Raw genomic sequence first — 230,686 nt, 5'->3', positions numbered from 1 at the left:
TGGTTGCAGGATTTGGAAATAAATTAAATTGATTGGCGCTTTGTTCAGGTACGCCTGTTGTGCTCACATACATAACATTGTCAAACCAAAATGATTCTCCACCGGCATTGTTTCTTCCTTCAATTACAAGTTGAACAACACTAGATGGTACTGCTCCAAATACATTTTGCCATGATAACTCGTATTGGCCTGTGGTTGTATTAAACGGTACTAAATCGTCAAGATCTGTTCCCGTAGAATTAAAAAGGTCTATTTCGGTGCTATTTGTAATGTCTTTTATGTAAATACGCAATCGGTCCGAGCCCGATTCGTTTGTTGTGCCGTCGCCTTCGTAATTGCCATTGGCAGGATTGCTGCTATTGATTGCTATTAAAAAATCTACCGAAATCGCGGGAGTAGTTACGCCGGTTAAATCTACCTGATCAAACTCCAAAATATAATTACCGTCTATATCGCTCATTCTATAGCCGTTTTCACCAGCTGTAAACGGAACTTCGGAAGACGGTTTTTTATCGGTTACCCCTACGTCATCCCCATCGGATAGTCCCACGCCGGGTGAGTCGTACGGTGTGTATCTTGCATCAAAGCCCATTTCTCCACCCATACTTGCAAAATCTACAAGCGGTTGGCTGGCGTTGTTTATTAAATCGTGTGCAATATTCGGATCGCCAGTGTCCGTATATTTTCCAGTAAAAGTGTCTGGCTCCTCAAAACTGGTTCCCGCAACTTGAGCGAAAGAAACGGAGGCCAATAAAAGAGCCACAACTGCTGTAGTTTTTTTCATCGGAAAAAGTTTAAGGGTTATATACAAATATAATTCATTATTTTAACCTAACCAATTGGCAGTGAGGTGCAAGGCTCTGTTAAGCTATTGTAATTACAACCGCGCAATCAGAATTTTTTTCATATTAATAAAAGGTTATCTTATGGTTAACAATAAGTATGCTAAACATTAGCTCACATTAAATAATAGTATCTTTGAAATGTTAAATTGAGAAATACTGCTTCGCAAAAAGATTTATAAAAAATGAAAAAAAAGGATATTACAATTTTGTTGGTAGACGATGAACCAGACATTCTTGAAATAGTAAAATACAATCTAACTTCCGAAGGTTACACGGTTGAAACTGCCGAAAACGGATTGGAAGCAATAGATAGAGCAAAACAAATAAAGCCCCAATTAATCATTATGGATGTAATGATGCCGAAAATGGACGGTATGGAAGCCTGCGAAAAAATAAGAAGCATCCCTGAACTTTCTGAAACAGTAATTACTTTTTTAACCGCGAGAGGCGAAGATTATTCGCAAATGGCAGGCTTTGAAGCTGGTGCCGACGATTATATAACCAAACCAATAAAACCGAAAGTACTTGTAAGCAAGGTGAAAGCACTGTTGCGCAGGTTTAAAAAAGAAGATGAAGAAGAGAAAATTAAACTGGGAAATCTAACAATTAATCGCGAAGAGTATAAAATTATGCTCGGTAAAAAGGAGTTGATTTTACCCCGAAAAGAATTTGAATTATTGGCGCTACTGGCTTCTAAACCAGGAAAAGTGTTTAAACGCGAAGTAATTTTAGACACAATTTGGGGCAATGATGTTATCGTTGGCGGGCGAACTATCGACGTTCACATTCGGAAGCTTCGCGAAAAAATTGGCGACGATAGGTTTAAAACCGTAAAAGGTGTTGGTTACAAATTTGTTGTTTAATTCCCGATGAAGTATACCCGAAAATATAACTTTGCTGCTTCTACTTCGCTGCTCATCGCCTTGTTTTCTACTTTGGCGACGGGTGTGTTTTTATATTTTTTAATAGAAACGGTTTCACTCTGGCTACTTTTATTTTTTGTTATATTGTTTCTGTTTTCGTTTTTCGTACTTCAACATAGGGTTGAGAAATTTATTTTTCACCGAATAAAAAAAATATACAAAGACGTTCGAATTTTAAACGAGAAAGATTTCCCCAAACCTTCCGTAACTACAGATATGGAAGTGCTTACCCGCGAAGTTGAGAATTACGTGAACGTAAAAAAACTTGAAATTGAAACCCTAAATGTTCGCGAAAATTATCGAAAAGAATTTATGGGAAACGTTTCGCACGAACTTAAAACGCCGTTATTCACAGTACAAAGCTATATCTTAACCTTGCTAGACGGCGCAATGAAAGATAAAAAAGTGCTCAAAGAATACCTTCGAAGAGCGAACAAAGGCGTGGAAAGGCTTATCTATATTGTAAAGGAATTAGATATGATTGCAAAATTAGAAGTAGGTGGCCTTGTGCTGAATAGAGAAAATTTTGACATTATAACTTTGGTTCAAAATGTTTTTGATTTGCTTGAAATGAAAGCTAAAAAGAAAAATATCTCCCTTGTTTTCGATAAAGAATACCCAAGCCAGATAGTAGTAAATGCAGATAGGGAGCGAGTAGAACAGGTGCTCACAAACCTTATTGTAAACTCCTTAAAATATGGAAAACAGGACGGAACCACCGAAGTAAGTATTGAGAATATTTTAAAAAGTAAGGTGCTAGTAAGGGTTACCGATAACGGTGAAGGAATTTTAAAAGAAAATATTCCGCGTATTTTTGAACGTTTTTATAGAATAGATAAAAGTGGCTCAAGAAAGGAGGGCGGAAGTGGCCTCGGACTTTCAATTGTAAAACATATCGTGGAGGCTCATAATGAAAAAATTTATATCGAGAGTCAGTTTGGTGTGGGTTCAGAATTTTCATTTACTCTCGAAAGGGGAAAATAATTTGGTATAATTAATTGGCGGATGTGCTAGTTTTTTTAAGCCTTTGTACACCAAAATTTTATTTAGTAATTCTATTTTAAAATCCTGTTGTTTACACGATGGCGCAATGCCCAAATAATGCAATCGTTTTGCCAAATACTCCTGCTCATATTGTCCGGGTGTAGGTACGAAAAAAACCTTTTTTTCAAGAACTGTTAAATCCATGATGGTAGTATAACCAGATCTAGCAACTATTATTTCACTTTCGTTTATCGTAGCTTCCAATGCGTCGGTTTGCAAATAGTTTACTGCTTTAATGTTTCCAAAGTCATCCCATTTTTCAACATTTTCTACAATACCGCGAACCATTAGAATGCGTTTTTCACTTTCTTTAAAAGCGTTTATTAAAAGTTTTTCAAATTGAGTGCGCTGTGGTTCGGGACCGGAGAGCAACAATAAAATATCTATGGTTTTGGGCAGCTCCTTTTTTTTCATTCGGCTTAATACACCCATGTACTCTACCGGAAACGGCTCGTTGTTTAAATGGCCCAATTTTCCGCTGAGATTCATAATTAAATCAGGTACGTCCGGCACCCAACAGCTGCTGAATTTCTTAATTATTTTTTGATGGATTCTGCTACTAAAATACGTTGTGCTTCCGGTTAAAACGCGAAGTTGATGAGTTATAAAAATTGAAGGAATGGTGCTATTTCTTATGCCAAATCGGTTGTCGCTTATTATACCGTGTATTTCCCTTTCCGACATTAATTTTTTTATAAACCTATTTTCTGCGATAATGGTTCGCCGTAATTGTGGAAGTTTTAAAAACATTTTCCATTTAAAAAATATTTGCTTTTCGGGATATGTAATATTGTAGGAAGGAAGTTCAAAAACCTCTAAATACGGAAATTCTTTTTCTAGCAATAATAATGCAGCTCCATCTGAAGCAATTAAAACATTAAAGTTTTGTTTAAGCAACGCGCGAATAATTGGGATACAACGCGTAGCGTGCCCAAGACCCCAATTTAAGGGCGCTACCAAAATTGTCTTCTGCTGCGGCATAAAACAAAGGTAGCAATAATTGCAGCAGCATTTTATTTCCTTAATTTTACCGAAAATTTGAAAATTTTGGGAAGTAAAAACAAACTGAGACGTTTTAAGGAGAATGAAACTTTTAAAAATGTAGTACAGCCTTCGCGGGAGGAAGTGCAAAACAACTCGCTGAAGTTAAAGGGTAATTGGCGGAAAGGATTTTTTAAAAATGAAAACCCACTCGTGCTAGAACTTGGCTGTGGCAAAGGAGAATACAGTGTAAGTTTGGCAAAAGCCAACCCGAACGTAAACTTTTTGGGAATAGATATTAAGGGCGCCCGTTTTTGGCGTGGAGCAAAAACTGCCTTGGAAGAAAATTATACAAACGTTGGTTTTCTTAGAACGCAAATAGAACTCGTAGATCAGCTTTTTGACGAAAACGAAGTAGATGAAATTTGGATTACATTCCCCGATCCCCAAATAAAGTTTAAACGCACTAAACACCGCCTCACAAATCAGGATTTTCTGAATAAGTATAAAAAGATTTTAAAGCCAGATGGGGTAGTTCATCTAAAAACCGATAGCGAATTTATGCACGGTTATACACTTGGATTATTGCACGGATTGGACGAAATAATAGAATACGCTCACCACGACGTGTACGGAAGCGATGGCGCTCCCGAAGCTGTAACGGCTATTCAAACCTTTTATGAAAACCAATATCTTGAAAAAGGAAAAAAAATAACCTATATCAGGTTTAAATTCCGTTAGTTAAAATTTTATTATATTCACAGAAACTAAGGCCCTAAATGGCAATTTTTTACAACTTACTTATAGGTTTATTTGGGTCATTTATTGGGGTGTTGCCGCCTGGATTAATAAATATGTACGCGGCAAAAATAAGTATGAAAGAGGGGCGAAGAAAGGGCTTCCTTTTTTCCATTGGCGTTTGTATTACAGTGATGATCCAAACCTATGTAGCCTTGATTTTTGCAGGATATATAGGCAAACATCCGGAGATTGTAAGTCTGCTTCAAAAAGTTGCTTTGGGTATTTTTATAAGCCTTACCATTTACTTTATGTTTATTGCGAAAGACACACGAAGAGAAATTCGCGATCACGGTGAAAATTCAAAAAAGAATCGTTTCTTTTTAGGTATTTTTATTGCAATGCTCAATCTACTTCCAATTCCTTATTGGATGTATATTAGTATTACATTTTCTACTTTTGGCGCTTTTTCATTTTCACAGCCAGCGTTATTGTTAGCGGTTATCGCAGCTGGGCTGGGCACATTTGGGAGTTTGGCACTTTACGTTCAATTTTTTAGACCTAAAGAAGATTCCCGTAAGTTAAAGCTAAATATGAATTATGTAATAGGGATAATTACCGCTATTATCTCTGCAATTACACTACTGAAAATTATAAAACAAATGTAACGTGGCCGACCCGAGTTTTTTTGACAAAGTACATTCGGTCGTAAAATGCATTCCTTTCGGAAGGGTTACATCGTATGGTGCAATAGCAAATTATTTAGGTGCTGCCGGAAGCGCTCGGATGGTGGGTTGGGCTATGAATGCGAGCAAAAAACACGAGGTTCCTGCACATCGTGTGGTAAACCGAAACGGATTGTTAACCGGGAAGCATCATTTTCAGGGCACAAACCTAATGCAACAGCTTTTGGAAAATGAAGGAATTGAAATTGTGGATAATAAAATCCAGAATTTTGAAAAGCACTTTTGGGATCCGATCAAGGAGCTTTAGTAGGGAAATTACAAATTGCAAGCATCAAGTTTTAACCAAACTAATCCGGCGTTTTAAGAATTGGAAGTATTAAATTGTTGAAATTTTCAATACTTTATTATTTCCTAATTTTTAAAAAATTTACAAATAATAGGAAATAATTTCACTGAAACTTCCTAAAAACTACCACTGTATACTGCCAACTTATTTTAGTATATTTGCACTTTAGAATGAATCTAAATATTACATATATACAATGAGCATTTCAAAACAAAATATCCTTCAAGCACTTGAAACCATTACTGTTTCTGGCGAAGGAAGAAATATGGTAGCAAGTGGTGCCGTGCAAAATGTCGTTACATTTGCAGACGAAGTTATTGTAGATTTAAAACTATCTACCCCTGCACTTCACATTAAAAAACGCGCTGAGGCAGATATTATAAAAACCATACATGAAAAAGTAGATACAACGGCTAAAGTAAAAGTAAATATAAAAGTTGAAGCGCCTGCTAAACCGCAAAATCCAAACTTAATAAAAGGAAAGCCAATTCCTGGAATTCAGAATATTATAGCAGTAGCTTCCGGAAAGGGTGGCGTTGGTAAATCTACTGTAACGTCAAATTTAGCGGTAACACTTTCAAAAATGGGCTTTAAAGTGGGTATTCTAGATGCCGATATTTACGGACCTTCCATCCCAATAATGTTTGATGTGGCAATGGAAAAACCACTATCGGTTAATGTTGGCGGAAAAAGTAAAATGAAACCGATTGAAAATTACGGAATTAAAATTCTTTCCATTGGCTTTTTTACGCAACCCGATCAGGCTGTAATTTGGCGTGGACCGATGGCCGCCAAAGCATTAAACCAACTTATCTTTGATGCCGCTTGGGATCAACTAGATTTTATGTTAATAGATCTTCCTCCAGGAACAGGCGATATTCACTTAAGCATTATGCAGTCGTTGCCAATTACCGGCGCAGTTGTAGTAAGTACTCCGCAAACCGTTGCCTTGTCTGATGCTAGAAAAGGTGTGGCAATGTTCCGCCAAGAAAATATAGATGTTCCCGTTTTGGGAATTATTGAAAATATGGCCTACTTTACTCCTGCGGAACTTCCAGAAAATAAATATTATATATTTGGAAAAGAAGGTGCAAAACATTTGGCGGGCGATTTAGACGTGCCATTTTTAGGTGAAGTGCCGTTGGTACAAAGCATTCGTGAAGCAGGTGACGTTGGAAGGCCAGCAGCTTTGCAAACAGCTACGCAAACCGAGGAAGCTTTTGAAACAATAACCAGAAATGTGGTAGAAGAAACCGTGCGTAGAAACGAAAATCTACCTCCAACCGAGGCAATAAAAATTACAACAATGGCAGGTTGCAGTGCCGTAAAAAAATAATATGACAACCCAAGAACTTACACTAAAAGTAGAGCAAGCATTAGAAGAAATAAGACCGTTTTTACAAAACGATGGTGGCGATATTTTGCTCGTGTCCATAGAAGATGATAAAATTGTAAATGTACAATTACAGGGCGCTTGTGTGGGTTGTTCGGTAAACCAAATGACCCTAAAGAGCGGGGTAGAAATGACCATTAAAAAATATGCTCCACAAATAGAGAAAGTTGTGAGCATTACCCAGTAATGACAATCGTCATTTTATTCTACCATTTTCTAAATTATTTTTGAACACAATTAAGAGATCGTCTTTCATGATAAAAACAGATATACTCATAATAGGTGCTGGTCCTACGGGACTCTTCGCTGTTTTTGAGGCCGGATTACTAAAACTAAAATGTCATCTAATCGATGCACTTCCACAAGCGGGTGGGCAGTGTACAGAAATATATCCCAAAAAACCTATTTACGATATACCTGGATTTCCAGAAATATTAGCGGGCGATTTGGTAAACAATTTAATGAAACAGATTGAACCATTTCAGCCTGGATTTACATTAGGCGAACGCGCAAATACAATAGAAAAATTAGAAGATGGCACGTTTGTAGTAACTACCGATAAGGGCACAAAACATCACGCGCCAATAGTAGCTATTGCTGGTGGCTTAGGTAGTTTTGAACCACGAAAGCCTCCCATTACCAATCTTTCAGATTTTGAGGATAAAGGTGTAGAATATATTATTCGAAATCCCGAAATATACCGCGACAAAAATGTGGTTATCTCTGGCGGCGGTGATTCTGCCTTAGATTGGAGTATCTTTTTAACAGATATTGCTAAAAGCGTAACGCTTGTTCATCGAAGAAACGAATTTCGCGGTGCCCTAGATAGCGTTGAAAAGGTGCAAGAATTAAAAAATTTGGGAAAAATTGAATTAATTACACCCGCCGAAGTAATTGGTTTGGTTGGAGGTAATGGTTTGGAAGAGGTAGTTATAAAACGAGGTGCTGAGGTTTTTAATCGAGAGTGCGACCATTTTATTCCCTTATTCGGATTGTCGCCAAAACTAGGCCCAATTGCCGACTGGGGACTTGAAATTGAAAAAAATGCAATAAAAGTGAATAATGCATTAGATTATCAAACTAATATCCCCGGAATCTATGCCATTGGCGATGTTAATACATATCCCGGAAAGCTCAAATTAATACTTTGCGGTTTTCACGAAGCAACTTTAATGTGCCAAAGCGCGTACCAGCGTATTTTCCCTGATAAGCGATATGTTATGAAATACACTACTGTTGGCGGGGTAGAAGGCTTTGATGGCAGTAAAAAGGAAGCGCCAAAGGCAGTAATTAAATCAATAGATTAATATACCTAAAAAAATGCCTCCTCGGGTTTAAAACATTTAATGCACTGGAGTCTGTACCAATGAAAGATATTAAAGTAACTATTGTAGATCGTCATGGGGTAAAACATAAAGTTGATGCTCCCACAGATATGAATATGAACCTGATGGAAATAGTTAGATCGTACGAATTAGCGCCAGAAGGAACCATTGGTATTTGCGGCGGAATGGCCATGTGTGCCTCCTGCCAGTGTTACGTTGAAAGTCCCCACCAACTTCCCGAAATGAGCTATGATGAAGATTTAATGCTTTCAGAAGCTTTTAACGTAAAAGAAAATAGCCGTTTAAGTTGCCAAATATTTATAACGGAAGAACTCGACGGACTTGAAGTAGAATTAGCCCCCGAAATGTAATCACAACTTTAAGGATTTCTTCAAAAACCATCCGGTTCTTTAATAGATACTTAAATAGATTTTCCGGCATTTGCCCAACTTTCACCGCGTTTGGCATCGCCAGTATTCGAACTTGGACTTTTTCTTGCACGACGGAAGAGCAAAGAAAATTACCGAAGCTATATTATGGCATGGAGGAGAAGCAGAATCGTCTAAAAATGAATTCAAAAATCTTCCTACTTCTGAAAGAGCAGATTTATTGAAATTTATAAACTCGCTCTAGGATTTATCAATTATTTTAAAATATTCTTGGCGACCTGAAATAGCTTATCTACAAACTTTTTGTAAGCAACTTCCGAAGGATGCAAACCATCCGAAGCTATAAGCGCGGGATTTTCCAAACCTTGCTGTGTTATTGGAGTAATATTTGTAAAAAGAACGCTTTTTTCCTTTGCCTTTCTTTCGGCGTAAGCGTTGTATTTTTCTAGTTCCTTTGAAATTTTTTCAGCTTTTTCAGATTTCTGTCCAAACGGTGTAAAAGCATAATCTGGAATTGAGAGTACAATTACATTTTCAGTTTTTCCTTTTGCAAATTCAATTGCTTTTTCAAGTAATTCTGAAAATTCTTCTTCATAAACTGAAAAGGGTTTTCCTTGGTACTGATTGTTCACACCTATAAGTAAGGTAACCAAATCGTAATTTTTTGGTGGATTTTCATTGACGATTGCAGTAAGTAAATTGGTTGTTGTCCACCCAGTTTTGGCAATTATTTTAACCGTGGTTTTTTTCTTCAATACGGCGTTTAAAGAAGCGGTTAATTGTTTTGGGTAATTACAACTGTCGCAAACACTTTCGCCTATAGTGTAACTATCTCCAAGTGCTAAATATGTATGTGTAGTTTCTTCAGAAGAAAGGGTTTCTTTTGAAATTGCACAGGAAATTGTAATTAGGGTAAGTAGCGCTATTGCATTTTTAAAAAACATCATTTTTGTATTTTCAGTTTATAATAATACGATAATTGCTGCGAATGAGGTTTGTAATCCTTCATATATCGACAAGCATATTCTTTTCGAAAAATTATATATTGAAAAAACAAAGCCACGACTTTCCAGTAAAATCGTGGCTTTGTTAAAATAATCGTGCTACTATTGAAAAGCGTTTAGTCCTGTAATATCCAAACCAGTTATTAACAAGTGAATGTCGTGTGTGCCTTCATAAGTTATTACACTTTCAAGGTTCATCGAGTGGCGCATAATGCTGTATTCGCCAGTAATACCCATTCCGCCTAACATTTGTCGCGCTTCGCGAGCTATGTTAATTGCCATATCTACGTTATTTCGTTTCGCCATTGAAATTTGTGCGCTCGTAGCCGTACCTGCATTTCGCATAACGCCCACACGCCAAGCCAACAATTGGGCTTTGGTGATTTCAGTAATCATTTCGGCCAATTTTTTCTGCTGAAGTTGGAATTGACCAATTGGTTTTCCGAACTGGATTCTTTCTTTTGAATAACGAAGTGCCGTATCGTAACAGTCCATTGCAGCACCAATGGCGCCCCAGGCAATTCCATAACGGGCCGAATCTAAACAGCCAAGCGGTGCTCCCAAGCCTGATTTATTTGGAAGTAAATTTTCCTTCGGAACTTTTACGTTATCAAAAATAAGCTCGCCCGTTGCCGAAGCACGTAGCGACCATTTGTTGTGCGTTTCTGGTGTGGAAAAGCCTTCCATCCCACGTTCTACAATTAAACCATGGATTCTGCCTTCTTCGTTTTTCGCCCAAACTACGGCAACCTGTGCAAAAGGAGCATTGCTTATCCACATTTTGGCGCCGTTTAAAAGATAGTGGTCGCCTTTGTCTTTAAAATTGGTGGTCATTCCGCCGGGATTGCTCCCGTGGTCCGGCTCGGTTAAACCGAAACAGCCCATCCATTCGCCCGATGCAAGTTTTGGCAAATATTTTTTGCGTTGTTCCTCGGTTCCGTATTTGTAAATAGGATACATAACTAAAGAAGATTGCACAGAGGCGGTACTGCGAACGCCACTATCGCCGCGTTCAATTTCCTGCATAATCAATCCATAGGAAATTTGGTCGAGCCCCGCCCCGCCATATTCCTCGGGAATATAAGGGCCAAAAGCACCAATTTCAGCAAGACCGCTGATTATTTGTTCTGGGAATTCTGCCTTTTGGGCATATTCCTCTATAATGGGAGATACGTCACGCTTCACCCAATCGCGGGCGGCTTGGCGTACCAGTTTGTGTTCATCGGAAAGTAATTCGTCAAGATTGTAATAATCTGGAGCTTCAAATAAATCTGGTTTCATGTATAAGTAATTTAAAGGAATACAAATGTAGAAATCACAACTATATAGACCTACATTTTCAGGTAAAATTCCCGTATAAGATTTTTGTATTCCTCCGTATACTTATGGCGTGAAGTTTCAATGGTAAGATTTTCTATTTTTGGAGAAATTTTTTCGAAAGAAAACTCCACCATACTTCTTTTTTCTTCGGCCTGCCCGCCGTGGCGGGAAGTTTCAGTGCCCCGAACCCTGCAAATCCTATTTGGAAAAAGGTTTACTTCCGAAGCCATTTTTATAAAATTTTCTTCTTCTTTCCGTGGAATTAGGCCTTATTGGAGAAATTTAGAGATGAGAAAGACTGTTACTTATCATTTTTACTTTTCAGTTTGCGTTGGAGCACTTCAACCTGTTCCTTGAGTTTTAGATTTTCTTCTTTCTTCTCCAACAACTCTTTTTTCAGAAAACCGTTCATTTCTTTTATCTCCTCAATTAGCCTATCGGAAATAAAATAAATAACCTGGGCCATATCGTCCTGAAGATGGTGGTTGTGCTTTGTGGTGCTACTTGTTTCCAAAATCTCTTCAATGGGAACATTAAAATGAGCTGCTATTATTTCACACTCTGCTTCCGTGAATGGTGCAAAGCCTGTTTCCTTGCGTTGGTACTGAGGTTGGGAAATACCCAGCAAAGCTCCCATAGCTTCTTGGGACATTCTTCTGTCCTCCCGCAGTTTTCATAGTTTTTTGTGCATAATTTCTTGATTTAGGGCAGGGGAGCATTCTCAAATGTATTTAATAAAGACCTAAAAATCAAGTATAATTTATTATGGATTATGCGAATAATTTGTATGATGTTGATTATCAGAAAAATGGGGGGGGGTAAAAAATATTTTTGAAGACGTTTAATTTTTTTGGGAGAACTACCGCTTGGTATTTTAGTGACAATGCGTTAACTTTATCTTAAGTTTTTAATGTATATCAATAAAAAATCAACAATCATCTAAATTAAGTTACCTATCATAGAATAAATACTAAAAAAAGAGAAAGCCCTTACAAGGTAAGAGCTCTCACAGTCCCGCAAAAACCAATGTTTTAAAGATTGGAAGTGTAACGAAACCTTCACGAAACCCAAAGTTACATATTTATCATTAAAACACAAATGGTTTTTGCCCAAAAAACGCTGAAGCCGAAAAGCGTACAGAGTAGGTGTTTTAATTTTTAAATTATGTAATTATGAAAAATTTAATTCTATCCTTGATGGCCATAGAATAAGTGGAGTTAACTATGGAGCGATTAATAAAAAGGACAAAACTATAAAATATGATGCTGGACATGAAATCTGTGTTACAATAGATTTGATTTTAGTAGAAGTAACTTATTGTTATTCTTGGGAAGATGAGGGAGGAAACGGTAGTTGGAAACCATTGCTTGAAGCAAATAAAAATACTACTGGGGATATTGTTACTCAAGGTGCAAACGCTTATTTGGTTATTCATGGATTCAATAATCAATTGACAGGAGTTAAAGTTACTGGTGGTAAGTATGATATGCCGAATGGCTATGAGACTGTTCCAGGTGAGTATGTGATTCGCAACGGCGATTTGAAAGTTCTACTGAAAAAGAAATAATTACGAATAAAAGCACCCTTCAAACAATTTTGTTTGAAGGGTGCTTTATAATCCAAATAGAATTATGCGATCAAAATTTTTAAAAGGATACGTTATAGGGCTAATTATTTCTATAATACTCATTGCAGTTATTGCTTTGACATTGGGAAATTTTAAAATAAGTTAGAAATGAAAAATATAAATTTCATATGGGGGGTGTTATTAGGATTTTTGACTCCTATAATAATAGTAGGTACTTTTATACTATTTTATAATAAAAAGATCGAGAGACCTATAGTAATGGACATCAATTCTCTGGAAATTATAGGAACAGATGGAACATCTTTAAGATTAAATACTATTAATGAAAACGGTTTGCTGATCAATTTCTGGGCCACTTGGTGTGCACCTTGTATAAGCGAAATGCCCTTTTTTCATGAAATAGAAAATGAAGAAAAAATAAAAGTAATTGCACTGTCAAATCAAAAAATGGATATTATTAGAAAGTTTGTTAAAGAAAATGAATACTCCTTTATGATTGCGCAGTATAGAGTTAGCAATGACGAAATTATCAATGTGCTGCCAACAACGGTATTGTTAAACCAAAATCAAGAGGTTGTCTGGTCCAAAAGCGGTTCAGTAACTAAAACCGAATTAAATAAGGCTATTAAAATGCTTAATAAGCAGTAATTGTTTCAATTAACTTTTAACCCATACGTTATGAAAGTTTTTCTATCCTTAAAACATTGGCAACTGTTCCTTTTAATTTATTGCCTGCCCCTTGCTTTGTTGGCGGGTATGATTGGGTACATGATAATAGTCGGAGGCGGCACTTCGGAAGCACTCCTTTTCTATAAATTATTCCTGTTGGGCTTTTTAATTTCAATGGGTATTTATTTTTATTGGCTTTGGTCCCTTGCAAGCTTTTTCACCAAGAAAAATCCCAATGTACACAGAAAAACCAGACTTAAATTTCTGCTGTTACTCGCTTTTCTGTTGTATGTAGCGGTGAATCTGTTGCTTTATTTGAACATTGATACTTGGGCGTTGGAGGGGAATATGCAAAACTATTTTAAGATAATAATAATTATAACAATGCTGGGTTTTGTATTTGTGGTGTTATATCTCTATTGTCTTTATAGGATCGCAAAGATTTTTAAGACAGCCCAATTGGGAAAAACTGCCTCTTTGTCCGAATTCATTTTGGAACTTTTGCTATTGTGGTTTTACCCCATAGGAATATGGATAATCCAGCCCCGGTCAATAAAATGTTGAAGAGAGAAATGTAAAACTATTTGACCAAAAAATTATTCGCTTAAAAAACAAAAAAAAAAAATGAAATCAAGACTATACTTAACATTGGTTATCTTGCTGCTATATGCAACATTCGCGACCTACGCACAATCCGCAGCCCCAATTGGCTTTGACATCCGCGGAAGGGATTGCAGCGGTGGCCTTGGCCTTTGCAGCGCAAATAAAATGAGCAGCCCAAACAATAACATCTCTATTCAAAAGACAGGTGAAAATGTCTTTGTTTTGGCAATAAATCGCTCTTCATTGTCCGGAGCTGAACAGACCAGTATTGCAGGACAACCCTTTTCCGCATTTCAGGCCAATCTCCCTACATCATTTACGCAGACAGATGATTTAATCTTCGATAGCGAGGTAGTGCAGGCTTTAGGGCTCGTCCCAAAATACAAGTTGCTAAAAAAAGGCAGCTATCCTATGCAAATAGAAGAAAATGTCGTAAAAATAACCCTGACCCTCGCAGAGGTCGGTAAACCCTAAACCCATGAAACGCGCATTGGTCTTATGCTATTCTTTCTCTGCTTTTATAAAGGCTTCTGCACTATAAATCCAGAAGAAGATCCCAATAATATTGTGGATGAAATGCTTTTTGAGATTAGGGCAGTGCAGCGGGAGTATGCCATAAAAAGGGAACTGATTTTTCTTCATTTGCAACAGGCAAATAGTTTGCTGCAAAATGCCAAGACCACAGACGAAAAAGTGGATTTGTTAATTCAAAAAGATGCTTTCAGTACAGAATTGGAATTTTTGAAAAACAGTGAACTTCGGGACATCAGTAAAATTAGATACATCAAGGGATTGCAGATTATAAAACTGCTTTATGAAAAAACGCTTTCCTTGGACCACCATTTTGCTGCCGTTTCCACGCTCAGGGATGTGAACAACATCAGCAACCCAAACAACTATCCCGAGTTTGTTGAAATGAAGGACAAACTGAAAACCACACAGGACAAGCGAACAGGTTTTGACTTGCCCAGTTTGTTAAACAGCAATATATACACTTCTGTCGTATATTCCTTTGTGTCCATGTTCACGAACACAAATACTTCCAAAGCCGAGAAAGATAACGGTTTAAAGGAAGTGGAATGCATCCTCGATTTTACATTGCGAATGCACAACGACCTAAACACCATCTATTTCGAGACCGCTTTTTTGCAAAAGAAAAACGAGAACATTTCCGAAGCCATCAAAGAACTTTTTAAAGAATATACAAAACCATTGGAGTATTCCACGAGCCTTGAGGATTGCAGAAAAAGTGATGATTGGGATGCGGTACGGAAAAACCTTGACACTTATTTAGCTACTTTGGACAAAACCTTGGAAGACAATTCAAAGTTGGATGCCGCAAGAAACCTTCAGATAAATCTGGAATTTCCCGTAGACCGCCTGCTCCAGTTTATCACCGAATACAACAATTTTATAAACGAGGGAGTAAACTTTTATGAAAAATTCCAGATTATGCTTTCCAGTTAGCCTCAAAAACCCCTGTGGAATATTCACGTTTAAAGGAAGGCATTTCGGTTACCATTGAAAAATTCAATACCGCTTATAAGCCCGTGGAGATCAATGGGAGTAAAATGAAACAGTTGCTTTATGGCATCAATGAATATGATTGAAAAATATCACATCTTCAAGTAAAAATCCCCCACTAGTTTTTTGTACTCTTCAGTGTAATTGTGGCGTGAAGTTTCAATGATAAGATTTTCTATTTTAGGAGAAATTTTTTCGAAAGAAAACTCCAACATACTTCTTTTTTCTTCGGAAGTTTCATTGCCGCGAACTCTGCAAATTCTATTCGGAAACAGATTTACTTCCGAAGCAATTTTTATAAAACGCTCTTCTTCTTTCCGCGGAATTATTACTGCAAAAACACCTTCATCAGAAAGTAACTGCGATGCGCATTCAATTAATTCATCAAAAGGAAGCGCATCGTTAAACCGAGCCAATTCTCGAGAAGTAGAAATTATTTTCTCTCCTTTCGGGGGAGATGCCGAAGGCAGAGGGGGAGAATAAAATGGCGGGTTGGAAATTATGAGGTCGTATTTATCTTCTATTTCCTCAGCTAGTTCTGCCAAAGATGCATGATAGCAAAACAATCTATCGCCCCACGGTGAGTTTTCAAAATTATCTACGCACTGTTCGTATGCGTTATCATCAATTTCAAGCGCATCAATCATTTCGGCATTGGAACGCTGTGCAAGTTGAAGTGCAATAATTCCGGTGCCTGCGCCAATATCTAAAATTGAAAATGGGTTTTTTTCAATTGAAACCCATGCTCCGAGAAGCACCCCGTCTGTACCAATTTTCATCGCACAACGGTCTTGTGCCACGGTAAATTGTTTAAATTGAAAAGGTTTCAAAATGATTTTCAGATTAACGATTAACGATTAACGATTGTTGATTGCTGATTGAAGATTTTGGAATTTGTAATTTCGAAGTTATTTGGAATTTGGTGCTTGCAATTTGGGATTTCATTCTCAAATGTACATTTCAATCAACCCTTCCGGTACATCCAAAAGAATCGTTTTCTTTTCCCGATCCACTTTTTTAATAAAATGGTCAATCATCGGTATTAAGATTTGTTTTCCGTCGCGGTCAATTTCAAACAAAGCTTGCGAAGTTGTATCATTAACGCCGGTGATTTCACCAATTTTTCCGAAAGATTCGTCTTCGGCGGTAAAACCAATTATTTCGTGATAGTAAAATTTGTTGCCAGAAAGTTTTGGAAGAAACTCCAAAGGGAGATATAAATGTGCGCCAATAAGTGCATCGGCTTCGGCTTCATTTTGCACATCTTCAAAACGCACGCGTAGCAGCTCACTTTTATGCAATGAACTTTCTTCAATAAAAAATGGAATCAGGTTTTTGCGTTGTTCCACAAAAACCGATTCCATTTCGGTAAAGAGTTCGGGTTCGTCTGTATCTAGTTTGATGAGCAGTTCCCCCTTAAAACTATATTTTCTAACGATTTTGCCCAAGTAGAAGCAATTCTCCTTTTGCATCGCCTTTAGATTTAAGCTTCTTTCTTGTCCTCTTTTGCTTCCTCTGCAGCTTCTTCAATTGCAGATTTTGCAGCTGGAGTTTCTTCAGTTTCAGTTTCAGCAGATGCTTCAACTGTTTCTTCAGTAGTTTCCTCTTCTGCTGGAGCTTCAGCGGCGGCAGTTTCAGCAGCACGCTTTTCATTTACAGCTTTTTCAGCAGCAAGTGCTTCAGCTTTCGCTTTGTCTTTGCTTTCTGAAAGTGTTGCTTTTTTGTGATCGATAGAATCTCTCTTAGTTTCTGACCACTCATTAAATTTTGCTTCAGCTTGTTCTTCTGTTAAAGCACCTTTACGAACACCACCAGCAAGGTGATTTTTCATTAAAGCACCTTTGTAAGAAAGAATGGCGCGGGCGGTATCTGTAGGTTGTGCTCCATTTTGAAGCCACTTTACAGCTAAGTCCACATCAAGGTCAATCTGTGCAGGGTTTGTTGTAGGATTGTAAGAACCTATTTTTTCTAGGTATCTACCATCTCTTTTACTACGGCTGTCTGCCGCGATAATCCAGAAAAAAGGTTTCCCTTTTTTTCCGCGTCTTTGTAGTCTGATTTTTACAGGCATATTTAAAATTAATTTTTGGGGTTCTCGACCCCGGTTATAATTAAGGACGGCAAAGATAGTGTTTTTTTAGTTTTGAAATTCAATCAATTAAAGTTTTTTATTTTACATTTGTAGAAAAACACTTACAATTCTATTTGCCGATGAAAAAGCTACTTTTTTTGCTAGTTGCCACTATATCACTAATCTCCTGCGAAGATACTAAAACCAATACTGTTGCTTTACAGGCAAAAGTAGATAACACCCTGTATATTTCTACTGAAGCCAGCGCAGATGCCAACCCAAATGGTACCGTTACAATTCTAGGATTAAGCCGCGATGAATCTATAAAAATTCATCTTTCGCGTTTGGCAGAGGGTAATTTTAATTTCCAAGAGGGCTCAAGAAATTACGCTATCTATACAGATATGGGCGGTAATATGTACACAACAAATCAAGATAGCGATGGTGTAGTTACCATTTCTGAACTAAATGAGACCAATAAAACGCTTTCGGGTACGTTTAAATTTAATGCCTTTCTTCCGGGAATAGACACCGTATTTGTTTCTAAAGGAGTACTGTATGATGTGCCGTATATTGGTGTTAATATTGACGATCCCAACAATGCTGGTACATTTTCTGCAAAAGTAAATGGGGTTTTATTCACCCCCGTTGCCGTATCATCGCGTAGCTCTGATAACGCAATAATTACTTCTGCAAGTACAGACAATGCCATTATGATGATTTCTGTACCAACCGATGTGGAGCCAGGAGAATACTCCTTGCCAAGAGCAGGATTTACCGCCAGATATCAAGGTGTGAATGGGCTTGAAACCACGGCTTCCGGATCTGTACAGATTTTAGAACACAATGTGGCAGCACAGACCATTAAAGCCGCTTTTTCTTTTGTAACAGATATGTCTGAAATTACGGAAGGGCAGTTTAATGTGAGCTATTAAATAATCTTCGCCAGATAGAATCCCGCTAAAGGTTAAACCTTGTTAATTTGTTTTAAACTTAGGTTAATAATTCGTTGAACGCCTTTGTTCGTAGTATATTGAGGTATATCCGAATGAAGTTGAGCAGTTGTCTTTAAAGGAACGATGTTGAAAAAACAACTGCATAATTTAAAACGAAACGAATATGAAGTTTACTGAAAAAATGTCGAACAAATTAAACGAACTGTTAGAGAAAAATTATGACGCCGAAAAGGGTTATAAGAAAGCAGCTGAAAATGTAGAAAATACAAAGCTGAAACAATTCTTTAACGATCAAGCCCAAAAACGATACGATTTCGGTCACGAATTAAAAACCGAAATTAAAAACTACGGCGAAACCCCAGATAAGGGTGGAAGCACAACGGGTGCAATGCACAGAACTTGGATGGATATTGAAACCGCCTTTTCTTCTAATAACGAAGAAACTATTTTAGAAGAAGTGCAAAAAGGTGAAAAAGCTGCAATCGAGGAGTATAATGAAGTTATTGCTGATACCACATTGCCTCCTACCACACAGCAGATTTTAACCAAGCAGCGTGACACAATAACGAATGCATGCCAAAGTGCCAAAAATTTTGAAGCTGTAGTATCCTAATTTTTTGAAAAAAAAGAATAAACCGTCTTTAGATTTTTTCTAAAGACGGTTTTTTTGTGAACAACTCCTAACAATTTAACTTCTCAAAAGCGAAGGGTTTTTCTATTTTTACGTCCTCGGTTCAGTGTTCAGTTTTCAAGGCTCTTAACCTAAAATTCTGAAATCAACAATCGGTAATCGTCAATCTAAAAGCTTCAATCCCAATGTATTTAATCTTCGATACAGAAACAACAGGTCTTCCAAAACGCTTTAACGCTCCCGTTAGCGATAGTGATAACTGGCCACGCTGTATTCAGATTGCATGGCAATTGCACGATGCCATGGGCAACTTGATTGAGCATCAGGATTATTTGGTGCAGCCCGAAGGTTTCAATATTCCATTCGACGCCGAAAAAATTCACGGTATTTCTACCGAATTGGCAACATCCGAAGGAGTTTCCTTAGAAGAAGTCGCGACAAAATTTCAGGCCGCCCTTTCAAAAACAAAATTTCTTGTCGGCCAAAATGTGGGGTTCGACGTAAATATAATGGGCGCAGAATTTTTCCGTCTCGGAATAGAAAATCCGCTGCCCAATCTACCTGTTTTAGATACGTGTACCGAAACAACTGCGCAACTTTGCCAGATTCCTGGAGGTCGCGGCGGTAAGTTTAAATTGCCAACGTTAACCGAACTGCACGAATTTCTTTTTAGCGAGCCATTTGCCGAAGCGCATAATGCCACAGCAGATGTGGAAGCAACCACACGGTGTTTTTTAGAATTGGTGCGAAGGCAGATTTTTACAACGGCTGAGCTTGAAGTGCAACCGGATTATTTCGAAAATTTTTCAGAAAAAAACCCTGAACCCTTTCAGCTTATTGGGCTGGAACACATAAATCTGAAAAAGGCTTCTGAACGTATCAGAAAGCAAATGCAGGCTGCTTCAGAAACAGAGGAAATCTCTTCCGAAGAAATAAAAGAAAATATTGCAACGCTTGAAAACGCGCCTTTTGTGCACCTTCACAATCATTCGCAGTTTTCAATCCTTCAATCTACTTCAAGTACGTTAGATTTGGTAAACGCAGCGGTAGCAGATAACATGCCTGCCGTATCGTTAACAGATTCCGGAAATATGATGGGTGCCTTCCATTTTGTGCAAGCCGTTTCCAATTACAATAAAACACTTGCAGATTTACCAAAGGACCCTGACGATGAAGATCCTCCAAAACCGCTAAAGGCAATTGTGGGTTGCGAGTTTTTTGTATGCGAAGATCATCTGAACAAAACCCACAAAGACAATGGCTACCAAATTGTGTTTTTGGCGAAAAATAAAAATGGCTATCACAATTTGGCCAAAATGGCTTCTATTGCTTACACAGACGGATTTTACTATGTACCGCGAATTGATAAATCTATAGTTGAAAAATACAAAGAAGACCTAATTGTTCTAACCGGAAGTCTCTATGGCGAAGTGCCGGGAAAAATCCTCAATATTGGTGAAAACCAAGCGGAAGAAGCATTGCTTTGGTGGAAAGAACAGTTTGGCGCCGATTTATATGTAGAAATTATGCGCCACAATCAAGAAGACGAAAAGCGCGTAAATGGTGTATTGGTCGAGATGGCAAAGCGCAACAACGTAAAATTGGTTGCCTGCAACAATACCTATTATATTAAAAAGGAAGATGCCAATGCCCATGACATTCTGCTCTGTGTAAAGGACGGTGAAAAACAAGCAACTCCGATTGGTCGCGGCCGTGGCTACCGCTATGGTTTACCAAATCAGGAGTATTATTTTAAGTCGCAAGACCAGATGAAGACTCTATTTAAGGATCTTCCTGAAGCAATTTTGAATATTGAAGAGGTAGTTTCAAAAATAGAACCCTTCAGCTTGCATCGCGATGTTTTGCTTCCCAATTTCGGAATTCCAAAGGAATTTTTAAACCCTGAGGATATTGATGGGGGCAAACGTGGAGAGAACGCATTTTTACGACACTTAACGTATGAAGGTGCTAAAAAGCGCTATCCGGAATTAATAGAAGTTTCTTATGAAGCATTAACCGATTCTGAAATTCCCGAAGGTGCCTCGGAACGAGTAAAGGAAATAAAACAACGTCTCGATTTTGAGCTAGAAGTAATCGCTAATACTGGTTATCCGGGTTACTTTTTAATTGTACAGGATTTTATTGCTGAAGCCCGAAAAATGGACGTTTCCGTTGGTCCTGGGCGTGGTTCAGCTGCGGGAAGTGCGGTGGCGTATTGTTTGGGAATAACCAATATCTGCCCCATAAAGTACGATTTGCTATTTGAGCGTTTCCTAAATCCAGATCGTGTGAGTATGCCCGATATCGATATCGATTTTGATGATGAAGGCCGAAGTCGGGTGATGGAGTACGTAATCAATAAATACGGAAGCAACCAAGTTGCGCAGATTATTACCTACGGAACCATGGCGGCAAAATCTTCAATTCGTGATACAGCACGCGTTTTGGACTTGCCATTAAATGAAGCCGATAGAATATCTAAGCTTGTTCCCAATATGACCAAGCTGAATAAAATTTTCGGGTTGAGCCCCGCCGAATTGCGAAGCCGTTTCCGAAGCGATGACCTGCCGAAAGTAAACGAACTCTTAAATCTTTCCGAAGGAAGTGATCTCGAAGCCCAAACAATAAATCAGGCGAAAATTTTGGAAGGCTCCGTCCGTAATACCGGAATCCACGCCTGTGGCGTAATTATTACTCCCAGCGATATAACAGATTTCGTGCCCGTTGCCACAGCAAAGGATTCAGACTTGTACGTTACACAATTTGATAACTCGGTAGTGGAAAGTGCAGGGCTTTTAAAAATGGATTTCCTCGGGTTAAAAACCTTGACTCTTATTAAGGATACGGTTAAACTTGTAAAGCACAAACACAATATAGAACTTGATCCGGACTTTTTTCCATTGGATGACGAAAAAACCTATCAGCTTTTTCAGAGAGGGGATACGGTAGGTATTTTTCAATATGAATCGGCAGGAATGCAGAAATATATGAAGGAATTGAAGCCTACGGTATTTGCCGATTTAATTGCAATGAACGCGTTGTACCGTCCAGGCCCGATGGAATATATACCCAGTTTCGTAAAAAGAAAGCACGGCGAAGAAGAAATTGAATATGATCTTCCTGCAATGGAAGAATACTTAAAGGAAACGTACGGTATTACGGTTTACCAAGAGCAGGTGATGCTTTTATCGCAGAAATTGGCAGATTTTACCAAGGGTGAAGCCGATGTTTTGCGAAAGGCCATGGGTAAAAAACAGAAAGCGGTACTCGATAAAATGAAGCCGCAATTTATTGCCCAAGCAGCGCAAAAAGGTCACGATCCAGAAAAACTTGAAAAAATCTGGAAAGATTGGGAGGCGTTTGCCAGCTATGCTTTTAACAAATCGCATTCTACTTGCTATGCATGGATTGCATATCAAACTGCCTATTTAAAAGCCCATTATCCAGCAGAGTATATGGCGGCGGTTTTGAGCAACAACATGAGCGATATAAAACAGGTTACCTTTTTTATGGACGAATGTAAGCGAATGGGCCTAACAGTCTTGGGACCAGATGTGAACGAATCTTTCCATAAGTTTACGGTAAACGATCAAGGCGCAATCCGATTTGGAATGGGCGCTATAAAAGGCGTGGGCAGTAGTGCCGTGGCCACAATAGTTGAACACAGAAAAGATGGTAAATACAAATCGGTTTTTGATTTGGCAAAGCGGATTGATCTTCGTTCCGCGAATAAAAAAGCTTTTGAGAATCTGGCTCTGGCTGGCGGTTTTGACAGTTTTGATACCCACCGCGCACAATATTTACACGATGATGGCGATGGCGTAATGTTTATTGAAAAAGTACTGCGCTATGCCGCAAAATATCAAGAAACTCAAAATTCTTCACAAGTGAGCTTATTTGGCGATGCCAGTGAAGTGCAAATCCCCGAGCCCGAAGTTCCGCCGTGCGAGGAATGGGGCACGATGAAAAAATTGAAGCAGGAACGCGAAGTGGTTGGCGTGTATATTTCGGGCCATCCGCTGGACGATTTTAAAATAGAAATGCGCAGCTTTACCAATTGCAAGGTTTCAGATTTTAATAATCTCGAAAAATTCATCAATAAAGAATTGTGTTTTGGAGGCGTTGTGAGCGATGTGCAGCACCGTGAATCAAAAGCTGGGAAGGGTTGGGCTATTTTTACCGTAGAGGATTATGAGGATAGTTACGATTTTAAAATTTTTGGAGAAGAGTACTTAAAGTGGCGCCATTTCTTAGTTCCGAACAGCTTTATTTACGGACGTGTTTTTGTGAAAGAAGGCTGGACAAATCGCGATACCGGTAAAAAAGGGGAGCCGCGACTTCAGTATAACAGCTTCTTATTATTACACGATGTAATGGAAATTTACGGTAAAAAGCTAACACTTACAATTCCTTTGAATGAATTGGAAGATGAAAAAATCAATTCTCTCAAAAACTTGGTAAAAGTACATAAAGGCGAAAAACAATTATTTTTTGTAGTAATTGAAAAAGGTGAAAAAATTAAACTCACCATGCCAAGTAGAAAGCACAAAATAAATATTTCAAAAGAATTACTTGACGAATTGGAACGAGAACAATTACATTATAAGTTAAACTAAGCCAAACGATTTCTGAAACAACACAGAAATCACGCTATAGAAAACCTTAATACCTTCATTTCCTAAACATATATTAAGAGTATAAGATTTCGCATAAAAATTAACTATTTTTGAAACTTCATTAAAAAACAAAGATTATGGCATTAGAAATAACAGACGCAACATTTGAAGAAACGGTTTTAAAAAGCGATAAACCGGTATTGGTTGACTTTTGGGCAGCCTGGTGTGGCCCTTGCCGCATGGTAGGACCCATCATTGAAGAAATAAGCAAAGAATACGACGGTAAAGCCGTAGTAGGAAAAGTAGATGTAGATGCAAACCAAGAGTTTGCTGCTAAATATGGAGTACGTAATATACCAACGGTTTTGGTTTTCCAAAATGGTGAAGTAGTAGGCCGCCAAGTTGGCGTTGCTCCCAAAAATGTATATGCAGAAGCAATAGATTCGCTTTTGTAAAATATTTTGAAAAAGAAAAATTAAAAACAAAAAGGCTTGGCGTATTGCTAGGCCTTTTGCTATTTTAGTAAAATGGCAGGTAAGGCGTGTTATGCTGAGTACAGTCGAAGCAAAGTCGAGACCTCCTTTGTAGAAAATATGATAATAAAAACCTCTGGACTGCGCTCGAGGGGACTGACCGAAAACTATGAAAAAAACAAATAAAGTACAGGATAAAATAGATGGCAAATTATTAGAGGAACGCAAGGTTTTCCTTTGGGGAATGGTAGATGACAAAAGTGCACGCCACGTGGTGGATAGGTTAATGTATCTAGATGCACTGAGCCACGACGAAATTACATTTTACATAAACAGTCCGGGGGGTTATGTAACTTCCGGTTTTTCAATTTACGATACCATCAAGCAGCTAAAGAGTCCCGTTTCAACCATTTGCACTGGTTTGGCAGCTTCTATGGGTAGCATTTTGCTTTCGGCAGGCGAAAAGGGAAAACGGTTTATCCAGCCGCACGCACGCGTTATGATTCATCAGCCAAGCGGTGGTGCTAGAGGTGTAGCAAGCGATATAGAAATTACGGCTCAGGAAATTTTAAAAACCAAAGAAATTAGTGCTCGAATCTTGGCAGAAAACTGCGGACAAAAATTTGAAAAAGTAATGAAGGACTTTAACCGCGACCATTGGATGAATGCCGAAGAGTCTGTGGAGTATGGAATTGTGGATGAAATTTTAAAATAACATTATAAGTTGTTGAGGTTACTCACTTTAGCTTCACTTTGTGACCCGCATTAAATGAATATAGAAAAGGAAATAAACCAGATTACAGGTTTCAAAAACCTTGAGCTGCTTGCAAAACAAGTGGTGGAAGGCTTTATTTCTGGACTTCATAAAAGTCCGTTTCACGGGTTTTCTGCAGAATTTGCCGAACACAAAATTTATAACAATGGCGAGAGCACCAAACATATAGATTGGAAACTTTTTGCCAAAACCGATAAGCTTTACACCAAGCGTTACGAGGAAGAAACAAATCTGCGCTGCCATTTAATTGTAGATAATAGCAGCTCTATGCATTACCCTAAATTGAAACAGTTTAATATAAATTCCTTAAACAAGATTGGTTTTTCGGTACTGGCTTCAGCGGCAATTATGAACTTGATGAAGCGGCAGCGCGATGCTGTGGGCTTGAGTGTTTACAGCGACGAATATGAATTTTATGCTTCGGAAAAGGGCAGTGAGCGGCACCATCAAATGTTACTTCAAAAATTAAATGAAGCGCTGCTTACTTCTCAAGAAAAGACCCAAACTAAAACGTACGAGCACCTGCATTTAATTGCAGAAAAACTCAAACGACGGTCGCTGGTTTTTCTATTTTCCGATATGTTTCAAAGCGATGCCGAGGCTGAAAAGTTATTTGAAGCCCTACAACATTTAAAATACAACAAACACGAAGTAATACTGTTTCATACTTTTGATAAAAAGAAGGAGGTTTCCTTTAATTTTAATAACCGTCCCAAGCGCTTTGTAGATGTTGAAACAGGCGAATATGTAAACCTGTATGCAGATAATATTAAGGAGCAATATGCCGAAGCGGTGCAAAATTACTTTACCGAATTGCAGTTGCGTTGCGCGCAATACCGAATTAAGTATGTATTAACCGATATAAACGAAAATTTCAATAAGATATTAACCACGTATCTTGTGGAGCGTCAGAAGTTTGGATAATATTTATTATTTTTTAAAAAAATAGTTTGTGGAAATGAAATGGAGTAGTATATTTGCCACCGCTTAATACAGCAAGAGAGAAATTTCAAAATGTATTGGTAACAATTTTTCACTTTGCCCAACTGTTGTTGGGATCTTTCGAAAGAAAGGTTGAAAAACTTGGTCTGGTAGTTCAGTTGGTTAGAATACCTGCCTGTCACGCAGGGGGTCGCGAGTTCGAGTCTCGTCCAGACCGCGACAAGAAGTTGTGTTGAGTCACTTAAGGGTGGCTTGTGGTTTAGAAATAGACCGATGAGAAGCTTATCCAATGGATGGGCTTTTTTTGTTTTTGGAAGGTTTCTAATGTCTTTCCGCTTTTTGGAGATCCTTTTCAATTGTGCTTTCTTTAGCACTTACTTTTGTACTGTCCTGATTAAAAGTAAATTTTATATTTTAGTAATGTCTTTTTTCTTCGAAATTTATGAATACATCAGATCAAGTTTTAGCTAAAATGAATCAATACGTCGCTGAATACAAAACTGCCAAAGATTTGCGTTATGTGTTTTTAAGCTGTTATAATTTAATGAGTGCCAATATGGTGTCGGCAATTAATAACAATGAATTTCACGATACCGTTTGGGTGAATGCATTGCTTCGGCGTTTTGCAGATTATTACTTTAATTCATTAAAATGTTACGATTGCGGAGATGTAACTTCCAAAGTGTGGGAACACGCCCATAAGATTACGTGTAATAAGGATGTAAGTCAATTGCAGTGTTTAATACTTGGAGTGAATGCACATATAAATTACGATTTGGTGTTGGCCCTATCCGATCTTCTAAAACCCGAATGGGAATCGCTTTCCGAAACGCAACAAAGACAACGTTACGAAGATCACAAACATGTAAATTATGTAATTGCAAGTACAATAGATCGTGTACAGGATGAAATTCTAGAACCGCTAAACCCAATGCTTGAATGGGTAGATAGTTTGTTAGGCAGAATGGATGAGTATCTAATATCTAGGCTTATTACAAGCTGGCGCGAAGATGTTTGGGAAAACACGCAAATGCTACTTAAAATTGAAGATCCAGATGCCCGCGAAGCTTTTAGAATACAACTAGAAAATTCGGTTTTAAAGCGCGCTGCAGCCATTTGTGTATTTTAAACATGGTTGTATTTAGCAAAGATTACTTAGTTGAAGAATCAGCTAAATATTCAATCTAGCTCATTTTTACTTGTTTTTTAGGAATAGGAATAGTGTTCCGCCTCTTAACATATTACTTCAAATTAAACTTGAAGTTATACTATAAAAGAAGAAGGTAACCCGAAATAGCCTTAGCTATTTTTTAGGCATACATCTTTAAAACCTCTACCAGATCGGGAATGGACTGTATCTTAAGTTTTTCGAATACCCGATTTTTATAGGTGCTAATAGTTGAAGAATGTAAATTTAGGCGGTTAGAAAGCTCCTTTAAAGGGAGGCCTTCTACCAATTTACTCGCAACTTCAAGTTCTCTATTAGACAGGCTTTCTAAAGGCGATGCTTGTTGATCTTTATTTAAGGAGCTAGAAACAATTGAGTCTTTTATTCCTTCGCTTATAAATTTTCCTTTTTCAAGCATTGCATATAGAGCTTGGTCTATTTCGTCCTTAGTGGAGTGCTTGTTTAAAAATCCATCGGCGCCCATTTTTAAATAGCGCAACCCATACACATGTTCATCCTGGGAGGAGAAAATGAGAATTTTTAAATCGGGCTGTTTTAATTTAATAAAATCGATTGCTTGCTGTAAGGTGCCATTGGGCATATTTACGTCAAGAATAGCAAGATCAAATTTTTCGCGGGAGATGAGAGACGAGAGCGATTTGTAATCCTCTACCTCTGATAAGTTTGCGTGTGGCCGGAGCTGTTTGATGATTTGCACCAGCCCCATGCGCACTATACCATGATCATCCGCAACTAAGATGCGAGTGTTCGAAAGCATAATATTTCATTTTTAGATTAGGGGCAGGATCATAGAAATTTTGGTACCCGCATTTTCAGCGGATTCAATCTCTACTTTTCCATGCACCAAGTTTACGAAATTTTTTGCAATCTGCAAACTTAATCCTGCACCAATTTCATTTTCAGTACCTTGAAAAACAGGTTTTTCAAATGTAAAGAGCAGTTCTTGGGTGGTGGCAGACATGCCCGTACCGTGGTCTATAAGGGATAAAACGATTGAATTGTCTGATTTTATTGCCTCAAAATAAATATCACTTTTTTTATGCGAATATTTTATGGCATTGTCTGTAAATTTTGATAAAATATAGGTTATTAAGAAGGTATCGCTATTAAAAACTAAACTCTCATCGCCTTTAAATTGAAAAGATAGTTCCTTATTTTTAAGTTTTGTTTCAAATTCCTTTCTCAGTTTAATAAATAAATCTAACGCAAAAATCTCAGTCTTTTTAAGCTCAAAATCATTTATTTGTGTTCTAAGCCATTCACTGGTATCTGTTATTGTTTGGAGATTTTTTTTGGCATCTTGCCGTACCTGCACTAATAGTTTAAAGAAATCGTCTTTACTTATTGTTTCGCTTTCAACGGCTTCGATAACCCATAATAAACTGCCAAAGGCTTGCTTAAAATCGTGGGTGAGCAATGAAATCCATCCTGTTTTTAATTCATTTTGGGTTTTTAGGCGCTCAATTTCATCAGCGAGTTCTTTCTTGGTCATTCTCTATATTTTAATTTTCGTGAACCTTAATTTATGATTTATTTTTTCCGAAGTTGACTGGAAAAATTGTGGTTTATCAATTTAAGTTTTTTCTTCACTTTCCGCCACCATTAGTTACTTTTTCTCCCAACCATTTAGACAACATGTGGCTCAGGCTTTGTTTTAAAAGAGGTTTTGTTAAAAAATCGGTCATTCCCGCATTAAGGCATTTTTCTTTTTCTCCAGGAAGACTGCCTGCGGTAAGGGCAATTATAGGAACTTCCATTTGAACTTCCGCGGCCCTGATTTTTCGGGCGGCCTCTAAGCCATTCATCTTTGGCATTTGTACATCCATAAGCACGAAATCTGGAAACTCCTTTTTGTATTTTTCAACGGCTTCTGCTCCATTTGTAGCTTCAACAATAATCGCATTGGGCACAATGCTTTTTAAGTATAGCCGCGTTAGGTGCATATTTACATCATTATCTTCCGCTACTAAAATTTTTAAATCGCAAATGGTGGGTTGCGTGGGCTTTTCTTCTATAACAGGGGCTTTGGCAGCTTCGTTATTTTTAATTCTGGAAAGTGTTTGGTACATCTGTTTCATACGGATGGGTTTAACCAACCTGCTCGAAACTTCCAGCTCGTCGCAAGCCGCTTGCAATTTGTCGTCGTCAGAAGAGCTGTAAAGCACGATAAAAGGAAGTTCTTGGGCCGAAGGTTTTAATCCTTTAATTTTTTGGATGGTTTCAATTCCGTCCATTATAGGCATATGATAATCCATGATTATTACATCAAATTCGGGATTCTCTAGCATTACCAATAATGCTTTTAAACCGCTTTCGGCCTCCTTTACTTGAATGTTTTTTATTTCCAACATCCGCTTTAGGATTTTTCGGTTGTTTTCATTATCATCTACAATAAGCACACTTTTTATATCATGAAGACCATTTTCTAATTCTTCGTCTTCTACTCTAAAATCAAGATCGAAATAAAAGTTACTGCCTTTTCCTTGTTCGCTCTCTAGTTGTAGCTTGCTATTTGCCAATGCCAATAGTTTATTTGAAATAGACAATCCCAATCCGGTGCCGCCAAATCGTTTGGTTATGCTGCCGTCTTCTTGTGAGAATGGATTAAAAATTTCCTGCTGCTTGTCCTTATGAATACCAATCCCGGTATCGCTTACCCCAAAACGCAGTCGCATTTTGCCCTCGCCATAGTTCTCTAAAATAGTAACGTACAGTTTAATTTCCCCTTTCTCGGTAAATTTTAGAGCGTTGCCTAAAAGGTTTACTAATATTTGTTTTAAACGCATGGCGTCTGCCCAAATATAGTGCGGTATGTTATGGTCTATATCTAAAAGCATCTCTAACCCTTTGGTATTTATACCGTAGGAAACAATATTGAAGGCTTCTGAAACTATTTCTTCCACTTCAATTCTGTCAATAGCCAACTTCATATTGTTGCTTTCCATTTTGGAAAAGTCCAAAATATCGTTAATTATACTGTATAATGAAACACCCGATTGATTGATGATTTCTAAATATTGTTTTTGGGTTTCATCTAGTTTTGTGGCTAATGCAAGTTCTGTAAAACCAATAATTCCGTTTAAAGGCGTACGGATTTCGTGACTCATGTTTGCCACAAATTCCGACTTAGCTTTAAAAGCTTCTTCGGCTTCTTCTTTGGCTTTTTTTAACTCGTTGTTTAATTTTTTTCGCTCGGTAATATCTATAACATTGGTTAAAACTTGTTTGTTACCCGCTTCATCTTCATCGAGCGTGCTTATAAAATACCAGATGGCGTTTTCGCCCGATTTTTTTACAATAGACATTTCGCCCGAAGCTTTTCCGTACTTTTTAATTGCTTTTAAATACTCTTTAATTTCATCGTGGTATTGGGCATCTCTTAAATGAAAAATTGTAGATTTTTGCATCACCTTTCTGGAATATCCAGTTGCTGCCAAACCTGCGTCGTTTACATCTATAAAGTTACCGTCTAAATCGTGTATGCTTAAAATACCTTGTATATTATCAAATAGCTTGTGATATTTTTGTTCACTTTTTTTAAGCAACTGCTCTCGTTGAACAAATTCGGTAACATCGCGCCCAATGGTAAATACAAGTTTTGCCTCCAAATCTGGAGTACTTGTCCATTCTATCCACTTATTTTCGCCTTCCTTTGTTTTATAACGATTGGTGAAATTGACAACAGATTTACCCAAAGCTAGATTCTGCATCGCAATAGTAGTTTCTTCCTTGTCGTCCTCGTGAATAAAATCACTAAAAGGAGATTCCATAAATTTTTCATTTGTCCATCCCAAAGTTTTGGAAAATGCAGGATTTATTTTTACAAAGCTGCCTTCAAAAGAGGCAATTCCAATTAAATCATTTGAGAGCTGAAATAGATTGTCGTGCTTTCTTAAGCGCTGCTCATTTTCTTTACTCGTTACCCATCTGTTTATTTGCTGAACCGATTTTTCGAGAAAGTTATTCTCAGAATGAGTTAAAACTCTTTCTTTGTTATCAAAGATATTTAAGCTTCCGATAACGGAATCGTTGGAGTCTATAATGGGGAATGATTCGTAAAACTTCACCTCAAAATTAGTTACGGTATGAGGTGCCAGTTTTATATCTTTGTTTTTCTTTTTTAAATTGGCTTTTTATTGCGGCGCTAAATGGGCCTATTTTTTCGATGGAATTATCGGTTGTGGCAATAACAAATGCTTCCTCTTCGTCAAAGATAGTGATGGTGCATAAAGGCATATCAATTATTTCTGAAACCGAAAAAAGTAAATAATCAAAAACATCGGCATAGCGCTTGTTTAGCGCATTTAGCTTCGTTATTGATTGATCTTGAACTGGGGCGGTTTTTGGGCTTACTATTTTCATTTTTTTTTATTATTAGATGGGGCGAATAAATACCCTTAAAGGGCGATAAAACTGTAAATAACATTTATTGAGTAGGTGTTTTTTTCTTTTGCTACCAATGATTGGGCAGCACTGGCTGAAATGGTATATTTTATATTCAAACTTTCATCGAGAACGGGGGTGCCGTTATTAATTATTTTTTGAGAGGTAGTAGACAGAGCCACATTTGATGAACCTCCCTCAATGCCCACTTGTAAAATGCTTGAAGGCACGTCAGATTGCACGCCAGACTTCCTAAAGAAAGGCGCATCTGTTTTAACGTTAAGCTCGTAGGTTTCATTGTTTGAAATCATTAATTGATTGGCAATTGTCTTGGTTTGCCCGTCTTGGTATTGCGCTATGGTATTGAATTCAAAATTAACCGCATTGCCCGAAGTAGGAATTGTTATTTCTGAAAGAGGAACAACATTTATTGTGAAATCTATATTCTGCGGTGAAGCGGTGGAATTGTCTGTGCTATTTGCATTCAAATTTATCTGAAACTTATACGTCCCTGCTTCATAAAAATGCGTTTTAAAGTCTTCTTTTGAAACAGAGGCTTTTAGTTGAAAACTATTTCTATTATCGCTTTCAACATTAAAATTATCTGAAGCAGTAAAATCTTTCCAGCTATTGGAAAGTGGCAACGTATTAATTTTCAGATTGTCTCCGCCAAGGTTAACAATTGCTATATTGCGCGTACCCTCAACTCCTTTTGAAGACGTAAACTGGATGGTGGAAGAAGCGCTTTTTCCAAACAACTTAAAGTCTACTGTGTTTCCTATTACAAAATCGCCCAAACTCGCTTGCACTTGTGTACCGCCAGACCTATATTGATTTAGCGAGTTTATTTGTCTATAAACAGAATTATTAGCAGTAAGCCACCAAATGGCTTTTGGTACGGAAATTATTACGTTGAAGGAAACTGGGGTAAAATCACCATCATAATTTTGCGTAACAGCCAAGGTATAATTTCCTGCGACAAAAGTGTTATTTAAAAAGACTGATGCAGGCATTTTAAATTTGAACGTTATATTTCCCGGATTATATCTGCCCGAGGGGTGTGGGTAGTACCAAGCTTGTGGGCTCATGGTGAAAGTTTGGAAACCAGGTAATCCATCTTTATTTTGAAGTGGCGCATCTTCGCCGCCAATGCTATTAAATTGCCAATGAAGTACAGAATTTGGTAATAAAACTCCCGAGTGGGACGTGTGAGAAAAATATTGACTGCTAGTGGCCCACATAGCCGGGTCGTTATGTTTATCCCATTTTTTTCCGTTTGTGGCATTCATAACAGTTTGAACAGTAAGAAATTCAGTGCCGTTAAAAATATTCTGTGCTGGCACAACGATGTTGACATTCTGGGCGTGTACAATGGCCGTACTACCTATTAGTAACAAAACCCCCAAAACAATCCAGTTATATGTTTTCATATTTTTCTCGTCTTAAAATTTCTTCACCTTAATTTCCGTATTCTTCTTTTTGAATTCAAAAGTTAGGGTTTTAGGATGAATTTCATTTTCCAAAATAACTTTTTGCGAAGCATTTGTATATTCGTATTTATTGTTCTCAATATAAATATCGTAAGCGCCATTGCCAAGAAATAATTCAAAGGTATCGTTTTGATCAACCACGGTGCTAATAACAATGCCTTTACGGTCTTTTGCATATACAACTACTCCACGTACAGAGGTGTTCAGTTTATCGTAAGCTTGTTTTTTCTCTACTAACTTGCCGATTACTTTATTCTTTTTCACCAAACTAATTTTAAGTGTTTTGTTTCTGTCCACTATTATATTTGGGTCCGTTACCATTCGAAGGCCAGCAGTTTCGTTAATTTTTAAGGTGTAGCTCCCCTTGGGCACATTGGAAAAACTAACTTTCCCGTTCTTGTCTGTAATGGCAATAAAATCGTCTAACTTAATGGTTTCGTGGGCTAGTGCAATTTCATCAGAATCAAAAACACCGTTAAAATTTTTATCGTGAAATAATTGTAAACTAAGCTTGTGATTGCCTACAGCAGTAGCTTTTATAAAGTATTTTTTAATCCCTACTCTAATTTGGTAATTGCTTCCTTTATACCCCAAATTCATTGTTGAGTTATATTGGCTGTAATTGCCATACCCGGTGGCAGACCAGCTTCGGGAGAATTTATACTCTAAATTTCCATTCAGCGTTTTGTTGGTATTGCTGTAAAGTTCGGAAAAATTAATTCCTGCTGCAATTGCACCTGTGAATGTATTGTTTATAGTATTAAAATTATAGGAAGCAAACGCACTGTAATTGAGAAAATTCTTGTTTTCCAAATTGTAGTTATTCAACTCCATAATGGTATTCGGATTGTACTGCGCAGAACCATTTAGTGAAAAACCGCCATATCTATACGAAAGATTGGTTTTTAAACTGTGAAACCAACTGTTATTGGAAGGACTTGAATACGAATATTCTGCCGAAAGATCGAAGCTGTGCCCACTGAAAGAAGTGCCTATGCTTGTGCGAAAACGATAGGATAGTAGTTCGTGTGCAAAGGAAGTATTTGTGCTTTTTTGTTTCTCAATTTGTGGTGAAAATGAAAAATTCCAGTTGGAGAACGAAAACTGTGTGCCAGTCTTTAAAGATTGTGTACTATAGAAATAATATGGATAATACCTCGTCTCATCAACATTAACCACTTCTTGATAACTTAAATATTCAGGCTGCACTTGCGAATTTTGGTATTGCAGAAACAGGCGTGCAAATTGAGAAACTTTAAACCCAATATTCTGATTAAAATTGAGTGAACCACGGTTTAACCCTGCATAGCTTTTACTGGCAATATCGTTTAACGATTGGAACTCCCATTTTCCAAATTTTGTTTGGTAATTCAATCCTGCACTTAAACCTACATTTTCATCGTGGTTTATTCTTCCTTTTTCGTGACTTAGTCCTGTTTCAACTCTAAAATTATGAGCTGAATTTAATGCAAATGAAGAAACAAAACTTGCAACTTGCGAATCTGTTTCTGAACGTGGATCATGGTCAAAAACATACGAAACCTTTCCGTTAAAGTCTTTAGAGTCTCCGAAGCTGTATTTTGCACCTGCTAATTTAGAGCCTTCGCTCTCTGGGAAATAGGTGCCATAAAGGTTGTAGCTATTGTCTAATGCGAAAACCTCTACGGCTTCATATTCGCCAAACTTTGTGTTTACTAATCCTCCTCTTCCCGAAACGGAATAGTCGTATTCGTTTGCGTAAATATTTCCAAGACGGAATACGGTGTTGTTTTTTTCAACTTCAAGCCAAGTATCGTAAAAGTTGTATTGGTTTTCGGTCAAGTAATAATCGGTAGCCAGATTAAAGGTTGCCTGCGTATCTTTTCCTAATAAAAATGTTGAATTTCCCTTTACTTGCAGATAGTTAAAGCCGCTGCTTTGTCCGTTATAACCAACTTCTACAAAATTTTTGCCCATCTCAGCGCCCGGCCCGCGCATTAGCTGCCGGTTGTTAGAAAGGATTATTAATTTTAAATAGGTGTTCCCAACATTTTCATTGTCTATTAAATCGGTTGCTCTTACATTAATATTGTAATCGGGATAAAAAGATCCTTGATGCTTTAAGGACACCTTAAATTCCACTAATCTTTTTTCCTGCCCTTCCAAAGCTAGAATAATTTCTCTAGGCTTAATCTCCAAACCATCTGGCACCCCTTGAAAAGTAAGTTTGATGGAACGCTGAGAAAAACCCCTGTTTTCAACAAACAAAGAAAGTGTAGATTCAGTCTGGGAAGGATCAATATAGTTTTCGCGCGTAAAGGAATATAACGCAATCTGCCTTTCTTCATTTCTATCAATAAAAAACGAAGCTTCTAAGTTTTCTTTTTTTCCTTCAATCAAGTAGGAGAGTTGATAGGATATTTCTTCCGACTTCATTTTCATAAAATCGGTATTTACTATAAACTTGATTGGCAATCTTTTTTCTTCCCCTTTTAAAAGCTTATATGTTGATTGAGGTGAAAGAAGTAATCCGGGATATGTTTCCTGTGGCTTCAGATTTTCCAGAGTAATTTCACTATCGCTATTGTTTTTGAGAACTATAAAATTGATAAAACTTTGCCCCTGCTTTACTGACAGCGAATCTTTTTCAAAATAAAAATCCAGTTGGTTTCCTTCTTGTGCATATCCATTAAAAATTCCAAAAAGTACAAGCACCAAGATTGGAGTTGTGTTTTTTAGGATAGGCAACGGTATGCAGTTTGGGGATATCAATTTCAGTTTTTAAAACTCGAAGGTTTTTTCACCGACTCGTAAATCGTTGGTTCCTGCCATTTTTATAATGGTAACTCCCAGATAAGTTCCTGTTAATCCTTCGGGTAAATTAAATTTTACAACTTGTTTGGTGCCGGGAAGCATAGAAATATTGATTGGGTTCAGTTTAAGTTCCTCGCCAGTTGAAGTATTTGTAAGTTCTAATTCTACAGAGGCGTCGTTTATTACATTGCCGTCGTTTTCAATACCAATTGCAACTTTTCGTGAAGTAGTATTTTCATCAGAGATATCCTCAATACTCATAATCTCCAAACTCAAGGTATTATTGTTTGGTGGGGTGCAATAAACGTGCAAACCAAATTCAAACAAGGCTATAATCCCTATTCCTTTTTGTTGCTCTGCTTTGTCTTTTTGTTTGCCAATCTGCGTAAAAAACAACATACTGTTTGTTACGGCCGAAGCTGAGGCGTCCACAGGAATTTTCATGGTAACTATAATTTCCTTGGTACTTTTAGCTGGAAGGTTTACGGATGACTCAGTGGTGGAGATCCAAGTAGCGTTAGAATTTTCTAAGGTACCAGGTTCAAAGTACACTTTGTTGCCATCTTCCTCTCTTTTCCAGTCTTTTGTGTTTATGTTAAACACATAATCTGTTTCTGAACTGTTGTTTAAAATTACAGGTTGACTTATTGTTTCGCCGGGATTGCCAGTAAAGAAAAGTCGCGTGGGCGACATAGAAATTCCTTGTGCAAAAATTGATTGGCCGAAGGAAGTACAAAAGAATAAAATAAGAGAATAATGCCAGTAGGTGCGCATAATACGATGTAGGGTTTTATAATGAAAAAAGATTCCCAAAATTACGTTAAAAAAGTAACTTAGGGAATCTTTAGGCGTTAAAACCAGATTTATAGTGCAGTAGCAGTATAAGTTACTGTTTGCGTATAGGTTCCTGCCGGTTTTCCTAAAATGTCCGTAGAAGAAGATCTAGCAGCAGGAATTAAATAATCTAGCTCTAAAACCACTGCGCTTCCCAATGTCGCGTTGCTGATCAATGTTTGGTCCGAGGTGGTCAAGACAATGTTTGCCGGTGTTCCGGTCATAGTTGTAGTACCGCCAGCAACTGGCTTAATGGTTAGTACATCCACAGGAATGTTGTTTGTTCCATCTGTAAAGTTAGCACCGTCAGCTTTTACTTTAATATCAAAGTTTTTTGTAGAAGTAACTTTCAAACTATTTGGAACGTTTACAGTAGTATCTGTGTTATAGTCTGCTGCTGTAACGTAGTTGAAAGCAACTTCTCCGCCAATGGCAACACTGCCGGCGTCGATTGAGATTACATCTGCTAAGATAATGTTTACTGTAGTAGTAGCAGTATTGTTTTGAGCTGCTGCGTTGTTAGTTCCGAAGAAAAATGCTCCAAGAGCTAGTGTAGAAATAATTAGTAGGTTTTTCATTTTATTAAATTTAGGGGTTGTTATTATTTTTTAAAAATGTCTTTTACTTTGTTTTTGACACTACAAATATAGAATGCATTGCAAGTTTAGTTTGTAGTAGAAGTTGTAAGTGTGTGTAGTTAATTAACTACAAGAGAAGATTTAAGTATTTTATAAATTTGAAAAGGATCCCCAAGGCTACAGCAACTGCATCCAAGGAGATCCCTAAATTTTATTCAGAATACTATTCGTATTATAGTGCAGTAGCAGTATAAGTTACTGTTTGCGTATAGGTTCCTGCCGGTTTTCCTAAAATGTCCGTAGAAGAAGATCTAGCAGCAGGAATTAAATAATCTAGCTCTAAAACCACTGCGCTTCCCAATGTCGCGTTGCTGATCAATGTTTGGTCCGAGGTGGTCAAGACAATGTTTGCCGGTGTTCCGGTCATAGTTGTAGTACCGCCAGCAACTGGCTTAATGGTTAGTACATTCACAGGAATGTTGTTTGTTCCATTTGTAAAGTTAGCACCGTCAGCTTTTACTTTAATATCAAAGTTTTTTGTAGAAGTAACTTTCAAACTATTTGGAACGTTTATAGTAGTATCTGTGTTATAGTCTGCTGCTGTAACGTAGTTGAAAGCAACTTCTCCGCCAATGGCAACACTGCCGGCGTCGATTGAGATTACATCTGCTAAGATAATGTTTACTGTAGTAGTAGCAGTATTGTTTTGAGCTGCTGCGTTGTTGGTTCCGAAAAAGAAAGCTCCAAGAGCTAAAGTTGAAATAATTACTAGGTTTTTCATTTTTATAGGGTTTAGGGTTTGATATTGTTTTTTATAATGTCAGTTACTTGTTTTTGACACTGCAAATATAGAGTGCGTTTCAAATTTGGCCTGTAGTAGAAATTGTAACTGTGTGTAGTAAAATAACTACAGAGGTAATATCAGACTATAAAAAATCCTAAAAATATGGCGGGCGCGCAGTAATAGTGCGAACTTCAGCCTATCTAATAAAATGACTTGTGGAATAACTTGCGTTATATATGAAGGGTATAACTAAAAAAAATGCAATATAATTAAATGGCGGTTAAGGTGTAGGTAACCTTTTGGGAATAAATGCCAGCTGGTTTTCCAAGTATATCTGAAGAGGTAGATCTGGCTTGTGGAATAATATAATCTAAATCTAAATTAAGTTTGCTCCCTTGGTCTGCACCAGAAATTAAAACTTGGTCCTGGGTAGATAAAACTACGGGAGCAGAAGAACCGGTTAATTGAGAACTCTCATTCTTTCGAATAGTTAGTACATCTACCGGAATATGGTGCGATCCATTTTCAAAAGTAGCGCCGTTTGCTTTTACTTTTAAATCGAAAGGTTTTGAAAATGTAATAATTAAGCTGTTGTTTATCGTAGCGGTCTTTTCTGAATTGTAATCATTTACATTTTCATATAGAAAATCAACAGTGCCACCATCGGCAACACTACCGGGTTCAATTGAGAGTACATCAGCCAGTACAAGGTTTATTGTAGTAGTAGCTTGTTGTGCTAACATTGAACTATTTCCAAAGAAAAAAAACGTAATAACAATTGCCGTAACCGCGATTACCTTATTGGATGAAAATGATAGCACGTAGTTTTTCATAGTTAAAATGATATAAATGAATTTCAAATATAAATTAAAAAATCAATTTTAAGAATTTTTTATGCACTTTATCCGAAATTTTATTCGCTTTAACCGAATTCTTATAGTTTATCTAAAAATAATGTTACTGCATTTAATCACTAATTCAATGATAAATATTTTATTTTAAGATGTTTAGCGGTCTCTCTATTTTTCGGCCTATGTTAACGTTACATTTATATTATTGCGTTAAAAAATTTGAAAGCCATGATTTTAATTTTATTTTTGAAATTCCTAAATCAAACTTTAAATGCCCCGAATCCTACTTGTCTTTTGTATAATTCTCTCTGTTTCCTGTTCCAACAAACGCGATTATAAAAACAGTTCACGAGCCACAGGATGGAAAATGATTGGTCGCACGGGTGGGTCGGCTAGTAATTACAATAAAACTACCAAGGAGCAAGAAACAGGACCAGGTTTGGTTTTTGTTGAGGGCGGAACTTATACAATGGGCCGCGTTCAAGACAATCCGCTAGGCGAATGGGATAATACCCCTACTCAGCAACATGTAATGTCTTTTTATATAGATGAGTCTGAGGTTACCAATATTATGTATTTAGAATATTTGGATTGGTTAAAACGTGTTTTTCCACCAGAGATAGACAATTATAAATACATTCTCACCAGCGCTATTCCAGATACTTTGGTTTGGCGCAATCCACTTGGCTTCAACGAATCCATGGTTAAAAACTATTTACGTCATCCAGCGTTTTCTGAATATCCTGTAGTAGGGGTTAGCTGGGTTCAAGCTGTAAATTTTTGTGAATGGCGCACAGATAGAGTGAATGAAAAAATTCTGGAAGAAATGAATTTTACAGCACGTAATGCACGGTATAACGTAACTGGCGATAAACTATTTTCTACCCATACTTACCTTCAGGCACCCACCTTAACGTATGGCGGTAGCGACTCTATTTTAAGTGGTGGGAAACGAGCCAGTAAATTGCTAAAATACAGAAATGACAGTACTGCTATAGGTGCCAAAAATATAAGCTTGTATTTACAACAAAAAGATGGTGCATTTCTTCCAGCGTACCGACTACCAACAGAAGCGGAGTGGGAGTACGCGGCCTTGGGACTTACAAGTATCAGGGAATACAATACACACAAGGGACGAAAAAAATATCCTTGGGACGGACAATATACTAGATCGGGCAAGCGTCAAATGAGAGGCGATCAATTGGCTAATTTTAAAAATTCTAAAGGCGATTATGGTGGCATTGCTGGCTGGAGCGATGACAATGCCGATATTACGGCTCAAGTAAAAAGCTATCCTCCAAACGATTTGGGTATTTACGATATGGCTGGAAATGTTGCCGAATGGGTTGCAGATGTTTATCGACCCTTAATTGCCGATGAGTATAACGACTTTAACTACCACCGCGGAAATATATATACCAAAGATTCAAGAAATCCAGATGGTAGTTTTAATGTTGTAACGCCAAACACTATTATTTATGACACTTTACAAACTGGAAAGCTAATTCCCAGACAACTTCCGGGTGAGTTGGTTCAAATACCAGTAGATGAAAACGAAACGTATCTTAGAACAAACTTTTCTACCAGCGACAACCGAAATTATATCGATGGCGATTTAAGCTCAAGAAGATATGGAAATAAAGATTCCCAAGAAGCTCGTCCAATGTATAATGCGCCGGTACACACCGCAAGGATAGATAGTGCTGGAAAAGTACATAGGCAATACGATAAAAGTTCCCATAGAACCACTCTTATAAATAATGAAGTGCGCGTATTTAAAGGAGGTTCATGGCGCGATCGTGAATATTGGTTAGATCCCGCTCAAAGGCGCTTTATGCCACAATATTTGGCTACAGACTATATAGGGTTTAGATGTGCAATGTCTAGAGTAGGTGCTAAGGCAATTGCTAAAAAGAAACCGCGAAATTAATTACAAACGGGAGTATTGTTTAAAAACACACATTACACTCAAATTGTTTGTTTTAATACCCGCATTTGCTATCTTCACGCCTCTAATTGATAGAAATGATTTTAAATAGTATAAAAAGCCGCCGCGCGGTTTTTCCAGCCCAATACAACAAACAACCCATTGCAAAGGAAGATGTATTAAATATACTCGAAGCCGCAAATTGGGCGCCTACCCATAAGCGTACCGAACCATGGCGATTTAGGGTTTTTCACGGTGTTTCACAAGTTGGTCTGGGTAAATTTATGGCCGAAACCTATAAACAAACCACCGAAAAATTCTCCGAATTTACATATAATAAGCTTATGGACAACCCTGTAAAGGCAGGCTGTGTAATAGTAATTTGTATGCAGCGCGACCCGAAAGAAAGCCTGCCAGAATGGGAAGAAATTGCCGCGACCGCCATGGCTGTGCAAAATATGTGGCTTACCGCTCACGACTTGGGAATAGGAGCGTATTGGTCTACTCCAGGTATTTTAAAATATATGGACAAGTTTATTCAATTGGAGGAGGGAGAACAGTGCTTGGGATTGTTCTATTTAGGCAAATACGACGAGCCTCTGCCCGAAGGAACACGAAAAAATTCTATTGAAACAAAAACTGTTTGGATGTAAATACCGAATTCAATCCAAATCATAAAATATAACCCTGACCGATTTTCCAAAATCAGTCAGGTTTTTTTAATGAAAAACTTTAACAACTAACAAATTAGTTCAAACTAATTATTTAGTTATATTTGACAACCGACAACCGACAACCGACAACCGAAAACCGACAACCGACAACCGACAACCGACAACCGACAACCGACAACCGACAACCGACAACCGACAACCGACAACCGACAACCGACAACCGACAACCGACAACCGACAAATGAAACAATTAACAAAAGCCGAAGAAGATATTATGCAGATCCTTTGGGATTTGGAGGAAGCTAATGTAGCATCAATTATAGAGCAACTGCCAGAGCCAAAACCTGCTTATAACACCGTTTCCACCATTGTACGTATTCTGGAAAGCAAAAATTTTGTGGATTACCGTAAAGAAGGAAGAGGCCATATTTATTTCCCAAAGGTGAAAAAAACCGAATACAGCAATCAATCCTTAAATAAGTTAATGGAGGGCTATTTTCAAGGCTCGTTTAAAAGCATGGTTTCCTTTTTTATGAAGAAGAACGATATAAGTATTCAGGAAATGGAAGCTATAATGAAAGAAATTAATTCTGAAAAAACTGGAAAATGATACACTTACTCCTACAAATATTCGTTTTTCAATGCCTGTTTTTGGCAGTGTACAACCTCTTTCTAAAAAAAGAAACCTTTTTTGGTTTAAACAGAATCTATCTGTTAGTCACTCCAATTTTGGGCTGCATTTTACCATTTATAAGTTTAGATTTTCTTCAGCAAACCGTGCCTCAGGAATTTGTGCAACAATTGCCAGCTGTTGTTATTGGCGCCAACACATTCGAAACAATATCAACTAATACAGGAACTTGGATTCCCAGTTTTTTAGATATTTATTTCTTGGGAATAACGGTTAGCGCTCTGTTTTTTCTTTATAAATACATTAAAATAGCAACCTTAAAAGCGGTAGTTACTATAAAAAATAACGATGGAACTAAACTCAAAATACTTCCGAATACCAATACTGCATTTTCGTTTTTAAACACTATATATTTAGGTGAAAATATTTCTGAAGCAAACAGATTAAAAATTATTGCTCACGAAAAAATTCATCTAAACGATAAACATTCGCTAGACCTGCTTTTTTTTGAATTTCTTAAAATCGTATTTTGGTTTAACCCGATGGTATATCTCTTCCAAAACCAATTGGCAACCCTACATGAATATATTGCAGATGCCAAGATTACCGCTCAAGAAAGTAAAGCTTCTTATTATCAAAACCTATTATCGGAAGTTTTCCAAACCGAGAAAATTTCATTCATCAATACATTTTTCAATCAATCATTAATCAAAAAACGAATTAGTATGTTACAAAAATCAAAATCGAAAAAAATCGCGCAACTCAAGTATTTATTGTTGTTGCCAGTAATTTGCAGTATGCTGTTTTACGCTTCCTGCAGCAACGAACCAAAGGCGGAGGAAACACAAACCGTGCAGCAATCAGACTCCGAAGTGATGAACAAAATCAACGAACTGGCCGAAGCTATTATGAAAAAGGGCGATATGACTCCCGAAGAGGAAAAAGCACTAAAACTGCTAACAACCCCTGCACAACCGGGCGATAAAGTTTATACATCTGTTCAGGAATATTTAAATGAAACTGCAGATGATTCTGACAAATCATTTTCCTTTTCCGAAATGGAGAAAGTGCCAACCTATCCCGGTTGTGAAGGTAATAATGAAGCATTAAAAAAATGTTTCACAGAACGGATAAGTGCCTTTGTTGGAGAAAATTTCAACACTAAACTTGGGAGTGATTTAGGACTTACAGGCAGACAAAGGATTCTTGTTCAATTTAAAATTGACAAATCTGGGCAAATAGTTGATGTTAAGGCACGAGCCCCAAAACCAGAACTTGAAGTAGAGGCCGTTCGTGTCGTAAAATTGTTACCACAAATGCAACCCGGTGAGCAAAAAGGTAAAAAAGTGGGCGTGATATACTCCCTGCCCATTGTTTTTGACGTTGTGGAATAAAACTTTATCTTAAGACCTTACAGGTTTTTAAAACCTGTGAGGTCTTTTTTACTTTCTTCTCAGTTCATTTTTTTTTAAATCGAGGTTAAAAGAGCTTCTCTTCTCAAGAAACCTTTGGAGTCTTTTTTTAATAAATAGTAACTTATCTTTCCAAAGAATTAACTTTCAGTAAATTTGTACTTTTCAAGTTGAATTTTTTCTGAAATGACACAGCGACTGTTTTTTGTTTTTCTTCTGCTACTGGCAACTTCCTGCCAGTTTTTTGAAACTGAAAAGGTTACTTCCGAAAAAATATACAAAGAGGAAATTAAAGCTATTGACTGGAAAGAAGTAGATCGGTATCCTTCATTTTCAAACTGCGAAGACAAATTAGAAAAACCTGAACAGAAAAACTGTTTTATCAATACAATTAGCAGTCACCTTTATAAATCTATCAGTCACGAAAATATTATTGCCGTACGCGAAGTTTCCGACACCGTAAAAGTAAATTTTGAAATAAGCAGCGACGGACAGCTACATATTTTGGAAATTAAAATGGATACTTTGCTGAGAAAAGAATTTCCCGGTTTAGAAAAATGGATTGTGCAAAGTATAGATTCGCTCAAGCCCATTGCTCCTGCCTATAAACGCGGTATTCCTGTAAAAACAAGATTTACCTTACCTGTGGTTATTCAAACCAATTAACTTAGAGTACAAATTTGTACCCAAGCGTTAAATCTATGGGAAATTCTGAATTACTATCTACATTTAAGCCTACAATATCGCTGTAGTTAAAAGTAATAAAACCCTTGCCCACTTTTACGTCTGCGCCAATTCCAAAAGTTAGAGGCGTATTAAAATCACCGCCCGATTCCGTATAAACCTGTGCTGGCCCTCCAAAAGGTATAACCGTGTATTCTCTACTGGAATAAGTAAAAGCAGCAAATTTGGCATTTATAAAAGCATCGAATTTTGTGGTTTTTACAAATTTAAAACGGTAGTTCAACGATAGTTGCGAAGCTGAATATTTATGCTCGTCGCTTTCAAAAGTTTGTTTAAATTGAAGCACCATAGCGTGCCGTTTTAATTTTACCGCATCAATTAATTCAAAGTCAATTCCAGCTACTGGCTGAAATGCATTCGTAGGATTTGAAGTGTAAATACTATTGCTAATACCCGCAAAAGCTCCGAGCCTAAACTGTAAAGCAATCGTTGCCGAATCTTCGTAAAAATTAGGGTTTTTTAATTTGTTGTACTTTGCAAAAAAAGTGTGCAAACTCGGTAAGGTTAAATTTACCTTTTCGGTAGAAACAGCAGCATCTTTGGTCTGCTGCTTCAAAACCACTTTGTATTCTTCTAAATATGTCCCGTTTTGTTTGGTGTTTTTAAGCTCTTCAATTTGGGCTCCCTTTTTTGAAAAATAGCGGTATTTACCGTCAATGGTGTTCCAAAGTAAGGTTAATTCGCCGTCAACTTCTGTATTCAAAGTATATGTTTGGCCATCTACAGTGTATTGCTGCTGGGCTTGCAGGGTACCTGCAAAAAGTAAAAACAACCAAACAAAATGAGGGAGAAACGGTTTCATAACAACTTATTTTTAAGTACGGCTAAGGTAAAAAATTTAATTTGTTTGTTGGGCTTTTTTAAAGGTTCGCCCTTTCCACAAATACGTTCCGTCCAAAGATCCAACAACTACCGCAACAATAACAATAGCATACAAAAAGGGCTGACGAATAAATTTCCAAAACGAGATTTTTATATCGAAAAAATCCCCCGATTGCAACAAAACTATATAATCGGTTATAATTTTAAAGCCGAGCAACGCGATATAAATTGTAGTATTTTCAGAATCAAAGATCATAAGGAAAGGCAAGGCTAAAACTGAGATATTAACTAAAAAAACAAGCATTCCCAAGAAATATGAAATTTTATTTTGCTGCTTTGAGATTTTTGAAGCCCAACGAATACGCTGGTTTAAAACCGCTTTCCAGTTTTTTTGTGGCTTGGTGATAACAATTGCGTCTTTCGATTTTAAATACAAGACTTTTTTCGGAAATGTCTGTTTTATTTTTTCCATCAAAAAAATATCGTCGCCACTGCCAATATGGTCGTTTCCTTTAAAACCATTCACTTTTATAAAAGCTTCTTTTTTATAAGTTAAATTGGCGCCGTTACTCAATAATATATTTTTATAACCAAAACTACCAATGGTTACTGCTTGTAAACTAAGTGCATCCAACTGTTGAAAATTTTCAATAAAACTCCCGTTAGATTTGTATAAAACCGGACCGCAAACCATCATTGGTTTATTTTTTTTAATAAAACCATCGAACGTTGTTAGCCAGCTTTTTGGCAATTCGCAGTCTGCATCGGTAGTTGCAATCCATTCAAAATTTGCGTGTTTAACGGCTTCGGTGATAGCATCTTTTTTGGGTGAAAAAGTGCGGCGTCTGTTTTGAATTAGGTTTATAGAAAGCTTACTCTTTACAGTAGCTTCGGAAATAATTTGTTCGGAAGTATCTTCCGAAGCGTCGTTTACAAATATAATTTCAAACATATTGGAAGGATAATGTAAACCTTCTATCGTTTCCAATAGTTTCGAGAGGTTTTCAGCTTCATTTCTAAACGGAATTACAATGCTAAAACCAGTTGTTTGCTTTGCAACTTTTTCAGAAAATAATGGTACCTTTTTAAATCCGAAGGCCAAAATTAGCATACAAATAATGTACGCCACATATAGGGTGGAAAAGACCCAAATCATCGGGTAGCAGGTTGATAGGTAAAAACAAAAAAGCTACCCAAGATTGAAGGAATTACAAAATTTAAAAGCCACATTGCCAATACGGACCATAAAACTGTAAGTTCAGAAACCCCTACTAGCGAAAACAGCCACACCGCAACTCCGCCGCGAATTACCACATCTAAAAAAAAAATTGAAGGCAATACAGATACCAAAAAATACATTGCGAATATTAAAGGAAGGGCTGCTGAAACGCTTATATTCCCTCCAAAAAATAATAAAAGTGCATAAAACATTACGCTAAAAATTACATAGCGAAAAACCGAAAAGAGTATTGTTTTTAATTTAACTTGACGGGGTAACTTATAATAAAAACGAAAAACCCTCGCCACAGAAAGATCTTTAAATAAAAGCACTTTATCTTTAAAAAAATAGCCGAGTACAAAAATCAAAATCACACTAACTAAAGCAATCGCTACAGTTGTTATAGAATACGTAATATTGAAGTTTTGCAGTAAATATAACAATCCAAAAACTCCAAAAATTGTGGTGACAAACATTTGTGTCGTACCGGAAAAAAAATTTAAAAGAAGTATTTTTTTACGCAATTTCGCTTCAAAAAACAAAGCTTTCGCACCGTAATCTCCAATGCGGTTAGGTGTTGCCAATGAAATGGTTAGCGCCGCCAAACTCTGTTTTAAAGCCGTTTTAAAATTTATTTTTTCTACTGTGGAAAGTAAGGTTTGCCACTTTGCTATTTCAAAATACCAGTTGGCAGCTGCTAGAATTAAAAACAACAAAAACGGATACCCTGAAACAATTCCCTTGGAAAAAACCGAGGATGTAAATGCTTCTAAATCTACCGATGAATAGTTTTTCAGTTTATAATAAATATAGCCAAAAGTTATTGTGAGCACCAAAACTTTTGCGGTGGCAAGTAGATATTGTTTAGCTTTGTGCGATTGGGCGATCATGATGCTAAAATACAAATTCCTGTCTAGGCAGGATCTTCTTCTAGATGGAAAACAAAACTGAAAAAATAATTTTAGGAATTGATCCCGGAACCACAATTATGGGTTTTGGGCTTATAAAAGTTGTAGGAAAAAAAATGAAGTTTTTACAACTCAATGAGCTTCAACTAAAAAAATACGACGACCATTACCTAAAGTTAAAACTTATTTTTGAACGAACCGTAGAGCTTATAGACACACATAAGCCAGACGAAATAGCCATTGAGGCACCTTTTTTTGGCAAAAACGTTCAATCAATGTTAAAACTTGGAAGAGCGCAGGGAGTGGCAATGGCAGCGGGACTTTCACGGGAAATTCCCATTACCGAATACTCGCCCAAAAAAATTAAAATGGCTATTACCGGAAATGGCAATGCCAGCAAGGAGCAAGTGGCTAAAATGCTGCAAAGTGTTTTAAGTTTAAAGGAATTACCAAAAAATTTAGACAGTACCGATGGTTTGGCAGCGGCGGTTTGCCATTTTTACAATATGGGGAAAGTTGAGGTGGGCAAAAGCTACACGGGCTGGGCTGCTTTTGTAAAACAGAATGAAGGTCGTGTAAAAAAGTAACTTAATTTCTAGAAATCCAATCTTCCACAATATGCGAAATTTCCTTTGTATCCTGTAAATGAATAATTTCTAAATCAACCTTTCTTTTTAAATTGCTTCCTATAGGAAACACAAAACCGTAATACTGCGGTTCAATTTTCTTTTTACTCAACACATAATGATCTTTTTCTTTATCTGAAAAAATATATTCCAACGGAATTTCATCATAAATTAAAGCATCTACTTTTTTCTCCAAAAGCAACTTGTAACCCTCCGATACCGTTTTTACAGCTATGGGTTGCCCATCTACATTCCGAACCCGATCCATTATTTTTTTGTAATCTGGTACCGCCACTTTTTTACCATCTAATTGCTGTATGCTGGTAATGGTTTTGTCTTCGCGCGCGGTAAGTGAAAGCGTGGTTGCAATTCCGGCCACAAAAGAAGTAGCAAGAATTAGCGATAGTATCATCCACGAACCCATAACTACCCTGCCCGCTGGGGTGCGTGGCGAATAATCGCCATACCCAACCGTGGTCATCGTAACAATGGCCAACCAAATACCCGAGCCAATGCCCTGGTGTATGCGCTCTCCGTAGTCTTCTTTGAATTTTCTACCTTCCACCAGCCAAAATAAAAAGCCTACAATGGTAAGTATTAACAATAATCCAAGCACTGCAAATAAAAATGTTTTTGAGAAAATAGGACTCACTTTTTCCCAAACCGTAAGTTCTTGTACAGGCGCCAAAATGGCCATTTCGGTATTGTAATAGGGTTGTGAAAACGAAATTTCCTCGGCGCGTTCCTCATTTATTGTGGTCGGGCCCAACAGGATGGCTATTTCGTTATTTTTTGCAGCTTCAATTCCCGCTTCAACCGAAGCGTATTCCTGCAATGTATATTTTAGGTTTAGATCAAAGGCAATTTCTTTCCAAATATCAAATACGATTCCTTCCTCATTTTCACCTTCAATTACAAAGGGAGCCGAACCTGCATATCCTACCCGAATTATTTCATCATTAGTTTGTGCAATAGAAAGAAAGGAAAACAATAAAAGAAAAAAACATAAATAACGATGCATAATTTTAATGGTTTATCAACGATTTTTGATTGTCAACTTTTAAAATGAAGAAGTCCAATTTCGGTAAAAATAATAACTAATTTTGAAGACTTAATACGTTTTTGTGGTTTTAAAAATTCTATATATTTAAAACGGCAGATAATAGTTTAGGATTATGCCGAAAAATACAATGCTCAATCACGATTATAACAGGCAGAATAGTGGCGGAATTTACATTCACATTCCGTTCTGTAAGCAAGCTTGCCACTACTGCGACTTCCACTTTTCTACTTCCATAAAGAAAAAGCCCGAATTGGTCGAAGCACTGTGCAAAGAATTGGCAATGCGAAAAAATGAATTAAAAACCGAAGTTGAAACCATTTATTTTGGCGGCGGCACCCCTTCATTGTTAACCATTGGGGAATTACAATTATTGATTGGTGAAGTTTACAAAAACTTCAAAGTTTCGGAAAATCCTGAAATAACTCTCGAGGCAAACCCAGATGATATTGTATCGGTCCGTGCGCAGTCGGAAACTATTTTTAGCGATTATAAAACCATCGGTATAAACAGACTCTCTATAGGAATTCAATCTTTTTTTGAAGAAGATTTAAAGCTCATGAACCGCGCGCACAATGCTGCCGAAGCGTTGGAGTCTATAAAGGAGGCAAAACAATATTTCGATAACATCAGCATCGATTTAATTTATGGCATTCCCGGAATGACCAACGAACGCTGGAAGAAAAATCTGTCTATTGCTTTAAGCTTACAGGTACCGCATCTTTCGTGTTATGCATTAACCGTTGAGCCAAAAACGGCTTTAAAGAAATTTATTGAAAAAGGAATCGTACCGCCCGTAGATGAAGCCGTTGCAAAACAACATTATGAAATTTTACTTAGCGAAACCGAAAGGGCAGGTTACGATAATTATGAATTTTCAAATTTTGGAAAACCAGGTTTTCATTCGCGTAATAATACGGCATATTGGGAAGGAAAACCTTACTTGGGCATTGGACCATCGGCACACGGTTACGATGGCAATTCGCGGAGTTGGAATGTTTCAAACAATACAAAATACATAAAAAGTATTAAAGCCGGCATACTGCCTTTAGAAACCGAAACCCTTTCAAAACCCGATAAATACAACGAATATATTATGACGGGATTGCGAACTAAAAAAGGGGTGTCAATAGAAAAAGTTATACGGGAGTTTGGTCCAAAATACTCCGAATATCTTTTAAAACAAGCCGAAGATTCATTAAAAAACAAACTTTTAATACTTGAAAATCAAACATTGAAAGTTTCAAAAAAGGGAAAGTTTTTAAGCGATGGTATTGCGGCCGATTTATTCTTAGTAAATTTAGATTGATGAAAACCACGATAGAAATTCAAAATAAAACCATACTCGTTAACCTATCCAAACCATTGGATATTTCAATCCCTTTGCAAGCATCGGAAAAGAATCCATTGGCTTGGTACCAAAACAAACCCACCATTAAACCCGTAATAATGGGTGAGTGGACGGGAAAAGTTTGCGAAGGTGCTTCGGTAAATTTCAACAATGTTTTTTTCAATCCGCACGCCCACGGTACACATACCGAATGTTTTGGACATATTTCAAAAGAATTCCACTCTATAAACGACTCATTAAAAACCTTCTTTTTTTTAGCCGAAGTAATTTCGGTACAACCCGAAAAAGTAGGGGAGGACGAAATCATTTCCGAAGAAAGCATTAAAAAATCCTTAAACGGAAAAACCCCCGAAGCCGTTGTAATTAGAACGCTTCCGAATAATTCAGAAAAAAAATCGAAACATTGGTCCAATACCAATTGGCCGTATCTTAACGAAAAAGCAGCGCTGTTTTTAAGGGAAATAGGCGTAAAACATTTGTTGATTGACTTGCCCTCGGTAGATAAAGAGAAAGACGACGGCAACCTTTTGGCACATAAAGCTTTTTGGAATTATCCGAAAAACCCTCGTACAGATTGTACAATTTCAGAACTAATCTTTGTTCCCACTGCAATTAAAGACGGTAGCTACTTGCTTAACCTGCAGCTAGCCTCATTCCATAATGATGCTTCGCCCAGCAAACCAGTTTTATATAAAATTTTTTAAGATGAAAACAACCTTAAAACTCGAAGAAGCGGCGCAATTTATTTTGGCAATTTTTCTTTTTTCGCAGCTAGAATATGCGTGGTGGTGGTTTCCCGCGCTATTGCTCACTCCAGACATTGGAATGATTGGGTATTTAATAAATTCTAAAAGTGGTGCATTTACATACAATCTACTTCACAACAAAGCCATAGCCATCGCTATTGGTTTGGTAGGGTTTTACGGTAACTATTCGTTGTTAATTTTAATAGCTGTAATTTTGTTCGCTCATGCGTCGCTGGATAGAATTTTTGGATATGGATTAAAATTTCCAGACAATTTTAAACATACGCATTTGGGAAGAATAGGAAATTAAAATTATGGAATATCTATTTATAGGATTAGCTGTTGGCGCCGTTTTGGCATACTTTATTTTCGCGCGATTTGGCGGCGGGGGAAGAAGGGAAAAGGTAAACGCCCAATCGGTTATTTTAATGGAAAAAATTAGAAGTGTTTGCAAATTCATTACGGTTGAAGGTGATTTTTCTGAAATTTTCCACTACGAAAATGTAAAGGATAAATGGCTCAATTTAGTACTAGGGAAGAAGAAAGCCCTTATTTTAATTGATGCAAAAGCGCACATTGGTTTTGACCTCACCAAAGTACGGATGCACGCCGATACCAAAACCCGAACAATTGTTTTAACTAATTTTCCCCAACCCGAATTACTTTCCATTGAAACAGATTTTAAATATTACAATAAAAAAGAAGGTTGGGCAAACCCATTTACTGCTGGCGATTTAACCGAAATAAATCAAGAAGCCAAAAAACATATTGTCGCCAAAATTCCAGAGAGTGGTTTGCTGAACGAAGCTTCAAAACAAGCGTTGGAAACCATTCAACTTATGGAAAAATTAGTTGATACTATTAATTGGAAACTTGATTACACAGCCTTGCAAGTTGATGAAATACCCCAAAAAATTGCCTTGGAAAAATGAAGCTGCTTTTTTGGTTTTTTATTGCATTGAATATTTCGGCTTTTGGGCAAGACTATCAGCGCGTTGACGCTATTCTTACAATGTATCCAGATTCATTTGAGAGTCCGGAGAAACTTTCAAAATTCATCTCCCGCGATTTTGTTTCCGAAAAAGATAAAGTAAGAGCAATTTATACGTGGATTATTCACAATATAGCGTACAATCCAGATGAATATAAAAAGTTTGATTATAAGTTTTCCAACTATCGTGAACGTAATGAAAAGGACGAAAAACTTCGAAATAACATTATTCAACGTACTATAAAAACCGGTCAGGCTGTATGCGAAGGCTATGCCATGCTATTTGAAAGACTTTGCGAGTTGCAGGGAATAAAAAACTATTTGGTACGAGGCGATATAAAATCTAATTTTTCAGATATTGGGCGGCCTTTTAAACGTATTCATATGTGGAATGTGGCTACAATTGACGGGAAACCGTATTTGTTTGATGCTACCTGGGGCGCAGGAAAGTACAACGAAAAATTTATTAAGGATCCTACGTATTTTTATTACAAAACCCCGCCAGAATTATTTATAAAAACCCATTACCCCGATATGTTTGAAGACGCTTTTTTAAATGATACAATTACAAAAGAGCAGTTTGCGGCAATGCCTCTAATAATTAAAAGAGAACTATTGCCAACAGATATTGAATCTCCCAAAAGTGGTTTGTTATTTGAAGAGGAATATTACGACGAAATTTTATTCTCCATAAAAAATATTAATCCTGCAAAAATTTCATATTCGTATGGAGATCAAGTTGTACCAATTAAATCTGTAGAAAGAGAAGCAGACCGAATAAAGTTTAACGTGCCCTTAATTATAGGAGCAAAGATTTTGCTAATTTATATTGATGAAAAACCGGCCTTGGGTTATAAAATAAATTAATGAGCACCATTGCCATTTAGCAGTTTATGAATATAGAAGAGTTTAGAGAATACTGTATTTCCAAAAAAGGGGTAACCGAATCTTTTCCCTTTGGCGAAGACACGCTGGTGTTTAAGGTAATGGGTAAAATGTTTGCCCTCGTGGGTTTGGAAAACTACCCTGCAACAGCCAATTTAAAGTGTAATCCTGAACGAGCCATTGAACTGCGGGAAGCATACGATGGCTTAATTGTACCGGGCTATCACATGAGTAAAGTTCATTGGAATACTGTGGCATTAGAGCAAAATGTGCCACATAATTTGCTGCTGGAATTGATAGATCATTCGTACAATTTAGTTGTGGATAGTCTTACTAAAAAATTAAAAACAGCGCTCGAAAATCTGTAATTTTGCAATATCCCCAAATCGCTAAATCCCTAAAGGTTTTAACCCATACATAATGAATAATCCTTCAGCTTTTTATAAAACACAAATTGAAATACATTCCCAAGCTTTAAAAAAACTTAAACAAAAATTGGCCGTTTCCAGTACACTTCGGTTGTTTGTTTTTATAGCGGCGTGTGTTGGGTTGTATTTTTTCTTCGGAAATGCCCAAGCAGTACTAACTATTGTTTTTTTAACTATCGTGATTTTTATCTATTTGGTAACAAAGCATAGCGAACTTCAATACCAACGCGATTTAAAAAAAGCATTAATTGACCAAAATGAGACGGAACTCGAAGTGTTAAACCGGGTTTTTCATCATTTGCCGGACGGCGAAAAGTATAAGAACCCCCTTCATTTTTATAGTCAGGATATAGATCTTTTTGGGCGTGGCTCTTTTTTTCAATATTTAAATAGAACCTCGTTATTAAGTGGTTCCGATTTTTTGGCAAATATTTTTATTGAAAACAAAATTGAAGCCATTTCAGAGAAGCAAAAAGCTATTGCAGAAATTTCTGAAAAACCCGAATGGCGGCAGCGGTATTCGGCAATTGCATCCTTGGTAAAAACTGAAAGTCCCGCCTCAGAAGTTAATGATTGGTTACAGCAGTACAAAGCTTTTATTCCCAATTGGATTAAGCCTCTTTCACTAGTATTTACAATGGTTTCCGTCGGATTAATTGTAGCCAATTATTTCGGTGTTTTATCGGGCTATTTTACAGCTGGATGGCTTATATTGGGAATTATAATTTCAGGAATATTTCAAAAAAAAGTAAATAACCTTACTTCGCATACTTCAAAAATACAGAGTACTTTCGAGCAATTTTACAAACTAATTTTAGAAATTGAAAACGAGGACTTTTCTTCTGAAATACTTTCTAAAAAACGAAATTCGGTAATTCAGTCCAAGACAAAAACATCTGCGGTAGTAAAACAATTTGCAAGATATTTAGATGTTTTGGAACAGGGGAATATTATGATTTTTGGTACGCTTATCAATGGTTTTACCCTTCGTAATCTGCGCCAATGTTACAATATAGAAAAGTGGATTAAAACGCATAAAGATAGCGTCCCTGCTTGGTTTAATAGCATAACATTTTTTGATGCCTACAACAGTTTGGGGAATTTTAAATTTAATCATCCCAATTATATTTTTCCAGAAATAAACGATAAAATTCCCGTGCTAAAAGTAAAAGGAGCGGGGCATCCACTACTGAAAGAAGCTACGATGGTTCGCAATGATTTTCAGATAAACTCGGAAGAATTTTTTATTGTTACTGGCGCAAATATGGCTGGGAAAAGTACATTTTTAAGAACGGTTTCGCTTCAAATTGTAATGGGGAATATTGGGCTGCCAGTTTGTGCCGAAAAAGCCGAATACAACCCAATAAAACTTATTACCAGTATGCGAACCACCGATAGTTTAACCGATGATGAGTCGTACTTTTTTAGTGAATTAAAACGCTTAAAATTTATTGTGGACGAAATTAAAACCGACCGTTATTTTATTATTCTCGATGAAATTTTAAAGGGTACAAACAGCACAGACAAGGCCATCGGCTCCCGCAAATTTGTGGAGAAACTCGTTGCGAGTAATTCTACGGGAATTATCGCAACGCACGATTTAAGTCTGTGCGCCGCCGCTGAAGATTTGTCCGAAGTAAAAAATTATTTCTTCGACGCTCGAATTGAAAACGACGAACTTTATTTCGACTATACTTTTAAACCCGGAATTTGCCAAAACATGAACGCCTCTTTTCTATTAAAAAAGATGCAAATTGTAGATTAAAAAAATATAAGCTACACATTAATAGATGTTTGTGTTTTTTTATTTACATTTAGCAATCTGATTCCTATACACTCTTTCCTCCATAAAATTTTATTTTACAGTCTGTCCCAAATATTAAACTAGTAATCAATTTTAATATTTATACTAATTTAATTTTATGGAATTATGAAAACAACTACCAACCTTAAGTTTATTGCAGTAGCATCTATGATGTTGCTATTTAATTTTAGCCTTTTTGCACAAAATGCGAACAGACCACAGTATATGTCTGTTACCACGAACCATTGGAATATGGATAAAGATGATTTCAGTATGAGTGATTGGAAGGCATTAGAAAAGGAATATTTACAAAAAGTTGTAAGTAAAAACGAACATGTTACGTCTGCGTCCTTTTACACACATTTATTTTCACCCGATAATACCGAAGTACTTTATGTGCAAACATACCCTTCTTGGGAAGCCATGGATAAAGCGGCTAAACGCAGTGCTGAACTTGAAAAACAAGCTTGGCCGGATGACAAAGCGAGAGCTAATTTCTTTAAGAAACGCAATGATTATTTTGCAGCATACCATTCCGATGAAATTTATGCTCCGATTGATGGCGCCAAGTTATTGCCTGCTGACAACACGAAAGATTTAGTGCTTTACGTTCGCAAAACATATTTTACTTTTCCGGAAGATGGTTCGCAAAAGGAATTTGATGAAATGCGAGCAGATAATTTTGCTAAAGTTCTTTCAAAGAACGAATACATCAAAGGATATTACCCAAATGTTCACGCTTGGGGCAGCGATAAAACCGAATTTATAGAAGCGTTTTTCGTTGATTCTTTATGCGATATGGAGAAAATGTTCGATAAAAATGGCGAGTTAATTGGCCAAGCTTGGCCAGGAGATTCCGGAATGGAACGCGGTAAAAAATGGGGTAAATATTTTACGGGCAAACACGGTGATGCCGCATATACGCTAATCGCGGAACTTTCAAAATAAAACTTTAAAATTTCTACTTTATCTAAAAAAGGATGTTTTAAAAAAGCATCCTTTTTTTATATTGAGGAAGGGTGTATTTTCGCGGCTTGGCTCTTGTAAATATTAGCTTTTAATGGATTCAGTAACACAAATAGTTTTAGGAGCGGCGGTTGGCGAAGCGGTTTTAGGTAAAAAAATTGGGAATAACGCAATGGTTTTAGGAGCAATTGCAGGTACAATTCCTGATTTAGATGTGCTTTCCAGCCATTTTACCGATACCGTTACCGCTTTGGAAATTCACCGCGGCTTTACGCATTCCATCGTTTTTGCTGTTACTTTCGGACTTCTTTTTGGGTGGCTACTTTCACTCTGGGACAAACGGGCAAGTTTAAAGGAATGGTCGTGGTTTTGGTTTTTGTGCTTTGTTACACACCCGTTGTTAGATGCCCATACCACTTGGGGAACACAGCTCTTTTGGCCTTTAGATTTGCGGTTGGCGTATAAAAATATATTCGTAATTGATCCGCTTTATACCTTGCCATTTTTAGTGTTTTTAATTTTGGCAATGCTTCAGAAAAGAGGCAGTATTAAAAGAAGAAAATATAATAATCTCGGTTTAATTGTAAGCAGTGCGTATATGTTGCTTACTATTGTTCTAAAAGGAATTAGTTATACTAAATTTCAGTCTGCCTTAGACCATCAAAACATTGATTACCTTGCTTTGGATACCAAACCCAGCCCACTGAATACGATTTTATGGACGGCAAATGTGGAAACTAAAGACGCCTTTTTAATAGGCGATTATTCGTTTTTTGATTCAAAACCCATTCAGTTTTATTCGCATCCGAAGAATCACGAAGCTCTAGGCAATTTAAGGGAATTCGACAAAGTGCAACGCCTTATAAAAATTACACAAGGTTGGTACACAGTTTCAGAAAAGGAAAAAGGTATTTTTTTAAACGATCTTCGTTTTGGAATGATAAGCGTAGATCCGCAGGCCGAAAAGTATGCTTTTAGTTTTTTAATCGAAAAGACTGGAAACGAGGTAACCGTTACCGAAGAAGAAAAAGATACGCGCGAGGCCAAAAAATTATTGACAGATCTGTGGGAGCGGATTAAAGGAAATTAACAACTTAAATCTGCAATAATTTTCCACTCACCTTCAATCTTTCTGAAAATAATCATAAAAACACCATTTGCATTGCCCGCATCACGCACTAAGTGATATTGGCCCATTACGTAATATGAATTTTTTTCAATTTTGGTAATTGCGTCTATAGTAAACTTTAATGTTCCGGTATGTGCTTTTGACGGATATCCTTTTTTATAGTTATCCAGCGTTTTTTGCCAACCATTTGTAACACCTTTGCTGCCGTAAAATTTTAAGGAATCGCTTTTCCAATACCCCTGCATAAAACCTTCAAGATCGTTATTGTTCCAGGCAAGTTCCTGTATTCTTAATACCGAAATAATGGCTTCTTTATCAGTTGCTTCGGTTTGGGAAGCGGCGTGTATGGTAGTGATTAAACACAGTAATAGAATAATTTTTTTCATAATTTAAATGTTTCGATTAAAGATAAATTTATTTTTAAACTGAAGGGTTTAAAATGGCACACAATCAAATCAATTTTAAAAATTTCAGCTAACTTTACTTCAAAACAAACTATCGATAACCCAATTTAAAATCTTTTGAGCACTTCTAAAATAGAAATTTCCGGTTCATATGTTATAAAATCGTTTCTGATTATAGGCGGTATATTAACAATTCTATATATTGGTTCAGGGCTGTTAATGCCTTTGCTCGTGGCCGCGATTATTGCGATTGTGTTAGACAAACCTACCGAAAAATTAAAACAATGGGGTCTGCCTTCTTGGTTGGCTATTACACTATCTGTCTTGCTTATGATCGTAATTTTTAGCTTGCTAACGTGGCTTATTACTTCACAAGTAAATACCATGGCGAACGATTGGCCCACCATAAAGGAAAAGGCTGCTGGAAAGCTAAACAACCTCTCCGAATGGGCAAACCAAACCCTTAATTGGGATTATAAAGATTACTTGGAAAACAACAAAAGGTTAATCAAAAAAGCCGAAAGTTTTGGCAGTGCATTTCTTTCTTCGTTAATGAATCTCGTTTCGCAATCCCTGCTTATTTTCGTGTACATCATTCTACTTTTAATGCAACGGGATATGTTTATCACGTTTTTTAAAAAATTGGTTTCAGACAGTGCTGCGATGGGTACTATTTTAAGTAATTCAAAAAAAATTATAAGTAGTTATTTATTGGGTAAAGGAAAAATTATGGTTTTTCTCTTTGCAATATATTATCTCGGTTTCACATTAGGTTCAGTACCGTATGCATTCTTTTTAGCTCTATTTGCGGCACTTTTCTCAATTATTCCTTACGTTGGAAATTTTATCGGGGGTGGCATTGCAGTAATCCTTTCCTATTTGTATGCCGGCGCTACGCCTGCACTTATCGTGATTGGTGTGATCTCGGCAGCACAGTTGGTAGAAAATTATGTATTAACCCCATGGATAATTGGAGATGAAATAGATCTTAACCCCTTCGTTACGGTTTTTGGCGTTATACTATTTTCAGTACTTTGGGGTATGGTCGGAGCCATTATTTCGCTTCCGCTTATCGGTGTTTTAAAAGTGGTTTTTCAGCAGACCAAAGGAATGGAACCGTATGCATTTTTAATAAAAAAGAAAGGTTCTTAAACCTATCGAAGCTCTGCTTTTACTGAAAAAAATAGTATTAAATACGAACCATATAATCTTCCGTAAAAACAGTTTTTAATCTTACCAACAGCTCATTTGCGTGCGCTTTATTGAAAACCATTGGTGGTTTTATTTTTAGAACGTTGTGATCGGGTCCGTCAATACTCATTAAAATTCCGAGTTGCTTCATTCTATTGGCTAAATAGGTAGCGTGTTCGGGCAAGGGATTTTTATCCGAATCGTTTAATTCAAAGCCTAAAAAAAGCCCTTCACCGCGCACATCGCCAATAACAGGAAATTGTTTCTGAAGTTTCTTTAATCCAGCAATTAGATATCCTCCTACTTTCAGCGCATTTTGCTGTAGATTTTCCGCTTCTATAACTTCTAAAACCGAAAGGCCAATAGCGCAAGAAACGGGATTACCTCCGAAGGTATTAAAATACTCCATGCCCGTATTAAATTTTTCGGCAATTTCTTTTGTACACGCCACCACTGCCAGTGGATGCCCGTTGCCGGCAGGTTTCCCCATCGTTACAATGTCGGGCATAATATTGTAAAGTTCAAAGGCCCAAAAGGTTTTGCCCATACGGCCAAAACCGGTTTGTACTTCATCGGCAATGCATATACCACCTGCTTTGCGAACATGTGTGTAAACTTCTTTAAAATAGTTTTTCGGAGGCACAATTTGTCCACCGCAGCTAATTAGTGTTTCCCCGATAAATCCAGCTATTTCCTTTCCTTCGGCTTTTAGATTTGTAATTATTTTCTTAGCGTGATTTGCGTAATTGGTACCGCAATTTTCCCCTAAATATGTCCCTCGGAACGAATCTGGAAGTGGAAGAATATGTGTTGTTTCGGGCTTTGGAAAACCTCCTTCACCTTCAAATTTATACGAACTCACGTCCATGACCGCATTTGTATTACCGTGATATCCAACTTCAACAGCTAAAAAATCTATATTGCCCGTAACGGTTTTTGCCATTCGCAGTGCGAGTTCATTGGCTTCGCTACCTGAGTTTACAAAATGAATAACCGATAAATGTGGCGGTAATTTTTTCAACAGAGCATCGGCGTACGCAATAATTTCTTGATGCAGATAGCGGGTATTGGTATTTAAAACTGCCATTTGTCTTTGGCCAGCTTCCACTACTTTCGGGTGTTGATGCCCAACGTGGTTTACATTATTTACGGTGTCTAGATATTTCCTGCCGTTGATGTCTGTTAAATAAACGCCTTCGCCACGCACTATATGCAACGGTTTGTCGTATGAAAGACTCAAGCCTTTTCCGAGATGGTCTTTTCTGAAGTTAATTATATTTTCTTCGGAAATCTTTTCTTCGGAAGTGTTTAATTTTTCCTTAAAAATAAAATCCGGATTCGGACAGATACTTTTCCAAACTGCAACTTTTGAAGGCAAAGCCACCCCGTTGAAGTTTTCGTTATTGCCCAAAAGATCTAAAATAAGCTGAAAGTGAAGATGCGGTGCCCAGTTGCCGTTTTCGGAAGATTTGCCAATATAGGCTATACGATCGCCTTGTTTTACTTTTTGACCTACTTGTAAAATTTCCAGCGACATTAGCGATAGATGCCCGTAAAGTGAGTAGAACTTTAGGTCTTTAAAGGTGTGCTTTAAGATAAGCATCGGGCCATAATCTTTATCAAAATTATTATTATGAATTATTTCCACAACTCCATCAAAGGGAGCGTGGACGGGAGTTTTTGCCGGTAACCAAAAATCGGTACCCAAATGAACTGTTCGGTATTGTGGCCCGTTGTTTCCCTCACTTTTAAAAGCCTCCGTGGTATAAAAAGGGCGCGTTTCTAAGTACCCGTTTAGCAGTATGGTTTTAGGATGGTGTTTTTGAAATTGCTTTAATTTAAATTTTGAAATCTCTGGGTCGTTGTATTCCGAAAGATTGCCGAGAAGCGTGCTGCCAACACTCATATCCAGATTTACTATTTTTTCTGAAGCTACATTTGGAAACATTGTTTTTAATGTAACTTGTTTACTTTTTGCCCAGGTTTCAAACTTTTTTTCCAATGGATGTGCCGAATATCCACAAGCGTTTCGGAAGGAATAATGGGCGAAATTTTCATTCACTTGAAACCATTTCTGCAATAATTCCCAAGCGGGCTTTTCGCTAATAATAAAATATTCGTCATTTGGGAATTCGGCCTTTTTTAGAGCAGCACTGGTAACCGTAATTACCAACCGAATGCCCACCAAAATATAAAGACATTCAAGTTCGTTTTCAGATAATTTATAATGTTTGTTATATCCGTTTATTACTTCTAAACCTGCCGAAAGCGGGTCTGGGAGATGCATCATTGCATACGCCAGAACAATAGCCAGGTCGTTTATGGTTTGGGTAAAAACCGAATCGCCAAAATCTATAAAACCTGTAATTTCTGGATTTTTGAAATCCTCTGAAACTAGAATATTGTAATCGTTCAAATCGTTGTGAACAATACTTTTTGGAAGAGATTTATAGGTGGTTTGTATTTTTTCGAAACGATTTTGGAAATGGGAAAGTATTTTTTTTTCTTCCCCTGTAAAAATATTTAAATGCGCTTTTGTCCAGGCGGCGTTTGCCAAATCCCAATCTAATTTTTTGTGCGCGGCCGGATGGCTAAAATCTTTTAGCGCCTGTGTTAACTTTCCTGCGGCATTGCCAAGGCTATTTCGCAAACTTTCCGTTTTCGGATTTACGGTTGCCCAAAGCCGTCCGGGAACCCAAGTTAAAACTCGCGCCGATTTGTTATTTTCAATCGTTGTGAGTGGCTTTCCACCTTTGTTTTCCACGATTTTCGAAAGTGAAAAATCAAGTCTTTTTGTTGAAAGGTGCTTTAATATTTCAATTTGAAAATCTAATTGTTGTACGTTTTCTTCCTTAGAGATTTTTAAAAGAAATTTTTTACCTAAACTCTTTTTTTTATGGGTTGAAGAACAGCTTAAAAAGAAGTTTTCATCTACATATCCGTCCAGTTTAGTGGCTTTAGCAGTAATGTTGTAATATTCTTCGGCAATTTGTGATGCTTGCTGGGGGCTAAATTTCGTCATAATCTATGGTAGTATAAACTAACAATAATACTGAAAATGAGAAGGACGAAATTAAACTTTGCGTTAAAACTTCGTCCTTTACATTGGGCTAATTAAAATTATAGAATGCTTTTTTGTTTCGTGTAAAACGCGTCTGCCTGCATTTGCATAAGTTCGCGGGCTTTTTTTCGTTTGTAATCGTAGAGTTCCTGTTCTTCGGCAATATCAGCGTAAACCCTATTATTAATTTCGCGATCGGTAGTAACGAGTATATCGCGCTGTGCCTGTTGTTGGGTTACCCATGATTTTAAGGCGCTTTCCTGTTCTTCCAGCTTTAAGTCGTAGGCGCCTTTTGGCGATAAAAGTTTTGCCAAAATAGGCGAAGTTTCAATCGCTAAAAACAATAAAAAGATAAAGAGGGAAGGCAATAACGGCAGTTTATCCAATGCATTTACTCGTGCCATCAAACCATCAAATCCTTCAATTATGGGTTGGGTGCTTGCAACTTTTGTTTGATATTGGGTAGCGAGGTTGGCTATTTTCGCTTCGGCAGCGGCTATTTTTTCTGCGTTTGCTTTCTTTAATTCGACTAATGCTGCAAGTTCTGCGTCGTGTTTTTCGCGTTTTTCTTTGTAAACAGGGCCTTTTCCAATAAGTTCTGTGCCTTTGCGCCCTTCGGCTTCGGCAATATAGGTTTCGTAAAGCGCGTTTACTTCGGCTTCTTTTTTGGTTATTTCGTTTTTTAATGTTGCTATTTCACCTTCTAATGCCGTGACCGAAGGCGTAAACTGTAATGCCAATTGATCTTTATTGGCGAGGGTCATTTCATTTTTTTCGGTAAGTAAAACTTGATTGATTTCCTTTTCAAAAATCTTCATTTCCAAAGGCTTCGAAATAACAATTGCTATAATGATTGCTAAGGCTATTCGAGGCGAAGCTTGTATTAATTCGTCAAAAAAGTTGTTTCTTTTTTTAATTGTGGAAACGATAAACCTGTCGAGATTAAAAATTAATAACCCCCAGATAATTCCGAAGAAAATAGCCGAATAATAATTATCAAAAACGGTGTAAAGTGCATAAGCACCAGCTATGGTAGCCATAATGGCGGTAAAGAAAACAGTTGCGCCAATGCCGGCGTATTTTGTGCGCTCACCGGGCGAGCATTCATCAAGGATGGCTGTATCTGCGCCAGAGCAGAAGATAAAAAAACGTTGTAACATAAATTTTGAAGATTGATGAAACTATATAACGCTATTTCTATCAGATTGTTACAGAGGCGGCAGATATTTAATTTATACTAATAGTTTAAAAACACACAATTATTGCAAGTTGCATTTTGTGGTTTTGCGGTTAAATGGGCTTTACAACTTCAAATTTTAAACCGCTATTTTCATCTGTAAAAAACACTTTTTCGCCATTTTTAGAAACTTTAAAAGTAATTTTTGAACGGGTAGTAGTTATGGTTTGCGTGCTCGCGTTGTAATTCCAAGTAGCGTTTTTATGCGTAGTGGTAGTGTATGAATAAGCCGTTCCGCCCGGTTCTTTTTCCTTTATCTCAAAACTGTTATCGGCATATAAATTAATAACAGCATTTGCCATAGCTGCTGCCATTTTTGGATTGCTGCTGCTGTTTTCAACACTTTGCACAAGCCAAGTACCTGTAATTTCTTTTTGGGAAAGTGTTTGACTTTGCGCGTTGGCAGCGAGAAGGATGAAGGCGAAAAGGGTTATTAAGTTTTTCATTGTGATTATCTTTTTATGGAATTTACGGATTAATTTAAACTTTTGTGAAGATACGAGTTTTTATGCTTTTGAGCGTCGCCCTGATTTTTAGATTGTGTTAAAAAATTGCTATCAACAAAAGAAACCTCTCGTTAAGGAGGCTCTTTTGTTGTGTTGGATATTTCCAGAAAGTTACTGTTTTATAATCCTTAAAGTGTTTGATCCTTCTTTAGCTGTGCTCACTTTTATAAAATACATGCCTGCCGAAGCATTTATCTGCTTTTCTATTGTTTTTGCCGAAGTGTAATTTTCTTCAGATATAAGTTGCCCGAGCATATTATAAATCTGTACTGTTACATCTGTATATTCTTTGCCCAAATCAATCGTAAAACTGCCTTTAGAAGGGTTTGGATAAATGACAAATGCTTTATTGTCAATATGGTCTATACCCAAACTAATTGTATTTTGAATGGCAAGAAGTGCGTCAATTTTTCCATACCCCCACGTATTGTTGGGAACAGACCCAGTAAAGGAATCCACTCTACAGGAATTGCGCAATATGGTTTTTATTTGCCCAGGGGTAAGATTAGGATTTACTTCTAGCATCAATGCCATAATCCCTGTGGAAAGCGGTGCTGCGGCACTTACCGCGTTTTGGATTCCATAAAGCCCGTTCCCGCCTTGAACAAGTGTACTGTTAGACCGGCTATAGTACGTATCGGGACTGTAGGCACAAAACGCGATTTCTCCCGGTGCTGCAAAATCTGGAGCTAATCTTCCATCCTGTGTAGGCCCTCCACTAGAGCCGATCCATAATTCTCCAGGATCGCCCTGTCCTGTAAAGTGTCGAAATACTCCATCTAAATCATACCATCCATCGTTTATCACATAGTCTGTGGGTACAATGTTCAATGTGGCACTGGCATAATCATTAATGCTGTAGCCGTGCACTACATAGGAGAGGAATCTGTTGTTAAGAGCAAAATTAGAGGGATTTAATGTACTGTGGAATTCGCCACCATCAGTTATCGTAGCACCTTGAAGAATTATTTTGTAAGTACCTGTTCCAGTAAAATCCACCATTAACTCTCTTCTGTTGGCGTCAGATCCCCAAAATTCCTGATTTTTCCCTCGATGGTACATAAAAATATCTCCCAAGTTCTGATCCACAGCATCATTAGGGCCATTAGGAGCCGCAAAAGGACCTTCTACCGTTCCATTAGGTCTTTGAAAACTTACTGTAAAACGGTCATTTTCACTATACCAAAGATCAGAGCGTAAATTACCTGCAATTGTTTTATTTACTAAAAGCTCAATGGTCTGATCCTGTGAAATAGTACCTGAAGCGTGATTATCTCGTCCGCCATCGTCACCTATTCCACAAACAAATGTATGGCCACTTTGCACATATTGATCAATAGCTCTGCTATACGTGCTACTTCCGTCCGTTGGGCCACCTATTGAACCTATATTCATTAAGGTTACAGCGGGGAGTCCGAGTTCGGCTATTTTATCTGACGCAAATTGCAATGCAATAGCTATGTAGGATGGATCCCAAAAAGCATCTTGCCCAGGCTGGCCATTAAAAGGAGGAAAATAATCGTGAGTGATTTTTATACTAATAATAGTAGCTTTTGGAGCTACTCCATGAAATTGGCCGTCTGTAGTGCCACTACCATTGCCACAAATAATTCCGGTGGTTGCCGTGCCATGACCAAATCTATCTGTTGAGAGCAGCGGATCATTATTTATCAGTGCTGTATTGATGGCGTCGTGATTATGGATGGTGCCCACTCCATAGGGGTTGTTGGGGTCATTTGCTCCCGTTGGATCAACCATGTCGTAGATATAGGCAAGCCTCGTATTACCATTTTCATCAATAAAATCTGGATGTGTATAGTTAATACCCCGATCAATCATAACAATTAGAACACCTTCTCCACTCAGACCGTATTGCGTATATACTTCGTCTAAGTTAACTTCAGCTCTTGGTATAGGTCCTTGAGCTATCAATTGTAATGAAAATAGGAAACAAAGAAATATAATTGTGTTTTTCATGGCTTTTAGATTTAGTATTATTATTTATATATTAAACTAGACACCCATTGAGCAATCTATTCTTTTATAATTCTTAAGGTCTTCGATCCTTCATTGACAGTGCTTATTCTTACAAAATAAACTCCTATGGAACCTGTGATTTCTTTTGATATTATTTTTGCAGAAGCGTATTTTTCTGAAGAGATTTGTTGCCCGAGTATATTGTAAATCTGTACTGTTACATTTGCATGTTCTTTGCCTAAATCAATCGTGAAATTGCCAGTGGTGGGATTTGGGTAAAGCATGCCGAATTCCTGATTAGTTTCAATAACACTCAATGGTTGGTCAAATTTATACACCCTCACCTGTCCAGAATCTTGACCGTTGGCATCACTCTGAGGGAATCCAATGCTTATTGTATCTCCAGTATTGCTGAATTCTAGACCAAAGCCACTATTGTCTCCAACTTGTCCGTAAATGGTTTGGCCAAATTGCACCCAATCTGTTCCATTAAATTTAAAAATTCGGGTATTCCCATCCAGCGTGGTAGCGCCTCCGGGGCCTAATAAACCTTTTATGGCAATAATATTTCCAGGGTTGTTTATGGCAACTCTTATCCCAATTTTATCAAAATCTCCCATGCCATCAATGCTGGACCCCTTTTGAACCCACGAAGTACCATTCCAAGAAAAAACTCTGGCTCTTCCTATCCGATCTCCACTGTTACTTTTAAATTCACTTTCTGCGGAAATTATTGTGTTGCCATCTGCGCTAATATCCACAGATAAACCAAAATTACCATTGGTTTGCTCGCCTGGAATATCATCTCCTTTTGCAATCCATTCGGTCCCATTAAATTCGTAGACGCTAATTTCTCCATTACCATTGCTTACAGGATCAGCATATAGGGCACCTGCAACAAATGTGTTTCCATCTGCGCTTAATTTTACGGAATATCCAAATTGATCTTCCATTGCCTCCCCATTTATGTTTGAACCTAGTTTTACCCACGCATTTCCGTTCCAGCCAAAAACCCGCACCTGTCCTGTGTTTATACCTTGGGAACGATGATCAATTGATCCAATTGCCACTCTGGTGCCATCTGCACTCATGCTCACCGCTCCACCACTTTGATCATTTGCGGTTTCACTTGGAATAGTTGCCCCGAGCTGGACCCAGTTTGCACCATCAAAAGAAAAAACTCTCACATTTCCAGAACCATTTCCCGTATTATCGTTATATGGGGCGCCAACAGCAAGGGTATTGCCGTCTGCGCTCAGACTGACCCTGCTACTGTGGTCATCTGCAGCTTCACCATCAATGTCTGCTCCTTTTTGAGACCAAACGGTGCCATTGTAGCTAAACACTCGAACCTGGCCTGCGTCGTTTCCTGCGTCGTCATTATATTGCGCTCCCCCAGCGACTGTATTGCCATCGGCACTAAGGGAAGCCCAGCGACCAAAGTCATCACCGGGGGCTTTACCATTTATATCGTTACCCAATTGCACCCAATTTTGCGCAGAAGCAGTAAAACAAAAAATGCTTAATACTGAAAAAAATAAAAGTCGTTTCATAATATCTGGTTTAGTGTTAATTAAAATAGATTTTGAAACTTGGCGAAGTATTTCTGTGACAAGTTTCTATTCTTTTAACGATGGTGTTTAAAAAGGTCATCACTTATTCTAGAGAAAAGATGAAAGAAAATAGATAAAAGAGGAAGTTCAGAAAAAGAAAAGATAGGAGGATCCGTGACCTGAGATTTGAATCTTAAAAAAAAACACTAGAAAGTAGTCGGGGAGTAGTTGGATTATGCTTTGTTTATTTTCTTTCTTTTGAGAAGAAAAATAATGAAGACACCTATTAATAAAAATCCTAAAACCCACCACCAAATAGGATTGAAATTGTGTTGTAATTGAATGGGAGCAGTGTCACCAATCAAGACCATGCCTGCCCAATATTGGGGCGATACGGTGCGGCCTTTGGCAGTTGCAATGTAGTTTAGCTTTGCTTGCCTCAGGGCTTCATCTTTTGCCATGCCTTCGGCGAGATTGTCGTAAAAATTTTGGATAATTTTCACACTGCTTTCTTCGTCAATTTGCCAAAGACTGGTTAAGATGCTTTCGCTGCCCGCATAGTTGAAAGCGTGTGCCAAAGAAATCATTCCCTCCCCAGGTTGGTATGTAGGTTTTCCTGTTTCGCAGGCCGTTAAGATGGCAAGATTTGAACTTAGATTGGTGTTGTAAATCTCGAAGGTGTACAGTGAGTTTTCGTCGTAGCTGTCATTTTTCGCATACTTTTTCGCAAAAATAAGACGTGAAAATTCAGGGCTTACATTATTGCTTTCTGCGTGTGTGCCAATATGAATTATTTTGTGTTCGCCTGCATTGGCTTCAAAAATCTGCTTTGTTGAATTTTCATTTATAAACGATTTTCCATCAAATATTTTAGAGTAATTCTCGGCCAACTCTACACTACTTGGTTGCGATAGTAAAGTGAGGTAAGCAATATCACTATTAACAGAATCTGTAATTGCTATTTTGTAGTCAGTCTTCATTTTTTTAGTGAAACCGGGGGCAAAGGCAACAAAATTTTCAGAAAACATTTTGGGCTTTTTGTCTTCGTTTAAAAGCAAAAGACTAAAGTTGTACGAAATGGAATGGCTTGCCAGCAAACTATTAGTACCGAGCTCTTTATAGCTTTTTATTTTTGATGGCGTTAGGGTTTCAAAACTTAAATTGAAGAGCGCACCATCTGGAATAATAATTACCTTTTCGTTAATTATACGGCTGCTCAAAGGTTCCCACAATTGCTGATAAAGTTCATAAAGCAAGGTGGATTCTTCTTCCAAAGTTATTTTTGGATCGCTTAATTTTTCAATATGATTTTTTACAGATTTGTATTTTAGGGGAAGAATACTTCGGTTTTTGCTATCCAAAACAATTCCGTATAAATTTTTTTCGATAAACAAATAGCGAATTATAGTAGTGTTGGCGGGAATATATTTTTGTAAATCTTTAAGTGAAGCATCCAATGTGGCATACTTCATTTGGTAATATTTGGGATAGGCTGTTTTCAAAGAATCTAAAAACAAATTATAAATAGTACTCGCGTCGAGATAATTTTGAAATGACGAAGATGAATCTTCACTTAAAGCGCTGAGGTTAACGGCTTCATTTTTTAACTCGCTTTCCCTTTTTATAACAGCTTGCGGAACATCTGCAAAATTGATTTTATCTTGAAGCATCAACTTGGAGCGGATGGTGTAATAAACACTGTTTTCGTGAGTTTCAATAAGCTTTGTAAGGTATTTTTTATTGTCGGTTTGGGTGTATAAATCATAATACAGCTGTTTTGTGAAATTGTAAAGCCCCAAAAAATTTGAATACAGCACATTTACATTATCGTCTTTTGAAATCAGGGCTTTCTGTTCCTCAAGAATTTTGAAGGCATCGCCCAAATTTTTCAAAAGACTTTTGAGAAAAATAGAATCTTTGGAAGTGTTTTGTGCGTAAAGTGCTTCTGATTTCGCTAAAATCAACAATGGTTTGCGGTAGGTCAATTTTAATACATCTAAACGGGTACTTTTGTTTTGAGTGCGGGCATCAATATAATCTATTCCTTTTTGGCTCCATTCGGCGGCTTTTGCGAAGTCGCCAATAGTATAATACACTTCTGAAAGGTTTAGAGTATGAGCAATGAGGTCGCTATTGTTTTCGCCTCCGTTCTTTTTTAAATACTTATAGGCGTTTAAAGAAGTGGTTAATGCTGCTTCATCTTTACCGTTTTTCGCCAAAAACAAGCTTTTATCCTGTGCAAAACCTAAGTAGGTATCGTCTAGGTTTTCTCCTAGGGCGATTTTGTATAATTTTTCGGCATCGCTGTATGATTTTTCCGCCTTTTCAATTTCGCCCTTTAGGTCGTAACAACTTGCAAGATTGGCAATTGCAATAGCTTGCCAATATACATCCGGACTGGAATCGGTCTCGTAGATGGCGAGTGCTTTTTCTAAGGAAACAACAGCGCTGCCTGTTTCCTTTAATGCCATTTGCGATTGGGCTAACAATATAAGCGCACGTGGAATTTCTGGGTCGCCTGGGAGGTATAATTGATCACGATTATTGTAAATGTACGCCATAAGTTTATTGGCTCTATTTACGTGGCCAATATTAGTATAAAGCGAACCGAGGTTTGAAATACCGGTCCATTTTAAACGTTTACTGCGCGAAACAACACGAACATCTTTTGATTCATTTATAACAAAATTGCAATCTTGAATGAGCCTTTCCAGTGTTTGTATGGATTCAGAAATATTGCCACGAGCTTCCATTACCAGGGCCATATTCAATTTAATGCCTGAGGAGGAATACACTTTATAAACCGAATCGCCCTGTATTTTTTGTAAGGTTTTGATAGCGTTTTCAAAGAAGTATTGCGCACTGTCTAATTTTTGGGACCGCCACATCATAATGCCAAAAAAATTGTTGACGTCGGAGATTTTTTTATAGTTCTTTATCTCGGATTTTTTTAATTCTGAAAGTGCTTTTTTAGCCTGTTTGTTGGCGTCTAAAAATTTTCCGGATATGTAATAGGAATACGTTAACGCATAGTATGCCTCGCCAATTTCGTTGTGCGTTGCATTGGGGACTGATCGTATTGTATTTAGTGATTTTTCAGCAGCATTGAAAGATTCGGTGATGTTTCCCAATTCCTCATAAAGTTGAGAAAGGCCGTACAGTGCTTTATGCTGGGCGCGTTTGGATGCTCCCAGTGTTATTAGGTTTTTAAAAAATGCATCGGCTTTTTTGGCTGCATTATTTGGGTTGCTTTTTAAGAACGCAACCTTCCCCACATATACTGTGTATTGCGCCAAAGAATCTATTTGTTTGGCCTGTTTAAAATTTTCAATTTGCGTATGTAGTGCAATATCTGCCTCTTTTAATTGATTGTTTAATAGATAACCGTCTATTAATTTAATGCCAGATAAATCTGTGTCTTGACCGAAGCTCTTTTGGGAGAAAACTAAAAAAGCGGTCAGGATTAAAAGTAAAAAATTGTTGTATTTAAATACCATACAATTTTAGTTAATGTTATCGGAAATAGTGCGCACAGTTTATAATCGTGTTCTTGTACGATTATATTATTACAGCTGTTTTTTCATTGCCACAGACCAAAGTCCAGGGTTGTAATTATATGAGTTGTATTTAAGGCTCTGTTTATTTGTTTAGAGCCTTTAGTAACTTGTTATTTCTTTCAGAAGGATGCTGTTTTAACAGTTGTTTTGCTGCTTCCATTTGTCCTAATTTTATTTTTGCCAATGCTGTGTAATATGCGGCATCTTCTTTAAAAATACCTTCATTGAATTTACTGGAAGGTTCTAAATAGTCTAATGATTTTTCAGCATTTCCTTCGGCTAAATAGGCCACTCCTAAAAAGTAATTTAGAGTGTCATTGTTTGCTTTTTCGGGGAGCAGCTTTTGCCACCAATTAATAGCTTCTTTGTATTCTTCGCGTTTATAAACTACCATTCCTTCGTAAAAACTATAGTTGTTTGTCGTGCCCATTACTGTTCGCAAACCAGGGTCTGCTTCAAAATGAGCTGCAAATATTTTTTCTGGAGAATTGGTGTTTTGCAATAACCAAAATATTCCAAATAATACGACCAATACCGCGGCAATAGAATACCATATTGTCGTTGATTTCGTTTTTTTTGCTGCACCTTTTTGTATGTATAAACCTTTTTGATCAGCTGAAATGTGCTCGTGAAATTCCTTGATTTTCGATTGGCGAATACTATCTTCAATCGCTATTCTTACTTGTTTTACGTGTGCTATTTTTTCGGATAGGTTTGAAATTTGGTTGAGTTTTTTATCTGACAATAGTGCTTCTTCTGAAACATTTTTTTGATCCAGATACGTTTCTATTATGTCCCATTCTAAGGAGTTTATTTCAATTGGGGATTTCATTTTTTCATTTTACTTTTTAAGTCGTGGTTTTTGCCAAGTGCCAATTCCTTTAATTTTTGAATGCACCTGTATTTTTTGTTTTTTGCCGAGGCTTCTTCAATATTTAGATTTTCAGCAATATTACGCAACGACATTTTATGGAAATAAAACTGCGTGAGCAGCTCTCTGCAACCTTGACCAAGGTTTTCAAAAGCAGCCAATGTTATAGTTAGTTGCTTGTCCTTTTTGTCAAGGTCACTTGCTTGTATATCTTCTGTTGCAAGTTGATACATTTTATCGTTTATTGAAGTTGTTTTTCTTTTAGCTAGAATTCTTGTTTGGTCTATCCATTTATTTCTGGCTATTGTAAATAGATACGCTTCTATCTCTTTTTCGTTTTTTGGCTTAAATTTGCGTGAGTTCAGTTTTTTCCAACAAACAAAATAAGCTTCCTGAAAAATATCTTTGGCTTTATCTATCGTGCCTCCATTTTTAAGGATGTAATATTTTGTTTTTGGATATTCGGCAATATAAAATTCACGTATTGTTGCCTCCTCATTATTTAAGAAAGCATCCAATAGTTTAAATTTTCCTTGAGTGAGTGTATCTTCCATAGAAATCTATGGAAATATACGATTTTAAACTTTCTTTTTCAATTTGAAATTTGTCCTATTTTTAATTTTAATTGACAGCTATTAAACCTCAAGCCAATTGGCGTTTCAATACCATAACGATAATTGTTTAAAAGGTCATCAAAAAGAAATGGATTTAGGACGTAAGACCGCTTCGCTGAAAGATATAAGATGTATAATTGGCAATAAAAAATGCCCCATTTTTCAGGGGCATTCCGGCTGATGTCCAACCTAAAAGCTATTGAACGATCTACTGTTTTATAATCCTTAAAGTGTTGGATCCTTCTTTAGCTGTGCTCACTTTTACGAAATACATTCCTGCGGAAGCATTTATGTGCTGTTCTATTGTTTTTGCCGAAGTGTAATTTTCTTCAGATATAAGATGCCCGAGCATGTTTGTAATTTGCACAGAAACATTTGTATATTCCTGACCAAGGTTTATAATGAATTGCCCATTTGAAGGGTTTGGAAACAGGGTTAGATTGCTCAGAGAATTTTCTTCGGTTCCCAAAACAATGTTGCTTACTTTTAGCGTAACATCATTTGGGTTGCAGATTACATCAAAAGTATAATTATGGCCGTCGTGATGTGCAGTAACGCTTGCCGGTAGGTTACAAGTTGTAATGTCGTTTGCCGTAAGAATTACAAATTCATCATTTAAATTTGCTTCGTAGTTTAAGTCTACGAGAATAGTGCCTTCTAAAATGGCATCTCCCTGGACATCATATACATCAAATTGAGAGCCAGCGTTTGGTCCGTATATTTCAATGGCTAAGATTGCATTGGTTGATGAGGCATAATCGTTAATATGGGTTAAAGTTCCGGGGTAGCCACCTGGCGAAAGGGTGCCTTCAAAAATAATGTTACTTCCAAGTTGTACCGATCCATTTCCCATTAAAATACCATCACCTTGTAAGGATCTACTAAACTCTAAATTACCAGTTTCGGCAATAATCTTCCCTGACCCTGTATTGTTTACATTGCTTTGTATGTTGAAAGTTCCTGTTTCTTGTGCTCTCTTTATAATCCCAGTATTTACAATGGTTCCCCACTCACTATTGCCTCCTACAATTGAACCATTTGTGTTTAAATTGATAAGTCCTGTGGGCAGATTGTTCAAGGTTGGATTACCATATCCTAATTTAACTTGACCAGATTCATTAACATTTATAGTTCCTTCATTGTTTAAGGTTATTTGGTCTCTGATGGCTGTGCTTTGACCACCGTCTGCTATATTAAGTATCCCAAGATTGGTAAGAGTGCCATCGTCTTGAAGGTCTCCGTGGAACCAATTAACACCAGCTGGTCCATCAAAATCAAAAATGGCTTCCGTTCCTGTTGCAACACTTAGCTTTCTGTTCCAATTTATGGGGCCGTCCAGTTGCCCGCTAAGAGTGCCTTCACAGATTATTCCAGGGTTACTTCCAATGTTCCATTCCAGAATACCGTTGGTCGCTACATTATAAATACCATCGGTAAGTACGGTATTTTCTTTAGTAAATTGCAAAGTTCCGCTTTCCACTAAAATAGTTCCATTGTTATTTAGTAATGGCGCATTTATTTCAAAAACACCTGTTCCCTGTGCTCTTTTTATTAAACCTGTGTTTAAGATAGTTCCCCACTGACTATTACCTCCTACAATTAAACCATCAGAATTTAAGTTGATAACTCCTGTGGGCAGATTGTTCAAGGTTGGATTACCATATCCTAATTTAACTTGACCAGATTCATTAATATTTATAGTTCCTTCATTGTTTAGGGTTATTTGGTCCCTGATGGCTGTGCTTTGACCACCATCTACTATATTAAGTATTCCAAGATTGGTAAGAGTGCCATCATCTTGAAGGTCTCCTTGGAACCAATTAACACCAGCTGGCCCATCAAAATCGAAAATAGCTTCCGTTCCTGTTGCAACACTTAGCTTTCTGTTCCAATTTATGGGCCCGTCCAGTTGCCCGCTAAGAGTGCCTTCGCAGATTATTCCTGGGTTAATTCCAATGCTCCATTCCAGAGTACCATTGGTCGCTACATTATAAGTACCATCGGTTAGCACGGTATTTTCTTTAGTAAATTGCAAGGTTCCGCTTTCCACTAAAATAGTTCCATTGTTATTTAGTAATGGAGCATTTATTTCAAAAACACCTGTTCCCTGTGCTCTTTTTATTAAACCTGTGTTTACGATAGATCCCCACTGACTATTACCTCCTACAATTGATGTGTCTGTATTTAGATTGAGAATTCCCGTAGGTAAGTTGTTAAGTGTTGGAGTTCCGTAACCCATTTTAAAGAGTCCAGAGTCATTAAAATTGATTGTTCCTTCATTGTTCAGAATCAATTGGTCCCTAAGTGTTTGAGAGGATGAAGGGCCTTCAACTATATTAACTATTCCAAGGTTATTAATTGTGCCATTCCCACTTAACTGTCCAGTGGTCCAAGTAACAATCACATTGGTTGAGATAGAAGAAACAGAGGACGTGGAAATATTATGTTCTATTGTAACCATTGCATTTCCTTGAAAATCAAAAGATTTAATATTTGCTGAAGCATTAAAAGTCATAACACTTCCTGTAGGAATTATAACATCATGAGTTGAACTTGGTACACCAAATGGATCCCAATTACCATCTACATTAAAGTTGCCGCCAGAAGGTCCCACCCATGTTTTTGTCTGTGCTGAAATTGTCAAGCAAAAAATACCTAAAATCGAGAAAAATAAAAATCGTTTCATACTATTTGGTTTTGGGATTATATAGGTACATCGGGATTGTTTTAAAAATGTCATCATTTTCATGAATTGTTTTTTTCGCTACATTTGTGCTTTATCCCCATTGCAATATGCCACAACACAAATTTATTGTTTGTAACTACAACAACTCTTTATCTTCCGGAACTGTTTCATATCAAGCACCTAGCAATATTGCTTTGGTGAAATATTGGGGTAAATATGGTGAGCAGTTGCCCATGAATGCTTCCGTTAGTTTTACTTTAAAAAACTGCAATACCAAAACAATACTTTCTTTTAAAAAGAAGGATTCTAACGGATTTGATTTTGAAGTTTATCTGGATGGACATAGAGAAATATCATTCGAACCAAAAATTTTAAAATTCTTCGAAAGAGTAGAGGCCTATTTGCCGTTTTTGAAGGATTTTCAATTTAAAATTGAAACTACCAACAGTTTTCCGCACAGTAGTGGTATAGCTTCTTCTGCTAGCGGGATGAGCGCTTTGGCTTTGTGTTTAATGGATATGGAACGGCAAATGCAACCCGATATACCTAAAGATTACTTCATTGAAAAAGCTTCATTTTTGGCGCGTTTGGGGTCTGGAAGTGCTTGTAGAAGTATTGAAGGTCCTTTAATAGTGTGGGGAGAACATCCTGAAATTAATGGAAGTAGTAATTATTTCGGTACAAAATATCCGTTTAAAGTTCACGAAAATTTTAAAAACTACCAAGACACTATTTTATTGGTAGATAAGGGCGAAAAACAGGTAAGTAGTACTCTTGGCCATAATTTAATGGTGGAGCATCCCTTTGCTGTGCAACGTTTTAGGCAAGCGAAAGATAATTTATCAAAACTGATTTCGGTTTTTAAAAATGGCGATATTTCACAATTTGTTAAAATTGTAGAAAGCGAAGCGTTATCGCTGCATGCCATGATGCTTACTTCTATGCCTTATTTTATTTTAATGAAACCCAACACGTTGGAAATCATTAACCGTATTTGGAAATTTCGCAAAGATACAAACAGCCAGGTGTGCTTTACGTTGGATGCCGGAGCAAATGTTCACGTGCTTTATCCCGAAGTTGAAAACGACACCGTGCTACATTTTATTAAAACGGAACTCGCACAATTTTGTAAAAATGCTGAATTTATTAAAGATGAGGTTGGCTGTGGTGCGGAAAAACTACAAGACACCAAATTTTAAAGATTAAATATAGAAGTTTCCGTGACTTAGAAGGACTTTAGGATTCATTGTTCTGGTGTTCGGTATTCATAGTTTCTTTTTTATTCTTCACGATAAAAAATAGTAATAAAAAACCAACAATCCCAGCCAAAGCATACCACCACCAAGCTACACTAGTTTTTAAAATAATAGGAGCCGAATCGCCTATAAGTATTAAACCCGCCCAATAGTGAGGCGATGCTGTACGGCCTTCGGCGGTTTGAATATAACGTATTTTTGCCTTGCGCAATGCTTCGTCTTTGGGCATTTTTTGGGCAAGATTATCGTAAAACAATTTTACAATTTTAGCACTGGACTCTTCATCAATTTCCCAGAGGCTGGTTAAAATGCTTTCACTTCCCGCATAGTTAAAAGCATGCGCCAAGGAAATCATCCCCTCACCGGCTTGATAGGTAGGTTTGCCGGTTTCGCAGGCTGTTAAAATAGCGAGATTGGAAGAAAGATCTATGTTGTATATCTCGAATGAATACAATGAGTTTTCGTTGTAATTTTCTACGCTCTCCGGGGTTTTTGCAAAAATTAATCGGCTTAATTCTGGGCTTATATTATTGCTTTCTGCGTGCGTCCCAATATGTATAATTTTATGTTTTTTTGCATTGGCAATAAACTTTTCTTTATTTGCTTTTTCATTTATAAAATAACTCCCGTTAAACTCTTGGGCATACTGTTTTACTAAATCTTCACTAAAGGGTTGTGGCAAAAGTTTTAAATAGGCTTTATCTAAATTTACCGAGTCTTTTATGGCATGTTTATAGTTTTTCTTCATTACTTCATTAAATCCAGGTGCAAAGGCAATAAACTCTGACGCATACTCCGCAACTTTTCTGTTGTCTTTATACAGCAACAAACTAAAATTATACGAAATGTCGTAATTGGCCAACAAGCTATTGGACGCCATTTCCTTAAAAGTAGCAATGCGTTTTGGTGTAAGAATTTCAAAACTGAGATTAAAAAGTTCACGGTCCGGTACAATCACTACCTTTTGGGTGTTAATATAACTTTCTAATGGCAGCCATAGTGCCTGATATAAGTCGAATAATAATGGACTAATTTTTTCAACTGAAAAAGCATCATCTTGTAGTTTTGTGATATGCTCTTTAACCGAAGAAAAATTAAGGTGTATCATTTTTTTCCAAACCGAAGAAACTACGTAAGCATAAAGTTCGTTTTCAATAAAAATGTATCGGATTACCGTTGTGTTATTGGGTATTTTTTGTTGCAGATCTGTAATGGGTTCCTCAAGGGTTGCATAGCGCATTTTGTAATATTTGGGAAAGTGATGCTTCAGCGAATCTAAAAACTGTTCCCAGTTTTCTGACGCCTTAAAAAAAGAAGCAATATTAGTTTCTTCCGAATTGTTAAATGCAGAAACCATATTATTTTTTAGTAAGTATTCGCGTGCCACAACTTTATTGGGAATATGTTTAAAGGTTATATTTTCACGCAAATCCAATCGCGACCGGATACGGTTGTAAATACTGGATTCGTGTAGGGCGATAAGTTTATCTAAATATTCCGGATTTTCGGTAATCTGGTATAACTCTAGCCTTATTTTTTCAACAAAGTCTAAAAGCTCTTCATTTTCGGCAAGTAGTAAAATAATGTCTTCCTGGTTGTTCACCACTTTTTTTCGTTGGTTTAAAATAGCGATACCCTCATCTACTTGTGCTAGCAATTCTTTTAAAAAATCGGGGTTTTTATTTTCTTCTAAATAATATTTAGACGCAGCATTTATTAGTAAGGCTTGTGGCTTTCGGTACTGACTGAGAATAGAATCTGCCGTGCTTAATTTTTCACCTTTCTTTATAATGTTGAAATCGAGGGCTTCGGTACTGTATTTTTTTGCTTCGGCATAATCTTTAAGTAAAAAATGTACTTGTGCCAAATTGATTATGTGATAGAATTCCTGTAAGGTATTTTTAAAATCGCCCGTGTGGGTGTAATTGTATATTTCTTCAGCTAGGGCAATTGCTTTTTTTCTAAATTGATTTTTAGCAGCAAAGAGCGAATGGGTCTGCAACCCGTCTAAAAAATCTTTCGGATAATTTCCGTCCAAAGTATTTCTATATGCCGTTTCGCCTTTTTGATAATAGAGTTCTGCATTGGTTACATCTCCTAAAGACTCATATATAGTTGCCCGCGTGTTAAGAGCTCCGGCTTCCCAATAAAGGTTTGCTCCGGGGCTCGTTTTTAAAAGCTCTAATGCCCGATCTGCATTTATGGCAGCTCCCTCAAAATCTCTACTTGCAATTTTTGCTTCAGCCAAGATTATATTTGAAATAATAAGATTGATATCGTTTTTTTCAAGGAACTTTTTTTTCTGTTCGAACGAATATTCTATTAGTTCCTGAGCGCGGGAATGTTCACCCAAAGTATTGTAAAAAACCGCCATATTATCAAGGGTAACACACTGCTGGTTTTTTGCTTCAATTTTTCTTGCATTATCTGTAGATTGCTCTATATACGCCTGAAATCCAGAGATAGCTTCTTTAGAAATTTTAATGGCTTCACGGTTTTTGCCGAGGGCATTCCATAAAACGGCAAGGTTCATTTTTATAAGGGCCGGACGATAATGACGGTTCATTATATCGCTTTCATCGGTTTTTGCCAAAACTTTTATCGCCTCCTCAAAGTAATATCTAGAACTATCTAGCTTAGCCTCTTGCCACATCATTCCACCGAGTGCATTGTAAACCTGATTGTAAAAAACGTAATCTGGTTCTTTTATTTTATTTAAGATGCGCAAGGCAGTTTGGTAATGTTTGTTCGCAAGCGGATAGTTTCCCATTTTTGCTGCATAATACCCCATTTTATATTCAAAGTTAGCTTCAATTTTATTATTGGCAGCATTATTTTTTTTGGTAATTGATAGGTTTTCGAACAAGATGTTGTATGCGTTTTGTGTTTGTCCGGCATAGTCGTAAACCCACGTCATTTCTGCAATAGCTTCGGCAATATACTGTGGGGTGGCGTGGGTTTTTATTTCGGCTAAAAGCGCCTCGGCTTTTTGTATGGCTAAATTATTGTTGCCATTGCTTAATTTAAAATCACCCACAAATTGAATGTATTTGTAAAGACTGTCGTATTTTTTTTCGGTACGATAACGTGTAAGGATTTTTGAAAGCTCAGCGCGGGCTTTTTCAAGAGAATCCTGCGCAATAAGCGTGTGCATTTTTTTTACGGAACTGTATTTTTGTTGCGAATAGCATTGAAAACAAACTGAAAAAAAAACGAGCTGGAAGAAGACGAGGAATCTCAAGATTTTAAAAGTCATTTAGGAATACTTTTTTAAAGATAATACGTAGTTGAGGAATATTTAAAAGAAAGATACAACTTATTTTTTAGTAATCTATGAGGTGTTCTTTACAATATTCGGCTTTAGGACAGGGCATTAAATTAAAAATGTTTGCTATTATTGAGAAATCTTTGTGAAACTATAATCTTTAAAAACCCTATCTTTGTGGCATATTTCGGTATTAAGAATAAAAAACTGTAATTTTATAGATACAACTAAACAGCTTATGCGCGGCCCGCTCTTTTACTCAAAAATTTTGCTTTTCGGTGAATATGGAATTATTAAAGATTCTAAAGGACTTTCCATTCCGTATAATTTTTATAACGGAGCACTGAAAATAGATGCACATCATACTGTTGCTACTCATAAGTCTAATGCGAGTTTAAAACGCTTTTCAGAATATTTGGAAGCACTCGAAACTGAAAACCCAAAATTGGTTTCATTTAATTTGGAAGCTTTAAAAGCCGATGTGGAAAACGGATTGTATTTTGATAGCAGTATCCCGCAGGGTTATGGCGTTGGTAGTAGTGGGGCGTTAGTTGCCGCTATTTATGATAAATATGCGAACGATAAAATTACCGTACTCGAAAACCTCACCCGTGAAAAACTGTTGGCGCTGAAAGCAATTTTTGCCGAAATGGAATCCTTCTTCCACGGAAAGTCTTCGGGTTTAGATCCTTTAAATAGCTATTTGAGTCTTCCTATTTTAATTAATTCCAAAGATAATATTGAACCTGCCGGCATACCTTCGCAAACCGAAAATGGCAAAGGTGCTGTGTTTTTATTAGATAGTGGTAGTACAGGTGAAACCGCGCCGATGGTGCAGATTTTTATGGAGAATATGAAACAGGAAGGTTTTAGGAATATGCTAAAAGATCAGTTTGTAAAACATACCGATGCCTGTGTTGAAGATTTTCTACAAGGCGATGTTAAATCGTTATTCGGGAATATTAAACAACTTTCAAAAGTAGTGTTAGACAATTTTAAACCTATGATTCCTGCGCAATTTCACAAGCTTTGGAAAAAGGGAATTGATAGCAATGCCTACTATTTAAAACTTTGCGGTTCTGGCGGCGGCGGCTATATGCTAGGCTTCACCGAAGATATTGATAAGGCCCGTAAAGCACTAAAAGATTATAAACTGGAAGTGGTTTATAGTTTTTAGGAAATTTTTCTGCTCTGAAATATTTTCAGAATTTTTCAATTTTGCACTATGCTATCCCGAAAACAAAAACTCTTCTTACTAAAGTTTTTCAGCCTGTTTTCAGTAGTTCGCGGATATAATATTTTAATTATTGTAATTGCCCAATATCTTACAAGTATTTATATTTTAGCGCCAGATTTGCCCGTTAGGCAGGTGTTGTTCGATGGTAATTTATTGATGCTCGTACTGGCTTCTTCCTCAGCAATTGCAGGAGGGTATATTATAAACAGTTTTTACGACAGCGAAAAAGATTTGATTAACCGGCCGCACAAAACAATGTTGGATAAACTGGTAAGTCAGCGCACCAAGCTTTCTGCATATTTTGTACTCAACTTTTTGTCGGTGGTTTTTGCAAGCTATGTTTCGTTTAAAGCGGTATTATTTTTTTCTATCTATATTTTCTTTCTGTGGTTCTATTCACATAAATTAAAGAAGTATCCTTTTATAGGAAACATAACTGCAGCGATACTTGCAGTTGTACCATTCTTTGCGATTTTTGTGCATTATGGCAATTTTGACGTTGTAATTTTTGTACACGCTACTTTTCTATTTCTATTAATTTCTATGCGCGAACTGGTGAAGGATCTCGAAAACATTACGGGCGATTTAACACACGGTTACAATACCATTCCCGTGGTTTACGGCGAAAGGATGGCAAAGCGCATGCTGTCTCTTTTAAGTGTGTTAACGCTAGTTCCCATCATTTTACTTGTCACAAAATTTAAGGATGAAATTGGCTATATGCACTTTTATTTTTATGGTAGTATTATGGGGCTTGCTTTTTTTCTTGCGGTTTTATGGTATTCTAGAACAAAAACGCATTATATAATCCTTCACAACATTTTAAAATTTGCCATAGTCTTAGGCGTTTTCAGTATTGTGTTAATTCACGTAGAATTATTAACAAGTAGAATTTTTTAAAAGTAGTAGTGAAGGTTATGCATAAAAGATAGTCTGCTTCATTGAGTTTAAATGAAAAGGACCAGCGAGACTAACTACTTCAACTTTACGAAAAAATCCCAAATTACCACACCCACACTTACCGAAATATTAAGCGAATGTTTGGTGCCAAATTGCGGAATTTCTATGACGGCATCGCTGGCAGAGACTACTTTTTGTTGAACGCCCTTTACTTCATTTCCAAAAATTACGGCGTAGGTTAAATCATTTTGCACAGAAAAATCGTTTAGGTTTACCGCCAGTTCAGCCTGCTCGATAGATGCCACAAAAACACCATCGTTCTTTAGTTTTGATACAACATCTAATGTGTTTTCGGCATATTCCCAAGCTACACTCTCTGTTGCGCCCAAAGCTGTCTTTTGAATATCTTTGTGCGGCGGCTGCGCAGTAATGCCACAGAGATAAATTTTCTTCACTAAAAAAGCATCTGCTGTTCGAAAAACCGAGCCTATATTGTTCAAACTCCGAATGTTGTCCAAAATTATAATCAACGGAGTTTTATCCGAAGCCTTGTATTCTTCAGGATTTATACGGTCTAATTCGCTATTTTTAAGTTTGCGGTATTTCATAAGGGCGCAAAGTTACTGGTTAATTCGTTAATTGGAAATTTGGTGCTCGGTAAATTAAAGGTAAAAACAACTCGGGGTCGGTAATGTGCTATTATTGTTGATAAAACCCAATAAATCAGTACTACTTCATTTTATAGAAAACTGCAATTTGCTTATTTTTATCGATTGTAGATTTATAAAAAGATACCCGTAATTTGGGCATTTGTTATGGCGAAGAAAGAAACCCCCTTGATGAAACAGTATAACACTATTAAAGCTAAGTATCCTGATGCTTTGCTGCTTTTTCGTGTGGGCGATTTTTACGAAACCTTTGGGGAAGACGCCGTACGTGCCGCTAGAATCTTAAACATTACACTTACCGCCCGCAACAATGGCGGTGATAATATGGAGCTTGCTGGGTTTCCGCACCATTCGTTAAATACCTACCTACCAAAATTGGTTATGGCCGGTTGCAGGGTTGCAATCTGCGACCAATTGGAAGATCCAAAATTAACAAAGAAAATAGTGAAACGCGGAGTTACCGAACTGGTTACCCCAGGCGTAGCCTTTAACGACGATATTTTACAGTCTAAATCTAATAATTTTCTGGCAGCGGTTCACTTTGGAGCAAAAAATTTGGGCGTATCGTTTTTAGATGTTTCCACGGGCGAGTTTTTGGTTTCGGAAGGATCTGCGGAATATGTAGATAAATTGCTTCAGAATTTTAAGCCTTCGGAAGTGCTTTTTTCGAAACAAAAACGAAAGCATTTTACCGAAACTTTCGGGAATGAATATCACGTTTTTCACTTGGAAGACTGGATTTTCCAAACCGATTATTCATTTGAAACACTTACAAAACATTTTGATGTAAAAAATTTAAAAGGATTTGGCGTAGATCATCTGGAAGATGGTATTATTGCTGCCGGTGCAGCACTTCATTATTTAAGCGAAACACGGCATACCAAACTTCAGCATATATCGCGTATTGCCCGAATTGCCGAAGACGAGTACGTGTGGATGGACCGCTTTACCATTCGCAATTTGGAACTTTACCATTCTAATCAGCAAAATGCGGTAACGCTTTTAGACGTAATAGATAAAACAATTTCGCCTATGGGTGGAAGGCTTTTAAAACGTTGGATGGCCCTTCCGCTAAAAAATGCCGAAAAAATAAACCGCCGTCACGAAGTAGTGAGTTTTTTATTGGATAACCCAGCCATTTTGGAAAAAATTCAATTAAACACCAAACGCATTGGCGATTTAGAGCGGCTTATTTCTAAAGTAGCAACAGGCAAGGTTAATCCGCGCGAGCTTATTCAACTTAAAAATTCGTTGGAGGCGGTAGTTCCCATAAAAACGTTGGCAATGCATTCGGAAAACGAATCGCTAAAAATTATTGGGGAACAATTGCACGATTGCGAATTACTTCGAAATAAAATAAAAGAAACCCTTTTTGAGGACGCTCCGGTAAATATTTTAAAAGGAAACTCAATTGCCGAAGGTTTTTCAGAAACGCTCGATGGGCTTCGGAATATTTCTGCAAATGGCAAGGAATATTTAGATGAAATGCTGGAACGCGAAACAAAACGCACGGGTATTACTTCGCTTAAAATAGCTTCAAATAATGTTTTCGGCTATTATATTGAAGTCCGAAATACCCATAAAGACAAAGTTCCGGAAGAGTGGATTAGAAAGCAAACGCTTGTTAGTGCAGAGCGCTATATAACCGAAGAACTTAAAGAATACGAAACCAAAATTCTTGGCGCCGAAGAAAAAATACTGGCATTGGAACAGGAAATTTTTGCAAAACTTGTGAATTGGCTGCTTCAATATATTAGTTCGGTACAGCAAAATGCAGCTTTAATTGCGCAGTTAGATTGTTTGTGCTCGTTTGCTACACAGGCACGGGAAGCTAATTATACGCGCCCGTTGCTAGATAATTCATTTGATTTGGATATAAAAGAGGGGCGTCATCCGGTTATCGAAAAGCAACTTCCGCCCGACGCGCCCTATATTGCAAACGATGTATTTCTCGATCGCGAAAACCAGCAAATTATTATGATTACGGGGCCTAATATGAGCGGTAAATCTGCTATTCTTAGGCAAACAGCTTTAATTGTTTTACTGGCGCAAATGGGGAGTTTTGTTCCGGCTTCGGCGGTACGGATGGGCTGTGTAGATAAAATATTTACAAGAGTAGGGGCAAGCGATAATATTTCTATGGGCGAATCTACTTTTATGGTAGAGATGAACGAAACGGCAAGTATTCTGAACAACCTATCGGAAAACAGCTTAATTCTTTTAGACGAAATTGGACGAGGCACCAGTACTTATGATGGAATTTCAATTGCATGGGCCATTAGTGAATACTTACACGAACATCCAACGCACGCAAAAACGCTTTTTGCAACCCATTATCATGAATTAAATGAAATGACCGAAACCTTTGAGCGAATTAAAAATTACAATGTTTCGGTAAAGGAATTAAAAGACAACGTGCTTTTTCTTCGAAAATTGGTCCCAGGTGGCAGTCAGCATAGTTTTGGAATACACGTTGCAAAAATGGCAGGTATGCCCCAAGCTGTGCTTTTAAGGGCGAATAAAATCTTAAAACGGCTGGAAAAAAGTCACGCCTCGGAAGAATTGACCGAAGAAATGAAAGCAGTTTCAAAGGAAGAAATGCAGTTGAGCTTTTTTAAGTTAGACGATCCGTTGCTCGAAGAGTTGCGCGAAGAAATATTAGACATTGATATTGATACACTTACGCCTGTAGAGGCTTTAATGAAACTCAATGAAATACGGCGTATGTTACAACGAAATGCAACTGTAAAAATTAAAAAATAAAATTCATTAATAATTTCTTTAAAAACACTTTGCTTTTGAAGTAAAATTTTTAAATTTGCTCCCGCTTTCACTAGGAAGCGACGTTCATTAAAATTCTGCGAAAATAGCTCAGTTGGTAGAGCGCCACCTTGCCAAGGTGGAGGTCGCGGGTTCGAATCCCGTTTTTCGCTCACAATGCGAGAATCTCTAAGGAGGTTGCGGGTTCCATCAAATTGTGGAAGCCGTTTTCGCTACGCTTTAAATGCCGAATGCTCGGCATTTTTTGTTAAGTCCAAGATTGTGTTAGACAATCATTTTTAAGCTCGAGTGGTGGAATTGGTAGACACGCCGGACTTAAAATCCTGTGACCATCTGGTCGTGCGGGTTCAAGTCCCGCCTCGAGTACAGAATCCTCTTTGTTGAAAAACAGAGGGGATTTTTTTATGCCAAGAAAGTTCGTAAAAATTCGCACAAAAAAAGCCTTTTCGGTTAAGAAAAGGCTCGTATGCTTTTTGATAAAAAAGGCTTATTGACCGTCAGTAGCGTCTTCTACAGCTTCTTTAGTGTCGTCAGCAGCTTCTTCTACAGCTTCACCTGCATCTTCCATTGCTTCGCCAGTAGCGTCAGCAGCGTTGTCGATAGCTTCGCCAGCTTCGTCCATTGCGTTTTCAGTTTCAACTTCAATAGTTTCAGCAGTTTCTTCAGCGTTTTCAGATGTAGTTTCTCTACAAGAGTAAACAGAAGCAACTAGTGCAAGAGCAGTAAGTGATAAGAATATTTTTTTCATTGTGATAATAAATTAGTGATTAATAGTGCGCAAAAGTAATTAAAAAAATGATTCAAAATTTTTTTTCAGATAAATATTTCCAGTATCGTTTCGGAATATGTTTTATGTGCAGTTGCATATTTTTTCGCGAAGCTATATTGCTGCTTTTAAAGTAGTTGCCCCAAAGTTCCTGAAATTGCATCTCTTCGGGGGTGAAGTAGGCCAGTGCGCTGCTTTCGGTGTTTATGTTTGAAGCTATTTCCATTGAAACAGTTTGCACTTGTTTAAGATTGTAATACAAGCCATATTTTCTTTTTAAATCGTAAATAAGCCATTTTTGGTCTGCGTATCTTTTTTGAAAATGGTCTGAATTAAGAGGCAAAACATTAAAATCCGGTTCAATTGTGGCAAAATAAATTTGGTCTTTGGTTAATTTAAACCGAACAAAAGCGTCCATTCTATGTTTTTCGCGATCTACTTTTTTGCAAACTTTGGAAATTTCTAAAATGTAGGGATCGGTATAATCCTTCTCTATATTATTATTTGCATTTATTGCACGCCGTATGTAATACAGAATGCTATTTTCAATAGAGGCTATTTCACTTAAATAAGCTTTGTAAAGTTTTCTTTTGCCTTGCGCACTTATTTTTTTTGATAGGCCGTTCCACACCCTGTTTGCTATTTTGCTGCATCGGCAAGGATGCTTAATTTTTCATTTATTCTTTCGAAATTCATAGCTTGATTTGGAATTTTGCCAAAAATACGGAAATATTCCAATCATATTGGATTAAATCCATTGTATTTTTAGGATATGTTCCAAATAATAGTATATTTGTGTATGGAATCTAAACTATCTATAGAAGCTCAGCGTTTTAAGAAAATTCGCGAAGAGCTAAGGCATACCCAGCAATCCTTTGCCGAATTGCTAGAAATTGGTGCAACAACCGCCGATATTGAAAGAGGAAAAACCAAAATTACCGGGAAGGTTGTGATGGAGCTCATGGCGCAGTTTAATATAAATCCGTTATGGATTTATGGTAAAAGTTTTGAAAAATATATAGATACGAGTCGTGGTGATGTAAGTCCAAAAGTTTTAACGCTAGATACAACGGGTGAAGATTCTATTATTTTAGTGAACCAAAAAGCAGCTGCCGGATACCCCAACAATATACACGATGTGGGATGGTACCAAACGCTTCCGGCATTTAATATTCCTTTGCCAGAATATAGAAACGCATCCTATCGCGGTTTTCAGGTAGAAGGTGATAGTATGTTGCCGAATATTCGGCCAAATGAATGGGTTTTAGGTAGGGCTGTACCTAGTATAAATGAAGCTGCCGACAGTAAAATTTATATCGTTGTTTTAAGAGATTCCGTACTGGTGAAAAAATTGCAGAAAATACCTAATAATCCTCAGGCAATTAGGCTAATATCTTTAAATGAGGAATATCTGCCAATTGATGTAAAAGTGAAGGATATTCAAGAATTGTGGATGGTAAATAGCAAATTAACCTTCGGAATTGACGAGCCGTCAGAAAGTAATTTGCTGCGCCAGTTACAACAATCTATGGACGATCTAAAAGCGCAGGTTATAGGAATAACGCAAAAAAAAACCGACTAATTTAGTCGGTTTTGATTTTTTGGATTAACGGATTTTAATTGTCAACGTCCACTTTTATTTTGGAATCTCCGTCTTCATCAGTTTTAATTTTCACTTCTTTCGTTTCGGTTTCCATTTTTATTTTTGTGTCGCCGTCGTCGCTTTTTACTTTTGTGTCAGCGCCTTCTGCCTGCATTTCTTGAATTATTGCTTCTTCTTCAGACAATTCTTTTTCCTGATCTCTACACGAGGTAAATCCTACAGATAGGAATGCTGCGCTTAATAAAATTACTGCTACTTTTTTCATATTTAGTGTTTTAGTTTGGTTCAAATTGTTTGTTGTTAAATGTCGTCAGTTCCGCCAGTACCTGTATTCTCCTGTATTTCGTTAACACCTTCTTGAATTGTGTTTTCTACGGGGTCTGTGGCATCATCATCTGTCATGTCTTCTATTTCGTCGTTAACGTCGTCAACAACGTCTTCAACATCGTCGGATTTTTTAGTTTCGCGGCACGATACAAAAGCAGTGCTAAATGCTACTACGAGTGCCAAACTTACTATTAGCTTTTTCATACTAGTTATTTTTTATGATGGTTATTTATTAATCGTCGTTACCTATATCTTCGATTTTCTTGTCAATTTCTTGATTCACTTCTTTATCCACTTCTTTAGCGGCTCTTTCTAGAATACCTTCATTGTCATTATCGGCTTCAGTTTCTACGTGTACTTCACGTACTACTTCCTTTGTTTCCGTTTTCTGTTCACGGCACGAACTAAAAGCTATTAAAGCAACAGCAAGTACCAAAATTAGTTTTTTCATAATTAGATTGTTTTTAATTGTTAGAACAAAGCTAAGTGATTAAAATTATGAAATGTATAATTAAATACTAAATAATGTAAAGGAAATACTAATTTGAAATTAATTGAGCGATCGTTATCATTAAAATTTAATAAAAAAGTTGCTCATTTTAATTTGTGGGAAATCCAGTTAACAATAGTCTTTGTAGCGCCCGTATTGTTGTTTACAAAGTGACCGGCAATCATTCCAGTTTTGTTTCGGAAATGTTCATCGTTCACTAATTTGGAAAGAATTTCATTGGCTTCAGCAGCATTTTTTACGGCAAATAAACCAGCTAGATCGCGCAAACGAATGGCTTCTGGGAATGCATCAAAATTTTTACCGATTACAATGGGCACACCAAAAGTAGCAGGTTCCAAGATATTGTGAAGTCCCGTTTTACCCATTGCACCGCCCACATACGCAATATCTGCATAATTGTAAAGTTTGGTCAATAAACCTATACAATCTATTATTAATACATTGTATTCTGAAATATTTACTTCGTCTATTGCGGAATGAAGCACCGTTTTCTTTACTATTTTGGTGGTGAAAGCGGCTATTTTATCACTTTCAATTTTATGCGGGGCAATAATGAATTTTACTGTGTCGGGAGCCGAATTTATATAGTCTATTAGTACATTTTCATCTTCCTGCCACGTACTTCCGCAGACAATACAAACAGAATTTTGTTTAAACTCTGCTGCAAATTTTAAAGTATTGTCAATTTCAATTTGATGCGAAACCCGGTCAAAACGTGTGTCGCCGCTCACGGTAGTTTGTTTAATGCCAATACCTTTCAAAAGTGTTTCAGAATCTTTATCCTGTAGAAAAAAATGATTAAAAGTGCCAAGAGCTCTTCGCATAAACCCGCCATAGCTTTTAAAAAATATCTGATTTTTCCGGAACACACCTGAAACCAAAAGCGTTGGGATGTTCTTTTTCTGAAGTTCGAATAAGTAGTTGGGCCAAAATTCGTACTTCACAAAGATGGCAAGAGTAGGCGTAATTGCCGAAATAAATTTTCGAGCGTTTATGGCGGTATCTATCGGTAAATAGACCACCGCATCTGCCAAAGGAGTATTTTTTTTATTTTCAAAACCCGAAGGCGAAAAAAAACTGACAATAATTTTATGGTTGGGTTTTATTTTTTTTACAGCTTCCATTATTGGTACCCCTTGTTCAAATTCGCCCAAAGAGGCACAGTGGAACCAAATAGTTTTATCTGCAGCCGAAATCTTTTTTTCTAAAATTTTAAAAACATCTTTTCTGCCCGAAATAAAGAGCGCTAACTTTTTACTGAAAAGTGCCGCAATGTGTAGCCCGAAGGACACTAAGTAAATTATTACATTATAAAAGGTGCGCATACAAAACAAAAATACCAAATTTCAGGAACCAATTTTCAATTAGTTGGCGCAATAAAGTAATAATTCAATAAGGTAACTTCTTCAATTCAAACAAATATCATTTTCGTAATTTTACCGAACTGAAAGAAAAGAAGTTCAATTTAAAGTTTCCGCTGGGGCGGGGTAATTATGAAAAAAATAGAAATGGTTGATCTTAAAGGTCAATATCAAAAAATAAAGGAGCGGGTAGACAGTTCCATTTTAAACGTTATTGAAACTACCGCTTTTGTGAATGGTCCCGAGGTACATCAATTTCAAAAAGAATTGGAAACATACTTGGGGGTGAAGCACGTGATTCCCTGCGCCAATGGTACCGATGCATTACAAATAGCGATGATGGGGCTTGGATTAAAACCCGGCGATGAGGTAATTACTGCCGATTTTACCTTTGCTGCAACTGTTGAGGTTATCGCGCTCTTGCAATTAACCCCGGTCTTGGTAGATGTAGATCCGGTAAATTTTAATATAGATGTTGAAGCTATTAAAAAATCAATAACGCCCAAAACCAAAGCCATAGTTCCCGTGCATCTTTTTGGCCTGGCCGCTAATATGGACGAAATTATGGCTATAGCCGAAGAACACAATCTTTATGTAATTGAAGATAACGCGCAAGGCATTGGTGCAGATTACACATCAAAAGACGGTACTAAAATGAAAACCGGCACTATTGGTCATGTTGCGTCAACCTCTTTTTTTCCTTCTAAAAATCTAGGGTGCTATGGCGATGGCGGCGCGATCTTTACAAACGATGATGATTTAGCACATACCATTCGCGGTATTGTAAACCACGGTATGTACGTGCGTTACCATCACGATGTTGTGGGTGTAAATAGTAGGTTAGATAGCATTCAGGCCGCAGTGCTACGTGCAAAGCTGCCCCTTTTAGATGAATATAATGCGGCCCGCAGAAATGCAGCCCGCAAATATAGCGAGGCTTTTGCAGGTGTAAAAAATATAGTAACGCCCACCGGTTTTTGCAATAACACGCAAACTATATGCGATGTTTGCGATTGTCACGTTTTTCATCAATACACTTTAAAAATAATTAATGCAGATCGCGATGCGTTGGTTAACCATTTAAATGAAAAAGGAATTCCGTGTGGAGTTTATTATCCAATTCCATTACACTTGCAAAAGGCGTATAGAGATGAACGTTATAAAGAAGAAGATTTCACGGTTACCAATCAGTTAATAAATGAAGTTATTTCGCTGCCAATGCACACCGAGTTGGATGATGAACAAATAGATTTTATAACAAAAACGGTAATTAATTTTATTGAGAAATATTAATTAAACTAATTCCCACATTATCGGGCACACATATGAAAAAAATACTAGTAACTGGCGGATTGGGCTATATAGGAAGTCACACCGTAGTTGAACTTCAAAATTCAGGTTTTCAAGTTATCATAATCGATAACCTTTCAAATTCTTCAATTGATGTTTTGGAGGGATTGACCAACATCACTAAAACAGCGCCCAGTTTCGAAAGACTCGATCTTAGAATAAAAGCAGATGTTATAGACTTCTTTAAAAGAAATCAAGATATAGAAGGGATTATTCATTTTGCTGCCAGTAAAGCGGTGGGCGAAAGTGTTGAAAATCCGTTGCTTTATTACGAAAACAATCTAAATACACTTATCTATTTACTTCAGGAGTGCAAAGCGTACGGTATAAATAACTTTATCTTTAGTTCGTCCTGCACGGTTTACGGCGAGCCAGATTCACTTCCAATTACAGAGAACGCCCCTGTTAAGGCTGCAACTTCTCCATATGGAAACACCAAACAGATAAGTGAAGAAATATTAAAGGATGCGTGTTCCATTTCAACTTTAAAGTCCATAGCACTGCGATACTTTAATCCCATTGGAGCACACGAAACTGCCGAAATTGGCGAACTACCGGCGGGCGTGCCACAGAATCTTGTACCGTTTATTACCCAAACCGCTGCCGGGGTCCGAAAGGAGCTATCGGTTTTTGGAGATGATTATCCTACCGAAGATGGTAGTTGTGTTCGCGATTATATACATGTAGTAGATCTGGCAAAAGCCCACGTTACTGCATTGCAACGCTTACTTTTAAACAAAAATGAAACACAGTTCGAGGTTTTTAACTTAGGTACCGGCAGAGGCAGCTCTGTTTTGGAGGTTGTAGAATCTTTCGAAAAAACCACGGGTGAAAAACTGAATTACAAAATTGTGGACCGTCGTCCGGGCGATGTTATTTCGGTTTATGCAGACACAAAGAAGGCAAATGAAATTTTAGGTTGGAAAGCCGAAAAAACTATGGAAGATGCTTTGGCTTCAGCTTGGAAGTGGGAGAAGAAAGTTCGTGAAATAGCGTAATAACACTGAGCGTAATAACACTGTTTATAATTTAAAATACAAATATGAAGAAGCTACTAACCCTTTTGCTTTTACTCGTTTTTATTGCAAGCAATGCACAGGATGTTTATCTACACTGTGGTAAATTAATTGACACCAAAAGCGGTAAAGAACTTTCGGAGAAGACAATAATTGTTTCGGGCAACAAAATTATTAGTATTGAAACAGGATATTTAACTCCCAAAAATCCTGAAGATCGGGTAATTGATTTAAAAAATAAAACAGTGCTACCTGGTTTAATAGATATGCATGTACATATTGAAGGGGAAACCAGCCGCGATCAATATTTAAAACCATTTACTTTAAACGATGCCGATGTTGCTTTTAATGCTGCTGAAATTGCCCGCCGAACTTTGCTAGCCGGATTTACCACAGTACGCGATTTAGGAGGAAGTGGCGTAAATGTTGCCCTTCGCAATGCAATCAACAGTGGAAAATCCGATGGGCCACGAATTTATACTGCGGAAAAAGCTTTGGCTACAACGGGTGGGCACGCAGATCCCACAAACGGACGAAAAAAAGAATTGATGGGAGATCCCGGTCCTGCCCAAGGGGTTGTAAATGGCGTTGAAGATGCTGCAAAAGCTGTGCGGCAACGCTACAAAAATGGTGCAGATTGGATAAAAATTACTGCAACAGGAGGGGTTTTAAGTGTTGCGAAAAGCGGTAAAAACCCGCAATTTTCAGAAGATGAAATTCGAGCTATTGTACAAACTGCAAAAGATTATGAAATGCCGGTAGCAGCGCACGCCCATGGCGATGAAGGTATGCAGCGCGCCATTCGCGCAGGTGTAAAAACCATTGAACACGGCACGCTTATGAGCGACGAAACCATGGAATTAATGAAAAAACACAATACTTATTTAGTGCCTACAATTAGCGCTGGCAGGTTTGTAAGCGATCAAGCTAAGATTGAAAATTATTATCCGGCTATAATTGTACCGAAAGCATTGGAGATTGGCCCGAAAATTCAAGAAATGTTTGCACGAGCGTACAAGAAAGAAGTGCCCATAGTTTTTGGAACCGATGCGGGTGTATTCCCACATGGACAAAATGCAAAAGAATTTGGTTATATGGTTGAAGCTGGAATGCCAGAAATGCAAGCAATTCAATCGGCAACTATTATTCCGGCACAGCTTCTAAATGCAGAGAATGAAATAGGACAAATCGCCCCCGGGTTTTTAGCAGATATTATCGCAGTTGAGGATAATCCAATAAAAAGCATCAAATCGCTAGAAAATGTAGTTTTTATTATGAAAAACGGGGTAATTTATAAGAATTAATCAAAGTTTAATTCATATTTAACGTTAATTATTTGCAATTGGAGCTAAGCCTTTGTTTCTTTGCACCCGAACAGTATCCTGTACTTTCGCTTTAAAAATAAGGCAAAGGGGATCAAAAAAACAAAGATGAAGTTAGTTTCAGTGAAACGACAAACAAAAACAGAAAAACGATTTACAGAAAAAATGGGAATGTTCACAACAAGCGTGATCTACATAAAAAAAACATTTTTGAGCATTCCATTTAAAACCCTTCACAAATACCGTGAAACTTATTATGGTAAAACTAAAGATTGTGAAGATTGTAGGATAAGCGCTTAATGAACAAAAAATTTAAGATTTAAAGTTTCAATAAATCTTTTACTATACCAAAACACCGAATGCGAAAGCTTTATTCGGTGTTTTTTTGTTTTAATACATTGCTACTCTTTTAAGCACTTAAGGATAACCAAAATCTGTCTTTCCACGTTTCATCGGAAAAAACTATTTGTTGTTCACCATTTTCTATTACTTCTAACTGTTGTTCGGTAGCAACAAGTTGAATTTCTTTATACAAAATGCGCTCTTCAAAATTAATATAATTGCTTAGTTCTTCTTCTATTTTGTGCAGTATCTTGTTTAGTTCGGCGGTTTCTGCAAATAACCTATTTAGTCTTCTGTGATTTGCTAAGGCTCTCTTAACACGTACATTATTTTCGCCTAGAATTGGAAAAATGTTTTTTTGCTCCATATCAAAATGAGCGTCTAAATAATTCGCCTTAAACCAATCAATATATTTTTTAATTCGTTTGGCATCAACTTTATTGCGTAGTCCCAGTCGTATGCGTTCGCAGAGCAGGATAACCTCGTCGTGTTCTTCAATAATAGGCGTTAGTTCTACCTTCGGATTCTTTGTTGTTTTGTTCATTTCTAGCGTCTATAAGGTTTAATTTAAATTAATTGAGTCTTAATTATTAGTATGCAAATTTGCATGAATTCTTTAACGTGGCTTATGAGTTCAATCATAGTCCAAAAATTTATAAATTTTTTGCAAGGCTATTCTATAAATAATCCTTAATTTTGAATGATTCTAAATAAGAAATTTAAAAAAAGAAATATATATGAAATTAGCATCATTAGTTAAGGAACTTGAATATCACGAAACTCGTCCGACCATTCAAGTTTTAATGGAAACCGAAACAGGAAAGGAAATAAGAATTGCATTTAAGGAGGGTCATGTAATGAAAGAGCACAAAACACCTTTTCCGATTGTAGTTGAAGTTTTTGAGGGCAGCATTGAATTTGGGATAAATGGAGTTATTCACAATTTGCAAAAGGGAGATTTGGTAGCGCTGGAAGGCGGTGTGCCACACGATTTAAAAGCTTTACAAACCAGTACGGTACGTTTAAGTTTAAACAAAGCAGATTCCGCAAAACGAGTGGACGATGTTGCAAAAAATTCCTGATGGGTCATAAAACAATAAATACCGAACAAGGCCACTGGATTCTCGCCAATATGGGAAAAAAAGTATTGCGTCCTGGCGGAAAAAAACTCACCTCAAAATTGGTGGGTGGGATGCATGTTTGTCCTGAAGATTCCTTTGTTGAATTTGCGCCTGGGATAGGCTTTACAATGGCTAAGATACTTAAGGAAAAACCAAAAAATTATACCGGAATAGAACTAAATGAAGAAGCTACCGCAAAATTACGGAAAAAGCTCAACGGTGCAAAAACGGCAACAATAATTAATACCTCTGCGGCCCAAACTGGGCTAAAAGATGAAAGTGCAGACAAGGTTTTAGGTGAAGCGATACTCACAATGCAGGTTGATAAGCGCAAATCGGAAATTATAAGAGAAGCATTTAGAATTCTTAAAAAGGGCGGGCTTTACGGTATTCACGAACTCGGTTTAACTCCCAATGAACTGGACGTTAAATTTAAAGAGACCATTCAACGGAAGTTGGCACAGACCATTCGCGTAAATGCGCGCCCCTTAACCCAAAAGGAATGGTGCCAGCTTTTGGAAAATGAAGGGTTTGTGATAAAAGCAATCTATGAATCGCCAATGCATCTTCTAAAACCCAAACGAATGATTGCCGATGAAGGAATTTTTAGAGCTCTTAAAATAGGTTTTAATATTCTCTCGCATCCGGCTGCCAAAAAACGAATTTTAAAGATGCGAAAAATCTTCAATAAGTATGAAAACCAAATGACTTCATATGCTATAATTGCCCAAAAACCTTGAATGTAAAAATAAATAGTTTCAGTTAAGTATGAAATTTTAAAAATAATTCACTTAAAAACAATGTATTCAAAAAATAAAATAGATTCTTTTATTAAAGAAATACCTCTTTTAAAGGATATTATGAATTTAAAACCTGTGGTTTGGCTAAATCCCAACAGAAAACCAAGTTCGGAAATGCCTTCTTTTCCTATTAAAAAGAAAGATATGGATGCTGCTGAGCAATTATGGAAGCGCTTTGCCCCCTTCTTTGTTAATGCATTTCCAACCACTGCAAAAACCAATGGTGTGTTGGAATCTCCGTTAATGGAAATTCAAAATATGAAGTCGCTTTTAAACCAAGAAAACACAAAAATTGAAGGACACTACTTTCTAAAATGCGACAACGCCCTTCCAATTGCGGGTTCGATTAAAGCACGCGGTGGTTTTTTTGAAGTATTGCACTATGCCGAAAAATTGGCGTTAAAAGCAGGTATTTTGAAAAAAGGAGACAATTACGCTGATTTTACGACAGATAAATACAAGACATTCTTCAACAAGTATAAAATTGGAGTGGGTTCTACTGGCAACCTGGGATTGAGTATTGGAATTATTAGTGCCAAATTGGGATTTCAGGTTACGGTTTATGTTTCGGCTGATGCCAAAATCTGGAAAAAAGATTTGCTGCGTTCCAAAGGAGTTGAAGTGATTGAGTTTGATGGCGATTTTAGTGAAGCGATTCTCGCAGGCAGACAAAAAACGAACGCCGACCCAATGGCGTATTTTGTGGATGATGAAAACTCCTACGAATTATTTTTGGGCTACACCGTGGGTGCGCTCCGCTTAGTAAAACAATTGGAAGAGGCCAATATTAAGGTAGATGCAGAGCATCCACTGTTTGTTTATTCTCCTTGTGGCGTTGGCGGTTCTCCAGGTGGAACGGCCTTTGGGCTAAAACAAATTTATGGCGACAATGTGCATTGTTTTTTTGTGGAACCCACACATTCTCCAGCCGTTTTAACAGGATTGGTAACTGGCGAAATGAGCAATATAAGTGTTCAGGATATTGGTGTTGACAATAAGACCGAGGCCGATGGTCTGGCAGTGGGGCGCCCATCTAATTTTGCAACTTCAGTAAGTAGTCATTTGGTGAGCGGCATTTATACCATAGAAGACGAACAACTTTTTATCCTATTGGCGAAATTGATGGACACTGAAAAGATATTTTTGGAGCCATCTGCCACCGCGGGTTTAATTGGACCGCAACGAATTGCCACTACAAATTACGCCGAAAAGAACAACTTGAACATGCAAAATGCTACCCATATTGTTTGGGCAACAGGGGGTGATTTAGTACCCAGTTTTGAACGAGAAGAATTTTATAAACGCGGATCAGAAGCTCTGGTTTAATAGTAAAAATACTTTAACCGAATGGAATAGCACAGCCCTATCAGCCGCATTAGGTTTGCTCTATTTCCAATTTTAAAAATGCCACAATTCTCAACGAATAAAACTGTTTTTTTTATTTGATAAATTAATTTTATCCATTATTATATAAAAAATAAATCATAATTTATTTAGAGCGATATATATAATAATCTGCAATATAATTACTAATATTACCCCTTGGATGATGAAGAAATTTCCTCAAAAAAAATCAACTCAATACTGCGATATACTATGAAAAAAATCTTGTTTTTAATTTTAATGAGCGGGTCGTTTATAGGCTTTGCCCAAGAGTCGAAAAATTTTGATGCAGGACCGCAGGGCAAGCACGAATTTAGACTCGATGGTTTTGAAGCATTAGTTTTTAAAACAATTGAAATAAATTATGAATATGTTATCAGTAAATACTCTGGAGCAGGTGCCGCCATCAGTTTTAATACGGACGGAGAAACTATCGGAGATTATGGTCAAAAGTTTGCCTTTACACCTTATTATCGACAGTATTTTTTAAATAAAAAAGAATACGGGGCACGGGGTCTTTTTGTTGAAGGGTCGCTACAGCTGGCCACTGGTGAGCACGAAATATATTATTACGACTACAATCCAAATACAGATACATATATAGAAGGTACAACTAAAAATAACTGGTTCGATACAGGAATTGGGCTAGCTATTGGTCAAAAATGGGTTAGTAATAATGGCTTTACTTTTGAGATTAGTGCCGGAGGTGGAAGATACCTTTTAAATGATGATTATGCACCAGAAGGATATTTTAGAGGTGGGATTTTAATAGGCTATAGATTTTAAATATATTTAAGATTCTCTAAAAATCTGAAAAACCTTCGGTAGCATTGGTGCCGAAGGTTTTAATATTTTATACCGCAAGGTATCTAAAATTTTATGCCTCGCCTTTTTCAGTTTCGGCATTTCTGTCAATTTTCTTTACCAATCCCTGGAGAACATTGCCGGGACCAACTTCTACAAAATTGGTTGCGCCATCCTTAATCATGTTTTGAACACTCTGGGTCCATTTTACAGGAGCTGTAAGTTGAAAGATGAGATTTTCCTTTATTTTTGATGGTTCAGTCACAGCAAAGGTTGAAACATTTTGATAAATGGGGCAAGCTGGCTTTTTAAAATGTGTATCTTCAATAGCTGCTGCCAATTCTTCGCGAGCAGGTTCCATCAACGGGCTGTGGAACGCGCCGCCTACTGGCAAAATTAAAGCTCTACGTGCGCCAGCTTCTTTTAAACTTTCACAAGCTTTTTCTACAGCATTAACATCGCCTGAAATTACTAACTGTCCGGGACAATTATAATTTGCGGCAACCACGATTCCAGGAGTATTTGCACATATTTCTTCAACCAAATGATCATCCAAACCTAGAACTGCGGCCATAGTTGAAGGCGTTACTTCACAAGCCTTTTGCATTGCCAAAGCACGTTTGTAAACCAACTGTAAGCCATCGCTGAAGGCAAGCGTTTTGTTGGCCACCAAAGCCGAAATTTCGCCTAAAGAATGCCCAGCAACCATATCTGGCTTAAACTTGCTACCCATCACTTCGGCTAAAATAGTGGAGTGAAGAAAAATAGCGGGTTGGGTTACTTTGGTTTCTTTTAACTCGTCTGCAGTGCCTTCGAACATTATTTTGGTAATGTCAAATCCTAAAATTTCGTTTGCTTGTTGAAAAAGTTCTTTTGCTTTTAAAGAGTTTTCGTAAAGATCTTTACCCATTCCGGTAAACTGCGCGCCCTGTCCGGGAAATATGTATGCTTTCATTTTTAGTTGATTTAGAATTACAAAAATAGGATTAATTCTATAAAAATCGATTTACTATTTGGTTCACCTGCGGTAAATAGCCTGAGCCAAAAATATTTAAATGAACCAATAAATAATACAGTTGCCACAGTGATACACGTTTTTCCCAGCCTTCGTTTAAAGGAAAAATAGCGCTATAATTATAAAAAACTTCTTCTGGAAAACCACCGAAAAGTTTCATCATGGCAAGGTCCATTTCGCGCGATGCGAAAGCTACTGCCGGGTCTATTAAAAAGGCCTCTCCCTTTTCTGAAATTAAAAAATTTCCGTTCCAAAGATCGCCGTGAATTAATGAAGGAGGTTCAGTCGGGATTTCTTCTGAAATATTTTTATACAATATTTCAAGATTTTTAAAATGAAATTTATGGTTGGACGCTAATTTAAATTGCGGTTCTAATCTTTGTGTAATGTAAAATTCTGAAGCAGAAATACAGATGTTATTTTGCTGCTTTAAACTACCTATATAATTGTCGTGGTCCAATCCAAAATTTTGCTGAGTGGTTTTATGAAGGGTCGCCAGCTTTTCGGCAAATAGGCTCCAAAAATCACTACGTAAATTACCAACAGAAATATATTCCATCAACAAATAGGAAGTATTTTCGGAAGTGCCGGTTGTCATTACTTCGGGTATGCTAAAGCTTTCCGAGGTTTTAAGCAATTGCAAACCTGCCGCTTCGGCAACAAACATATTGGGAAACTTTGAGGTATTATTCAATTTCACAACAAAACGCTCTTGTTTACAATTTAAAAGAAAAACTTGGTTAATGTCGCCCCCAGATAGTGGTTGCGCATCAATTAATTGAAGGTTGTTTTGCGATGCTATTTCCGAAAGTAGTTTTTCCAATTGATACGGGAAAGCAATTAACGCTATTTCTGAATCCAAGTTTCATACGTAAAGGAATACTTATGTTTTTCATCCTTGGCGTGTTCTGTTTTAGAAATTAGCTGCCAATGGTCCTTTGAAAATTCTGGAAAAAAAGTATCTGCATCCTTAAAGGCGCCGTGAACGCGGGTAAGTTCAATTTTATCTGCAAATGGCAGGCCCATTTTATAAATTTCGCCCCCTCCGATAATAAAAGGTTGCGAATCGTTTTTTGAAATTTCAAGTGCATCTTCCATACTGTGCACCACCACTGCGCCCGGTTTTTTGTAGTTTTTATTTCGAGTAATTACCAAATGCGTTCTATTGGGAAGTGGCTTCGGGAACGATTCAAACGTTTTGCGCCCCATAATAATATAATGCGTGGTGGTTAACTCTTTAAAACGTTTAAAATCATCCGGTAAATGCCAAAGCAGCCCATTGTCTTTTCCTAGTTCGTTATTTTCGCCAGCGGCGGCAATCATTGTAATCATTGTACGTCTGGCGGTAAAGGATTGTTTAACTGGTCTTTTTTTGGAGTCGCTGGCGGCGCGGTGGGCAGTTGTAATTCTGTATCTACTTTTTTCTGAAGTTCGGCAATACGTTCGGCTTGTCGGGCTTTTAGTTTTTCAAGTTGCCGATCTTCCCATTCTTTGTCCATAAACTTATTCATCACAAAAACGTTAAAAAGATGTACAAGAAATATAAATGTCCAGATTAAGATAGCCCACACAAACCAGTTTTGGAATAAGGTTTCATTACCGTAACCCAAAACAGGATTAATAATTATTAATAGTACTGAGCCTACTAAAAACAGAACAAAATGGCGCATCAGGTTTTTTTTCTGTTTTATACGTTGGCGCGCGTACTCGTACTGTTCGCGTTGTTCGGCGTCAATTCTTTCGGTTTTTTTAGCTTTTGAAAACATAGTTGGTTACTTTCGTTGAAATTGAACTTTTACTGATGCATTCAGCAATGTAAAAATACCTAAAATTCGCCATTTTGGCCACGCACTTATGGAAGATTTAAAAAAACACTTTCCAGCGCTAAAAACCTGTACGTATTTAAATACTGCTTCAAACGGCGTAATTTCAAAACCTATTATAGAATGGCGCCGCCAGCACGATATGGATTTAATGAACCATGCCAGCGTTTTTCGCGATAAGCACAAACTTCATATTGAAGAAATTAGGAAAACCGTTTCTAACTTTTTTGATGCCCGTGCAACTGAAACTGCCCTAATTCCCAATATATCCTTTGGAATAAATAGCGTTTTGGAAGGACTTTTAAAAGGGCAGAAAGTATTGCTTCTTAAAAACGATTATCCGTCTGTAAATTGGCCTGTTGAAACAAGAGATTTTGAAGTTTGTTATGCCGAAATTGATGAACATTTAGAACAAAATATTGAAGAAGCTGTTATAAAGCACAACCCAGATATTTTTATGTTTAGCATTGTACAATGGCAAAGTGGGATTAAAATAGATTTTGAATTTTTGAAACGGTTAAAAAGCTGTTATCCCAATTTGCTAACAATTGCCGATGGTACGCAATATATGGGTGCGGAGAAATTTAGCTTTGCTGAAAACGCCATCGATGTTTTGGGCGCGAGTGCTTATAAATGGCTAAATGCAGGCTATGGTAACGGATTTATTATGGTGAAGAAATCTGTAAGAGAACGTATTTTCCCAAAAACCATTGGGTTTAATTCTGCCGAACGTTTTGAGAGTTTGCCTGCCGAAACTGCTTTTATGAAGCATTTTGAACCGGGCCACCAAGACACCTTAAATTACGGAAGTTTGGAGCAGGCTATATTATTTCAGGAAAAACTGGGAACCGAAAATATATATAAAAAAATAGCATTCCTTTCCACCAAAGCGAGAGCGAGTTTTGCAGCGATGGGCCTATTAAAAAACGATACATTGCTTCGCGAAAAGCATTCTTCAATTTATAATTTGAAAGGCGATAAATCGCAGTTTAAAAAACTGATGGAAAACAATATTATTTGTTCACTTCGGGGCGGGGGAATTCGAGTGAGTTTTCACTATTATAACACCGAAGAAGATTTAGACAAGCTGGTTCGTATTTTAAAATAGCTATTCAACTACCGATACTCCTTTCCAAAATGCCACGTGATTTTTTATGGCTTTGGCGGCGTATTTGGGTTCCGGATAATACCACGCCGCATCTTTATTAACAGCGCCATCTACTTCAATGGTATAATATGAAGCATCGCCTTTCCATGGGCAATGTGTTTTGGTATCACTTTTTTTGAAGTAGGCAGATTTTATTGCGTCTTCGGGAAAATAGTGATTGTTTTCAATAACGACTGTTTTGTCAGATTCTGCAATAATTTTAGTATTCCAAATGGCTTTCATTTATTGTATTGTTTTGGGTTTTTGTGATTCGTATTACGCTTTTTTGAAAACGTAATTTTTATAATATTCCTGTTCGTCTGTAAACGACGAAACAATTGTTAATCCCGATTCTTGGGCAAGCCAACGCACTATTTTATCGTCGTATTTCTGCGAAATTTCTGTGTGTATGGTTTCCCATTTATCAAAATGTACGGTTAGCTGCAATGCTTCAATTGTCACGTCCATTGCTTCGGTGGCTACTAAAAAGCTTTTAGCTGTACCGGTTTCGGGGTCGTAAACTTCCCAATGTTTAAATTTTTCCGGATTAAAATTACCGCCGAGCTCGCGATTAATTCGGGTTAAGATATTTTTGTTAAATGCTGCGGTTATTCCTTCGGGATCGTTGTAAGCGTTTAAAATTGTCTGAGGTTCTTTTTTTTGATCGAAGCCCATAAAAAGCAAATCGTCCGGGAGCATACTATCTTTCAATTTTGTGAGAAAGTCAATGGCTTTTGGATGTTTTAGATTGCCAATATTGCTGCCTAAAACCATTATTACTTTTTTGCGCTTGTTAAACCCTTTTAACCGTTCTAAAACTTCAAAATATTCACCTACCTCGGCATCTACGGTAAGTGCGGGCATTTCGGCAGCTAAATTTTTAGCGAGTAATTCAACAGCATTTTCGCTTATATCAATGGGTTTGTAAATAAAGTTGAAGTTATTTTCAGACATATACTTTAAGAGCAGCTTTGTTTTTTTGCCATCGCCAGCACCTAATTCAATTAAATCGAGACCGTTTTCTCGATCCCGAAAAAGTTCGCCAATTGTTTTGGTATGGGTAGAAATAATTTCAAATTCACAACCCGTTAGGTAGTAATCTGGCATTGCCATAATATCCTGAAAAAGGCTATCGCCCTTTTTGTCGTAAAAATATTTGGAAGAAAGGTATTTCGGAAAATTAGTAAGCCCTTCGGTAACTTCGTTTTTAAAATTTGTGTTGTGTTTCGGTTGCGTTTTAGTAGTCATATATTTTTAGTCGAGATTATTTAGCCAACCTTAAACCGGTAAATTGCCACCGTAAGTTTGTTTGAAAAAAATTGCGATAGGTGGCGCGGGTGTGTTTTGGTGAAGTAGCCACCGAGCCACCGCGAAGCACTTTTTGATTTACCATAAATTTACCGTTGTATTCACCAATAGCGCCCGGAGCTTTTGTATATCCGGGATACGGTAAATAAGCGCTTTCGGTCCACTCCCAGCGGCTTCCCCATTTAAAATTTTCTTGGGCGGCTTCCCATTCAAATTCAGTGGGGAGACGGCATTGTTTCCATTGGGCAAAGGCGAATGCTTCAAAATACGATAGATGCGAAACAGGGGCTTGTAAATTTAATTTTTGGAGCCCCATTAAGGTATATTGGTGCCAAACATCGTTAATTTTATGCCAGTACATAGGTGCCGAAATATTATTCAGTTTTACCCAATCTAAACCTTCGGCATGCCATAAGTTGAAATCTTTGTAGCCGTCTGCATTTATAAACTCCAGATATTCGGCATTGGTAATTAATTTATTCGAAATTTTATAATCGTGCAGGAATACCTTGTGGCGACCCAACTCATTGTCGTAACAGAATTCTTCAGAATTATTATGCCCTATGTCATAGATTCCTTCGTTAAATTGAAGCCATTCCTGTTGAAAATTTTGAAGTGGATTTTCGTCAAAAGAATCATTGTATTTGGGCAGTAACGGGTTATTTCCCAAAATATACTTTATGTCTGTGGTAAGTAATTCTTGGTGTTGTTTTTCGTGATGGATTCCTATTAGGAGAATTTCTTTTAATTCTTCTGAAATATCTTCGGAAAGAAATTCCTTCATCTCGTTAGTAACATAATGACGATAGTCGTAAACTTTGGCTACTCCAGGCCGCGACAGATTTCCGCGATCATTTCTAATTACTCTTTTTCCTACATTTTCATAGTAGCTGTTAAAAACGAAAGCAAAGTCCTCGTGAAAAAGTTGGTAATCGGGTTTGTGTGGTTTTAAAATAAATTCCTCAAAAAACCAAGAGGTATGGCCTAAGTGCCATTTTGGTGGCGATACGTCTACAATGGGCTGGACCACATAGTCTTCAATCTCCAAGGGTTTGCAAATATCTTCGGTGCGCTGGCGGGTTTCTAAAAAAAATGAAACCAATGTATTTGTTGCTATCATAAAAAAAGTGCCGCATTTTTTTTGACGACACTTTAAATATAAATATTAAAATTGTTTAAGGCTATTTCATTGGCGTTAAACAGTTGTTAAACTGGAATTATTAGTTTTTTCGCTTTCGTTTTTTTTTCTTTTTTTCGTTCTGTGTTGGTGGTTCAATTTTAAACACAATAGGTAATGAATACAATACGCCAACGGCTTCGCCTTTTTGTTTTCCTGGCTCCATTTGGGGGAGGTTGCTTACAACGCGAACGGCTTCGGCTTCAATCTCGGGATGTGCGGCACGGGCGCGTACGCCTACCACATTTCCTTCTTTGTCTATTTTAAATTGAACGGAAACTCTGTAAACATTGGGAGGGAGGTTAAGTGCTTCAATTTTGCTTAAATTAAAATGCATGCTAACAAATTCAGAGATTTTGGTAGACATACATTTTTTTAGTTCCAGATTGGTGTTAAAGTCGCAATCTGGATACACGGGAACTTTTTCAATTACTGCAAACGGCACGTTATCGTTGGTCGCGTGAGATTCAGAAACCTCTTCGCTTTGCGCAAAAGAAAATGCCGAACTGATAATAATCAGAATTGTGAATATTTTTTTGAACATTTTATTTCCCGGTTTTAAATGTAAATGGCACAGTGTATTTAATAGCACGAGGTTTACCGCCCATCATTCCGGGTTTTGCCATTTTTGGAATTGCCATTATATTGCGTTTGGCTTCTTCTTGCAATTCTTTAGTACCTCCAGAAACACTTTTTACATCTACAATTCCTTGTTCGTTTATAACAAACTCTACAATTACTCTACCTTCATCATTGTTTTTGTAGGCGTTGGGAGGGTATTTAAAATTTTTTGAAATATGCGTGGCCAACTGAGTGTTAAAGCAATTGTCGCGCTGTGACACATTTCCTTTTTCACAACCCGGCCAGATGGGGGCTATTTCTTTAAGGGTAATATTGTTTTTACGAACGTCTCCCCATTCTTGTTGTGCAAAAATGGCGGTTGAAAATAGAAAACAAGTTAAAAATAGTAAATTCTTCATTTTGGGGTTTTTGAGTTAAAAATTAGATGGCAACAGCACCTTTAATGTGAGGATGCGGATTGTAATCTACAAGTGTAAAATCATCAAAAGTGAAGCCAAATATATCTTTTACATCTGGATTGAGCAACATTTTTGGCAAAGGCCTAAAATCTCGAGACAATTGAAGCTCCACTTGTTCATAGTGATTGCTGTAAATATGGGCGTCGCCGAAGGTATGTATAAAATCGCCAGCTTTGTAGCCACAAACTTGTGCCATCATCATCGTTAGCAATGCATAAGAGGCAATATTGAAAGGTACTCCTAAAAATATATCGGCACTGCGTTGATAAAGTTGACAAGATAATTTACCATCGGCTACATAAAATTGAAAGAAAGCGTGGCAGGGAGGGAGCGCTGCTTTGCCATTGGCAACGTTTTCTGAAAACGATTTTGAAGTATCCGGCAACACGCTCGGGTTCCAAGCGCTAACAAGCATTCTTCTACTGTCTGGGTTGCTTTTTAGGGTTGTAATTATATCTGAAATCTGATCAATTTCCTCGCTGTTCCAATTGCGCCATTGGTGGCCATATACGGGTCCCAGGTCGCCGTTTTCGTCTGCCCATTCGTTCCAGATTCGCACGCCGTTTTCTTGAAGATATTTTACATTTGTATCGCCATTTAAAAACCACAAAAGTTCGTGAATAATAGATTTTAAGTGAAGTTTTTTAGTAGTAATCATTGGGAAGCCTTCGCTTAAATCAAAACGCATTTGATAGCCAAAAACACTTTTGGTGCCAGTGCCGGTGCGGTCTTGTTTTGCAGAGCCAGTTTGCATTACGTGTTTTAAAAGGTCGTGATATTGTTTCATTTTAAAGCCAAATAAATTAATGGCCTAATGTACTAATAGCGACGCTGATGCTCAAATAATTTTAGACTTGCTTTTAAAATAGTTATCAACGGTTTTAATTTTCAAATCATTTTTTTCTTATTTTTAATTGTAAATCTGCGTTATGGAAAAAAAGTACGAGCTATCAACTGGGATCTTGGAATGTTATCCTTTTCATGCTTTATTTTATTTTAAAGCCACTGCCTTCAATATAGCCGAAGCAAAGGAGCTATCTAAGGCGCTCGATACCCATTATAGGGGCAGAAAATGTGTTGTTATTTCTACCAGAGAATTTACCAAAACTATTAATCCGCTAGTGTATCAAGAAGTGCCTTCAAAAAGTGTTGTAGGCGTTGCAATAGTGTCTAATAGCGAGAATGTTAAAAATGAAGCTATTGAGGAACAAGGTCTTTTTAAGGGTTCCTTTGGGTATTTTAATTGCATTGAAGAAGCCGCAAACTGGGCCGAGACGGTTGTAAACTAAAATTACCCAATTATCATTCCCGCGATGGTTGCCGAAATTAGAGAAGCAATAGTTCCGCCTAATAAAGCTTTCATTCCAAATTTTGAAAGTGTTTTTCGCTGTCCGGGAGCTAAAGAACCTATTCCGCCAATCTGAATTCCTATGGAAGCAAAATTTGCAAACCCACAAAGCATATAGGTAGCCATAATGATGCTTTTTTCATAGTTGAGATGAAGCGAATTTCCTATGTTTTTAAGTTCGGCCAATTGTATGTAGCCTACAAATTCACTGGCAACAAGTTTTATTCCCAACAATTGCCCCATCATAAACATATCTTCCTTTGCTACGCCAATTAGCCACATTAATGGTGCGAAAATAGTTCCTAAAATTGCCTCTAACGAAAGACTTTTATAATCTGAATTTGCAGCTACCCAATCATTGGCCGTTGTTACACTGCCCACCCATCCCAGGATTCCGTTGAGCATGGCAATAAAAGCTACAAAAACCAAAAGCATCGCACCTACGTTTACCGCCAGTTTTAAACCTTCGGTTGTTCCGTTGGCAATGGCATCTAAAAAGTTGGAGCCTATTTTTTTTGAAGAAACTTTTACATCTGTATTTATAGGTTCAGTCTGAGGGTATAAAATTTTGGAAATAACAATTGCACCCGGCGCGGCCATTACTGAAGCAGCCAAAAGATGTTTTGCAAACGTTAATCGCAAAGCGGGATCATCACCGCCTAAAAACCCAATATATGCGGCTAGTACTGCTCCAGCAACAGTAGCCATCCCGCCAATCATTACCAGTAACATTTCAGACTTATTCATTTTTTCCAGGTAAGCTTTAATTAAAAGCGGAGCTTCAGTTTGGCCTAAAAAAATGTTTCCGGCAACACTTAAGCTTTCGGCGCCGGAAATATTTAAAAGTTTGGTAAGTAGCCACCCCATTGCCTTAACTACTACTTGAATTATTCCGAGGTAAAAAAGCACCGAAGTTAGCGCAGAGAAAAAGATAATAGTTGGTAAAACTTGAAATGCAAAAATGAACCCGTACGAATTAATGTCTAACATGCCGCCGAATAAAAACTCGCTTCCGGCCTTTGTATAATTAAGAACATTTACAAAAAGTTGACCAACGCTTTCGAAAATATTTTTGATAAAATTCACTTTTAAAACCCCAATGGCAATAAGCAGTTGAAAAGCGAGTCCGATACCAGCTGTCTTCCAATTTATGGCTTTTCTATTTGAACTAAAAAGAAAAGCTATTAATAACAGTGAAATCATCCCTATAATACCACGCCATAAACTATGTACCGTAAAACCTTGGCTGGGAGTAATTTCTGCAGTATTTGCAACCGTTGCAAGTGCCGAAGTAGTTTTGGGAGCTGCAGATGTTAGTTGGTATTTGTAATTATTTTCGGAGAGAGAAAGCGTGCTGTCTGTTACTTGTTCAACCCGAAATCTTCGAATACTATCGGCCGGACTATTAAAGAAAAGAACTAATAAATTATTTTGTAGCATGTAGTCGCCACTTGGTGTTAAACTGTCGGCTGCCACGTGATATTCAAAAGTTCCGTTGTCGAATTTTAAAAAATCCTCTTTAGAATTTATGTTTAGTATGGCGAGACCGTTTTCATCTTTTACTTCTGAAAATTGCCAGGTTTTTTCTATGCTTTGGGCAAAACTATTTCCGAAGAAGAAAAGCGCCAAGGCTACAAGTATAATTTTTTGCATAAATATTAAATAAGTACCAATCTTTTTTTTGCTCTTATTGATCTTCTTTAAAGTGTCTTTGATTTACTTTTTAGATGTAGATCTGCAACTATTCCCGTTTAGAAATTTCATCGCGAATGCTTGCGGCTTTTTCGTAATTTTCGTTTTTCACAGCTTCATCTAACATTTTATTTAATTCACTAAGACTGTAATTGGAATAATCTGCACTCGATGATTTTAGCGACTCCCTGTCTTCACCTAGAATTAAATCTTCAATTACCGCTTCTTCCTTTTTTGAAAGCGCTTTTTTGGAAGTTGAAGTTTTTAAGTGGATTCCCGCTTTGTCCAAGATATTTTTATAGGTAAAAATTGGAGCATTAAACCGAAGCGCCAAAGCAATGGCATCGCTGGTGCGCGCGTCTATTATTTCTTCAATTTTATCGCGTTCGCAGATAATGCTGGAATAGAAAACGCCGTCTACCAATTTGTGTATAATAACTTGCTTTACAACAATGTCAAAACGGTCTGCAAAATTTTTAAAAAGGTCGTGGGTGAGCGGTCGCGGAGGGGTAATATCCTTTTCTAGGGCAATGGCAATAGATTGTGCTTCAAAAGCCCCGATAACAATGGGAAGTTTTCGTTCACCGTCAACTTCGTTTAAAATAAGGGCATATGCGCCATTTTGTGTTTGGCTGTATGAAATTCCTTTGATTGTAAGTTTCACTAAACTCATTCTTCAAAAATCAGTTGTAAATATTTATTTCGCGTTGTTCAGTTAAACAATAGACTATAAAAGTAACGAATAAAAAATCAATAAAAAAGGCTGTTTAAATTTGGATGCTTCCTTATCTAAACAGCCTTTTATCGAGGCACAAATTAATAAAAAATTATGCGTTCTGTGCCTTAAATTCTTTTAATTTTTCTGTAAGCTGAGGCACAATTTCGAAGGCATCGCCTACAATACCATAGTCTGCGGCTTTAAAGAAAGGTGCTTCGGGGTCATTATTAATAACCACTTTTACTTTTGAAGCATTAATACCTGCCAAATGCTGAATAGCACCAGAAATACCTATGGCAATGTAAAGATTTGATGCAACAGGTTTTCCTGTTTGCCCCACGTGCTCGCTATGCGGTCTCCAACCCATGTCGCTCACGGGTTTTGAGCACGCCGTGGCGGCACCTAAGGTTTTTGCGAGATCTTCAATCATTCCCCAATTTTCGGGTCCTTTTAGGCCGCGCCCACCAGAAACAACAATTTCGGCATCTGCAATGGTTACGGTATCGGTAGCTTTATCTACGGAAACAATTTCCATATCAAAATCGTGTGCATCGAGGTTTGGAGCAAAGTCTTCAGTTGATGCCGACGTTTCATTTTCTTTTAACCCGTATGAATTTTTACCTAAACCAATTATTTTAATCTCGGTTTTAATTTCTGTTGTGGCGAAGGCTTTGTTCGTAAAAACGCTGTGCTTCACTTTAAATGGTGAGGTGCTCTCTGGTAGTGCAACAACGTTGGGAACAAAACCAGCTTCAAGATTAATGGCCAGGGTTGGCGCTAAAAACTTGCTGTTTGCACTCGCCGATAAAACAATAACTGTTGCGTTTTCACTTTTTGCGGCTTGCCCAATGGCATCTGCGTAAGCTTCGCCATTAAATTTATTTAATTTGTCATTAGAAACCTGTAGCACTTTTGAAGCGCCGTATTTTCCTAATTCCGAAGTGTCGTTTGCATTTATGCTAACCGCGGTAACCGAAGTTCCCATTTGGTCTGCAATGCCTTTTGCGTAAGAAACTGCTTCGAGAGCAATTTTCTTTATTTTTCCTTCTTCTGATTCTGTATATACTAAAACTGACATGTTTTTCTTTTTTTGATTCTTAAATTACCTTCGCTTCGTTGTGAAGAAGATTTACTAATTCCTCTACATTATCTACTAATTTCACGGGGCCTTTTGGTGCAGGTTTTTCAAAACTTACGGTGTTTGTTTCAGAACTTGTTTCAACTGCTTCTTTTACATTCAATGGTTTGGTTCTGGCTTGCATTATACCGCGCATATTAGGGATGCGAAGATCGCTTTCTTCCACCAAGCCTTTTTGGCAACCAATTACCAACGGAAGTGATGTTTTTAAAGTTTCCTTTCCTCCGTCTATTTCACGAATTGCGGTTGCTTTTTCACCTTCTACTTCTAGGCCAATACAGGTGTTTACAAAATTGGCACCAATTAGTTTGGCAAGCATTCCAGGTACCATTCCGCCGTTGTAATCTATAGATTCTCTTCCGCCAATAATTAAATCGTAACCGCCTTCTTTGGCAATATTTGCCAATTGTTTCGCAACAGAAAAACCATCGGTTGCCGGGGTGTTTATACGTATTGCTTCATCGGCGCCAATCGCCAATGCCTTGCGCAATGTGGGCTCTGTTTCTGGCCCGCCAACGTTTATTACGTGAACCGTGGCTCCTTGTTTTTCTTTAAACCACATGGCGCGTGTAAGGCCAAATTCATCATTTGGATTGATAACAAATTGTACCCCATTTGTATCAAATTTGGTGTCGCCGTCGGTAAAATTAATTTTTGAAGTTGTGTCCGGTACGTGACTTATACAGACTAATATTTTCATCTTTAAAAGTGTTTTTGGATTGTAAAATTTGAGCCAATTTATAAATTAAGATTATAACTAAATTGCTCGTGTGCGAAGTTAAGAATATATTTCTTTTTTTTGTTATGCACGCATAATAAATTTTGGTTAAAAGTGACTAATTATTATATATACAGATAGTATTTATGCTATTTTTGCTACCCATTCCGATATCTTTTCGGAATATTGTTATTTACATTTCAATTTAAACAAATGAAGACACTACAATTTAGAGAAGCCATACAAGAAGCGATGAGTGAAGAAATGCGTCGCGACGAAACTATATACCTAATGGGCGAAGAAGTTGCCGAGTACAATGGTGCGTACAAAGCCAGTAAGGGAATGCTAGACGAATTTGGCGCAAAACGGGTTATTGACACCCCTATTTCCGAAAACGGATTTTCAGGTATAGCCGTGGGTTCTGCAATGAATGGCAACAGGCCCATCGTAGAATTTATGACGTTTAACTTCTCTCTCGTTGCAATAGACCAAATTATAAATAACGCTGCAAAAATGCGCCAAATGAGCGGTGGGCAATTTAATATTCCCATTGTTTTTCGTGGACCAACAGCTTCTGCAGGACAACTGGCCGCTACCCATAGCCAGGCTTTTGAAAGCTGGTATGCTAACTGTCCTGGATTAAAAGTAATTGTGCCAAGCAATCCTGCCGATGCAAAAGGGTTGCTAAAAAGTGCCATTCGCGATAACGACCCCGTAATTTTTATGGAAAGTGAGCAAATGTACGGCGATAAAGACGAAGTGCCAGAAGGCGAATATTTAATCCCCATTGGTGTTGCCGATATTAAAAGAAAAGGTACAGACGTAACTATTGTTTCTTTCGGAAAGATTATAAAAGAAGCTTACAAAGCGGCCGAAACACTTGCCGAAGAAGGTATTGAATGCGAAATTATAGATTTGCGTACCGTGCGTCCGTTGGATTATCAAGCAATTTACGACTCTGTAAAGAAAACAAATAGACTGGTTATTCTGGAAGAAGCATGGCCTTTTGGTAATGTTGCTACAGAAATAACGTACCAGGTTCAAAATAACGTTTTTGATTATTTAGATGCACCCATCGTAAAAATAAATACGGCAGATACGCCAGCTCCCTACTCGCCCGAATTATTAAAGGAATGGTTGCCAAATAGTGAAGATGTTGTTAAGGCTGTAAAGAAAGTGCTTTATAGAGACTAATTTTGCGCTCGTAAAAAATAGTCCACTACATACATGAAGCATCTTTTAATTTTATTTTTATTGATAACAGGTGCTTCGGTACATTCCCAAACCAAAGTAAGCGGTGTAATTAAAGATGCTACGGATTATCCTGTTGCTTTTGCAAACGTTATTTTTAAAGATTCGCAGGAGGGCACAATCTCTGACGAGAACGGGAGGTTTTATCTTGAAAGCGACAAAAGTTATGATACCGTTGTTTTTTCGTTTATAGGCTTTACCACTAATGAGGTGGAGCTTACTTCGCGCACTACGTATAATATGGAAGTAGTTATGCAAGAAAGCGCCAACGCATTGGACGAGGTAGTGGTGTATGCCGGGAAAACTTCAAAAAAAAACAATCCTGCCCTCGATATTCTTCGAAAAATTTGGGAAAATAGGCGGGAAAATGGTGTTAAAAAATTCAACCAATATCAGTACGATAAATACGAAAAACTTGAATTTGATTTAAATACAATTGACAGTGCGCTTATTAAGAGTAAGATTTTTAAGGGCATGGAATTTATATTTGACCAGACAGATACTTCAAAAATTACCGGAAACACTTATCTGCCCATTTTTATCAACGAAGCCGCTTCCAAAGTTTATGGCGATAATCTTTTGTCTGAAGAAAAGGAAGTATTGCAAGGAAATAAAAATTCAGGTTTTGAAAATAATCAGGCACTTATCGCTTTCGTAAAAGATCTTTATAGCGAATACGATGTGTATGATAACTATCTTAAATTTTTTGATAAAGCGTTTACAAGCCCACTTTCCAAAACGGGTGTAGACGTTTATAATTATGTGCTGCGAGATAGTGCATACCGCGACAATAAATGGTGTTATAATATTGTGTACTACCCCCGCCGAAAAAACGAGTTGACTTTTAAAGGCGATTTTTGGGTAAACGATACTACTTGGGCCATCAAGGAAATAAATTTAAAAGCTTCTAAAAGTGCAAACCTAAACTGGGTTCGCGATGTTTATATTGAACAAGAATTTGAAGTGCTAAACGATTCTACGTTTCTTATTACCCGCGATTATTTTATGAGCGATTTCAGCTTTAGAAAAAAAGAAGAGGCACGCGGCATTTATGGAAAGCGCACCACATTATACGATAATTACATTTTTAATATTCCAAAGGATAAAAAGTTTTACGCCCAGCAAGTAGATCCGTATAACTATGAAGTTTATAATCGTCCCGACGATTTTTGGGAAAAAAATAGAATGGAAAAGTTAAGCAAAGATGAAACTGGCGTCTATAAAATGCTCGACACGCTTAAAACGGTAGGTAGATTTAAAGCACTTTACAACATAGGTGCCACCCTGGCCAGTGGTTATTATGAAGTAAACAATTTTGATATTGGCCCTGTATTTTCAATTTTCGGATTTAATGAGGCCGAAGGAATGCGTATTCGCTTGGGAGGAAGAACCTATTTTGGTCAAAATGATCCTTGGCGACTTGAAGGTTTTGGGGCGTACGGGTTTAAGGATAATCGTTTTAAATATGGTATTTCTGGGAAATGGCTTTTAGATAGAAAATCCCGACTTACAGTTTTTGGGGGAAATCGTCGCGATGTGGAGCAAACAGGCGCGAGTCTAACCAACAGTAATGATGTTTTGGGAAGAAGTTTAGCGTCGTCGTCACTGCTTTCGGTGGGCTCTAACGACAGATTGTCGCGAATTAACTTGAGTACAGTAGGATTTGATATTGAACCTTGGAAGAATTTTATTTTGCGCTTAACTACTTCGTATAGAACATTAAAATCTGCCACCGATACGTTTAGCATAGACTACAAAGTAATGAATGATGGAGTTTTTACTGGCGAAGTAAAGAGCGTGCTTAAACAAGCCGAAATACAGCTTGGGTTCTATTATACGCCAAGAAAGAAAACTTCCGGATACGGTGTGGAACGCACTGTAATTAACGAAGGCGATTTTCCATCTTTTTATGCAGGTTATAGCTATGGTTTAAAAGATATAATGGGAGGCGATTTTGAGTATAAAAAACTGCAGGCACTATACACCCAACCTTGGAATATCGGGGGGCTAGGGCGCTTGCTCTCTACCGTTGAGGTGGGTACTACTATTGGCGCCGTACCATTAAGTTTGTTAAATCCCATACCCGGAAATCAAACGTATTTTAGTCTTTACAATACTTTTACGCAGCTAGATTATTACGAATTTGTTAGCGATACCTATGCGTCGCTTCATTTGCAGCATAATTTTGGAGGCAGAATATTTTCGAGAATTCCATTGTTGCGAAATTTAGATTTACGCGAGGTGGTTGGATTTAGAGCAGTTTATGGTACAATTTCGCAAGAGAATATAAATTTAAATGCCTCTAATATCGTGTATAAAGCCCCCGAAAATATCTACTGGGAGTGGAGTGTAGGCATAGGAAATATTTTTCGGGTTTTCAGACTCGATTTTAACTTTCGAGGTAATTATTTAGACAATATAAATGCTCGTGATTTCGGAGTTACGGGGGAGTTCGGCTTTTCATTTTAGCAGTTGGTCCTACCAAATTTGCAATAAGCAGCAATAATTCAAATAGTTTTTAAAGGTGAAATAGTCGCACTTCAAGTATTTGTAACGGTATATCTTTGTGTTATGAAAAATCTTTCGTTTGCAGAACCCCTTCCCACTACTGAAATAGATCTTTCACTATTTAATATCTCTGGAAATAGATTATTTTTAAAACGAGAAGATTTAATCCATCCATTTGTTTCAGGCAATAAATTCAGAAAACTTAAATACAATCTTCGGCTGGCTGATAAACAAGGATATAAAACGATTTTAACGTTTGGGGGAGCATTTTCAAATCATATTGCGGCAGTAGCGGCAGCTGGAAGAGAGTTAAATTTTAAAACCATAGGTATTATTCGGGGAGAAGAGCTAGAAAGCAAGATTACTGAAAACCCAACCCTTTCATTGGCCAAAAACTGCGGAATGCAATTATATTTTATTTCGCGAGAAGCATATAGACAGAAAGCAGAAATTGATTTCATAAACAAATTAAAAACCCAATTTGGCGATTTCTATTTGTTGCCCGAAGGCGGAACCAATGCCTTGGCCGTAAAGGGATGTGAAGAAATTTTAAACGAAAAGGGATTATCGGCAGATTATATTTGTGTTTCCGTAGGTACGGGCGGTACGCTGGCTGGCTTGGTAGTGGCTTCAGAAGAAAACCAACGTGTTTTGGGTTTTTCGGCATTAAAAGGCACGTTTCAGGCGAAGGAAATTTCAAAATTTACTTCAAAAACAAATTTTAAAATTACCGATGCATATTGTTTTGGCGGATATGGTAAAATAGATTTTGAATTGGTTCGTTTTATAAATGAGTTCAAAGAAAAAACAAAAATTCCCTTAGATCCTATTTATACCGGAAAAATGATGTACGGTATTATGGATCTTCTGAAAAAGGGGCATTTCAAAGAAAATAGCTGTATTTTTGCCGTTCATACAGGCGGTTTACAAGGCATAGCTGGTATGAACCAAAAATTGAAAAAGAAAAACCTACCTATAATTGAATAACATGATTGGCAGAATTATTCCACTTCTCTTACTGTGTATTATTTGTTTTGGCAGTTGTAAATCGAAGAAAACAGCTTCAAAATATAAAAAAAGGCAAAATACGGAACGTGTGGTCCGCGTAAACCAAACGGTTAAAGAAAAGGACACCAAAGCAGAAGAACCTAGCGTTGTAAAAGTACCTGTGAATACACCCTATAGCGAACGTGTAGCAAATTACATTAATGAATTTAGTGGAATTGCCATGGAAGAAATGCTACAATACGGAATTCCTGCAAGCATTACTTTGGCACAGGGAATCTTAGAAAGTGGTGCTGGTGCTGGTGAACTCACAATGAAGGCAAACAATCATTTTGGTATAAAATGCCATAGAGGTTGGGAAGGCGAAAGTGTTTACCACGATGATGATGAGCGCGGCGAATGCTTTAGAAAATACAGCGATCCCAAATATTCATACAGAGATCACTCTTTATTTTTAACCCAGCGCAGCCGCTATCAAGATTTGTTTAAATTGCGAAAAGACGATTATAAAGGCTGGGCAAAAGGCTTGCGAAAGGCCGGTTATGCCACCGATCCAAAATATCCCGATAAACTTATAAGCATTGTAGAACGCTATAGATTGGATCAATATGACGATCAGGTTTTGGGAAAACGTGTAAGTACCGCAGAACCCGACGATACTAAAATTGGAACGTATGCGGTAAAACCCGGTGATACGCTTTACAGTATTTCAAGACGATTTAACCTTACGGTGGAAACCTTAAAACAATACAACGGATTAAAAAATAATGATCTGGCTATTGGGCAAATACTGTATCTACATCCTGTGAAAAATCAATAAGAAAGCGACTTAAGACTGTAGTTTTCTGAAATAATTTCTTTTCATAAGCAATAAACTTTTAATTAAAATGAAATATCAAAGAAGCAGTGCGCTTTTTCAAGAGGCGCAAAAGGTTATTCCTGGCGGAGTTAATTCGCCGGTACGCGCATTTAAATCAGTTGGCGGAGATCCTATTTTCGTTGAAAAAGCGAAAGGGGCCTATATTTATGACGTAGATGGCAATAAACTAATTGATTATATAAATTCGTGGGGTCCTATGATTTTGGGTCACGCCCACGAACCGGTAGTCAATGCCGTTATTGAAAAATCTAAGCGAGGAACTTCCTTTGGTATGCCTACGGAAATTGAAACCGATATAGCGGCACTAGCGGTTTCTATGGTGCCAAATATTGATAAAATTAGATTTGTAAATAGCGGTACGGAAGCTTGTATGAGCGCAGTTAGATTGGCGCGTGGTTTTACGGGAAAAGACAAAATTATAAAATTTGCAGGTTGCTATCACGGACATAGTGATTCCTTTTTAATTCAGGCAGGCAGTGGTGCGATTACTTTTGGGGCACCAAATAGTCCTGGTGTAACTAAAGGCACCGCAAAGGATACCCTGCTTGCTACATATAACAATTTGGCAAATGTTGAAGAAGTAATTGCCGCAAATAAAAATGAAATTGCCTGTATAATTTTAGAGCCAGTTGCTGGAAATATGGGATGTATTCCACCAGCGGCGGGATTTTTAGAAGGCTTGCGTAAACTTTGTGATGCGAACGATATACTTTTAATTTTTGATGAAGTAATGACGGGGTTTAGACTTGCAGCGGGAGGAGCTCAGGAGTTGTTTGGTGTAAAGGCAGATATTGTTACCTTCGGAAAAGTAATTGGAGGTGGACTGCCGGTTGGCGCATTTGCCGCACGAGAAGAAATAATGAATTATCTGGCTCCTATTGGCCCTGTATATCAGGCGGGAACTTTAAGTGGCAACCCGTTGGCAATGGCGGCTGGATTGGCAATGTTAAAAGAATTGAACGAAAATCGAGAGGTTTTTAATTCAATTAATAAAAAGACAGAATACTTACACAAAGGCTTAGAAACAGCTTTAAAAACGGAAAATGTAAAATTTACTATTAATAGGGTAGGTTCAATGATATCGGTACATTTTTCAGAAGTTCCCGTTACAGATTTTGCGTCGGCGGCCCAAGCTAGCAATGAAAATTTTAAAAAGTTTTTTCACGGATTGCTGAATGAAGGAATTTACATTGCGCCGAGTGCTTTTGAAACTTGGTTTATTTGCGATGCATTGAGTTATGAAGATTTGGATGCTACTATTGCAGCATGCCAAAAGGTTGCAAAAAAGCTAAATTAGAGAAAACTGCTTATTTTAAATAGGTGCATAAAAAAGCCCCTTTCTAAACCAAGAAAGGGGCTTTTTTTACTAATAATCAATCACTAATTATTCATTTTAAGCCATTGAGCGTATTGCTCGGCCGTCAATGTTTTTTTCATTGCTTCTTTTAGCGAAGCATCAAATTTTTCTTTATTGGCTTTAACACCTGCGTTGCTAGCATCTTTGCCCGTAACGTGTTTTTGATAGTTAACTTCTTTTGCTACAAGTGCTCTAAAAACTGCGCGGCTTTGATCGCCGTTTAGATTTAATGCTTCTGTAATTTTTGCAGTTTCGGTTTTGGCAATTACCTCTGGTCTGTTAGTATCTTGAGACAATTGCTGCGCTGAGGTTGTTTGAACTCCCAAGAGCATAGTTACGGCAAAGGCAAATACTGTTAGTAGGTTTTTCATTTTAGTTGTTTTTAATTTTTTGAAGTTACTAATGTAACTAATTTGGTATTAACTAAAACAATAATTACGCCAAAAAATACAATTGAAACCGCAATTATTTTTCACCTCTCTTATTTAACGCATTTTTACTCCTCATTTTTCGTCTATTATGTTCTGAGGCTTTTTCCCATTTAGTAAACTGTGCATCGGTAAGAATTTCTTTCATCGCTTTTTTCATTTCAATGCGCTTATCCAGCATTGCAGATTTTGCTTCATATTTTTCTTCATCTGTCATATCCTTTCGGTTTTTTGAACGGTTGGGTTTGTCTTTTTGCATATTTAGCAATAGTTGATTCACCTTTATTTGTTGCGTTTCATTTAAATTCAAATCTAAAGTCAGTTTTTTGGTGTGTAATTCGGCTCTTTGTTCAGGGGTTAAGTTTTCCCGTAACTGTTTGCGGTGTTCAGGTCTATTATCGTTTTTGTTTTGTGCACTTATGGCGAAGGTTGCAAGCGCCATAAAAATAATCATTGCTTTTTTCATCTGTATAATATTTATTGTTACATAAGTATGACCTTCAATTTTTATATTAGTTTAATTTACTATAAATATAATCTTAACTCACTCAAACGGCAGGTTCCCTAAAAGTGGTTTTTAAATGTTAGATATACTGAATAGGTTTATGCAATAAATGGTTGCTGATCATAATTCTCGCGCCGATGCGAGGCCACTTATGCCAAAAAGGAGGATAATTTGTGTTCAGTGATATTCATAAAAAAGAGCCGTAGAAATACGGCTCTTTTCATTTTAAAAACAGTACTAATTATTTTACAACGAAGCGCAATACTTTGTTGTAATCGTTAAACTTGAGTATATATACTCCCAAGGACAGATCTTGAATATTAATGCTGTTATTATCGGCATTTACAATTTGCTGTTTCACTTTTTGGCCTAACATATTATAAATTGCAATAGTGTATTCTTGGGTTAAGTTTGCCAATGAAATAGTTTGATCTGCTGGATTTGGATAAAGCGACACGCCAAAAAATTCGTTGTCATTCACTCCTGCAGTAACGCAAGGGGTTGGGGCAGTACCAGCGTTATTTTCATCATAATTACAATCAGCAGCGTCTGAAAATGCAGCGGTAAGTTCTATTGTGCCACCATCTGCTGCAAAAACAACATTAGTGAACGTATGCGACGTAGTTAAACCTGAGGTAGATACTGAAGCCGTTCCGTCACCCGTTAAATCTAAAGTTCCTGTTGCTGGCGGGTTTACGAAGGTTACAGTTACATCAGCAGTAAAAAAATCGTCACTGCCATCTGTCGGGGTGCCATTATCGTTGCAAGGCGAAAGATTTGAGGTTTGAATACCCGAGATGTCGCAAGCGTTTGGATCGCAAACATAGTTTGGCAATACATAGCCTCGCGCTGTAAATCTGTCTGTAAAGGCATCAATTTCTGCACAACTGTAATTCATATCTATGGCAGCTTGTCTTACAGCGATCGCAGCGTTTTGTTGATTGGTGTTGCTATTGGTCATGGCAAGGCCTTCCCAAACTGCGGCGTCCATTTTTTCTCTTCCAATTATTTCCCAAATTTCGAGTAATACGGAGGACCATATTTGACCATCAGTATGAATTGAACCCGTTAGGCCACCCGGATACATTGCACCATAATTGGTTACGCGGCCATTCCAAAATGGATTGTGTCCGTCCCAACCAAACACCCAAAAGTATTGTGGGTCTGTAATATCCCAAAAACCTGTACTTCTTTTATAACTATTAGCCCAATAATCGCCAGTTCCTTCACTTAGCCCATTAACCTGACTTAGATTTCCGTTAGTAGCAAAGTCGTGAAGACCATGACCCAATTCGTGAAGCACAACGTCCATATCTTCGGCGTCGTCAATTCCACCTTCCCCAAATTGAAGACTTCCTGCGCTGTAAAATGAATTGTCTGCTCCGTTGGCACCATGTGGATCATAACGCATTACGCCACCATTGTAAATTGATACCAAAGGAATTCCTAAATCATCATTAATATATCGAAAACTCTTATCAATATGGTGATAGCAGTTTGCAGCTTCAAAACCTTGTTGGTCTCTTGTAAAACTGAAATCTGAATTTGTTTGTAAAAACAATCCCGTGGAGGGGGAGCCAAGTTCGGCTATTTCGGTATAGGGGCCTTTAAGCCGGTAGTTGGTGCCGTCAAATTGAATATCAAACAAGGTTACTGCGGTTCTTGCGGCATCGAGATCTGGGTTTGTAGCGTCGCCATTGTCGGAGTAATTTCCGCCGTAAACGTTACCAGTTTTAGTAAGAGGATCCGGATCAAAAACCATTGCTGTGCCGGTAACCAAAGTTGTGGGAGTTACAGTGTTTGAGGTGTGTTTTCCATTCTTTTTATGATAAATGGCAATATCTCGGGTGCTTAAAACAGTGCCCGTTGTGGCATCTATAATTGTTTCCCAATTTCCCATTCGGAATTCAGACATCGTAGTAACCCTATAAACCAATTTGCTGTCGCCAAGTTTATTATATACGTAGAGTTTTACTTCTTTTTGAGAAATATACCCTTCAATATTCAGTGCAGATTTTGCAATACGTAAGGCGTCTTCTTCAGATATTGAAGGTGTTGTGGCAATACTCGCCACCGAACTGTCAAAAGTACTTGCGTGGTAAGTTACTTGGTTTTTGTTTGAAACGTGAACCGCAACTGAAGAATCAAAAACTTCTACCCCATTTACTGTATGTTGGTAACGGAAAGTTGCTCCCGAAGGGCCTATGTGGCTATTTTTTAATTGAAAGTTTTGGTTGGTTTTGTTGATGGGCATATTATTGTCCATCCAAGTTTGGGCAACACTTTCCTTGCTGCTTTGGGCAAAGAAAACCTGTGTAAACACCAAAATTAGCGAAGTGAATAAAAGTTTTTTCATAAAATTAGGTTTAAAAAGCGTGAATAGATTGTCAAATGTAGTTGTAATCACATTTAAATCAAAGGTTTTTGAAATAAAGAAATTCAAAATTTTATTCAAAATTATGGTGGTAAATGAAAAAAAAAGGGAAGCAACATTGAAGTAACTTCCCTTTTTATACTATATTATTGCTGTTTTTATAAAACTGAAACCAGCAAATTGTCGTCGGTTTTTTCAACCTTTGCCAATTTTGAAGCCGTTAGGCCTTTAATGGCTTTGTCCCATTTTTTGTTGCTCAAACCGCTTTGAGCTTTTAATGCTTCCAACATAATCGGACTGTTGGTTTTTAAAAGAGTGAAAACTGCTTTTTCGTCTTCGGTCATTTCCACTTTTTTCTTTTCCGGGCGCATTTGCGGGAAAAATAGCACCTCTTGAATGGAAGGGTTATTCGTTAAAAACATTATTAATCTATCCATGCCAATTCCCATACCACTTGTTGGGGGCATACCGTATTCTAATGCGCGTAAAAAGTCGTAATCTATAAAAGCTGTTGCTTCGTCATCTCCGCGATCTGCAAGTTTTAATTGTGCCTCAAAACGCTCGCGTTGGTCAATGGGATCGTTTAATTCGCTGTAGGCATTTGCTATTTCCTTGCCGCAAACCATTAATTCAAAGCGTTCGGTGAGATCTGGATTGTCGCGGTGTTCTTTACAAAGCGGACTCATTTCCTTTGGGTAATCTGTAATAAATGTTGGCTGAATATAATTGCCTTCGCACTTTTCGCCAAAAATTTCATCAATGAGCTTTCCTTTCCCCATTGTTTCATCCACGGGAATTTTCATTGCTACGGCAGCTTTTCTAATTTCATCCTCGGTTTTTCCAGTAATGTCGAAACCTGTAAAATTTTTAATAGATTCTGCCATCGTTACTCTCGGATAGGGTGCTTTAAAATCTATATTGTCTTTTCCGAAGGTTGCTTTTGTGGTGCCATTTACTTCCAAAGCACAGAATTCTAACAATTGCTCGCAGAAATCCATCATCCAGTTGTAATCTTTATACGAAACGTAAATTTCCATGGCGGTAAATTCTGGATTGTGGGTGCGATCCATTCCTTCGTTTCTAAAATTTTTGGAAAACTCATACACCCCATCAAATCCACCAACGATTAATCTTTTTAGGTATAATTCATTCGCAATACGCATATATAGCGGAATATCTAGCGAATTATGGTGAGTAATAAATGGCCGTGCTGCAGCACCTCCGGGGATGGGCTGTAAAATTGGAGTTTCAACTTCAAAATAGCCGCGGTCGTTAAAGAAAGTACGCATGGCGTTAAAAAGTTTGGTGCGCTTTACAAAAATTTCTTTTACGTGCGGGTTTACAACCAAATCTGCATAACGCTGTCTATAGCGTTGTTCGGGGTCTGTAAAGGCATCGTGCACTTTTCCATCTGCATCAACGCGGGGCTGTGGCAAAGGTTTTAAGGCTTTGCTCAATAGGGTGAAATTTTTCACCATTACGGTTTTTTCGCCTACTTGCGTTTTAAAAAGTTCGCCTTCAATTCCTATAAAATCGCCAATATCCAACAACTTTTTATAAACCTCGTTGTACAACGTTTTGTCATCTCCCGAACAAATTTCGTCGCGGTTAAAATATACTTGAATTCGGCCATCGGCATCTTGAAGTTCAGCAAACGATGCTTTTCCTTGTATTCTTCGAGACATTAATCTTCCGGCAATTATCACATTTTTGCCTTCTTCAAAATCTGCTTTAATGTTTTTCGAAGTTTCGCTAACGGGATATAAATCTGCTGGATATGGGTTAATGCCCATCGTGCGCAGTTGTTGTAATTTTTCTCTTCGGATGATTTCCAATTCAGACAGTTGCATATATTTCAATATAAAAATAAGTTTGCAAAGATAGGTAATTGAACTTCGATATATGAAGTTCAAAGTTCGAAAATCGAAGTGCAAGATTTGAAATGTAAAATACGTTGCCGAGAATTGAAAATGACAGAAGTTATAAATAGAATACCGAGTGGTACACGCGATGTTTAGTGTTTTAAAAAGCAGGTGCGGACGATTAATAAATTACAGAAGTGAGAAATAAAAAATATTAGCGTAGTTTTGTTTGTTATGAGTATATGGAGAGTTTTACTGTCAATTCTATTTCCGCCGCTCGCCGTTATAGATAAAGGTTGTGGCTCTGTAATTATTGTTTTTATCCTTACCGTATGCGGATGGATTCCGGGCGTGATTGCCGCTCTTATCATTTTAAATAACCCTAATAGATAACATTATGAAACTAAAATTACTATTTCTATTTGCCTTTGCACTTACATTAATAGGCTGCCAATTTTCTGAAACCATGGTTATGAATGCTGACGGAAGTGGCGAAATGAGCGTTGAGGTAAATTTAAACGAAATGATGGCCTTTGGAGGCGGTGCGATGCTAGACTCTGCCTCGGTTAAAGTAGATACCATTATACATATGAAGCAGTTTTTGGAAGAAAAACGCGATAGTATCTCGAAGCTTTCGGCTGCCCAACAACAGAAATTAAAGAAGATGGAGAATTTTAATGTACGTGTAAAAATGGATTCAGAAACTTCTGAAATGATTTATGCAATTTCTACCAATTTCAAAAATGTAGCGGAAGCTAACGACATACTAAACGGATTGGAGCAAGCTGGAGGCATGATGCCTGGCGATAAAACCCAAGCGATGAAAACAACCAAAGAGGAAGGTTCGCAAGAATTAATTGGTGTGAATTATACATTTAAAAATGGAGTGTTTAAGCGCGATGCATACATAAAGGATAAGAAAATGCACAAACAGCAAGTTGATAGTTTAAAGCAAGCTGAAGCTTTTATGGGTGGATCTAATTATACCATAAAATACACTTTTGCCAATAAAATAAAGACAACCTCTAATCCCGAAGCTAACTTTTCGGCAGACAAAAAAACGGTTACCGTTCAAACTCCCTTTATTGAATATTTTAAAAATCCCGATTTACTTGATTTGCAAGTAGAATTGGAAAAACAGTAATTTTCGGCAACGTATTTGTATCTTACTCACATAACACTAAACTAAACACAGATGAAAGCATTGTATTTTTTAATTCCACTTTTTATGGTTAATGCCTGCAAAACGCAGACTGGAACTGTAATTTCATCAGAAAACACCAATATGGAACAAGTAGAAAACACCAGTTCTGGCTGCCCAGAGGTTGGAAACTGTAGTGTAGTATTGCACAAAAATAAAAGTCTTGTAGTTAAAGAAGACGGTACCGGAGCTTTGTATCCCGAAATGACCGCCGGCGACAATATGGTAGTGGAATACACCTATTTAAAAGAAGGTCCCGAAGGCACTGCAGATGGCAATTATTCTGAAACCATACATTTTGAAATACCTAATAATGTGAAAAAAATAAGCAAAGTAAATGCTTCTTTGAGCGATGTAAAACTTTTGTACGGCAAACATTGTTTTTGCAAGGGGGAGGCGGGTTACTACCCAATTACTAATGGCGAGCTTTCTATTTCTAGCAACAATGAAACGCTTACATTCAATTTAAATTTTGAAGTTGGCAAAACATCGCAGGTAGTATCAAATATTTCAGAAACAGTTAAGCTATAGTTGTAAGCTTCCTTTGAGATAAAAAGGTATTGTATTGAAAGCGAAGTTAAGCTTCAATTTAAAGGAAGAAATAGAAATAAAAAAAAGAGAAAAGAACAGGAAACTAAATCCTGTCTTTTCTCTTTTTTAATTATTGAATTAACTGCGAATTAATTTTTCACAATCTTTTTGGTCGTTACTTTGTTGCCGTTCTTTACAACAAGGAAATACATTCCGCTTTCAATATAGCTATACTCCAATTGTTTGTTAAAAGTACTTGAAGCAGATACATCGTCAAAACTGTATTGGTTAATTGCTCTTCCTCTTAAATCGTAAAGAGAAATTTCAATTTTGTCGTTAGACGCTGGTTTGAAAGTTAGGTTAAAAGTTCCATTTGAAGGGTTTGGATACACCGAGAAGTTTTCGAAAGCAAAGTCTTCAACACCTACAACGCCATCTACTGTTATAACGGCATCGTTTAGGTCGTAGAAAATATTGTTAGACGACATAACCATCAATCTTCCTGTGGTAGTATTTACGTTTGGAACATTTACCACAGCGTTTCCGTTGTTTGGAACGTTTAGCGCAACCGAAATTGGGTATGTTTGTCCGTTATCAGTAGAGAACCAAATATCTACATTTGGGCTATCTACGGGAGCTACATCAGTTCCAGCAACATCCCAAGTAACGGTTTCGGTATTCCCGATAGTCCACGTAGTGGCTGTATTTTGAGAAGTAATCTCAAACGGACCGGAATTAGCATCAAAAGTTAATATTAAATTGTCGCTAGCCGAAGCACCTCCACCGGCAACATTATCGCGAACGGTATATCTAAAATTCATAATTCTACCTACTGAAGGTACTACTTCCCACGTGTTTTGTGTATTACCAGAAAGTACAGTACCAATAGCTGGCATATATCTCATCGGCGAGTCTGATGGATCTAAAGTTCTAAAAGCCGGGCCGCTATTAGATGAATTTTGAGGTGGCATAGGCGCAACCTGTGGGTTCATTTGTTCCCAGCAATGTGATAATATATCGCCATCTGGATCAGAAGCAATTCCTTTTAATCTAAAAGGAGTAGATTTTGGTAAAGTGTAGTTAGGACCAGCATCTGCTACAGGAGGTAAGTTGTTTGTTGGTGATTGTACTCCACATTGTCCTTGTCCATTTTTAATATAGTTCCAGATTTCCTGAATGCTTATTGCAGTAAAATAATCATCACTATTGCTTTGTACGTTTGGAGGGCAAATACCAGCGTAACCCATAATTGAAGATCCGCTACCAGGCTCTACAGCAGTTGAAGGATTTCTGTTATTTCCACAAGAATTATTAAAGGTGTGGTTTGCACCAAATTGGTGACCCATTTCGTGTGCAACAAAATCAATATAGAAAATATCGTTTATAGGCGAAGTTAAACCTGTAACTCCTCTTGCTTTTTGTCCGGTTCGGCAAGGAACTCGAAGCCCAGCAATACCACCACCACCAGTACTAAATACGTGGCCAATATCGTAATTGGCATTTCCAATTATAGCATCACAGGTAGTTTGGTTTTGCCCAAGCATAGTACCTCCACTGTTGTTGGTGTACGGATCTGATGCTGCATTAAGGAAGATAATGTCTGTATTATTGGCAACGATAACCATAGTTAAAGAAGCGTCTCTTTCATACACTCCATTTACACGTGTCATTGCCACGTTCATTGCAGAAAGCACTGCAGCTTTTTTTACAGCATCCGAGGCACCGTTAGGGATTCCTTGTTGGTTTAAATGATATTGAGCATATTCACCTGTACACGCTAAGGCAAGTCTAAAAGTTCTTAGAATTCCATCGTCTGCATTAATGTTGTTATTAGGCAAATCCATTATTTCAGTTTCTTCCGTTAAACAAACAGCACTATTAGGATTCGCAGGAACTTGATTAATATTATAAGCTATATAATAATTTTTGTCCTGTGTATAAGGGTCAATATAAATAGTAGAATAGTGTACAGAAGAGATCATAACATGTACGCCCACATTCGAAACACTAAAACGAGCAATAGCAGAACCATCATCTATACCTTGTGCGGCATAAGATCGAATACCTGGGTGTTGCGCCTGAAGTTCTGGCTCCATTACAGAGGCTTCATAAACACGGAAACGCTGAATAACACCGTCGTTTGTTGGAAGTTCAATTACAACATCTGAGGTTCCCGTAAATCTTTCGGGGGCACGTTGCAATTGGCTTTTTAAAGCTGTTGTGTTTAGTGAGTATAAGTTAAATTCTTGCGGCATAGCGTTGCGAAATGCCTTTTGTCGGGTCTGCGTCTCGGAGTTTGTTGCCTTGCTCCATAACGCATTCTGCGCTTGTAATCCAATGCTTATTAGCATTAAAAATACAATCAGGAATGGCTTAAAAGTACTTTTTTTCATTGTAAATGTAGTTTATATGAATGTTTAGAGCGGTAAATATAATAACCTTTAGCCGATTTAATAAATATTTAAGAAATTAACTTTGGGATTTTTTATAAAAAAATTCACAAAAACTGAGAATTTTAAGTAGAAGAAAATATTAATCAATAATTTTACCGAGCTTAATAAAAACGGCAATGTAATGAGTAAATTTTTACAAATAAAAGACCTGGGTTTTAAGGATTATAAAGAAACTTGGGAATATCAAGAAGTATTGTTTCAAAAAATTCTACAAATTAAAAGCAACAACAAAAAGCAAGGTTTTGCGCACGATACCCCCAATTATTTTTTATTTGTTGAACATCCGCATGTTTATACGCTAGGCAAAAACGGACATATTGAAAATTTACTTATTTCAGAAGAAAAGTTAAAGGCAATAAACGCCACTTTTTATAAAATTAACCGCGGTGGCGATATTACCTATCACGGCCCAGGGCAAATTGTAGGTTATCCTATTTTAGATTTAGAAAACTTCTTCACCGACATTCACAAATATCTGCGTTTTTTAGAAGAAATGATTATTCTTACGCTCGCCGAATACGGCTTAAAAGCAGAGCGAAGTAAAGGCGAGACCGGAGTTTGGCTAGATGTAGGCACTCCCTTTGCCAGAAAAATTTGCGCTATGGGGGTACGAGCAAGTCGCTGGGTTACCATGCACGGTTTTGCTCTTAATGTGAATACCAATTTAGGTTATTTTGACCATATGATTCCCTGCGGAATTAAAGACAAAGCCGTTACCTCGTTACACGTAGAATTAGGAAAAGCCGAAGTTTCATTAGCCGAAGTAAAAGAAAAACTACTAAAACATTTTCTTCAACTCTTTGAAGCCGAAATAAAGGAAAAAATGGAAGCTTAACCTTCTATTTTCTCACTCGCCATTGGGCCTTGTTTTTTTATTTCTTTATTGAATTTCTTTGCGGTAGTTTGTAGTATAACAGCTTTAAACTTTAATTTATACCGTAAAATACTATACTGTTCGCCTCGCCTTTTACAACTAAACCAGTAGAACTGCCCTCGCCCATGGCGGCTTCTGAAGTGCCATAAACCGGAAAACCGTTGAGAGTTTCTCCATTTTTATCAAAAACATATACCTTTTTCTCCTGCGTTTCGGTTATGGTAATGTATGTTTTTCTACCTATATTAAATAGTTTCGGCACCGTGTAAAGTCCCAGGGGTAGTTCTACTAATTTACCATTAATTCGCAACAAATTGTCGTCCTTGGTTACTTTTGTGTTTTCTTCAACTAAAAACCAATAGTTGTTGCCTACATTTAACTTTAGCGTAGAAACCTTCCCGTCTTGAGCGATGCGTTCTTTCGTGTTCTCTTTGGTAATAACAACAAAATTGTTGTCCTCTTCTGCAATTGGAATATCAGAAAAATTGAACTTTTTTGAAATTGAAATCCGCGGTTTTCCCACGCGACTTAAAATATTGAGTTTTCCGTTTTCCTCGGCAATTACAATATAATCCTTGTTGCCCATGCGTATGTGTACGGGCGATAGCACAATAGAGCTCTGCGTTTTATTAAACCCAAAACCTTTTACGGTTTTACCGTTTTTATCGTACATAAACACCTCCTTGTCTTGCACAACTACAAAGCGGTAATTGCGATTGTTGTCGTAATCAAAAAGGGAGAGTGGTCGCGTAATTTTGTCTTTGAATTTTATGGGAAAGCCCTTTACATCTTTTCCATTTCTATCTAAAATATAAAACGTGTCCTGGGTTACGAAAGTAATTTGATTGCCGCCAGAAATTTCAACTTCCTCAATTTTTCCTAAAATCGGAGCACCCAGATTTTTACTCCAAAGAATTTTTCCGCTTTCCGAAATAAAATAGAGTTTATTGCCAATATCCTGCACCACTATTTTTACACTGCCATTTTTGCCTTTAACTATGTGTGGATTCCCCAATAAGGGGTTTTCGAGTTGTATGTTGAATTTTTCCGACACGCGGCCCGAAATACTTTTAGTAGCACCCCCGCTTTCTTTGCAACTAAGCGTTACGTGCGCAAAATTTCTGTCGAAGCTAAATTGAAGGGCTGCCAGGGGAAATTTATCAAACGATATATTTTTAAAATCCGCGCGGCTTTTTGAATTAAAAAAACTTGAAATGGTTTCCGAAAATTCGCCTTGCATTTTAAAGATTAAAAGGGAAGAAGCGCTGCTTAAATCCTGTGCTGTATTTTCAAAATACGAAGTGTTTTTTAAAGTTGCATTATTTTGAAACGAACTTATAATTTGCGCTGCGGTTTCTTCATTTTCGGTAAAAACAAAGAAATTTTCAAGTTGAAAAACATAATTTGCTTTTTTGTAATTTATAAATGGCGAAAAGGTTTTTTGGAACAAGTCCGGCTCGCTAAAACTGCTTATTTCAGTTTCGCGAAACATGCTTTTAGAAGAAACAAATCGCGCCAAAGCATCGTTTGTTAAAGAAGGATCAATGCTTTTTATAAAAATTGCGGTTTCGCTTTTTAGGCTTATACTTCCCACTTCACTAACCGAGCCGAAAATCCCGGTTGTTTTTAAAATTGGGTTTTCACCTCTAAAAGTACGCAGATTATTTTGAAAAGCTTCGGCATCGTTAAAGGTAAAGCTTAAGGCGCCTAACGCATCGGTGGGTACCAAAGCAGCTACATCATTGTGTTGCGGTACTTGTTCCTTAAAAACGTTTAGCAATTGTGGAATGCTGTCTGTAGCTAGTGTAATTCCGGTGGCGGTAAGAGATTCGGGCGCAATGGCAACGTCCAGCGCGCTCCACGATGTAAAATCTATTTTGGTAGAATCGGCGACAGCAATTCTATTTCCACGCATCAAAGCCGTAAACCCGTTTGAAGATGGTAAATTAAATACTTTTTTAAAAGTGGCATCGCGTTCGGTTTTTCCCTTTAAAATATCCTGCAAAATTTTTTGCGAAGACGAAATTACAAACACGCTATCTATCTGTGCTGTATAAGCGATTTCTGGGCTACGGCCAGATTTGCTGGCATCTATCGTTATACGTTGAAACGATTTTTTATCTATTTGCAGGGTTTCAACTGTTTTATTTTTAATGGAATCTACCTGAAATAAATTTTCAGTGTGTTTTGAAATAAAGGTAAATGCAGACACCGAATCGTTTAATGTATTAATACACAAAAGACTTTGCGCCGTGGGATGTAGCTTTTTAAAGAAAACAGATTTTTCGGCAAAAAATAAATACGGGCCAGTTTTTTCGAACATTGAAAGCAGGGAGTTGGCCTCAATATCTGCCTGTAGATTTTTAAGATTCGAAATTTTAAAAACCATCGAAGCATTCTCTGGAACAAAATCCATTAAAGTGCCTGTTTTCGAAGGGCTTTTGTCGCAACCTCCAAGAGTTCCAAAAAGAATAGCAGTAATAAATAGAAGCGCAAATGGTTTCCGGCAAATTTTTCCCATAACACAAAAATAGCATGGATTAATGATGGTTCAATGCGAAGTATAAAATGTTTATTGACGGGTTTTCAACAGTACAAATACTTGCTGTGATTAAAAATTACAAAGTATCCGCAATGTTTAATGTAAGTTGATCGGGAAGCAGTTTAAAACTCTTGCGATGAAAAATGGTGCTACCGTGCTCGCGAATAGCTTCGCGATGTGCTTTGGTTGGGTAGCCTTTATTTTGTTTCCAATTGTACTGTGGAAATTTTTTATGCAGCGTTGCCATATATTCGTCGCGATAGGTTTTCGCCAAAATAGATGCCGCGGCTATGTGTAAAAATTTACCATCGCCTTTTACTACACATTCAAAAGGCGTTTTCCCGAAAGGCTTAAAACGATTGCCGTCAATAGCAATAAATTGTGGTACTTGCGAAAGTCCTTGTATTGCGCGGTGCATTCCCAAAATAGACGCGTTAAGAATATTTAATTTATCAATCTCGTCCATCATTACATGAACTACTTTAAAACAAATAGCTTCTCGTTCGATAATAGACTTAAGTTCCATTCGTTTTTTTTCGGAAAGCTGCTTGCTGTCTGTTAAAAAAGGATGCTGAAAATCGTCGGGAAGAATTACAGCAGCAGCGGTTACCGGACCCGCCAAGCAACCACGGCCGGCTTCATCCGTGCCGCATTCAATGAGGTTTTTATTAATTTTTAGTTGAAGCATTATTTATACAAATCTCTATAAATTTATAGAAATAGAAAATGGAAAGCCCATCTAATATATAAGTGCAAAATTTAAATTTTAGAATGAAACTCACGAAGTTTAAATTTTGTTTTATTTGTAATTCAATGGTGTACATTTAGAGTATCTGCCCAATCTCAATAAACTAAAAAATAAATTACCTTTGCCCGAAAGTTTCTTCAAGGATGAAAAAAACACTTGTGCTATTATTTCTTTTTTGCGCTTCGGCTACTGTGTTTTCGCAAACTCCTGCAAAGAAAGAAAAACCACCTATAGATTATTATAAAATTATTTCGGCAACTAGAGATACTACTTTTGTAGATACTACCCTTTCTATTGCTAAAAAGTACAAATTTAATTACCTGCGGAAAGATAATTTTGAGCTGCTGCAATTTTCAAATGTAGGGCAGACGTATAATTCGCTTGCTTATAATTTTAATACGTTTAATCTAAAGCCGCTATTTGTAGCACAGTCGCATCATTTCAACTATAAAGAAATTGACGATGTAAATTATTTTAACGTTCCAACGCCTTTAACGGAGCTTTATTTTAAAACCGCTTACGAACAAGGACAGCAATTAGATGCGTTTTTTACAGTAAATACCTCGCCGCAATTTAATTTTTCGGTTGGTTATAAAGGGGTTCGTTCGTTGGGGAAATATCAGCATATTTTAACCAGTACGGGTAATTTTCTGTTTACTTCAAATTACCATACAAAAAATAAGCGCTATGTTGTTCGTGCGCACGTAGCGGCACAGGATATTTTAAACCAGGAAAACGGTGGTTTAACCAACAATTCGCTACAGCTATTTATGACTGCAGACCCTGAATTTAATGACCGCGGCAGGTTGGATGTAAATTTTGAAAATGCGGAAAATAAACTGGAAGGACTCCGTTTTTATGGCGATCAGTATTACGAATTGTTTAGCAATCGCGATAGTACCGGGTACTCGGTTTTAACTATTGGGAATGTTTTAAGCTATGAAGATAAATTTTTCAGATACAACCAAACAAAGCCTTTTAAAAGTTTTGGCCCTTCGTACGAAACAGCCGATTTGTTCACCAAAACCAAATTGGAAGATTTTAATGTAAAGGCGTATGCAGATTTTGACAATTCACTCATTGGAAAAATAACTGCTTGGGCGGGCTATAATGATTTTAATTACGGTTATAATTCCGTTTTAATATTGGATGAGGCGCGAATTCCCAACAGAATTAAAGGAGATATAATTGAAGCCGGTGCCGCTTTTGCAAAAGAATATCGCGGATTTAAACTTTCCGGTAAAGGCGCATTAAACATTGCTGGCGATTTTGAAGGTAATTATATTGAAGGTTCAGCTTCGTATAATTTAAATGAAGAATACAATGCCAAAGCTTCAATAAATATTCATTCGGTGGCGCCCAATTTCAACTTTTTATTGTACCAAAGCGATTACCAAAACTACAATTGGAAAACCAATTTAAACAATGTAAAAACACAGCAACTCAATTTTGAAATTGATACAAAACAATTTGGAAATGCTTCGGTAAGTTACACGGGAATTGACGATTACACCTATTTTGGTATAAAGGAAAACGACAGCACTCCGTCTCCCAATCAAGCTTCTGAAAGAGTTGATTATCTAAAAATAAAGGCCGAAAAGGAATTCAAATACCGAAATTTTGGTTTTGAGAATACAGTAATGTATCAACAGGTTTTAAATGGTGAAAACATTTTGAATGTTCCACAGATTATTACGCGAAACACGCTTTATTTTGAAGATCATTTGTTTAAACGTGCTTTGTTTTTACAAACGGGTGTAACTTTTAAATATTTTACCAAATACAATATGAATGGTTATGATCCTGTATTGGCGGAGTTTTACGTGCAGAACGATCAGGAATTGGGCGGTTTCCCGTTGGTAGATATTTTCTTTAACGCTAAAATTCGGCAAACGCGTATTTACTTTGTTTATGAAAATTTCACTAATTTATTTAGTGGTGGTAAGAACGATCATTTTGCGGCACCGGGCTACCCATATCGCGATGCTGTTTTAAGGTTTGGGCTGGTTTGGAATTTCTTCCTATAAAAAAACCCGCCACTTTCGGACGGGTTCACTAATTTATATCAGTTCGAGCGCAGTCGGAATTTATAATCCATCAATCTCGCAAAAGCCCTCTGGAAATTACAATTTTTTGTATTTCTGAAGTTCCTTCATAAATCTGGGTAATTTTCGCATCGCGCATAAAGCGTTCTACGTGGTATTCCTTTACAAAACCATTTCCGCCGTGAACCTGTACTGCTTCAACAGATACATCCATTGCTACTTGGCTGGCGTATAACTTTGCCATCGCACCGCTCATATCGTAATTGTTGCCTTGGTCTTTGTCCCAGGCTGCTTTCATTACTAAATGCCGTGCAGCTTCAATGGTGGTATGCATATCGGCAAGTTTAAAGGCAATAGCTTGGTGGTTTGCTATTTCGGTACCAAAAGCCTTTCTAACTTTTGAATACTCACGAGCCAAATCGTATGCGCCTGCAGCGATTCCTAAAGCTTGGGCAGCAATACCAATACGGCCACCAGCAAGGGTTTTCATAGCAAATTTAAATCCAAACCCGTCTTCGCCAATTCTGTTTTCCTTTGGAACTTTTACATCGTTAAAAATTAACGAATGCGTATCGCTACCGCGGATACCTAATTTATCTTCTTTCGGTCCAATTTCAAAGCCTTCCCAGCCTTTTTCAACAATAAAAGCGTTAATGCCTTTGTGTTTTTTGTCTTTATCGGTTTGGGCAATTACTAAGTAATAATCTGCGGTTCCTCCGTTGGTAATCCAGTTTTTGGTGCCGTTTAATACGTAGTGGTCGCCTTTATCAATTGCAGTAGTTTTTTGCGACGTAGCATCGCTTCCTGCTTCAGGTTCACTTAAACAAAATGCCCCAAGTTTTTCGCCTGTGGCTAATTTGGTAAGGTATTTTTGTTTTTGTTCTTCGGTTCCGTAAGCTTCGAGGCCGTAACACACGAGCGAGTTGTTAACCGAAACAATTACCGAGCAGGAGGCATCTACCTTGCTCAGTTCTTCCATAACGAGTACGTACGAAATGGTGTCCATTCCGCCGCCGCCGTATTTTGGATCTACCATCATTCCGAGAAAACCAAGTTCGCCCATTTTTTTAACTTGCTCGGTAGGGAATTTTTGAAGGTTATCTCTTTCAATTACGCCCGGCAGTAATTCGGTGCGTGCAAAATCACGAGCTGCGTCGCGAATCATTAAATGTTCTTCGGATAGACTGAAATCCATAGGCTTTTTATATGTAAGAGTTGTGTTTTAAAAAGAAAGCACAAAGGTACTTATAAAAAGCAAATTCTAAAAAACAAATACTAAATAACAACAGATGGATAAATCATGGCGATGCAATTATAATTTCGATTATATTTTAAATAGATTGCCTATCTATTGGCATTATTAAAATCTTCCGTAGTATCTTTAAATTCTTGATGTTTATAATTTGAAAAAGGAAAAGTATCATATTATCGGCGTAATGAGCGGTACTTCGCTCGACGGAATTGATTTGGCCGAAATTGTTTTTAACCATGCCCAAGCGCGATGGAGCTTTGAAATTCTCGCTGTTGAAACCGTGCCATATACTACATTTTGGAGGGATAAGCTGCGCGAAGCCATAAATTATTCCGAAGAAAAATTAGGGCGTTTAGATTTTAAATACACAGAAAAACTTTCTGAGGAAATTTCTAAATTCATTAAAAAACACACCATTCAGGAAATAGATGCAGTTTGCAGTCATGGGCACACCATTTTGCATCAGCCCGAAAAGGGGTTTACACGTCAGATCGGGAATTTACCGCGCATTTCAAAAACGCTTCAACAAACGGTAGTTTGCGATTTCAGAGTGCAGGACGTGGCACTTGGCGGGCAGGGCGCACCCTTAGTGCCTATTGGTGATAAACTGCTATTTTCGGCTTATGATTATTGTTTAAATCTGGGCGGGTTTGCCAATTGTTCTTTCGAAAATAAGGCAGTGCGTGTGGCCTACGATATCTGTGCGGTAAATATTGTTTTAAATAGATATGCCGAAAAATTGGGGTTTGATTTTGATGAGAGCGGCAAATTGGCGGCATCTGGAAAAGTAGATGAAACGTTGCTCCAAAAATTGAATGCGCTTCCTTTTTATACTGAAAAGCCTCCGAAATCTTTGGGATTGGAGTGGGTGCAATCTACAATTTTTACTCTTTTGGATGCATTTAATATTTCAACAGAAAATATATTGCGCACATATACCGAACATATAGCCATGCAGCTTGCCAATCAATTTTCGGCGCGTGCATCTGTCTTGGTTACCGGAGGTGGTGCATATAACACTTTTTTAATTGAACGATTGAAAAATCAATCTTCGGTGGCGGTACTAATACCATTGCCAAAAATTGTGGAATACAAGGAAGCCTTGATATTTGGACTGTTGGGAGTGCTCAAGCTTCGCGATGAGGTTAATTGTTTGGCGAGTGTTACGGGAGCTTCACAGGATCATTCCAGCGGGAATATATACTATCCATAATTTTTAAAGAAAATAAATTCAAACGCCTCACAAGTTTTTTATATTTGTCCTATTCTATTAGCACCAACACAAAAAGATTATCGCGCTTCAACGCAATTGAAAACAAATTTTTAATGCTCCCTAATTAATGAAAGAATTACTTAAAAAATACGAAGAAAAAGAACCCGAAATAGTTTTTCATTGGAAAGATCCAGAAACCGAAGCCGAAGGCTGGACCGTTATAAACTCGTTGCGAGGCGGGGCTGCCGGTGGCGGTACGCGTATGCGAAAAGGTTTGGATATGAATGAAGTGCTTTCACTTGCAAAAACAATGGAAGTTAAATTTTCAGTTTCGGGCCCAGCAATTGGCGGCGCAAAATCTGGAATTAATTTTGATCCTGCCGATCCTCGAAAAAAGGGAGTTTTAGAGCGTTGGTTTAAGGCTGTAGCTCCATTGTTAAAGGGGTATTACGGCACTGGTGGCGATATGAATGTAGATGAAATTCACGAAGTAATACCGTTTACCGAGCAATGTGGTATTTGGCATCCGCAGGAAGGTGTTTTTAACGGGCACTTTATACCCACCGAAGCAGATAAAATTAACCGTATTGGGCAATTGCGCCACGGCGTTATAAAAGCATTGGAAAGTACCGAGTACTCGCCAGATATAACAAGAAGCTATAAAGTAGCCGACATGGTTACGGGTTTTGGCGTGGCAGAAGCAGTAAAACACTATTACGATATTTACGGCGGCGATGTAAAGGGAAAGCGCGCAATAATACAAGGTTTCGGAAACGTAGGTTCTGCTGCAGCGTACTATCTTTCGCAAATGGGCGCCAAAATAGTAGGTATTATAGATCGCGATGGAGGTGTAATAAATGAAGATGGTTATTCATTTGAAGAAATAAAACAACTATTTTTAAACAAGGATGGCAACTTGCTTGTTGCCGGAAACATGATTCCATTTAATGAAATAAACGAAAAAATCTGGAAGGTCAAAGCAGAAATATTTGCTCCTTGTGCAGCGTCCAGATTGGTTACACAGCAACAGATTACCGAAATGATTGAAAGTGGATTGGAAGTTATAAGCTGTGGTGCCAACGTGCCGTTTGCGGATAAGGAGATTTTCTTCGGTCCGATTATGGAATACACTGACGAACGCGTAAGTTTAATTCCAGATTTTATAAGTAACTGTGGTATGGCACGCGTTTTTGCATATTTTATGGAGCGCAAGGTACAGATGACCGATGAGGCAATTTTTAACGATACCTCCATTACTATTAAAAATGCAATTCAGAATACCTTTAATAATAATAGTACCAAGACCAACATTAGCAAAACTGCTTTTGAAATAGCATTGAAACAATTGTTATAATTTTCAATAATAAGCACCACTATGGAATCAATCATTATTTTAATTTTCGTAATCGGATATCTCTCAATAACCTTAGAGCATCCTTTAAAACTAGACAAAACAGTACCGGCACTTATTATGGCAGCCCTTATTTGGGCGGTTTTAGCAATAGGTTTTACCAGTGGTTGGTTTGACGTTATTAATACTGAAGAAAAAGCATTTAGCTTTCTTACAGGTGGCGAGCTCGCCATGGAAGGGTTTGAAGGTACCCTGCTTCATCATTTAGGAAAAACTGCCGAAATACTTATTTTCTTAATCGGGGCAATGACAATTGTAGAGATTATTGATCTTCACCGCGGTTTTGAAGTGTTGAAAAGTGCCGTTAAAACAAAAAGTAAACGGAAACTATTATGGATTATCGGGGTGCTTGCATTTATACTTTCAGCAATTATAGATAATCTAACGGCTACAATTGTTTTAATTACGTTGCTGCGTAAGTTAATTCATAGAAGAGAAGATAGAATATGGTTTGCTGCCATGGTTGTAATTGCTGCAAATGCCGGTGGAGCTTGGTCTCCTATTGGCGATGTAACAACAACTATGCTTTGGATAGCCAAAAAAGTATCTGCCGCTGGGCTTATTGAATATGTGGTTATACCCTCTATAGTTTGTTTTGTTCTGCCTTTTATTGTTGCAAGTTATTTGCCGGCCTTCCGAGGTAATATTGATGTTGAAGTCAGAGAAGATATAGAAGAAGGCGCTATCTTAAGCAGTAGAACTATGTTGTTTTTAGGGTTGGGAATGATTGTTTCGGTTCCAGTTTTTAAAACTCTAACACATTTACCGCCTTATATGGGAATGATGCTGGCTCTAGGGGTTGTATGGCTTGTTTCTGAATATATTCATCCAGAAGAAGATTTTACCCGAGAAAGAAGGCATCTGTACTCTGCACATAAAGCGCTATCGCGTATTGAAATTTCGAGCATCCTTTTCTTCCTCGGAATCTTAATGGCCGTTGCAGGTTTAGAAAGTCTTGTATATGGTGTTTCATCAGAAGGTGATCCTGTAGGAACGCTACGTTATTTAGCAGAAGTATTGCAAGCCGCAATACCAAACCAAGATGTAGTGGTTATTCTTCTAGGTATCGTTTCTGCAATTATAGACAACGTACCATTAGTTGCTGCGTCTATCGGAATGTACGATTTACCAATGGATTCTGTACTATGGCATTTTATAGCGTATTCTGCCGGAACTGGAGGAAGTATGCTAATTATTGGTTCTGCAGCGGGAGTTGCAGCCATGGGTATGGAACGTATAGATTTTATCTGGTATCTGAAAAAAATCACTTGGCTGGCGTTTATCGGCTTTATAGCAGGCGCAGGAACATTTTTATTAATTGAAAGAGTGATATTTCACAACGCATAACAATTTCTGAAATCTATTACCGTTATTCACTAAAACAAAACCTATTTTATGTTGAACTTGTTTATTCAAGAGGGTGCTGATTTGGCACAGGAACTTGAACCCATTTCTGAAGAAAAGACCCTTTCTATTATGGATCTTCTCTTAACCGGAGGAATTGCCGGTCAGATAATAATACTCGTGCTATTCGTGCTTCTATTCGTTGCGGTTTATATTTATTTTGAACGGCTTTTTGCTATTAAAGCTGCATCCAAAATGGATGGTAATTTTATGAACCAAATTCGCGATCATGTGGCCAAAGGCAATATTGAAGGAGCCAAAGTGTTGTGTGCTCAAAATAATACGCCGGTTTCACAATTAACCATAAAAGGAATTTCCAGAATAGGTAGCCCTTTAGAAGATATAAATACCGCAATTGAAAACGCAGGCCGATTGGAAGTTTATAAACTCGAAAAAAATGTGAGTGTGCTTGCAACTATTGCCGGCGCTGCACCTATGATTGGTTTCTTAGGAACAGTTATTGGAATGGTTCTGGCTTTTCACGAACTTGCAACAAGTAGCGGGCAAGCCGAAATGGGAAATCTCGCCGAAGGTATTTACACAGCCATGACAACAACCGTGGCTGGGCTTATTGTTGGTATTATTGCTTATATGGGGTACAATCATCTTGTGGTAAAAACCGATAAGGTAGTACATCAAATGGAGGCCACAGCAGTAGATTTTCTAGACATGTTAAACGAGCCAACTTAATGAATCTTAGAGGAAGAAATAAAGTAAGTGCCGAATTTAGCATGAGTTCCATGACAGATATTGTGTTTCTGTTATTGGTGTTCTTCTTGCTTACTTCGCCTGCAATAACTCCAGATGCATTGGATTTAATACTTCCAAAGGCAAAAGGAAAAACTTCAAATGTACAGAAAGCTTCCGTTAGCATTACAAAAGATGGAGCATACTATGTAGATAAAGAACGTGTAAGCGAATACAGTATTGAAAACGAATTGAAAAAAGTACTCGCCGGTCAGGAAGAGCCTACAATTATACTTCGCGCCGAAGAGGGGGTGCCCATAGAAGATGCCGTTTTTGTGATGGACATTGCCAATAGAAATAGCTTTAAAGTTGTACTTGCGGTCAGACCTAATTAATGTTGCTATTGTGCTATAATTGGCACTGAAATTGCAACTGTCTTTAATCTCAAAATCATAATCCTTGAATTTTTTAAACACAAAACATAAACGAAAAAGTATGACAATCACGATTATCGTGCATGTTATCATCCTTATTCTACTGTTTTATGTGGGTATGAAATATATGGATCCGCCATTAGAGCAAGGAATAGCCGTTAACTTCGGAACTACCGAGACGGGTAGCGGTGCAGTACAGCCTACTGAAAAAATACAGTCCGAGCCCCAAAGAGCAACGTCAGAGCCTGTTACACAACCTAAGACCGACATTAAAGAAGAAGTAGTAACACAGGAAACGGAAGATGCTCCCGTTATTAAAAAAGAACAGCCAAAAAAGGAACAAACTGTAACTCCTGTAAAGGAACAGCCAAAAAAAGAAGTAAAAAAGCCAGACCCCAAACCAGATAAATCTACAACCGATGCACTTGCAAGTATTTTGAATGGTCCTAAAAGCGATGGCACAGCCACGGGAGGCGAAGGCAATGATAAAAATCCCGGCGACAAAGGCAGTATTGATGGCGACCCGAATGCAAGTGCCTATTATGGAACTGGTAAGGGATTGGACGGTGATGGTAACTATTTACTTGGCGGAAGAAAGGCGCTTAATAAAGAAAAGTTTGTGCAAGATTGCAACGAAGCCGGGACTGTAGTTGTAAGTATTGAAGTAAACCGATTGGGGAAAGTTACCAGTGCAACTGCCGGAGTGCGGGGTACTACCAACAATTCACGTTGCTTGTTGGAGCCCGCGAAAAAAGCGGCTCTAGCAACCAAATTTAATGCAGACGATAAGGCTCCAATAAAACAAATTGGTAAAATTATCTATAGATTTAGTCTTTCTCAGTAAATTCGTATCTTAAATTTATTGCTATCAACTATTCAGAGACCATTGCTTGGCTTTTTGCACAGCTCCCAATGTATCAGCGGGTCGGACAATCTGCGTATAAGGCAGACTTAGCAGCTACCATCAATCTTGCAAATTATTTAGGTAATCCCCAGGAAAGTTTTAAAAGTGTTCACGTTGCCGGCACCAATGGCAAGGGCAGCACCAGCCATATGCTGGCTTCGGTTTTTCAAGAAGCTGGTTACAAAACCGGGCTTTATACTTCGCCTCATCTAAAAGATTTTCGCGAACGAATTAAAATTAATGGTGAAATGATTCCGAAACTCTACGTTTCAGATTTTGTTGAAAAACACCAACTTTATTTTAAAGATAACCAATTGTCTTTTTTTGAAATGACTGTGGGATTGGCGTTTGACTTTTTTAGAAATGAAAAAGTAGACATTGCCATTATTGAAGTAGGAATGGGAGGAAGGCTAGATAGCACAAATATCGTTCTTCCGGAAATTTCAGTAATTACAAATATAGGGCTTGATCATACACAGTTTTTGGGTAATACCTTAGAAAAAGTGGCAGGTGAAAAGGCAGGTATTATTAAAAGCAATACACCTGTTGTTATAGGAGAAACAGTTCCCGAAACGAAACATATCTTTGAAACCGTTGCTGCACAAAAATATGCTCCCATTAGTTTTGCCGAAAACTTGAATGGCCTAGATTATATTTCAGACTTAAAAGGTATTTATCAAGAAAAAAATATAAAAACCGTATTAGCGACTTTGATGGTTTTGCAGCAAATCGGCTGGAGTATTTCTAAGGAAAACATTAAAAACGGATTGTTAAATACGGTTAAAAATACCGGATTAATGGGGCGTTGGCAAAAGCTAAACAGTTGTCCAAACGCAATCTGTGATACCGGCCATAATAAAGAAGGTTTGCAATTGGTGATTGCCCAACTGGCTAAAGAGCGTTTTGAAAAACTCCATATTGTATTGGGTGTGGTAAACGATAAGGATTTAACCTCCGTGCTGCCAATTTTTCCCAAAAACGCCATTTATTACTTCTGTAAACCAAACATTCCAAGAGGAATGGATGCATCGCTATTATTGTCTAAAGCTCGTGGTTTCGGACTCGTCGGGGAGGAGTATATTTCGGTGTTACAGGCTTATAAAGCGGCGCTGCGAGCTGCTTCACCGGAGGATTTAGTTTTTATCGGTGGCAGTACGTTTGTGGTTGCTGAAGTTTTATAATTTTTTTTCAAATAAATGTTTGCGGGAATTAAAAACTAGCTTATATTTGCAACCTCTAAACAATGAGGGCGATTAGCTCAGCTGGTTCAGAGCACCTCGTTTACACCGAGGGGGTCGGGGGTTCGAACCCCTCATCGCCCACCAGTTTTTAAAAAACCGAAGTGAAAGCTTCGGTTTTTTTTATTGTGTTATACTGTGTTCATTATTTATGCGAATAAGTTTAACTTTGAAACCACCACCACTTAAAACTAAAATTTTTGATTCCATTTATTCATAAAATAATAACAGACGTAGTAAAAAGTCGGCAAAAGACCGGAAAATCAAAAAGCGCAACAGAACCTCTTGAAAAACGGGTGAACAATCTTGAAATTGAGATTGTTCACGAAGTGGGAGATTTTTTCTTTTTACTATTGGGAGTGGTTTCAGCATCATTTGGACTAAGGGGTTTTTTAATTCCTAATGGGTTTATTGATGGTGGCGTTACCGGGGTTTCCCTTATGGTGAACGAATTAACCGGAGTTACATTTTCATTGTTATTAGTCTGCTTTAACCTGCCCTTTTTAATTCTGGCGTACTTTTCTATCGGACGGAGATTTGCAATTAAAAGCGTTATGGGGATCGTGCTACTGGCGGTTGCCGTGGCGGTTATTCCGTACCCTGCAATTACAGACGATAAAATATTGGTAGCGGCTTTTGGAGGACTGTTTTTAGGTTTGGGCATCGGACTGGCTATTCGCGGTGGTGCTATTATTGATGGTACCGAAGTGTTGGCCATCTATATTAGCCGAAAAACCAGCCTTACCGTTGGAAATGTAATTATGATTTTTAACGTTGCTATATTTACCGCGGCAGCTTATTTTCTTTCTACAGAAATTGCACTTTATGCAATACTCACTTATTTTGCCGCTTCAAAAACTGTTGATTTTGTAATTGATGGAATTGAAGAGTTTATGGGGATTACAATTATTTCTGATAAAAATGAAGAAATAAGATTGGCAATAATTGAAAAAATGGGTCGAGGCTGTACAATTTATAAAGGTGAAAACGGCTTTGCAAAGAAGGGGGAAGCGCGGAAACTCGTTGATGTGGTCTATACTGTAATTACCCGTTTGGAAATGAGCAAGCTAAAAACAGAAGTTGAAAAAATAGACAAGCAAGCATTTATGATCATGACTTCGGTTAAAGATGCGAAAGGAGGCATGATTAAAAAGAAGCCCATTAAAAAATTTGATAAATAACTGTAAAAAGCCAGTTTGTTTTACCTTTCGGATTTTGTATTTTCAAGCTTTGCATATAGGGCCATTAACTCAGTTGGTTTAGAGTGTCACGTCGACAACGTGGAAGTCGTTGGTTCGAATCCAACATGGCCCACTTCAAAATATAATTATAAAAAATCTAAAATCCGCTCCAATGCCATTCCACGCGAAGCTTTAATTAATATTGTAGCATTTTTTGGAGGATTGGTTTTTAATGTTTCACGCAATTCATCAAAAGTTTCAAATTGTTTTATATGTGAAGAATTATGGACTGTTTTAAAAAAATTGCTTCCTACTAAATACACATTTCCGAAGGGGTTTTCGGCTAAAAAATCAACGATATTTTGATGTTCGGTTTCAGCTTCTTTTCCCAGTTCAAACATATCGCCTAAATACATAATTTTGGTTTCGCCCTTGGCTTGTTTAAAGTTTTCCAAAGCAGCCATCATACTGGTTGGGTTTGCATTATACGCATCCATTAAAACCGTGTTTGTGCCTTTTTTAATCAATTGCGAACGGTTGTTTGACGGTGTATAGCTTTCAATACCCACCTTAATTTCTTTTGCAGAAATATTAAAAAATGCACCAATAGCTATTGCCGCAGAAAGGTTGGCAAAGTTGTAGGCCCCTACTAAATTGCTCTGTATTTCGGTGTTGTTGAATGCCACCAAAAGCTGGTGCGAGCCATCTAGTAATTCTATATTATAATCGCTATGTTTTGTGCCAAAGGTTACTCTTTCACTGTTTTCGGACTTATTTAATTGTTTTAGATCGTTGGCGTTCACAAAAATTTTCTTCTTGTGTTTTTTTAAATATTGATACAGTTCAGTCTTACCTTGAACCACACCATCTAAGCTACCAAAACCTTCTAAATGGGCTTTTCCAAAGTTGGTAATATACCCGTAATCTGGATCTGCAATTTCACTTAACATTTTTATTTCCCCCAAATGATTGGCCCCCATTTCAACAATGCCTATTTCGGTTTCTTTATTCATATTGAGCAAAGTTAGGGGAACGCCTATGTGGTTGTTTAAGTTGCCTTGTGTTGCCACGGTATTAAACTTTTGGGAAAGAACAGCATTTATAAGCTCTTTAGAAGTTGTTTTGCCATTGCTCCCAGTGAGTGAAATAATAGGCAGATTTAAATTTTTTCTATGAAAGCGTGCCAGTTGCTGCAGCGTTAACAGTACATTTTCTACCAATATAGTTTCACCAGTATTTTTATGAAAGGCAGTTTCATCAACAATAACTTTAAAAGCACCTTTATCCAGTGCTTCCTGTGCAAATAAGTTTCCGTTAAAGTTTTCACCTTTAAGGGCAAAAAACAGGCAGTTTTTTTCAATTTTTCTGGTGTCTGTACAAACGCCACTGCTCTGCAAAAAATACGTGTGAAGGGATGCTATATTCATGAAATAAATATACTAAAAAACCCTCCGAAGCTGTATGCCAAGGAGGGTTGTTTTTTTTAATTTTTAAATCGTTAATTTCTGGGGCGTTTCCCTTTTTTAGATTTTGAACCAACGCGACTCATTGCGCATCTAAACCCAATATAATCTGTTGCCATATCTTGGGGGAAATAGCGTCTCTGTGCAGGATCTAACCAGTAATCTCTATCTCTCCATGAACCTCCTTTATAAACACGAACTTCGTTGTCTATAAGTGTAGTTCTATTTGATGATTTATCGTACTGACGATCTAGGGTACCAGAGCTATCTACATAAACCTTTTGAATAGGTGAATTGTACATGCGATTAGTGTTGTCGGCACCTTCGCCTTCTTCATCGGCAAATGATTGATAGTAACGAGATGATCGTTTATCGCCGTCTCTGTAATCGCGATTATCGCTTTGGGAGAAGTTTGTTCTTAAATAGGTTTCATTTTCATCAACTGGAACTTGGAGGATTCCGCCTGGAAGGTTTCGAGCTACAATTTTTCCGTTGCTTAAAGTGTCGAAAACAATAGAATCTTTTGTAACTACTTTTACTTTTCCATCTTCTCCAATAGCATTTTTGGTGTAAACGTTACCTCTGTAGTAATTGAAATCGTTAAACTCATCGTCAACAATTGGGCGGTAAACATCTGCTACCCATTCGGCAACGTTACCGGCCATATCGTAAAGTCCAAAATCGTTTGGTTCGTATGATTTTACTTGAGCTGTAATATCTGCACCATCATCACTCCAACCAGCTATACCTCCGTAATCACCATCACCTTGTTTAAAGTTTGCCAATTGGTCTCCACGCGATCTTCTTTTGCCTGAGCGCGTATATTGACCTTCCCACGGGTATTTTTTCTTACCTCTGTAGGCATTGTAGTTTCGAAGTCCAACGAGACCGAGGGCTGCGTATTCCCACTCAGCTTCGGTTGGAAGACGATACGCTGGCATAAGCAAACCATCTTTACGTTGAATGTATAAATTTGTACTGTCTTTGCTTCTTTTTGCAATAGATTCAGATTTTTTTCCACCTCGGGTAATAGAGTCATTACCACCGTATGTTAGAGTTGGCGCGTTTAAATAGGTTGCTGTATTGAATGTTTCGCCAGGTTCAACTTCATAAGGTGCATTTCTGGCGGTAATGCCTTCATTTGCCAAAACCATTTCATTTACGCGATCAGTTCTCCAATTACTAAACTCAACTGCTTGAATCCAACTTACCCCTACTACAGGATATTCGGCATAGGCAGGATGGCGAAGATAGTTATTGGTCATAACTTCGTTGAAACCTAAACGATTTCTCCAAACCAATGTATCTGGTACAGCGCCTTCATAAATTTTTCTATAACTTTCGTCGGTAGGAGGGAATACTTGTTTTAACCAATCAAGATATTCAAGATACATAAGGTTAGTAACCTCAGTTTCATCCATATAGAATGATTGAACGTGTTGTTGGTTAGGCGAGTTGTTCCAATCGTGCATCGGATCGTCTTGTACTCTACCCATGGTAAAAGTACCGCCTTCAACAAATACAAGGCCTGGGCCTGTTTCCTGTTCTCTAGATTGCGGATTGTATTGAAAGCCTCCTTCTTTGGCATTCATTTTCCAGCCGGTGGCTCGAGAACTGTTTTTATAGTCTCTGGATTTGTTGCAACCAACTAGAAGTGTGGCTGCTATTAAAGTAATAAATAGCTTTAACGTTAGGTTTTTTCTAAACATCATAGATTCAAATATGATAAAATTGGGTTCGCAATATAGTAATTAACGACAAAAACACAATAATATTTTGTTATTATTGCGCTGTAGGGTTTTAAAAGTTTTTAAGACCAATAAAGTTGCAAACGTATTAGTTTTAAAATTATTATCCTAATGCGACAATACAGAAAACTTTTAAAAAAATGCGTTATACTAAGTGTATATTTGAAGCGTTATTGGTACTAATGAGAAAAGCGATACTATTTTTTGTTTTTATAGCCCTGCCTTTTTTAGGAAAGGCGCAATCAAAAAGCATAACCATAGATTGGGGAAATTCCAGACCCGCTGCGAGTAAAATTGAAGGCACTGAATCTTCATCAACCACCAAGCAAAAAGCTAAGGCTGCATTAAAGCTTCAATTAAATAAAGAAGCAATTAGCTATCAAACTAAATGGGAGGATGCGGGTTTTGCCGATAAAACTTCGGTTACGCTTACCAATGTGCGTTATGGCTCGGTTTCTGCCGAAGAACTAAACCTGATTGATACCGAATTAGTGCCCGATAAATTGGAATACTACCTCGGTAGTTCGCACTCTAGGGAAAAACTCTTCACTTTATTAAAAATTTCACCTATAATCAAAACCAACAGTGGGTATAAAAAAGTATTATCTTTTGATGTAGATTATCGCTATGGTCCATTTTGTACAGACTATACGCCGGATATCACTAATTCGGTGCTTGCAAGTGGTAAGTGGTATAAATTTAAGGTAGCCGAAACTGGAATTCACAAAATAGACAGATCTTTTCTGAGTAGCTTGGGAATGAACGTAGATGGCATTAATCCAAGAAATATTAAAATATATGGTTTTGGAGGCAAATCCTTACCGTTGTTGAATGAAGAAAATAAATTTTTTGACCTGCCCGAAATAGCCATTCAAGTTGTAGGTGAAGAAGATGGGTCCTTTGATGGTAACGACTACATTCTATTTTATGGTACCAGTACTAATGGTTATGTAGAAGAAAACGATTCAAATTTAAACCCTTATACAGACGATTCATTTTATTACGTAACCGTAAGTGGAGATGCCGGTAAACGGGTGCGCCCCATGGTTGAACCAACAGGAACGGTAGATTTTACTATTTCAGAATTTGACGATTATCAATTTTATGAAAAGGACGAAGAAAGTCCGACAAAACTGGGTAGAAAATGGTTTGGCAATCGATTCGATATTAATAATGAACAAAGTTTTAATTTTGAATTCCCAAATATAGTTTCCAGCAAACCAATACAACTCACCATTAAAACCGCTGCAGCTTCAGAAAGTGCCACTTCAATGGCGGTAACTGTTAATAGCACCTCGCTAGACCCAATAGAATTTCGAGCTCTAGGAGTGGGAGGGCTTTTAGATTTAGATGAATATAGAAAAGAAATTCCGGCCAGCAGCGAAACTGTTCAAATAGATTTATCATACAACAATGCTGGTAATCCTTCGAGCATTGCATATTTAGACTATATTGGCTTATGGGCCGTTAGAACATTAAGTGGTGCCGAAGGACAATTGCCTTTTAGATATAATGCTGCGGAAACCCTGACTGGCGTGGGTGAATACCAAATAACCAATGCCGCACAGTTTTCGCAAGTTTGGGACGTTACCGACTCCCAGTTTATTACTTCAAAACAAAACGAAAACAATGCTTCCTCATTCAGTTTTAAACAAACACTTGGGCAAGTGCGTGAGTATGTTGCCGTAGGGCCTTCCAATTATTTGGCTCCTGTTAAGGTTGCACAACCGGTTGTTCAGAATCAAAATTTAAAAGGCACTATTTTTAAGGATGGTTCCGGAAATTTTCGAGATGTAGATTATCTTATTATTACAGCACCTTTCTTAATTCAACCTGCATTGCGTTTGGCAACGTATCATAAAAACCTACAAGGTCTTAATGTAAAAGTGGTAACCACAGACAAGATTTATGAGGAATTTAGCGGTGGCAGTCAGGATATTAGTGCAATCAGGAATTTTGTTCGCTATGTTTATAACAACGCTTCCACCGAAGCAAAACGGGTAAAATATGTAGGTATTTTAGGCGATGCATCTATAGATTATAAAAACAGACTGGCGAACAACAACAATATTGTTCCAACTTTTCAAACACTTACGGGGGTTAGTATTGCACAATCGTTTATGTCTGACGATTTCTTCGGAAATATGGATCCATGTGAGGGCACTATTGGCTCAGGTACCACAGATATTGATTTGTTAGACATCGCTATGGGCAGAATAATTGCAGATAATGTTTCCATGGCCAATGCCATGGTCGATAAAATTATAAAATACACCTCCGAAAGTTCGTATGGCAACTGGAGAACCAATTTTGTATTAATTTCTGACGATATCGATGAAGATAATGAGGAGCAATTACAGTTAAAACTAGATGCGTTGGGCGATCAAATCTCTATGGAGAAGCCGTTTATTAATGTGAAAAAAATTCACACCGATGCCTACCAACAAGAAGCCTCTGCCGGTGGTAGCCGTTATCCAGAAGTAAACGAAGCCATTAAAAGTGCTTTTGATGTAGGCGCTATTATTATAGATTATTTTGGCCATGGGGGTGAAGATGGTCTAGCTGCGGAGTATATTTACACTAAAGAAACTGCGCAAAATCTGCGAAACAAAGACAACTTGCCGTGTGTGGTTACAGTTACCTGCGAATTTACCAAATTTGACAACCCATTGCGTATTACAGCTGGCGAACTTACCTATTTAAATAAAGAAGGAGGAGCCATTTCCTTGGTTACAACTACTCGGGCAATTTATATTAATACGGGGGTATTGTTCAATCAGCTACTGGCAGACAATCTGTTTGGCTACGGAAGAGATGTGCCAGAAACTCCGGCCGAAGGGCTTAGACTCGCAAAGCAAGGCATAGATAGCGATTTAAGACGCGTGGTTTTCTATATTGGCGATCCTGCAATGCATCTTGCTTTTCCTAAAAAAAGTATTCGAATTACACGGTTGAACGATGTGCCTATCGGGCAAGCAACAGATACCTTAAAAGCTTTGAGTAAAATAAAACTTGCTGGCGAAGTTATAAATGAAGCGGGGATGCTAATGGCAGATTATAACGGTATTTTAGAAGCAAAAGTGTTCGACAAAAACGTAATGAGGCAAACATTAGATAACGATAATTTTAACTTTATAATGGATTTTACCACTTTGGGTGAATCATTATTTAATGGGAAAGCAACCATTGCCAACGGACTTTTTGAATTCGAATTTGTGGTTCCCAGAGATATTCAAATCCCTGTGGGGAAGGGCAGGGTAAGTCTATATGCCAAACGCAATAACGAACTGGAAGATCAGGCAGGTGTAAACTTAGATATAGATGTTGGCGGATTAAATGAAAATGCTCCCGAAGACAACGAAGGGCCGCTAATAAAACTTTTTATGAATGACGAAAGTTTTGTGTCGGGCGGAATCACAGACGATTCTCCTATGTTGCTCGCCAAACTTGAAGATACCAACGGTATAAACACTGCGAGTGGTATAGGCCACGATATAGTTGCAATTCTGGATGGCGATGAGTCTAATCCGTTTGTTTTAAACGAATTTTATCAAGCCGACGTTGACGACTATACCAAAGGAAAAGCAACCTTTAAATTTCGCGATCTTGAAGATGGTTTGCATACCCTAACTTTAAAAGCATGGGATGTTTACAATAATTCGTCAACGGCCGAAATACAGTTTATAGTGGCTGGTAACGATAAACTCGAAATTACCCGCGTACTTAATTACCCCAACCCCTTTGTAAATTACACCCAATTCTGGTTTAACCACAACAGGCCAGATGAAACTTTAGATGTACAGGTTCAGGTGTTTACGGTAACGGGAAAAGTGGTGTGGACAAAAAATGCAACCTTGCCACCTTCTGGAAGCTATCTGTGTCGTGAAATTACGTGGGACGGCCGCGATGATTTTGGCGATCGTATCGGAAAAGGTGTGTACGTTTATAAGATTACCGTTAATTCGGCGTTAACAAATCAGCGGGTTGAAAAATTTGAGAAACTCGTCATCCTTTAAAAATTAAATTTATATTTGCTCAAAATTATTTAATATGAAGAAATTATTTATTCCAATTTTGTTAGGCCTTGTGGCATTTAAATCTGTTGCACAAGAGGATAATACAGGAATTGAAAATCGTGTAATAACAACAGGTGTTCCATTTGTACTTATTGCCGCAGACCCTCGTGCCGCTGGTATGGGAGATATTGGCGTAGTTACTTCTGCCGATGCTTTTTCACAGCAGTGGAACCCAGCAAAATACGCTTTTGCACTTTCAAAGCAGGGCGTGGGTGTAACCTACACCCCCTATCTAAGCAAATTGGTAAATGATATATTCTTAGGAAATATTACTTATTATAACCGTTTAAACGAACAAAGCGCCGTGGGTGCAAGTTTCCGATATTTCAGTAATGGGGAGATTGAATTGCGCCAAACAGCAGATGAAGAGCCATTATTGGTTAAACCAAACGAATTGCTTTTTGATGTTTCATATGCACTTAGGCTTAGCGAACGATTCTCTATGGCCGTTGCCGGACGCTATATTCGTTCAGATTTAAAACTTCAAACTGCGGTGGCAGATGCTTCTGCAGCAAGCTCAGTAGCCGTAGACGTTGCAGGGTATTACCAAAGTGAAGAAATTCCTTACGACGATTTTGACGGCCGTTGGAGATTGGGTTTCAATATTTCTAACATTGGTCCTAAACTTAAGTACGACGAGGTAGGCTCGGAAAGTAACTTGCCAACAAACCTCGCTTTAGGTGGCGGATTCGATTTTATCTTAGACGAGTACAACAAAGTAGGTGTTTCTGCACAAGTTAATAAGTTGTTGGTTCCAACCCCAAGCGATTCTAACAACGACGGTGTAATTAATAATGAAGACGATTATTACAACGAAAGTTTCTTTAGTGGTATGTTCTCTTCATTTGGCGATGCGCCAGACGGTTTTAGTGAAGAGTTGAAAGAATTTACCTGGGCTCTGGGAGCCGAATATTGGTACCAAGATGTATTTGCTTTCCGTACGGGTTATTTCAACGAAAGTGACGTTAAGGGAAGTAGAAAGTTTCTTTCATTCGGAGCAGGTTTCCGCTATACCGCCATTAATATTGATATTTCGTACTTGTTCTCTACTTCAAAATTGGCAAATAGTCCGCTGGATGGTACCCTTCGTTTTGGGTTAACATTTAACTTTGGCGATGAGTACGACGAGTATTAGAAAGGTTTAACTAATGAAATGTTTAAATGTTTAAAAGTTTAATTTTAAATAAATCAATTTGTCAATTAAACCAGTGAGCAATTAAACATAAAATGAAAAAACAAAAAATTGAGATTGCCTTGGAAGTTTTTGAATCCGTTTCGGAGCTTCCAAAAAGCATTCAAGAATTAATGAATAAGGCGCAGCAAGCATGTAAAAATGCGTATGCGCCTTATTCGCGTTTTAGGGTGGGAGCAGCGTTACGTCTTGCATCCGGAACAATTGTATTGGGCAACAATCAAGAAAATGCAGCTTTTCCCTCGGGGCTTTGTGCCGAAAGGGTGGCTGTATTTAGTGCGGGTGCCAACTTTCCAAATGAAACGATTACGGCGCTCGCCATTACCGTACAAGCCGAAAGTCATGAGGTAACCGAGGCCATTGCACCCTGCGGAGCCTGCCGCCAATCGCTTGCCGAATACGAACAAAAACAAAAAAGCCCAATAGCTATCTACTTTCGCGGCGAATCTGGCGACATTATTAAAGTGGCTTCCATAATGGATTTATTGCCGCTGGGTTTTGATGCCAAATATCTCTAAAGAAAAAGCTAAGCTTAAAACTTACAATTTGTTTTTTTTAAATCTGGAATTTATTTAAAACTCCGTAAATATTTCAGATTTCGTTTTTGGGATTTGGAATTTGTATTTTCTGCTTATAAAGTACTACTTTTGTTATCCGTTTAATTATTTTCCCCACGGGAAAACCTTATAGCAGATAGATGAAGAAAATCACCAAAAAAACGTATCTAGATTGGTACGAGAACATGCTCTTTTGGCGTAAGTTTGAAGATAAACTAGCACAAGTATATATCAATCAAAAAGTGAGGGGGTTCCTACACCTTTACAATGGCCAAGAGGCCGTCTTGGCAGGTGCGTTGCACGCTATGGATCTTACCAAAGACCGAATGATTACCGCTTACCGTAACCACGTGCAGCCCATAGGGATGGGCGAGGATCCTAAAAGAGTAATGGCAGAGCTTTATGGCAAGGCAACTGGAACCTCTCAAGGTCTGGGTGGCTCCATGCATATTTTTTCCAAAGAACACCGTTTTTATGGGGGTCATGGTATTGTTGGCGGGCAAATTCCACTGGGTGCTGGTTTGGCTTTTGCCGATAAATATTTTGAAAGAGATGCGGTAACCTTAACCTATATGGGCGATGGAGCAACGCGCCAAGGGTCACTTCACGAAACTTTTAACCTTGCAATGCTTTGGAAGCTGCCCGTGGTATTTTGTGTTGAAAATAACGGCTACGCTATGGGAACTTCGGTTGCACGTACTGCCAATCATACCGATATTTGGAAGCTCGGTTTAGGCTACGAAATGCCCTGCAAACCAGTTGATGCCATGAAACCGGAAGTAGTAGCAAAGGAAATGGATGAAGCTATACAGCGCGCACGTCGTGGCGATGGTCCTACATTCCTTGAATTACGAACCTATCGCTACAGAGGGCACTCTATGAGCGATGCCCAACATTATCGTACAAAGGAAGAAGTGGCCAAAAAGCAAGAAGAAGATCCCATTACTTATGTGCTTCATCAAATTTATGAGAATAAGTGGGCAACGGAAGCAGACATAAAAAAGATTGACAAAAAAGTGAAAAAGTTGGTAGAGGAATGTGAAAAATTTGCAGATGAATCTCCATATCCAGAGAAGAACGTAATGTTCGATTCTGTTTACGAGCAAGAAGATTACCCGTTTTTATCAGATAAATTATAAGAAATGGCAGAAGTAATAAACATGCCGCGTTTAAGCGACACCATGGAAGAAGGTACGGTAGCAACCTGGCTCAAAAAAGTGGGCGACACCGTAAAGGAAGGCGATATTCTTGCCGAAATTGAAACAGATAAAGCAACAATGGAGTTCGAATCGTTTTACGAAGGTACCTTGCTCCACATTGGTATTAACGAAGGCGAAACCGCAGCTGTAGATACACTTTTAGCAATTATTGGTGAAAAAGACGAAGACATTTCAGCATTGATTGATGGAAAATCTGACGATAAAAAAGATGGCTCATCAAACGAAGATTCGGAAAATGACACTTCAGAAAAAGATACTTCTAAAAATGATAATGCTGAGAAAAAGGATGCAGAAAAAGAAGACACCAAAGAAAAATCTGAAGAATCTTCATCTGGAGCCGAACTGCCCGAAGGTGTTGAAGTAATTACCATGCCGCGTTTAAGCGATACTATGACCGAAGGAACAGTTGCCACTTGGTTAAAAAAAGAAGGTGATAAAGTAGCCGAAGGCGACATTCTTGCTGAAATTGAAACAGACAAAGCCACTATGGAGTTTGAATCGTTTTATTCGGGGACGCTCTTAAAAATTGGTATAGGCGAAGGCGAATCGGCACCGGTAGATGAGGTTTTGGCCGTAATAGGCCCGAAAGGTACAGACGTTTCAGGGCTGTTAGAAAATTTCAAAAAAGAAGGAAAATCTTCGGTTAAAAAGGAAAAAAGTTCCGAAGAAAAACCTTCAAAAGAAGATAAGAAGGAATCGGCGCCGGCAAAAGTTTCAGAAACAAAAAATACTTCGTCGGCAAAACCAAAAACTGATGATGGCCAACAACAGGAAAGAATATTTGTATCGCCTTTGGCTAGGGTTTTAGCCGAGGAAAAAGGAATTAATTTACGTCAAGTTGTTGGTAGTGGAGAAAATGGCCGTATCGTTAAAAGCGATATTGAAAATTATCATCCAGCTGCCGGTGGCGGACAAGCTTACACACCGGTTGGAACCGAAAGTTTTGAGGAAGTGAAAAACTCGCAAATGCGTAAAACCATTGCAAAACGTTTAGCCGAATCGAAATTCACCGCTCCCGAATATTATTTAACCGTTGAGTTGGATATGGACCACGCAATTGCAGCTCGTGAATCTATAAATGCTACTCCCGATGTAAAAATATCGTTCAATGACATGGTAATTAAAGCGTGCGCCATGGCATTGCGCAAACATCCGCAGGTAAACAGCCAATGGACGCCGGAGGCAACCAAAATTGCAAAACACATTCATATTGGTGTTGCCGTGGCAGTAGATGAAGGATTGTTAGTTCCTGTATTAAAATTTGCAGACCAAATGACTTTTTCACAAATAGGAGCTCAAGTTAAGGAGCTTGCCGGAAAAGCACGTAACAAAAAAATTACACCTCAGGAAATGGAAGGTAGTACGTTTACAGTTTCAAACCTTGGAATGTTTGGAATAACGGAGTTTACTTCAATTATCAACCAACCAAATTCGGCAATTTTATCTGTTGGAACGATTGTTCAAAAACCGGTTGTTAAAAACGGACAAATAGTAGTAGGTAACACGATGAAGGTTACACTAGCTTGCGATCACCGTACTATCGATGGCGCAACAGGAGCCAAGTTTATGCAAACTGTAAAGCAGTATATTGAGAATCCTGTGACGATGTTTGTTTAATTGAAAAAACTAAAGTGAGTTAGACCTCACAGGTCTTTGAGACCTGTGAGGTCTTTTAATTTATTGAAATTATGAAAAACATAATAATTACAGGTACTTCCCGTGGAATTGGTTTTGAAATGGTAAAGCTTTTTGCCATAGCCGGCCACAATGTTCTGGCGCTTTCGCGAAATTCAAAGCCTATTTCAGATTTAAAACTGAAGAATGTTACCGCTTTGGAATTCGACATTGCCGATGAATCTGAAATCGTAAAGCTATCGGCATACCTTCAAACCGGGATGAAATCTGTAGATGTTTTAATAAACAACGCAGGATTTCTGGTGAATAAACCTTTTGCCGAAATTACATCCGAAGAATTTAAAAAGTGTTATGATGTAAATGTTTTGGGGCCAACTTCATTAATAAAAACAGTAATTCCGTTTATGAAAAAGAAGGGACACGTTTTAAACATTAGCAGTATGGGTGGTGTACAGGGAAGTGTTAAGTTTCCTGGGCTCAGCGCATATAGCAGTAGTAAGGGAGCTTTAATTACCTTAACTGAATTACTCGCAGAAGAATACAAAGAAACCGGTCCATCTTTTAATGTTATGGCCTTGGGATCGGTACAAACCGAAATGCTTGCCGAAGCTTTTCCCGGTTTTAAAGCACCGCTTTCGGCTACAGAAATGGCGCAATATATTATGGATTTTTCACTTAATGGGAATAAATTCTACAACGGTAAAATATTGCAGGTTTCAAGCACTACGCCTTAAGTTGTTGCTGCTTTCCCTTAGGTTTTTTCTTCAATTTGTTCAGCCATATTATTACGCCCGTAATGGGTAAACTCGTAGCTATTAAACAGGAAATAAAATATATTGTTTTTGAAAACCACCCGTAGATTGTTCCCATATGTATTGCTTTGATGGAACTTGCAATCTGTACGTTTAAGGGTTTTTCCGAAAAAATTTGCTTTGAAATTAGCGTTCCATCGCGATCTATTTTTAATTCATCTACTGCAGTCTGAAAAAAATCTTGATCATGGTATTTTTTTACGCTGAAAATTTCTGTTTGATCTGTAGGAATTTGTAATTCGGTTGTTCCCTGAAAAGCAAGTTCATTCTGAGTAATCTTTAGTACATCCTCAAAACTAATCTGTTTCGTGTTTTTTGGAGCTTTGGAATTTATTTTGGGTCCTCCGCCGCGTCCTGCAAATACAGGGGTGCCAAGCACGGCACTTCCGGCATCTTTATACCATTCAAAAGACCAGAACAAACCTGTTAGCGACATTATAATTAAAAATATTGCTGTATAAAATCCTAGGGTAACATGTAGGTCGTGATTTACTCTTTTCCACTTCGCGCGCCACGCAATTTTAAATCCTGGTTTTAAATGCTTCCATTTTAATTTCTTTAATTTTTTCTTCGGAAACCAAAGTACAATTCCCGTAATGGATAGTATTAAAAATAGTATAGTTGAAATACCTACAATTGGTCTTCCGATAGCTATGTCTAACAGCAACCAGCGGTGCAATTTAAACATTGTCATAAAAAAGCCGTCCAATACATTTGGCGCAGCCTTTGTAAAAGTTCCGCTGTATTGATCTACAAAATAGGTAGTTCCGCGCCTGTCTTCATTATTTGTTTTAACCGAAAACGCATAAGGTTTTGTGTTATCAGGATTTATGCTCACGCGCAATACTTCACCTTCATTGGAAAGTGATTTTGTCAGGTTTTCAATTGGAAGCGCATTCCTAGTAGGCAGAACAGTTATCTCTTCGGCAAAGAGTCCCTTTATTTCCTGCTCGAAAGTGAGAACGGTACCCGTCAAGCAAATAATTAGGAGTACGATTCCGCTACCGATTCCCAACCAAAGATGAACATCGTTTATAAATTTTCGAAGCGTATATTTTTTTGTTTTCATAATGGCTTTAAAATTAATAAAAGGCACAACTTACGTTGTGCCTTTGGACACTTAACAATTCAAAAAACTAAAAATTATAACGCAATACACCTGCAAAGTTTCGTGGCTCGGTCTGATTGATATATCTGGTTCTATAGGCATTATAGCCTATTTTATCGAACACATTGTTCAGCAGAAATTGAAGACTCCAGTTTTTATCGAATTTATATTCTGCTTGAAAGTTTACCATGGTGTAGGCTTCCACATCAAAAGGTTTTTGGTTTGGCACAATTCCTTGATGGGTAACAGCTCCGGACGACCAATCGTTTATGGGGCGTTCCCCGGTAAAGTAGGCTCCAGCGCCTATGGAAAGTCCTTTTAAAATGTTGTTTCTAAAGGAATAATTGGCATAGGCATTAAAGGTGTGTTTGGGTGTGTTTAACGGTGCCGATCCGTACACGTATGAAGTGTGTTCTTTGTACTGCGAATCAATATATGCATAGCCGCCAATTAATTCCAAGTTTTCTAGCGGACGCCCGGTGAGTTCTATTTCTATTCCTTGTCGTTGGTCATTTCCGCCTTTAGCATAGTATAAAATATTTGTCCAGGTTTCATCATAAACAGGCAGATTTATGTTTTTATTGTTGATTTTATAAAGCGTTAAATTGAAACGCAAACGGTCATTGAGCCAAGTGGACTTAAAACCGGTTTCCAATTGGTCGTAACGCTCGTTACCCAATTCCTCACCGTTCTCACCTAAACGCGATGCCGTACGCGGATAGGAACTGTTGGTATAAGAAACAAAAACATTTACATTTTTAATTGGCGAAACAATTATTCCTCCCAACGGGTTGAAGGCATCACTACGTGTATTCTCAGCTTCTGAAATGGTTTCGGTTGAACTAAAACGAGCTCCGAAAAATGTTTTTAGCCAAGTGTTCCAAGAAATTACATCCTGTGCCACAAAGCCGAGTGAGTGGGTTTTGCCGCCACTTGTCCTTGCTGCATCCAGCGCTATAGTGGGCAGGGTGTGACTTATATTTTGAAAGACATTAATAGTGTCAATCACGCCAGCAGATTGACTACTAGTGCCAAATCGGGAAGCGCGATAATCAAAGCCTACTTGGAAGGTGTGCTTAATAGAACCTGTGTAAACGTTATCTCCAATTAAATCAAATTGCAGCACACTATTGTTGTCATCGCGGGTAGAAGTGGTGTAACTGCGCTCGCGAATATTGTAAATTGGCGTATCATTTTCTTCAATCGTTTCGCCTAAGCTTGCCCCTTTGTCGTTTAATTTTAAAGAAGAACTGTAAAAGGCTCCTTTTAAGGTAAGCTTGTCATTTAGCTCATGGTCCATTCTAATGGCATAAGTAGTGTTTTCGGTAATTGAACGATCGTTTTCGAACCCTAAAAATTGTGAATGTGGAAGATCGTAAATGGCATTTGTGTCATTTTCGGCCAAATTTACCGTGCCCAAATCTGGAGTTCGACTGTCATAATAATGATCTAGTTCTAAAGTTACAGTTGTCTTTTCATTCACTCTCCATTCAAAGGAAGGGTTAAAATAGAAACTCTCTTTTTCAACCAAATCCCTAAAACTATCGGCTCTTTCCAAGGCGCCATTTAAGCGAAACGCTAGGTTTTTTTCTTTGTTCAAAGGGCCGTAAACGTCAAAGGTAGGACGTACTTGTCCAAAGCTTCCTCCCCGTAGGCTTACGCTTCCACCGGAAGTATATTTTGGAGTTTTTGTAACAATATTTATAATTCCTCCCGGGCTTCCCAGATCTGTGGCTACACCTTGTGTTATGGAGGCTGTTCCTTTTAAAACCTGAATATTATCTACGCCCTGCATATCTGTTAAAATACCCACTCCCCGAAAGTCGGAATGTATGCGGACACCGTTTTTTAAGATGGGGATGCCTCTAAATCCGCGGGAAGACATGCTCTCCCGTTTGTTGCCGTAGGTTGCGAAAGTGTAAACCCCTGGCACGTTTTTGGTCGCTTCGGAAATGCTCAAAGCACCTTGGTCCTCAATCAATTTTTCTGAAAGTACAGAGATACTTTGTATTTGCTCATAGGGTTTTAACGGCAAGCGAGTTAGAGACTCAATTTTGTCGGGATGGTCATTTCGGTTTCCGAAAACTTCTACCTGATCCAATTGATTATCATAGGATAGCTGAAAAATAATGCCGCTTAAAACAGCTTCGTTGGGATTAATTGTTAGTGTGGTAGTTTTATGGCCCACGGCGCTCGCGGTAAGTTGCCATGCGCCATACGGAATATTATTAATTGTAAAAATTCCGTCGGCATCGGCAGCACTTCCCTTCTTCAGTTCGGGAATATAAACACTTGCAAAGGGGATTGGGATATTGTCAATATCCGTAACAGTTCCTTCGATTCTTGCTACTTCCTGTGAAAATATAAACTGTGCTCCCAATATAAAAAATAGGGTGGTGATGAATTTCATTTTGTTATTTTTATTTAGATTGGATTTAAATTGGGTGCAAATCTAAAGTGTAAAATTAATATTTCAAAGTTTATTTAGAACAGTTTTAAATAGCAGGATGTAAGATGTTGAAATCAAAATAAATGCAGCTACAAATTTTTTAAAATATCTTTCAGGAAGACGATATTAAGTGTGGTAAAAAGCCTGAAATTGCATTAAACTGGCTATTTTTGGAACTGAAATAACGGTTAGCAGCTTCTTTATTCCGTATGACAGAAATTCTAGAAAAATATATTCCGCAAGCTTCCGTAGCCTCCGCTTTTGAACTTATAAAAACCCATAATGTTCATCTTAAAATTGTAAACGAGCGCGTTACACGACACGGCGATTACCGAAAAATGCCCAATGGGCAACACCAAATAACAGTAAATGCGTCGCTAAATAAATATCGATTTTTAATTACATTAGTTCACGAAATTGCACATTTGGAGGCTTTTACAAAATACGGGCGTTTTATTAAACCGCATGGGATAGAGTGGAAGCGCACTTTTCAATTATTAATGTTGCCTTATTTGCGTCCCGAAGTTTTCCCCAATCAATTACTGCCATTTTTGGCGCGGCATTTTAAAAATCCGAAAGCTTCCAGCGATACCGATGCCGCACTATCTTTAGCCCTAAAACAATTTGACCCCGAAAACGATAAAAACTATATCTTTGAGATTCCTTTTGGAGCACATTTTAGATTGTATAACGGCAAAATATTTAAACGCGGCAAACAACGTGTAAAAAGGTTTGAGTGTGTAGAAGTTTCTACGGGAAGAACCTATTTATTTAATCCGAATGCCGAAGTGGAATTTTTGACGCCTCCGAACCCACAAAAGGAAAATTAATTTCCGGGAGCAATATGGTTTTTGCAAGGTATTTAAAGCCTTGTAGGTTTGTTAAATGCTAAAAATATGAATAAGGATTATTACGCAGTAATTATGGCGGGCGGCATTGGTTCAAGGTTTTGGCCTATGAGTACCCAAGAATTCCCAAAGCAGTTTCACGATATGTTGGGGACGGGACAGACCTTATTACAAAAAACTTTTTCGCGTTTAAATAAAATAATTCCTTCTGAAAACATATACATTCTCACCAATGAAATGTATTTGGAAATTACCTTAAAACAACTACCCGGAATTACCGAAAAACAAGTGGTTTTAGAGCCCGCAATGCGAAATACCGCACCCTGTATTCTACTTTCGGCATTAAAAATTAAAAAGGAAAATCCCAACGCATTAATGCTAGTTGCGCCCAGCGATCATTGGATTGAAGATGAAGCTGCATTTGCCAATGATGTGCAAGCCTGTTTTGATGCGGCGCAGCGCGAAGATATCCTACTTACTTTGGGTATTGAGCCAACTTTTCCGAATACGGGATATGGGTATATAGAAAGCGAAAAAAGCAGCGCCTCACAAATAAAACCGGTAAAGCAATTTCGCGAAAAGCCCGATTATAACACTGCCAAACAATTTTTGGAAGCAGGAAACTTTCTTTGGAATGCAGGTATTTTTATTTGGAGCGTAAAAAGTATTACCGCATCATTTAAAACTTATTTGAACCGAATGAACACCTTGTTTTCAAAAGGGATGCAAACTTTAAATACTTCGGAAGAAAAACAGTTTATTGAACATACTTATCCGCAAGCCGAAAATATTTCGATTGATTATGGAATTTTAGAAAAGGCTGCCAATGTATTCGTAAAAAAAGCTACTTTCGATTGGAATGATTTGGGAACTTGGGGTGCGCTTTATGACAAATTGAACAAAAATGAAGGTGAGAATGCAATTGTAAATGCCGAAACACTTTTAAAGAATTCTGATAAAAACATGATTTTTACTGATAGAAAAAAACTTGTTGTTTTAGACGGGATTGAAGATTATATTGTGGTGGATAAAGAAGATGTTCTTTTGCTATTTCCGAAAGCGAAGGAGCAGGATATAAAAGCATTGTTGCAGGAGGTTTCGAATAAATTCGGTAAAAAATATTTGTAATGGGTACATCACAAAATAATCAGGACGTTAAGGTTACTCCAAATGATGAGGAGTTTGAGCAAGTAAAGCTCAACACTTGGCAAAGTATCAAAAAATTCCTGAGCGAACTTTTTGACATTCGTGCAGATACAGACCGCGATGCGACCATTGAAGCCGTTAAGAAAGATATTTCGTTTAAGGGCCATACCGCATGGATTCTTATTTTTTCAATTTTTGTGGCCTCTATTGGGCTAAATGTTAGTAGTACAGCGGTGGTTATTGGTGCGATGTTAATTTCGCCATTAATGGGGCCAATTGTAGGTATTGGGCTCTCTGTTGCCATTAACGATGTAGATACGCTTAAACGCTCCTTAATTAATCTTGGAGTGATGGTTTTTTTAAGTGTGCTAACCGCTTTTCTGTATTTTAAACTTTCGCCCTTAACCGAGGAGACGCCTGAGCTTATTGCCAGAACATATCCTACAATTTTAGATGTGCTTATTGCAATATTTGGTGGATTGGGATTAATTGTTGCAAAAACAAAGAGTGGTACAATTGCCAGTGTTATTTTTGGAGTTGCAATTGCCACTGCTTTAATGCCGCCTCTTTGTACCGTGGGTTACGGCTTGGCTATAGGTAATGCTTCGTATGCGGGTGGTGCTTTGTATTTATTTTCTATAAATGCGGTTTTTATTGCGCTTTCTACCTTTATTGTTTCAAAGATATTACAGTTTCCGTTGGTGCGTTATGCCAATAGCAAGCGCAGAAAACGAACTGCGCAAATTGCAACCGTAATAGCTATTGCCGTTATGATACCCAGCGTATGGTTGTTTCTTAAACTTTTAGACCAACAGGTTTTTGAAAATAAAACCAAGGATTTTGTAAAAAACGTTATCCAATACGAAGGTGCCGAAGTTGTAAAGTTTACGCAGGACTATAAATCTAAAAATATTGACGTGTATTTAATTGGTCGTCCTGTACCACAAAATAAAATAAACGAGTGGCTTCAGGAATTGGAAAATACCGAAAATTTAAGCGAAACCCGGTTGCGTATTTATCAAGGTGCCGATCAAAGTGGGGAAATGGCAGCCAAACTTTCCGGTGAAATTAAGGCGGGAATTTTAGAAGATCTGTATGTTAAAAACGAGCAAATTATTCAAAATAAAGATGAACAGATTCGCTTTTTGGAAAACGAAATAGCTCATTTAAAAGTACAGAACATTCCGTTTAAACAGTTAAGCGAAGAGATTAAAATTAATTACGAAAACATTGAAACTTTCAGTTTTTCGAATAAAATAACCACTAATTTTAAAACTACGGATACTGTCCCGGTTATAAATATTCGTTGGAAAAAGAATGTTTCTTCTAAAAATCGGAAGGCAGATTTAAAAAAGATAGAAGCTTGGATGAAGTTTAAAATGAAATTTGATACCCTTCAAGTTTCGGAATATCCATAGGGTTAGCCTTCTCTTAGTTGTACTTCGCGAATTTTTTTGAAAAGGTCTGATGAATACACAAAGTTTGTAACATCTTCATTATCTGTTTTGAAAATTTGTTGATTGGTGCCCTGCCACACCAGTTTTCCGTCTTTCAGCAGTACCACTTTTTCGCCTATTTCCATCACCGAATTCATATCGTGGGTTACTACAATTGTAGTAATATCGTACTCGTGGGTAAGATCCTGAATCAATGTATCAATCAAGGTTGCTGTTTTTGGATCGAGACCGGAATTGGGCTCGTCGCAAAAAAGAAATTTTGGTTTGTTTACAATTGCACGGGCTATGGAAACCCTTTTTTGCATTCCACCAGATATTTCTGCTGGAAATTTTTTATTCACATTTTCAAGATTTACCCGTTTCAATACTTCGTTTACCCTGGCAACCATATCGGCTTTTTTCTGCTTGGTAAACATTCGCAGCGGGAACATAACATTTTCTTCAATATTCATAGAATCGAAGAGTGCTCCGCCTTGAAAAAGCATTCCAATTTCTTCGCGTAACTTGCGCTGCTGTTCGTCGTCCATATCTTGTATGGCCTTATCTTCGTAATAGATTCTACCTTTCTCAGGCTTAAAAAGTCCGATAAGACATTTAAGCAAAACCGTTTTTCCACTTCCACTTTGTCCAATAATAAGGTTTGTTTTTCCTTTATCGAATTCGGTTGATATTCCTTTTAGGATTTCCTCATCGCCAAAACTTTTATGTACATCTTCTATTTTTATCATGAGCTAAGGAGAAGTTGAGTTATTATATAGTTGGCGGCAATGATAAGCACGCTGGTCCACACAAACGAATTTGTACTGGCCTTACCTACTTCTAGCGAGCCACCTTTCATATAAAATCCTTGCCAAGAAGGAACGGTGGCGAGAATAAAAGCAAAAACAAAAGTTTTAAAAAAAGCGTAAAAGAGTTGGTAGGGAATAAAATCTTCCTGTACCCCCGCAATAAAATCGGAAGAACTGGTAAAACCGCCGTAAACGCCAGCCACCCAACCACCGAGAACGCCAAGGAACATTGAGAGCACAATTACAAACGGATAGAACATTAGAGCCACAATTTTCGGAAAAACTAAATAGTTTAATGAATTAATTCCCATTACTTCCAAAGCGTCTATTTGTTCGGTAACCCGCATAGAGCCTATACTGGAAGTAATAAACGAGCCTACCTTTCCCGCCATAATTATGGAAATAAAGGTAGGGGCAAATTCCAGTATAACAGATTGGCGCGTTGCGAAACCTATTAGGCTGTCCGGAATTATAGGGTTATCCATATTTAGGGCCGTTTGTATGGCCACAACCCCGCCCACAAAAAAGGAGATAAATGCTACAATGCCCAACGAGCTAATAATAAGATCGTTGATTTCCTTAAAAATAAGATGCCGCAGAACCGATGTTTTGGTAAAGCTACCAAACACCTTTTTTAGCATTATAAAATAAGAACCAATATCTTCTATATACTTCATACAATCGTAAGCTATGGCTAAAATACTAAAATTAGCACACTGATAATTGAAAATGCTTTTTTTGGCTTTTATTTATCAAAAAGAGCCATCATTTTATGGTATATCGCAATACTTTCAAAAATACCATTAAATTTAGAAGCGCCAGGGCCTTCCGCAAAAACGGGAACCATCGTACCTGAGTGGCCAGTAGTAGAAAAAACCGGTTTTACTTTGTTGTAATCTTTGCCGTCAGATGCTAGTGTAAAACCTCCTGTTTCGTGGTCTGCGGTAACAATTACAAGCGTTTCGCCATTTTGCTTGGCAAAATCTAAAGCTACGCCCAAGGTTTTGTCAAAATCTAAAAGCTCTTCTATTAAGTAATCGGCGTCGTTGTTATGGCCGCCCCAATCTATCTGGCTTCCTTCAACCATTAAAAAAAATCCTTTTTCGTTTTTAGACAGTTTGTCCAATGCAAGTTTGGTGGCGTTCGGAAGAAAATTGCCACGGCCTTCATTTATTTTGGGCATTCCATCTTCTGCAAGTAAAATAAGTTCGTTTTTCTCACTGGGGGTTTTCGGAAGTTGATCCGTAATTACTTTATAGCCTTTGGCTTCCATTTCAGCTAACAAATCATTTCCATCTTTTCTTTTATTGAAGAATTTCAATCCACCCCCAGCAAAAAAGTTTACACCGGAATTAGGTGCAAATTCTGTAATTTCCTCATACATTCTTCGGCTTTTTACGTGGGCATAAAAACTGGCAGGGGTAGCGTGTTGAATAGACGAAGTAGCTATAATACCCGTGGCCAAGCCTCGTTGCGAAAGTTGCTCTACAATGGTTGGTACGGCAATTGTATCTTTATTTACACCAATTGCGCCGTTGTATGTTTTAACGCCAGTGGAAAAAACTGTTGCGCCAGCGGCCGAATCGGTAATTAAATCACTAGCGGACGATGTTTTACTTAGTCCAATTGTACTGAAATGTTCAAAATTTGGTTTGCCGTTCTTGTAATAAATTGCGGCGGAAACCTGGCTCAGCCCCATGCCGTCGCCAATTAATAAAATAATATTCTTGGGTTTCTTTTCTTCTGACGAATATGTAGATACCGTATTATCGCTTACCTGAACAGAAACGCAGGAAGTAGTAATAAGTAGGCTTGAGAAAAAAAATGTGAGGAAAGAAATCTTGAGTTGCATTGCTAAAATTTAAGGAGCAAAAATAACGAATTTATCTACGATTATATGTTAAGGAGATGTTGTCGTATTTTAAATCTTAAATCTTAAATCACCCCAATCCCAATTTCTTTCGAATGTTTTTCCAACGGAGGTTGCGGATAAATTCGCCTTCCTTTTCTGAAACGATAAAGTCTAATTTGGCGTTTTTCGCTTTAAAGTAACCTTTTAATGTATCTGCAAAAAATGAAAAACTATTTTTTTTGGAGGCGAGTTTCGCCGAAGCGATAAGCGTAAGCCAAAACCCGTAGCGCATTTTATAGAAAGCCTCGCCCTGTTTGTGTTTTGAGGCTTTTGTATAGACTTTGCCCGTAGGTTTTAAATGCTTTACGTGCAGCGAAGGGTCGGTCTTTACTTTCCAACCGTGGTATTGGGCCAGGAGCTCATCCACCGTATCCCAGCCCATTGATTTTTTTAGGCCGCCGATTTCTTTGAAACATTTTCTTCTGTACAATTTTATAGGGCCACGCACTTTAGTTTTTTTTGAAATGTTTTCAAATTTCCACTCATTTTCTACTTTAATATAAAGATTACCGCCAGCAATGCCTACTTTTTCATCGGATGAAAATAATTCTATTATTTTTTCGAAATAATTTGGGGGTAAAATAATGTCAGCGTCAAATTTGCATATAACATCAAAGTCATCATCTAGCGTTTCAAAACCTTTATAAAAAGCATTTATAACTTTACTGCCCGGCTCGTGAAGTTTTTTTGAATTGTGAAATTCACTTTTTATAAAATGGTATTTTTCTGAAAATTGATCAATTATTTGTTGTGTCCCATCTGTTGAAGCGTCATTTACAACAACAATTTTTTTGGGAAGTAAGGTTTGCTCAACTAACGACCCAAGAGTTTTGCCGATAAATGCTTCTTCGTTATGGGCGGGTATGACGATGTAGAAATTCATTAAATTCTTTCAGCATAAACCAAATAATACCTTGGCGTAATCCTTCTAAGAAAAGGGCGAATACCAATTTTTTTTATGGGATTGGTAAATTTTTCACGTTTCACAATACGCCAACCTGCCTTTTCCAAAAGCCAGTCAAATTGCCAATCCTCAAATTCGTGGTAGTGGCGGTCCCATTTGTCGGTTTTGCTTTTATAAGCCGAGGCAAACCAAAGCTTTAAAGGAATGGAAGCAACCAGTTTTTTTGCTTGAATATCTTTTAATACGTTGAAAGGGGAGACCAAATGCTCAAATATTTCGAAGGCGGTTACCACATCAAAATCATTGGTTTTTACAGCTTCGGTCTCGAGGTCTAAATCTTGTCCGTGAGTATTTGTAACGTTAAAACCTTCTTTGGTTAATATTTCAGAAAACGGATTAGGAACACCGAGATCGAGAATTTTTTCCTCTTTGGAAATTACTTCGTTTAAAAAACGCAAAGTGTGATGGTATCTTTTCTTCGGAAATTTGCCTTCGTACATTTTTTCAATTCTGAATTCTGAATTCGGATTTCAGAATTATTTACACTTTATAAACTATCGCATTAATATTCATGCCCGCGCCAACGCTTGCAAAAATAACCACATCTTCCTTTTTAATCGAGTGGCCCTCTAACTCACCGTTCAAAACCAGGTCGTAAAGCGTGGGTACCGTGGCTACGCTACTGTTGCCCAATTTGTTGATGCTCATGGGCATGATTTTTTCGGGAGCGGCCTTGTCGTATAACTTGTAAAAACGGTTTACAATGGCCTCATCCATCTTTTCGTTGGCTTGGTGGATGAATATTTTTTTCACTTCGTCTATGCCGTGGCCGCTTTTTTCGAGGCAGATTTTCATGGCATCTGGCACGTGGCTTAGCGCGAATTCATAAATCTTTCTACCGTACATTTTTATGTAACGGCGGTTGTCCTTTTTCGCCAAATTGTTGCTTTCGCCAAAGTAAATAAAGTGTGCTTCATCAAAAGCGTAGGTGGCACTAAAATGACTAAGAATTCCGCCTTCAGCGCCGGTGGCTTCAACCACTGCGGCACCTGCGCCATCGCTGTAAATCATAGAGTCGCGATCGTGCGGATCTACAACGCGCGAAAGCGCTTCGGCGCCTATAACCAGACATTTTTTGGCAATTCCGGCCTTTATAAATGCATTGGCTTGTATCATACTTTCAATCCATCCAGGGCATCCAAAAAGCATATCGTATCCTACACAAGTAGGGTTTTGTATTTTTAAATTGTGTTTAACTCGGGTAGCAATGCTGGGTACCGTATCGCTCTGCACGGCTCCGTATTTTACATCGCCATAATTGTGGGCAACTATAATGTAATCTAATTCTTCTTTTTTAATTCCTGCGCTGTTAATTGCGTTTTCTGCGGCAAAGGTTGCAATGTCTGACGTATTTAGGCTTTTGGGTAGGTATCTGCGTTCGGCTATACCGGTAATGGCTTTAAACTTTTCTATAATCGTTTCATTTTCTTGGCCAAAGCGCGTTCCATCTTCATTGTAAAAATGATGGTTTCCGAAATGTTCATTCTTCGCAATCTCGCTTGGAATGTAACTGCCTATACCGGTTATTTTGACATTCATATTGTTAAAAAGTTTTGTTAAAAGTACGGAAAAAAATGTGTTCAGTATTCAGTAACGGTATTCAGTTAATCCTTTTCACTCTAAAAGTGAGTACTGAATACCGCTACTGCAAACTTTCTTAAGCTTCCATGTAAGCTTCTATCGGGTCGCAAGTACAAATTAAATTCCGGTCGCCATAAGCGTCATCAACTCTTCTAATTGACGGCCAGAATTTATTATCTGTAACATATTCTATTGGGAAAGCTGCTTCCTGTCTGCTGTATGGAAAATCCCATTCGTCTGCCGTTAACATTTGTAAAGTGTGTGGCGAATTTTTCAGAACGTTATTTGGTTCGTCTTTATCTGCCGCTTCAATTTCTTTTCTAATAGAAATCATGGCTTCACAAAATTGGTCTAAAGCCATTTTGCTTTCACTTTCTGTTGGCTCAATCATCAAAGTTCCGGCAATTGGGAAGGAAACTGTTGGCGCGTGAAAACCGTAGTCCATTAAGCGTTTGGCAATGTCTGTAACTTCAATTCCCTTTGCTTTAAACGGACGGCAATCTACAATCATTTCGTGAGCTGCGCGGCCGCGTTCGCCAGCGTAAAGAACTTCGTAATGACCATTGAGTCTTTCTTTAATATAATTGGCGTTTAAAATAGCGTATTGTGTGGCTTTTTTTAGACCATTTACACCGAGCATACATATATAAGCATAGCTAATTAAGCAAACCAATGAGCTGCCATAAGGTGCTGCTGAAATAGCCGAAATAGCATTTTCGCCTCCCGTTTTTATTACAGGATTTGAAGGCAGGAACGGAACTAATTGCTCTGCAACACAAATGGGTCCCACACCTGGGCCGCCACCCCCGTGAGGAATTGCGAAAGTTTTATGAAGGTTTAAGTGGCAAACATCTGCGCCAATAGCTCCAGGATTGGTTAAGCCAACCTGTGCGTTCATGTTAGCCCCATCCATATAAACTTGTCCGCCATTTTCGTGTATAATACTTGTTATTTCGCGAATAGCCGACTCGTAAACACCGTGGGTTGAAGGATAGGTAACCATTAAACAGGAAAGGTTGTCTTTGTGTTTAATGGCTTTTTCACGAAGATCTTCCACATCAATATTTCCTTCTGCAGTAGCCTTTGTTACAACTACTTTCATTCCAGCCATTACGGCACTCGCGGGGTTTGTTCCGTGAGCAGATGAAGGAATTAAGCAAATATTTCTATGTGCATCTCCACGCGATTCGTGATAGGCGCGAATAACCATTAATCCAGCAAATTCGCCTTGCGCACCACTGTTTGGTTGAAGTGAAGTTGCTGCAAAACCGGTAATTTCGGTAAGTTGTTTTTCCAGTTTCTTTAAAACAATTTGGTAGCCTTCCGCTTGTTCTACAGGAACAAATGGATGCATATTACCCCACATTGGGTCGCTTAACGGAAGCATTTCTGCAGCGGCGTTTAGTTTCATGGTACAAGAGCCCAGACTAATCATAGAATGATTTAAAGACAGGTCTTTTCGCTCCAATTTTTTAATGTAGCGCATTAAATCTGTTTCGCTGTGGTAGGAGTTAAATACATCCTGTTGTAAAAACTCAGTTTTGCGGGCAACTTCTTCCGGGATTTTATTGCCTGTTTCTAGGGCGGTAATCTTTTCGAAATCATTTTTAATCGCCTCGGAAAAGATTGCAACTATTTTATTTAGGTCTTTTATAGTTGTGGTTTCATTAATAGAAATTGAAACAGTTTCGTCGTTGGGATAATAAAAGTTAACTTCTTTGGCCTCGGCTAAAAATTTGATTTTTGTAGCGTCGGCTTTAATTGCAATGGTGTCAAAGTATGTATCGTTTACTTGCTCGAAGCCCAGTTTTTCTAATGCATTTGCAAGGGTTGCAGCGCCATTGTGAACTTTTTTGGCAATATATTTTAAACCTTCGGGGCCGTGATAAACGGCGTACATTCCGGCCATAACCGCAAGCAGAACCTGAGCGGTACATATATTTGAAGTTGCTTTATCGCGCTTAATATGCTGCTCCCGGGTTTGCAGTGCCATCCGTAGGGCGCGGTTGCCATCGGTGTCTTTTGTAACGCCAATGATTCTTCCCGGAATACTTCTTTTATACTCATCTTTAGTAGCGAAAAATGCTGCGTGGGGACCGCCATAACCCAAGGGAATGCCAAATCGTTGGGTTGTTCCAACAACAACATCAACTCCAAAGTGTCCTGGAGATTCTAGCATTACAAGGCTTAAAATATCTGCCGCAACAGTAACTTTAATTTGGTTGTCGTTCGCTTTTTCTATAAAGCTTTTAAAGTTGAAAACCTTTCCGGTTTTACTTGGATATTGAAGTAAAGCTCCAAAATATTCGTCCGAAAAGTCAAATTCTTCGTGATTGCCAACCACCAATTCCACGCCAATAGGAGTGGCGCGAGTTTCTAATAACGATAGGGTTTGCGGCAATATTTCTTCAGAAACGAAAAACTTTACGGCATTGTTTTTTTTCTTGTCTTTTTCGCGTACGTTTAAAAGTAACGACATGGCTTCGGCTGCGGCAGTAGATTCGTCTAAAAGTGAAGCGTTTGCCAATTCCATACCTGTTAGATCTGTAATTACGGTTTGGAAATTTAACAGCGCTTCTAATCTACCTTGCGCAATTTCGGCCTGGTACGGTGTATATGCCGTGTACCATCCCGGATTTTCCAGAATATTTCTCTGAATTACGGGAGGGGTGTTGGATTGGTGGTATCCCAAGCCAATATACGTTTTAAAGATTTTGTTTTTTGTGGAAAGCTCGGTAATGTGCTCCAGGTATTCCTGTTCGCTCATTGCGGTATCCAAGTTAAGTGCTTTTTTCAGCAAAATATCGTCCGGAACAGTTTCGAAAATAAGTTGATCTAAAGAGTCTGCACCAATAGTTGAAAGCATTTCGGGAAGATCGCTTTCCCGAGGGCCAATATGTCTTAAAGCAAAAGAATCTGTATTCATTAAATATGCGATTGAAATTAAGCTGGCAAATTTACGATTTTTAACGCGAAATAGCTTCTTTTTTAATGGTTTGAAACTTAATATTTTTCAACTAAATAATGAGGTTACTAACACTTTGATTAATTTTGATATAATGGGGTTTTTAAAACGTATTTTTGCCTTTTACATTAACAGTAGCATCCACGTTGCCTTAGCAGTTGTGGCTTTGCTGGCGATTACCGTTTTGGAATATCGCTTGGTTATTATAAATGCACTTTGGGGGTTTGTGTTTCTGGCGGCTTTAACAGGTTATAATTTTGTAAAATACGCCAAGGTAGCTGGACTTCATCATCGAAGTTTAACGCAATCCTTGAGGCTGATCCAGATATTTTCTGCGGTGTGTTTTGCTTTACTTGTTTACTTTTCACTCCAACTGCGCATAGAGGTTTTATTGCTAACGGTGGGTTTTGGGATGGCAACTTTTTTATATGCAGTTCCGGTAATTAGAAGTAAAAACCTACGAAATCTTTCAGGTATAAAAATTTTTGTGGTGGCCTTTGTCTGGGCGGGAGTGAGCGTTATTTTACCGTTTGTAGCTTCAGAAGTTGCAATTACCCCCGATGTGTTTTTAACTTTCTTTCAGCGCATTTTAATTGTTGTGGCGCTTATTCTGCCCTTTGAAATTCGCGATGTGCCGTATGACGGTTTAAATTTAAAAACGCTGCCGCAGCAATTTGGTGTTAAAAACACAAAATTGTTGGGGTTATTTATTTTGTTGTCGTGTCTGGGAATTGAATTTTTTAAAGAGTATTCTGAAGCGCCTTATCTGTTAAGTTTACTTGTATTTTGTGTAGTATTGGGATGGTTGTTGGTTATTTCAAAAACACGTCAAACTCGTTATTTTGCTTCTTTTTGGATAGAAGGCCTACCTATACTGTGGTTGCTGCTTTATCTTTTATTTCAAGTGTTTTAATTTGTTTTAATTAGCGGTATTACTGTTGAAGTCGGTTTTTTATTTGTTGTTTTTCCGATTCCGAAAGGGTTTTAATATTTGCAGACTCAATTTTTTTTGTGAGGGCTACATTTCGTTTTGAGTAATCGCGACACAATTTGCACATTAATAAATGCACTTTTAGCATGACCTTATCTAAGAAAGAAGCTTCCTTATATTGGGTTTTGTCGCAAACTTGTGCGGCTTCGTTACATTTTAAAAAAAACTTCATTCGCATTAATTAAACCAATTTTTTTCGAGGCACTCGGCAAGCGATTTTCGTGCACGGTGAATTATCACCCATAAGTTAGACGGTGTAATATTAAATTCTTTACATATGGCCTCTGTATCGTATTCGGCAATTGTTTTCAATTTAAAAATTGTTGCTTGTTTTTCCGGAAGCTTGTCTAAACATGCTAAAATTGCAAGACCCAATTCGGTATTTTCCATAGTGTCCTCCGCGGTTTTATCAAAAGGATCCGCGGCATTTTCCTCCAGCCAATCTCCATCCGAATCTTCACTTTTATACGAAATATGCACTTCGGCTTTTCCTTTTTTCGAATTTATCTTTCGGTAGTGATCAATAATTTTTCGCTTTAAAATTGAAATGAGCCAGGTGCGCTCTGTGGCTTCACCTTTAAAATTATCTTTCGATTTAAGACCTGCCAAAAATGTTTCAGAAATAAGATCTTGCGCAACAATAGGGTCGTTTACCCGCACAATAGTATAATTGTAGAGGTAATCGGCATATTTGTCTACCCATATTTCAGGATTTAATATTTCCACAGCAAATTTTTTAAACCTATTTCAAAAATAGGGAAGTTCTATAACATATACGGAAATGCTAATTATTTAGTTTGAAATTAGCCCTAAAGGCATTGAATCTGCTTTATAACTGAGTTAATATATTCTTTAAAATAGCAAAAGATACATTTAGCAATGGCACCAAAGGTGGTAGGTGCGAATACGTTAAACTTGCAAAATGCGCTTATAACTAATTGAGATGTTTTATTTTTACGGAAAATTAACTCCTAAAACTTCCCAATGAAAAAATTTACTTCAGGAATTTTAATGTTCCTATTATTTACAATTGTTGGTTTTGCACAAAACGACAATACTTTTTATGCAACCATGGATGCTGCAGATGCGGTTTCATTTAAAGCACTTTATCCAGATGGAATGACCATTTTGGCAAGCAATGACAGGCAAGCTGCGGTTCTACTTTCTGAAGAAGTTTCGCACAGTATTCACGATAATGTAAAAACGCACGGCCCAGGTTATATTTTTAGGGCTTCGGCCCAAAAGGCCTTACAAGCTTTGGAGCCGGTTGAACGCAGAAGTCCGCAAATTGATTTTAGTATTACCGAAGATGCCTTTGTAAACGAGTGCTTAGATTTAGTTGACGGGCAAAATATTGAAGACGATATTTTAAATCTTCAAAATTACGGAACGCGTTACCACACAAAATCGCAAGCCGAGCTGGCAGTTCTCGATCAACAGGCCAAGTGGGACGCCATTATTGCAGCATCGGGAAGAACCGATGTACATACACGTATTTTTAACCACGTAAACACGCCAATGCCTTCTGTGATTATAACTTTTGACGGGGCTAATACGCCAGATGAATTTGTAATTATTGGCGGCCATATAGATTCTACCACCTTTGGCGATAAAAACAATGCGCCGGGAGCAGATGATAATGCTTCGGGAATTGCCTCTTTAAATGAAATGGTTCGCGTGCTTTTAGAAAAGAATTTCGTGCCAAATAGAACCATTGAAGTTATGGCTTTTGCCGCCGAGGAAATTGGTTTGGTAGGTTCTGCCGAAATTGCAGAAGAATACGCAAACAACGGTGTAAATGTAGCGGCTTATGTTCAGTTTGATATGACGGGGTACAATGGTTCCAGCAGCGATATTTATATTACAACAGATTGGTACAATAGCAACCAGCTGAACACCTACCTAACCGAATTGATGGATCATTACAACAGCAATAACCCCAATAACCTTCACAATTTTACCTATGGCTATACTGAATGTGGCTACGGCTGCTCAGACCATGCAAGCTGGGCAGATAATGGGTATGACGCCGCTTTTCCTTTTGAAGCAAGAATGGGCGAAGACAATCCAAATATCCATAGTCCGGGCGACGTGTATTCGTTCTTTAATACGCCGGAACACAGTGTAAAATTTGCAAAACTTGGATTGGAGTTTTTAATTGAAGCCGCAAAACCACAAATATTGTCGGTAGATGATTTTTCTGAAAATGCCATTCGCGTTTTTGTAAAAAACAAAACTTTGAATTATCAGTTAAACAATACGGTGTCTAACGTAAAAGAAGTGTCTGTTTACAACGTAGCCGGGCAAAGAATAATTTCTGAAAATGTAAATTCTGAAGGTGGCAGCCTTCAACTTAGCCAATTTGCACACGGTTTTTATATCGTGCATTTTACTTTGGAAAACGGACATACGTTTTCAAAGAAGTTTATATTGAACTAGTGTTGGATCGAGCGCAGTCCAGACCTGCTTTTTAATCATAATTATGTTGAAAAGATGACCTCTCGACTGCGCTCGAGGTGACATTTGGAATAGGTCTAATAGGCACCATTGCGAGTAACGAAGCAATCTCCTGTTAGGTCTTTTTTCATTATACTAATCCAGCTCTTTTTAAAAGAGCTTCGGGATCTGGTTTCTGGCCGCGGAATTTTATATAAAGTTCCATCGGGTCCAGCGTGCCGCCTTGTGACAGTACAAAACCCTTAAAACGATCTGCTACTTTTTTGTTGAAAATTCCTTCCTGTTTAAACAATGCGAAAGCATCGGCATCCAAAACTTCAGCCCACTTGTAGCTGTAATAACCTGCGGAATAGCCTCCTTGGAAAATATGCGAAAACGAAGTGCTCATACAATTTTCCTTTACATCGGGATATAGTTGTGTATCGTTAAAGGCGGCAACTTCAAAGGCTTTTACATCCGCGATTCCTGAAGGGTCGCTCCCGTGCCAAGCCATATCCAGCATTCCAAAACTCAATTGGCGCAGGGTTGCCATGCCTTCTAAAAAAGTAGCGGAATCCTTTATTTTCTCAATGTATTCCATCGGGATTACTTCGCCTGATTTGTAATGTTTTGCGAACAGTTCCAGAGTTTCTTTTTCGTAGCACCAGTTTTCTAGAATTTGACTGGGCAATTCCACGAAGTCCCAATATACGCTCGTTCCCGAAAGGCTAGGGTAGTGGGTGTTTGCCAACATGCCGTGAAGGGCGTGGCCAAATTCGTGAAATAAAGTTGTTACTTCGTTAAAAGTTAACAGCGAAGGTTTGCTGGCCGTTGGCTTCGTAAAATTACAAACAATTGAAATATGCGGACGATCATTTTTACCGTCTTTTATTTGCTGGGGTTTATAGGAAGTCATCCAAGCGCCATTTCGCTTTCCAGCCCGCGGGTGGAAGTCTGCGTAAAATATGGCAACCAATTCGTTTTCATCGTCTTTTACCTCATATGTTTTTACGTCGGTGTGGTATTTATCAATGTTGTGTACTTCTTCAAAATGAAGGCCGTAGAGTTTTTCGGCAACTGTAAAAACCCCATTGATAACGTTCTTTAATTCAAAATAAGGCTTTAACTTTTCATCGTCCAAATTGAAGAGTTTTTGTTTCAATTTTTCGGAATAATAGGCGCCATCCCATTTTTCTAAATGATCGATGCCGTCAAGTTCTTTTGCGAAAGTGGTTAATTCATCAAATTCCTTTTGGGCTGCAGGTTTCGCTTTTTCAAGCAATTCATTTAAAAATGACTTTACCTTTTCGGGAGTTTCGGCCATGCGTTCTTCCAGAACAAAATGTGCGTGGCTTTTATAACCCAACAAGTTTGCTCTTTTATGCCGAAGGTTTGCAATTTGCAAAACGTTTTGCTGGTTGTCCAATTCGTCATTATGGAATCCTTTTGCGCCAAAGGCAATCGCCATTTTTTTGCGAAGTTCGCGGTTGTCGGCATAAGTCATAAAGGGCACATAACTTGGGTAATCTAAAGTAAAAACCCAGCCATCTTTTCCTTTTTCTTGGGCCGTTTGAGCGGCGGCTTCAATTACGCCTTCGGGCAGTCCGGATAGATCGCTTTTAGTTGTAAGATGAAGTTCAAACTTGTTTGTTTCCGCCAAAATATTTTCGCCAAAAGTCAATTTCAACTTTGAAAGTTCAGCGTCAATTTTGCGCAGTTCGGTTTTCTTTTCATCCGAAAGATTAGCACCGTTTCGTGAAAACGCTTTGTATTTTTTGTCCAGCAACATGTGCTGTTCTTCGGAAAGGTTTAAGGAATCCTTTTGTTTGTAAACTGTTTTAATTCTTTCGAACAACGTTTCATTTAACAGCATATCATTGCTGAATTCGGTTAACATAGGCGAAACTTCCTGCGCTATTTTTTGGATCTCGTCATTGGTTTCGGCGCTGTTTAAGTTGAAGAAAATACTTGTAGCTCGATCTAATTGTTCACCGGTATTTTCCAAAGCTTCCACTGTATTTTTAAAAGTAGGGGTTTCCGTATTGGAAGTGATTGCATCAATTTCCGCTTTAGTTTCAGCAATTAATTTGCTGATGGCAGGCAGAAAGTGTGCGTTTTCTATTTTGGAAAAGGGGGCGGTGTTGTAGGGTTGTAATAGGGGATTATTCTTCATAGTGTATTAATGGTTCTGTGTCTGGTCGAGCGCAGTCGAGACCTCATCGGCAGTTGGCTTATATTTTGAATGTGTCATATTTCTACATTCTGCCAATATTTGAAGCATCTCAAAATCTTTATTCGCTAAGGCTCGTTTTTTCTGTGCACTCCAATTTTTTATTTTCTTTTCAAAATATATTGCTTGTTCTACATCATTGAATTCTTGATAGAATATTAATTCTAATGGTCTTCGTTTGTATGTGAAACAAGATTTATTTAATCCGTTTTGATGTTCATCGAACCGCCGTGAAATATTATTAGTGAAACCTGTATAAAGTAAACCATCTGAACATTCAAGTATGTAAATGTAGTACGATTTCATTTTAATTTACGTTTTAATAATAAGGTCTCGACTGCGCTCGACCGGACATCGTGACTACTTTTTCTTCATAATCTGTTTAGCACCTTCCTCAACCTTTGTTTTCAAGCTTTCTTTGTAAGCAACAATCTTATCCAACACCGCTTTATCTGAAGCGCCCATAATCTGAGCGGCAAGAATGCCTGCGTTTTTTGCGCCATTGAGTGCTACCGTAGCGACGGGAACACCACTGGGCATTTGTAAAATTGAAAGAACGCTATCCCAGCCATCAATGGAGTTGCTGGATTTAACCGGAACGCCAATTACCGGCAAAGGCGAAAGGGAAGCAATCATCCCGGGTAGGTGTGCCGCGCCGCCGGCTCCCGCTATAATTACTGAAATGCCTCGGGTGTGGGCATTTTTACCGTAATCAAATAGTTTATCGGGGGTTCGGTGGGCAGAAACAATATCTACTTCCACTTCAATGTTAAATTCTTTTAAAACGTCTATAGCGTCCTGCATTACTGGCAGATCACTGATGCTTCCCATTATTATTGCTATTTTTTTCATACTTTTTTGTTCAATGTCTGGTCGAGCGCAGTCGAGACCTACTTCTATATAGTAATCCTGCTTAATAAGAACCTCTCGACTGCGCTCGAGGGGACATTTTAGGCTTCAAAGATAGTTAACTTTTGTGTGTCGGGTCGAGCGCAGTTGAGACCTGTTAGTTTATTGTTATTCTGCTTAACAGGGACCTCTCCACTGCGCTCGAGGGAACATTTATTCACTAATTACCTCAATCGTTTTTTTAACCTCTTCCGCAATAATTCGCGCTTTGTTGAGATCTTTGTTTACTATGGTTACGTGGCCCATTTTTCTAAAGGGACGCGTTTCTCTTTTCCCATAAATGTGAGGTGTAACGCCTTCCATCGCCAATATTTTTTCAATGTTTTTATACATTACTGGGCCTGTGTGGCTTTCGGCACCTACTAAATTTACCATTATTCCGCCTACTTTGCTTTCTGTATTGCCGAGAGGTAAATCTAAAATAGCTCTTATTTGTTGCTCAAACTGGTTGGTGTAGCTGGCTTCAATACTGTAATGCCCACTGTTGTGGGGTCTGGGCGCTACTTCGTTAACGAGTATTTCGTCATCTTCGGTCTGGAACAATTCTACAGCTAAAAGGCCAACGTGTTTAAAGGCTTCGGAAACCTTAGATGCTACGGCTCTCGCTTTGTTTGCTGCCGCATCATCTATTCGTGCCGGGCAGATAACGTATTCCACTTGATTTGCCTCGGGGTGAAATTCCATTTCTACCACGGGATACGTTTTTACTTCCCCTGAAGGATTACGAGCCACAATTACTGCCAATTCATTTTTAAAAGGGATCAATTTTTCAGCAATACAAGCGTCTTCGGAAAGCGGAATTACATCCTCCGCACTACGAACAATACTCACTCCCTTGCCGTCATAACCGCCGGTGCAGCTCTTCCACACAAATGGAAAATGCAGCTCTTTGCGAACAATGGCTTCGTTGAGTTCGTATTTATCTTTATAAACCTTAAACGGCGAAGTAGGAATTTGGTGCTCCTTATAAAATTGTTTTTGAACCCCCTTATCCTGAATATTTCGGAGCGTTGCGGCGCTTGGATATACCTTTACGCCTTCGCTTTCCAGTTTTTCCAAGGCTTCCACATTTACGCCTTCAATTTCAAAAGTTAGTACATCTACTTTTTTTCCGAAATTATAAACGGTTTCAAAATCCATTAAATCGCCTTGTTCAAAATTGTCTGCTGCAATGCGGCAGGGAGCTTCTGCACTGGGATCGAGGACGCTGGTGCGGATGTCCCATTTACGGGTTTCGTAGAGCATCATTTTACCCAATTGTCCGCCGCCGAGGATGCCAAGGGTGAAATTAGTGGAAAAGTAGTTCATATCGGTTGTCTGTTGTCTGTTGTCTGTTGTGGGTTGTCTGTTGTCGGTTGTCGGTTGTCGGTTGTCGGTTGTCGGTTGTCGGTTGTCGGTTGTCGGTTGTCGGTTTGCAAAGATAGTTATTTCGTTTTTCGTGAAACCACTATTTTTTTCAACTTAAAGTTTCACTCCAACCATTTAAAATGATGTGGTGTTGTAATTTTAGGATAGTAATGTGGACGATTATACCTAATTTTGAAAAGCGAATTTTAAAATAAGAAATCGACTAAAAAATGCTCCAAAACAATTTACAACTTATAAAAACCACTTTTGAAGAAACCATCCCGATGCACAAGTTTTTGGGGTTAAAAATTGAACTGCTCGAAAAGAATTTCGTGCGTATTAGCGTGCCGTTTAGAAAGGAATTGGTGGGCGACTTTAGAAATAACCGTTGGCACGGGGGCGTAATTGCAACGGTTATGGATTCTGTGGGCGGTGTAATTGGCGCGACACATTTTACCTCGCTGAACGACAAAATTGCCACTATAGATTTGCGGGTAGATTACCTGCGTGGCGCCGAACCGGAAGCCATTATGGTGGAAGGAAAAATTATTCGCTTTGGCAACCGAATACTCGTGGCGCGGATGAAAGCATTTCAAAATGACAAATTAATAGCCGAAGGAAAAGGGGTTTATAATTTTATAAGAATGAATACCCATTCCGAGGAAGAGGCGGACAACAATAATTAAGGTGAAACAATTAATGACTACCACTGCTTTAGAAGAAACAATTGCAACTGAAATTGCCGTGGCGGTTTACTTTGCTGCCCCAAATTGCGGCGTTTGTGAAGCATTACGGCCCAAGGTGGAAGCGCTGTTTTCAGAAGAATTTCCTGCTGTAAAATTTCTTTATATTAAAATAGAGGAATCGCCAGAAATCGCTGCCATATTTAGCGTATTTTCTGCACCCACATTATTGGTGTTTTTTGAAGGAAAGGAGTTTTTGAGAAAAGTTAGATTGATGGGAATTCAAGAGCTTCGAGATAAAATTGAACGGCCGTATAAAATGGTTTTTAATGTTTAAATTTAAACCCATAGCAGGTTGAGCGCAGCCGAAACCTACCGTTGAGTAAGGCGAAAACCTATTTTTAGCAATCCAGTAGTTCACTATTAATATAAAAAAAGCCTAAAATGAAAAATCAAAAACAGGCATATATTTACGCGGGTATCGCTGTACTGTTGTGGAGCACGGTGGCTACAAGTATGAAAATTGCCCTGCAAAGTTATAGCTTTTTACAGTTGTTGTTTTGGTCTTCGGCAACTGCTTTGCTCACCTTGACTGTATTAATGGCTGTGCGAAAGCGGTTCGGTAATTTAATGAAACTTCCGGCAAAAGCTATTTTAAGATCGGCTTTTTATGGGGCCGTTAATCCGTTTCTGTATTACATTATTTTATTTAAGGCCTACGAGCTTTTACCTGCCCAAGAAGCACAAGCACTCAATTATACTTGGCCTATTATGCTGAGTTTATTGGCTGTGCCTTTGCTAAAACAGAAAATAGGTTTTAAAAATGTGGTTGCAATAGGTATTAGTTTTATAGGGGTGCTAATTATTGCCACTGGAGGAAACTTGATTAATCTGTCGTTTACCAATGGCGCGGGTGTGATTTTCGGGTTAGCTTCGGCAGTGGTTTGGGCGTTATTTTGGATTTTTAACATTAAGGACGAGCGCGACGAACTGAGTAAACTGTTTCTTAATTTTTTCTTTGGTTTTATTTATATCCTTATCGTTTTACTGTTTACTTCGGAAATTGTGTTCGTTAATTTAAAATCGTGGTTGGGGGCAGTCTATGTTGGGTTTTTTGAAATGGGGATTACCTTCGTTATTTGGTCTATTGCGTTGCGAAAATCAATTACCGCTGCTAAAGTGAGTAACCTTGTTTATTTAGTGCCTTTTCTCTCGCTAGTAGTAATTTATTTTATTTTGGAAGAGCCAATTCGCCTTCCAACTATTATTGGATTATTCCTTATTGTAGGTGGTTTAACGTTCGATAAAATTAGCTTTAAACAACTTCGATTTAGACGTGGGGAATGATTTACTGTTTCTGAAATAACCTTCTGCAAGACACTTTATAATTCCATAGAATTTCTGCTTGGTTTTTAAAATTTCAGTATTTTCAAAATTCTATAACATCGCTTTCTGAAGGGAGCACATCTGTATAAACCTGATTGGTTGTTGGAGTAAAAGGTGTTAAAGGCGGTTGATCCAGATAGCCGGGAGGAAGGTGACCCAGCTTTGTAAATTGCGCAAATTTATAAGGTAGACTTTCAAAGAAAAGGCCGTCAACATATTCAAGAATTTGCTTCCCTTCGGGGTTTGTTAGCAAGTGCATATGCAAATGCGGGGCGAAGGAATTTCCCGAATTTCCCAACCGCCCGAGTTCTTGGCCTGTGGTAACAAGATCGCCCACTTCAACTAAAATTGTATTCGGAATAAGATGGCAATATGTGCCAATGCTGCCGTCATCGTGTTCAATATACACTACATTTCCAGTGATATTTGAAGCGTTTATTGTGTAATCCAATTCGCCTGGCGTTAAATTATCTGGGATATTATTTTCGGTAAAAATCACTTTTCCACCCTGTGATGCGAGGATGGGCAGGTTATAGCAGTACCAATCTTCCAGTTGGCTGCCATCATTTTGGTACGGTAGGCCATCTACCAGTTTTGCGTAATCTATGGCGTATCGCTGCGGATTGTTTCCTATTAAATAGCCTTGTTGGGTGGGATCAAAAACAGGTTCTGGATAGGGGAAAATAGCGCGGGTGTGATAGGAAGTGGGGCTGGCCGCTGCTTCCGCCAACCAAATGCCTTCGGGCACGGGGAAAGCAATGGTTATGGGATCTGGAAATTGTTCGGCTAATTTTAAATTGAAGGTGTGTTGTTTGGCGGTACCGGTGGAATCTTTATAGTAAAATTGATGTGCCAACACATCATCGGTCCAACCTTGCGGTGGAAATTGAAGCCATATACTCGCAAGATGAAAATCGTCCCGGGTGATAAAATCGGTATAGGATAATTGTAGGTTGTTATTGTTGAAAATTTCCACTTTTTGTAGGCTGGAAACTTTTATATGCATTTCATACACCAACCAAGTGCCGCTGGTGTTTGCTACTTTCACTGGGGCGGTGGGTAAGGCTACGAGTAAATCGTACGGGTCATTGTGTGGCTCGTTTTCGTTGCAGGAATAAAAGAGGGCAAGGGTGGCAAGCAAAAGTATAAACTTGGATTTTAAAAACATGGCGGTTGTTTTAGGTAATTGAAGTATAAAGATAGATGTTTTGTTTTTTTGAATGGTTTGCCGTTTCGATTTATCATCTCAAACAAAGAAAATAGACTTATGAGTTGTTGCACTTTCTCCTCAAAAGGGCCCATATATTGTATAATTTTCCTGACTAGTATGAAATTGTGGAGAATGGCCAAAGTGCGCAGAATGAAACGATTAAGATTTTGCGTGATGGACTCTATTTGATAACAGCGGGAATGTGAATCTCAGTGTAAGCGATTGGAATGGAACAGCGGAAATTTCCCGGTATTGCTTCAAGCAAACGATATTGTAGAAATTAAATATATCCTTGATGGCACGGGAACCGTATAATGGTAAGGTTTTTAATATTGGAATATCGAAATGGTAATTCGACAGCTTGCTTACGGTATCTTCAATTTGAGGGGGAAAGGCTTAAAGACAAATCCTATTATGGTATTGGTTCTCTCATTTGGTGGTTTTTAATCTTATGTTTTAATTGTTCGTAAATAGCCATTTGATTTTTTCCACATAATGCTCTAATTTTGGGGGAATTGAATTTAGAAAGTAAGAAATAATGCCTAAAAAATCCGATAAGAATTTATCCGCAGAGCAACGAGATTCTTTGTTGCAAGTGCTAAAAACACGTTTCGAAAAAAACACTTCCCGTCACAAGGGCGTTAAATGGGAAGATGTGGAAAGAAAACTAAAAGCCAATCCAAGAAAACTCTGGTCTTTGGACGCCATGGAAGAAACCGGCGGTGAGCCAGATGTAGTAGGGCAGGATAAAACAACTGGTGAATACCTTTTTTGCGATTGCAGCGACGAAAGTCCAAAGGGTAGAAGAAGCATTTGCTACGACCGAGCAGGTTGGGAATCTAGAAAGGAACACCGCCCCGACAATACTGCGATTGATATGGCGGAAGAAATGGGCATCGAAGTTTTAACCGAAGCAGAGTACCGCAACTTGCAAAAACTTGGAAATTTTGACACCAAAACCTCAAGCTGGCTAAAAACTCCACAGAGCATTCGGAAATTGGGTGGCGCCATTTTTGGCGATTACCGATTCGGACATGTGTTTGTGTACCACAACGGCGCACAATCATATTATGCGGGTAGGGGATTTCGGGGAGCTTTGCGGGTTTGATATTTTTAGAAATTGGCGAAGCGCGAAAAGTTTATTTTTGTCCACAACTTACAGTCTACAGTTTAAAAAGCCAAGTTACAATAATCCCTTTCCCATCATTCAAAACGACTTTCGATAATTGCTTCTCTTCCTGAACCTTTAAATTGAAAGGCGGTGCCAACAAGTTTACACCACTTTGCACTTTTAGTCTATTCCCTTGGCCAGAAATGATGTCTTTGTTGGGAATAAAATCTCCTTCGGGGATGTGTTCCGTTAGGATTACATATTTATAGGCAGCCAACTTGTTAACTATGCTCTGTATTTCGGCATTGGATAGGTGTTGGAGCACCTGCCGGAGGATGGCGCAATCTGCCCTGGGCAAAGGGGCTGTTGCAATATCCAAACAGTGGAACTCTAGATTGGGAGCATTAAATAGTTGCTGGTTGCGGGCTATAAGGCTGGGCACGATATCTATGGCAATATACTTCTTGGTATGTTTTACCAATTCTTTGCCTACATTAAAATCGCCACAACCCAGATCACAGACGGTTAGTGGGGGTTTAGAGGAAGTAAAAAATGCAGTTACTGTTTCTATATAGCGGTTTACTATTGCTGGTAGGTGTGAGCCCTCGCCCGAATAGAAATCTGCATTATCACCACCCCAAAGATTTTTTTTATACACTTGCTCCATGGCGGCCTTTGTGGGCCAAGGGCTTTTTGGTTTTTTAGGATGGTTTTGGTTTTTGGTCACGATTTGTTTATTGGTTTTCAAATGTATTGTTTTTTAGGCATAAGGTATTAATCATTAGCCTACAGCTTATTGCATGTTAAAAATTAAAAGGTATATTTGATATTCTCCCCCGATTAAAAAACTTACTGTTGCGGTTTTCCGTAGGTGGGTTATTATACTTTGATTTATATTTCAGAAATTGTAAAATACTTGCGTATACGTGCGGGATCGGTAGTCCCTTCGCTGGGGCGGGCTTCTCGCCCGTATCCTCCGCACTGCTTGTCTCTCAACTGTGCCGGCACGAGCGGGAAGCTCGCGCTGGCGATTAAAAAAATCGTTAAATGAAAATAATTTTTAATACCAGAAACCCAAGTTAGTGAGCTAGAACAACAGACTTTTCGTGCCCAATTTCAAATTGGTAAGTTTCGTTTTTTGAGCTTTGTGCGTATGCTTCTTAAAAATATATTATATTTAAAAAATGTCTGAAATATAAAATAAAACTATGCACTCACCAATCTTAAAGCCATTCCTGCTTCTGGTTACATTCACTTTAATTATTTCCTGTAAACCTGAAAAAACGACCACAACTTATACTGATGCTGAGGTAGCGGCAGAATCCAAAAAAGTAAATGATTTTTTTCAAAAAACCTTTGATGCCAGAGTAGATCTTTCGCCTGAATTTCAAACCCGACTGGGAATTAAAAAGGATTATAGCAAGCTAGATGATATTTCGCCTGAAGCACGGGCAAAGGAATTGGAAACGGACAAAGAGCAACTGCAATGGCTAACGGATTCTGTAAATGTTGCGGCACTTTCAAAGGAGGCATTGTTAAGCTACAAGTTGTATAAGCAAAAGTTAGAAAACAATATAGCCGATTACAAATACCGTTTGCACAACTATCCCGTAAATCAGATGTTTGGCGCCCAATCTGGGTTGCCTTCTTTTTTGATAAATATGCATAGAATTGACGATGTAAAGGATGCCGAAGCCTATATTTCCCGATTGAATGAATTCAATAAATATTTTACCCAATTGGTAAAAAACTTAAAGGAACGGGAAGCCATAGACGTAATGCCACCCGCGTTTGTGTACGACAAAGTGATTCAGGATTCAGAAAATATTCTAATTGGTGAGCCGTTTGATGCATCCGAAAAGCAAAGTACCTTGTTGGCAGACTTTGTAAAAAAGATTAACGAGTTGAAGGTAGATGCCGAAACAAAATCCAATTTGGAGGCCCACGCCAAAGAAGCTTTATTGACTTCGGTAAAACCGGCTTACGGCAGTTTGATTGCCTTTATGAAGCAACAAAAGGAAAGAGCAAATTCTGACCATGGCGCGTGGAAATTTCCCGACGGGGATGCGTTTTATAACAATGCCTTACAAAGAACCACCACCACCGATTTAACCGCGCAGGAAATCCACGATATCGGGCTGCGTGAAGTTGCAAGAATACACGGTGAAATGGACACCATTCGTAAAGCAGTGGGTTTTAAAGGCAGTTTGCAGGAATTTTTTCAATTTATGAAAACAGATCCACAGTTTTATTACAGTGCAGACCAAGAGGGTAAGGATGCCTATTTAGCCGGAGCCGTACACCTGATAGATAGTATGAAAACTAGATTGGACGAAATATTTATTTCAAAACCAAAGGCAGACCTTATCGTAAAAGCCGTGGAGCCTTTTAGGGAGCAATCGGCTGGAAAGGCGTTTTACAATCGTCCCGCCGCAGATGGTTCCAGACCTGGAATTTACTACGCCAATTTATACGATATGGAGTCTATGCCCACCTATCAAATGGAAGCTTTGGCGTATCACGAGGGAATTCCGGGCCATCATATGCAATTGGCGATTCAGCAAGAATTGGAAGAAATACCTATGTTTAGAAAGTTTGGAGGTTATACGGCCTATTCGGAAGGGTGGGGGCTTTACTCTGAATTTATTCCAAAAGAGATGGGCTTTTATGCCGATCCGTATTCAGATTTCGGGCGTTTGGCAATGGAATTATGGAGAGCCTGCAGATTGGTGGTAGATACGGGAATTCACAATAAAAAATGGACACGGGAAGAGGGCATTAAATACTATACCGATAATACGCCAAACGCCGAGTTGGACGCCATTAAAATGGTTGAAAGACACATAGTAATGCCAGGGCAGGCCACCGCTTATAAAATTGGGATGCTTAAGATTCTGGAATTGCGCAAAAAGGCCAAAGAGGCTTTGGGTGAAAATTTTGATATCCGTGAATTTCACGAAGTAGTGCTCTCTCAAGGCGCTATTCCGTTGAATGTTTTGGAAGACTTTGTTGACGAGTATATTGCTTCAAAAAACACGGCAATATAAGCTGGATTAACATCAAAGCTTGACTGATGCGAAAGTGCTATATGTGTTTTCGGCATTAATAATTTTTCGAGTGGAAAAAATAAGTTGTTTCCAAAGAATGTTTAATCAAATATTTCAATGAAAATCCACATAGAAACAGCGCGTCTCTTAATGCGCGATATAAAGGATGAAGACGTACACGGCATGTTTGCAATGGATAGTGATGCCGAAGTGCACAAATTTTTGGGAAACAAACCAATTTCTACTTTGGAAGAAGCGCAAAGGTACATTGACGCTGTAAAGAAGCAATATGTTCAAAACGGAATAGGCAGATGGGCAGTTGTAATTAAAGAAAGCGGCGATTTTATTGGTTGGAGTGGCTTTAAACTTATAACGGATGAAATAGGTAATAGAACGAATTTTTACGATTTGGGATATCGTTTTATAAAAAATCACTGGGGAAAAGGCTATGCTACTGAAACTGCTGTGGCTTGTTTAAATCACGGTTTCTCCAAATTAAATTTCGATGAAATCTGCGGCATGGCAGATGTGTGCCATAGTGCATCAAATGCCATTTTGAAAAAAACAGGGCTACGTAAACGGAATGAATTTACCTATGATGGCTCCCTTCACAACTTCTATTCGCTAAGCAAATCCGAGTGGAAAAAGCGAAAAAACATATAATAATTCGACCTAAATAACTAACTTAGTGCTTGTTAATGTCTTCGTATTATGAAAGTTATCAAGCTACATATTTCACTTTTGGCCTTATTGGGTGTTTTTTTACTTTCGGGTTGCGAAGCTACTTTAGCACCTGCCTATGATCAAGCAATTGTAGATAAAGTAAACGTAAATAGCGATTTGGCAATGCGTTTTTTTGCATCTGTAAACGAAGGTACCGAAAGTGAAAACTTTTCGTTGCGAGAGCCCGTTTACAACCAGCTTATCGGTGCGTTCGAGTCGTTAAAACTACACGCCAAAGCTCGACCGGTACCAGACAATGCAGCTATAGAAAAAATAAATGCATTATTAAGAAGCAAGGACAGCAACCCAATTGCCGGCGATTATCCCAGTGCTTTCGCTTTCGAGCAGATAGCCGTAACCTTTGCACATATGAAAAAAACAGATAGGGAACAGGGTTTAAACCCGATACTTATTGAAGCTTTTAAAGGGCAGGTTGAGGTGTATTTAGATCAAGCAATAACGTACGAAAGTTTCTTAAAAAGATAAGGTTATGGGCGAAAATGTAACAGCAATTATTACCGAAATCAAGAACATTAGTTCTGGCATTTTAAATAAGGATCTTACTACGGTGCGGGGTTTTAGCGAGCGGCAATTGGAGGCCATCGCCAAGCAAACCGCGCTTATTCAAAAAGGAGTTGCCAGTGGTGATATTGATGAAGATCTACGAGAGTTTTTCTTGGATGGTTTGGAAGCCATGACGCGTAATTTTATCAATACCCTAAAAGGTATTTTAATAGTTACCATTGAAAAACTTTGGAATGCTATCATAAGCTTTCTCTATAAAGCCGTTGGAGTGGTTGTTTAAGAAACGCTGAATTTTCTTTATTCAATTTTCTAAATTAACTCGGCAATATTTAGGTGCTGCATAAAAGGGAAATTAAAGTTTTTGATGGAGACGGTTATAGAAAAACATCGCAAAAAAAGCAGTCCCCGTTTTCATCTTTAATTCGGTTAAATGCACAACTTGCATTAACAAAGTACAAATACATTATTCCCCAATTTTAATTTCGTAAATTTGCTGCTTCGTTTTAGTAAAGATCAGTTTATTTTAAATAGCCTTGGTCAGTTTAATTGCTGGGTAGGGAACAAGCAACAAAACCATGACAAACATAATTTTATTTGGGCCTCCCGGCGCCGGAAAAGGAACACAAGCCACATTTTTAAAGGAGAAATATAACTTAATACATATTTCTACAGGTGACGTATTTAGATACAACATTAAAAATGAAACCGATTTGGGCAATCTTGCCAAATCGTTTATGGCGAAAGGTAAGTTGGTTCCTGACGAAATTACTATCGATATGCTCAGCAACGAAGTAGATAAAAACCCGGATGCCAATGGTTTTATTTTTGACGGTTTCCCAAGAACCGAAGCACAAGCGGAAGCTCTAGGTTATTTAATGGACGATAAAGATTCTCAAATAAATGCTATGGTAGCTTTGGAAGTAGATGATGAGGTTTTGGTAAAACGTTTGCTTAAACGTGGGGAAACCAGCGGAAGAGCAGACGATGCTGATGAAAGCATTATTAGAAACCGTATAAAAGTTTATTATAATGAAACCGCTATATTAAAAGATTATTACGAGAAAAAAGGCAAGTATTACGGCGTTGATGGCGTGGGTAGTATTGAGGAGATTACTGAGAGATTGAGTGAAGTTATAGACGGTTTATAGTAGGTTGTTTAACTGTTTAACTGTTTAACTGTTTAACTGTTGAATTGTTTAATTGAATAAGGTTGAAGAGATTTATGTATAAGCATTCTTTTGAAAAATTGGAAGTATGGCAGGACTCAATTGATTTAGTTGAGGTTGTATATAAAATAACTGAAAGCTTTCCTGTTGAGGAACGTTTCGGATTAACCAATCAAATGCGAAGATGCTCTGTTTCCATATGCTCTAACTTAGCTGAAGGCACTTTCCGATTGACACAAAAAGACAAATCTCGGTTTTCAACAATCGCTTTTAGTTCGACAATGGAATTATTGAATTAAGTAATAATTTGCAAGAGGTTAAATTTTATCGATAATGATGCGTATGAAAAACTCCGTGCACATCTTTTAATGATATCAAATAAAATTAATGCATTGAGAAATGCACAATTAAAAAAATAATCTAAACAATTACACAATTCAACATTTACACAATTCAACAACCAAACAATGACTGAAGGCAATTTTGTAGATTACGTAAAAGTGCACGTTACTTCCGGAAAGGGAGGGCAGGGCAGCAAGCATATGCGGCGGGAAAAGTATATTCCCAAAGGTGGTCCCGATGGGGGTGATGGCGGTCGTGGCGGACACGTAATTGTAAAAGCCAACAAAAACCTTTGGACGCTTTATCACTTAAAATTTAAACGACATTATAAAGCCGAACACGGTAGTGCGGGGAGTAAACAAACCAGTACCGGGGCCGATGGAGCCGATGTGTATATTGAGGTGCCTTTAGGAACAGTTGTTCGCGATAAGGAAACTGAGGAAATACTCTTCGAGCTTACTGAAGACGGACAGGAAAAAGTAGTTGCCAAAGGCGGCCGCGGTGGTTTGGGGAATGCCCACTTTAAAAGTGCAACCAACCAAACACCTCGCTACTCACAGCCTGGCGAAGAGGGCGAAGAGGTAGATATTATCCTCGAGCTAAAAATTCTTGCCGATGTAGGTTTGGTAGGTTTTCCAAATGCTGGGAAATCCACCTTACTTTCCGTAATTACCGCAGCAAAACCTAAGATTGCCAATTACGAATTTACTACTCTAAAACCCAACTTGGGAATTGTAGAATATCGTGACTTTAAAACCTTTGTAGTTGCCGACATTCCCGGAATCATAGAAGGTGCCGCAGAAGGGAAAGGTATCGGGCATCGTTTTTTGCGTCATATAGAACGTAATTCTACGCTGCTTTTTTTAGTTCCCGCCGATGCGCCCGATATTAAGGAACAATATGATATTTTGGTAGATGAACTTCGCCGATACAATCCACAACTTTTGGATAAGGAACGTTTGGTAGCCATCAGCAAAAGCGATATGCTCGATGATGAACTAAAAGCCGAAATGAAGAAAATTCTAGATAAAGAGTTTAAAAACATTCCGTATTTGTTTATCTCTTCCGTCGCACAACAAGGTTTGACAGAGTTGAAGGATAAGCTTTGGGAAATGCTTAATTAGTTTTCGGTTACCGAGCGGAGTCGTGGTATGCTATTTCTCTTTGTAATTTGTCCCTATAAAATATTGATTGTCTATTAATAAAATTACCCTTTTTCAACCATTTTTAAAGTTGGACTTTAAATCCGTCTAAATATTTAAAAATAGTTGAATTAGAAACCTTAACGGTTCTAAACATTCAAATTTCAAACAACATTTCCCTTGAAAAAATCTCTGTTTATTCAACAATAGGGAAACTACTTTTTAAAATCACAGAAAAACAAATCAATCTAGAAACCCTTACCGCAGGTATCTATTTTGTGAAAGTTGAAACCGATAAAGGAAGCGTTGCCCGAAAAATAGTCAAGCAATAAAAAGTGTCTTCTTCAATAACCAGGCTATCGCTTCCCAAATGCTAATGCTGTCATTTTATTTTCCCTGAAAAGTAATCTGGCAATGTGATTTGTAATTATATCGTTTTGTAAACATCTGATTATCAAAGAATATGATCTGCTTTTTGAAGTGAAAATTTATTTCACTTCAAAATAAAGTATTTCCGACTGTAAAATCTTGACGTTCACATCATTCCTGCCCATTGCGCGGTATCTTCCCTTAATTTAGTGTCTGTAAAAATACCTGATCAGTGTTTACGAGTTTGAAAAACAAGTTATTAATTTTAAAAATTATCAGTTATGAAAACGTTCATTATTTCCATTATGTTAAGTTTAACCGCGGCGGTGCTCAGCGCCCAAGAGGTTACAGTTCTAGACGAGGCGAGATTATTTTACGCGCCATTAAATGTAAATGTTGCGCAAGACGGCGACAGTTATACTTATACTATTAATGAAAGTCGCTCCCGACAGTTTGCACGAGATCCTATTGGGTTTATGAAAGCTAATTTTGATATTCAAAGCTTTATTGCACATACTGCAGACAAAAAATATCACGCCTATTTGGTTACGTTTAATAGTGCCAACGGTTCTTTAGAGGCAGATTTTAATAAAGAGGGCGAATTGCTGGAAACCCGCCAATACTTTAAAAATGTACTGTTGCCTGCGGAGATTCGCAACAATGTGTACAACGACTATCAAGGGTACACCTTAACCAAGACAAAATATTCTGCCCGCACTAAAGGCGAAATCTTGGCCAATGCCACCTATAAAATTAAACTTGAAAACGGCAAGGACAAACAGACCTTAAAAATTGACGCCAGAGACAGTGGCGTTGGGGTTGCCGTTAATTGAAGGAATGTGGCTTGCAATTTATAGAAAGACCGTCAGGAAACAACTGTACTGAGGGTCTTTTTATAGGTTGATTGAACTCTTAATTTTCAAAATGATAAACTGTTCGACGATTGAATTTTGAATATCTTTACGCTACAATGCAATAATTTATAACCATCAATAAAAACGCTAAAATGATAAAAGCACTTGTAATAGACGATGAAGAGCTTGCCCGAAAAAGGGTGCTCTACCTATTGCGGCAAGTGCCCGATGTAGAGGTGTTGGGCGAATGTGCCAACGGAAAAAGCGCCATCCTCGACATAGACCAAAAACGTCCCGACCTTATTTTTTTAGACATCAATATGAAGGATATGAACGGATTTGAAGTGTTGAAAAAAATTACCCTATCGCCAAAACCCATCGTTATCTTTGTTACGGCTTATGACAATTATGCGCTAAAAGCCTTTGATGTTGATGCTTTCGATTTTCTGCTGAAACCTTTTAAGGACGAACGTTTTTTTAGAACGATTGAAAAAGTCAGGAAAATTTCAGCAAACGAAGCCGATGAAAATTTTGAAAAGCGCGTTATTGAACTTTTCAACTTATACAAAAGCAAATCGCAAAAAACGGCTGCGCTGGATAAATTGCCCATAAAGCAGGGAAACAAAACCCTGCTCATTAATCCTGTAGATATAATATACATTACCGCATCGGGCAGTTATGCGGAAATTTTTGTTGAAGATAAAAAATACGTGCTCCGCGAAACTTTAAACAATCTTTGCGAATCTTTAGACAGTAATAAATTTGTTCGCATTCACAGATCGAGCATCGTAAATCTGCAGCATGTGAAGGAAATAGTGCATTCAGAATTTTCTGAAATCGATGCCCGGATGAATGATAATACCCTGTTGCGCATTAGCAAATCGTATAAAAAAGACTTCTTGGAAAAAGTAGGAATATGAAGAAAAATTACAATATAAAGAAGAAATACATAGACCTAAAACTCGTGCTGCTATTAGCTGGGTTTTATGCCTTGTTCGATTTGGTTTTAATAGCCAAGACCGCCTACATGCAGATGTTTGGAATGGAATCAATGAAAAGCTTCTCATGGTTGCGCTTTTTGATAGACAACCTACTTTTCGACTATATAATAGTTGTAAGTTTTATGACGTTGATCGCCATAAGCACAAAACGATTTTTGCGGAAAAATTATTCCTGGACCAAAATCATTTCCACACATATCTTGTTTTCATTGTTGATTGGAATGGTAATACGGCTGGTTGTTGATCTTTACTACATTCTGCTTGGTCGTGTAAGTTTTGCAGAATACGATTTTGAAAGCAGCATCTTTAGATTTATGTACGTAATAGACCTGAATTTCCTTATTTATTTTGCGATGGTCTTCATTATCTACACATACTATTATGTGAAAGAGGTGAAAAAGGCTGAAAAAAAACATGGCAAATTAGAAGCGCAATTGGTAAGTACCCGAATGAAAATGCTCTCTTCGCAGTTACAGCCCCATTTTCTTTTTAATACGTTGAATTCAATTTCCGTATTAACAGATATTGATGCCGGGAAAGCCAAAGATACAATCGCAGACCTAAGTGATTTTTTACGGGAAATACTTTACGACAACGACAGCAACCGCATTCCGCTGGAAAAGGAACTGCGTATCTTGGAATTCTACCTAAATATAATTAAAGTTCGGTTTTCCGATCATTTAAAAATAACAACAGAAATAGACGAATCGTTGTTGAGCAAAATGGTGCCAGCGCTTTTGTTGCAGCCTATTCTCGAGAATTCAATAAAACACGGCTACGATTTTAACCATACCGATTTGGAGATTCTCGTAAAAATTTATGCAGAAGGAAAAACCTTGATAATAAAGGCCGAAAACAATGGCGCTCCCGTTGAGGTAAGTCACAAATTATTGCTGAAACGCGGGATGGGGTTGGCCAATATTAATGATCGTTTAGAAAACCTTTACGGCAACAATTACTTTTTTGAAGTACGAAATAAAATCGACGGGTCGGGTGTAGAAACATTAATTAAAATTCCCATCGAGAATTGAATGCAATAGTTGGCAGAAAATCATCGGCGATTACTTTTTTTAGGGAGTATTTTTCACAATTTTAACCTTTCAGAAAATCCATGTGCTCGGTTTTTGCGTATTTTTAGTGAAAAAGAAAAAGCAATGAAATGCCATTGATAACTAATCAATTTTCAGCAGTTAATATATTAGGCATTCCATCTTCCTATTTCTCAAATATTTTATAAAGATGAAACTTCTCCCGATTTTAATTCTCTCAATTCTTCTTTCTTCCTGCGGCGCCACCGTGGCTGTAGATTATGATAAGCAGGTAGATTTCGAAAAATACAACAGTTACAATTACTTTCCGACCATAGATTCCGGCTTAAATGAATTGGATGATAATCGTATTATCCATATCACCGATAGCCTGCTACAACAGCGAGGTTTTACTAAGAGTGAAACTCCCCAGCTATACATAAATTTTTATGCGCGCGAGAGCGTTTCCCGATCACGGAATACTATCGGCATTGGTGTTGGCGGCGGTGGCGGCAATGTGGGCGTGGGCGTTAGCGGAGGTATTCCTATCGGGGGCAATGTGGTAAATCAACAGCTAACAATTGATTTTATTGATGTTGAAAAAGACGATTTGGTTTGGCAGGCCGTAGCCGATGGCGAAATGAAGGAACGAGCTACGCCGCAGCAAAAAGAAGCATATTACATTTCGGTTTTACAGAAAATTTTGACGAAATATCCACCTTTAGGAAAATAACAATTCCCAAATTCCAAATCCCAAATTTCAAATTAATTCTAAGTTGCAAATCAAAGTTTATTATAAATGGATGCGTTTCTCTCCCTTCGGGGGAAATGCCGCAGGCAGAGGCGGACTATACCTCCTGTTTATTCTTTTACCGTTATTTACTATTGCCCAAACCAACTACGAGCAAGCGGAGGAATATTTTAAACAGGAAAATTTCAGCAAGGCAAAGCCAATTTTCGAATACTATTTAAAACAGAATCCCAACGATAAACAAACTCGCGAATATCTGGGAGATATTGCTGCTTATGGTAAAGATTGGGATGAGGCCCTTTTATATTACGAAAATTTGGTAAAGGAAGAAGAGAGCAATGCCAACTATCATTTTAAGTATGGTGGAGCCCTCGGGATGAAAGCCTTATCGGTGAGTCGTCTTCGCGCAGTAACTTACATTGGCGAAATAAAACATCATTTGGAACGCGCCGCAAAACTCATTCCCAAGCACATAGAGGCACGCTGGGCCTTAGTGGAATTTTACATTCAGTTGCCCGGAATTATTGGCGGAAGTGAAAAGAAAGCAATAGAATACGCGAATGAATTGGGAGCTATTTCAAAAGTGGACGGCTATCTCGCCAAGGGCTACATCGCCGAGTATTCCGACAGACCGAAAGATGCCGAGCGTTATTATAAAAATGCAATTGAAGTAGGTGGTTCGCCACACACCTATGAAAAACTTGCAGATCTTTATGAAAAAAATAACCAACCGAAGGAAGCTTTGGAAACAACTTCAAAAGCGTTAAAAATCCACAGACGCAACCAGCTCAACTACCAAATCGGGAAGATAGCTGCGCAATACAATCTGGAGCCCGAATACGGCATTAAATGCCTTAGCCAGTATTTGGCCAATTACTCCATAAAGGATGGCGTGCCCAAAGATTGGGCCTATTACCGATTGGCACAGATCTATAAAAACTTAGGAAAGAAAGAAATTGCACTTACCTGGATAAATAAAGCATTATTGGACCGAACAGATTTTAAAGAGGCACAACAGGAAAAATCGCTAATTTTAGCGATGTAATTCTGAAATATGAATCTTGAATTGAGCATTAGAAAAAGTATCTTTACAAAACGAAATATCACCCTGAGCGCAGTTGAAGGGCTAAACGCATAAATTAAAATGAGAATCCACTTTATAGCCATTGGCGGCAGCGCAATGCACAACCTTGCCTTGGCATTACATCAAAAAGGCGATACGGTAACTGGAAGCGACGACGAGGTTTTTGAACCTTCAAAAAGCAGATTAAAAAACAAAGGCCTTTTACCGGAAAAAGAAGGTTGGTTTCCCAAAAAATTAACTTCTGAAATTGATGCCGTTATCCTCGGAATGCATGCCAAAGCAGAAAATCCTGAACTTTTAAAGGCGAAGGAACTCGGTTTAAAAATTTATAGTTATCCGGAATTTCTTTACGAACAGTCTAAAACCAAAACCCGCGTGGTTATTGGTGGTTCGCATGGAAAAACTACGATTACCTCAATGATTCTCCACGTGATGAATTATCACGAAAAAAATGTGGATTATATGGTTGGCGCCCAATTGGAAGGGTTTGACACGATGGTGAAAATTACTAATGATAATGACTTTATGGTAATTGAAGGCGATGAATATCTGTCTTCGCCTATAGACCGTCGCCCAAAATTTCACCTTTACAAACCGAACATTGCTTTGTTGAGTGGCATTGCTTGGGACCACATTAACGTTTTTCCAACCTATGAAAACTATGTGGAGCAGTTTAAAATATTTCTAAATGAAATAACCAATGGCGGGGCAATTATTTACAACGAAGAAGATTCCGAAGTAAAACGTGTAGTGGAAGCCGCTACAAACCCCATTAAAAAACACCCATATAAAACTCCTGAATATACCGTTGAAAACGGAACCACGCTTTTAGAAACTCCCGAAGGCTCAATGCCGGTTGAAATCTTCGGAAAACACAATTTAAACAACTTGGAAGGCGCACGCTGGATTTGCCAATTAATGGGCGTGGATGCCGATGATTTTTACGAAGCCATTGCTACATTTAAAGGCGCGAGTAAACGATTAGAAAAAATTGCCGAAACCAAGACCGCAGTGGCGTATAAAGATTACGCACATTCGCCCAGCAAAGTAAAAGCTACTACGCAAGCGGTAAAAAATCAATATCCTCATAGAAAACTGATAGCCTGTTTGGAGCTACATACTTACAGTAGCCTAAATCCTGAATTTTTAAAGGAATACAAAGGAACGCTCGATGCAGCCGATAGCGCGGTAGTTTTCTACTCGCCTCACGCGGTAATGATAAAAGAGTTAGAAGAAATAAAGAGGGAGCAAATAGAAGAGGCCTTTGACCGTGATGACTTGGTAGTTTTCACAAATCCGGCAGATTTTAAGACCTATCTTTTTTCACAGGATTACAACAATACCAGTTTGCTTTTGATGAGCAGCGGAAATTATGGCGGGCTGGATTTTGAGGAGGTGAAGGAGTATTTAAAATAGCGGAATGCTCCAAAATGGATTTTTAAGAAATAGGTCTAAACCAAACATTTCAAAAAAACGTTTTTGGGTTAGTGTGGCTCTTGGTATTGGGGCATCATATTCTTTTTATACCTTACTTTGCTTTATCAGTTTGTTTACTGGGTTATTCGATTTGGGAACCTCTAATTACGTGCTTGCAACTGGTGCTGTGGAGCGGTATTGGCAAAACTTCAACTTTGCGTTAATCTCATTGGTGCTGGGAAATGCTATGTTTCTACTGAATCTTTTTCGTAAACCCGATTACAATCCTGTTCCAGGTAATGTGAGATTGGCAGTAGTAAACGATCAGCGTTTTCTTCCATTCAATTTTTCTTATCTTTTATTCAAATTAGGCCTTATGGTCGCGTTGCTTTCTGACAGTATTGACACGAGAGTTTCTGAAATGAAGTATATACTGCCTTTAGCTGTGAGTGTAATATTTTTTGAAAGTTGGAAATCTATAATTAGATACTTCAAAAAGGCAGCTTACAAACCCCTGTTATTAAATTTTTCTATACTACTTGTTTTGGCTTTTGGTTTCGCATTTACTTCAGTATTTCCTGCAGAAAGAATTGAAAATATTCGGGTGAGTTTCAATCCGTTTGTAGAATTACCTGTGTCTGATTATGAAGATAATGTGGATATATACTTTAGATGGAAGAAACTCAAGGTTTATGAAGAAAATAATCAGCTACTGTATCTATTGGATAGCGAGAAAATAGCAAACTTTGATTTGTTGGGCGATTATTTAAGGGAAGAAATATCCAAAAGATCTCGAGGAAGTTTAAATATTACACTGTTGATGCCACAGAATATTTCCCTCAAAAATTTAGTGAAACTTGAAAACCGACTCACTAGTTTAGGCTATCTTTCTATAAAATATATAACAAAATTCAATGATGAAGCACTTGTAAATCGATTCGACGCTAGAGGTTTGCATAAGGAGCTTCATTTTATAAACACCCCAGATTCTGCATCTAAAATCCCTTTACCTCCACAGTCAAAAGATGCGGTTGCGAGTAAAACAATAAAAATTTATTTAAGTGAAAATGCCTTTATTGTTGACAATGAAAAAATAGCTGAAAATGAACTGGTTGAATTCTTTATAAAACACATTGATAGTGTTATACAATTTAATTATGTTTATAATGACAATGTCACCTACCAGACATATATCACGTTATTGGCTTCCCATAAACAGGCAATTCAAGATTTGCGATATAACGATGAAAGGGTCAAATTAAAGTTTGAAGATTATTTTAGACCGCTGAATAGAAAGGAGTATGAAGCGGATCAGCAAAGAATTCACAAGAAATATCCGCTACTTATAATTGAAAACTATATTGAATAGTTTAATTGTAAGTAAAATTGATAAACCGCGAGATATCCTTTCGAGATTTTTTTATCAATTCCTCTTTCGCATTTTCAAAATCCTGTGCGTTTTTATCCTGTGAAAGTTTGAATTTCCCTTCCCAATCGGTGATTTCAATTTCAAAAGCTTGAATGTAATTAATTAAACGCTCCATTCTTGGATCGTCATTTTTCAGAATAAACCTTTGTTCGCTTCCCTCCAAAAACTTAGTCATTGCAATCATTGTTTGCTTTACTGTTTCGGCATCATTTAAAAGTTTTAGATTGCCAGTAATGTGTACAATGATGTAATTCCACGTTGGTAATTGCGGAGTGGTATAAATGCTGGGCGAAATGTACGTGTCTGGCCCTTTAAAAACAACGGTAACTTCCGCGCCATCTTTTAAAGTTTCCATTTGTGGGTTGCTTCGGTCTAAATGTGCAATCAATTTTTTGGTGGCAGCGTCGTAAATAAACGGAATGTGCGTAATAAAAGGTTTTCCGTCCTTTGCGGTAACCAACATTCCCAACGGAAAATGCTCAATAACCGAAATCATTTTTTCAATGTCGTGCGATTGGTGGTGTGGTGGTGGATACATTTTGATTGTTGATTTTAGATTGTCGATTAACGATTTAAGAACTTCTCATTGAAACTCTGCGGCTCTTTGTGTAACTCTGTGGAATAAATATTACGCAGAGTATCGCAGAGAAAAGCGCTGAGATTCGCAGAGTTTAAATGTAAAAAAAAATGGTTTATGCTTTTGAAGTAAGCGATTTAAAAAATACAAACCCAAACCCCAGGAAAAGCATCAAGTGGAACGGGAACAATCCGAAATCGCCTCCTTGGTCGCCCACAACAAAGGCGCTGTACATTCCAAAAGCGAAATAGAGCATCAATACGCCTTCTATAACCACGTTTGGAGAAATGTTTTTGGTGAGGTATTTATTGTCTTTCCAACCATCTTTCAGCGCTCCAATGTTAAATTTCGGCGTACGGATAAATTCACTTTTCTTCCCGAAATGCCCTTCCAAAACCGCAATGGAGTTGTGTAGCGAAAATCCCATCGCCACCGAAAAGAAGGTAAAAAACATAGCTGTGTATTTCATAAAATGTTTAAAACCACCGCCGTAAACTGCTTTATAGGTAAACCAATAGCAGATAAAAAAGATAAGTGTGCTTATCACGAAAAAGCTCATCACGTAAAAATAGAGCTTCAAATGTTCGTATTCATTTTTTATGTAAAGCATAGGAATACTCAAGATTGCCACTATCAAAATGTTTAAAAACATAGTGCTGTTTAGCAAATGCAGAAAACTGTGTATTTTAGTTTTAAAAGAAACATTTTTACTTTTAAATACGCGCCAAGCCATTTTCTGAAAATTCTCTGCGCCCCCTTTGTTCCATCTAAATTGTTGCGAACGCGCGGCACTAATTACCACTGGAAGTTCGGCAGGGGTCTCCACCGCTTCCAAATATTTAAACTTCCAATTTTTAAGTTGAGCGCGATAACTCAGATCTAAATCTTCGGTTAGGGTGTCGCCTTCCCAGTTTCCCGCATCAAGAATGCACGCTTTTCGCCAAACACCCGCCGTGCCGTTAAAATTTATAAAGTGTCCTTTGCTATTTCTACCCACTTGTTCCAAAGTAAAATGTGCGTCGAGCGCAAAGGCTTGCACGCGCGTAAGTATGGAGTAGTCGCGGTTTAGGTGTCCCCAACGGGTTTGTACCACGCCAATTTCGGCATCTTTAAAATAAGGAATGGTTTCTTTTAACCAGTTTTTCTTCGGAAGAAAATCGGCATCAAAAATAGCTATATACTCGCCGTTTGCGGATTTGAGTCCCTCTTTTAGCGCGCCAGCCTTAAAGCCTTCACGGTTTTTACGTGTTAGGTGCTGGATGTTCAAACCCGTTTTTTGAAGTTCTATAATATGTTTTGCGGTTTTTTCAAAAGATTCGTCTGTGCTATCGTCAAGCACTTGAATTTCAAATTTTTCTTTTGGATAATCAATTTCAGAAATATTATCCAGCAAGCGTTGCATTACGTATAATTCGTTGTAAACAGGAAGCTGAATAGTTACAAATGGAATTTCTTCGGCATTTAAAAAATTAAAAGTGGGCGCAATTTTATGGTTTTTTCGCGCTCGGAGGTAATTGAAAAGCAAGTTTAATTGTGCCAAAGCGTACATAAAAATGAGAAGCAGGGCAATGGAGTAAACCGTGATGATTATTGATTCGAGAATCATTTTTTGAAACTGTATTTAAAAATCCAGCTTAGGATTTTTACGCCCGCAAAGATAGCACCTTTTACGGTACCCGAAACTTTTGAAACCCCGATGCGGTTTTTGTAATTAACGGGTACTTCGGTATATGTAAAATTCTTTTTTAGAACTTTAAGTTGCATTTCTACCGTCCAACCATAGGTTTTGTCCTGCATATTTAAAGCGAGTAATTTTTCGTATTTAATAGCGCGAAAGGGTCCCAGATCCGTAAATTTTGAATTAAAAAATAAAGTCATCAATTTGGTTGCCAATACATTTCCGAATCGTTGGGGAAAGGTCATAGCGCCCACTTCCCGCAATTCTTTCACACGCGCACCCACGACAAAATCTATGTTATCTTCGAGAATTGGTGCCACGATTTTTGTTAATTCTGACGGGTAATCGCTATAATCGCCATCTAAAAAAACAACTATTTCCGGCTTGTTATCTTTGTCTGAAATGTATTCCATTCCTTTCAAACATGCGATTCCGTAGCCGGCTTTTGGTTGAAACAGAACAGTGGCACCTGCTTTTTCAGCAACTACTGCAGTACTGTCAGTAGAATTGTTGTTCACCACAATTATTTCTGAAACGATATCGGGAATTTCAGCAATCACTTTCCCTATCGAGGCTTCTTCGTTATAGGCGGGAATTATTACTTTGATGTTTTTATTCATTTAATACGGATTAGACCTCACAGGATTTTAAAACCTGTGAGGTCTCTTCTTTAGATTTGCGAATTTCAGAAAAATAAACTTTAAATTGTGGCATTTTACTAATTCAAAAAATTAAAATTCCCCTTGGAAAATTTCTGGCTTCAATTCGGCAATTGGTTTTTTATCGTTTTTCATTCAGGGCTTATTGTTTTTAATCTTTTTGGCTGGATTTTTAGAAGAACACGAAAGCTCCATTTTTTCACTTTGGCACTTACCCTTTTTTCGTGGCTTGTTTTAGGCATTTGGAACGGTTTCGGTTATTGTTTTTTAACCGATTGGCATTATGATATCCTGCGTAAATTGGGGGAAAATAATCTTCCAAATAGTTATATAAGTTTTCTAGTAGAATTATTTTCAGGATGGCAACCGGATGCACAGCTCGTAGAAATATTAACTTTAGCTTTTACGTTCTTGGCTTTGGTTTTTTCGCTTTGGGTGAATTTTAAAAGAAAAGGATTAAAATAATGAATAATGAGTAATTTGAAACTGACAACTGACAACTGACAACTGACCACTGACAACTGACAACTGACCACTGATTATTTGCTCACATAATGCATTAAATCTACGTCGTTACCAAGTAAAATTTCGTTGCTATTGATGCGTTTTTCCAACGGACCATTTTCAAGTTTTAAAACCCCACGCGGACAAACCGCAGAGCAAATTCCACAGCCTACACAGCTGGAACGTACAATGTTTTCACCTTTTTGGGCGTATGCGCGTACGTCAATGCCCATTTCGCAATAGGTGGAACAATTGCCACAACTAATGCATTGCCCGCCGTTTGTGGTAATTCTGAACCGCGAAAAAAGCCGTTGCTGAAATCCCAAAATTGCCGCCATCGGACAACCAAAACGGCACCAAACCCGGCTTCCGAAGATTGGGTAAAATCCTACACCAATCACCCCGCTAAAAACGGCACCGATCAAAAAACCATAGCTCTGACGAAGGGTTTCTGCTTCAAATAGAAACAAAGTCTTTCCTGAAAAAAAGTGAAACCCGATCAACGAAATAATAATCACGAAATAACCAATTGCCCCATAACGCGCATCTTTTTGCAATTCTTCTCTTTTAAAAATCCAAGTACCTACGACAACTGCCGTTAAAATTACTGCCACGGAGAGTAGAAATACATCTTTTGTTAACCAATATTTTGTGCTGTCGTCGCCCAAATAGCTGTGCACTACTGCCGTTGTCATTAACACTACAAAAACCAACACACTGTGTATTACCCAACGTTCCACCTTCCAGGCTATCTGCCGTTTGTCGCTCAAATGCCTAAATGGATCGCCAGCCGTTTCGGCGAGTCCGCCACAACCGCACACCCAACTACAGTACCAGCGCTTGCCGTACTTATAAGTTAAAATTGGGGTGATTATAAAAATTGAAACGATTCCAAAAATCAACAAAGCCAAGCCAATATCACCGGCCGAAATAAACTGATCTACACGGTACTGCTCGAAATTATAATAGTTAAGCGGCCAGATATTTTTAAGGTCGTAATAGGGCAGCGAGAAAGTGTCATTATTTAATCTGGACATAAGCTCGGGAATAAGAAACGCAAAACCCAATTGAAAAAACATGACCGAATAGGTGCGTAATTTCTCGTATTTATTGTGGCGATATTTTAAAATAAATTTTATTCCAAATGCCAAAATAGCTAGTGTATAAAGGGTGCCATAAACAAACCATTGGCTTGCGGGACCACCGTTTAAAACCTCGCTAAGCGGATCAAAAAGTGCTACGAGCCCTGTATTATCACCATTTTGAGCCAATCCCAAATATTGTGGAAACCAATACAGCAAAACATAAAATAAGGTGAGTGCTATGCCTAAAATCCACGCCCAAAACCCTTTAGAGGTAAGCGATTTAAAATAGACACCGTCGTTTTTAATTCCTTCGTGTTTGTTTAAATACGCTGCCGTAGAGAACCAAACGGTTCCTCCGCCAATCATTAATAGTGATGTGGTAAGCCAAATTGCTCTATTGGGAAAACTTACATTTAATAGTGCCAAAAAGAGTATGGTCAAACCAATTAAACCTATGGCGGAAGCCAACTTTTGTTGCGTGTTTATGGTTTTTGGCGGTTCGCCCGTAAGCGACATATTTCTTTGTACTGTACTCATATTATTTGGAATTAGACCTCACAGGTCTCCCAGACCTGTGAGGTTTTTAGGAAACTGCTGTTTTATTTAATGACAAGAATTCTCTCAAAATCTCGTTTTCATATTTTTTATAAAATTCTGGGTCGAAGTTGGCTTGCTTTAAATTTTCGATTACATAATCCACACTTCTTTTTTCGTGGAGCCAAGTATCAAAAACTTCCTGTCTCATCCGTATTCCGAACGTATTTATACCCAGAAATTCATTGGAATTTTTATGGAATGAAATAGTTACACAACGAAGGTCGCTTGCGCATTTCCAATGAAATTGAACTTCGTATTCCTTTTTTCTTTCTTCTGAAAAAACCCAGCCATAGGTTTGGTATTCAATATCAAAAAATTTGGCGCTATTAAACCAATTGCCAGGATTGTACTCAAAAGGTTTTCCGCTTATAGTCTGCGCCAAAGCCTCACCCATCATTCGGCCGGTGTACCAAACTGCCTCTACGGGTGGGCGATTGCCGATGGGTTCCCGTTGTTGGGCACAGTCGCCTATTGCGTACACATTTTGAATATTTGTTTCTAGTAAACGGTTTACCAAAATACCTCTATCGGTTTCAATTTTTGAGTTTTTTAGAAATGAAATTTGTGGTTTTACCCCGGTGGTAATTCCAACAACACTACAGGGAATTTCCTCGCCATTTTTAGTTAAAACGGCGCGCACATTACCTTTGCCATCATCTAGAATTTTATCCAATTCGGTGTTATGCCGAAGATCTACACCGTGCGAAATAATGTGTCGAGAAATCATTTCGGCATCTTGATTTGGAAGCACATTGGCCCAAAACCCATCTTCGCGAACGAGCATCGTAACTTCAATATCGCGAGTGCGGAGCATTTCGGCCATTTCAACGCCTATTAAACCACCGCCAATTATTACAGCACGCGGACATTCTTTATTGTTGGGAGCATTAGTTTCTAGCTTTTCCAAATCCTGTTTTGACACCAGACCTTGTACGCCATTAAGTTCCAGTCCATCCCATCCAAACGTGTTTGTTACGGAGCCAGAGGCAATTATTAGCTTATCGTAAATTATACTGCCGCCACCTTTAAAATAAAGCGTTTGGTTGTTGGTATCTACCGTTTCAACGTAAGCATTTTTGAGTTCCAGTCTGTTTTTTTCCCAAAACCAAGATTCGTAGGGTTCTATATCGCGCCACCGCATATGGCCCATATAAACGTACATCAAAGCAGTGCGGGAGAAAAAATGATCGGTTTCAGCAGAAATGATGGTAATTTTTTTATTTGAAAGTTTCCTGATGTGTCGCGCTGCGGTAATGCCCGCAATACCGTTGCCTATAATAACAATGTGCTCCATACTTTTGATGCTTGTTTTCTTCAGTCGTTTATAAATTTACGCAATTACATGTGGGGCTGATTTAAAACAGTTATTAATTTTTACATAAATTCTGAAATAAATCAGTAATTTCAACTTCAACTTTTATTATGAAGCCTATTAACCGTTTTGTTTGCTGCATTTTTATAATATTCTTTTGTGCTGGCTGTGCACAAAAGAAGGATGCTTCTTTAGATTTACCTACTATTGAAAATGCATCTACAAAAATTAACGGCGTGAGCTTTGTGGCTGCTGCCGATTCACTTTCGGCGAGGCACATTGTTGCGTTACAAACGGTCCATCCCAATTATGTAACGGTGATGCCTTTTGGGTTTATAAAAAGTTTGAATCATCCCGAAATTATATACAATCAGAAGCGGCAATGGTTTGGCGAAACGTACGAAGGGGTAGCGCAATATGTTAACATGCTTCATCAAAACGGAATAAGGGTAATGTTGAAACCTCAAATCTGGGTTTGGAACGGCGAATTTACGGGCTATGTTGAAATGACTTCGGAAGCAGATTGGCTTCAACTTGAAGAAACCTATAAAAATTTCATTCTGGATTTTGCAAAAGTTGCCGAAACTGAAAATATTGAAATCTTCTGTGTAGGAACCGAATTGGAAAAATTTATTGAACACCGTCCAGCATTTTGGCGCGAATTGATTGCTGAAGTAAAAACTATTTTCAACGGAAAAGTGACCTATGCCGCCAATTGGGATGAGTACAAACAAGTTCCATTTTGGGATACGTTGGACTATATTGGCGTAAATGCGTATTTCCCTATTTCAGACCAAAAAACGCCAACCATAGAAGAAACCAAAATAGGCTGGGGCCGATGGAAAACAGAATTGCAAACCATTTCGGATAAGGAAAATAAAAAAATTCTCTTTACGGAATACGGTTACCGAAGCGTTGATTTAAGCGGGAAGGAGCCTTGGAGAAGCGATCGGGAAATGACTTCCATAAATTTAAAAGCACAGGCAAATTTACTTGAAGGACTGTATAAAAGCGTTTGGAATGAACAGTGGTTCGCCGGTGGTTTTTTGTGGAAATGGTTTATTGCCCACGATAAAGTGGGAGGCGCAAGCAACACTCAATTTACACCACAAAATAAACCAGCACAGAAAGTTATTGCAAAATATTATGGGCCATAAAGAGTAACTATTTTAAACTGTTATCTGTTTTCCTCCATTTGTTTTAAATAATCTTTGGCGATCGCGGTTTTTTGTGCTTCGGTGAAAACCTTGCCTGCCAATTGAAAAAAACTGTGCTCCTCATCGTCCAAATGATGCTCAACTTTTTCGCACAATTGTTTGGCGTACACTAACCAAGCTGGCGAATCCATATCGGTTTCATCTACTTTTTCCATGAGTTCATCCATTTCGTGATGTTCGGCTATCCCGTGGCGGGCGTGTTCCTGCATCATATCGTTGTGGATTAATGGTGAATAAAAGGTACGTTCCTCTGCATCAGCGTGAATTTTTAACTCGTGCTTCAGTTTTTCCCACATTTCCTTCCTTCCTTTTGAATCGCCCGAAGTGGAGGTTACCAAACGGCAAAGTTCGCGTTGTTTATCGTGGTCTTTTCTAATGGCTTCAAAAATGTTCATAGCTATGTTTTTTGTTTGTTTTTCTGTACAATATCCTAAAAATTTTGGAAAGAAACCTCTTTGAAAATTGAAAGATTATAAATCTGTTTAATTTTCAACAATTTGATTGGAAAGTTTTTCTTTTGAAATTTCCGTGGAATTCACTTGCTTGATATGCTTCAAATAGTACTGATATAATTCGTCGGCATCTGCGCCAAACCAGCGTTTCACATAAATTGCCCAAAAATGATACTGTAAGTTCCAAACTCCTTTTTGCCTGTAAAGTCGTGCGGAGGTCGTTAGTTTTTTAGGTAATACTACAAACTTTTTTCGTTTGTAAAGTTGTCCTATTAAAATATTGTCTTCGTAAATTATATAATCTTCATCAAAACCACCGATAGAATTAAAAAGCTGTTTGGTGATAAATTGGCTTTGGTCACCGCCGCGACAAGCTTTCCAGTTAAACCGCGTTAACCAGCCTGCCAATTGCAACCACCAATGATTACTGTCAAATTTTAACCGGAAACAGCCAGCCGGATTGCCTTTGTTTACTTCGGCAACAATATATTTATCAAATTTTTTAGGTGGAAATGAATCGGCGTGCAAAAAGTACAGTATTTCACTTAGAGCGTGTTTTGCTCCTTCGTTCATCTGTTTTGCGCGACCTTTTTCGGAAGAAAGTAGGCGAATGGAATAAATACTTTGGGGCTGTACCGTTTTCGTTACATAGGTATTGATTAATGACTGTGTGCCGTCTGTGCTTCCGCCATCTACAAATATTATATCGGCCCGATATTTTCCCGAAAGTCGGGCGGGCAGTTTTTGAAGCAACTCGGTTATGATTTCGGCTTCGTTTAAAACGGGTATGATGATTGAAAGCATGTTGAGATTTAAAATTTTTAAATGATTCGCCTACTACTGATCGTTTAGGTTCCAATCATAGTTTTTATAGCTTAAAGTAGCGTTTGCATTTATTTTTGTATTAGAATATTGATTAATAAATGCTATTACATCCTGTTTGCCGTTTACTTTATAATCTTTTGCATACCAATCAAAAATTGAGGAAACCTTTGGGTTGCTCGCAGAAATATCGTTCTTGTCGCTATTGATAAATTCGTTTGTCGCGCGGTCCAATTGCTCGTTAATTTTTGCGGCGGTATAAGCTTCGTCTAAAAGTTTTGGGCAGGAAATAGAAGCACAATTTATAGCGAAATGAATGCGTGGTTCGTTCATTTTCCGAAGTATTCCGTTTTCAATTCCGCCGAGCGAAAGCATTTTATCGCCCACTGCCACACGTCCTTTGGTCCAAGCGCCATCAATATCTTTTATGCTTTTTAGTGGGTAATTTTCCACGATCAATTTTACCGTAGCTGCATTGTAAAGGTTTATGTAAAAAGCGAGCAATTCCTGAACGCTCCAGTTGTTGGTTGGATTTTTTTCCGAAAGCATTTTTAAATATCCATCCAGTTTGGCTTCGTCTTTTTTAAACGCTTTATAATCTACCATGCCGTCGCTGTTTACATGTTTTTTCAGCAATATGTCCCATTGCGAATGATCAATATTTACGGCAGAATTTGCTGTGGTTGAGGTGAGATTGGATTGTACTTTCTTTGTAGGTTGTCCTTGGCTACTAATACCCGCGGCCGATAGCAGATTGCAACTTTGGAGTGAGCATACTAAAAATAATAAGGTGGCGAGATTGAAGATCGTTTTCATTTATAACAGTTTTCAGGATTTAAAATAATTACGAATTAGTTCGCCTTTTGGTTTTTATAGGATATAATTCCTGTGAAATAAAACCGGAAGGAAATTTTTCATCTCCATCAAAGCCCAGCTCAATGTCGCGACCGTCGTGCGGAATATGGTTCGTTTTAAAAAGATAATCCCAAAGACTTAAACTAATCCCGAAATTAACACCGTATTGGGCGTGTTTTGGCAAAACTTTAGCGTGGTGCCAAATGTGCATTTTAGGATTGTTGAAAATATATTTTAAAAAGCCGTAATCCCAGCCCAAATTGGCATGGTTTAGATGACCGATTGCAAGTGCCGAAAAATGCACAATGGCAACAGATTCCACATTAAAACCGCCAATAATTGCCAACGGAATGTACAGTAAGGATTTATACACCACTGGTTCCATCCAATGATAGCGCAGATGTGCCGCAAACCCCATTTCCTTAACAGAGTGGTGCAACTTGTGAAAATTCCACAGAAAAGGAGAGTAGTGGAGTAAACGATGTGTGTTCCACTGCACAAAATCCGTAATTAAAAAGAATATTAAAAGTCCGATACCAAAGGGCAGGGCGTCTAAATCTAAAAGCTGAAAACTTGAAAGCTTTAATCCCACGACCGATAACAAGTCGTTAAAAAGTTCGGCCGTTGCGTTGGAAAGGAAGATTAGTACAATTAAATTCAACAGAAAAAAATTGAAGAACATATAAAAAGTATCTAACCAAAAGTCTTTTCGAAACACCTTTTGTTGCTTCCTCCATGGAAAGAGCAGCTCCAAAACCCAGACCAATAAAGAAACCAGAATCAATCCATAGAAATAGTTTTCCCAATGGAAATACGTTATTTCCCGCCACAGATAGTTAAAGTATCCGTGGTAGGAGTTTTTAAATATTTCGAAGTATTTTTCCAAGATTTCTTTAGTCGTGCCGTATTGAAATAATTTACAATTGCTTAATTAGCTCAGTAAAGAGGGTAATCATATCGGGCTCTGCTTTGGCGGCCATTGCAATTATTTCTTCAATGTCAACGGGTTTAAGACTGTCTGGATTACATTCATCTGTTAAGATTGAAACGGCCGAAACTGGTAATCCTAAGTGGTTGGCAACGATAACCTCCGGTACGGTGCTCATTCCCACGGCATCGGCACCAATAATCTTTAAATAGCGGTATTCGGCGCGAGTTTCCAGTTGCGGTCCAACGACGCTGGCATACACGCCTTTGTGTAGTTTTATATTTTTTTCGGAAGCGATCTGCTCCAGTTTTTCGTTCATGGCAGCATTGTAGGGTGCACTCATATCTACAAAACGTTCGCCCATTTTTTCAACTCCACGAAAGGCTAGCGGCGAATTGCCCTGCAAATTAATATGATCGTCAATAAGCATAATTTCACCTTTTTTGAAATCGAGATTTATCGCGCCCGAGGCATTGCTCACCAGCAAATGTTTAATGCCCAAAAGGTGCATAACGCGAACCGGGAAGGTTACGTCTGTAAGCGAATACCCCTCGTAAATGTGAAAACGCCCCTGCATTAGCAATACCTTTTTACCTTCAAGCGTGCCGTAAATTAATTTTCCTTTGTGAAATTCTACGGTTGCAGTGGGAAAATTTGGAATGTGATTATAGCTAACTTCAACTTCAACAGTTACGTTGTCAATAATTTTTCCAAGGCCAGTGCCGAGAATTATTCCTATTTCGGGTTTTTCAATACCTCGCTGCTGAAGGTATGCTGCTGCTTCTTCAATATATTTTAAAGCTGTCATATTTATAAAAAGTTTTTGTCTAAATGAGGAGGTAAAAATTGTTGAAAAGCATCTAGTTCCTTAATATCTTCGTAATAATCAATGTCGTTTCGCTCTTCCAAAAGCACCACTTTTTCATTTCTTAAATCGATTAAGGTTTCTTTCAAAACGGTACTTGTACCCCAATTTTTATTTTGAAATATTTTTGAATGCAATTCTTTCATTCCCAGTAAATAATAACCACCATCTTCCGCCGGACCAATTACCAACTGGTTTTTTTGTAAAACTTCGAAGGCGTTTTCAATGTCTTTTTGGCTTAAATCATAAATATCGCTTCCTACAATCAGAATGTTTCCGTAGCCCATTTCGAATAATTCTGAAAATGCATTGTTCATTTTTTCACCTAAATTACTTCCGGATTGCAGCTTTTTTCTGAAAATTTCCGGATCCCAAATATCGTCTCGATGAATGTTTTCGGAATAAAAAATATATTTATCTGCGTTAATATTTTTTGTAATTTCTACGGTGTGTTTTAAGAGAAACTTGTAAATATTTAAGGCATTTTCATCACCTACAGATTTAGCCAATCGGGTTTTTACCTTGCCCAATTCCGGGTTTCGGGTAAATATAATTAATGCTTTTTTTGAAGATGGAAAGTAAAAATTACGCGCCATTTCGTTGTCGCTTTTTGTATTTTTAGAGGTTAATAAAGCCATGGTATTATACTATTTTTAAGGCTAGCAGAACTTAGTACATCGGGTTGCCGCCGTGCAGATACTTACTCCAATGCTTGGAAAAAGCGTGTACGTTTTCAGTTTCATTGCCAGTGGAATCTACCACTGGATAGCCTTTATTTTTCCATGCAAAGATACCGCCGTAGAGGTTTTTAACATTAGTAAAACCGGCTTTTTTTAATTTTTCGCCTATTTTTTCGGAACGAATTCCCACCGAGCAATAAACTACTACAGGAAGGTTTTTATCGAGCTTTTGAAGCTGTTTTTCTTCCGAAGAAAAATTATTGAAACCCACGTGTATTGAAGTGTTTATATAGCTTGTCTGAAATTCTTCTGGCTCGCGCGCGTCAAGAATTAGAACGGTATCATTCAATTGTAACATACGCAGTTCTTCCACGGAAATATAGGAAATACTCTGTGAATTGTATTGATCTAAAAGTTCGTCAAGCGGTTTTTGGGCGAAGGATAAGCCAAAGACAAAAACAAGCAATAAAAATGGTAGAAATTTTTTCATGGAATGATAACGACCCAACTGATTTTATAAAGGTGAAAGTCTGTACTGAATTTAATTTGTAACCACGCCCTGGCAGCTACTTCCTGCCCCTGCAGTACAACCGTAGCAGTGTTGTGACACAATTATTTTTCTGTTGTTTAAAATATCTTCATTATATTTTGAAATATGCTGGATTTGGCTAGCTACCTTTAGTTCCAACATTTGATTGAAATCGCAATCGTATAAATATCCGTCCCAACTAATGGAAATGGTATTGCGGCACATTACGTTTTTTACAGCCGCAGGATTGTAGGCTTCCACTAAGGAATACATATAATCTTCGTAATTTTCAGAAGCGATTAAATAATCCAAAAATCGCGAAATAGGTAAATTTGTAATGGCAAAAAGGTTGTGAAAATATATCCCAAAATCTTCGAGTAATGCTTTTTTAAAATCTTTTTCCATACTTGTTTGATCGCCTGGTAAAAAGGCGCCGCTCGGATTGTAAACCAAATCTAATCGCAGGTTGCTGTTTGGCATACCGTAACCAACGGCATTTAGTTCCTGCAAAGCTTTAATAGATTGGTCAAAAACACCCTCGCCTCTTTGTTTGTCGGTTTTGCCACGCGTCCAATGCGGCATGCTACTCACTACGTGTACATCGTGTTTTTTAAAGAATTCGGGCAAATCGTGGTATTTTTTGTTGGCGCGAATAATTGTTAGATTGCTTCGCACTATAAAATCCTGAATGCCAGCTTTGCTCGCTTCTTCAACAAACCAGCGAAAATCTGGATTCATTTCCGGGGCGCCGCCGGTAAGATCTAAGGTATGCGCGCCAGTATTTTTAATTACTTCCAAACACTGCAACATGGTTTCGCGCGTCATTATTTCTTTGCGATCGGGGCCTGCATCTACGTGGCAATGTTCGCAAACCTGATTGCACATATAACCAACATTAATTTGAAGAATCTCCAGTTTTGAAGGTCGTAAGGGAAACTGGTCTGTTTCTTTTATTTTTTCGGAAAAAGTAGGTAGCTCACCATTGGCAAAAATGCCGTTAGAAAGTTTTTCGAGTTGTTTATTTGCAATTGCAAATTCGCTATCGCGTTTATGAAGGGATTGTTGCTTTTTCTTTTTAATATTGGGCATGTAATCATTTTAAAATATTCGAAATACTGTTCTAAAACGCAAATTGTAAAACATTGCTTTTTACCGACGGTGGCACATTGTTCTGCGGCGCTACATTTCTAACTTGTTCACCTTGTTCATCATCATTACGCCGTGTACCAAGGTGGCACCGCTTTTAATAGCGGCTCCCACGTGTACGGCCTCCATCATTTCTTCCTTAGTAATGCCGCGCTGCAATCCATCTTGTGAATATGCATCAATGCAATAAGGGCACATTTCGGTATGGGCAACGGCAAGTGCGATTAGCGATTTTTCGCGTGCAGTAAGCGCACCTTCTTCAAAAACTTTTCCGTAATACTCAAAAAATTTGTCGCCGAGCTCCTTGCTCCATTCTGAGATTTTTCCAAATTTTTTAAGATCTGCGGGGTCGTAATAATTGTTGTTGGCCATAATGAAGTTTGGTTATAGATACGTAAATTGAAGCAATTCGGTTTGCGAATTGAGGTAAATATAGCGAAGTAGTCTTTTAAAAAGTCCTATCCTTACTAAAGTTTAACAATTTAATCGAAAGAATAAACAAAACCGCTTTCCAAATTGTATTGGGAATTTGGAATTCCAACCGCTGGGGTTTCGTCATAAATAAAGGTGTACGTAGTTTTAAAGGCAAAATTTTTAAAAAGATCTACAAGCAATGAGCTCTGATTTGAAATACGGTAATCGCCAAAATCACTTATTCGGGGTTGATAATAGGTAGTGCTAACAATAGTCACAGTTTCGGTAGGGTATAAGCTGAAAGAAAGATAGGAAGTGCTTCTAAATCCGCGCTGAATTGCGGTAAAACCGTCGTTTAGCTCCTCAACTTCATACATTAGTTGTGTGCCAAAATAGAATTTATAATCCTCAGAAGTAGTTAATTTAAAGCGCGGGCCCATTCCCAACAAGCCTCTAAAATCTATTTTCGAAACCTTGTTGTACTGAGCTTGTGCAAAAACTTCCCAGGCAATGCGAGGGTGAAATTTATAGTTATAACGAAGATGTGTTATTCCTGCATTCTCAAATTTATTGCCTTCAATATTTTTTAGTTCTATATCGTTTTTCAGCAGTACTAAATGTTTATTCATTTTATACTGAAGATGGGTGCTACTGCTAAAAGCGAAATAATCATTTACATTGCGTTTAAGTGAAAATCCAAGACTTACTGAGCCCGAAAAACCAGAAGTGTCGGTTACTTTTCGAAGTGATTCGGCATTGAGAATTTGAGATTTTGCAGTAATAGAAAAGCTGATAATTAAAAGCGCAACAAAATATTTCATGCTAAAATTAAAAAATTGGTTTCAGCCATTAAAAATACTGAAAAGGTTTAAAAGGGAAGAATTTATTGGTTTTCGAGATATTCCTTTAACACAATGGCTTGGTTATTTTTTTCGTCTTTGGCTCCATAGAGAAGGGTGATGCGTTTATCTTTTGCCTTCGCTATTAATTGCTGCACAAGGTCATCCTTTTTTTTCAATTCACTTTTGTACTTTTTGGAGAATTCATCAAAGCGTTCTTCTTTGTGATCAAACCATTTCCGAAGCTCTTTTGAAGGGGCTATTTCCTTCATCCATTCGTTTAGGTTTGCATCTTCTTTACTCACGCCACGTGGCCAGATTCTATCTACTAAAACCCTAAAGCCATCAGTTTTGTTGGCATCTTCATAAATGCGTTTGGTTTTTATGTCCATCAGTAAAATTCTTGTCGCACTGTTTTTGCTTATTCGCCCCAATTTGCAACTTCTTCAGCCGACCATAATTCTGGAAAAAATTTGCGCTGCTGATATTTGGGGTGGAGGTACTTTTGCCAATCAGAGCCTCCCGTCGCGGCTTTAGTTTCGCCTTTGCTGTTTAAATAATGATTTGCTGTATCTAAATGAACAATGGGCCAGGCTACATTATAAAAATGATCAAATTGTTTTAATTTATCTTTTAGTTCGTCTGAAGGATTGGGCATTTGTGCTACGCGTTCCTCGAGCGTTTTCCCCATAGTATTTTTGGCTAAGACCTTAAAATCGGCTTCGTATTTTTCAATAAACTGTCGTAGCGTTAAGGTCATTTTACCGGTTTTTCGGTTTAAACCTGCGTCTTTCCAATAAATGTTTTCAAAATAATCATCAATTGATGGATTGTCGGGCATGCGCTCTCTACCTTGATTATTTATAAGGTTTTCTAGCTTGGTGCAATATATTTCTAACACGCGAAATTGCGCGCTCTGAAAGCCGCTGGCAGGAGTAAGGGTTGCGCGAAAAATATTATAATCGTCATAGCTCATGCCGTCCTTCATAATGTCGAATGAAGTGATAAGCATACGAGTGTAGCGCTTTAAGCGGTCTAGCTTTGTAATCCAAGTTTCTTCTGAAAGATTCTCACCTTCTGAAAGTTGTTTTATTTCGTGAACCATCATTTTTAGGGTGAGTTCGGTAACTTGATGGTACATCACGAATATTTCTTCGTCCTTAAAATCGGTTCGCGTTTTTTGAAGTGACAAAAGCGTGTCTACTTGAATATAATCCCAATAATTAATGGGTTTGGCTTGTAAAAGACCGTTTAAGTAGGTTTGGGGATTTTCGCCCAGAGCGCGGTATTTTTCCTCTATGGCTGCTATAATTTCTGAATTATCCATTTTGTGATTTTTGGTAAAAGTGCTTAAAAATAATGGATATTTTTGATTAACCGAAGCATTCCATCTTCAGTTTTAAAGAAAAAGCCCTGTTGCAAAATGTGCAACAGGGCTTTTATAAGTTTATCTATTTACTATTAATAGAAAGTTGCGCGATTATCTTCAATCTCGGCTTTCTTTTTTAGTGCGTTATAAACGGCGCTTTGTGCCGCTGGAACTGCTTTAGAACTTAGTTGGTTCGCATAGTTTACATACGACTCTAGTTTTGGAGCAGGATTAAAAGCGGTAGTTTTTACCATATAAACGCCAGTGTTACCATTAATTAACCCGGTGGTTTCGCCTGGTTTAGTGCCGAAAGCAGTACCCACAACTTTAGGCTCGCTATTGGCTCCAATTAATGGATTGGCCATAGTAATACCAGTTGCTGTTTGCACACTTACACTTTGGTTTTTGGCAACTTCCTCGAGCGTATTGCCGGTAACCGAATTGCGTATTTTTTCGGCTTTTTTCTCCTTTAATAAAATAGGCTTAACAGTGGCGGTAGCTTGTGCAACGCTCATTAAACCTTTTTCATTTTTACGGGTAAGCTGTGCAATTACATAGCCGTCTGATACGCTAAAACGCTTGTAGTCTCCAACTTTGGTATCTTCTTCAAAAGCCCAATTTACAATACTGCGGTTTGCTCCCAGTCCGGGAATATTGCCTTCCATTTTAGCAAGATTGTTAACGGGTTTTACTTCTAGATTTTGAGCTTTTGCCAATTCTGAAAAGTCGCCGTCTTTTAAAGCCACCTCAAATTTTGAGGCATTGGAAAATACGTCGTTAATTGTATTGTCAGACGGTTCAATGGCTTTTACAACAGTTGCGAGTTTAATAGCTTTTTTAGGTTCAGATTGTTCGCCAACCTCCACAATATGAAAACCGAAATCTGTTTCTACCAACCCGATTGTTCCCGTTGGGTTGTTGAAAATAAATTTATCAAAAGGTGGTACCATTCGGCCTGGAGTAGAACTGCCTAAGTCGCCGCCGTTTTGACTGGACCCATCGTCTGATAATTCGTTGGCTAGATCTGCGAATTTAGATTTGTCTTTTTTAACTACGCTTAATATGCTATCTGCCAATTTACGTGCTTCCTCTTTAGTTCTTGTAATTGTTTCGGGAGCGCGCATAGTACCTACATAGCGAATTAAGATGTGTTTAGACGCTGCTGAATCGGGCATTTTTTTGGTCTCTAAAACCTTTGAAAGGTAGAATGTATTATCAACTTTAAAAGGACCGTAAAAATCGCCTTCGTTTAAGTTAATCAATGTATCTGCAACCGTTTGTGGAAGTTCATTTTTAAACATCCAACGGTCAAAAAACGGAACATCGGAATTTGCATTTACAAATTCTTCGTAATTTTTGGTATTTCTAAAACCAGCGATAGTGTCGTTAATTTTAGTGTTTTGGTTATATTCTACTTTGTTGTTAAGTAATTGGGCTGTTTGCATTTTAGCTTCGGCAATATCTTCTTCCGAAGGTTGCTCAGAAAAAAATACATATTGAATATCTGCTTGTGCTTCTACTTCGTAATCATTTGGATGCGTGGCTACATATTTCTTTATTTCGTCATCAGAAACGGTTACATCCTCGTCAGCAATTTTGCTGTAAGGAATCATAACGTAGTTAATGTTTAAATTGTCGTTTTGAAAATGGTATTCTTGCTCACCTTCAATAACGGTAGTTCGTAAGCCACCTTTAACCAAATTGTAGTAGGTACGCTGAAGTATGCTATTTTCGGTATTTTTTTCAAAATCGAGCCATTGTTTATACATAGCTGGTGAAGATGCCTTAATGCTTGCAATGTATTCTTGAATTTTGCCATCATCAACCTGTCCAGCTTCATTTAAAAAGGTTTGGTTGTTTGCCAAGGTTGTTTTAAGTGCATCGTCTAATTGTGCTTTTTCAACCGAAAGTCCTGCTTTTTCATACTGTTCTTCCTGAATTACACGACGAAGTTCACGCTCCCAAACCATATTAACGGCTTGTGTGGCATTGGAATTTGGCCCCATGTTTCGCTGTGTAGCTTCCACTTGTTCCATAAAACTCTGTCTGGAAACGTCTGTGCCATTTATGGTGGCAATTGTATCCTGAACTTTTGTGCCTCCGCCTTTGGTTAAAACATCGCTTAAAATAAAGGCGAAAAGTGCCAATGCAATAATAAGGATAAGGAATATCCCTCTTTTTCTAATACTGTTTAAGATTGCCATTTGATTTCAGTAATTTATATTTCTTCATTCTCAATCTTTCGAAAATGAAGGATTTGGTTGTGAGTTCCTCTTATTTCTTGTTGTTGTCAAGGATTTTGAGGATGTATTTTTTTTCGGTTATTTAGGGGGCGAAAATACCATTTTCCTCTCATTAATAAAAAAGTATATGAAAAAAAGTGTGGAATAATTCAAATTCTAATCGTCCGCGTTGTTTTTTACTTCTACGAGTTCAATTTTTGTACTGGAAACTTCTAGAATTGTAAATATATAATCGTCAATTTCCACGGTTTCACCTTGGTCGGGAATTTCTTCGGTGTAGTTAACAATTAAACCTCCCAAAGTTTCATAATTTTCACTTTCTTCTAGGTTAAGGTTGTAATTTTCATTTATGTAATCTACCTCTAAACGCGCAGAAAATTTATAATGTCCGTTGCCAATTTCTTCTTCAATCAGGGCTATACTGTCGTGCTCGTCTTCTATATCGCCAAAGAGTTCTTCAATAATATCTTCTACCGTAATAATGCCGCTGGTTCCGCCATATTCATCTATAACCACGGCTATACTCTTTCTTTTTTTACTCAGGATGCCGAGCACGTCTTTAATGAGCATAGTTTCGGGGACAAAAACAACTGGCATTAAAACTTTTTTAATGTTGGCCGGCTTATTAAAGAGTTCAAAGGAATGCACATAGCCTAAAATATCGTCTATATTGTCTTTGTAAACTATTATTTTTGAAAGGCCGGTTTCGGTAAAAATTTTGGCGAGTTCCTTAGGAGTGGTGTTAATATCTACTGCTACAATTTCTGTTCGCGGAATCATGGCTTCGCGCGATTTTACTTCGGAAAAATCTAAAGCGTTTTGGAAAATTTGTATTTCCGAATCCATTTCGTCTTTGGTTTCGGCAATATCCATTTGTTCCGAAATGTAATTGCCCAATTCTAATTTGCTGAAGGTGAGTTGTACCGTATCGCCTTCAGATTTAAAAATTAATTTCAGTACTAGGTCTGAAATCCAAATTACAAATTCAGAAATTAACGAGAAGAGTACATAAAAAAAGTAGGCCGGTAACGCAAAAATTTTAACCAAACTATTGGCGTAAATTTGAAAGAACACTTTAGGCAAAAATTCTGCAGTCATTAAAATAATAAGAGTAGAAATTATGGTTTGCACAAAGAGCCCTCCGAAGCCAGCCAGTGGAATATACTGCATTAACAAATCGCCCATAAAAAAACCATAAACAACCAGCGCAATGTTATTACCAACCAACATTGTAGCAATAAATTTTGACGGGCGTCGGGTTATTTTTTTTAGAATACCCGCTAAAAAGGTGTTCTGTTTTTTCTCAATTTCTATATGGATTTTGTTGGAAGAAACGTAGGCAATCTCCATGCCCGAGAAAAAGGCGGAGAGAATGAGCATGGTGAGTATAATTAAAATACTGTAATCCAATTTTTAGGTTGTGGTTTTTTTAATTTTGAATACAGGGTTACGATTTGGTTTCTGAACCTATAAACTTAAATTGCTGCATTATTTTTTATTTCGTTCTTCCATTTTCTTTCTGAAATTTCGTTTGAAAAAAAACATAAAAATTGCTAGCACAACGAAGAATAAAAATAAATATGCTCTATTGGGCTGGGTGTTCCAGTTGTTTATTGTTTCATAAAGAAAAAATGCCGCAATTATTAAATATGCGTATTCAAAAAAACGATATACTTTATTTACCATCTATAGTTTTATTTTTATCTACTAATTGTACTCCTTGGTTCTTTCGGGATAGAAAGGTAGTAAAATCTTCACTGCTGTCAAACCCAACCGCGCCCTCATTGTACGAACCATCCTTAAATTTTATTTGATAGGGTTTATCGGTAAAAACCCATTTGTTTTTTTGGTCCCAGTAAAGTTGGTTCGCTTTTAACACTACGCTGTCTGCGGTAACAACTACTACATTCTGGCGTAAATCTACCAGGCCCGTTTCGTCAAACTGAATGGCATAATCTGCTGTTACAATATTTTTTTTGCCATCGTCGTCCCAAAATCTAACTTCAATTCCGTTGGGAAATTCTTTATACGGGAACTCTAAATTTGAAAAATCCAGTAACTTTTCAGCTAAAAGATTGGTAACCAGTTTTCCCGAATCGGTATATTTAAAATTTACGTTTTTGCCTTCGGCCACGGGAGCGCCGTCTGAAAGGCTCAGTTTTTTTACGTTTTGGTAATTGCTTTCACATGCAAAAAACGTGATAGCCAATACCAAGGCTATCACGCTTTTAAACATATTTAGTGGGGTGTACATTCCTATAAGTTAGGAACTTTTACGCTTCCACCAACCCAACAATTAAATTTAACTGTTTTTCCGGCCATACCTTCAGAGAAAATATCGCTTGGTTGTGGGGCGCGCCCTCTGTATGACGATGCCGCTGCTCTAGCATTTCCTGCAACAGAACCATCTACACGAGCTGCTTTATCCATCATGTCTGCTGCTAACCAGTACATAGCTCTTTTTTCGAAAACTGTGTTTCCGCAGTTGTTTGCGCTATCTGCGTACATAGCGCCTATTTTATAGTAAGCAATACCCGCAGATGGTTTTACCTCTAACATCTTGTTGTAATAATTTCTTGCAGTACCATAACTTCCTTTTTTGCGGTAGTTTTCTGCGATACTATAATAAATTCTGTATTTTTTTGAATTGTCTTTTTCAAGATCAGCTGCTTGGTTAAAGTATTCTAAAGCTTTAGATGCTTTCCCTTCAGCTTCGGCTTGCTTTCCTAATAAATAAGCAGAAGTAGAACTTGGCTCCAATTCGTGAAGACGCACTGCTAACTTGTTAGACAATGGCGTTTCACATTCCTTGGCATCCAATCTGTTACTTGCAGATTTTAACCAGTCTATATCGTTCTTTTTTTCTTCAAAATCTTTTTCGTAAAACGGAACTAGATTTTTACAATCTGCTAATTGACCCAATGTGCCATTAACACTGCTTTCAACAGTAGTATATACACCCAAGTTGTTTTCGTAAACGTCTTTTGCACGTTTTTCTTTGCTGGTAAGGGTGTTGCCTGCTTCCTCTTTATTCATTAAAATAGTGAATTTTGAAGCAAGGTTGTTTTTTTCAGCATCTATTTTATCTATTACTACGTCGTATAGATTAAAAATTTCCTGAAGTGTTTTCTCACCGTTGTTATAAAGTTCTACCGCTAATGAGAAATAGGTATAAAGACTTTTTCCGCTGGTGAAATCTTCAGGGTGTTTTTTAAACGCTTCGTCAAATGCGTTAAATTGCTCGAGCTTGGAGCCAATACCGTAATCGTATTTTATTTGCGCTATAGTAGAAAGTACATCTCCTTCTTTCGTTTTTTCCGGAAAATTCTCCAATCTCAATTTATATGCTTGGATTAAATCGGTTACTTTGCTTTTGTCTCCTTTTTCTTCAACAAAATATTCAAACATTTTAACGCCATATTGGTAGATGGCAAGATTGTAGTCTGGACATTCTTTTATTAGTTTTTCGTAATGTGGAAGCGCAGCCTCATAATTTTTTATTTTGGCAGGTTCGGTGAAATAGGATAACGAAATTGCACAATCGTCAGGAGCCTGGGCAAAAGATGATCCAGAAAAAGTGAGTAGTGCAATTGAGAATAATAAAAGGAATTTTGTTTTCATGGTATTTAAGTTATTGGTATTAATCATATAGTCTTTTTTCGAACCATCGGTCATTTAATGAGAAGCTTAAAAAGGTATTAAAGAAGTTTTCCTGAATTAAGCCATTATCTGTGGTTCCGCGTTTTCCAACTTCAAATCCTAGATTTACATTAGAGAATAGTCGTCCAACAGGTAAACCAACTCCAAAAGATATGCCAAACTCGTTAATGTCTTGCCCATTTACCTTTAAGCCGGTTTGCTCGTAACGTGCTCCGGCGCGATAAACCACTCGCTGAAAGTAGTTTCCAAATGAATTGTAATTTGGAATATAATAGCCTCCCAAACGAAATTTAGATGCGTCTTGGTAGGTTACGTTGTCTATGTTAAATGAGCGGTTTGTAAAATTACTAGTTTTCTGGTTAGTATATTCAGCACCCAATGCCCAATGTTTGGGTTTTCCTATTCCAGCTCCAATACTAAATTGCGATGGAAAGGTAAAATCGGTGTCGGCAACGGTTAGCTCCCGCTCATCTACCGTAAATATTCCTACTGGAGTAATTGAAACAGAGGCGATCCTTCTGTAATTTTCCGATGTAAAACTAGTGCCGGGGGTATAAGTTACCGAGCCCGTTAACTCTAAGCTTTCAGTAATCATTTTTTTATACAGAACGCCAAAATTAAAACTGAACCCTAAAATATCTGAACGGTTAAAACTACGAGTGCCATACTGAACATCATTTTTTTGGGTTATGGCTGTATTTTCAATTTTACCGAAATTATAATTTGCATCAACACCAAGGCTCAATTCCGGAATTATTTGATAGCCTAATGAAAGGTAAGCTTTATTTAATCCGCCGGTTCCGGAGTATTCTGTGCGTCCGTCGGCTACATCAGAATAAAAATCATAGCCTACTGAAGTATAAGGAATAACACCAAAGCCCATCCCGACCTTTCCCATCGGGATACCCATTGAAATATAATCTAAAGTGGTAGTAGAGGTATTCTGGCTGTTATCGTTGTTTTTCTGAGTAGAAACTTTATGACTTCCACCAACTGAAAAGTTAACCAAGCGCAAACCTGCGTACGAAGCCGGATTTTGAAGATTAACGTGAATACTATCTGAAAAAATCCCCAAACCACCCATGGATCTGCTCTCTGAAGTTCCGCGAAATTTCAAGGTTCCGATACCATAATAAGAATATGGAGAAGTGGTTCCTTCCTGGGCCACAATTACACCTGAAACAAGTATAAATAAACCGACTATTATTTGTCTAAACATCAATGATTGTTATATTCTAAAATGTGGTTCAAGCCCTCCATTAAAAAATTTGAGTTGGCAAAGATGTCATTTTTTATGCTATCACGCAAAAAATGTGCGTCTCCTCCTGTTAAAATAACTGTTAAATTCTCATAATTTTCTTTGTAGGCAGTAATAAATCCATCTATTTCAAACAGCATTCCGTTTACCACACCGGAGTGAATGGCGCTCACCGTGCTATTTCCCGTTATTAATTTAGTACTAGTTGCTTCCAATAACGGTAATTTTGCCGTGAACGTATGTAGCGACTTATAACGCATTGTAATTCCAGGTGAAATAACCCCTCCGAGATATTCGTTTTTGTCATTTAAAAAATCGTACGTTATGCAAGTTCCCGCATCAATAATTAGTACATTTTTTTCTTTGTGCTTATGCGCCGCGGCACTCACTAGTGCAATTCGGTCTATACCCAAGGTTTGCGGTGTGGTATAACTATTTTTAAAAGGAACCTCGGTTTCGTGATTTAAAATTAAAACTTTGTAAAGCTGTTTCAATTTTGAAAGTTGATGTTCTGAAAGATTGGAAACCGAAGAAACAATACTGCGTTTTATTGCGGGGAAACTTTCATAAATTTCTTCGAGCGTGGGTAAAAAGTCTGGTTTTATACAACTCTTTTTGTATTTAAGGCTTTCAGAATCAAACACTCCAAGCTTTACTAAGGTATTACCAACATCAATTACAAGATTCATTTTTTAAAATATGGCCATAAAAGTACAACTCACATTGTGAAGAAATTGTTAAGGCTCTATTAAATTGAAAGTGTAATTCTTATTTATTTTTTTAAATAATGTTTTGCAAAAACGAAAATAGCTTTATATTTGCCGTCTCAATAATGGTGCCTTAGCTCAGTTGGTAGAGCAACGGACTGAAAATCCGTGTGTCCCTAGTTCGATTCTTGGAGGCACCACATAATCCCCAGACGGTTTGTTTGGGGATTTTTTGTTTTAAGATGTGTTTCTAGTTCCCCCGAGGCTTCGGGGTTGGAGGCACCACATAATCCCCAGACGGTCTGTTTGGGGATTTTTTGTTTTTACGTTGTGTTTCTAGTTCCCCCGAGGCTTCGGGGTTGGAGGCACCACATAATCCCCAGACGGTCTGTTTGGGATTTTTTGTTTTTAAAGTATGCATTATCTTTATATTATACATTCTGATAGTCTTGATAAATACTACGTTGGCGAAACTCCTAACGTTGCAATTCGATTAGCGCAACACAATAATCACTATTTTAAGACAAATTTCACCAAGGCCGCTAATGATTGGAAATTTTTACTGAAATATTCATGTAAGTCAAGGGAAGAGGCTTTGTTCCTCGAAAAATTTATTAAGAAAATGAAGAGTAGGGTCTTTATCGAGAAGATTATCAATAATCCAGAAATTCTCAAGGATTTACTTAAAAGAAAATAGTCCCTAGTTCCCCCGAGGCTTCGGGGTTGGAGGCACCACATAATCCCCAGACGGTTTGTTTGGGGATTTTTTGTTTTTACGTTGTGTTTCTAGTTCCCCCGAGACTTCGGGGTTGGAGGCACCATTTAAAAACCCAAACTTTTATTTCGAGTTTTTTTAAATCGCGTTTGTACTCAGTTGTTTAGAGAATCATTTCTTCAAAAGGAAGAATAACATCAAACCCCTTTTTTCTAAAATACCCCATATCCTTTTCACTTCCAGTTACCAAAATAAAATCGCCGCCCCAAGCGCCCAAGCTCTTTATCGTGTGCGGATAATCATTAAAAAGGTGCTCTTTAATTGTGGGCAGTTTTATAATTTCTGAAATAATTCCCTCGTGGGCATTCATTAAATCTTCAAAGTCTGAAAGGGAAGGGCAGGTTAATAACGTATTGCTTATTTCCGAAATTTGCTGAATTGTATTTCGGTCAACTCTAGCATTTCTATAGTGTGAAATGCCTTCTTTACTGTCTTGTTTTTGATTTAAATGCACAAAAAACAGTGCATCTTTAAAATCCCAAGAAAGTTGAATTGTTTTAAATTTAGGATTTTCATTCTCCAATTCATATAAAATAGGGGCGTCACTTTGTGCGGCGGCAATGTCGTAACCACTTCCGCCGAAGCTGTTTTTTAAAAGTTTAAAAGGGTTCACATTTGCCCATTGTGCAATGTTATTTATAAGGGTTGAAGAAGTGCCCAAACCCCAATTTCGGGGAAAATCCAATTTGGTTTTGACTGTAATTCCTTCAGATTTTAAAAGAAAATCAGGATTTATATTTCGTGCTTCACGAAGTATTTTGGCCAAAGTACTTGCGGTTTCACTTTCTGCATCTTGGGTTTCAAAATTTTTTACATCGAAAAAACCTTCAAACCAAATAGCTCCTTTTTCAGTAAAACTTTGCCAATGGACTCCTTTTCTTTCTGAAACTTCAACTTCTAAAGATTGCCCGTATTTTGTAGGTATGGCCAAAGCCGTTGCGCCATCGAGAACCACATATTCGCCCGTGAGCAATAATTTTCCGTTGCTTTGGAATGTTTTTTTCAAAAGTTTAATTTCTATGGTTTTTTATTTGGATTTTGACGTGTGTCAAAAAAAGAAAACAAATAGATGGTATCTGTCTCAGTATCTACGAAGTAAAATAATGTAGTATATTTATGTATTACCGCTTTTCTGATAGATTTCTTTTCAGACACACTAAATAAATAAGGTTCCAAAGCTATTCTCTCCAGCATTTTATGGGATTCATCATAAAATTTTTGGGCGTTGCGTTCTGAAAATTCGGTAGAAATGTACAGTAGGATTTCGTAAAAGGTTTCTTCTGCATTTTCGGTCCAAATTAAATTCATTTCAAAAAAGGAAATTTGTTTTTTATACGTTGATTAACCTCTTGCGAAGTAAAGATTTTTCCTTCCTTATAATCTTGTCTGCCTTTTTCGATGGACGCTTTTGCTGTGTCGGGGAGTTCATCATACCAATCTCCATCAATACTTTCTTTTAGTTTACACATTTTTTCGATAGTTGCTTCATCTTTAAGGTGTAACAGCCACTCAATCAAATCCAATTTTTTTGCCTTAACATCCATGCTTATAAAATTACAACATTTTTTCAAATTAAATTCAAACAAACAAAGGCATCAACTTCTCAGCTTTTCCAAAAAATCTACCACCGCACTATGCGAAACAGGATTAGCAATAAAAAATTCCATGGCTATTTTCTTTTCCTCCTTCGTGGCGTGCAGTTGATTTAAAATATTCATCAAATGCATTTTCATATGTCCTTTTTGAATTCCCGTGGTAACCAACGAACGTATCGCGGCGAAGTTTTGGGCGAGTCCTGCCACTGCAAGAATTTTCATCAATTCCTTTGCATCGGGTTTTTGAAGGATTTCAAAAGCAAGTTTTGTTAAAGGATGAAGCGATGTTAAACCCCCAACGGTGCCCACTGCTAGCGGTAATTCTATCCAAAAAGTGAAAATGCCATCTTCTATTTTTGCGTGAGTTAAACTTCCGTAATAGCTATTTCGGGCGGCATACGCGTGCACACCGGCCTCCACGGCCCGAAAATCGTTTCCAGTAGCTAAAACTACTGCGTCCACGCCGTTCATTATTCCTTTATTGTGCGTAACGGCCCGTCGGGTTTCGGTTTTTGCGATTTCAATGGCGCGAACAAATTTTTCGGCAAACTGTTTTCCGTCGTGATGTTTTAGAGTAAGTTCGTCAACTCTGCAGCTCACTTGGGCTCGAACCAAACATTCGGGAACATAGTTAGAGAGAATACTCATAACTACTTCTGGATACATTTTTTCTTTTTGAAATTTTTCAAAACTTTTGGCTTCTTCTTCAAAAACAGTGGCCATTTGTTCCAAGCAGCTATTTATAAAATTGGCGCCCATGGCGTCAAGTGTTTCAAATGTAGCGTGTATGTGAAAATACCCTTCTAAAATGTGCGATTTATCTACCAGTGAAAGCTCTAAAAGCCCTCCGCCACGGGCCTTCATATTCTTTTCGATGGATTGAATGCTATTGCGAAGTTTTGGTTTTACTACTTCAAAAAATGCTTCAATATCCTTTTCGTTTCCAAAGAAGTTAAAGTGAATTTGCCCATTTTTTTCTGTTGAAATTACTTCTGCCTCAAATCCGCCGCGTTCCAACCAAAATTTGGCGGCATTACTGGCGGCAGCTACTACCGAACTTTCTTCGGTAACCATGGGTAAAGCATATAATTTTTGATTGATTAAAAAATTGGGCGCAATGCCAAAAGGTAAATAGTAATTGGAGAGTGTATTTTCAATAAAATCGTCGTGAAGTTGCTGAAGTTGTGCATCTTCGTTCCAATATTTTTTTAAAATATCAATGGCCGAAGGATTGTCTTGCAGATAATTACTTGCGAGCCAATCAATTTTTTCGGCTTTGGTTTTCTTTGAAAATCCAGAAACGGGTTGCTTCATTTAAATAGGTATAATTAAGTTGCAAAGATAGTATTTCGATGTGTCTTCGCTGGAATCAATTAAAAAAGAAAAGATTTTTAAGAACTAAACTCTGTTCTCAAAAATCTTTTCAATTCAACTTAAAACGAAAATCAATTTATTTTAAGTTTCTTTTTTTTGCGCATCCTTTGTAGGCATTGGTCTAACATTGAATTTTTTGCGTTTTGGACGCAATTTTCCATGCGAGCCTATATTAATCTTTCCGCGTTTTGTTTTTTTATCGCCTTTTCCCATTATAAAGTTTTTAATGCACTTCCTTTAGAAAGGAAATCCGTTATTTTTTATTTTGTTGCTTTTTAATGGTTTTCTTATCAATATCAAATTCATTGGTCTTTTGATTCGTGTTACCTGTAGGGTTAGTAGGGTTTTTTTGTTCTGTCTTTCTTTCAAATTTCTTTTCCATAATCTTGTCTTTTAATTTAAATAGATTACCAAACTACAGATTATATATCATAAAATGTGCTAAATGCTTGCTAAAAATTGGTTAAACCTCTCTAATTGAACCTACAAAGTTAGAGATGCCTTCCAATCCTTTTTCGGACAGCATTTTTATAAAGGCACTGCCAATAATTGCTCCTGTTGAATATTTTGTTGCCTGTTGAAAGGTTTCTGAATTGTTTATTCCGAACCCTACAATCTGTGGATTTTTAAGTTGTAGTAATTCAATTCTTTTAAAATAATTTTCCTGCGCAGCTCCAAAACCGGAAGAATTGCCCGTAACGCTGGCGCTGCTCACCATATAAATAAAACCTTCGGAAGCGGCATCTATTTGTTTAATACGCGCTTCGGAAGTTTGGGGTGTGATTAAAAATATGTTCAAAAGCCCATGTTTTTTGAAGATTTCGGCATAGTGTTCTTGATATTCTGCCAAAGGTAAATCGGGCAGAATTAAGCCGTCAATACCGATTTCGGCACATTTTTTACAGAAATTTTCAACGCCAAATTGAAGCAGGGGATTAAAATACCCCATAATAATTAATGGAATTGTAACTGTTTTGCGAATGTCCTTCAGTTGCTGAAAAAGCACTTGGGTGGTCATTCCATTTTTTAATGCAAGCTGCGAACTCACTTGAATGGTGGGTCCGTCGGCCAAAGGGTCGCTGAAAGGTAATCCGATTTCAATAAAATCTACGCTGGATTTTTCCAATTCTTGTATTATTTCAACCGTGTCATCCAATTGTGGATAACCTGCGGTGAAATAAATAGAAAGCAGTTTTTTGTTTTCTGAAAGTTTTTGTTGAATTCTGTTCATATTATTGTTTTTTGTCTGTTCGAGTCCTTCTAGTCTGCTCAGGTAAAACTAAAGTCGAGAACTAAATGTCCATTTGCACAAAAGTGGGTCTCAATTGCGCTCCACCGGACAACGATTTTATAGATCAAAATGCTTAATGTAAGTATCCAAATCTTTATCGCCACGGCCGCTTAAATTCACGACCACCACATCGTCTTTTTCAAATTTTCGGGTTTTAAAAATTGCCAATGCATGACTACTTTCAATGGCGGGAATAATGCCTTCCAATTTGCAAAGTTCCATTCCGGCCTCCATCGCTTTGTTATCTGTTATGGAAATAAACTCGCCGCGGCCGCTAGCAAAAAGATGGGCGTGCATGGGGCCTACACCGGGATAGTCCAAACCAGCCGAGATAGAGTATGGCTCTGTAATTTGTCCGTCCGGTGTTTGCATTAAAAGCGTTTTGCTCCCGTGGATAATCCCCACTTTTCCCAAAGCTGAAGTTGCCGCGCTTTCGCCACTATCAATTCCTTTTCCGGCTGCTTCTACAGCGATGATTCCTACTTCAGGTTTGTTTAAATAATGATAAAATGCTCCTGCGGCATTACTGCCACCACCCACACAAGCCACTACAAAATCTGGGTTTTCACGGCTTTCTTTTTCGTTGAGTTGAGTTTTTATTTCCTCTGAAATCACACTTTGAAAACGGGCTACCATATCAGGATATGGGTGCGGGCCAACAACACTACCTATAATATAATGTGTATTAACCGGATTGTTGATCCAATCTCGAATTGCTTCATTGGTGGCGTCTTTCAAAGTTTTGCTTCCACTTGTGGCTGGTACAACTTTTGCGCCCAGCATTTTCATACGGGCCACGTTTGGCGCTTGACGTTTTATATCGATTTCACCCATAAAAACAATACATTCCAAGCCCATTAAAGCACAAACTGTTGCGGTCGCAACGCCGTGCTGCCCGGCGCCGGTTTCGGCAATAATCCGGGTTTTGCCCAATCGTTTTGCCATCAAAATCTGGCCAATAGTGTTGTTTACTTTGTGCGCTCCCGTGTGGCAGAGATCTTCGCGTTTTAAATAGATTTTTGTGTTGTATTTTTCTGAAAGCCGCTTTGCAAAATACAACGGTGTAGGGCGCCCCACGTAGTCTTTCAGCAATTGGTGGAATTCTTTTTGAAAGGATTCCTCACCCATTACCTTTAAATACTTTTGTCGTAATTCCTCCACATTTGGATACAGCATTTCGGGAATATACGCTCCACCAAACTCCCCGTAATAGCCTTTTTCGTTTACATTATAATTCATATTTTCAGTATTCAATATTCAGTATTCATCGCTTTTTTTAGTCGTAGTTCGTGGTTTCCTCAGTCGTGGTTTAAAACGTCCATGAACTTCTTTAAAGTTGAAACGTCCTTCATTCCTGGCTCGATTTCAAATTTGCTATTTACGTCAATCGCATAAATTGGCAGGTTTGTTTTTAATAGTTTTTTTAAATTTTCAATTTCTTCCAAACCTATGCCGCCACTTAAAATGAAGGGTGTTTTATATTTGTAATTTTTCAAAATCTCCCAATTAAAAGTTTTTCCATTGCCACCGTGATTATGACCTTTTGTATCGAATAAAAAAGCATCTACTTTTTTTACAAAATCACGTGTGCTGGAAAAATCGAAAGAATCGTCAACGGGAAAGACTTTCCAAACTTCATATCCATCCCAAAACTTTAACCGCAAATACATATTTAGGGTTAGCACAAATTCCTTTGTTTCATTGCCATGAAGTTGAATAACATCCAAATTGTATTTTTCAAAAGTTGTGAGAATTTCATCTATTGTAGCATCCACGAAAACGCCAACCTTTTTAACGCCTTCGGGAAGCTGTGGAATTTCTTCACCATCAAAATACCGCGGACTCTTTTCATAAAAAATAAAACCCAAATAATCTGGCTGAAGTTTGGCAACTTCGGCGATGTTGTGTTTCATTCCACAAATTTTTAGCAATGGCTTCATCTCAGTTTTTCAATAAATTGTTTTGCGGTTTCTCCGGGATTTTCCGTCTTCATAAAATTTTCACCAATTAAAAACCCTTCGTAACCAAAGGTTCTCAATTCTTTTATAGTTTCCACATCGCTAATTCCGCTTTCGGAAATTTTCACAAAATCATTCGGAATTTCTTTGGAAAGCTTTTTACTGGTAGCTATATTCACCTTAAAATTTTTTAAATTTCTGTTGTTAACGCCAATCATATCTACATTTGGCAACATTGATTTTTGAAGCTCCTCTAGATTATGGACTTCTAATAATACATCCAGTTTTAAACTTTTTGCCAAATGCGAAAACTGTTTTAATTCTTCTGCCGAAAGACACGCCGCAATTAATAAAATGGCATCTGCGCCGTATGCTTTCGATTCGTAAATTTGATAGGGGTCAATGATGAATTCTTTCCGTAGTATTGGGATGGAAATCGTTTTTTCTGCTACCAAAAGATCATCTAATGAGCCACCAAAAAAGTTAGAATCGGTTAAAACTGAAACTCCTTTAGCCCCAGCATTTTCATAACCTAAAACTACTTCGGGCAACAGTACCTTGTCGTTAATGACAGATTTACTGGGCGAGCGGCGTTTGTGCTCTGCAATAATTCCGGTTGTAGAATTGCGTAACGCCTCTGCTAATGATTTTGTTTCTTTGGCGAAAAGTGGAAATTTCTCCAATAATCTTGTAGGAATAGCTTCTTTTTTTGCGGAAACTTCCTTGCGTTTATAAGCAGTTATGGTATTTAAAATGTTCATTTTTCGTTAATCGTTAATCGTTAATCGTTAATCGTTAATCGTTAATTCGTGATTCGTCGCTCGTCGCTCGTCGCTCGTCGCTCGTCGCTCCCAATTCATCTTTCCGATAGTTGTTGTAATTTTTTAAATGATTGCAATGCTTTTCTAGCTTGTAAAGATTCCGTCGCTTTTTCAAAACCTTCTTTAACAGTGCAATCTTCAACTACTGAAATGGCCATTCCAGCATTTGCGCAAACCACGTTATTTTGTGCTTCGGTGCCTTTTCCGTTTAAAATATCCAAAAATATTTCGGCGGAAGCTTTTACCGTTTCACCACCGAATATTTCAGATTCGCGAATTTTTTTCACGCCAAATTCCTCGGCATTCAACATGTTTTCTGAATTTTTCGAAATAACCTTTACGGGGCCCGTAAGTGAAATTTCATCATAACCGTCCGTTGCGTTCAGCACTGCGAATTTTTTTTCACTTTTTTGATAGAGATACCCG

220 protein-coding genes, 6 tRNA genes and 2 pseudogenes (2 of these 228 only partly in view) are annotated in these 230,686 nt (G+C 37.9%); 111 read left to right on the top strand and 117 right to left on the bottom strand.

Annotated features, from left to right (window positions below):
* Positions 1-784 carry the 5' portion of a T9SS type A sorting domain-containing protein gene (locus VZD24_RS06150; RefSeq protein WP_342687040.1) on the bottom strand. The gene continues 194 nt to the left of window position 1, outside the view, so the window shows 784 of its 978 coding nt (coding positions 1-784); its start codon is at positions 782-784; its stop codon lies beyond the left edge, outside the window.
* A 243-nt stretch (positions 785-1,027) separates the two neighbouring features.
* On the opposite strand from VZD24_RS06150, the gene VZD24_RS06145 reads away from it, so the two are divergent.
* Together VZD24_RS06145 and VZD24_RS06140 are read left to right on the top strand one after the other, a co-directional pair.
* On the top strand, positions 1,028-1,708 hold the full coding sequence (locus VZD24_RS06145; RefSeq protein ID WP_279449291.1) for a response regulator transcription factor: 681 nt from the start codon (positions 1,028-1,030) through the stop codon (positions 1,706-1,708).
* A 6-nt stretch (positions 1,709-1,714) separates the two neighbouring features.
* Entirely contained in the window at positions 1,715-2,752 is a 1,038-nt protein-coding gene (locus tag VZD24_RS06140; protein ID WP_342687041.1) for a sensor histidine kinase, read from the top strand.
* On the opposite strand, the gene VZD24_RS06135 is transcribed toward VZD24_RS06140, so the two are convergent.
* A complete protein-coding gene (locus VZD24_RS06135; RefSeq protein ID WP_342687042.1) occupies positions 2,726-3,793 on the bottom strand; it encodes a glycosyltransferase in 1,068 nt (355 codons plus the stop codon). The two genes, VZD24_RS06140 and VZD24_RS06135, sit on opposite strands and share 27 nt — an antisense overlap.
* Before the next feature lie 66 nt (positions 3,794-3,859).
* Between VZD24_RS06135 and trmB the strand changes: the two genes are divergently transcribed.
* The 8 genes and pseudogenes from trmB to VZD24_RS06095 all read left to right on the top strand — a co-directional run.
* The gene (trmB, locus tag VZD24_RS06130) at positions 3,860-4,534 is read left to right on the top strand and encodes a tRNA (guanosine(46)-N7)-methyltransferase TrmB (protein WP_279449288.1); all 675 of its coding nucleotides are present in this window, start codon (positions 3,860-3,862) and stop codon (positions 4,532-4,534) included.
* Positions 4,535-4,572: 38 nt separating this feature from the next.
* Entirely contained in the window at positions 4,573-5,199 is a 627-nt protein-coding gene (locus VZD24_RS06125; protein WP_342687043.1) for a LysE family translocator, read from the top strand.
* Position 5,200: 1 nt separating this feature from the next.
* Positions 5,201-5,524 carry an MGMT family protein gene (locus tag VZD24_RS06120; RefSeq protein WP_342687044.1) on the top strand — a complete coding sequence of 108 codons (324 nt, stop codon included), beginning with the start codon at positions 5,201-5,203 and terminating at the stop codon, positions 5,522-5,524.
* 235 nt (positions 5,525-5,759) lie between these two features.
* The gene (locus VZD24_RS06115) at positions 5,760-6,899 is read left to right on the top strand and encodes an Mrp/NBP35 family ATP-binding protein (protein ID WP_342687045.1); all 1,140 of its coding nucleotides are present in this window, start codon (positions 5,760-5,762) and stop codon (positions 6,897-6,899) included.
* A gap of 1 nt (position 6,900) precedes the next feature.
* The gene (locus VZD24_RS06110; protein WP_279449284.1) at positions 6,901-7,143 is read left to right on the top strand and encodes a NifU family protein; all 243 of its coding nucleotides are present in this window, start codon (positions 6,901-6,903) and stop codon (positions 7,141-7,143) included.
* 67 nt (positions 7,144-7,210) lie between these two features.
* On the top strand, positions 7,211-8,263 hold the full coding sequence (locus tag VZD24_RS06105; RefSeq protein WP_342687046.1) for an NAD(P)/FAD-dependent oxidoreductase: 1,053 nt from the start codon (positions 7,211-7,213) through the stop codon (positions 8,261-8,263).
* A 59-nt stretch (positions 8,264-8,322) separates the two neighbouring features.
* A complete protein-coding gene (locus VZD24_RS06100) occupies positions 8,323-8,652 on the top strand; it encodes a 2Fe-2S iron-sulfur cluster-binding family protein (RefSeq protein WP_342687047.1) in 330 nt (109 codons plus the stop codon).
* A gap of 121 nt (positions 8,653-8,773) precedes the next feature.
* A pseudogene (locus VZD24_RS06095) lies at positions 8,774-8,914 on the top strand (di-heme oxidoredictase family protein); the annotation flags it as partial.
* Positions 8,915-8,924: 10 nt separating this feature from the next.
* Here VZD24_RS06095 and VZD24_RS06090 read toward each other — a convergent pair.
* From VZD24_RS06090 to VZD24_RS06075, 4 genes are all read right to left on the bottom strand, one after another.
* Positions 8,925-9,617: an SGNH/GDSL hydrolase family protein gene (locus VZD24_RS06090; RefSeq protein ID WP_342687048.1), complete on the bottom strand. Its 693-nt coding sequence runs from the start codon at positions 9,615-9,617 to the stop codon at positions 8,925-8,927.
* A gap of 159 nt (positions 9,618-9,776) precedes the next feature.
* Complete coding sequence (locus VZD24_RS06085; RefSeq protein ID WP_279449280.1) at positions 9,777-10,955, bottom strand: acyl-CoA dehydrogenase family protein; 1,179 nt, start codon at positions 10,953-10,955, stop codon at positions 9,777-9,779.
* Between the two features lie 50 nt (positions 10,956-11,005).
* Positions 11,006-11,224: a hypothetical protein gene (locus tag VZD24_RS06080; protein ID WP_342687049.1), complete on the bottom strand. Its 219-nt coding sequence runs from the start codon at positions 11,222-11,224 to the stop codon at positions 11,006-11,008.
* Between the two features lie 71 nt (positions 11,225-11,295).
* On the bottom strand, positions 11,296-11,664 hold the full coding sequence (locus VZD24_RS06075; protein ID WP_342687205.1) for a helix-turn-helix transcriptional regulator: 369 nt from the start codon (positions 11,662-11,664) through the stop codon (positions 11,296-11,298).
* A gap of 624 nt (positions 11,665-12,288) precedes the next feature.
* Here VZD24_RS06075 and VZD24_RS06070 point away from each other — a divergent pair.
* The 5 genes from VZD24_RS06070 (at position 12,289) to VZD24_RS06050 (ending at position 15,464) form a co-directional block, all read left to right on the top strand.
* On the top strand, positions 12,289-12,561 hold the full coding sequence (locus VZD24_RS06070) for a hypothetical protein (protein WP_342687050.1): 273 nt from the start codon (positions 12,289-12,291) through the stop codon (positions 12,559-12,561).
* A 168-nt stretch (positions 12,562-12,729) separates the two neighbouring features.
* Entirely contained in the window at positions 12,730-13,230 is a 501-nt protein-coding gene (locus VZD24_RS06065; RefSeq protein WP_342687051.1) for a TlpA family protein disulfide reductase, read from the top strand.
* Positions 13,231-13,875: 645 nt separating this feature from the next.
* Positions 13,876-14,328, top strand: a complete 453-nt coding sequence (locus tag VZD24_RS06060) for a hypothetical protein (RefSeq protein ID WP_279449275.1) — start codon at positions 13,876-13,878, stop codon at positions 14,326-14,328.
* A gap of 24 nt (positions 14,329-14,352) precedes the next feature.
* The gene (locus tag VZD24_RS06055) at positions 14,353-15,321 is read left to right on the top strand and encodes a hypothetical protein (RefSeq protein ID WP_342687052.1); all 969 of its coding nucleotides are present in this window, start codon (positions 14,353-14,355) and stop codon (positions 15,319-15,321) included.
* A gap of 14 nt (positions 15,322-15,335) precedes the next feature.
* Positions 15,336-15,464, top strand: a complete 129-nt coding sequence (locus VZD24_RS06050; RefSeq protein WP_342687053.1) for a hypothetical protein — start codon at positions 15,336-15,338, stop codon at positions 15,462-15,464.
* A 6-nt stretch (positions 15,465-15,470) separates the two neighbouring features.
* Here VZD24_RS06050 and VZD24_RS06045 read toward each other — a convergent pair whose 3' ends face one another.
* From VZD24_RS06045 to VZD24_RS06035, 3 genes are all read right to left on the bottom strand, one after another.
* Positions 15,471-16,208 carry a tRNA1(Val) (adenine(37)-N6)-methyltransferase gene (locus VZD24_RS06045; protein WP_342687054.1) on the bottom strand — a complete coding sequence of 246 codons (738 nt, stop codon included), beginning with the start codon at positions 16,206-16,208 and terminating at the stop codon, positions 15,471-15,473.
* Between the two features lie 117 nt (positions 16,209-16,325).
* Positions 16,326-16,850 (bottom strand): ribosome maturation factor RimM, encoded by a 525-nt coding sequence (gene rimM / locus VZD24_RS06040; protein WP_342687055.1) that lies wholly within the window; start codon positions 16,848-16,850, stop codon positions 16,326-16,328.
* A gap of 11 nt (positions 16,851-16,861) precedes the next feature.
* Positions 16,862-17,449, bottom strand: a complete 588-nt coding sequence (locus VZD24_RS06035; RefSeq protein WP_342687056.1) for a 30S ribosomal protein S16 — start codon at positions 17,447-17,449, stop codon at positions 16,862-16,864.
* 140 nt (positions 17,450-17,589) lie between these two features.
* Between VZD24_RS06035 and VZD24_RS06030 the strand changes: the two genes are divergently transcribed.
* The 8 genes from VZD24_RS06030 (at position 17,590) to VZD24_RS05995 (ending at position 26,971) form a co-directional block, all read left to right on the top strand.
* The gene (locus VZD24_RS06030) at positions 17,590-18,384 is read left to right on the top strand and encodes a DUF6252 domain-containing protein (RefSeq protein ID WP_342687057.1); all 795 of its coding nucleotides are present in this window, start codon (positions 17,590-17,592) and stop codon (positions 18,382-18,384) included.
* Positions 18,385-18,568: 184 nt separating this feature from the next.
* Positions 18,569-19,018: a ferritin-like domain-containing protein gene (locus VZD24_RS06025; RefSeq protein ID WP_342687058.1), complete on the top strand. Its 450-nt coding sequence runs from the start codon at positions 18,569-18,571 to the stop codon at positions 19,016-19,018.
* Between the two features lie 203 nt (positions 19,019-19,221).
* Positions 19,222-23,652, top strand: a complete 4,431-nt coding sequence (gene dnaE / locus VZD24_RS06020; RefSeq protein ID WP_342687059.1) for a DNA polymerase III subunit alpha — start codon at positions 19,222-19,224, stop codon at positions 23,650-23,652.
* A 137-nt stretch (positions 23,653-23,789) separates the two neighbouring features.
* Complete coding sequence (trxA, locus tag VZD24_RS06015; protein WP_068761863.1) at positions 23,790-24,107, top strand: thioredoxin; 318 nt, start codon at positions 23,790-23,792, stop codon at positions 24,105-24,107.
* A 187-nt stretch (positions 24,108-24,294) separates the two neighbouring features.
* Entirely contained in the window at positions 24,295-24,840 is a 546-nt protein-coding gene (locus VZD24_RS06010) for a ClpP family protease (protein WP_279449266.1), read from the top strand.
* A 54-nt stretch (positions 24,841-24,894) separates the two neighbouring features.
* On the top strand, positions 24,895-25,824 hold the full coding sequence (locus tag VZD24_RS06005; protein WP_342687060.1) for a DUF58 domain-containing protein: 930 nt from the start codon (positions 24,895-24,897) through the stop codon (positions 25,822-25,824).
* A 161-nt stretch (positions 25,825-25,985) separates the two neighbouring features.
* Positions 25,986-26,059, top strand: a tRNA-Asp gene (locus tag VZD24_RS06000).
* Between the two features lie 225 nt (positions 26,060-26,284).
* Entirely contained in the window at positions 26,285-26,971 is a 687-nt protein-coding gene (locus VZD24_RS05995; protein WP_279449264.1) for a DUF5995 family protein, read from the top strand.
* Positions 26,972-27,152: 181 nt separating this feature from the next.
* Here VZD24_RS05995 and VZD24_RS05990 read toward each other — a convergent pair whose 3' ends face one another.
* The 10 genes from VZD24_RS05990 to VZD24_RS05945 all read right to left on the bottom strand — a co-directional run bounded on the left by VZD24_RS05990 (position 27,153) and on the right by VZD24_RS05945 (position 38,726).
* Positions 27,153-27,788, bottom strand: a complete 636-nt coding sequence (locus VZD24_RS05990; protein WP_342687061.1) for a response regulator transcription factor — start codon at positions 27,786-27,788, stop codon at positions 27,153-27,155.
* 12 nt (positions 27,789-27,800) lie between these two features.
* Entirely contained in the window at positions 27,801-28,523 is a 723-nt protein-coding gene (locus VZD24_RS05985) for a sensor histidine kinase (RefSeq protein ID WP_279449261.1), read from the bottom strand.
* A 94-nt stretch (positions 28,524-28,617) separates the two neighbouring features.
* A complete protein-coding gene (locus VZD24_RS05980) occupies positions 28,618-31,098 on the bottom strand; it encodes a response regulator (RefSeq protein WP_342687062.1) in 2,481 nt (826 codons plus the stop codon).
* A 7-nt stretch (positions 31,099-31,105) separates the two neighbouring features.
* A complete protein-coding gene (locus tag VZD24_RS05975; RefSeq protein ID WP_342687063.1) occupies positions 31,106-31,393 on the bottom strand; it encodes a hypothetical protein in 288 nt (95 codons plus the stop codon).
* A 35-nt stretch (positions 31,394-31,428) separates the two neighbouring features.
* Entirely contained in the window at positions 31,429-32,844 is a 1,416-nt protein-coding gene (locus tag VZD24_RS05970; RefSeq protein WP_342687064.1) for a hypothetical protein, read from the bottom strand.
* A 12-nt stretch (positions 32,845-32,856) separates the two neighbouring features.
* The gene (locus tag VZD24_RS05965; protein WP_342687065.1) at positions 32,857-35,631 is read right to left on the bottom strand and encodes a hypothetical protein; all 2,775 of its coding nucleotides are present in this window, start codon (positions 35,629-35,631) and stop codon (positions 32,857-32,859) included.
* Positions 35,632-35,664: 33 nt separating this feature from the next.
* Positions 35,665-36,471, bottom strand: a complete 807-nt coding sequence (locus VZD24_RS05960; RefSeq protein WP_279449257.1) for a hypothetical protein — start codon at positions 36,469-36,471, stop codon at positions 35,665-35,667.
* An 89-nt stretch (positions 36,472-36,560) separates the two neighbouring features.
* Positions 36,561-37,109 (bottom strand): peptidoglycan-binding protein LysM, encoded by a 549-nt coding sequence (locus tag VZD24_RS05955; protein WP_279449256.1) that lies wholly within the window; start codon positions 37,107-37,109, stop codon positions 36,561-36,563.
* A 232-nt stretch (positions 37,110-37,341) separates the two neighbouring features.
* Positions 37,342-37,890, bottom strand: coding sequence for a peptidoglycan-binding protein LysM (locus VZD24_RS05950; protein WP_342687066.1), 549 nt, complete (start codon positions 37,888-37,890; stop codon positions 37,342-37,344).
* 272 nt (positions 37,891-38,162) lie between these two features.
* Positions 38,163-38,726, bottom strand: coding sequence for a peptidoglycan-binding protein LysM (locus tag VZD24_RS05945; RefSeq protein ID WP_279449254.1), 564 nt, complete (start codon positions 38,724-38,726; stop codon positions 38,163-38,165).
* Between the two features lie 289 nt (positions 38,727-39,015).
* Between VZD24_RS05945 and gldJ (VZD24_RS05940) the strand changes: the two genes are divergently transcribed.
* The 6 genes from gldJ (VZD24_RS05940) (at position 39,016) to VZD24_RS05915 (ending at position 44,054) form a co-directional block, all read left to right on the top strand.
* Positions 39,016-40,674, top strand: coding sequence for a gliding motility lipoprotein GldJ (gene gldJ, locus VZD24_RS05940; protein ID WP_279449253.1), 1,659 nt, complete (start codon positions 39,016-39,018; stop codon positions 40,672-40,674).
* A gap of 95 nt (positions 40,675-40,769) precedes the next feature.
* A complete protein-coding gene (locus VZD24_RS05935) occupies positions 40,770-41,324 on the top strand; it encodes a nitroreductase family protein (RefSeq protein WP_342687067.1) in 555 nt (184 codons plus the stop codon).
* Positions 41,325-41,446: 122 nt separating this feature from the next.
* Positions 41,447-41,590, top strand: coding sequence for a hypothetical protein (locus VZD24_RS05930; RefSeq protein WP_342687068.1), 144 nt, complete (start codon positions 41,447-41,449; stop codon positions 41,588-41,590).
* A complete protein-coding gene (locus tag VZD24_RS05925) occupies positions 41,587-41,955 on the top strand; it encodes a BlaI/MecI/CopY family transcriptional regulator (RefSeq protein ID WP_342687069.1) in 369 nt (122 codons plus the stop codon). The genes VZD24_RS05930 and VZD24_RS05925 overlap by 4 nt, the downstream gene beginning before the upstream one ends.
* Positions 41,952-43,370 carry a M56 family metallopeptidase gene (locus VZD24_RS05920; RefSeq protein ID WP_342687070.1) on the top strand — a complete coding sequence of 473 codons (1,419 nt, stop codon included), beginning with the start codon at positions 41,952-41,954 and terminating at the stop codon, positions 43,368-43,370. The genes VZD24_RS05925 and VZD24_RS05920 overlap by 4 nt, the downstream gene beginning before the upstream one ends.
* A gap of 204 nt (positions 43,371-43,574) precedes the next feature.
* Positions 43,575-44,054, top strand: a complete 480-nt coding sequence (locus tag VZD24_RS05915; RefSeq protein WP_279449249.1) for a hypothetical protein — start codon at positions 43,575-43,577, stop codon at positions 44,052-44,054.
* Between the two features lies 1 nt (position 44,055).
* Here the strand turns inward: VZD24_RS05915 and VZD24_RS05910 are convergent, their stop codons facing one another.
* From VZD24_RS05910 to VZD24_RS05900, 3 genes are read right to left on the bottom strand one after another with little or no spacing between them, the layout of a single operon-like run.
* A complete protein-coding gene (locus VZD24_RS05910) occupies positions 44,056-44,934 on the bottom strand; it encodes a hypothetical protein (RefSeq protein ID WP_342687071.1) in 879 nt (292 codons plus the stop codon).
* Positions 44,935-44,970: 36 nt separating this feature from the next.
* On the bottom strand, positions 44,971-46,110 hold the full coding sequence (locus VZD24_RS05905) for a glycosyltransferase family 2 protein (RefSeq protein ID WP_342687072.1): 1,140 nt from the start codon (positions 46,108-46,110) through the stop codon (positions 44,971-44,973).
* Entirely contained in the window at positions 46,107-47,078 is a 972-nt protein-coding gene (locus VZD24_RS05900; protein WP_342688775.1) for a lysylphosphatidylglycerol synthase domain-containing protein, read from the bottom strand. The genes VZD24_RS05905 and VZD24_RS05900 overlap by 4 nt, the downstream gene beginning before the upstream one ends.
* Before the next feature lie 29 nt (positions 47,079-47,107).
* Here VZD24_RS05900 and ruvC point away from each other — a divergent pair, with 29 nt between their 5' ends.
* A complete protein-coding gene (gene ruvC, locus VZD24_RS05895) occupies positions 47,108-47,668 on the top strand; it encodes a crossover junction endodeoxyribonuclease RuvC (RefSeq protein WP_279449245.1) in 561 nt (186 codons plus the stop codon).
* A 1-nt stretch (position 47,669) separates the two neighbouring features.
* Here ruvC and VZD24_RS05890 read toward each other — a convergent pair whose 3' ends face one another.
* Positions 47,670-48,728, bottom strand: coding sequence for a transporter substrate-binding domain-containing protein (locus VZD24_RS05890; protein ID WP_342687074.1), 1,059 nt, complete (start codon positions 48,726-48,728; stop codon positions 47,670-47,672).
* Positions 48,729-48,882: 154 nt separating this feature from the next.
* Between VZD24_RS05890 and hemW the strand changes: the two genes are divergently transcribed.
* From hemW to VZD24_RS05845, 9 genes are all read left to right on the top strand, one after another.
* Complete coding sequence (hemW, locus tag VZD24_RS05885; RefSeq protein ID WP_342687075.1) at positions 48,883-50,076, top strand: radical SAM family heme chaperone HemW; 1,194 nt, start codon at positions 48,883-48,885, stop codon at positions 50,074-50,076.
* On the top strand, positions 50,076-50,822 hold the full coding sequence (locus VZD24_RS05880) for a cyclase family protein (protein ID WP_342687076.1): 747 nt from the start codon (positions 50,076-50,078) through the stop codon (positions 50,820-50,822). The genes hemW and VZD24_RS05880 overlap by 1 nt, the downstream gene beginning before the upstream one ends.
* 1 nt (position 50,823) lies before the next feature.
* Positions 50,824-51,174 carry a DUF4260 domain-containing protein gene (locus tag VZD24_RS05875; RefSeq protein ID WP_279449241.1) on the top strand — a complete coding sequence of 117 codons (351 nt, stop codon included), beginning with the start codon at positions 50,824-50,826 and terminating at the stop codon, positions 51,172-51,174.
* 4 nt (positions 51,175-51,178) lie between these two features.
* Positions 51,179-51,796: a DUF4230 domain-containing protein gene (locus tag VZD24_RS05870; RefSeq protein ID WP_279449240.1), complete on the top strand. Its 618-nt coding sequence runs from the start codon at positions 51,179-51,181 to the stop codon at positions 51,794-51,796.
* Complete coding sequence (locus VZD24_RS05865; RefSeq protein WP_342687077.1) at positions 51,793-52,722, top strand: transglutaminase domain-containing protein; 930 nt, start codon at positions 51,793-51,795, stop codon at positions 52,720-52,722. Before VZD24_RS05870 ends, VZD24_RS05865 begins: the two co-directional genes overlap by 4 nt.
* A gap of 26 nt (positions 52,723-52,748) precedes the next feature.
* Positions 52,749-53,108: an MmcQ/YjbR family DNA-binding protein gene (locus VZD24_RS05860; RefSeq protein ID WP_342687078.1), complete on the top strand. Its 360-nt coding sequence runs from the start codon at positions 52,749-52,751 to the stop codon at positions 53,106-53,108.
* 52 nt (positions 53,109-53,160) lie between these two features.
* A complete protein-coding gene (locus tag VZD24_RS05855) occupies positions 53,161-54,933 on the top strand; it encodes a MutS-related protein (RefSeq protein ID WP_342687079.1) in 1,773 nt (590 codons plus the stop codon).
* A gap of 165 nt (positions 54,934-55,098) precedes the next feature.
* The gene (locus VZD24_RS05850; RefSeq protein WP_342687080.1) at positions 55,099-55,920 is read left to right on the top strand and encodes a hypothetical protein; all 822 of its coding nucleotides are present in this window, start codon (positions 55,099-55,101) and stop codon (positions 55,918-55,920) included.
* Positions 55,921-56,032: 112 nt separating this feature from the next.
* Positions 56,033-57,028: a metal-dependent hydrolase gene (locus tag VZD24_RS05845; RefSeq protein WP_342687081.1), complete on the top strand. Its 996-nt coding sequence runs from the start codon at positions 56,033-56,035 to the stop codon at positions 57,026-57,028.
* Here the strand turns inward: VZD24_RS05845 and VZD24_RS05840 are convergent.
* Positions 57,025-57,453, bottom strand: a complete 429-nt coding sequence (locus tag VZD24_RS05840) for a YybH family protein (protein WP_342687082.1) — start codon at positions 57,451-57,453, stop codon at positions 57,025-57,027. The two genes, VZD24_RS05845 and VZD24_RS05840, sit on opposite strands and share 4 nt — an antisense overlap.
* A gap of 135 nt (positions 57,454-57,588) precedes the next feature.
* On the opposite strand from VZD24_RS05840, the gene VZD24_RS05835 reads away from it, so the two are divergent.
* Positions 57,589-58,623: an AI-2E family transporter gene (locus VZD24_RS05835; RefSeq protein WP_342687083.1), complete on the top strand. Its 1,035-nt coding sequence runs from the start codon at positions 57,589-57,591 to the stop codon at positions 58,621-58,623.
* Between the two features lie 37 nt (positions 58,624-58,660).
* On the opposite strand, the gene VZD24_RS05830 is transcribed toward VZD24_RS05835, so the two are convergent.
* The 9 genes from VZD24_RS05830 to VZD24_RS05790 form a co-directional block, all read right to left on the bottom strand.
* Positions 58,661-61,684 carry an aminotransferase class III-fold pyridoxal phosphate-dependent enzyme gene (locus VZD24_RS05830; RefSeq protein WP_342687084.1) on the bottom strand — a complete coding sequence of 1,008 codons (3,024 nt, stop codon included), beginning with the start codon at positions 61,682-61,684 and terminating at the stop codon, positions 58,661-58,663.
* 98 nt (positions 61,685-61,782) lie between these two features.
* A complete protein-coding gene (locus tag VZD24_RS05825; RefSeq protein ID WP_342687085.1) occupies positions 61,783-62,883 on the bottom strand; it encodes a DUF4407 domain-containing protein in 1,101 nt (366 codons plus the stop codon).
* Positions 62,884-63,013: 130 nt separating this feature from the next.
* On the bottom strand, positions 63,014-63,406 hold the full coding sequence (locus VZD24_RS05820; protein ID WP_279449230.1) for a DUF2147 domain-containing protein: 393 nt from the start codon (positions 63,404-63,406) through the stop codon (positions 63,014-63,016).
* A 171-nt stretch (positions 63,407-63,577) separates the two neighbouring features.
* Complete coding sequence (locus VZD24_RS05815) at positions 63,578-65,443, bottom strand: S8 family peptidase (protein WP_342687086.1); 1,866 nt, start codon at positions 65,441-65,443, stop codon at positions 63,578-63,580.
* A gap of 56 nt (positions 65,444-65,499) precedes the next feature.
* On the bottom strand, positions 65,500-66,996 hold the full coding sequence (locus VZD24_RS05810; RefSeq protein ID WP_279449228.1) for a T9SS type A sorting domain-containing protein: 1,497 nt from the start codon (positions 66,994-66,996) through the stop codon (positions 65,500-65,502).
* 233 nt (positions 66,997-67,229) lie between these two features.
* Positions 67,230-70,493, bottom strand: coding sequence for a CHAT domain-containing protein (locus tag VZD24_RS05805; protein ID WP_342687087.1), 3,264 nt, complete (start codon positions 70,491-70,493; stop codon positions 67,230-67,232).
* Between the two features lie 142 nt (positions 70,494-70,635).
* On the bottom strand, positions 70,636-71,385 hold the full coding sequence (locus tag VZD24_RS05800) for a tetratricopeptide repeat protein (protein WP_342687088.1): 750 nt from the start codon (positions 71,383-71,385) through the stop codon (positions 70,636-70,638).
* On the bottom strand, positions 71,382-71,978 hold the full coding sequence (locus tag VZD24_RS05795; protein WP_342687089.1) for an RNA polymerase sigma factor: 597 nt from the start codon (positions 71,976-71,978) through the stop codon (positions 71,382-71,384). Before VZD24_RS05795 ends, VZD24_RS05800 begins: the two co-directional genes overlap by 4 nt.
* Before the next feature lie 268 nt (positions 71,979-72,246).
* Complete coding sequence (locus VZD24_RS05790) at positions 72,247-74,724, bottom strand: T9SS type A sorting domain-containing protein (RefSeq protein WP_342687090.1); 2,478 nt, start codon at positions 74,722-74,724, stop codon at positions 72,247-72,249.
* A gap of 107 nt (positions 74,725-74,831) precedes the next feature.
* Here VZD24_RS05790 and VZD24_RS05785 point away from each other — a divergent pair, with 107 nt between their 5' ends.
* The gene (locus VZD24_RS05785) at positions 74,832-75,923 is read left to right on the top strand and encodes a diphosphomevalonate decarboxylase (protein ID WP_342687091.1); all 1,092 of its coding nucleotides are present in this window, start codon (positions 74,832-74,834) and stop codon (positions 75,921-75,923) included.
* 37 nt (positions 75,924-75,960) lie between these two features.
* Here VZD24_RS05785 and VZD24_RS05780 read toward each other — a convergent pair whose 3' ends face one another.
* Complete coding sequence (locus VZD24_RS05780) at positions 75,961-79,134, bottom strand: CHAT domain-containing protein (protein WP_342687092.1); 3,174 nt, start codon at positions 79,132-79,134, stop codon at positions 75,961-75,963.
* 349 nt (positions 79,135-79,483) lie between these two features.
* Here VZD24_RS05780 and VZD24_RS05775 point away from each other — a divergent pair, with 349 nt between their 5' ends.
* Positions 79,484-80,422, top strand: coding sequence for a mevalonate kinase family protein (locus tag VZD24_RS05775; RefSeq protein WP_279449221.1), 939 nt, complete (start codon positions 79,484-79,486; stop codon positions 80,420-80,422).
* Between the two features lie 48 nt (positions 80,423-80,470).
* Complete coding sequence (locus tag VZD24_RS05770; RefSeq protein WP_342687093.1) at positions 80,471-81,382, top strand: geranylgeranylglycerol-phosphate geranylgeranyltransferase; 912 nt, start codon at positions 80,471-80,473, stop codon at positions 81,380-81,382.
* Positions 81,383-81,456: 74 nt separating this feature from the next.
* Here VZD24_RS05770 and VZD24_RS05765 read toward each other — a convergent pair whose 3' ends face one another.
* Positions 81,457-81,990, bottom strand: a complete 534-nt coding sequence (locus VZD24_RS05765; protein WP_279449219.1) for an RNA methyltransferase — start codon at positions 81,988-81,990, stop codon at positions 81,457-81,459.
* 207 nt (positions 81,991-82,197) lie between these two features.
* Between VZD24_RS05765 and mutS the strand changes: the two genes are divergently transcribed.
* The 3 genes from mutS to VZD24_RS05750 all read left to right on the top strand — a co-directional run bounded on the left by mutS (position 82,198) and on the right by VZD24_RS05750 (position 85,197).
* Positions 82,198-84,813: a DNA mismatch repair protein MutS gene (mutS, locus tag VZD24_RS05760; RefSeq protein WP_342688773.1), complete on the top strand. Its 2,616-nt coding sequence runs from the start codon at positions 82,198-82,200 to the stop codon at positions 84,811-84,813.
* Between the two features lie 97 nt (positions 84,814-84,910).
* Positions 84,911-84,983 (top strand) — tRNA-Gly (locus tag VZD24_RS05755).
* A 130-nt stretch (positions 84,984-85,113) separates the two neighbouring features.
* Positions 85,114-85,197 (top strand) — tRNA-Leu (locus VZD24_RS05750).
* Positions 85,198-85,318: 121 nt separating this feature from the next.
* Here VZD24_RS05750 and VZD24_RS05745 read toward each other — a convergent pair.
* Positions 85,319-85,579, bottom strand: a complete 261-nt coding sequence (locus tag VZD24_RS05745) for a hypothetical protein (protein ID WP_279449217.1) — start codon at positions 85,577-85,579, stop codon at positions 85,319-85,321.
* A gap of 52 nt (positions 85,580-85,631) precedes the next feature.
* Positions 85,632-86,228: a TIGR03915 family putative DNA repair protein gene (locus tag VZD24_RS05740; protein ID WP_373693812.1), complete on the bottom strand. Its 597-nt coding sequence runs from the start codon at positions 86,226-86,228 to the stop codon at positions 85,632-85,634.
* Positions 86,229-86,396: 168 nt separating this feature from the next.
* Here VZD24_RS05740 and VZD24_RS05735 point away from each other — a divergent pair, with 168 nt between their 5' ends.
* Positions 86,397-87,179: a LexA family transcriptional regulator gene (locus VZD24_RS05735; RefSeq protein ID WP_279449216.1), complete on the top strand. Its 783-nt coding sequence runs from the start codon at positions 86,397-86,399 to the stop codon at positions 87,177-87,179.
* 34 nt (positions 87,180-87,213) lie between these two features.
* On the opposite strand, the gene VZD24_RS05730 is transcribed toward VZD24_RS05735, so the two are convergent.
* From VZD24_RS05730 to VZD24_RS05715, 4 genes are all read right to left on the bottom strand, one after another.
* Complete coding sequence (locus VZD24_RS05730; protein ID WP_279449215.1) at positions 87,214-87,465, bottom strand: hypothetical protein; 252 nt, start codon at positions 87,463-87,465, stop codon at positions 87,214-87,216.
* Positions 87,466-87,500: 35 nt separating this feature from the next.
* Positions 87,501-87,731 (bottom strand): hypothetical protein, encoded by a 231-nt coding sequence (locus VZD24_RS05725; protein WP_279449214.1) that lies wholly within the window; start codon positions 87,729-87,731, stop codon positions 87,501-87,503.
* A 28-nt stretch (positions 87,732-87,759) separates the two neighbouring features.
* Positions 87,760-87,978: a hypothetical protein gene (locus VZD24_RS05720; RefSeq protein ID WP_342687095.1), complete on the bottom strand. Its 219-nt coding sequence runs from the start codon at positions 87,976-87,978 to the stop codon at positions 87,760-87,762.
* Between the two features lie 143 nt (positions 87,979-88,121).
* Positions 88,122-89,363, bottom strand: a complete 1,242-nt coding sequence (locus tag VZD24_RS05715; protein ID WP_342687096.1) for a 3-deoxy-D-manno-octulosonic acid transferase — start codon at positions 89,361-89,363, stop codon at positions 88,122-88,124.
* A gap of 168 nt (positions 89,364-89,531) precedes the next feature.
* On the opposite strand from VZD24_RS05715, the gene VZD24_RS05710 reads away from it, so the two are divergent.
* From VZD24_RS05710 to VZD24_RS05695, 4 genes are all read left to right on the top strand, one after another.
* Positions 89,532-90,692, top strand: coding sequence for a DegT/DnrJ/EryC1/StrS family aminotransferase (locus VZD24_RS05710; RefSeq protein ID WP_279449211.1), 1,161 nt, complete (start codon positions 89,532-89,534; stop codon positions 90,690-90,692).
* A 32-nt stretch (positions 90,693-90,724) separates the two neighbouring features.
* On the top strand, positions 90,725-91,747 hold the full coding sequence (galE, locus tag VZD24_RS05705) for a UDP-glucose 4-epimerase GalE (protein ID WP_342687097.1): 1,023 nt from the start codon (positions 90,725-90,727) through the stop codon (positions 91,745-91,747).
* A gap of 44 nt (positions 91,748-91,791) precedes the next feature.
* A complete protein-coding gene (locus VZD24_RS05700) occupies positions 91,792-93,069 on the top strand; it encodes a metal-dependent hydrolase family protein (protein WP_342687098.1) in 1,278 nt (425 codons plus the stop codon).
* Between the two features lie 126 nt (positions 93,070-93,195).
* Complete coding sequence (locus tag VZD24_RS05695) at positions 93,196-93,387, top strand: hypothetical protein (RefSeq protein ID WP_237603294.1); 192 nt, start codon at positions 93,196-93,198, stop codon at positions 93,385-93,387.
* A gap of 109 nt (positions 93,388-93,496) precedes the next feature.
* On the opposite strand, the gene VZD24_RS05690 is transcribed toward VZD24_RS05695, so the two are convergent.
* Positions 93,497-93,973: a hemerythrin domain-containing protein gene (locus VZD24_RS05690; RefSeq protein WP_342687099.1), complete on the bottom strand. Its 477-nt coding sequence runs from the start codon at positions 93,971-93,973 to the stop codon at positions 93,497-93,499.
* A 193-nt stretch (positions 93,974-94,166) separates the two neighbouring features.
* Between VZD24_RS05690 and VZD24_RS05685 the strand changes: the two genes are divergently transcribed.
* From VZD24_RS05685 to VZD24_RS05670, 4 genes are all read left to right on the top strand, one after another.
* Positions 94,167-94,511, top strand: a complete 345-nt coding sequence (locus VZD24_RS05685; RefSeq protein ID WP_279449207.1) for a cupin domain-containing protein — start codon at positions 94,167-94,169, stop codon at positions 94,509-94,511.
* Positions 94,511-95,290, top strand: a complete 780-nt coding sequence (locus VZD24_RS05680; protein WP_342687100.1) for a methyltransferase domain-containing protein — start codon at positions 94,511-94,513, stop codon at positions 95,288-95,290. The genes VZD24_RS05685 and VZD24_RS05680 overlap by 1 nt, the downstream gene beginning before the upstream one ends.
* Positions 95,291-95,350: 60 nt before the next feature.
* Entirely contained in the window at positions 95,351-96,676 is a 1,326-nt protein-coding gene (gene dsdA, locus VZD24_RS05675; RefSeq protein WP_342687101.1) for a D-serine ammonia-lyase, read from the top strand.
* A gap of 270 nt (positions 96,677-96,946) precedes the next feature.
* Entirely contained in the window at positions 96,947-97,519 is a 573-nt protein-coding gene (locus VZD24_RS05670) for a hypothetical protein (RefSeq protein ID WP_279449204.1), read from the top strand.
* Between the two features lie 91 nt (positions 97,520-97,610).
* Here VZD24_RS05670 and fabD read toward each other — a convergent pair whose 3' ends face one another.
* Genes fabD through VZD24_RS05650 form a run of 4 tightly spaced genes read right to left on the bottom strand, consistent with a single transcriptional unit; the run spans position 97,611 to position 100,318 of the window.
* The gene (gene fabD, locus VZD24_RS05665; RefSeq protein ID WP_342687102.1) at positions 97,611-98,492 is read right to left on the bottom strand and encodes an ACP S-malonyltransferase; all 882 of its coding nucleotides are present in this window, start codon (positions 98,490-98,492) and stop codon (positions 97,611-97,613) included.
* 37 nt (positions 98,493-98,529) lie between these two features.
* Complete coding sequence (locus VZD24_RS05660; protein ID WP_342687103.1) at positions 98,530-99,414, bottom strand: fructosamine kinase family protein; 885 nt, start codon at positions 99,412-99,414, stop codon at positions 98,530-98,532.
* Positions 99,399-99,884 carry a dihydrofolate reductase gene (locus VZD24_RS05655; protein ID WP_279449201.1) on the bottom strand — a complete coding sequence of 162 codons (486 nt, stop codon included), beginning with the start codon at positions 99,882-99,884 and terminating at the stop codon, positions 99,399-99,401. Before VZD24_RS05655 ends, VZD24_RS05660 begins: the two co-directional genes overlap by 16 nt.
* Entirely contained in the window at positions 99,881-100,318 is a 438-nt protein-coding gene (locus VZD24_RS05650) for a 2TM domain-containing protein (RefSeq protein WP_279449200.1), read from the bottom strand. The genes VZD24_RS05655 and VZD24_RS05650 overlap by 4 nt, the downstream gene beginning before the upstream one ends.
* 88 nt (positions 100,319-100,406) lie before the next feature.
* On the opposite strand from VZD24_RS05650, the gene VZD24_RS05645 reads away from it, so the two are divergent.
* Positions 100,407-101,483: an aminotransferase class V-fold PLP-dependent enzyme gene (locus VZD24_RS05645; RefSeq protein ID WP_342687104.1), complete on the top strand. Its 1,077-nt coding sequence runs from the start codon at positions 100,407-100,409 to the stop codon at positions 101,481-101,483.
* Here VZD24_RS05645 and VZD24_RS05640 read toward each other — a convergent pair whose 3' ends face one another.
* The 6 genes from VZD24_RS05640 to VZD24_RS05615 all read right to left on the bottom strand — a co-directional run bounded on the left by VZD24_RS05640 (position 101,484) and on the right by VZD24_RS05615 (position 105,834).
* Positions 101,484-101,765 carry a DUF427 domain-containing protein gene (locus VZD24_RS05640; protein WP_279449198.1) on the bottom strand — a complete coding sequence of 94 codons (282 nt, stop codon included), beginning with the start codon at positions 101,763-101,765 and terminating at the stop codon, positions 101,484-101,486.
* Between the two features lie 33 nt (positions 101,766-101,798).
* Positions 101,799-102,770: an L-histidine N(alpha)-methyltransferase gene (locus VZD24_RS05635; protein WP_342687105.1), complete on the bottom strand. Its 972-nt coding sequence runs from the start codon at positions 102,768-102,770 to the stop codon at positions 101,799-101,801.
* A 16-nt stretch (positions 102,771-102,786) separates the two neighbouring features.
* The gene (gene egtB, locus VZD24_RS05630) at positions 102,787-103,950 is read right to left on the bottom strand and encodes an ergothioneine biosynthesis protein EgtB (RefSeq protein ID WP_342687106.1); all 1,164 of its coding nucleotides are present in this window, start codon (positions 103,948-103,950) and stop codon (positions 102,787-102,789) included.
* 100 nt (positions 103,951-104,050) lie between these two features.
* The gene (locus VZD24_RS05625) at positions 104,051-104,551 is read right to left on the bottom strand and encodes an energy transducer TonB (RefSeq protein ID WP_279449195.1); all 501 of its coding nucleotides are present in this window, start codon (positions 104,549-104,551) and stop codon (positions 104,051-104,053) included.
* Between the two features lies 1 nt (position 104,552).
* Positions 104,553-104,987 carry an energy transducer TonB gene (locus VZD24_RS05620; protein WP_279449194.1) on the bottom strand — a complete coding sequence of 145 codons (435 nt, stop codon included), beginning with the start codon at positions 104,985-104,987 and terminating at the stop codon, positions 104,553-104,555.
* Between the two features lie 22 nt (positions 104,988-105,009).
* Complete coding sequence (locus tag VZD24_RS05615; protein ID WP_279449193.1) at positions 105,010-105,834, bottom strand: thymidylate synthase; 825 nt, start codon at positions 105,832-105,834, stop codon at positions 105,010-105,012.
* Positions 105,835-105,976: 142 nt separating this feature from the next.
* Here VZD24_RS05615 and VZD24_RS05610 point away from each other — a divergent pair, with 142 nt between their 5' ends.
* Positions 105,977-106,336, top strand: a complete 360-nt coding sequence (locus VZD24_RS05610; protein ID WP_279449192.1) for a hypothetical protein — start codon at positions 105,977-105,979, stop codon at positions 106,334-106,336.
* Positions 106,337-106,338: 2 nt separating this feature from the next.
* Here the strand turns inward: VZD24_RS05610 and VZD24_RS05605 are convergent, their stop codons facing one another.
* The 4 genes from VZD24_RS05605 to VZD24_RS05590 all read right to left on the bottom strand — a co-directional run bounded on the left by VZD24_RS05605 (position 106,339) and on the right by VZD24_RS05590 (position 110,643).
* Positions 106,339-108,048 carry a NupC/NupG family nucleoside CNT transporter gene (locus VZD24_RS05605; protein ID WP_342687107.1) on the bottom strand — a complete coding sequence of 570 codons (1,710 nt, stop codon included), beginning with the start codon at positions 108,046-108,048 and terminating at the stop codon, positions 106,339-106,341.
* An 88-nt stretch (positions 108,049-108,136) separates the two neighbouring features.
* Positions 108,137-108,760 carry a bifunctional nuclease family protein gene (locus VZD24_RS05600; protein WP_279449190.1) on the bottom strand — a complete coding sequence of 208 codons (624 nt, stop codon included), beginning with the start codon at positions 108,758-108,760 and terminating at the stop codon, positions 108,137-108,139.
* A 154-nt stretch (positions 108,761-108,914) separates the two neighbouring features.
* On the bottom strand, positions 108,915-109,883 hold the full coding sequence (locus VZD24_RS05595) for an electron transfer flavoprotein subunit alpha/FixB family protein (protein WP_279449189.1): 969 nt from the start codon (positions 109,881-109,883) through the stop codon (positions 108,915-108,917).
* Between the two features lie 19 nt (positions 109,884-109,902).
* Entirely contained in the window at positions 109,903-110,643 is a 741-nt protein-coding gene (locus VZD24_RS05590; protein WP_342687108.1) for an electron transfer flavoprotein subunit beta/FixA family protein, read from the bottom strand.
* A gap of 231 nt (positions 110,644-110,874) precedes the next feature.
* Here VZD24_RS05590 and VZD24_RS05585 point away from each other — a divergent pair, with 231 nt between their 5' ends.
* From VZD24_RS05585 to hemL, 5 genes are all read left to right on the top strand, one after another.
* Entirely contained in the window at positions 110,875-111,855 is a 981-nt protein-coding gene (locus tag VZD24_RS05585; protein ID WP_279449187.1) for a pyruvate dehydrogenase complex E1 component subunit beta, read from the top strand.
* Positions 111,856-111,888: 33 nt separating this feature from the next.
* Complete coding sequence (locus VZD24_RS05580) at positions 111,889-114,381, top strand: DUF5686 family protein (RefSeq protein ID WP_342687109.1); 2,493 nt, start codon at positions 111,889-111,891, stop codon at positions 114,379-114,381.
* A gap of 102 nt (positions 114,382-114,483) precedes the next feature.
* Positions 114,484-115,407, top strand: a complete 924-nt coding sequence (locus VZD24_RS05575; protein ID WP_342687110.1) for a 1-aminocyclopropane-1-carboxylate deaminase/D-cysteine desulfhydrase — start codon at positions 114,484-114,486, stop codon at positions 115,405-115,407.
* A 1-nt stretch (position 115,408) separates the two neighbouring features.
* Positions 115,409-116,245 carry a glucosaminidase domain-containing protein gene (locus VZD24_RS05570; protein ID WP_279449184.1) on the top strand — a complete coding sequence of 279 codons (837 nt, stop codon included), beginning with the start codon at positions 115,409-115,411 and terminating at the stop codon, positions 116,243-116,245.
* 67 nt (positions 116,246-116,312) lie between these two features.
* Positions 116,313-117,602: a glutamate-1-semialdehyde 2,1-aminomutase gene (hemL, locus tag VZD24_RS05565; RefSeq protein WP_279449183.1), complete on the top strand. Its 1,290-nt coding sequence runs from the start codon at positions 116,313-116,315 to the stop codon at positions 117,600-117,602.
* Positions 117,603-117,685: 83 nt separating this feature from the next.
* Here hemL and VZD24_RS05560 read toward each other — a convergent pair whose 3' ends face one another.
* The 4 genes from VZD24_RS05560 to lysS form a co-directional block, all read right to left on the bottom strand.
* Positions 117,686-118,033, bottom strand: coding sequence for a hypothetical protein (locus VZD24_RS05560; protein ID WP_279449182.1), 348 nt, complete (start codon positions 118,031-118,033; stop codon positions 117,686-117,688).
* A 94-nt stretch (positions 118,034-118,127) separates the two neighbouring features.
* On the bottom strand, positions 118,128-118,556 hold the full coding sequence (locus VZD24_RS05555) for a DUF4890 domain-containing protein (RefSeq protein ID WP_279449181.1): 429 nt from the start codon (positions 118,554-118,556) through the stop codon (positions 118,128-118,130).
* A 280-nt stretch (positions 118,557-118,836) separates the two neighbouring features.
* On the bottom strand, positions 118,837-120,951 hold the full coding sequence (locus VZD24_RS05550; RefSeq protein WP_342687111.1) for a T9SS type A sorting domain-containing protein: 2,115 nt from the start codon (positions 120,949-120,951) through the stop codon (positions 118,837-118,839).
* Positions 120,952-121,127: 176 nt separating this feature from the next.
* Positions 121,128-122,819 carry a lysine--tRNA ligase gene (lysS, locus tag VZD24_RS05545; RefSeq protein ID WP_342687207.1) on the bottom strand — a complete coding sequence of 564 codons (1,692 nt, stop codon included), beginning with the start codon at positions 122,817-122,819 and terminating at the stop codon, positions 121,128-121,130.
* Positions 122,820-123,065: 246 nt separating this feature from the next.
* Between lysS and VZD24_RS05540 the strand changes: the two genes are divergently transcribed.
* Genes VZD24_RS05540 through VZD24_RS05530 form a run of 3 tightly spaced genes read left to right on the top strand, consistent with a single transcriptional unit; the run spans position 123,066 to position 124,563 of the window.
* Positions 123,066-123,224, top strand: a complete 159-nt coding sequence (locus VZD24_RS05540; RefSeq protein WP_342687112.1) for a YqaE/Pmp3 family membrane protein — start codon at positions 123,066-123,068, stop codon at positions 123,222-123,224.
* Between the two features lie 4 nt (positions 123,225-123,228).
* The gene (locus VZD24_RS05535; RefSeq protein ID WP_342687113.1) at positions 123,229-123,975 is read left to right on the top strand and encodes a hypothetical protein; all 747 of its coding nucleotides are present in this window, start codon (positions 123,229-123,231) and stop codon (positions 123,973-123,975) included.
* A gap of 51 nt (positions 123,976-124,026) precedes the next feature.
* Entirely contained in the window at positions 124,027-124,563 is a 537-nt protein-coding gene (locus VZD24_RS05530; protein ID WP_342687114.1) for a hypothetical protein, read from the top strand.
* A gap of 149 nt (positions 124,564-124,712) precedes the next feature.
* Here the strand turns inward: VZD24_RS05530 and VZD24_RS05525 are convergent, their stop codons facing one another.
* On the bottom strand, positions 124,713-126,956 hold the full coding sequence (locus VZD24_RS05525; RefSeq protein ID WP_342687115.1) for a zinc-dependent metalloprotease: 2,244 nt from the start codon (positions 126,954-126,956) through the stop codon (positions 124,713-124,715).
* 181 nt (positions 126,957-127,137) lie between these two features.
* Here VZD24_RS05525 and lipB point away from each other — a divergent pair, with 181 nt between their 5' ends.
* Positions 127,138-127,851: a lipoyl(octanoyl) transferase LipB gene (gene lipB / locus VZD24_RS05520; RefSeq protein ID WP_342687116.1), complete on the top strand. Its 714-nt coding sequence runs from the start codon at positions 127,138-127,140 to the stop codon at positions 127,849-127,851.
* 91 nt (positions 127,852-127,942) lie between these two features.
* On the opposite strand, the gene VZD24_RS05515 is transcribed toward lipB, so the two are convergent.
* Both VZD24_RS05515 and rnhB read right to left on the bottom strand, forming a co-directional pair.
* Positions 127,943-130,411: a hypothetical protein gene (locus VZD24_RS05515; RefSeq protein WP_342687117.1), complete on the bottom strand. Its 2,469-nt coding sequence runs from the start codon at positions 130,409-130,411 to the stop codon at positions 127,943-127,945.
* A 97-nt stretch (positions 130,412-130,508) separates the two neighbouring features.
* A complete protein-coding gene (gene rnhB / locus VZD24_RS05510; RefSeq protein WP_342687118.1) occupies positions 130,509-131,120 on the bottom strand; it encodes a ribonuclease HII in 612 nt (203 codons plus the stop codon).
* Positions 131,121-131,323: 203 nt separating this feature from the next.
* On the opposite strand from rnhB, the gene VZD24_RS05505 reads away from it, so the two are divergent.
* Positions 131,324-133,207, top strand: a complete 1,884-nt coding sequence (locus VZD24_RS05505) for a putative porin (RefSeq protein WP_342687119.1) — start codon at positions 131,324-131,326, stop codon at positions 133,205-133,207.
* A gap of 70 nt (positions 133,208-133,277) precedes the next feature.
* Here VZD24_RS05505 and VZD24_RS05500 read toward each other — a convergent pair whose 3' ends face one another.
* A complete protein-coding gene (locus VZD24_RS05500) occupies positions 133,278-134,420 on the bottom strand; it encodes an acyl-CoA dehydrogenase (RefSeq protein WP_279449171.1) in 1,143 nt (380 codons plus the stop codon).
* Between the two features lie 208 nt (positions 134,421-134,628).
* On the opposite strand from VZD24_RS05500, the gene VZD24_RS05495 reads away from it, so the two are divergent.
* The 10 genes from VZD24_RS05495 (at position 134,629) to VZD24_RS05450 (ending at position 143,082) form a co-directional block, all read left to right on the top strand.
* On the top strand, positions 134,629-135,690 hold the full coding sequence (locus tag VZD24_RS05495; protein WP_342687120.1) for an anhydro-N-acetylmuramic acid kinase: 1,062 nt from the start codon (positions 134,629-134,631) through the stop codon (positions 135,688-135,690).
* Between the two features lie 127 nt (positions 135,691-135,817).
* Complete coding sequence (locus tag VZD24_RS05490; RefSeq protein WP_279449169.1) at positions 135,818-137,044, top strand: Glu/Leu/Phe/Val dehydrogenase dimerization domain-containing protein; 1,227 nt, start codon at positions 135,818-135,820, stop codon at positions 137,042-137,044.
* Positions 137,045-137,065: 21 nt separating this feature from the next.
* Positions 137,066-138,448: a sodium:proton antiporter NhaD gene (nhaD, locus tag VZD24_RS05485; RefSeq protein ID WP_342687121.1), complete on the top strand. Its 1,383-nt coding sequence runs from the start codon at positions 137,066-137,068 to the stop codon at positions 138,446-138,448.
* A gap of 48 nt (positions 138,449-138,496) precedes the next feature.
* Positions 138,497-139,195, top strand: a complete 699-nt coding sequence (locus VZD24_RS05480) for a MotA/TolQ/ExbB proton channel family protein (RefSeq protein ID WP_279449167.1) — start codon at positions 138,497-138,499, stop codon at positions 139,193-139,195.
* The gene (locus VZD24_RS05475; RefSeq protein WP_279449166.1) at positions 139,195-139,587 is read left to right on the top strand and encodes an ExbD/TolR family protein; all 393 of its coding nucleotides are present in this window, start codon (positions 139,195-139,197) and stop codon (positions 139,585-139,587) included. Before VZD24_RS05480 ends, VZD24_RS05475 begins: the two co-directional genes overlap by 1 nt.
* A gap of 100 nt (positions 139,588-139,687) precedes the next feature.
* Positions 139,688-140,470: an energy transducer TonB gene (locus VZD24_RS05470; protein WP_342687122.1), complete on the top strand. Its 783-nt coding sequence runs from the start codon at positions 139,688-139,690 to the stop codon at positions 140,468-140,470.
* A 23-nt stretch (positions 140,471-140,493) separates the two neighbouring features.
* Positions 140,494-141,711: a bifunctional folylpolyglutamate synthase/dihydrofolate synthase gene (locus VZD24_RS05465; RefSeq protein ID WP_279450223.1), complete on the top strand. Its 1,218-nt coding sequence runs from the start codon at positions 140,494-140,496 to the stop codon at positions 141,709-141,711.
* Between the two features lie 66 nt (positions 141,712-141,777).
* Positions 141,778-141,855: transfer RNA gene (locus VZD24_RS05460), tRNA-Val, on the top strand.
* A 113-nt stretch (positions 141,856-141,968) separates the two neighbouring features.
* The gene (locus tag VZD24_RS05455; protein ID WP_279449164.1) at positions 141,969-142,949 is read left to right on the top strand and encodes a YitT family protein; all 981 of its coding nucleotides are present in this window, start codon (positions 141,969-141,971) and stop codon (positions 142,947-142,949) included.
* A 58-nt stretch (positions 142,950-143,007) separates the two neighbouring features.
* Positions 143,008-143,082 (top strand) — tRNA-Val (locus VZD24_RS05450).
* A 13-nt stretch (positions 143,083-143,095) separates the two neighbouring features.
* Here the strand turns inward: VZD24_RS05450 and VZD24_RS05445 are convergent.
* Positions 143,096-144,376 (bottom strand): UDP-N-acetylmuramoyl-tripeptide--D-alanyl-D-alanine ligase, encoded by a 1,281-nt coding sequence (locus tag VZD24_RS05445; RefSeq protein ID WP_342687123.1) that lies wholly within the window; start codon positions 144,374-144,376, stop codon positions 143,096-143,098.
* Positions 144,377-144,447: 71 nt separating this feature from the next.
* Positions 144,448-146,121 carry a gliding motility lipoprotein GldJ gene (gene gldJ / locus VZD24_RS05440; protein WP_342687208.1) on the bottom strand — a complete coding sequence of 558 codons (1,674 nt, stop codon included), beginning with the start codon at positions 146,119-146,121 and terminating at the stop codon, positions 144,448-144,450.
* A gap of 221 nt (positions 146,122-146,342) precedes the next feature.
* Between gldJ (VZD24_RS05440) and porU the strand changes: the two genes are divergently transcribed.
* The 6 genes from porU to VZD24_RS05410 all read left to right on the top strand — a co-directional run bounded on the left by porU (position 146,343) and on the right by VZD24_RS05410 (position 155,574).
* Positions 146,343-150,176 (top strand): type IX secretion system sortase PorU, encoded by a 3,834-nt coding sequence (gene porU / locus VZD24_RS05435; RefSeq protein ID WP_342688772.1) that lies wholly within the window; start codon positions 146,343-146,345, stop codon positions 150,174-150,176.
* A 34-nt stretch (positions 150,177-150,210) separates the two neighbouring features.
* Positions 150,211-151,371: a type IX secretion system outer membrane channel protein PorV gene (gene porV / locus VZD24_RS05430; protein ID WP_342687125.1), complete on the top strand. Its 1,161-nt coding sequence runs from the start codon at positions 150,211-150,213 to the stop codon at positions 151,369-151,371.
* Positions 151,372-151,463: 92 nt separating this feature from the next.
* Positions 151,464-151,946 carry a cytidine deaminase gene (gene cdd, locus VZD24_RS05425; protein ID WP_279449160.1) on the top strand — a complete coding sequence of 161 codons (483 nt, stop codon included), beginning with the start codon at positions 151,464-151,466 and terminating at the stop codon, positions 151,944-151,946.
* A gap of 179 nt (positions 151,947-152,125) precedes the next feature.
* On the top strand, positions 152,126-153,124 hold the full coding sequence (gene pdhA, locus VZD24_RS05420; protein WP_342687126.1) for a pyruvate dehydrogenase (acetyl-transferring) E1 component subunit alpha: 999 nt from the start codon (positions 152,126-152,128) through the stop codon (positions 153,122-153,124).
* A 3-nt stretch (positions 153,125-153,127) separates the two neighbouring features.
* On the top strand, positions 153,128-154,822 hold the full coding sequence (locus VZD24_RS05415; RefSeq protein ID WP_342687127.1) for a pyruvate dehydrogenase complex dihydrolipoamide acetyltransferase: 1,695 nt from the start codon (positions 153,128-153,130) through the stop codon (positions 154,820-154,822).
* A 71-nt stretch (positions 154,823-154,893) separates the two neighbouring features.
* On the top strand, positions 154,894-155,574 hold the full coding sequence (locus tag VZD24_RS05410; protein ID WP_342687128.1) for an SDR family NAD(P)-dependent oxidoreductase: 681 nt from the start codon (positions 154,894-154,896) through the stop codon (positions 155,572-155,574).
* Here VZD24_RS05410 and VZD24_RS05405 read toward each other — a convergent pair.
* Entirely contained in the window at positions 155,564-156,721 is a 1,158-nt protein-coding gene (locus tag VZD24_RS05405; protein WP_342687129.1) for a PepSY-associated TM helix domain-containing protein, read from the bottom strand. The two genes, VZD24_RS05410 and VZD24_RS05405, sit on opposite strands and share 11 nt — an antisense overlap.
* 67 nt (positions 156,722-156,788) lie before the next feature.
* Positions 156,789-159,170, bottom strand: a complete 2,382-nt coding sequence (locus VZD24_RS05400) for a TonB-dependent siderophore receptor (RefSeq protein ID WP_342687130.1) — start codon at positions 159,168-159,170, stop codon at positions 156,789-156,791.
* 248 nt (positions 159,171-159,418) lie between these two features.
* On the opposite strand from VZD24_RS05400, the gene VZD24_RS05395 reads away from it, so the two are divergent.
* From VZD24_RS05395 to VZD24_RS05385, 3 genes are all read left to right on the top strand, one after another.
* Entirely contained in the window at positions 159,419-160,039 is a 621-nt protein-coding gene (locus VZD24_RS05395) for a SprT-like domain-containing protein (protein ID WP_342687131.1), read from the top strand.
* A 66-nt stretch (positions 160,040-160,105) separates the two neighbouring features.
* Positions 160,106-161,185 (top strand): mannose-1-phosphate guanylyltransferase, encoded by a 1,080-nt coding sequence (locus VZD24_RS05390; protein WP_342687132.1) that lies wholly within the window; start codon positions 160,106-160,108, stop codon positions 161,183-161,185.
* Entirely contained in the window at positions 161,185-162,621 is a 1,437-nt protein-coding gene (locus VZD24_RS05385) for a DUF389 domain-containing protein (protein WP_279449153.1), read from the top strand. The genes VZD24_RS05390 and VZD24_RS05385 overlap by 1 nt, the downstream gene beginning before the upstream one ends.
* Before the next feature lie 2 nt (positions 162,622-162,623).
* Here VZD24_RS05385 and VZD24_RS05380 read toward each other — a convergent pair whose 3' ends face one another.
* From VZD24_RS05380 to gcvP, 7 genes are all read right to left on the bottom strand, one after another.
* Complete coding sequence (locus VZD24_RS05380) at positions 162,624-163,388, bottom strand: ABC transporter ATP-binding protein (RefSeq protein WP_342687133.1); 765 nt, start codon at positions 163,386-163,388, stop codon at positions 162,624-162,626.
* The gene (locus VZD24_RS05375; protein WP_279449151.1) at positions 163,385-164,125 is read right to left on the bottom strand and encodes an MlaE family ABC transporter permease; all 741 of its coding nucleotides are present in this window, start codon (positions 164,123-164,125) and stop codon (positions 163,385-163,387) included. The genes VZD24_RS05380 and VZD24_RS05375 overlap by 4 nt, the downstream gene beginning before the upstream one ends.
* A gap of 68 nt (positions 164,126-164,193) precedes the next feature.
* Entirely contained in the window at positions 164,194-165,300 is a 1,107-nt protein-coding gene (locus tag VZD24_RS05370; RefSeq protein ID WP_279449150.1) for an alkaline phosphatase, read from the bottom strand.
* A gap of 88 nt (positions 165,301-165,388) precedes the next feature.
* Positions 165,389-166,243 carry a glycosyltransferase family 2 protein gene (locus VZD24_RS05365; protein ID WP_342687134.1) on the bottom strand — a complete coding sequence of 285 codons (855 nt, stop codon included), beginning with the start codon at positions 166,241-166,243 and terminating at the stop codon, positions 165,389-165,391.
* Entirely contained in the window at positions 166,243-166,764 is a 522-nt protein-coding gene (locus tag VZD24_RS05360; RefSeq protein WP_342687135.1) for a class I SAM-dependent methyltransferase, read from the bottom strand. The genes VZD24_RS05365 and VZD24_RS05360 overlap by 1 nt, the downstream gene beginning before the upstream one ends.
* 40 nt (positions 166,765-166,804) lie before the next feature.
* Positions 166,805-167,863: a 3-oxoacyl-ACP synthase III family protein gene (locus tag VZD24_RS05355; RefSeq protein WP_342687136.1), complete on the bottom strand. Its 1,059-nt coding sequence runs from the start codon at positions 167,861-167,863 to the stop codon at positions 166,805-166,807.
* Positions 167,864-167,981: 118 nt separating this feature from the next.
* The gene (gene gcvP, locus VZD24_RS05350; RefSeq protein WP_342687137.1) at positions 167,982-170,831 is read right to left on the bottom strand and encodes an aminomethyl-transferring glycine dehydrogenase; all 2,850 of its coding nucleotides are present in this window, start codon (positions 170,829-170,831) and stop codon (positions 167,982-167,984) included.
* A 115-nt stretch (positions 170,832-170,946) separates the two neighbouring features.
* On the opposite strand from gcvP, the gene VZD24_RS05345 reads away from it, so the two are divergent.
* Positions 170,947-171,783: a UbiA prenyltransferase family protein gene (locus tag VZD24_RS05345; RefSeq protein ID WP_342688770.1), complete on the top strand. Its 837-nt coding sequence runs from the start codon at positions 170,947-170,949 to the stop codon at positions 171,781-171,783.
* A 19-nt stretch (positions 171,784-171,802) separates the two neighbouring features.
* Here VZD24_RS05345 and VZD24_RS05340 read toward each other — a convergent pair whose 3' ends face one another.
* Both VZD24_RS05340 and VZD24_RS05335 read right to left on the bottom strand, forming a co-directional pair.
* A complete protein-coding gene (locus tag VZD24_RS05340; protein ID WP_342687139.1) occupies positions 171,803-172,033 on the bottom strand; it encodes a hypothetical protein in 231 nt (76 codons plus the stop codon).
* Between the two features lie 5 nt (positions 172,034-172,038).
* Positions 172,039-172,587 (bottom strand): sigma-70 family RNA polymerase sigma factor, encoded by a 549-nt coding sequence (locus VZD24_RS05335; RefSeq protein WP_279449143.1) that lies wholly within the window; start codon positions 172,585-172,587, stop codon positions 172,039-172,041.
* Positions 172,588-172,845: 258 nt separating this feature from the next.
* Between VZD24_RS05335 and VZD24_RS05330 the strand changes: the two genes are divergently transcribed.
* Complete coding sequence (locus VZD24_RS05330) at positions 172,846-174,300, top strand: M20/M25/M40 family metallo-hydrolase (protein WP_342687140.1); 1,455 nt, start codon at positions 172,846-172,848, stop codon at positions 174,298-174,300.
* Between the two features lie 148 nt (positions 174,301-174,448).
* On the opposite strand, the gene VZD24_RS05325 is transcribed toward VZD24_RS05330, so the two are convergent.
* The 4 genes from VZD24_RS05325 to purK form a co-directional block, all read right to left on the bottom strand.
* Positions 174,449-176,470 carry a M3 family metallopeptidase gene (locus VZD24_RS05325; protein ID WP_342687141.1) on the bottom strand — a complete coding sequence of 674 codons (2,022 nt, stop codon included), beginning with the start codon at positions 176,468-176,470 and terminating at the stop codon, positions 174,449-174,451.
* 6 nt (positions 176,471-176,476) lie between these two features.
* Entirely contained in the window at positions 176,477-176,833 is a 357-nt protein-coding gene (locus VZD24_RS05320) for a GIY-YIG nuclease family protein (protein ID WP_279449139.1), read from the bottom strand.
* A 54-nt stretch (positions 176,834-176,887) separates the two neighbouring features.
* Complete coding sequence (gene purE, locus VZD24_RS05315; protein WP_342687142.1) at positions 176,888-177,379, bottom strand: 5-(carboxyamino)imidazole ribonucleotide mutase; 492 nt, start codon at positions 177,377-177,379, stop codon at positions 176,888-176,890.
* Between the two features lie 210 nt (positions 177,380-177,589).
* Complete coding sequence (purK, locus tag VZD24_RS05310) at positions 177,590-178,744, bottom strand: 5-(carboxyamino)imidazole ribonucleotide synthase (RefSeq protein WP_279450221.1); 1,155 nt, start codon at positions 178,742-178,744, stop codon at positions 177,590-177,592.
* Positions 178,745-179,013: 269 nt separating this feature from the next.
* Here purK and VZD24_RS05305 point away from each other — a divergent pair, with 269 nt between their 5' ends.
* The 3 genes from VZD24_RS05305 to VZD24_RS05295 all read left to right on the top strand — a co-directional run bounded on the left by VZD24_RS05305 (position 179,014) and on the right by VZD24_RS05295 (position 180,813).
* Positions 179,014-179,469, top strand: a complete 456-nt coding sequence (locus VZD24_RS05305) for a hotdog fold thioesterase (protein ID WP_279449136.1) — start codon at positions 179,014-179,016, stop codon at positions 179,467-179,469.
* Between the two features lies 1 nt (position 179,470).
* Positions 179,471-179,803 carry a thioredoxin family protein gene (locus VZD24_RS05300; RefSeq protein WP_342687143.1) on the top strand — a complete coding sequence of 111 codons (333 nt, stop codon included), beginning with the start codon at positions 179,471-179,473 and terminating at the stop codon, positions 179,801-179,803.
* A 107-nt stretch (positions 179,804-179,910) separates the two neighbouring features.
* Entirely contained in the window at positions 179,911-180,813 is a 903-nt protein-coding gene (locus VZD24_RS05295; RefSeq protein WP_279449134.1) for a DMT family transporter, read from the top strand.
* 82 nt (positions 180,814-180,895) lie between these two features.
* On the opposite strand, the gene VZD24_RS05290 is transcribed toward VZD24_RS05295, so the two are convergent.
* On the bottom strand, positions 180,896-182,020 hold the full coding sequence (locus VZD24_RS05290) for a M23 family metallopeptidase (protein WP_342687144.1): 1,125 nt from the start codon (positions 182,018-182,020) through the stop codon (positions 180,896-180,898).
* 580 nt (positions 182,021-182,600) lie between these two features.
* Between VZD24_RS05290 and VZD24_RS05285 the strand changes: the two genes are divergently transcribed.
* Complete coding sequence (locus tag VZD24_RS05285; RefSeq protein WP_279449132.1) at positions 182,601-183,170, top strand: DUF4256 domain-containing protein; 570 nt, start codon at positions 182,601-182,603, stop codon at positions 183,168-183,170.
* Positions 183,171-183,225: 55 nt separating this feature from the next.
* Here VZD24_RS05285 and VZD24_RS05280 read toward each other — a convergent pair whose 3' ends face one another.
* The gene (locus tag VZD24_RS05280) at positions 183,226-183,840 is read right to left on the bottom strand and encodes a class I SAM-dependent methyltransferase (RefSeq protein ID WP_342687209.1); all 615 of its coding nucleotides are present in this window, start codon (positions 183,838-183,840) and stop codon (positions 183,226-183,228) included.
* Positions 183,841-184,381: 541 nt separating this feature from the next.
* Here VZD24_RS05280 and VZD24_RS05275 point away from each other — a divergent pair.
* The 15 genes and pseudogenes from VZD24_RS05275 (at position 184,382) to VZD24_RS05210 (ending at position 197,990) form a co-directional block, all read left to right on the top strand.
* The gene (locus tag VZD24_RS05275; protein WP_342687145.1) at positions 184,382-186,220 is read left to right on the top strand and encodes a DUF885 domain-containing protein; all 1,839 of its coding nucleotides are present in this window, start codon (positions 184,382-184,384) and stop codon (positions 186,218-186,220) included.
* A 117-nt stretch (positions 186,221-186,337) separates the two neighbouring features.
* Entirely contained in the window at positions 186,338-186,883 is a 546-nt protein-coding gene (locus VZD24_RS05270) for a GNAT family N-acetyltransferase (RefSeq protein ID WP_279449130.1), read from the top strand.
* Positions 186,884-186,931: 48 nt separating this feature from the next.
* The gene (locus VZD24_RS05265; RefSeq protein WP_279449129.1) at positions 186,932-187,429 is read left to right on the top strand and encodes a hypothetical protein; all 498 of its coding nucleotides are present in this window, start codon (positions 186,932-186,934) and stop codon (positions 187,427-187,429) included.
* A gap of 4 nt (positions 187,430-187,433) precedes the next feature.
* On the top strand, positions 187,434-187,748 hold the full coding sequence (locus VZD24_RS05260; protein WP_279449128.1) for a hypothetical protein: 315 nt from the start codon (positions 187,434-187,436) through the stop codon (positions 187,746-187,748).
* A 295-nt stretch (positions 187,749-188,043) separates the two neighbouring features.
* Positions 188,044-188,616, top strand: a pseudogene (locus VZD24_RS05255) (adenylate kinase); the annotation flags it as partial.
* Positions 188,617-188,690: 74 nt separating this feature from the next.
* Positions 188,691-188,933 (top strand): four helix bundle protein, encoded by a 243-nt coding sequence (locus VZD24_RS05250; protein ID WP_342687147.1) that lies wholly within the window; start codon positions 188,691-188,693, stop codon positions 188,931-188,933.
* 168 nt (positions 188,934-189,101) lie between these two features.
* On the top strand, positions 189,102-190,100 hold the full coding sequence (gene obgE / locus VZD24_RS05245) for a GTPase ObgE (protein WP_279449127.1): 999 nt from the start codon (positions 189,102-189,104) through the stop codon (positions 190,098-190,100).
* 140 nt (positions 190,101-190,240) lie between these two features.
* Positions 190,241-190,450 (top strand): T9SS type A sorting domain-containing protein, encoded by a 210-nt coding sequence (locus VZD24_RS15230; RefSeq protein ID WP_373693846.1) that lies wholly within the window; start codon positions 190,241-190,243, stop codon positions 190,448-190,450.
* A gap of 318 nt (positions 190,451-190,768) precedes the next feature.
* Positions 190,769-191,320, top strand: a complete 552-nt coding sequence (locus tag VZD24_RS05240; RefSeq protein ID WP_342687148.1) for a hypothetical protein — start codon at positions 190,769-190,771, stop codon at positions 191,318-191,320.
* Between the two features lie 173 nt (positions 191,321-191,493).
* Positions 191,494-192,261 (top strand): LytR/AlgR family response regulator transcription factor, encoded by a 768-nt coding sequence (locus VZD24_RS05235; protein WP_279449125.1) that lies wholly within the window; start codon positions 191,494-191,496, stop codon positions 192,259-192,261.
* The gene (locus VZD24_RS05230) at positions 192,258-193,373 is read left to right on the top strand and encodes a sensor histidine kinase (protein ID WP_279449124.1); all 1,116 of its coding nucleotides are present in this window, start codon (positions 192,258-192,260) and stop codon (positions 193,371-193,373) included. The genes VZD24_RS05235 and VZD24_RS05230 overlap by 4 nt, the downstream gene beginning before the upstream one ends.
* 208 nt (positions 193,374-193,581) lie before the next feature.
* Complete coding sequence (locus VZD24_RS05225; protein WP_342687149.1) at positions 193,582-194,103, top strand: DUF4136 domain-containing protein; 522 nt, start codon at positions 193,582-193,584, stop codon at positions 194,101-194,103.
* A gap of 43 nt (positions 194,104-194,146) precedes the next feature.
* Positions 194,147-195,166, top strand: coding sequence for a tetratricopeptide repeat protein (locus tag VZD24_RS05220; RefSeq protein WP_342687150.1), 1,020 nt, complete (start codon positions 194,147-194,149; stop codon positions 195,164-195,166).
* A 99-nt stretch (positions 195,167-195,265) separates the two neighbouring features.
* Complete coding sequence (locus VZD24_RS05215) at positions 195,266-196,621, top strand: UDP-N-acetylmuramate--L-alanine ligase (protein ID WP_342687151.1); 1,356 nt, start codon at positions 195,266-195,268, stop codon at positions 196,619-196,621.
* A 4-nt stretch (positions 196,622-196,625) separates the two neighbouring features.
* Positions 196,626-197,990, top strand: a complete 1,365-nt coding sequence (locus VZD24_RS05210; RefSeq protein ID WP_279449120.1) for a hypothetical protein — start codon at positions 196,626-196,628, stop codon at positions 197,988-197,990.
* A gap of 1 nt (position 197,991) precedes the next feature.
* Here VZD24_RS05210 and VZD24_RS05205 read toward each other — a convergent pair whose 3' ends face one another.
* The 3 genes from VZD24_RS05205 to VZD24_RS05195 all read right to left on the bottom strand — a co-directional run bounded on the left by VZD24_RS05205 (position 197,992) and on the right by VZD24_RS05195 (position 200,925).
* Positions 197,992-198,588 carry an FMN-binding negative transcriptional regulator gene (locus VZD24_RS05205; protein ID WP_342687152.1) on the bottom strand — a complete coding sequence of 199 codons (597 nt, stop codon included), beginning with the start codon at positions 198,586-198,588 and terminating at the stop codon, positions 197,992-197,994.
* Between the two features lie 154 nt (positions 198,589-198,742).
* Positions 198,743-200,233 (bottom strand): cellulose synthase family protein, encoded by a 1,491-nt coding sequence (locus tag VZD24_RS05200; RefSeq protein ID WP_279449118.1) that lies wholly within the window; start codon positions 200,231-200,233, stop codon positions 198,743-198,745.
* Positions 200,230-200,925 (bottom strand): glycosyltransferase family 2 protein, encoded by a 696-nt coding sequence (locus VZD24_RS05195; protein ID WP_342687153.1) that lies wholly within the window; start codon positions 200,923-200,925, stop codon positions 200,230-200,232. Before VZD24_RS05195 ends, VZD24_RS05200 begins: the two co-directional genes overlap by 4 nt.
* A gap of 123 nt (positions 200,926-201,048) precedes the next feature.
* On the opposite strand from VZD24_RS05195, the gene VZD24_RS05190 reads away from it, so the two are divergent.
* Positions 201,049-201,429: a DUF2784 family protein gene (locus VZD24_RS05190; protein ID WP_342687154.1), complete on the top strand. Its 381-nt coding sequence runs from the start codon at positions 201,049-201,051 to the stop codon at positions 201,427-201,429.
* A 74-nt stretch (positions 201,430-201,503) separates the two neighbouring features.
* On the opposite strand, the gene VZD24_RS05185 is transcribed toward VZD24_RS05190, so the two are convergent.
* Positions 201,504-203,090: a 4Fe-4S binding protein gene (locus VZD24_RS05185; RefSeq protein ID WP_342687155.1), complete on the bottom strand. Its 1,587-nt coding sequence runs from the start codon at positions 203,088-203,090 to the stop codon at positions 201,504-201,506.
* Between the two features lie 46 nt (positions 203,091-203,136).
* Entirely contained in the window at positions 203,137-204,444 is a 1,308-nt protein-coding gene (locus tag VZD24_RS05180) for an NAD(P)/FAD-dependent oxidoreductase (protein WP_342687156.1), read from the bottom strand.
* Between the two features lie 128 nt (positions 204,445-204,572).
* Here VZD24_RS05180 and VZD24_RS05175 point away from each other — a divergent pair, with 128 nt between their 5' ends.
* Complete coding sequence (locus tag VZD24_RS05175; protein ID WP_342687157.1) at positions 204,573-205,619, top strand: glycoside hydrolase family 113; 1,047 nt, start codon at positions 204,573-204,575, stop codon at positions 205,617-205,619.
* A 20-nt stretch (positions 205,620-205,639) separates the two neighbouring features.
* On the opposite strand, the gene VZD24_RS05170 is transcribed toward VZD24_RS05175, so the two are convergent.
* The 18 genes from VZD24_RS05170 to VZD24_RS05085 form a co-directional block, all read right to left on the bottom strand.
* Positions 205,640-206,074, bottom strand: a complete 435-nt coding sequence (locus tag VZD24_RS05170) for a hemerythrin domain-containing protein (RefSeq protein WP_342687158.1) — start codon at positions 206,072-206,074, stop codon at positions 205,640-205,642.
* Between the two features lie 87 nt (positions 206,075-206,161).
* A complete protein-coding gene (locus VZD24_RS05165) occupies positions 206,162-206,935 on the bottom strand; it encodes a TIGR04283 family arsenosugar biosynthesis glycosyltransferase (protein ID WP_342687159.1) in 774 nt (257 codons plus the stop codon).
* Between the two features lie 33 nt (positions 206,936-206,968).
* Positions 206,969-207,769 (bottom strand): DUF547 domain-containing protein, encoded by an 801-nt coding sequence (locus tag VZD24_RS05160; protein ID WP_342687160.1) that lies wholly within the window; start codon positions 207,767-207,769, stop codon positions 206,969-206,971.
* A 28-nt stretch (positions 207,770-207,797) separates the two neighbouring features.
* A complete protein-coding gene (locus tag VZD24_RS05155; protein ID WP_279449109.1) occupies positions 207,798-208,694 on the bottom strand; it encodes a sterol desaturase family protein in 897 nt (298 codons plus the stop codon).
* Positions 208,695-208,725: 31 nt separating this feature from the next.
* Positions 208,726-209,544 carry a purine-nucleoside phosphorylase gene (locus VZD24_RS05150; protein WP_279449108.1) on the bottom strand — a complete coding sequence of 273 codons (819 nt, stop codon included), beginning with the start codon at positions 209,542-209,544 and terminating at the stop codon, positions 208,726-208,728.
* A gap of 2 nt (positions 209,545-209,546) precedes the next feature.
* Positions 209,547-210,239 carry a TIGR04282 family arsenosugar biosynthesis glycosyltransferase gene (locus tag VZD24_RS05145; protein ID WP_342687161.1) on the bottom strand — a complete coding sequence of 231 codons (693 nt, stop codon included), beginning with the start codon at positions 210,237-210,239 and terminating at the stop codon, positions 209,547-209,549.
* 31 nt (positions 210,240-210,270) lie between these two features.
* Entirely contained in the window at positions 210,271-210,771 is a 501-nt protein-coding gene (locus VZD24_RS05140) for a rhodanese-like domain-containing protein (RefSeq protein WP_342687162.1), read from the bottom strand.
* Between the two features lie 51 nt (positions 210,772-210,822).
* Positions 210,823-211,899, bottom strand: a complete 1,077-nt coding sequence (gene arsS, locus VZD24_RS05135; RefSeq protein WP_342687163.1) for an arsenosugar biosynthesis radical SAM (seleno)protein ArsS — start codon at positions 211,897-211,899, stop codon at positions 210,823-210,825.
* A gap of 90 nt (positions 211,900-211,989) precedes the next feature.
* On the bottom strand, positions 211,990-212,328 hold the full coding sequence (locus VZD24_RS05130; RefSeq protein WP_279449104.1) for an arsenosugar biosynthesis-associated peroxidase-like protein: 339 nt from the start codon (positions 212,326-212,328) through the stop codon (positions 211,990-211,992).
* 110 nt (positions 212,329-212,438) lie between these two features.
* A complete protein-coding gene (locus VZD24_RS05125) occupies positions 212,439-213,191 on the bottom strand; it encodes a DUF481 domain-containing protein (protein ID WP_279449103.1) in 753 nt (250 codons plus the stop codon).
* A 62-nt stretch (positions 213,192-213,253) separates the two neighbouring features.
* Complete coding sequence (locus tag VZD24_RS05120; protein WP_342687164.1) at positions 213,254-213,601, bottom strand: DUF488 domain-containing protein; 348 nt, start codon at positions 213,599-213,601, stop codon at positions 213,254-213,256.
* Between the two features lie 29 nt (positions 213,602-213,630).
* Positions 213,631-214,536 carry a tryptophan 2,3-dioxygenase family protein gene (locus tag VZD24_RS05115; RefSeq protein WP_342687165.1) on the bottom strand — a complete coding sequence of 302 codons (906 nt, stop codon included), beginning with the start codon at positions 214,534-214,536 and terminating at the stop codon, positions 213,631-213,633.
* A 134-nt stretch (positions 214,537-214,670) separates the two neighbouring features.
* Positions 214,671-216,782, bottom strand: coding sequence for a peptidylprolyl isomerase (locus VZD24_RS05110; protein ID WP_279449100.1), 2,112 nt, complete (start codon positions 216,780-216,782; stop codon positions 214,671-214,673).
* Between the two features lie 195 nt (positions 216,783-216,977).
* A complete protein-coding gene (locus VZD24_RS05105; protein WP_279449099.1) occupies positions 216,978-218,231 on the bottom strand; it encodes a hemolysin family protein in 1,254 nt (417 codons plus the stop codon).
* Positions 218,232-218,496: 265 nt separating this feature from the next.
* A complete protein-coding gene (lptC, locus tag VZD24_RS05100; protein WP_279449097.1) occupies positions 218,497-219,075 on the bottom strand; it encodes an LPS export ABC transporter periplasmic protein LptC in 579 nt (192 codons plus the stop codon).
* Between the two features lie 2 nt (positions 219,076-219,077).
* Positions 219,078-220,442: a tetratricopeptide repeat protein gene (locus VZD24_RS05095; RefSeq protein WP_279449096.1), complete on the bottom strand. Its 1,365-nt coding sequence runs from the start codon at positions 220,440-220,442 to the stop codon at positions 219,078-219,080.
* 19 nt (positions 220,443-220,461) lie between these two features.
* Positions 220,462-221,700: a BamG family beta-barrel-assembly machinery protein gene (gene bamG, locus VZD24_RS05090; protein ID WP_342687166.1), complete on the bottom strand. Its 1,239-nt coding sequence runs from the start codon at positions 221,698-221,700 to the stop codon at positions 220,462-220,464.
* Positions 221,700-222,428, bottom strand: coding sequence for a type III pantothenate kinase (locus VZD24_RS05085; protein ID WP_342687167.1), 729 nt, complete (start codon positions 222,426-222,428; stop codon positions 221,700-221,702). Before VZD24_RS05085 ends, bamG begins: the two co-directional genes overlap by 1 nt.
* A 145-nt stretch (positions 222,429-222,573) precedes the next feature.
* On the opposite strand from VZD24_RS05085, the gene VZD24_RS05080 reads away from it, so the two are divergent.
* A tRNA-Phe gene (locus tag VZD24_RS05080) sits at positions 222,574-222,646 on the top strand.
* A gap of 215 nt (positions 222,647-222,861) precedes the next feature.
* Positions 222,862-223,143: a GIY-YIG nuclease family protein gene (locus tag VZD24_RS05075; RefSeq protein ID WP_342687168.1), complete on the top strand. Its 282-nt coding sequence runs from the start codon at positions 222,862-222,864 to the stop codon at positions 223,141-223,143.
* Positions 223,144-223,324: 181 nt separating this feature from the next.
* Here the strand turns inward: VZD24_RS05075 and VZD24_RS05070 are convergent, their stop codons facing one another.
* From VZD24_RS05070 to trpD, 11 genes are all read right to left on the bottom strand, one after another.
* Positions 223,325-224,227: a GYDIA family GHMP kinase gene (locus VZD24_RS05070; protein ID WP_342687169.1), complete on the bottom strand. Its 903-nt coding sequence runs from the start codon at positions 224,225-224,227 to the stop codon at positions 223,325-223,327.
* A gap of 11 nt (positions 224,228-224,238) precedes the next feature.
* Entirely contained in the window at positions 224,239-224,529 is a 291-nt protein-coding gene (locus tag VZD24_RS05065) for a type II toxin-antitoxin system RelE/ParE family toxin (protein ID WP_279449092.1), read from the bottom strand.
* Entirely contained in the window at positions 224,526-224,765 is a 240-nt protein-coding gene (locus tag VZD24_RS05060) for a hypothetical protein (RefSeq protein ID WP_279449091.1), read from the bottom strand. Before VZD24_RS05060 ends, VZD24_RS05065 begins: the two co-directional genes overlap by 4 nt.
* A 51-nt stretch (positions 224,766-224,816) precedes the next feature.
* Complete coding sequence (locus VZD24_RS05055) at positions 224,817-226,130, bottom strand: hydroxymethylglutaryl-CoA reductase, degradative (protein ID WP_342687170.1); 1,314 nt, start codon at positions 226,128-226,130, stop codon at positions 224,817-224,819.
* Between the two features lie 141 nt (positions 226,131-226,271).
* Positions 226,272-226,403 carry a 30S ribosomal protein THX gene (locus VZD24_RS05050; RefSeq protein ID WP_342687171.1) on the bottom strand — a complete coding sequence of 44 codons (132 nt, stop codon included), beginning with the start codon at positions 226,401-226,403 and terminating at the stop codon, positions 226,272-226,274.
* 40 nt (positions 226,404-226,443) lie between these two features.
* Positions 226,444-226,572 (bottom strand): hypothetical protein, encoded by a 129-nt coding sequence (locus tag VZD24_RS05045; protein ID WP_342687172.1) that lies wholly within the window; start codon positions 226,570-226,572, stop codon positions 226,444-226,446.
* Positions 226,573-226,653: 81 nt separating this feature from the next.
* A complete protein-coding gene (trpA, locus tag VZD24_RS05040) occupies positions 226,654-227,421 on the bottom strand; it encodes a tryptophan synthase subunit alpha (RefSeq protein WP_342687173.1) in 768 nt (255 codons plus the stop codon).
* A 117-nt stretch (positions 227,422-227,538) separates the two neighbouring features.
* Positions 227,539-228,720, bottom strand: a complete 1,182-nt coding sequence (gene trpB, locus VZD24_RS05035; RefSeq protein WP_342687174.1) for a tryptophan synthase subunit beta — start codon at positions 228,718-228,720, stop codon at positions 227,539-227,541.
* A 59-nt stretch (positions 228,721-228,779) separates the two neighbouring features.
* Positions 228,780-229,394: a phosphoribosylanthranilate isomerase gene (locus VZD24_RS05030; protein WP_342687175.1), complete on the bottom strand. Its 615-nt coding sequence runs from the start codon at positions 229,392-229,394 to the stop codon at positions 228,780-228,782.
* Positions 229,395-229,417: 23 nt separating this feature from the next.
* Positions 229,418-230,200 carry an indole-3-glycerol phosphate synthase TrpC gene (gene trpC / locus VZD24_RS05025; protein ID WP_342687176.1) on the bottom strand — a complete coding sequence of 261 codons (783 nt, stop codon included), beginning with the start codon at positions 230,198-230,200 and terminating at the stop codon, positions 229,418-229,420.
* Positions 230,201-230,295: 95 nt separating this feature from the next.
* On the bottom strand, positions 230,296-230,686 hold the end of the coding sequence (gene trpD, locus VZD24_RS05020) for an anthranilate phosphoribosyltransferase (RefSeq protein WP_342687177.1). It continues 605 nt past the right edge of the window; 391 of the gene's 996 nt are visible here — the last part of the coding sequence; its start codon lies off the right edge, out of view; it ends in the stop codon at positions 230,296-230,298.

This window comes from Aequorivita flava, from assembly GCF_038742595.1.
Lineage (GTDB): Bacteria > Bacteroidota > Bacteroidia > Flavobacteriales > Flavobacteriaceae > Aequorivita > Aequorivita marisscotiae.
The sequence above is the reverse complement of the archived record's forward strand: the minus strand, read 5'-3'. Positions and strand labels throughout refer to the sequence as shown.

What these genes read in the sequence shown, in the direction of transcription:
- VZD24_RS06145 (WP_279449291.1), top strand. Translation starts at nt 1,028, where the DNA reads ATGAAAAAAAAGGATATTACAATTTTGTTGGTAGACGATGAACCAGAC.
- VZD24_RS06140 (WP_342687041.1), top strand. Translation starts at nt 1,715, where the DNA reads ATGAAGTATACCCGAAAATATAACTTTGCTGCTTCTACTTCGCTGCTC.
- VZD24_RS06135 (WP_342687042.1), bottom strand. Translation starts at nt 3,793, where the DNA reads ATGCCGCAGCAGAAGACAATTTTGGTAGCGCCCTTAAATTGGGGTCTT.
- VZD24_RS06125 (WP_342687043.1), top strand. Translation starts at nt 4,573, where the DNA reads ATGGCAATTTTTTACAACTTACTTATAGGTTTATTTGGGTCATTTATT.
- VZD24_RS06115 (WP_342687045.1), top strand. Translation starts at nt 5,760, where the DNA reads ATGAGCATTTCAAAACAAAATATCCTTCAAGCACTTGAAACCATTACT.
- VZD24_RS06110 (WP_279449284.1), top strand. Translation starts at nt 6,901, where the DNA reads ATGACAACCCAAGAACTTACACTAAAAGTAGAGCAAGCATTAGAAGAA.
- VZD24_RS06105 (WP_342687046.1), top strand. Translation starts at nt 7,211, where the DNA reads ATGATAAAAACAGATATACTCATAATAGGTGCTGGTCCTACGGGACTC.
- VZD24_RS06100 (WP_342687047.1), top strand. Translation starts at nt 8,323, where the DNA reads ATGAAAGATATTAAAGTAACTATTGTAGATCGTCATGGGGTAAAACAT.
- VZD24_RS06090 (WP_342687048.1), bottom strand. Translation starts at nt 9,617, where the DNA reads ATGATGTTTTTTAAAAATGCAATAGCGCTACTTACCCTAATTACAATT.
- VZD24_RS06085 (WP_279449280.1), bottom strand. Translation starts at nt 10,955, where the DNA reads ATGAAACCAGATTTATTTGAAGCTCCAGATTATTACAATCTTGACGAA.
- VZD24_RS06080 (WP_342687049.1), bottom strand. Translation starts at nt 11,224, where the DNA reads ATGGCTTCGGAAGTAAACCTTTTTCCAAATAGGATTTGCAGGGTTCGG.
- VZD24_RS06065 (WP_342687051.1), top strand. Translation starts at nt 12,730, where the DNA reads ATGAAAAATATAAATTTCATATGGGGGGTGTTATTAGGATTTTTGACT.
- VZD24_RS06060 (WP_279449275.1), top strand. Translation starts at nt 13,876, where the DNA reads ATGAAATCAAGACTATACTTAACATTGGTTATCTTGCTGCTATATGCA.
- VZD24_RS06055 (WP_342687052.1), top strand. Translation starts at nt 14,353, where the DNA reads ATGCTATTCTTTCTCTGCTTTTATAAAGGCTTCTGCACTATAAATCCA.
- rimM (WP_342687055.1), bottom strand. Translation starts at nt 16,850, where the DNA reads ATGCAAAAGGAGAATTGCTTCTACTTGGGCAAAATCGTTAGAAAATAT.
- VZD24_RS06035 (WP_342687056.1), bottom strand. Translation starts at nt 17,449, where the DNA reads ATGCCTGTAAAAATCAGACTACAAAGACGCGGAAAAAAAGGGAAACCT.
- VZD24_RS06030 (WP_342687057.1), top strand. Translation starts at nt 17,590, where the DNA reads ATGAAAAAGCTACTTTTTTTGCTAGTTGCCACTATATCACTAATCTCC.
- VZD24_RS06025 (WP_342687058.1), top strand. Translation starts at nt 18,569, where the DNA reads ATGAAGTTTACTGAAAAAATGTCGAACAAATTAAACGAACTGTTAGAG.
- dnaE (WP_342687059.1), top strand. Translation starts at nt 19,222, where the DNA reads ATGTATTTAATCTTCGATACAGAAACAACAGGTCTTCCAAAACGCTTT.
- trxA (WP_068761863.1), top strand. Translation starts at nt 23,790, where the DNA reads ATGGCATTAGAAATAACAGACGCAACATTTGAAGAAACGGTTTTAAAA.
- VZD24_RS06010 (WP_279449266.1), top strand. Translation starts at nt 24,295, where the DNA reads ATGAAAAAAACAAATAAAGTACAGGATAAAATAGATGGCAAATTATTA.
- VZD24_RS06005 (WP_342687060.1), top strand. Translation starts at nt 24,895, where the DNA reads ATGAATATAGAAAAGGAAATAAACCAGATTACAGGTTTCAAAAACCTT.
- VZD24_RS05995 (WP_279449264.1), top strand. Translation starts at nt 26,285, where the DNA reads ATGAATACATCAGATCAAGTTTTAGCTAAAATGAATCAATACGTCGCT.
- VZD24_RS05990 (WP_342687061.1), bottom strand. Translation starts at nt 27,788, where the DNA reads ATGCTTTCGAACACTCGCATCTTAGTTGCGGATGATCATGGTATAGTG.
- VZD24_RS05985 (WP_279449261.1), bottom strand. Translation starts at nt 28,523, where the DNA reads ATGACCAAGAAAGAACTCGCTGATGAAATTGAGCGCCTAAAAACCCAA.
- VZD24_RS05975 (WP_342687063.1), bottom strand. Translation starts at nt 31,393, where the DNA reads ATGAAAATAGTAAGCCCAAAAACCGCCCCAGTTCAAGATCAATCAATA.
- VZD24_RS05970 (WP_342687064.1), bottom strand. Translation starts at nt 32,844, where the DNA reads ATGAAAACATATAACTGGATTGTTTTGGGGGTTTTGTTACTAATAGGT.
- VZD24_RS05960 (WP_279449257.1), bottom strand. Translation starts at nt 36,471, where the DNA reads ATGCGCACCTACTGGCATTATTCTCTTATTTTATTCTTTTGTACTTCC.
- VZD24_RS05955 (WP_279449256.1), bottom strand. Translation starts at nt 37,109, where the DNA reads ATGAAAAACCTACTAATTATTTCTACACTAGCTCTTGGAGCATTTTTC.
- VZD24_RS05950 (WP_342687066.1), bottom strand. Translation starts at nt 37,890, where the DNA reads ATGAAAAACCTAGTAATTATTTCAACTTTAGCTCTTGGAGCTTTCTTT.
- VZD24_RS05945 (WP_279449254.1), bottom strand. Translation starts at nt 38,726, where the DNA reads ATGAAAAACTACGTGCTATCATTTTCATCCAATAAGGTAATCGCGGTT.
- gldJ (WP_279449253.1), top strand. Translation starts at nt 39,016, where the DNA reads ATGCCCCGAATCCTACTTGTCTTTTGTATAATTCTCTCTGTTTCCTGT.
- VZD24_RS05935 (WP_342687067.1), top strand. Translation starts at nt 40,770, where the DNA reads ATGATTTTAAATAGTATAAAAAGCCGCCGCGCGGTTTTTCCAGCCCAA.
- VZD24_RS05925 (WP_342687069.1), top strand. Translation starts at nt 41,587, where the DNA reads ATGAAACAATTAACAAAAGCCGAAGAAGATATTATGCAGATCCTTTGG.
- VZD24_RS05920 (WP_342687070.1), top strand. Translation starts at nt 41,952, where the DNA reads ATGATACACTTACTCCTACAAATATTCGTTTTTCAATGCCTGTTTTTG.
- VZD24_RS05915 (WP_279449249.1), top strand. Translation starts at nt 43,575, where the DNA reads ATGACACAGCGACTGTTTTTTGTTTTTCTTCTGCTACTGGCAACTTCC.
- VZD24_RS05910 (WP_342687071.1), bottom strand. Translation starts at nt 44,934, where the DNA reads ATGAAACCGTTTCTCCCTCATTTTGTTTGGTTGTTTTTACTTTTTGCA.
- VZD24_RS05905 (WP_342687072.1), bottom strand. Translation starts at nt 46,110, where the DNA reads ATGATTTGGGTCTTTTCCACCCTATATGTGGCGTACATTATTTGTATG.
- ruvC (WP_279449245.1), top strand. Translation starts at nt 47,108, where the DNA reads ATGGAAAACAAAACTGAAAAAATAATTTTAGGAATTGATCCCGGAACC.
- VZD24_RS05890 (WP_342687074.1), bottom strand. Translation starts at nt 48,728, where the DNA reads ATGCATCGTTATTTATGTTTTTTTCTTTTATTGTTTTCCTTTCTTTCT.
- hemW (WP_342687075.1), top strand. Translation starts at nt 48,883, where the DNA reads ATGCCGAAAAATACAATGCTCAATCACGATTATAACAGGCAGAATAGT.
- VZD24_RS05880 (WP_342687076.1), top strand. Translation starts at nt 50,076, where the DNA reads ATGAAAACCACGATAGAAATTCAAAATAAAACCATACTCGTTAACCTA.
- VZD24_RS05875 (WP_279449241.1), top strand. Translation starts at nt 50,824, where the DNA reads ATGAAAACAACCTTAAAACTCGAAGAAGCGGCGCAATTTATTTTGGCA.
- VZD24_RS05870 (WP_279449240.1), top strand. Translation starts at nt 51,179, where the DNA reads ATGGAATATCTATTTATAGGATTAGCTGTTGGCGCCGTTTTGGCATAC.
- VZD24_RS05865 (WP_342687077.1), top strand. Translation starts at nt 51,793, where the DNA reads ATGAAGCTGCTTTTTTGGTTTTTTATTGCATTGAATATTTCGGCTTTT.
- VZD24_RS05860 (WP_342687078.1), top strand. Translation starts at nt 52,749, where the DNA reads ATGAATATAGAAGAGTTTAGAGAATACTGTATTTCCAAAAAAGGGGTA.
- VZD24_RS05855 (WP_342687079.1), top strand. Translation starts at nt 53,161, where the DNA reads ATGAATAATCCTTCAGCTTTTTATAAAACACAAATTGAAATACATTCC.
- VZD24_RS05850 (WP_342687080.1), top strand. Translation starts at nt 55,099, where the DNA reads ATGAAAACAACTACCAACCTTAAGTTTATTGCAGTAGCATCTATGATG.
- VZD24_RS05845 (WP_342687081.1), top strand. Translation starts at nt 56,033, where the DNA reads ATGGATTCAGTAACACAAATAGTTTTAGGAGCGGCGGTTGGCGAAGCG.
- VZD24_RS05840 (WP_342687082.1), bottom strand. Translation starts at nt 57,453, where the DNA reads ATGAAAAAAATTATTCTATTACTGTGTTTAATCACTACCATACACGCC.
- VZD24_RS05830 (WP_342687084.1), bottom strand. Translation starts at nt 61,684, where the DNA reads ATGACGAAATTTAGCCCCCAGCAAGCATCACAAATTGCCGAAGAATAT.
- VZD24_RS05825 (WP_342687085.1), bottom strand. Translation starts at nt 62,883, where the DNA reads ATGTTACAACGTTTTTTTATCTTCTGCTCTGGCGCAGATACAGCCATC.
- VZD24_RS05820 (WP_279449230.1), bottom strand. Translation starts at nt 63,406, where the DNA reads ATGAAAAACTTAATAACCCTTTTCGCCTTCATCCTTCTCGCTGCCAAC.
- VZD24_RS05815 (WP_342687086.1), bottom strand. Translation starts at nt 65,443, where the DNA reads ATGAAAAACACAATTATATTTCTTTGTTTCCTATTTTCATTACAATTG.
- VZD24_RS05810 (WP_279449228.1), bottom strand. Translation starts at nt 66,996, where the DNA reads ATGAAACGACTTTTATTTTTTTCAGTATTAAGCATTTTTTGTTTTACT.
- VZD24_RS05805 (WP_342687087.1), bottom strand. Translation starts at nt 70,493, where the DNA reads ATGGTATTTAAATACAACAATTTTTTACTTTTAATCCTGACCGCTTTT.
- VZD24_RS05800 (WP_342687088.1), bottom strand. Translation starts at nt 71,385, where the DNA reads ATGAAATCCCCAATTGAAATAAACTCCTTAGAATGGGACATAATAGAA.
- VZD24_RS05795 (WP_342687089.1), bottom strand. Translation starts at nt 71,978, where the DNA reads ATGGAAGATACACTCACTCAAGGAAAATTTAAACTATTGGATGCTTTC.
- VZD24_RS05790 (WP_342687090.1), bottom strand. Translation starts at nt 74,724, where the DNA reads ATGAAACGATTTTTATTTTTCTCGATTTTAGGTATTTTTTGCTTGACA.
- VZD24_RS05785 (WP_342687091.1), top strand. Translation starts at nt 74,832, where the DNA reads ATGCCACAACACAAATTTATTGTTTGTAACTACAACAACTCTTTATCT.
- VZD24_RS05780 (WP_342687092.1), bottom strand. Translation starts at nt 79,134, where the DNA reads ATGCACACGCTTATTGCGCAGGATTCTCTTGAAAAAGCCCGCGCTGAG.
- VZD24_RS05775 (WP_279449221.1), top strand. Translation starts at nt 79,484, where the DNA reads ATGCGCGGCCCGCTCTTTTACTCAAAAATTTTGCTTTTCGGTGAATAT.
- VZD24_RS05770 (WP_342687093.1), top strand. Translation starts at nt 80,471, where the DNA reads ATGCTATCCCGAAAACAAAAACTCTTCTTACTAAAGTTTTTCAGCCTG.
- VZD24_RS05765 (WP_279449219.1), bottom strand. Translation starts at nt 81,990, where the DNA reads ATGAAATACCGCAAACTTAAAAATAGCGAATTAGACCGTATAAATCCT.
- mutS (WP_342688773.1), top strand. Translation starts at nt 82,198, where the DNA reads ATGGCGAAGAAAGAAACCCCCTTGATGAAACAGTATAACACTATTAAA.
- VZD24_RS05745 (WP_279449217.1), bottom strand. Translation starts at nt 85,579, where the DNA reads ATGAAAAAAATATTCTTATCACTTACTGCTCTTGCACTAGTTGCTTCT.
- VZD24_RS05735 (WP_279449216.1), top strand. Translation starts at nt 86,397, where the DNA reads ATGGAATCTAAACTATCTATAGAAGCTCAGCGTTTTAAGAAAATTCGC.
- VZD24_RS05730 (WP_279449215.1), bottom strand. Translation starts at nt 87,465, where the DNA reads ATGAAAAAAGTAGCAGTAATTTTATTAAGCGCAGCATTCCTATCTGTA.
- VZD24_RS05725 (WP_279449214.1), bottom strand. Translation starts at nt 87,731, where the DNA reads ATGAAAAAGCTAATAGTAAGTTTGGCACTCGTAGTAGCATTTAGCACT.
- VZD24_RS05720 (WP_342687095.1), bottom strand. Translation starts at nt 87,978, where the DNA reads ATGAAAAAACTAATTTTGGTACTTGCTGTTGCTTTAATAGCTTTTAGT.
- VZD24_RS05715 (WP_342687096.1), bottom strand. Translation starts at nt 89,363, where the DNA reads ATGCGCACCTTTTATAATGTAATAATTTACTTAGTGTCCTTCGGGCTA.
- VZD24_RS05710 (WP_279449211.1), top strand. Translation starts at nt 89,532, where the DNA reads ATGAAAAAAATAGAAATGGTTGATCTTAAAGGTCAATATCAAAAAATA.
- galE (WP_342687097.1), top strand. Translation starts at nt 90,725, where the DNA reads ATGAAAAAAATACTAGTAACTGGCGGATTGGGCTATATAGGAAGTCAC.
- VZD24_RS05700 (WP_342687098.1), top strand. Translation starts at nt 91,792, where the DNA reads ATGAAGAAGCTACTAACCCTTTTGCTTTTACTCGTTTTTATTGCAAGC.
- VZD24_RS05695 (WP_237603294.1), top strand. Translation starts at nt 93,196, where the DNA reads ATGAAGTTAGTTTCAGTGAAACGACAAACAAAAACAGAAAAACGATTT.
- VZD24_RS05690 (WP_342687099.1), bottom strand. Translation starts at nt 93,973, where the DNA reads ATGAACAAAACAACAAAGAATCCGAAGGTAGAACTAACGCCTATTATT.
- VZD24_RS05685 (WP_279449207.1), top strand. Translation starts at nt 94,167, where the DNA reads ATGAAATTAGCATCATTAGTTAAGGAACTTGAATATCACGAAACTCGT.
- VZD24_RS05680 (WP_342687100.1), top strand. Translation starts at nt 94,511, where the DNA reads ATGGGTCATAAAACAATAAATACCGAACAAGGCCACTGGATTCTCGCC.
- dsdA (WP_342687101.1), top strand. Translation starts at nt 95,351, where the DNA reads ATGTATTCAAAAAATAAAATAGATTCTTTTATTAAAGAAATACCTCTT.
- VZD24_RS05670 (WP_279449204.1), top strand. Translation starts at nt 96,947, where the DNA reads ATGAAAAAAATCTTGTTTTTAATTTTAATGAGCGGGTCGTTTATAGGC.
- fabD (WP_342687102.1), bottom strand. Translation starts at nt 98,492, where the DNA reads ATGAAAGCATACATATTTCCCGGACAGGGCGCGCAGTTTACCGGAATG.
- VZD24_RS05655 (WP_279449201.1), bottom strand. Translation starts at nt 99,884, where the DNA reads ATGATTACAATGATTGCCGCCGCTGGCGAAAATAACGAACTAGGAAAA.
- VZD24_RS05650 (WP_279449200.1), bottom strand. Translation starts at nt 100,318, where the DNA reads ATGTTTTCAAAAGCTAAAAAAACCGAAAGAATTGACGCCGAACAACGC.
- VZD24_RS05645 (WP_342687104.1), top strand. Translation starts at nt 100,407, where the DNA reads ATGGAAGATTTAAAAAAACACTTTCCAGCGCTAAAAACCTGTACGTAT.
- VZD24_RS05640 (WP_279449198.1), bottom strand. Translation starts at nt 101,765, where the DNA reads ATGAAAGCCATTTGGAATACTAAAATTATTGCAGAATCTGACAAAACA.
- VZD24_RS05635 (WP_342687105.1), bottom strand. Translation starts at nt 102,770, where the DNA reads ATGACTACTAAAACGCAACCGAAACACAACACAAATTTTAAAAACGAA.
- egtB (WP_342687106.1), bottom strand. Translation starts at nt 103,950, where the DNA reads ATGATAGCAACAAATACATTGGTTTCATTTTTTTTAGAAACCCGCCAG.
- VZD24_RS05625 (WP_279449195.1), bottom strand. Translation starts at nt 104,551, where the DNA reads ATGTTCAAAAAAATATTCACAATTCTGATTATTATCAGTTCGGCATTT.
- VZD24_RS05620 (WP_279449194.1), bottom strand. Translation starts at nt 104,987, where the DNA reads ATGAAGAATTTACTATTTTTAACTTGTTTTCTATTTTCAACCGCCATT.
- VZD24_RS05615 (WP_279449193.1), bottom strand. Translation starts at nt 105,834, where the DNA reads ATGAAACAATATCACGACCTTTTAAAACACGTAATGCAAACTGGCTCT.
- VZD24_RS05610 (WP_279449192.1), top strand. Translation starts at nt 105,977, where the DNA reads ATGGAAAAAAAGTACGAGCTATCAACTGGGATCTTGGAATGTTATCCT.
- VZD24_RS05605 (WP_342687107.1), bottom strand. Translation starts at nt 108,048, where the DNA reads ATGCAAAAAATTATACTTGTAGCCTTGGCGCTTTTCTTCTTCGGAAAT.
- VZD24_RS05600 (WP_279449190.1), bottom strand. Translation starts at nt 108,760, where the DNA reads ATGAGTTTAGTGAAACTTACAATCAAAGGAATTTCATACAGCCAAACA.
- VZD24_RS05595 (WP_279449189.1), bottom strand. Translation starts at nt 109,883, where the DNA reads ATGTCAGTTTTAGTATATACAGAATCAGAAGAAGGAAAAATAAAGAAA.
- VZD24_RS05590 (WP_342687108.1), bottom strand. Translation starts at nt 110,643, where the DNA reads ATGAAAATATTAGTCTGTATAAGTCACGTACCGGACACAACTTCAAAA.
- VZD24_RS05585 (WP_279449187.1), top strand. Translation starts at nt 110,875, where the DNA reads ATGAAGACACTACAATTTAGAGAAGCCATACAAGAAGCGATGAGTGAA.
- VZD24_RS05580 (WP_342687109.1), top strand. Translation starts at nt 111,889, where the DNA reads ATGAAGCATCTTTTAATTTTATTTTTATTGATAACAGGTGCTTCGGTA.
- VZD24_RS05575 (WP_342687110.1), top strand. Translation starts at nt 114,484, where the DNA reads ATGAAAAATCTTTCGTTTGCAGAACCCCTTCCCACTACTGAAATAGAT.
- VZD24_RS05570 (WP_279449184.1), top strand. Translation starts at nt 115,409, where the DNA reads ATGATTGGCAGAATTATTCCACTTCTCTTACTGTGTATTATTTGTTTT.
- hemL (WP_279449183.1), top strand. Translation starts at nt 116,313, where the DNA reads ATGAAATATCAAAGAAGCAGTGCGCTTTTTCAAGAGGCGCAAAAGGTT.
- VZD24_RS05560 (WP_279449182.1), bottom strand. Translation starts at nt 118,033, where the DNA reads ATGAAAAACCTACTAACAGTATTTGCCTTTGCCGTAACTATGCTCTTG.
- VZD24_RS05555 (WP_279449181.1), bottom strand. Translation starts at nt 118,556, where the DNA reads ATGAAAAAAGCAATGATTATTTTTATGGCGCTTGCAACCTTCGCCATA.
- VZD24_RS05550 (WP_342687111.1), bottom strand. Translation starts at nt 120,951, where the DNA reads ATGAAAAAACTTTTATTCACTTCGCTAATTTTGGTGTTTACACAGGTT.
- lysS (WP_342687207.1), bottom strand. Translation starts at nt 122,819, where the DNA reads ATGCAACTGTCTGAATTGGAAATCATCCGAAGAGAAAAATTACAACAA.
- VZD24_RS05540 (WP_342687112.1), top strand. Translation starts at nt 123,066, where the DNA reads ATGAGTATATGGAGAGTTTTACTGTCAATTCTATTTCCGCCGCTCGCC.
- VZD24_RS05535 (WP_342687113.1), top strand. Translation starts at nt 123,229, where the DNA reads ATGAAACTAAAATTACTATTTCTATTTGCCTTTGCACTTACATTAATA.
- VZD24_RS05530 (WP_342687114.1), top strand. Translation starts at nt 124,027, where the DNA reads ATGAAAGCATTGTATTTTTTAATTCCACTTTTTATGGTTAATGCCTGC.
- VZD24_RS05525 (WP_342687115.1), bottom strand. Translation starts at nt 126,956, where the DNA reads ATGAAAAAAAGTACTTTTAAGCCATTCCTGATTGTATTTTTAATGCTA.
- lipB (WP_342687116.1), top strand. Translation starts at nt 127,138, where the DNA reads ATGAGTAAATTTTTACAAATAAAAGACCTGGGTTTTAAGGATTATAAA.
- VZD24_RS05515 (WP_342687117.1), bottom strand. Translation starts at nt 130,411, where the DNA reads ATGGGAAAAATTTGCCGGAAACCATTTGCGCTTCTATTTATTACTGCT.
- rnhB (WP_342687118.1), bottom strand. Translation starts at nt 131,120, where the DNA reads ATGCTTCAACTAAAAATTAATAAAAACCTCATTGAATGCGGCACGGAT.
- VZD24_RS05505 (WP_342687119.1), top strand. Translation starts at nt 131,324, where the DNA reads ATGAAAAAAACACTTGTGCTATTATTTCTTTTTTGCGCTTCGGCTACT.
- VZD24_RS05500 (WP_279449171.1), bottom strand. Translation starts at nt 134,420, where the DNA reads ATGGATTTCAGTCTATCCGAAGAACATTTAATGATTCGCGACGCAGCT.
- VZD24_RS05490 (WP_279449169.1), top strand. Translation starts at nt 135,818, where the DNA reads ATGAAAGAATTACTTAAAAAATACGAAGAAAAAGAACCCGAAATAGTT.
- nhaD (WP_342687121.1), top strand. Translation starts at nt 137,066, where the DNA reads ATGGAATCAATCATTATTTTAATTTTCGTAATCGGATATCTCTCAATA.
- VZD24_RS05480 (WP_279449167.1), top strand. Translation starts at nt 138,497, where the DNA reads ATGTTGAACTTGTTTATTCAAGAGGGTGCTGATTTGGCACAGGAACTT.
- VZD24_RS05475 (WP_279449166.1), top strand. Translation starts at nt 139,195, where the DNA reads ATGAATCTTAGAGGAAGAAATAAAGTAAGTGCCGAATTTAGCATGAGT.
- VZD24_RS05470 (WP_342687122.1), top strand. Translation starts at nt 139,688, where the DNA reads ATGACAATCACGATTATCGTGCATGTTATCATCCTTATTCTACTGTTT.
- VZD24_RS05445 (WP_342687123.1), bottom strand. Translation starts at nt 144,376, where the DNA reads ATGAATATAGCATCCCTTCACACGTATTTTTTGCAGAGCAGTGGCGTT.
- gldJ (WP_342687208.1), bottom strand. Translation starts at nt 146,121, where the DNA reads ATGTTTAGAAAAAACCTAACGTTAAAGCTATTTATTACTTTAATAGCA.
- porU (WP_342688772.1), top strand. Translation starts at nt 146,343, where the DNA reads ATGAGAAAAGCGATACTATTTTTTGTTTTTATAGCCCTGCCTTTTTTA.
- porV (WP_342687125.1), top strand. Translation starts at nt 150,211, where the DNA reads ATGAAGAAATTATTTATTCCAATTTTGTTAGGCCTTGTGGCATTTAAA.
- cdd (WP_279449160.1), top strand. Translation starts at nt 151,464, where the DNA reads ATGAAAAAACAAAAAATTGAGATTGCCTTGGAAGTTTTTGAATCCGTT.
- pdhA (WP_342687126.1), top strand. Translation starts at nt 152,126, where the DNA reads ATGAAGAAAATCACCAAAAAAACGTATCTAGATTGGTACGAGAACATG.
- VZD24_RS05415 (WP_342687127.1), top strand. Translation starts at nt 153,128, where the DNA reads ATGGCAGAAGTAATAAACATGCCGCGTTTAAGCGACACCATGGAAGAA.
- VZD24_RS05410 (WP_342687128.1), top strand. Translation starts at nt 154,894, where the DNA reads ATGAAAAACATAATAATTACAGGTACTTCCCGTGGAATTGGTTTTGAA.
- VZD24_RS05405 (WP_342687129.1), bottom strand. Translation starts at nt 156,721, where the DNA reads ATGAAAACAAAAAAATATACGCTTCGAAAATTTATAAACGATGTTCAT.
- VZD24_RS05400 (WP_342687130.1), bottom strand. Translation starts at nt 159,170, where the DNA reads ATGAAATTCATCACCACCCTATTTTTTATATTGGGAGCACAGTTTATA.
- VZD24_RS05395 (WP_342687131.1), top strand. Translation starts at nt 159,419, where the DNA reads ATGACAGAAATTCTAGAAAAATATATTCCGCAAGCTTCCGTAGCCTCC.
- VZD24_RS05390 (WP_342687132.1), top strand. Translation starts at nt 160,106, where the DNA reads ATGAATAAGGATTATTACGCAGTAATTATGGCGGGCGGCATTGGTTCA.
- VZD24_RS05385 (WP_279449153.1), top strand. Translation starts at nt 161,185, where the DNA reads ATGGGTACATCACAAAATAATCAGGACGTTAAGGTTACTCCAAATGAT.
- VZD24_RS05380 (WP_342687133.1), bottom strand. Translation starts at nt 163,388, where the DNA reads ATGATAAAAATAGAAGATGTACATAAAAGTTTTGGCGATGAGGAAATC.
- VZD24_RS05375 (WP_279449151.1), bottom strand. Translation starts at nt 164,125, where the DNA reads ATGAAGTATATAGAAGATATTGGTTCTTATTTTATAATGCTAAAAAAG.
- VZD24_RS05370 (WP_279449150.1), bottom strand. Translation starts at nt 165,300, where the DNA reads ATGCAACTCAAGATTTCTTTCCTCACATTTTTTTTCTCAAGCCTACTT.
- VZD24_RS05365 (WP_342687134.1), bottom strand. Translation starts at nt 166,243, where the DNA reads ATGAATTTCTACATCGTCATACCCGCCCATAACGAAGAAGCATTTATC.
- VZD24_RS05360 (WP_342687135.1), bottom strand. Translation starts at nt 166,764, where the DNA reads ATGTACGAAGGCAAATTTCCGAAGAAAAGATACCATCACACTTTGCGT.
- VZD24_RS05355 (WP_342687136.1), bottom strand. Translation starts at nt 167,863, where the DNA reads ATGAATGTCAAAATAACCGGTATAGGCAGTTACATTCCAAGCGAGATT.
- gcvP (WP_342687137.1), bottom strand. Translation starts at nt 170,831, where the DNA reads ATGAATACAGATTCTTTTGCTTTAAGACATATTGGCCCTCGGGAAAGC.
- VZD24_RS05340 (WP_342687139.1), bottom strand. Translation starts at nt 172,033, where the DNA reads ATGAAGTTTTTTTTAAAATGTAACGAAGCCGCACAAGTTTGCGACAAA.
- VZD24_RS05330 (WP_342687140.1), top strand. Translation starts at nt 172,846, where the DNA reads ATGAAAAAATTTACTTCAGGAATTTTAATGTTCCTATTATTTACAATT.
- VZD24_RS05325 (WP_342687141.1), bottom strand. Translation starts at nt 176,470, where the DNA reads ATGAAGAATAATCCCCTATTACAACCCTACAACACCGCCCCCTTTTCC.
- VZD24_RS05320 (WP_279449139.1), bottom strand. Translation starts at nt 176,833, where the DNA reads ATGAAATCGTACTACATTTACATACTTGAATGTTCAGATGGTTTACTT.
- purE (WP_342687142.1), bottom strand. Translation starts at nt 177,379, where the DNA reads ATGAAAAAAATAGCAATAATAATGGGAAGCATCAGTGATCTGCCAGTA.
- purK (WP_279450221.1), bottom strand. Translation starts at nt 178,744, where the DNA reads ATGAACTACTTTTCCACTAATTTCACCCTTGGCATCCTCGGCGGCGGA.
- VZD24_RS05305 (WP_279449136.1), top strand. Translation starts at nt 179,014, where the DNA reads ATGCTCCAAAACAATTTACAACTTATAAAAACCACTTTTGAAGAAACC.
- VZD24_RS05295 (WP_279449134.1), top strand. Translation starts at nt 179,911, where the DNA reads ATGAAAAATCAAAAACAGGCATATATTTACGCGGGTATCGCTGTACTG.
- VZD24_RS05290 (WP_342687144.1), bottom strand. Translation starts at nt 182,020, where the DNA reads ATGTTTTTAAAATCCAAGTTTATACTTTTGCTTGCCACCCTTGCCCTC.
- VZD24_RS05285 (WP_279449132.1), top strand. Translation starts at nt 182,601, where the DNA reads ATGCCTAAAAAATCCGATAAGAATTTATCCGCAGAGCAACGAGATTCT.
- VZD24_RS05280 (WP_342687209.1), bottom strand. Translation starts at nt 183,840, where the DNA reads ATGGAGCAAGTGTATAAAAAAAATCTTTGGGGTGGTGATAATGCAGAT.
- VZD24_RS05275 (WP_342687145.1), top strand. Translation starts at nt 184,382, where the DNA reads ATGCACTCACCAATCTTAAAGCCATTCCTGCTTCTGGTTACATTCACT.
- VZD24_RS05270 (WP_279449130.1), top strand. Translation starts at nt 186,338, where the DNA reads ATGAAAATCCACATAGAAACAGCGCGTCTCTTAATGCGCGATATAAAG.
- VZD24_RS05265 (WP_279449129.1), top strand. Translation starts at nt 186,932, where the DNA reads ATGAAAGTTATCAAGCTACATATTTCACTTTTGGCCTTATTGGGTGTT.
- VZD24_RS05260 (WP_279449128.1), top strand. Translation starts at nt 187,434, where the DNA reads ATGGGCGAAAATGTAACAGCAATTATTACCGAAATCAAGAACATTAGT.
- VZD24_RS05250 (WP_342687147.1), top strand. Translation starts at nt 188,691, where the DNA reads ATGTATAAGCATTCTTTTGAAAAATTGGAAGTATGGCAGGACTCAATT.
- obgE (WP_279449127.1), top strand. Translation starts at nt 189,102, where the DNA reads ATGACTGAAGGCAATTTTGTAGATTACGTAAAAGTGCACGTTACTTCC.
- VZD24_RS05240 (WP_342687148.1), top strand. Translation starts at nt 190,769, where the DNA reads ATGAAAACGTTCATTATTTCCATTATGTTAAGTTTAACCGCGGCGGTG.
- VZD24_RS05235 (WP_279449125.1), top strand. Translation starts at nt 191,494, where the DNA reads ATGATAAAAGCACTTGTAATAGACGATGAAGAGCTTGCCCGAAAAAGG.
- VZD24_RS05230 (WP_279449124.1), top strand. Translation starts at nt 192,258, where the DNA reads ATGAAGAAAAATTACAATATAAAGAAGAAATACATAGACCTAAAACTC.
- VZD24_RS05225 (WP_342687149.1), top strand. Translation starts at nt 193,582, where the DNA reads ATGAAACTTCTCCCGATTTTAATTCTCTCAATTCTTCTTTCTTCCTGC.
- VZD24_RS05215 (WP_342687151.1), top strand. Translation starts at nt 195,266, where the DNA reads ATGAGAATCCACTTTATAGCCATTGGCGGCAGCGCAATGCACAACCTT.
- VZD24_RS05210 (WP_279449120.1), top strand. Translation starts at nt 196,626, where the DNA reads ATGCTCCAAAATGGATTTTTAAGAAATAGGTCTAAACCAAACATTTCA.
- VZD24_RS05205 (WP_342687152.1), bottom strand. Translation starts at nt 198,588, where the DNA reads ATGTATCCACCACCACACCACCAATCGCACGACATTGAAAAAATGATT.
- VZD24_RS05200 (WP_279449118.1), bottom strand. Translation starts at nt 200,233, where the DNA reads ATGATTCTCGAATCAATAATCATCACGGTTTACTCCATTGCCCTGCTT.
- VZD24_RS05195 (WP_342687153.1), bottom strand. Translation starts at nt 200,925, where the DNA reads ATGAATAAAAACATCAAAGTAATAATTCCCGCCTATAACGAAGAAGCC.
- VZD24_RS05185 (WP_342687155.1), bottom strand. Translation starts at nt 203,090, where the DNA reads ATGAGTACAGTACAAAGAAATATGTCGCTTACGGGCGAACCGCCAAAA.
- VZD24_RS05180 (WP_342687156.1), bottom strand. Translation starts at nt 204,444, where the DNA reads ATGGAGCACATTGTTATTATAGGCAACGGTATTGCGGGCATTACCGCA.
- VZD24_RS05175 (WP_342687157.1), top strand. Translation starts at nt 204,573, where the DNA reads ATGAAGCCTATTAACCGTTTTGTTTGCTGCATTTTTATAATATTCTTT.
- VZD24_RS05170 (WP_342687158.1), bottom strand. Translation starts at nt 206,074, where the DNA reads ATGAACATTTTTGAAGCCATTAGAAAAGACCACGATAAACAACGCGAA.
- VZD24_RS05165 (WP_342687159.1), bottom strand. Translation starts at nt 206,935, where the DNA reads ATGCTTTCAATCATCATACCCGTTTTAAACGAAGCCGAAATCATAACC.
- VZD24_RS05160 (WP_342687160.1), bottom strand. Translation starts at nt 207,769, where the DNA reads ATGAAAACGATCTTCAATCTCGCCACCTTATTATTTTTAGTATGCTCA.
- VZD24_RS05150 (WP_279449108.1), bottom strand. Translation starts at nt 209,544, where the DNA reads ATGACAGCTTTAAAATATATTGAAGAAGCAGCAGCATACCTTCAGCAG.
- VZD24_RS05145 (WP_342687161.1), bottom strand. Translation starts at nt 210,239, where the DNA reads ATGGCTTTATTAACCTCTAAAAATACAAAAAGCGACAACGAAATGGCG.
- VZD24_RS05140 (WP_342687162.1), bottom strand. Translation starts at nt 210,771, where the DNA reads ATGAAAAAATTTCTACCATTTTTATTGCTTGTTTTTGTCTTTGGCTTA.
- arsS (WP_342687163.1), bottom strand. Translation starts at nt 211,899, where the DNA reads ATGCCCAATATTAAAAAGAAAAAGCAACAATCCCTTCATAAACGCGAT.
- VZD24_RS05130 (WP_279449104.1), bottom strand. Translation starts at nt 212,328, where the DNA reads ATGGCCAACAACAATTATTACGACCCCGCAGATCTTAAAAAATTTGGA.
- VZD24_RS05125 (WP_279449103.1), bottom strand. Translation starts at nt 213,191, where the DNA reads ATGAAATATTTTGTTGCGCTTTTAATTATCAGCTTTTCTATTACTGCA.
- VZD24_RS05120 (WP_342687164.1), bottom strand. Translation starts at nt 213,601, where the DNA reads ATGGACATAAAAACCAAACGCATTTATGAAGATGCCAACAAAACTGAT.
- VZD24_RS05115 (WP_342687165.1), bottom strand. Translation starts at nt 214,536, where the DNA reads ATGGATAATTCAGAAATTATAGCAGCCATAGAGGAAAAATACCGCGCT.
- VZD24_RS05110 (WP_279449100.1), bottom strand. Translation starts at nt 216,782, where the DNA reads ATGGCAATCTTAAACAGTATTAGAAAAAGAGGGATATTCCTTATCCTT.
- lptC (WP_279449097.1), bottom strand. Translation starts at nt 219,075, where the DNA reads ATGTACACCCCACTAAATATGTTTAAAAGCGTGATAGCCTTGGTATTG.
- VZD24_RS05095 (WP_279449096.1), bottom strand. Translation starts at nt 220,442, where the DNA reads ATGAAAACAAAATTCCTTTTATTATTCTCAATTGCACTACTCACTTTT.
- bamG (WP_342687166.1), bottom strand. Translation starts at nt 221,700, where the DNA reads ATGTTTAGACAAATAATAGTCGGTTTATTTATACTTGTTTCAGGTGTA.
- VZD24_RS05085 (WP_342687167.1), bottom strand. Translation starts at nt 222,428, where the DNA reads ATGAATCTTGTAATTGATGTTGGTAATACCTTAGTAAAGCTTGGAGTG.
- VZD24_RS05075 (WP_342687168.1), top strand. Translation starts at nt 222,862, where the DNA reads ATGCATTATCTTTATATTATACATTCTGATAGTCTTGATAAATACTAC.
- VZD24_RS05065 (WP_279449092.1), bottom strand. Translation starts at nt 224,529, where the DNA reads ATGAATTTAATTTGGACCGAAAATGCAGAAGAAACCTTTTACGAAATC.
- VZD24_RS05060 (WP_279449091.1), bottom strand. Translation starts at nt 224,765, where the DNA reads ATGGATGTTAAGGCAAAAAAATTGGATTTGATTGAGTGGCTGTTACAC.
- VZD24_RS05055 (WP_342687170.1), bottom strand. Translation starts at nt 226,130, where the DNA reads ATGAAGCAACCCGTTTCTGGATTTTCAAAGAAAACCAAAGCCGAAAAA.
- VZD24_RS05050 (WP_342687171.1), bottom strand. Translation starts at nt 226,403, where the DNA reads ATGGGAAAAGGCGATAAAAAAACAAAACGCGGAAAGATTAATATAGGC.
- VZD24_RS05045 (WP_342687172.1), bottom strand. Translation starts at nt 226,572, where the DNA reads ATGGAAAAGAAATTTGAAAGAAAGACAGAACAAAAAAACCCTACTAAC.
- trpA (WP_342687173.1), bottom strand. Translation starts at nt 227,421, where the DNA reads ATGAACAGAATTCAACAAAAACTTTCAGAAAACAAAAAACTGCTTTCT.
- trpB (WP_342687174.1), bottom strand. Translation starts at nt 228,720, where the DNA reads ATGAATTATAATGTAAACGAAAAAGGCTATTACGGGGAGTTTGGTGGA.
- VZD24_RS05030 (WP_342687175.1), bottom strand. Translation starts at nt 229,394, where the DNA reads ATGAAACACAACATCGCCGAAGTTGCCAAACTTCAGCCAGATTATTTG.
- trpC (WP_342687176.1), bottom strand. Translation starts at nt 230,200, where the DNA reads ATGAACATTTTAAATACCATAACTGCTTATAAACGCAAGGAAGTTTCC.